At 62.5% G+C, this 230,686-nt stretch carries 204 protein-coding genes, 3 tRNA genes and 3 pseudogenes (2 of these 210 running past the window's edge); 101 read left to right on the forward strand and 109 right to left on the reverse strand.

Going from position 1 to position 230,686, the window contains the following annotated elements; all coding sequences use genetic code 11:
- From Mame_RS16330 to Mame_RS16340, 3 genes and pseudogenes are all read left to right on the forward strand, one after another.
- Positions 1-1,417 carry the 3' portion of an NADH:flavin oxidoreductase gene (locus Mame_RS16330; protein WP_018064247.1) on the forward strand. The gene continues 617 nt to the left of window position 1, outside the view, so only the last 1,417 of its 2,034 coding nucleotides appear in the window; its start codon lies beyond the left edge, outside the window; its stop codon occupies positions 1,415-1,417.
- A gap of 112 nt (positions 1,418-1,529) precedes the next feature.
- A pseudogene (locus Mame_RS27355) lies at positions 1,530-1,649 on the forward strand (NAD kinase); the annotation flags it as partial.
- Positions 1,650-1,750: 101 nt separating this feature from the next.
- Positions 1,751-3,346 carry a hypothetical protein gene (locus Mame_RS16340; protein WP_018064248.1) on the forward strand — a complete coding sequence of 532 codons (1,596 nt, stop codon included), beginning with the start codon at positions 1,751-1,753 and terminating at the stop codon, positions 3,344-3,346.
- A gap of 111 nt (positions 3,347-3,457) precedes the next feature.
- On the opposite strand, the gene Mame_RS16345 is transcribed toward Mame_RS16340, so the two are convergent.
- Positions 3,458-4,051, reverse strand: a complete 594-nt coding sequence (locus Mame_RS16345; protein WP_018064249.1) for an NUDIX domain-containing protein — start codon at positions 4,049-4,051, stop codon at positions 3,458-3,460.
- Between the two features lie 97 nt (positions 4,052-4,148).
- On the opposite strand from Mame_RS16345, the gene Mame_RS16350 reads away from it, so the two are divergent.
- Entirely contained in the window at positions 4,149-5,048 is a 900-nt protein-coding gene (locus Mame_RS16350) for a 23S rRNA (adenine(2030)-N(6))-methyltransferase RlmJ (protein WP_018064250.1), read from the forward strand.
- Positions 5,045-5,647, forward strand: coding sequence for a glutathione S-transferase family protein (locus Mame_RS16355; protein ID WP_018064251.1), 603 nt, complete (start codon positions 5,045-5,047; stop codon positions 5,645-5,647). Before Mame_RS16350 ends, Mame_RS16355 begins: the two co-directional genes overlap by 4 nt.
- 81 nt (positions 5,648-5,728) lie before the next feature.
- On the opposite strand, the gene Mame_RS16360 is transcribed toward Mame_RS16355, so the two are convergent.
- The gene (locus tag Mame_RS16360; protein ID WP_018064252.1) at positions 5,729-6,373 is read right to left on the reverse strand and encodes an outer membrane protein; all 645 of its coding nucleotides are present in this window, start codon (positions 6,371-6,373) and stop codon (positions 5,729-5,731) included.
- Positions 6,374-6,673: 300 nt separating this feature from the next.
- Between Mame_RS16360 and Mame_RS16365 the strand changes: the two genes are divergently transcribed.
- The 6 genes from Mame_RS16365 (at position 6,674) to Mame_RS16390 (ending at position 11,707) form a co-directional block, all read left to right on the forward strand.
- Positions 6,674-7,435, forward strand: a complete 762-nt coding sequence (locus tag Mame_RS16365) for an SDR family oxidoreductase (protein WP_018064253.1) — start codon at positions 6,674-6,676, stop codon at positions 7,433-7,435.
- Positions 7,432-9,447 (forward strand): excinuclease ABC subunit UvrC, encoded by a 2,016-nt coding sequence (gene uvrC, locus Mame_RS16370; RefSeq protein ID WP_018064254.1) that lies wholly within the window; start codon positions 7,432-7,434, stop codon positions 9,445-9,447. The genes Mame_RS16365 and uvrC overlap by 4 nt, the downstream gene beginning before the upstream one ends.
- Before the next feature lie 127 nt (positions 9,448-9,574).
- Positions 9,575-10,171 (forward strand): CDP-diacylglycerol--glycerol-3-phosphate 3-phosphatidyltransferase, encoded by a 597-nt coding sequence (pgsA, locus tag Mame_RS16375; RefSeq protein WP_018064255.1) that lies wholly within the window; start codon positions 9,575-9,577, stop codon positions 10,169-10,171.
- Complete coding sequence (gene moaD, locus Mame_RS16380) at positions 10,168-10,422, forward strand: molybdopterin converting factor subunit 1 (protein WP_018064256.1); 255 nt, start codon at positions 10,168-10,170, stop codon at positions 10,420-10,422. The genes pgsA and moaD overlap by 4 nt, the downstream gene beginning before the upstream one ends.
- 3 nt (positions 10,423-10,425) lie before the next feature.
- Positions 10,426-10,887 (forward strand): molybdenum cofactor biosynthesis protein MoaE, encoded by a 462-nt coding sequence (locus tag Mame_RS16385; protein ID WP_018064257.1) that lies wholly within the window; start codon positions 10,426-10,428, stop codon positions 10,885-10,887.
- 112 nt (positions 10,888-10,999) lie between these two features.
- Positions 11,000-11,707 (forward strand): DJ-1/PfpI family protein, encoded by a 708-nt coding sequence (locus Mame_RS16390; protein ID WP_018064258.1) that lies wholly within the window; start codon positions 11,000-11,002, stop codon positions 11,705-11,707.
- Between the two features lie 55 nt (positions 11,708-11,762).
- Here the strand turns inward: Mame_RS16390 and ndk are convergent, their stop codons facing one another.
- A complete protein-coding gene (ndk, locus tag Mame_RS16395) occupies positions 11,763-12,185 on the reverse strand; it encodes a nucleoside-diphosphate kinase (RefSeq protein WP_026173380.1) in 423 nt (140 codons plus the stop codon).
- Between the two features lie 97 nt (positions 12,186-12,282).
- A complete protein-coding gene (locus Mame_RS16400; protein ID WP_018064260.1) occupies positions 12,283-12,951 on the reverse strand; it encodes a glutathione S-transferase family protein in 669 nt (222 codons plus the stop codon).
- A gap of 136 nt (positions 12,952-13,087) precedes the next feature.
- On the opposite strand from Mame_RS16400, the gene Mame_RS16405 reads away from it, so the two are divergent.
- Both Mame_RS16405 and Mame_RS16410 read left to right on the forward strand, forming a co-directional pair.
- Positions 13,088-13,600, forward strand: coding sequence for a DinB family protein (locus tag Mame_RS16405; protein ID WP_018064261.1), 513 nt, complete (start codon positions 13,088-13,090; stop codon positions 13,598-13,600).
- Positions 13,601-13,643: 43 nt separating this feature from the next.
- A complete protein-coding gene (locus Mame_RS16410) occupies positions 13,644-15,524 on the forward strand; it encodes an ABC-F family ATP-binding cassette domain-containing protein (protein ID WP_026173381.1) in 1,881 nt (626 codons plus the stop codon).
- Positions 15,525-15,691: 167 nt separating this feature from the next.
- Here Mame_RS16410 and metF read toward each other — a convergent pair whose 3' ends face one another.
- The 6 genes from metF to serS all read right to left on the reverse strand — a co-directional run bounded on the left by metF (position 15,692) and on the right by serS (position 22,396).
- Positions 15,692-16,606: a methylenetetrahydrofolate reductase [NAD(P)H] gene (gene metF, locus Mame_RS16415; RefSeq protein WP_018064263.1), complete on the reverse strand. Its 915-nt coding sequence runs from the start codon at positions 16,604-16,606 to the stop codon at positions 15,692-15,694.
- A 4-nt stretch (positions 16,607-16,610) separates the two neighbouring features.
- Positions 16,611-17,615 (reverse strand): ArsR/SmtB family transcription factor, encoded by a 1,005-nt coding sequence (locus Mame_RS16420; RefSeq protein ID WP_018064264.1) that lies wholly within the window; start codon positions 17,613-17,615, stop codon positions 16,611-16,613.
- 440 nt (positions 17,616-18,055) lie between these two features.
- The gene (locus Mame_RS16430; protein ID WP_018064265.1) at positions 18,056-19,420 is read right to left on the reverse strand and encodes a LysM peptidoglycan-binding domain-containing protein; all 1,365 of its coding nucleotides are present in this window, start codon (positions 19,418-19,420) and stop codon (positions 18,056-18,058) included.
- A gap of 256 nt (positions 19,421-19,676) precedes the next feature.
- Complete coding sequence (locus tag Mame_RS16435) at positions 19,677-20,330, reverse strand: protein-L-isoaspartate(D-aspartate) O-methyltransferase (RefSeq protein WP_026173383.1); 654 nt, start codon at positions 20,328-20,330, stop codon at positions 19,677-19,679.
- A 16-nt stretch (positions 20,331-20,346) separates the two neighbouring features.
- Positions 20,347-21,105, reverse strand: coding sequence for a 5'/3'-nucleotidase SurE (surE, locus tag Mame_RS16440; RefSeq protein ID WP_018064267.1), 759 nt, complete (start codon positions 21,103-21,105; stop codon positions 20,347-20,349).
- 7 nt (positions 21,106-21,112) lie between these two features.
- A complete protein-coding gene (gene serS, locus Mame_RS16445; RefSeq protein ID WP_018064268.1) occupies positions 21,113-22,396 on the reverse strand; it encodes a serine--tRNA ligase in 1,284 nt (427 codons plus the stop codon).
- A gap of 330 nt (positions 22,397-22,726) precedes the next feature.
- Between serS and Mame_RS16450 the strand changes: the two genes are divergently transcribed.
- On the forward strand, positions 22,727-24,289 hold the full coding sequence (locus Mame_RS16450) for an ABC transporter substrate-binding protein (protein ID WP_018064269.1): 1,563 nt from the start codon (positions 22,727-22,729) through the stop codon (positions 24,287-24,289).
- A 73-nt stretch (positions 24,290-24,362) separates the two neighbouring features.
- Here Mame_RS16450 and Mame_RS16455 read toward each other — a convergent pair whose 3' ends face one another.
- Positions 24,363-25,259, reverse strand: coding sequence for a LysR substrate-binding domain-containing protein (locus Mame_RS16455; RefSeq protein WP_018064270.1), 897 nt, complete (start codon positions 25,257-25,259; stop codon positions 24,363-24,365).
- Between the two features lie 92 nt (positions 25,260-25,351).
- Between Mame_RS16455 and Mame_RS16460 the strand changes: the two genes are divergently transcribed.
- From Mame_RS16460 to dhaL, 11 genes are all read left to right on the forward strand, one after another.
- The gene (locus Mame_RS16460; protein WP_018064271.1) at positions 25,352-26,461 is read left to right on the forward strand and encodes an NAD(P)/FAD-dependent oxidoreductase; all 1,110 of its coding nucleotides are present in this window, start codon (positions 25,352-25,354) and stop codon (positions 26,459-26,461) included.
- Positions 26,442-26,726, forward strand: coding sequence for a (2Fe-2S)-binding protein (locus Mame_RS16465; protein ID WP_018064272.1), 285 nt, complete (start codon positions 26,442-26,444; stop codon positions 26,724-26,726). The genes Mame_RS16460 and Mame_RS16465 overlap by 20 nt, the downstream gene beginning before the upstream one ends.
- Entirely contained in the window at positions 26,726-28,096 is a 1,371-nt protein-coding gene (locus tag Mame_RS16470; RefSeq protein ID WP_018064273.1) for an FAD/NAD(P)-dependent oxidoreductase, read from the forward strand. The genes Mame_RS16465 and Mame_RS16470 overlap by 1 nt, the downstream gene beginning before the upstream one ends.
- Complete coding sequence (locus tag Mame_RS16475) at positions 28,093-29,214, forward strand: NAD(P)/FAD-dependent oxidoreductase (protein ID WP_018064274.1); 1,122 nt, start codon at positions 28,093-28,095, stop codon at positions 29,212-29,214. The genes Mame_RS16470 and Mame_RS16475 overlap by 4 nt, the downstream gene beginning before the upstream one ends.
- Positions 29,211-30,152 (forward strand): ABC transporter permease, encoded by a 942-nt coding sequence (locus tag Mame_RS16480; protein ID WP_018064275.1) that lies wholly within the window; start codon positions 29,211-29,213, stop codon positions 30,150-30,152. The genes Mame_RS16475 and Mame_RS16480 overlap by 4 nt, the downstream gene beginning before the upstream one ends.
- Positions 30,149-31,021 (forward strand): ABC transporter permease, encoded by an 873-nt coding sequence (locus Mame_RS16485; RefSeq protein ID WP_018064276.1) that lies wholly within the window; start codon positions 30,149-30,151, stop codon positions 31,019-31,021. The genes Mame_RS16480 and Mame_RS16485 overlap by 4 nt, the downstream gene beginning before the upstream one ends.
- Before the next feature lie 2 nt (positions 31,022-31,023).
- On the forward strand, positions 31,024-32,877 hold the full coding sequence (locus tag Mame_RS16490; RefSeq protein WP_018064277.1) for an ABC transporter ATP-binding protein: 1,854 nt from the start codon (positions 31,024-31,026) through the stop codon (positions 32,875-32,877).
- Between the two features lie 448 nt (positions 32,878-33,325).
- Positions 33,326-34,270: a substrate-binding domain-containing protein gene (locus Mame_RS16495; RefSeq protein ID WP_018064278.1), complete on the forward strand. Its 945-nt coding sequence runs from the start codon at positions 33,326-33,328 to the stop codon at positions 34,268-34,270.
- 113 nt (positions 34,271-34,383) lie between these two features.
- A complete protein-coding gene (locus Mame_RS16500; RefSeq protein WP_018064279.1) occupies positions 34,384-35,913 on the forward strand; it encodes a sugar ABC transporter ATP-binding protein in 1,530 nt (509 codons plus the stop codon).
- Positions 35,903-36,895, forward strand: a complete 993-nt coding sequence (locus Mame_RS16505; protein WP_018064280.1) for an ABC transporter permease — start codon at positions 35,903-35,905, stop codon at positions 36,893-36,895. The genes Mame_RS16500 and Mame_RS16505 overlap by 11 nt, the downstream gene beginning before the upstream one ends.
- A 20-nt stretch (positions 36,896-36,915) precedes the next feature.
- Entirely contained in the window at positions 36,916-38,676 is a 1,761-nt protein-coding gene (gene dhaL / locus Mame_RS16510) for a dihydroxyacetone kinase subunit DhaL (protein ID WP_018064281.1), read from the forward strand.
- 3 nt (positions 38,677-38,679) lie between these two features.
- Here the strand turns inward: dhaL and Mame_RS16515 are convergent, their stop codons facing one another.
- From Mame_RS16515 to Mame_RS16550, 8 genes are all read right to left on the reverse strand, one after another.
- A complete protein-coding gene (locus tag Mame_RS16515) occupies positions 38,680-39,636 on the reverse strand; it encodes a sugar-binding transcriptional regulator (RefSeq protein WP_018064282.1) in 957 nt (318 codons plus the stop codon).
- 70 nt (positions 39,637-39,706) lie between these two features.
- A tRNA-Ser gene (locus Mame_RS16520) sits at positions 39,707-39,796 on the reverse strand.
- A gap of 110 nt (positions 39,797-39,906) precedes the next feature.
- Positions 39,907-40,800, reverse strand: a complete 894-nt coding sequence (locus Mame_RS16525) for a carbohydrate kinase family protein (RefSeq protein ID WP_018064283.1) — start codon at positions 40,798-40,800, stop codon at positions 39,907-39,909.
- Entirely contained in the window at positions 40,797-41,846 is a 1,050-nt protein-coding gene (locus tag Mame_RS16530) for an ABC transporter ATP-binding protein (RefSeq protein WP_018064284.1), read from the reverse strand. The genes Mame_RS16525 and Mame_RS16530 overlap by 4 nt, the downstream gene beginning before the upstream one ends.
- The gene (gene argH / locus Mame_RS16535) at positions 41,846-43,360 is read right to left on the reverse strand and encodes an argininosuccinate lyase (RefSeq protein WP_018064285.1); all 1,515 of its coding nucleotides are present in this window, start codon (positions 43,358-43,360) and stop codon (positions 41,846-41,848) included. The genes Mame_RS16530 and argH overlap by 1 nt, the downstream gene beginning before the upstream one ends.
- A 4-nt stretch (positions 43,361-43,364) precedes the next feature.
- Positions 43,365-44,222: a carbohydrate ABC transporter permease gene (locus Mame_RS16540; protein ID WP_018064286.1), complete on the reverse strand. Its 858-nt coding sequence runs from the start codon at positions 44,220-44,222 to the stop codon at positions 43,365-43,367.
- Positions 44,219-45,187, reverse strand: coding sequence for a carbohydrate ABC transporter permease (locus tag Mame_RS16545; protein ID WP_018064287.1), 969 nt, complete (start codon positions 45,185-45,187; stop codon positions 44,219-44,221). Before Mame_RS16545 ends, Mame_RS16540 begins: the two co-directional genes overlap by 4 nt.
- Positions 45,188-45,195: 8 nt before the next feature.
- Positions 45,196-46,446 carry an extracellular solute-binding protein gene (locus Mame_RS16550; protein WP_018064288.1) on the reverse strand — a complete coding sequence of 417 codons (1,251 nt, stop codon included), beginning with the start codon at positions 46,444-46,446 and terminating at the stop codon, positions 45,196-45,198.
- Between the two features lie 258 nt (positions 46,447-46,704).
- On the opposite strand from Mame_RS16550, the gene Mame_RS16555 reads away from it, so the two are divergent.
- Genes Mame_RS16555 through Mame_RS16565 form a run of 3 tightly spaced genes read left to right on the forward strand, consistent with a single transcriptional unit; the run spans position 46,705 to position 51,203 of the window.
- Positions 46,705-47,916 (forward strand): ROK family transcriptional regulator, encoded by a 1,212-nt coding sequence (locus Mame_RS16555; protein ID WP_018064289.1) that lies wholly within the window; start codon positions 46,705-46,707, stop codon positions 47,914-47,916.
- Positions 47,917-47,935: 19 nt separating this feature from the next.
- Positions 47,936-50,311, forward strand: coding sequence for a PIG-L family deacetylase (locus tag Mame_RS16560; protein ID WP_018064290.1), 2,376 nt, complete (start codon positions 47,936-47,938; stop codon positions 50,309-50,311).
- A 4-nt stretch (positions 50,312-50,315) separates the two neighbouring features.
- Positions 50,316-51,203: a DMT family transporter gene (locus tag Mame_RS16565; RefSeq protein ID WP_018064291.1), complete on the forward strand. Its 888-nt coding sequence runs from the start codon at positions 50,316-50,318 to the stop codon at positions 51,201-51,203.
- Positions 51,204-51,424: 221 nt separating this feature from the next.
- Here Mame_RS16565 and Mame_RS16570 read toward each other — a convergent pair whose 3' ends face one another.
- From Mame_RS16570 to Mame_RS16585, 4 genes are all read right to left on the reverse strand, one after another.
- Entirely contained in the window at positions 51,425-52,261 is an 837-nt protein-coding gene (locus tag Mame_RS16570) for a carbon-nitrogen hydrolase family protein (protein WP_018064292.1), read from the reverse strand.
- A gap of 105 nt (positions 52,262-52,366) precedes the next feature.
- On the reverse strand, positions 52,367-53,359 hold the full coding sequence (locus Mame_RS16575) for an MDR family oxidoreductase (protein ID WP_018064293.1): 993 nt from the start codon (positions 53,357-53,359) through the stop codon (positions 52,367-52,369).
- A 69-nt stretch (positions 53,360-53,428) separates the two neighbouring features.
- Positions 53,429-54,352: a pseudouridine-5'-phosphate glycosidase gene (locus tag Mame_RS16580; RefSeq protein ID WP_018064294.1), complete on the reverse strand. Its 924-nt coding sequence runs from the start codon at positions 54,350-54,352 to the stop codon at positions 53,429-53,431.
- Positions 54,345-55,475 (reverse strand): carbohydrate kinase, encoded by a 1,131-nt coding sequence (locus Mame_RS16585; RefSeq protein WP_018064295.1) that lies wholly within the window; start codon positions 55,473-55,475, stop codon positions 54,345-54,347. The genes Mame_RS16580 and Mame_RS16585 overlap by 8 nt, the downstream gene beginning before the upstream one ends.
- 233 nt (positions 55,476-55,708) lie before the next feature.
- Here Mame_RS16585 and Mame_RS16590 point away from each other — a divergent pair, with 233 nt between their 5' ends.
- From Mame_RS16590 to Mame_RS16615, 6 genes are all read left to right on the forward strand, one after another.
- Positions 55,709-56,923: an NADP-dependent isocitrate dehydrogenase gene (locus Mame_RS16590; RefSeq protein ID WP_018064296.1), complete on the forward strand. Its 1,215-nt coding sequence runs from the start codon at positions 55,709-55,711 to the stop codon at positions 56,921-56,923.
- A 246-nt stretch (positions 56,924-57,169) separates the two neighbouring features.
- On the forward strand, positions 57,170-58,183 hold the full coding sequence (locus tag Mame_RS16595; RefSeq protein ID WP_018064297.1) for a GAF domain-containing protein: 1,014 nt from the start codon (positions 57,170-57,172) through the stop codon (positions 58,181-58,183).
- A gap of 209 nt (positions 58,184-58,392) precedes the next feature.
- Entirely contained in the window at positions 58,393-59,904 is a 1,512-nt protein-coding gene (adh, locus tag Mame_RS16600) for an aldehyde dehydrogenase (RefSeq protein ID WP_210162242.1), read from the forward strand.
- Positions 59,905-60,030: 126 nt separating this feature from the next.
- Entirely contained in the window at positions 60,031-60,432 is a 402-nt protein-coding gene (locus Mame_RS16605) for a DUF779 domain-containing protein (protein WP_033409888.1), read from the forward strand.
- 130 nt (positions 60,433-60,562) lie between these two features.
- Positions 60,563-61,186 carry a glutathione S-transferase family protein gene (locus Mame_RS16610; RefSeq protein WP_026173389.1) on the forward strand — a complete coding sequence of 208 codons (624 nt, stop codon included), beginning with the start codon at positions 60,563-60,565 and terminating at the stop codon, positions 61,184-61,186.
- 150 nt (positions 61,187-61,336) lie between these two features.
- On the forward strand, positions 61,337-62,128 hold the full coding sequence (locus Mame_RS16615; RefSeq protein ID WP_018064301.1) for a phytanoyl-CoA dioxygenase family protein: 792 nt from the start codon (positions 61,337-61,339) through the stop codon (positions 62,126-62,128).
- 19 nt (positions 62,129-62,147) lie between these two features.
- Here Mame_RS16615 and metH read toward each other — a convergent pair whose 3' ends face one another.
- On the reverse strand, positions 62,148-65,918 hold the full coding sequence (metH, locus tag Mame_RS16620; protein WP_018064302.1) for a methionine synthase: 3,771 nt from the start codon (positions 65,916-65,918) through the stop codon (positions 62,148-62,150).
- Between the two features lie 262 nt (positions 65,919-66,180).
- Here metH and Mame_RS16625 point away from each other — a divergent pair, with 262 nt between their 5' ends.
- Positions 66,181-67,437, forward strand: coding sequence for an AGE family epimerase/isomerase (locus tag Mame_RS16625; protein WP_018064303.1), 1,257 nt, complete (start codon positions 66,181-66,183; stop codon positions 67,435-67,437).
- A 99-nt stretch (positions 67,438-67,536) separates the two neighbouring features.
- The gene (gene argC, locus Mame_RS16630) at positions 67,537-68,463 is read left to right on the forward strand and encodes an N-acetyl-gamma-glutamyl-phosphate reductase (protein WP_018064304.1); all 927 of its coding nucleotides are present in this window, start codon (positions 67,537-67,539) and stop codon (positions 68,461-68,463) included.
- A 315-nt stretch (positions 68,464-68,778) separates the two neighbouring features.
- Here the strand turns inward: argC and Mame_RS16635 are convergent, their stop codons facing one another.
- The 18 genes from Mame_RS16635 to Mame_RS16720 form a co-directional block, all read right to left on the reverse strand.
- Entirely contained in the window at positions 68,779-70,452 is a 1,674-nt protein-coding gene (locus Mame_RS16635; protein WP_018064305.1) for a ribonuclease J, read from the reverse strand.
- Between the two features lie 6 nt (positions 70,453-70,458).
- Positions 70,459-71,223 carry a biotin--[acetyl-CoA-carboxylase] ligase gene (locus Mame_RS16640; protein ID WP_018064306.1) on the reverse strand — a complete coding sequence of 255 codons (765 nt, stop codon included), beginning with the start codon at positions 71,221-71,223 and terminating at the stop codon, positions 70,459-70,461.
- Position 71,224: 1 nt separating this feature from the next.
- A complete protein-coding gene (gene nuoN, locus Mame_RS16645; protein WP_026173390.1) occupies positions 71,225-72,664 on the reverse strand; it encodes an NADH-quinone oxidoreductase subunit NuoN in 1,440 nt (479 codons plus the stop codon).
- Between the two features lie 17 nt (positions 72,665-72,681).
- Positions 72,682-74,193: an NADH-quinone oxidoreductase subunit M gene (locus Mame_RS16650; protein ID WP_018064308.1), complete on the reverse strand. Its 1,512-nt coding sequence runs from the start codon at positions 74,191-74,193 to the stop codon at positions 72,682-72,684.
- Complete coding sequence (gene nuoL, locus Mame_RS16655) at positions 74,193-76,202, reverse strand: NADH-quinone oxidoreductase subunit L (RefSeq protein ID WP_018064309.1); 2,010 nt, start codon at positions 76,200-76,202, stop codon at positions 74,193-74,195. Before nuoL ends, Mame_RS16650 begins: the two co-directional genes overlap by 1 nt.
- Positions 76,203-76,209: 7 nt before the next feature.
- Positions 76,210-76,518 carry an NADH-quinone oxidoreductase subunit NuoK gene (gene nuoK, locus Mame_RS16660; protein WP_018064310.1) on the reverse strand — a complete coding sequence of 103 codons (309 nt, stop codon included), beginning with the start codon at positions 76,516-76,518 and terminating at the stop codon, positions 76,210-76,212.
- A 41-nt stretch (positions 76,519-76,559) separates the two neighbouring features.
- Entirely contained in the window at positions 76,560-77,168 is a 609-nt protein-coding gene (locus Mame_RS16665; RefSeq protein WP_018064311.1) for an NADH-quinone oxidoreductase subunit J, read from the reverse strand.
- Between the two features lie 135 nt (positions 77,169-77,303).
- Complete coding sequence (gene nuoI / locus Mame_RS16670) at positions 77,304-77,795, reverse strand: NADH-quinone oxidoreductase subunit NuoI (RefSeq protein ID WP_018064312.1); 492 nt, start codon at positions 77,793-77,795, stop codon at positions 77,304-77,306.
- Between the two features lie 39 nt (positions 77,796-77,834).
- Positions 77,835-78,881: an NADH-quinone oxidoreductase subunit NuoH gene (gene nuoH / locus Mame_RS16675; protein WP_018064313.1), complete on the reverse strand. Its 1,047-nt coding sequence runs from the start codon at positions 78,879-78,881 to the stop codon at positions 77,835-77,837.
- Between the two features lie 10 nt (positions 78,882-78,891).
- Entirely contained in the window at positions 78,892-80,967 is a 2,076-nt protein-coding gene (gene nuoG / locus Mame_RS16680) for an NADH-quinone oxidoreductase subunit NuoG (RefSeq protein WP_026173391.1), read from the reverse strand.
- An 86-nt stretch (positions 80,968-81,053) separates the two neighbouring features.
- The gene (locus tag Mame_RS16685) at positions 81,054-81,353 is read right to left on the reverse strand and encodes a pentapeptide repeat-containing protein (RefSeq protein ID WP_018064315.1); all 300 of its coding nucleotides are present in this window, start codon (positions 81,351-81,353) and stop codon (positions 81,054-81,056) included.
- Between the two features lie 4 nt (positions 81,354-81,357).
- On the reverse strand, positions 81,358-82,656 hold the full coding sequence (nuoF, locus tag Mame_RS16690) for an NADH-quinone oxidoreductase subunit NuoF (RefSeq protein WP_018064316.1): 1,299 nt from the start codon (positions 82,654-82,656) through the stop codon (positions 81,358-81,360).
- A gap of 9 nt (positions 82,657-82,665) precedes the next feature.
- Positions 82,666-83,634 (reverse strand): NADH-quinone oxidoreductase subunit NuoE, encoded by a 969-nt coding sequence (nuoE, locus tag Mame_RS16695; RefSeq protein WP_018064317.1) that lies wholly within the window; start codon positions 83,632-83,634, stop codon positions 82,666-82,668.
- 122 nt (positions 83,635-83,756) lie between these two features.
- Positions 83,757-84,947 carry an NADH-quinone oxidoreductase subunit D gene (locus Mame_RS16700; protein ID WP_018064318.1) on the reverse strand — a complete coding sequence of 397 codons (1,191 nt, stop codon included), beginning with the start codon at positions 84,945-84,947 and terminating at the stop codon, positions 83,757-83,759.
- A gap of 38 nt (positions 84,948-84,985) precedes the next feature.
- The gene (locus Mame_RS16705) at positions 84,986-85,585 is read right to left on the reverse strand and encodes an NADH-quinone oxidoreductase subunit C (protein WP_018064319.1); all 600 of its coding nucleotides are present in this window, start codon (positions 85,583-85,585) and stop codon (positions 84,986-84,988) included.
- 8 nt (positions 85,586-85,593) lie between these two features.
- Positions 85,594-86,172, reverse strand: a complete 579-nt coding sequence (locus Mame_RS16710) for a NuoB/complex I 20 kDa subunit family protein (protein WP_018064320.1) — start codon at positions 86,170-86,172, stop codon at positions 85,594-85,596.
- Complete coding sequence (locus Mame_RS16715) at positions 86,163-86,528, reverse strand: NADH-quinone oxidoreductase subunit A (RefSeq protein ID WP_018064321.1); 366 nt, start codon at positions 86,526-86,528, stop codon at positions 86,163-86,165. The genes Mame_RS16710 and Mame_RS16715 overlap by 10 nt, the downstream gene beginning before the upstream one ends.
- Before the next feature lie 346 nt (positions 86,529-86,874).
- Positions 86,875-86,951: transfer RNA gene (locus Mame_RS16720), tRNA-Asp, on the reverse strand.
- 439 nt (positions 86,952-87,390) lie between these two features.
- Here Mame_RS16720 and Mame_RS16725 point away from each other — a divergent pair.
- A tRNA-Val gene (locus Mame_RS16725) sits at positions 87,391-87,466 on the forward strand.
- Positions 87,467-88,391: 925 nt separating this feature from the next.
- On the opposite strand, the gene Mame_RS16730 is transcribed toward Mame_RS16725, so the two are convergent.
- Together Mame_RS16730 and ilvA are read right to left on the reverse strand one after the other, a co-directional pair.
- A complete protein-coding gene (locus Mame_RS16730; protein ID WP_026173392.1) occupies positions 88,392-88,718 on the reverse strand; it encodes an HlyU family transcriptional regulator in 327 nt (108 codons plus the stop codon).
- A 61-nt stretch (positions 88,719-88,779) separates the two neighbouring features.
- Positions 88,780-90,030 carry a threonine ammonia-lyase gene (ilvA, locus tag Mame_RS16735; RefSeq protein WP_018064323.1) on the reverse strand — a complete coding sequence of 417 codons (1,251 nt, stop codon included), beginning with the start codon at positions 90,028-90,030 and terminating at the stop codon, positions 88,780-88,782.
- A 103-nt stretch (positions 90,031-90,133) separates the two neighbouring features.
- Between ilvA and Mame_RS16740 the strand changes: the two genes are divergently transcribed.
- The 5 genes from Mame_RS16740 to Mame_RS16760 all read left to right on the forward strand — a co-directional run bounded on the left by Mame_RS16740 (position 90,134) and on the right by Mame_RS16760 (position 96,082).
- Positions 90,134-91,588 (forward strand): TrkH family potassium uptake protein, encoded by a 1,455-nt coding sequence (locus Mame_RS16740; RefSeq protein WP_018064324.1) that lies wholly within the window; start codon positions 90,134-90,136, stop codon positions 91,586-91,588.
- A gap of 108 nt (positions 91,589-91,696) precedes the next feature.
- On the forward strand, positions 91,697-93,931 hold the full coding sequence (gene purL / locus Mame_RS16745) for a phosphoribosylformylglycinamidine synthase subunit PurL (protein ID WP_018064325.1): 2,235 nt from the start codon (positions 91,697-91,699) through the stop codon (positions 93,929-93,931).
- 64 nt (positions 93,932-93,995) lie between these two features.
- A complete protein-coding gene (locus tag Mame_RS16750; protein WP_018064326.1) occupies positions 93,996-94,229 on the forward strand; it encodes a BolA/IbaG family iron-sulfur metabolism protein in 234 nt (77 codons plus the stop codon).
- Between the two features lie 129 nt (positions 94,230-94,358).
- Entirely contained in the window at positions 94,359-94,691 is a 333-nt protein-coding gene (grxD, locus tag Mame_RS16755; protein ID WP_018064327.1) for a Grx4 family monothiol glutaredoxin, read from the forward strand.
- Positions 94,692-94,831: 140 nt separating this feature from the next.
- Entirely contained in the window at positions 94,832-96,082 is a 1,251-nt protein-coding gene (locus Mame_RS16760; protein WP_235726807.1) for a multidrug effflux MFS transporter, read from the forward strand.
- 290 nt (positions 96,083-96,372) lie between these two features.
- Here Mame_RS16760 and Mame_RS16765 read toward each other — a convergent pair whose 3' ends face one another.
- Together Mame_RS16765 and Mame_RS16770 are read right to left on the reverse strand one after the other, a co-directional pair.
- A complete protein-coding gene (locus tag Mame_RS16765; RefSeq protein WP_018064329.1) occupies positions 96,373-97,068 on the reverse strand; it encodes a DUF899 family protein in 696 nt (231 codons plus the stop codon).
- A 76-nt stretch (positions 97,069-97,144) separates the two neighbouring features.
- Entirely contained in the window at positions 97,145-97,861 is a 717-nt protein-coding gene (locus tag Mame_RS16770; RefSeq protein ID WP_018064330.1) for an SDR family oxidoreductase, read from the reverse strand.
- A gap of 71 nt (positions 97,862-97,932) precedes the next feature.
- On the opposite strand from Mame_RS16770, the gene Mame_RS16775 reads away from it, so the two are divergent.
- On the forward strand, positions 97,933-98,574 hold the full coding sequence (locus tag Mame_RS16775; protein WP_018064331.1) for a TetR/AcrR family transcriptional regulator: 642 nt from the start codon (positions 97,933-97,935) through the stop codon (positions 98,572-98,574).
- Here the strand turns inward: Mame_RS16775 and Mame_RS16780 are convergent.
- A complete protein-coding gene (locus Mame_RS16780; protein ID WP_018064332.1) occupies positions 98,564-99,391 on the reverse strand; it encodes an inositol monophosphatase family protein in 828 nt (275 codons plus the stop codon). The two genes, Mame_RS16775 and Mame_RS16780, sit on opposite strands and share 11 nt — an antisense overlap.
- A gap of 276 nt (positions 99,392-99,667) precedes the next feature.
- On the opposite strand from Mame_RS16780, the gene rpsD reads away from it, so the two are divergent.
- Positions 99,668-100,285 carry a 30S ribosomal protein S4 gene (gene rpsD / locus Mame_RS16785; RefSeq protein ID WP_018064333.1) on the forward strand — a complete coding sequence of 206 codons (618 nt, stop codon included), beginning with the start codon at positions 99,668-99,670 and terminating at the stop codon, positions 100,283-100,285.
- Positions 100,286-100,527: 242 nt separating this feature from the next.
- On the opposite strand, the gene Mame_RS16790 is transcribed toward rpsD, so the two are convergent.
- Both Mame_RS16790 and ald read right to left on the reverse strand, forming a co-directional pair.
- Positions 100,528-101,469, reverse strand: coding sequence for an IS110 family RNA-guided transposase (locus Mame_RS16790; protein WP_079920871.1), 942 nt, complete (start codon positions 101,467-101,469; stop codon positions 100,528-100,530).
- Between the two features lie 271 nt (positions 101,470-101,740).
- Positions 101,741-102,859, reverse strand: a complete 1,119-nt coding sequence (gene ald, locus Mame_RS16795) for an alanine dehydrogenase (RefSeq protein WP_018066484.1) — start codon at positions 102,857-102,859, stop codon at positions 101,741-101,743.
- Between the two features lie 147 nt (positions 102,860-103,006).
- On the opposite strand from ald, the gene Mame_RS16800 reads away from it, so the two are divergent.
- Complete coding sequence (locus Mame_RS16800; protein WP_018066485.1) at positions 103,007-103,468, forward strand: Lrp/AsnC family transcriptional regulator; 462 nt, start codon at positions 103,007-103,009, stop codon at positions 103,466-103,468.
- Here Mame_RS16800 and Mame_RS16805 read toward each other — a convergent pair.
- Complete coding sequence (locus Mame_RS16805; RefSeq protein WP_018066486.1) at positions 103,465-104,046, reverse strand: GNAT family N-acetyltransferase; 582 nt, start codon at positions 104,044-104,046, stop codon at positions 103,465-103,467. The genes Mame_RS16800 and Mame_RS16805 overlap by 4 nt on opposite strands.
- A 139-nt stretch (positions 104,047-104,185) precedes the next feature.
- Here Mame_RS16805 and Mame_RS16810 point away from each other — a divergent pair, with 139 nt between their 5' ends.
- From Mame_RS16810 to Mame_RS16820, 3 genes are all read left to right on the forward strand, one after another.
- A complete protein-coding gene (locus tag Mame_RS16810) occupies positions 104,186-106,174 on the forward strand; it encodes a bifunctional 2',3'-cyclic-nucleotide 2'-phosphodiesterase/3'-nucleotidase (RefSeq protein ID WP_026173772.1) in 1,989 nt (662 codons plus the stop codon).
- Positions 106,175-106,767: 593 nt separating this feature from the next.
- Positions 106,768-107,292: a DUF4365 domain-containing protein gene (locus tag Mame_RS27695; protein WP_018066488.1), complete on the forward strand. Its 525-nt coding sequence runs from the start codon at positions 106,768-106,770 to the stop codon at positions 107,290-107,292.
- A complete protein-coding gene (locus tag Mame_RS16820; protein ID WP_018066489.1) occupies positions 107,289-108,428 on the forward strand; it encodes a hypothetical protein in 1,140 nt (379 codons plus the stop codon). The genes Mame_RS27695 and Mame_RS16820 overlap by 4 nt, the downstream gene beginning before the upstream one ends.
- 267 nt (positions 108,429-108,695) lie before the next feature.
- On the opposite strand, the gene cckA is transcribed toward Mame_RS16820, so the two are convergent.
- Positions 108,696-111,290, reverse strand: coding sequence for a cell cycle histidine kinase CckA (gene cckA, locus Mame_RS16825; RefSeq protein WP_018066490.1), 2,595 nt, complete (start codon positions 111,288-111,290; stop codon positions 108,696-108,698).
- Positions 111,291-111,567: 277 nt separating this feature from the next.
- On the opposite strand from cckA, the gene Mame_RS16830 reads away from it, so the two are divergent.
- The gene (locus Mame_RS16830) at positions 111,568-111,924 is read left to right on the forward strand and encodes a flagellar biosynthetic protein FliO (protein ID WP_018066491.1); all 357 of its coding nucleotides are present in this window, start codon (positions 111,568-111,570) and stop codon (positions 111,922-111,924) included.
- A 73-nt stretch (positions 111,925-111,997) separates the two neighbouring features.
- On the opposite strand, the gene dksA is transcribed toward Mame_RS16830, so the two are convergent.
- Positions 111,998-112,417, reverse strand: coding sequence for an RNA polymerase-binding protein DksA (gene dksA, locus Mame_RS16835; RefSeq protein WP_018066492.1), 420 nt, complete (start codon positions 112,415-112,417; stop codon positions 111,998-112,000).
- A gap of 356 nt (positions 112,418-112,773) precedes the next feature.
- On the opposite strand from dksA, the gene Mame_RS16840 reads away from it, so the two are divergent.
- The 4 genes from Mame_RS16840 to Mame_RS16855 all read left to right on the forward strand — a co-directional run bounded on the left by Mame_RS16840 (position 112,774) and on the right by Mame_RS16855 (position 116,578).
- A complete protein-coding gene (locus Mame_RS16840; RefSeq protein ID WP_018066493.1) occupies positions 112,774-113,289 on the forward strand; it encodes a SixA phosphatase family protein in 516 nt (171 codons plus the stop codon).
- Positions 113,290-113,383: 94 nt separating this feature from the next.
- Positions 113,384-114,862: a YcjX family GTP-binding protein gene (locus Mame_RS16845; RefSeq protein ID WP_018066494.1), complete on the forward strand. Its 1,479-nt coding sequence runs from the start codon at positions 113,384-113,386 to the stop codon at positions 114,860-114,862.
- The gene (locus tag Mame_RS16850) at positions 114,859-115,920 is read left to right on the forward strand and encodes a YcjF family protein (protein WP_018066495.1); all 1,062 of its coding nucleotides are present in this window, start codon (positions 114,859-114,861) and stop codon (positions 115,918-115,920) included. The genes Mame_RS16845 and Mame_RS16850 overlap by 4 nt, the downstream gene beginning before the upstream one ends.
- Before the next feature lie 112 nt (positions 115,921-116,032).
- The gene (locus Mame_RS16855; protein ID WP_018066496.1) at positions 116,033-116,578 is read left to right on the forward strand and encodes a hypothetical protein; all 546 of its coding nucleotides are present in this window, start codon (positions 116,033-116,035) and stop codon (positions 116,576-116,578) included.
- Between the two features lie 27 nt (positions 116,579-116,605).
- Here Mame_RS16855 and folK read toward each other — a convergent pair whose 3' ends face one another.
- The 4 genes from folK to Mame_RS16875 all read right to left on the reverse strand — a co-directional run bounded on the left by folK (position 116,606) and on the right by Mame_RS16875 (position 118,847).
- Positions 116,606-117,118: a 2-amino-4-hydroxy-6-hydroxymethyldihydropteridine diphosphokinase gene (gene folK / locus Mame_RS16860; protein ID WP_018066497.1), complete on the reverse strand. Its 513-nt coding sequence runs from the start codon at positions 117,116-117,118 to the stop codon at positions 116,606-116,608.
- Positions 117,108-117,476, reverse strand: coding sequence for a dihydroneopterin aldolase (gene folB / locus Mame_RS16865; RefSeq protein WP_018066498.1), 369 nt, complete (start codon positions 117,474-117,476; stop codon positions 117,108-117,110). Before folB ends, folK begins: the two co-directional genes overlap by 11 nt.
- Positions 117,473-118,345: a dihydropteroate synthase gene (gene folP / locus Mame_RS16870; protein ID WP_018066499.1), complete on the reverse strand. Its 873-nt coding sequence runs from the start codon at positions 118,343-118,345 to the stop codon at positions 117,473-117,475. The genes folB and folP overlap by 4 nt, the downstream gene beginning before the upstream one ends.
- Positions 118,346-118,526: 181 nt before the next feature.
- The gene (locus tag Mame_RS16875) at positions 118,527-118,847 is read right to left on the reverse strand and encodes a 2Fe-2S iron-sulfur cluster-binding protein (protein WP_026173774.1); all 321 of its coding nucleotides are present in this window, start codon (positions 118,845-118,847) and stop codon (positions 118,527-118,529) included.
- Between the two features lie 507 nt (positions 118,848-119,354).
- Between Mame_RS16875 and Mame_RS16880 the strand changes: the two genes are divergently transcribed.
- Positions 119,355-125,681, forward strand: a complete 6,327-nt coding sequence (locus Mame_RS16880; protein WP_169929167.1) for an apolipoprotein A-IV repeat region-like domain-containing protein — start codon at positions 119,355-119,357, stop codon at positions 125,679-125,681.
- 301 nt (positions 125,682-125,982) lie between these two features.
- Here the strand turns inward: Mame_RS16880 and Mame_RS16890 are convergent, their stop codons facing one another.
- A complete protein-coding gene (locus tag Mame_RS16890) occupies positions 125,983-126,519 on the reverse strand; it encodes a hypothetical protein (protein ID WP_155122132.1) in 537 nt (178 codons plus the stop codon).
- Positions 126,520-126,697: 178 nt separating this feature from the next.
- Here Mame_RS16890 and thrC point away from each other — a divergent pair, with 178 nt between their 5' ends.
- The 4 genes from thrC to Mame_RS16910 all read left to right on the forward strand — a co-directional run bounded on the left by thrC (position 126,698) and on the right by Mame_RS16910 (position 133,040).
- Positions 126,698-128,092, forward strand: a complete 1,395-nt coding sequence (gene thrC / locus Mame_RS16895; RefSeq protein WP_018066504.1) for a threonine synthase — start codon at positions 126,698-126,700, stop codon at positions 128,090-128,092.
- A 28-nt stretch (positions 128,093-128,120) separates the two neighbouring features.
- A complete protein-coding gene (locus Mame_RS16900) occupies positions 128,121-129,419 on the forward strand; it encodes a M16 family metallopeptidase (RefSeq protein ID WP_018066505.1) in 1,299 nt (432 codons plus the stop codon).
- A gap of 126 nt (positions 129,420-129,545) precedes the next feature.
- A complete protein-coding gene (locus tag Mame_RS16905; protein WP_018066506.1) occupies positions 129,546-130,139 on the forward strand; it encodes a GNAT family N-acetyltransferase in 594 nt (197 codons plus the stop codon).
- Between the two features lie 9 nt (positions 130,140-130,148).
- Positions 130,149-133,040: an EAL domain-containing protein gene (locus Mame_RS16910; RefSeq protein ID WP_051085153.1), complete on the forward strand. Its 2,892-nt coding sequence runs from the start codon at positions 130,149-130,151 to the stop codon at positions 133,038-133,040.
- Between the two features lie 64 nt (positions 133,041-133,104).
- Here the strand turns inward: Mame_RS16910 and Mame_RS16915 are convergent, their stop codons facing one another.
- On the reverse strand, positions 133,105-134,169 hold the full coding sequence (locus Mame_RS16915; protein ID WP_018066508.1) for a zinc-binding metallopeptidase family protein: 1,065 nt from the start codon (positions 134,167-134,169) through the stop codon (positions 133,105-133,107).
- A 68-nt stretch (positions 134,170-134,237) separates the two neighbouring features.
- The gene (locus Mame_RS16920; RefSeq protein ID WP_026173775.1) at positions 134,238-134,849 is read right to left on the reverse strand and encodes a YqgE/AlgH family protein; all 612 of its coding nucleotides are present in this window, start codon (positions 134,847-134,849) and stop codon (positions 134,238-134,240) included.
- Between the two features lie 141 nt (positions 134,850-134,990).
- Between Mame_RS16920 and Mame_RS16925 the strand changes: the two genes are divergently transcribed.
- From Mame_RS16925 to Mame_RS16935, 3 genes are all read left to right on the forward strand, one after another.
- Entirely contained in the window at positions 134,991-135,803 is an 813-nt protein-coding gene (locus Mame_RS16925; RefSeq protein WP_018066510.1) for a protein-disulfide reductase DsbD domain-containing protein, read from the forward strand.
- A gap of 35 nt (positions 135,804-135,838) precedes the next feature.
- Positions 135,839-136,324, forward strand: a complete 486-nt coding sequence (locus Mame_RS16930; protein ID WP_018066511.1) for a peroxiredoxin — start codon at positions 135,839-135,841, stop codon at positions 136,322-136,324.
- A gap of 323 nt (positions 136,325-136,647) precedes the next feature.
- Complete coding sequence (locus tag Mame_RS16935) at positions 136,648-137,748, forward strand: hypothetical protein (protein ID WP_018066512.1); 1,101 nt, start codon at positions 136,648-136,650, stop codon at positions 137,746-137,748.
- Positions 137,749-137,754: 6 nt separating this feature from the next.
- Here Mame_RS16935 and Mame_RS16940 read toward each other — a convergent pair whose 3' ends face one another.
- From Mame_RS16940 to coxB, 14 genes are all read right to left on the reverse strand, one after another.
- Positions 137,755-138,063 carry a Dabb family protein gene (locus Mame_RS16940; protein WP_018066513.1) on the reverse strand — a complete coding sequence of 103 codons (309 nt, stop codon included), beginning with the start codon at positions 138,061-138,063 and terminating at the stop codon, positions 137,755-137,757.
- Between the two features lie 18 nt (positions 138,064-138,081).
- On the reverse strand, positions 138,082-138,534 hold the full coding sequence (rnhA, locus tag Mame_RS16945) for a ribonuclease HI (protein WP_018066514.1): 453 nt from the start codon (positions 138,532-138,534) through the stop codon (positions 138,082-138,084).
- A complete protein-coding gene (locus tag Mame_RS16950) occupies positions 138,531-139,499 on the reverse strand; it encodes a homoserine kinase (protein WP_018066515.1) in 969 nt (322 codons plus the stop codon). Before Mame_RS16950 ends, rnhA begins: the two co-directional genes overlap by 4 nt.
- A 4-nt stretch (positions 139,500-139,503) precedes the next feature.
- Positions 139,504-140,499 carry a 4-hydroxy-3-methylbut-2-enyl diphosphate reductase gene (ispH, locus tag Mame_RS16955; protein ID WP_018066516.1) on the reverse strand — a complete coding sequence of 332 codons (996 nt, stop codon included), beginning with the start codon at positions 140,497-140,499 and terminating at the stop codon, positions 139,504-139,506.
- Positions 140,500-140,504: 5 nt separating this feature from the next.
- Positions 140,505-140,984: a mismatch-specific DNA-glycosylase gene (locus Mame_RS16960; protein ID WP_018066517.1), complete on the reverse strand. Its 480-nt coding sequence runs from the start codon at positions 140,982-140,984 to the stop codon at positions 140,505-140,507.
- Positions 140,977-141,705: an SURF1 family protein gene (locus tag Mame_RS16965; RefSeq protein WP_085986580.1), complete on the reverse strand. Its 729-nt coding sequence runs from the start codon at positions 141,703-141,705 to the stop codon at positions 140,977-140,979. The genes Mame_RS16960 and Mame_RS16965 overlap by 8 nt, the downstream gene beginning before the upstream one ends.
- A complete protein-coding gene (locus Mame_RS16970; RefSeq protein WP_018066519.1) occupies positions 141,698-142,084 on the reverse strand; it encodes a DUF983 domain-containing protein in 387 nt (128 codons plus the stop codon). The genes Mame_RS16965 and Mame_RS16970 overlap by 8 nt, the downstream gene beginning before the upstream one ends.
- Before the next feature lie 37 nt (positions 142,085-142,121).
- Complete coding sequence (locus tag Mame_RS16975; RefSeq protein WP_018066520.1) at positions 142,122-142,403, reverse strand: GNAT family N-acetyltransferase; 282 nt, start codon at positions 142,401-142,403, stop codon at positions 142,122-142,124.
- A 60-nt stretch (positions 142,404-142,463) separates the two neighbouring features.
- Positions 142,464-143,348, reverse strand: coding sequence for a cytochrome c oxidase subunit 3 (locus tag Mame_RS16980; RefSeq protein WP_018066521.1), 885 nt, complete (start codon positions 143,346-143,348; stop codon positions 142,464-142,466).
- A 185-nt stretch (positions 143,349-143,533) separates the two neighbouring features.
- Positions 143,534-144,118 (reverse strand): cytochrome c oxidase assembly protein, encoded by a 585-nt coding sequence (locus tag Mame_RS16985; protein WP_018066522.1) that lies wholly within the window; start codon positions 144,116-144,118, stop codon positions 143,534-143,536.
- Between the two features lie 9 nt (positions 144,119-144,127).
- The gene (locus tag Mame_RS27540) at positions 144,128-144,262 is read right to left on the reverse strand and encodes a hypothetical protein (RefSeq protein ID WP_018066523.1); all 135 of its coding nucleotides are present in this window, start codon (positions 144,260-144,262) and stop codon (positions 144,128-144,130) included.
- Between the two features lie 4 nt (positions 144,263-144,266).
- Positions 144,267-145,193: a heme o synthase gene (locus tag Mame_RS16990; protein ID WP_018066524.1), complete on the reverse strand. Its 927-nt coding sequence runs from the start codon at positions 145,191-145,193 to the stop codon at positions 144,267-144,269.
- A 72-nt stretch (positions 145,194-145,265) separates the two neighbouring features.
- Positions 145,266-146,915 (reverse strand): cytochrome c oxidase subunit I, encoded by a 1,650-nt coding sequence (gene ctaD, locus Mame_RS16995; RefSeq protein WP_018066525.1) that lies wholly within the window; start codon positions 146,913-146,915, stop codon positions 145,266-145,268.
- Between the two features lie 10 nt (positions 146,916-146,925).
- The gene (gene coxB, locus Mame_RS17000) at positions 146,926-147,822 is read right to left on the reverse strand and encodes a cytochrome c oxidase subunit II (RefSeq protein ID WP_051085154.1); all 897 of its coding nucleotides are present in this window, start codon (positions 147,820-147,822) and stop codon (positions 146,926-146,928) included.
- A gap of 359 nt (positions 147,823-148,181) precedes the next feature.
- Between coxB and Mame_RS17005 the strand changes: the two genes are divergently transcribed.
- The 4 genes from Mame_RS17005 to Mame_RS17020 are packed head-to-tail and all read left to right on the forward strand — an operon-like array spanning position 148,182 to position 151,157.
- Complete coding sequence (locus Mame_RS17005; RefSeq protein WP_018066528.1) at positions 148,182-148,808, forward strand: invasion associated locus B family protein; 627 nt, start codon at positions 148,182-148,184, stop codon at positions 148,806-148,808.
- Between the two features lie 59 nt (positions 148,809-148,867).
- Positions 148,868-150,286, forward strand: a complete 1,419-nt coding sequence (gene tldD / locus Mame_RS17010; protein ID WP_026173780.1) for a metalloprotease TldD — start codon at positions 148,868-148,870, stop codon at positions 150,284-150,286.
- Positions 150,283-150,585, forward strand: coding sequence for a hypothetical protein (locus Mame_RS17015; RefSeq protein ID WP_018066530.1), 303 nt, complete (start codon positions 150,283-150,285; stop codon positions 150,583-150,585). Before tldD ends, Mame_RS17015 begins: the two co-directional genes overlap by 4 nt.
- Before the next feature lie 47 nt (positions 150,586-150,632).
- A complete protein-coding gene (locus Mame_RS17020) occupies positions 150,633-151,157 on the forward strand; it encodes a GNAT family N-acetyltransferase (RefSeq protein ID WP_235726854.1) in 525 nt (174 codons plus the stop codon).
- 2 nt (positions 151,158-151,159) lie between these two features.
- Here the strand turns inward: Mame_RS17020 and fabF are convergent, their stop codons facing one another.
- From fabF to pdxH, 4 genes are read right to left on the reverse strand one after another with little or no spacing between them, the layout of a single operon-like run.
- A complete protein-coding gene (gene fabF / locus Mame_RS17025; protein WP_018066532.1) occupies positions 151,160-152,434 on the reverse strand; it encodes a beta-ketoacyl-ACP synthase II in 1,275 nt (424 codons plus the stop codon).
- A 43-nt stretch (positions 152,435-152,477) separates the two neighbouring features.
- Complete coding sequence (locus Mame_RS17030) at positions 152,478-152,912, reverse strand: MarR family winged helix-turn-helix transcriptional regulator (protein ID WP_018066533.1); 435 nt, start codon at positions 152,910-152,912, stop codon at positions 152,478-152,480.
- Positions 152,913-152,964: 52 nt separating this feature from the next.
- Entirely contained in the window at positions 152,965-153,435 is a 471-nt protein-coding gene (locus Mame_RS17035) for a heme-degrading domain-containing protein (RefSeq protein ID WP_018066534.1), read from the reverse strand.
- Between the two features lie 11 nt (positions 153,436-153,446).
- Complete coding sequence (pdxH, locus tag Mame_RS17040; protein ID WP_018066535.1) at positions 153,447-154,064, reverse strand: pyridoxamine 5'-phosphate oxidase; 618 nt, start codon at positions 154,062-154,064, stop codon at positions 153,447-153,449.
- A gap of 238 nt (positions 154,065-154,302) precedes the next feature.
- Here pdxH and fabI point away from each other — a divergent pair, with 238 nt between their 5' ends.
- The 4 genes from fabI to Mame_RS17060 all read left to right on the forward strand — a co-directional run bounded on the left by fabI (position 154,303) and on the right by Mame_RS17060 (position 157,539).
- Entirely contained in the window at positions 154,303-155,121 is an 819-nt protein-coding gene (fabI, locus tag Mame_RS17045; RefSeq protein WP_018066536.1) for an enoyl-ACP reductase FabI, read from the forward strand.
- Between the two features lie 164 nt (positions 155,122-155,285).
- Positions 155,286-155,879: a histidine phosphatase family protein gene (locus Mame_RS17050; protein ID WP_026173782.1), complete on the forward strand. Its 594-nt coding sequence runs from the start codon at positions 155,286-155,288 to the stop codon at positions 155,877-155,879.
- 75 nt (positions 155,880-155,954) lie between these two features.
- Entirely contained in the window at positions 155,955-157,052 is a 1,098-nt protein-coding gene (gene aroC, locus Mame_RS17055) for a chorismate synthase (protein WP_018066538.1), read from the forward strand.
- Between the two features lie 61 nt (positions 157,053-157,113).
- Positions 157,114-157,539, forward strand: a complete 426-nt coding sequence (locus Mame_RS17060; RefSeq protein ID WP_018066539.1) for a DUF983 domain-containing protein — start codon at positions 157,114-157,116, stop codon at positions 157,537-157,539.
- A gap of 38 nt (positions 157,540-157,577) precedes the next feature.
- Here Mame_RS17060 and Mame_RS17065 read toward each other — a convergent pair whose 3' ends face one another.
- Positions 157,578-158,495, reverse strand: a complete 918-nt coding sequence (locus Mame_RS17065) for a sensor domain-containing diguanylate cyclase (RefSeq protein WP_026173784.1) — start codon at positions 158,493-158,495, stop codon at positions 157,578-157,580.
- A gap of 102 nt (positions 158,496-158,597) precedes the next feature.
- Entirely contained in the window at positions 158,598-159,275 is a 678-nt protein-coding gene (locus Mame_RS17070) for a spermidine synthase (protein WP_018066541.1), read from the reverse strand.
- A gap of 298 nt (positions 159,276-159,573) precedes the next feature.
- Between Mame_RS17070 and rpmG the strand changes: the two genes are divergently transcribed.
- The gene (gene rpmG / locus Mame_RS17075; protein ID WP_018066542.1) at positions 159,574-159,741 is read left to right on the forward strand and encodes a 50S ribosomal protein L33; all 168 of its coding nucleotides are present in this window, start codon (positions 159,574-159,576) and stop codon (positions 159,739-159,741) included.
- A 115-nt stretch (positions 159,742-159,856) separates the two neighbouring features.
- Here rpmG and Mame_RS17080 read toward each other — a convergent pair whose 3' ends face one another.
- On the reverse strand, positions 159,857-161,296 hold the full coding sequence (locus Mame_RS17080) for a cation:proton antiporter (protein ID WP_018066543.1): 1,440 nt from the start codon (positions 161,294-161,296) through the stop codon (positions 159,857-159,859).
- A 529-nt stretch (positions 161,297-161,825) separates the two neighbouring features.
- Here Mame_RS17080 and Mame_RS17085 point away from each other — a divergent pair.
- A complete protein-coding gene (locus Mame_RS17085) occupies positions 161,826-162,155 on the forward strand; it encodes a hypothetical protein (RefSeq protein WP_018066544.1) in 330 nt (109 codons plus the stop codon).
- A 3-nt stretch (positions 162,156-162,158) separates the two neighbouring features.
- On the opposite strand, the gene Mame_RS17090 is transcribed toward Mame_RS17085, so the two are convergent.
- Positions 162,159-162,890 (reverse strand): hypothetical protein, encoded by a 732-nt coding sequence (locus Mame_RS17090; protein ID WP_235726855.1) that lies wholly within the window; start codon positions 162,888-162,890, stop codon positions 162,159-162,161.
- Between the two features lie 235 nt (positions 162,891-163,125).
- On the opposite strand from Mame_RS17090, the gene Mame_RS17095 reads away from it, so the two are divergent.
- A complete protein-coding gene (locus Mame_RS17095; RefSeq protein WP_033410817.1) occupies positions 163,126-164,262 on the forward strand; it encodes a glycosyltransferase family 4 protein in 1,137 nt (378 codons plus the stop codon).
- A gap of 45 nt (positions 164,263-164,307) precedes the next feature.
- On the opposite strand, the gene Mame_RS17100 is transcribed toward Mame_RS17095, so the two are convergent.
- Positions 164,308-164,775 (reverse strand): Lrp/AsnC family transcriptional regulator, encoded by a 468-nt coding sequence (locus Mame_RS17100; protein WP_026173786.1) that lies wholly within the window; start codon positions 164,773-164,775, stop codon positions 164,308-164,310.
- A 197-nt stretch (positions 164,776-164,972) separates the two neighbouring features.
- On the opposite strand from Mame_RS17100, the gene trxB reads away from it, so the two are divergent.
- The 4 genes from trxB (at position 164,973) to Mame_RS17125 (ending at position 169,970) form a co-directional block, all read left to right on the forward strand.
- Positions 164,973-165,950: a thioredoxin-disulfide reductase gene (gene trxB / locus Mame_RS17105; RefSeq protein WP_026173787.1), complete on the forward strand. Its 978-nt coding sequence runs from the start codon at positions 164,973-164,975 to the stop codon at positions 165,948-165,950.
- A 20-nt stretch (positions 165,951-165,970) separates the two neighbouring features.
- Complete coding sequence (locus Mame_RS17110) at positions 165,971-166,867, forward strand: LysR family transcriptional regulator VtlR (RefSeq protein WP_018066549.1); 897 nt, start codon at positions 165,971-165,973, stop codon at positions 166,865-166,867.
- An 829-nt stretch (positions 166,868-167,696) separates the two neighbouring features.
- A complete protein-coding gene (locus Mame_RS17120) occupies positions 167,697-168,812 on the forward strand; it encodes an alkene reductase (RefSeq protein WP_018066550.1) in 1,116 nt (371 codons plus the stop codon).
- A gap of 63 nt (positions 168,813-168,875) precedes the next feature.
- The gene (locus tag Mame_RS17125) at positions 168,876-169,970 is read left to right on the forward strand and encodes a calcium:cation antiporter (protein ID WP_018066551.1); all 1,095 of its coding nucleotides are present in this window, start codon (positions 168,876-168,878) and stop codon (positions 169,968-169,970) included.
- Here the strand turns inward: Mame_RS17125 and Mame_RS17130 are convergent.
- Positions 169,945-170,961: an NAD(P)H-binding protein gene (locus tag Mame_RS17130; RefSeq protein WP_018066552.1), complete on the reverse strand. Its 1,017-nt coding sequence runs from the start codon at positions 170,959-170,961 to the stop codon at positions 169,945-169,947. The genes Mame_RS17125 and Mame_RS17130 overlap by 26 nt on opposite strands.
- A gap of 93 nt (positions 170,962-171,054) precedes the next feature.
- Between Mame_RS17130 and Mame_RS17135 the strand changes: the two genes are divergently transcribed.
- Positions 171,055-171,960, forward strand: coding sequence for a LysR family transcriptional regulator (locus Mame_RS17135; protein ID WP_018066553.1), 906 nt, complete (start codon positions 171,055-171,057; stop codon positions 171,958-171,960).
- 18 nt (positions 171,961-171,978) lie between these two features.
- Here Mame_RS17135 and Mame_RS17140 read toward each other — a convergent pair whose 3' ends face one another.
- Together Mame_RS17140 and Mame_RS17145 are read right to left on the reverse strand one after the other, a co-directional pair.
- A complete protein-coding gene (locus tag Mame_RS17140; RefSeq protein WP_157624564.1) occupies positions 171,979-172,968 on the reverse strand; it encodes a transporter substrate-binding domain-containing protein in 990 nt (329 codons plus the stop codon).
- Between the two features lie 294 nt (positions 172,969-173,262).
- Complete coding sequence (locus Mame_RS17145; RefSeq protein WP_018066555.1) at positions 173,263-174,465, reverse strand: pyridoxal phosphate-dependent aminotransferase; 1,203 nt, start codon at positions 174,463-174,465, stop codon at positions 173,263-173,265.
- A gap of 292 nt (positions 174,466-174,757) precedes the next feature.
- Between Mame_RS17145 and Mame_RS17150 the strand changes: the two genes are divergently transcribed.
- Both Mame_RS17150 and Mame_RS17155 read left to right on the forward strand, forming a co-directional pair.
- Positions 174,758-175,144, forward strand: coding sequence for a hypothetical protein (locus tag Mame_RS17150; RefSeq protein WP_018066556.1), 387 nt, complete (start codon positions 174,758-174,760; stop codon positions 175,142-175,144).
- Between the two features lie 107 nt (positions 175,145-175,251).
- A complete protein-coding gene (locus Mame_RS17155) occupies positions 175,252-176,364 on the forward strand; it encodes a PQQ-dependent sugar dehydrogenase (protein WP_018066557.1) in 1,113 nt (370 codons plus the stop codon).
- 3 nt (positions 176,365-176,367) lie between these two features.
- Here the strand turns inward: Mame_RS17155 and Mame_RS17160 are convergent, their stop codons facing one another.
- Complete coding sequence (locus tag Mame_RS17160) at positions 176,368-177,465, reverse strand: DUF1176 domain-containing protein (RefSeq protein ID WP_157624567.1); 1,098 nt, start codon at positions 177,463-177,465, stop codon at positions 176,368-176,370.
- A gap of 560 nt (positions 177,466-178,025) precedes the next feature.
- Here Mame_RS17160 and Mame_RS17165 point away from each other — a divergent pair.
- Complete coding sequence (locus tag Mame_RS17165; RefSeq protein WP_018066559.1) at positions 178,026-178,241, forward strand: cold-shock protein; 216 nt, start codon at positions 178,026-178,028, stop codon at positions 178,239-178,241.
- A gap of 714 nt (positions 178,242-178,955) precedes the next feature.
- Here the strand turns inward: Mame_RS17165 and rpoD are convergent.
- From rpoD to Mame_RS17185, 3 genes are all read right to left on the reverse strand, one after another.
- Positions 178,956-181,007 (reverse strand): RNA polymerase sigma factor RpoD, encoded by a 2,052-nt coding sequence (rpoD, locus tag Mame_RS17175; RefSeq protein WP_018066561.1) that lies wholly within the window; start codon positions 181,005-181,007, stop codon positions 178,956-178,958.
- A 414-nt stretch (positions 181,008-181,421) separates the two neighbouring features.
- Positions 181,422-183,407, reverse strand: a complete 1,986-nt coding sequence (gene dnaG / locus Mame_RS17180; RefSeq protein ID WP_018066562.1) for a DNA primase — start codon at positions 183,405-183,407, stop codon at positions 181,422-181,424.
- 121 nt (positions 183,408-183,528) lie between these two features.
- Positions 183,529-183,981 (reverse strand): GatB/YqeY domain-containing protein, encoded by a 453-nt coding sequence (locus tag Mame_RS17185; RefSeq protein ID WP_033410820.1) that lies wholly within the window; start codon positions 183,979-183,981, stop codon positions 183,529-183,531.
- Positions 183,982-184,287: 306 nt separating this feature from the next.
- Here Mame_RS17185 and carA point away from each other — a divergent pair, with 306 nt between their 5' ends.
- The gene (gene carA / locus Mame_RS17190) at positions 184,288-185,496 is read left to right on the forward strand and encodes a glutamine-hydrolyzing carbamoyl-phosphate synthase small subunit (RefSeq protein WP_018066564.1); all 1,209 of its coding nucleotides are present in this window, start codon (positions 184,288-184,290) and stop codon (positions 185,494-185,496) included.
- Positions 185,497-185,586: 90 nt separating this feature from the next.
- Here the strand turns inward: carA and Mame_RS17195 are convergent.
- From Mame_RS17195 to Mame_RS17205, 3 genes and pseudogenes are all read right to left on the reverse strand, one after another.
- Positions 185,587-186,753: pseudogene (locus Mame_RS17195) on the reverse strand (IS481 family transposase); the annotation flags it as partial.
- Between the two features lie 183 nt (positions 186,754-186,936).
- Positions 186,937-187,545: a VC0807 family protein gene (locus tag Mame_RS17200; protein WP_018066392.1), complete on the reverse strand. Its 609-nt coding sequence runs from the start codon at positions 187,543-187,545 to the stop codon at positions 186,937-186,939.
- Positions 187,546-187,572: 27 nt separating this feature from the next.
- Positions 187,573-188,694, reverse strand: a complete 1,122-nt coding sequence (locus Mame_RS17205) for a calcium:cation antiporter (RefSeq protein WP_018066391.1) — start codon at positions 188,692-188,694, stop codon at positions 187,573-187,575.
- Positions 188,695-189,011: 317 nt separating this feature from the next.
- On the opposite strand from Mame_RS17205, the gene Mame_RS17210 reads away from it, so the two are divergent.
- A complete protein-coding gene (locus Mame_RS17210) occupies positions 189,012-190,550 on the forward strand; it encodes an exo-alpha-sialidase (RefSeq protein ID WP_169929168.1) in 1,539 nt (512 codons plus the stop codon).
- A 15-nt stretch (positions 190,551-190,565) separates the two neighbouring features.
- Here the strand turns inward: Mame_RS17210 and sufA are convergent, their stop codons facing one another.
- The 8 genes from sufA to Mame_RS17250 form a co-directional block, all read right to left on the reverse strand.
- Positions 190,566-190,958, reverse strand: coding sequence for a Fe-S cluster assembly scaffold SufA (gene sufA / locus Mame_RS17215; protein WP_018066389.1), 393 nt, complete (start codon positions 190,956-190,958; stop codon positions 190,566-190,568).
- Between the two features lie 354 nt (positions 190,959-191,312).
- Positions 191,313-191,687 carry an SUF system Fe-S cluster assembly protein gene (locus tag Mame_RS17220; RefSeq protein WP_018066388.1) on the reverse strand — a complete coding sequence of 125 codons (375 nt, stop codon included), beginning with the start codon at positions 191,685-191,687 and terminating at the stop codon, positions 191,313-191,315.
- A 33-nt stretch (positions 191,688-191,720) separates the two neighbouring features.
- Entirely contained in the window at positions 191,721-192,959 is a 1,239-nt protein-coding gene (locus Mame_RS17225) for a cysteine desulfurase (RefSeq protein ID WP_018066387.1), read from the reverse strand.
- A gap of 44 nt (positions 192,960-193,003) precedes the next feature.
- On the reverse strand, positions 193,004-194,269 hold the full coding sequence (gene sufD, locus Mame_RS17230; protein WP_018066386.1) for a Fe-S cluster assembly protein SufD: 1,266 nt from the start codon (positions 194,267-194,269) through the stop codon (positions 193,004-193,006).
- A gap of 15 nt (positions 194,270-194,284) precedes the next feature.
- Positions 194,285-195,040, reverse strand: a complete 756-nt coding sequence (gene sufC / locus Mame_RS17235) for a Fe-S cluster assembly ATPase SufC (RefSeq protein ID WP_018066385.1) — start codon at positions 195,038-195,040, stop codon at positions 194,285-194,287.
- Between the two features lie 272 nt (positions 195,041-195,312).
- Complete coding sequence (locus Mame_RS17240) at positions 195,313-195,654, reverse strand: GIY-YIG nuclease family protein (RefSeq protein ID WP_018066384.1); 342 nt, start codon at positions 195,652-195,654, stop codon at positions 195,313-195,315.
- Positions 195,655-195,841: 187 nt separating this feature from the next.
- On the reverse strand, positions 195,842-197,329 hold the full coding sequence (gene sufB, locus Mame_RS17245) for a Fe-S cluster assembly protein SufB (RefSeq protein WP_018066383.1): 1,488 nt from the start codon (positions 197,327-197,329) through the stop codon (positions 195,842-195,844).
- A gap of 124 nt (positions 197,330-197,453) precedes the next feature.
- Positions 197,454-198,620, reverse strand: coding sequence for a cysteine desulfurase family protein (locus tag Mame_RS17250; protein ID WP_026173753.1), 1,167 nt, complete (start codon positions 198,618-198,620; stop codon positions 197,454-197,456).
- 208 nt (positions 198,621-198,828) lie between these two features.
- On the opposite strand from Mame_RS17250, the gene Mame_RS17255 reads away from it, so the two are divergent.
- On the forward strand, positions 198,829-199,506 hold the full coding sequence (locus Mame_RS17255) for an alpha/beta hydrolase (RefSeq protein WP_018066381.1): 678 nt from the start codon (positions 198,829-198,831) through the stop codon (positions 199,504-199,506).
- Between the two features lie 54 nt (positions 199,507-199,560).
- Here Mame_RS17255 and Mame_RS17260 read toward each other — a convergent pair whose 3' ends face one another.
- Positions 199,561-200,316, reverse strand: a complete 756-nt coding sequence (locus Mame_RS17260; protein ID WP_157624552.1) for a GNAT family N-acetyltransferase — start codon at positions 200,314-200,316, stop codon at positions 199,561-199,563.
- Between the two features lie 46 nt (positions 200,317-200,362).
- Between Mame_RS17260 and Mame_RS17265 the strand changes: the two genes are divergently transcribed.
- Positions 200,363-200,824 carry an HXXEE domain-containing protein gene (locus Mame_RS17265; RefSeq protein ID WP_018066379.1) on the forward strand — a complete coding sequence of 154 codons (462 nt, stop codon included), beginning with the start codon at positions 200,363-200,365 and terminating at the stop codon, positions 200,822-200,824.
- 118 nt (positions 200,825-200,942) lie between these two features.
- Complete coding sequence (tyrS, locus tag Mame_RS17270; RefSeq protein WP_018066378.1) at positions 200,943-202,196, forward strand: tyrosine--tRNA ligase; 1,254 nt, start codon at positions 200,943-200,945, stop codon at positions 202,194-202,196.
- Between the two features lie 296 nt (positions 202,197-202,492).
- Here tyrS and Mame_RS17275 read toward each other — a convergent pair whose 3' ends face one another.
- Entirely contained in the window at positions 202,493-205,933 is a 3,441-nt protein-coding gene (locus Mame_RS17275; protein ID WP_018066377.1) for a YhdP family protein, read from the reverse strand.
- A gap of 166 nt (positions 205,934-206,099) precedes the next feature.
- Here Mame_RS17275 and bcp point away from each other — a divergent pair, with 166 nt between their 5' ends.
- On the forward strand, positions 206,100-206,567 hold the full coding sequence (gene bcp, locus Mame_RS17280) for a thioredoxin-dependent thiol peroxidase (RefSeq protein WP_018066376.1): 468 nt from the start codon (positions 206,100-206,102) through the stop codon (positions 206,565-206,567).
- A gap of 154 nt (positions 206,568-206,721) precedes the next feature.
- A complete protein-coding gene (locus tag Mame_RS17285; protein WP_018066375.1) occupies positions 206,722-208,158 on the forward strand; it encodes a DEAD/DEAH box helicase in 1,437 nt (478 codons plus the stop codon).
- 212 nt (positions 208,159-208,370) lie between these two features.
- On the opposite strand, the gene Mame_RS17290 is transcribed toward Mame_RS17285, so the two are convergent.
- Positions 208,371-208,865 (reverse strand): flavin reductase, encoded by a 495-nt coding sequence (locus tag Mame_RS17290; protein ID WP_026173751.1) that lies wholly within the window; start codon positions 208,863-208,865, stop codon positions 208,371-208,373.
- A 147-nt stretch (positions 208,866-209,012) separates the two neighbouring features.
- Between Mame_RS17290 and Mame_RS17295 the strand changes: the two genes are divergently transcribed.
- The 6 genes and pseudogenes from Mame_RS17295 to Mame_RS17320 all read left to right on the forward strand — a co-directional run bounded on the left by Mame_RS17295 (position 209,013) and on the right by Mame_RS17320 (position 216,421).
- Positions 209,013-210,104: a branched-chain amino acid ABC transporter substrate-binding protein gene (locus Mame_RS17295; protein WP_018066373.1), complete on the forward strand. Its 1,092-nt coding sequence runs from the start codon at positions 209,013-209,015 to the stop codon at positions 210,102-210,104.
- Between the two features lie 20 nt (positions 210,105-210,124).
- A complete protein-coding gene (gene rpe, locus Mame_RS17300) occupies positions 210,125-210,790 on the forward strand; it encodes a ribulose-phosphate 3-epimerase (RefSeq protein ID WP_026173750.1) in 666 nt (221 codons plus the stop codon).
- Between the two features lie 119 nt (positions 210,791-210,909).
- The gene (locus Mame_RS17305; protein WP_018066371.1) at positions 210,910-211,626 is read left to right on the forward strand and encodes a DUF2259 domain-containing protein; all 717 of its coding nucleotides are present in this window, start codon (positions 210,910-210,912) and stop codon (positions 211,624-211,626) included.
- A gap of 100 nt (positions 211,627-211,726) precedes the next feature.
- Positions 211,727-213,034 carry an adenylosuccinate lyase gene (gene purB / locus Mame_RS17310; RefSeq protein ID WP_026173749.1) on the forward strand — a complete coding sequence of 436 codons (1,308 nt, stop codon included), beginning with the start codon at positions 211,727-211,729 and terminating at the stop codon, positions 213,032-213,034.
- Positions 213,035-213,064: 30 nt separating this feature from the next.
- The gene (locus tag Mame_RS17315; RefSeq protein ID WP_018066369.1) at positions 213,065-213,613 is read left to right on the forward strand and encodes an RBBP9/YdeN family alpha/beta hydrolase; all 549 of its coding nucleotides are present in this window, start codon (positions 213,065-213,067) and stop codon (positions 213,611-213,613) included.
- 339 nt (positions 213,614-213,952) lie between these two features.
- A pseudogene (locus Mame_RS17320) lies at positions 213,953-216,421 on the forward strand (sensor domain-containing protein).
- A 31-nt stretch (positions 216,422-216,452) separates the two neighbouring features.
- Here the strand turns inward: Mame_RS17320 and Mame_RS17330 are convergent.
- The 3 genes from Mame_RS17330 to tpiA form a co-directional block, all read right to left on the reverse strand.
- Positions 216,453-218,084 carry a CTP synthase gene (locus Mame_RS17330; RefSeq protein WP_018066366.1) on the reverse strand — a complete coding sequence of 544 codons (1,632 nt, stop codon included), beginning with the start codon at positions 218,082-218,084 and terminating at the stop codon, positions 216,453-216,455.
- A 177-nt stretch (positions 218,085-218,261) separates the two neighbouring features.
- Positions 218,262-218,690, reverse strand: coding sequence for a preprotein translocase subunit SecG (gene secG, locus Mame_RS17335; protein WP_018066365.1), 429 nt, complete (start codon positions 218,688-218,690; stop codon positions 218,262-218,264).
- A 127-nt stretch (positions 218,691-218,817) separates the two neighbouring features.
- A complete protein-coding gene (gene tpiA / locus Mame_RS17340; protein ID WP_026173748.1) occupies positions 218,818-219,600 on the reverse strand; it encodes a triose-phosphate isomerase in 783 nt (260 codons plus the stop codon).
- 279 nt (positions 219,601-219,879) lie between these two features.
- On the opposite strand from tpiA, the gene parE reads away from it, so the two are divergent.
- The 5 genes from parE to Mame_RS17365 all read left to right on the forward strand — a co-directional run bounded on the left by parE (position 219,880) and on the right by Mame_RS17365 (position 226,975).
- Positions 219,880-221,931 (forward strand): DNA topoisomerase IV subunit B, encoded by a 2,052-nt coding sequence (gene parE, locus Mame_RS17345; RefSeq protein WP_018066363.1) that lies wholly within the window; start codon positions 219,880-219,882, stop codon positions 221,929-221,931.
- A gap of 114 nt (positions 221,932-222,045) precedes the next feature.
- Positions 222,046-223,185 (forward strand): esterase-like activity of phytase family protein, encoded by a 1,140-nt coding sequence (locus Mame_RS17350; RefSeq protein WP_018066362.1) that lies wholly within the window; start codon positions 222,046-222,048, stop codon positions 223,183-223,185.
- A 271-nt stretch (positions 223,186-223,456) separates the two neighbouring features.
- Positions 223,457-224,419 (forward strand): patatin-like phospholipase family protein, encoded by a 963-nt coding sequence (locus Mame_RS17355; RefSeq protein WP_018066361.1) that lies wholly within the window; start codon positions 223,457-223,459, stop codon positions 224,417-224,419.
- Positions 224,420-224,435: 16 nt separating this feature from the next.
- Positions 224,436-226,109: an alpha/beta hydrolase gene (locus tag Mame_RS17360; protein WP_018066360.1), complete on the forward strand. Its 1,674-nt coding sequence runs from the start codon at positions 224,436-224,438 to the stop codon at positions 226,107-226,109.
- Positions 226,110-226,273: 164 nt separating this feature from the next.
- Positions 226,274-226,975, forward strand: coding sequence for a L,D-transpeptidase (locus tag Mame_RS17365; RefSeq protein ID WP_026173747.1), 702 nt, complete (start codon positions 226,274-226,276; stop codon positions 226,973-226,975).
- A gap of 271 nt (positions 226,976-227,246) precedes the next feature.
- Here the strand turns inward: Mame_RS17365 and Mame_RS17370 are convergent, their stop codons facing one another.
- Complete coding sequence (locus Mame_RS17370) at positions 227,247-227,648, reverse strand: winged helix-turn-helix transcriptional regulator (RefSeq protein WP_085986575.1); 402 nt, start codon at positions 227,646-227,648, stop codon at positions 227,247-227,249.
- Between the two features lie 167 nt (positions 227,649-227,815).
- Between Mame_RS17370 and Mame_RS17375 the strand changes: the two genes are divergently transcribed.
- Positions 227,816-228,388, forward strand: a complete 573-nt coding sequence (locus Mame_RS17375; protein WP_018066357.1) for an NADPH-dependent FMN reductase — start codon at positions 227,816-227,818, stop codon at positions 228,386-228,388.
- Between the two features lie 181 nt (positions 228,389-228,569).
- Complete coding sequence (locus tag Mame_RS17380; protein ID WP_018066356.1) at positions 228,570-229,244, forward strand: hypothetical protein; 675 nt, start codon at positions 228,570-228,572, stop codon at positions 229,242-229,244.
- 82 nt (positions 229,245-229,326) lie between these two features.
- On the opposite strand, the gene Mame_RS17385 is transcribed toward Mame_RS17380, so the two are convergent.
- On the reverse strand, positions 229,327-229,935 hold the full coding sequence (locus tag Mame_RS17385) for a flavin reductase family protein (RefSeq protein ID WP_018066355.1): 609 nt from the start codon (positions 229,933-229,935) through the stop codon (positions 229,327-229,329).
- Positions 229,936-229,940: 5 nt separating this feature from the next.
- Complete coding sequence (locus Mame_RS17390; RefSeq protein ID WP_018066354.1) at positions 229,941-230,525, reverse strand: nitroreductase family protein; 585 nt, start codon at positions 230,523-230,525, stop codon at positions 229,941-229,943.
- A gap of 122 nt (positions 230,526-230,647) precedes the next feature.
- Here Mame_RS17390 and Mame_RS17395 point away from each other — a divergent pair, with 122 nt between their 5' ends.
- Positions 230,648-230,686, forward strand: partial view of a hypothetical protein gene (locus Mame_RS17395; protein ID WP_018066353.1) — the beginning only. Its footprint extends 921 nt past the window's final position; only the first 39 of its 960 coding nucleotides appear in the window; the start codon lies at positions 230,648-230,650; the stop codon falls past the right edge of the window.

A 230,686-nucleotide genomic window follows, 5' to 3' on the forward strand; every position in this document is an offset into this window, starting at 1 on the left:
CGCGCTGATGGTGCATGACGAAATCCGCCGGAATGTCAGCGACGATTTCATCGTCGGCATGCGTTTCGTGGTCGACGAGGGCATCGATGGCGCGCTCTCGGCCGAGGAGTGCATCGCGGCGGCGCAGATCCTGCAGCGCGAAGGAGCCGTCGATTTCTTCAACGCGCTCTACGGCTCGATGGACACCGCCCGCGCGCTCTCGGAGGAGACCTTTCCCGGCATGGGATCCCCGGCCGCACCCTGGGTCAAGGCCGTGGGACATTTCAAGCGCGCGGTCGGACTGCCGGTGTTTCATGCCGCAAAACTCTCCGACATGGCATCGGCGCGGTTTGCCGTCTCCGAAGGCCATGTCGACATGGCGGGCCTCACCCGGCCGCAGATGACCGATCCGCACATGGTCGCCAAGCTGATGCGCGGCGAGGAAGAACGCATCCGCCCCTGTGTCGGCGCCGGCCACTGTCAATCGGCGCATCGTCCGCGCTGTCTGCACAATGCCGCGACCGGTCGGGAGCTGACCGTTGGTCACGACATCGCAAAGGCCGAGAAGCAGCGCGACGCGATCGTGATCGGCGCAGGTCCCGCGGGACTTGAAGCCGCCCGCGTGCTCGCCGAGCGCGGGCACAAGGTCAGGGTTTTCGAGGCCGCGCCGCAGCCGGGCGGACAGCTTCTGCTTGCCGCAAACGGCTGGCGGCGTGATCTCGTCGGCATCGTCGACTGGCGTCTTGCGGAACTCGAAATCCTCGGCGTTCAGATCGAATGCAACCGCTATATGGATGCGGCGGATATTCTGGAACTCGACGCCGATCTGGTGATTCTCGCAACCGGCGGCGTTCCCCAGACGGCATTCGGTCCCGGCGAGGAATTCGTCCTGAGCGCCTGGGATATTGTCGGCCGGCAGGTCAAGCCGCAGGGCGATGTTCTCGTCTGGGACAATACCGGCCGCCACCCGGCGCTGCTTGCCGCTCAGACGGCGATGAACGAGGGCGCGCGGGTGCAGCTTGCCACGATCGATACCAATATCGGACAAGATCTCGTCTATCCCGAGATCATCCGCTGGCACAAGGAATTCACCAAGGCAGGCTTGCGCGCCGATCCGCACCTGCGCCTCACCGAGGTCAGGAAAACCGGTAACCGGCTGGAAGCGGTCCTGATCAACGAACTCACCCACGAGAGCGAGGAACGCGTCGTCGATCAGGTTGTCGTCGAGATGGGCACGATCCCGATCGACGACGCCTTCGCGGAATTGCGCGGCCGCTCCGGCAATGACGGCGTCACCGATCTCCATGCGCTCAAGAACCTGGCGCCGCAGCCCATGGCCCGCGCGGGCTTCGAACTGCATCGCATCGGCGACGCCCAGGCCTCCCGCAACGTCCATGCGGCGATCTACGATGCCTTGAGGCTATGCTCTGTCTGCTAAGCCTCACGCGGAATTGGCGTTGCATTCGTTTTCAACATCAGTTCCAAACACCGGCCTGTTCATCGCCGCCCATTGCGGCATGATGATCGTCTTGGCGTCGCTGATTTCGCCGGAGGTCAAGCACGTGCTCCATGTCCGCATTGAGCAGGCCTCCGACGCCCGCGCCAAGGTGCTCTCCGATCCGAACCGCTCATGGTCGAAGCGCATTCTGGCGGAGCAGTTTTCGGACTGAACCCCGGCACCACTTGCGCGAGATCAACGACATCGGCCCTCAACCATGAACAACATCCAGCCTGGAAAGAGCCCCTTGGCAGTTCGAACATGGAGTGACCTATGTCTGGCAGCAAGAGAGTGCTCGTGGCCGTCTTGTCGCTTGTTGCGCTGGCGATCGTGTCGATTGCCATACTGGTCGGTTTCGAGATCAACCGGATCAAGGCGATCTTCGCCGCCAATGCGGAGTTGAAGGAAGAAGGGTATTACCTTTCGCCCTTTGAGTTCGAATTGCTGAGCGTTTCCTACTATCTCAACAACGGACATTATCTCGAAGGCATTTCACGTCTGAACGAGATTCATCACGTGATGACAACCCGCGACGGCCTGGTGAAGATTCCATCCTTTGCCGACCCGGCCGAAAAGCTGGATTTCTACCGGAGCCTTCAAAACCCCGAAACCGGCGCTTTTTATCCGAACAGCAGTGATCCGGTGGTCACCTATATCGGCGTGACGGCGAACATGATCAATCTGATAGAGACGCTGTCCCTGGAGGCCGGCGAGCCGTTTTCTCTAAAATACCCTTTGCGTTTTCTCGACGAGATCGACACTCCCGACCGGCTGACGGCCATGCTCGACGACGTGTCCCGTGTCGGCTGGATCGGGAGAAAGATCAAGCCGGCCTTCGTCAGCGCGATCGAGCTTCAGGATCTCATCGATCAGGATGAGCGGCTCGGCATCTATGGCTTCTCCGATGAGTTGAAGCATGCGTTCTATCGATGGTTCTATGACAATCAGAACCCCGACACCGGCCTGTGGGGGCCGCGTGACAGAAGCACCGGCGAGATGATCGACGGTGGCGATATCGGCGACAGCGGCAAGATCATCAAGATGTTCGTCGATGCCGACGGCAACAATATCCACCCCGACATGCCGCTGCGCTACACCGACCGCATATTCGCCTCGACCATTGCGGGGCTTTCCCGCCCGATGCCCGATACGGCCGACGGACGGCACCGCTGGATTCTCGACCAGGACCGCGGCTTCCGTTTCCTGACAAGATATGTCTGGAACAATGCGACGAAAACGGAAAAGGAGACGGTGCGCGCATTGCTCGAGCAATTCGTGACGACGCGCTTCGCCCTTTATTATCAGCCGCAGGAGGGCGCCTTCTCACTCTATCCCGACGCCGACCATGCCGACCTTGACGGCACGAGCGAGGCCGCCGGCATGCTTGACTATGCCGGCGAATTGTCGGCGGAGCGCCAGGCAGCTTTGTGGGGCGGCCCCGCCATGACCATTCGCGATCTCGAGCCGATGGCCGTCGACGCGCTCGATGATGAAGCGCTGGCGCCGATAGCCGCTTCCACCGGCATCGTGTCCGTACGATTTTATGCCGCGGAACCGTCGGGCAATTTCACCGAAACACCCCTGGCGATCCTTTATCCGCGCCCTCCGGTTGTGCGCGATACCGTCGACCTGATCCGCAGCATGCGCGAATGGCTCGACACCACATCACAGGAAATGGGGAACTGGGGCAGACGCGAGGCTATCGTCGGGCGGCTTGCGGCAACCCCGGTCAACCCGACGGCTCCCGTGCTTGCGGCAAGCGATGTCGCCATTGTCGACGCGCTTCTTAGCGAGCACATCTTTCTTGTCGCAATCGGTTTCGACACGTTGCAAGTACCGCGCGTTCAAATAGTCTACGAGAAAAACTAGCGCATTTCCGGTGAAAACCGGATCATCGAATTGCTCTATCTATTTGTTTTTACGCGCGTCCGGACGGAAAACCGGTATCCACTTTTCCTGGACGCGCTGGCGGCGTTTTTCTCACAGACCGAATACCGGCCTGTTCATCGCCGCCCATTGCAGCATGATGATCGTCTTGGCGTCGCTGATCTCGCCGGAGGTGACCATCGCCATTGCCTCGTCGAGGGTCAGCGTGACGATCTCGATATCCTCGTGCTCGTCGGCAAGACCGCCGCCATCCTCGAGCCGCATGCTGCTGTCGGCAACCGCCGCGAAGCAGTGGACCACCTCGGTGAGGATGCCCGGCGCGGAGATCATGGCGCTGATGGGGATAAGCGCGCCCACCGCATAGCCGGTTTCCTCCCGGGCCTCGCGGATCGCGGCTTCCTGAGGGGTTTCGCCATCGTCGATCAGTCCCGCCGCGGCCTCGAGCAGAAAGCCGTCGCGGCCGCCCATCGCAAACACCGGCACGCGGAACTGGCGCACCAGCACGAACCTGCCGAGATCGCGGTCATAGACCAGAACGGACGCTGCCTCCGGTCGCTCGCAGACCTCCCAGGACCGGTCGCTTTCGCGCCCCTTACTGTCGCGGTAGTGGAAAACATATTCGACGATCCGGCTCCAGCCTTCGAACAGCACGTTTTTCTGGAGGATTCGGGCGCGATCCGTGGTCATGGGAAATCCTTCTTGAAAGCAGGCGGGCGGTGAGCCGCTTGTAAAGCGATGGCGAGACTCTTAATACCATCCCGGCCAAAGGCAATGCGAGGACGCGATGAATTACCGCCATATCTACCACGCCGGCAATTTCGCCGACGTTCTGAAACACGCCGTGCTCGTCAATGTCATCCGCTATTTCGAGCGCAAGGAGGCCGCCTTCCGGGTGCTCGATACCCATGCGGGCATCGGCCAGTACGATCTTTCGAGCGGGGAAGCGGAAAAGACCGGAGAATGGCGGGACGGCATCGGCAGGCTGCTTGACGCCGATCTGCCCGAAAAGGTCGCGCCCCTGCTCCGGCCCTATCTCGATTGCGTGCGCGCGCTCAATCCGGATATGGGTCCGGTAATGGGCCCGAACGGCGGAATAAAATCCTATCCGGGCTCGCCCCGCCTTGCCCGCATGCTGCTGCGCAAGCAGGACCGGCTGTCGCTGATGGAGCTGCATCCCGCCGATTACGAGACCCTGCATGCCGCGTTCGACGGCGATTATCAGGTCCGCGCCACCCATCTCGACGGCTGGCTTGCGCTTGCCGGGCATCTGCCGCCGAAGGAGCGGCGCGGCATCGTGCTGGTCGATCCGCCCTTCGAGGAGCCGGGCGAATTCGATCGTCTCGCAGACGGTCTGGCGAAGGCCCACCGTCGGTTTGCGACCGGCACCTATCTGCTTTGGTATCCGATCAAGAAGGGCGCCCCGGTCGCCGCCTTCCATCAGAAACTGAAAGAACTGGCGATCCCGAAAATCCTCTGCGCGGAGCTTGTCGTCAGGAGTGAGCGCGACGCCGAGGGGCTTGCGGGCTCCGGCCTCGTCATCGTCAATCCGCCCTATACGCTGGCGGGGGAACTCGATATTCTGCTGCCCTATCTGAAGACCTGCCTGGCGCAGGACCGTTTCGCCCGCGCCGGAAGCTTCTGGATCGCCGGCGAGACCGCCCACGAGAAAGAAGACGGCCGATGAAACTGTTTTATGCCCCCGCCTCGCCCTTTTCCACCAAGGTGGTGATGGCGGCCCACCATCTTGGTATTGCGCTTGATCTCGTGCCCACGGCAACGCAGGACAATCCGGAGGACCTCCTCGTGGCCAACCCGCTCGGCAAGATCCCCACGCTGGTCACCGACGAGGGCGAGACTTTCTACGACAGCCGCACCATCATGCATTATCTGAACGCGATTGCCGGCGAGGATGCCCGGATCTATCCGCGCAACCCGGAAAAGCGCGCGGCGGTGGAACGCACCGAGGCGCTCAGCGACGGCATCTGCGACGCCGCCATCCTGGTGATCTACGAGACGCGGTTTCGCTCGCCGGAAACATGGCACCAGCCCTGGGTCGACCGCCAGTGGGACAAGGTGCGCCGCGGGCTCGATCATCTGGATGCCCATCCGCCGAAATTCGGCAAGCGGCTCAATGCCGGCCATTTCGCGCTTGCCAGCCTGCTCGGCTATCTGATGCTGCGCTTTCCCGGCCAGTGGGAAGAACATCGCGTCCGCCTCGTCAACTGGCCGGCGGCGTTCGAGGAGCGCTTTCCTGATTACGGCCGCCTGCGGCCGCAGGCATAATCAGCGGCTTGCCACGGCGGGTCAAAACGAAAAAGGCCCGCCTTGCGGCGAGCCTCCCCTGCATCAGGCGTTGTCGGGTTCTCAGAAGTGAACGCCGAGACCGACCTTGACGGTGTTTTCCTGAAAGCCGCGCTCATAGGTCGCGCCGTTCAGCTTGAAATCCTGCTTGCCGTAATCGGTGTAGCGGTATTCCAGGCGGGCGGAGATGTTTTCCGTGACCATGGCTTCGGCACCGGCACCGACAGTCCAGCCCCAGCCCATCTGCGTGTCCTTGTCGCCGGCCTGCTTGGCGACCAGCTTGGAACCTGCGAGACCGGCAGTGCCGTAGAGCAGAACCGGATCCATGGCGAAACCGACGCGGCCGCGCAGCGAGCCGTTGACGCCCTGTTCCATCTTCACGCTCGGGAACACGACTTCGCTCTGGTTCGAGGTGGCGAGGTCGGCTTCGACGCCGTAGACGATATTGCCGCTCTGCATGTTGTAGCCGCCGAACAGCGTGCCGCCCCAGCCATCGGCCTTGAAGTCGCCCTCGTCGAACGTACCCCAGTCCCAGTTGGCGGCGCCGCCGAGGTAGAAGCCGCTCCAGTTCGAAATCTTGGCCGGTTGCGCATAGCTGACCGGGCTCGGCTCATAAGGGGTGGAGACGATGGCGTCTGCGGCCTGTGCCGCGCCAGCGCCTACCAGTACCGCCATCGCGACGGCGGTCGTCGTTTTGATATTCCGCATCTTGTCTCTCCTTTTTGTGCTTCGCTATCGTATCTGCGCGTAAAGCACTTAAGAAATGAGATAGGCGCGATTAATTATGATATCAATGCTTTCGATAATCCCGTCATATATATCGTTAACAATGAATTTATACAAAAATAAACTGAGAAAGTCAGAGTTAATACATTATTTATATTTAAATCCGCCATATCGGTGCGTGGTCGCCGCTTTCGCCCCGCTCCGTAAGCGCGCCAACTTCCACTTGGTTGTTGCCGCGACAAGGCGATATAAGCTTCGCAACGCCGTCCAAAGGATCGATATATGCAGCAAAACCCGCGCTCCAGAACCGTTCTCGTCACCGGCGGAGCGAAAAGACTTGGCCGCGCCATTGTCGAGGGCATGGCCAATTACGGCTTCAATGTGGCAATCCATGCCAATCAGAGTATCGACGAGGCGGAATCGGCGGCGCAAGCACTGCGCGAAACCGGAATCGATGCGCGCGTTTTCCGGGCCGATCTTCTCGACGGCGACCAGACGGGCCGGTTGGTCGCGGCGGTGAACGATGCAATGGGGCCGGTCGATATCCTGGTCAACAACGCCTCGCTGTTCGAGGACGACGCGGCATCGCATTTTAGCGCCGATCGGTTCGACCGCCATTTCGCGATCCATGTGAAGGCGCCGCTGATCCTTTCGGAGCATTTCGCCAGACAGGCGGATGGCGGCCTGATCGTCAACATGATCGACCAGCGGGTCTGGGCGCTCACGCCGCGCTTCTTCAGCTACACGCTGTCCAAGAGCACGCTGTGGACCGCCACGCAGACCATGGCGCAGGCCTTCGCGCCGAACATCCGCGTCAACGCCATCGGCCCCGGCCCGACGCTGAAAAACATCCGCCAGAGCGACGAGGATTTTGAAAGCCAGATCGGAACGCTTATCTTAAGACGAGGACCGGCGCTTTCGGAATTCGCGGCGACGATTCGCTATCTTTACGAAACCCCCTCGATCACCGGCCAGATGATCGCGCTCGACGGCGGGCAGCACCTGGCCTGGGAAACACCGGACGTAACGGGTATCAATGAATGACACGCAACGCGCCTGATGGCGGCATTGTTTATGACGACAGAGATGACGACGACGGCCTGCCGGAGGTCGTCATACCGTCGGCCGACGCGATCCAGTGGAATGACGCGGCGAGTGAGCAGCACGCGCTGAAGGGCGCGGAACTGATCGCCGAATTCGTCAAGCGCCTGCCGAACGCGCCCGGCGTCTACCGCATGTTCAACGCCAATGGCGACGTGCTCTATGTCGGCAAGGCGCGGTCTCTGAAAAAGCGCGTCACCAATTATGCGCAAGGCCGCGGCCACTCCAACCGCATCACCCGCATGGTCGCGCAGACCGCCCATATGGAATTCGTCACCACAAGGACGGAAACCGAGGCGCTGCTGCTGGAAGCCAATCTGATCAAGAGGTTGCGGCCGCGCTTTAATGTTCTGCTGCGCGACGACAAGTCGTTTCCCTATATCCTGATCACCGGCGACCACGAGGCGCCAGCCCTGTTCAAGCATCGCGGCGCGCGCGCCCGCAAGGGCGATTATTACGGCCCCTTCGCGTCGGCCGGCGCGGTCGGGCGCACCATCAATGCCATGCAGCGCGCCTTCCTGATCCGCTCCTGCACCGACAGCGTCTATGAAAGCCGGACGCGCCCCTGCCTGCTCTACCAGATCAAGCGCTGCGCAGCCCCCTGCACCGGCGAGATATCGAAAGAGGATTATGCCGAACTGGTCGACGAGGCCCGCGCCTTCCTGTCGGGCAAGAGCAAGCAGGTCCATGCCGAGCTCGCCGAGGCGATGAACGCCGCCTCCGAAAACCTCGATTTCGAACGCGCCGCGATCTATCGCGACCGGTTGTCCGCGCTCTCGCATGTGCTCGGCCACCAGGGCGTCAACCCGGCCGGCATCGAGGAAGCGGACGTGTTCGCGATCCACAATGAGGGCGGGCTCTGCTGCATTCAGGTGTTTTTCTACCGCACCGGCCAGAACTGGGGCAATCGCGCCTATTTTCCGAAGGCCGATCCGTCGCTCACCGGCGCGGAAATCCTGAACGCCTTCCTGGCGCAGTTCTATGACGACAAGCCGATCCCGAGGAATATATTCCTGTCGGAAGAGATCGAGGAGCAGGCGCTGCTCGAACTGGCGCTTTCGGAGCGCGCCGAGCGCAAGGTCCAGATCACCGTGCCGAAGCGTGGGGAAAAGCGCGAGGCGGTCGAGCACGGCCTTGCCAATGCCCGCGAGGCCCATGGCCGCAAGCTTGCCGAAACCGCGACGCAATCGCGCCTGCTGGAAGGCTTCGCCGAAACCTTCGGCCTGCCCCAGCCGCCGCGCCGGATCGAGGTTTACGACAACTCCCACATCATGGGCACGAATGCGGTCGGCGGCATGATTGTCGCCGGCCCCGACGGCTTCGTGAAGGCGCAGTATCGCAAGTTCAACATCAAATCGACCGAGATCACCCCCGGCGACGATTTCGGCATGATGCGCGAGGTCATGACCCGCCGGTTTGCGCGGCTGATCAAGGAGCATGGCATTCCCGACCGATCCGTCGCGCCGGAAGGCGATGGCGACGCCCCCTTCCCGGCCTGGCCGGACGTGATCCTGATCGACGGCGGTCAGGGGCAGATGTCGGCGGTGCGCAAGATCCTCGAGGATCTCGGCATCACCGATGCGGTCACCGCGATCGGCGTCGCCAAGGGCGCCGACCGCGAGGCGGGCCGCGAGCGCTTCTTCATGGCGGGCCGGCCCGATTTCTCGCTGCCGCCGCGCGATCCGGTGCTTTATTTCATCCAGCGCCTGCGCGACGAGGCCCATCGCTTCGCGATCGGCTCCCACCGGGCGCGGCGCAAGAAGGAGATGGTCAGGAACCCGCTCGACGAGATCGCCGGCATCGGGCCCTCGCGCAAGCGCGCGCTGTTGCAGCATTTCGGCTCGGCCAAGGCGGTGTCGCGCGCGGGACTTTCCGATCTTGCCGGCGTCGACGGGATTTCCGAGGCGATGGCACGGCTGATCTACAACCATTTTCACGAGGGCGGCGGCAAATGACAGTCGGCTTTCGGAAATTCTGAAAACCTGTCACAGGTTTAATGCCGCGCCGCATTGACCGCGGGGTTGCATTGGAAGCATCTTGCGGCTGGGCGCGACCTCCCGCGCAAGCAGACGGAATGACGCGATGGCATCGAAAGCTTACAACCTACCCAACCTCCTGACCTATGGGCGCATTCTGGCGGTTCCGCTGATCGTGCTCTGCTTCTTCCTGGAAGGGAAGCTTTCAAGCTCCGATTTCGCCCGCTGGGCGGCCTTGTCGATCTTCACGCTGGCCTCACTCACCGATTTCCTCGACGGCTATCTCGCCCGCGCCTGGAACCAGACCTCCAATATCGGGCGCATGCTCGACCCGATCGCCGACAAGCTGCTGGTCTCCACCTGCCTTCTTCTGCTGGCCGCCGATGTCGAGCGCACGATTGCCGGCTGGTCGCTGTGGGCGGCGATCATCATCCTCTGCCGCGAGGTGCTGGTTTCGGGTCTGCGCGAATATCTGGCGGGTCTCAAGGTGTCGGTCCCGGTCACCCGCATCGCCAAGTGGAAGACCACCTTCCAGATGGTGGCGATCGGCCTGTTGCTGGCCGGCCCCGCCGGCGACAAGGTGATCCCCTACACCACCAATCTCGGCATCGTGCTGCTCTGGGTCGCCGCAGCGCTGACGATGTATACCGGCTATGACTATTTCCGCGCCGGGCTGAAACATGTCGTGGAGGCGGAGCGATGACCAGGCTTGTCTATTTTGCATGGGTGCGCGAGCGGATCGGGACCGGCGAGGAGGAACTGGATATTCCCGCCGAGGTAACGGACGTCGCCGGCCTGCTCGCCTTCCTGCAGGCGCGCGGCGACAATTATGCCGCCGCCCTTGCCGAACCGGAGGTGATCCGGGTCGCGCTCGACAAGTTCCACGCCGAGCACGACGCCCCGATCGCCGGCGCGCGCGAGATCGCGCTGTTTCCCCCGATGACGGGCGGGTGAGGCATGCAGGTCGTACCGAAGATCAGGATACAGGCTGAAACCTTTGATATCGCGGCGGAAATCGAAGACATCATCGGAGGCCGCCCGGATATCGGCGCGACGGTGAGCTTTACCGGTCACTGCCGCGACGAGGGCGGCAGGCTTGAGGCGCTGGAGCTCGAGCACTATCCCGGCATGGCCGAGGAGGAGATCGCCCGGATCGGCCAACAGGCGATCGACCGCTTCGGCCTGCTCGGCCTCACGGTGATCCATCGCTTCGGCCGCATGCTGCCCGGCGATCCGATCGTGGTGGTGATCGCCGCCGCCAGTCACCGCCATGCCGCCTTTGAGGGCGCATCCTTCGTCATGGATTTCCTGAAGACAGACGCGCCGTTCTGGAAAAAGGAACACCTGAAGGATGGCGGCTCCGGCGAATGGGTCAGCGCCCGCGAACAGGATGACCACGCCCGCGACCGCTGGCAATAAAACGGACACGATCTTGCTGTAGAAGCGCGATTGCAGGGCTTGCCCGGATTGTAAATCGCTCTATCCTGCTGATGACGTCTTTCAATCGATTTACCGCGCGACGAGGACCGCCATGCCCGCCAATGCCGCTTCCATAGATGTCGGCTTGATCATGTATCCTGGCCTGACCCAGCTGGATCTGTTCGGGCCCGCCGACGTTCTCAATCGCATGCCGGGCACGAACATCAAGTTCCTCTGGAAAAACCTCGATCCGGTGATCGTCGATCGCGGGCTGCGCGTGCTGCCCAACACCACCTTCGGCCAGTGCCGGAGCCTCGATATAGTCTGCGTTCCCGGCGGCCCCGGCCAGATCGCGCTGATGGATGACGACGAGACGCTGAATTTCCTGCGCCGGATCGCGCCCGGCTGCCGGCTGGTCACATCTGTTTGCACCGGTTCGCTGGTGCTGGGCGCGGCGGGCCTGCTGGACGGCTATCGCGCCACCTCGCACTGGACCTCGGTCGAGCAACTGGCGCTGTTCGGCGCCAAACCGGTGCATGAGCGCGTCGTCGTGGATCGAAACCGCATCACCGGCGCCGGCGTCACCTCCGGCATCGATTTCGCCTTGCGGGTGGTGGAGGACATGACCGACCGGGCCACCGCCCAGCAGATCCAGCTCCAGATGGAGTATGATCCCGAGCCGCCCTATCGCTGCGGCACACCGAAGACCGCGCCGCCGGAAATCGTCGACGCGGTGCGCGCCCGCCTCCACATGTTCCAATCCAGCCGCCGCTCCGCCAGCGAGCGCGCCGCCGAACGCCTCGCCGCGCGCAAGGGCTGACACAAAAAAACCCGCGGGCAAGCCGCGGGTTCTGAAAGTCGGTTCGACCGAGAAATCAGCCGACGATTTCGGTTTCGGAGAACCAGAAGGCGATTTCGCGCTTGGCGGTTTCCGGCGCGTCCGAGCCGTGCACCGAGTTTTCGCCCATGGACAGCGCGAAGGTCTTGCGGATCGTGCCCTCATCGGCCTTTTCCGGGTTGGTCGCGCCCATGATCTCGCGGTTCTTCAGAACGGCGTTTTCGCCTTCCAGAACCTGGACGATGGTCGGGCCCGAGCACATGAAATCGACGAGCTCGCCGAAGAACGGACGCTCCTTGTGCTCGGCGTAGAAGGCTTCCGCCTCGCGCTTTGCCATCCATACCCGCTTGGAGGCGACGACGCGAAGGCCGTTTTCCTCGAAGACCTTGGTGATCGCGCCGGTCAGGTTGCGCTTGGTGGCATCCGGCTTGATCATCGAAAAAGTGCGTTCAATCGCCATGTCGTCGTCCTTTGCGTTCATGAAATTTGGCCGGTGTATAAAGCGGTTTCGGCCAGAATGGAAGCAGGCGGACACGACGAATTTGTTCAGCCGTCGATTATGACGTTTCGGTGAAGCCCTGGCAGCGTTCGAACCAGTTCATCACCGGGTCATTGGCGTCAAGGATGTCCGGATTGCCGGTCTTGAACGCCCATTGCAGCGCGCCGAAGACGATGTAATCGGCAAACAGCGGCTCGCTGCCGCCGATAAAGGGCTGGCTCTTCAGCATCACCCTCAACGGCTTCAGCTTGTCGGCGAAAGCGGCGATTTCCGCCTCGCGACCGGTCGCGACCTCTTCGAGCGTCGACCCGAGACGGGCTTCCCGGCTTTCGCGGAAATAGGCCTGATCGACCGGGGACAGCATGTCGTGGATATGCTTGAGCGCGATCCGGGTGATGGCGGGATGCAGCGTCGACTGGGAATAGGCCTCGACGAAGCGCGCCATGCCGGCCCCGCCCTCGCCCTTGAACAGCGACGGCGCGTCCGGATAGGTCTGCTCCAGATAGAGCGCGATCGCGAAACTGTCGGCGATCAGCTTGTCGCCGTCCTTCAGGATCGGCACGGTTTTCGAAAACCCGTTCTCGAGCTTGGCGATCTCGGTGAAGCCGACGGGTTTTTCCTCAAAGTCCAGCCCCTTATGCCTGAGGGCCAGGATGATTTTCCAACAATGGGGGGAAAAGCGGATGTCGGGATCGGCGCCGCAAAGCGTGTAGAGAATTCGAACCATGAGAAACTCCTTCGTCGCGGTTGAAACGTTAGCACGTCATGCGGTGATGACGCATGAGACTTATTGCTGAAACCATCAAAATTTCTCGCTGGTGTACGGCCGGCACGGCGCTATTCTGCCGCAAAAGGAGAGCTAAATGTTACAGCACTACCGCCGTTTCGCCGCCTATAATGCCTGGGCCAACGCCCTTGTCTACGCCGCGGCGGCCGAACTGTCCGACGAGGAATATCGTCGCGATCTGGGCGCCTTCTTCCCGTCCGTCCACGCCACCCTCAATCACATCCTCTATGCAGACGGCGTGTGGATGACGCGGTTTGCGGGCAAAGACACCGGTCCGGTTCTGCTCGACACCATCCTGTTCGATGATTTCACGGCGTTGAGGGCGGCGCGCCAGGCGATGGACGAGAACATCATCGGCTTCATCGACGGGCTCGACAGCGTCGAAGGAACATTTTCCTATCAGCGCGGCAACCCACCCAAGACCTATACCGACCGGATCGGCACCACGCTTGCGCATTTCTTCAACCACCAGACTCACCACCGCGGCCAGGTCCACATGATGCTGACGGTGCTCGGGCAACCGTCGCTGGCATTGGACATGAACTACTTCCTGCGCACCCCCGAAGGAAGCGTGCTGCCGCAAGGCTGAAGAGCGCTTGCCAAGCGGTGCGGTTTCAGACAAAACCGCTGGCATGATCTCGATATCCGACCTTACCGTCCGCGTCGCCGGACGCCTGCTCATCGAAAACGCCTCCGTTTCCATCCCCGACGGGATGAAGGCGGGGCTTGTCGGGCGCAACGGCGCCGGCAAGTCGACGCTGTTTCGCGTTCTGACCGGCGCGCTTGCGCCCGAGACCGGCACGGTGTCGCTGCCCAAACGCGCGCGGATCGGCCAGGTGGCGCAGGAGGCGCCCGGCACGGAAGACCCGCTGATCGATATCGTGCTCGCCGCAGACAAGGAACGCGCCGCGCTGCTCGCCGAAGCCGAGACCGCGAAGGACCCCGATCGGATCGCCGAAATCCACACGCGGCTTGCCGATATCGATGCCCATTCGGCCGAAGCGCGCGCGGCCAGCATTCTCTCCGGCCTTGGCTTCGACGAAGCCGCCCAGAAGCGTCCCGCCTCTTCGTTTTCCGGCGGCTGGCGCATGCGCGTGGCGCTGGCTGCGGTGCTGTTTTCCGAGCCCGACCTGCTGCTGCTCGACGAGCCGACCAACTATCTCGATCTCGAGGGCACGCTCTGGCTGGAGGATTATATCCGCCGCTATCCCTACAGCGTGATCATCATCTCGCATGACCGCGATCTCCTGAACACCGCGGCCAACGCCATCGTCCATCTCGACCAGAAGAAGCTGACCTTCTATCGCGGCTCCTACGACCAGTTCGCCCGCCAGAAGGCGGCCCAGGACGAGCTGCAGATGAAGGCGCATGCCAAGAACGAGGCCCAGCGCAAGCACCTGCAAAGCTTCATCGACCGGTTCAAGGCCAAGGCTTCCAAGGCCCGCCAGGCGCAAAGCCGGGTCAAGGCGCTGGAGCGGATGGGCACGGTGTCTGCGGTAATCGAGGATCACGTGCAGGGCTTCTCCTTCCCGGCGCCGGAAAAGATACCCGCCTCCCCGATCGTCGCGATCGAGGACGGCGCTGTCGGCTATGCGCCGGGAAAGCCGATCCTGACCGGGCTCAACCTGCGCCTCGACAATGACGACCGGATCGCACTGCTTGGGGCCAACGGCAACGGCAAATCCACCTTCGCAAAGTTCATCTCCGGCCGGCTGAAGCCGGAAAGCGGAACGCTGAAGCTCGCCCCCGGTCTTCTCACCGGCTTCTTCGCCCAGCACCAGATCGATGACCTCGTGCCCGACGAAAGCGCGATCGCCCATGTGCGCAAGCTGATGCCGGCCGCCCCCGAACCGAAGGTGCGCGCCCGCGTCGCCCAGATGGGCCTTGCAACGGAAAAGATGGATACGCCGGCCCGCGACCTTTCCGGCGGCGAGAAGGCGCGGCTCCTGATGGGCCTTGCCGCCTTCCACGCGCCCAACCTGCTGATCCTCGACGAGCCCACCAACCATCTTGATATCGACAGCCGCAACGCGCTGATCCAGGCGCTGAACGATTATCCCGGCGCCGTGATCCTGATCTCGCATGACCGCCATCTGATCGAGGCCACCGTCGACCGGCTGTGGCTGGTCCATGACGGCACGGTGAAGAATTATGACGGCGATCTCGAGGATTACCGCGAGCTGATCATCTCCGGCGGCAAGCCGAAGGCAACGAAGATGCCGGTCGAGGATACGCGTTCGAAGGCCGAACAGCGCCGAAGCGCCGCCGACCGGCGCGCCTCGATGGCGCCGCTGAAGAAGCAGATCGATCAGGCCGAGAAGAAGACCGCGAAGATCGAGGCGATCATCGCCAGGCTCGATGCCGATCTGGCCAACCCGAAGCTCTATACTCAGTCGCCTGAAAAGGCGAAGGTGATGATCCAGGCGCGCGCGAACGCCGCGGCGGAGCTTTCCAAAATCGAGGAAGAATGGCTGGCGCTGTCGGCGAAATACGAGGCCGGCATGGCTGACTGATCGTCGGTCGCGGAAGCATTGCCGGTGAAGACTAGAGCAGTTTCACGGAAACGCGAAACTGCTCGATCTCTTTGGTTTGGCGCATTTTCGCGGACGTCAGGTATTCCCATCTGACTGCGAAATGCTCAGGGTCACCGGCATCTGTCCGAGGACGTGTCACCCGGCTGCTATCCAGTGCGCCCCAGCATCTTTTCATCCGATGCGCTTTCGGCCGGTTTGATGCCGAGGCGGTCGAACACCGCGATCAGGAGCTTGGAGCGGTTCATCGTGTAGAAATGGAACTCGGAGATGCCGCGCTTCTGCAGATCGAGCACCTGCTCGGCGGCGATATCGGCTGCAACTTCGAAATGCGCCGCAGGATCATCGACAAGGTTTCCGAGCCGCTTTTCGAGGAAATCCGGAATGCTCGCACCGCACATCGCCGCAAAACGCTTGAGCTGATTGAGGTTCTGAACCGGCATGATGCCGGGCAGGACCGGGATCGTCACCCCTGCCCTGCGCACATCGTTCAGGTAGTCCTCGAACACGTCATTGTCGAAGAAAAACTGGGTCAGGGCGCGGTCGGCGCCGTTATCGGCCTTGGCCTTGAGCATGGCGATATCGGCGGCGCGGTCGGCGCTTTCGGGATGTTTTTCGGGATAGGCGGAAACCGAGATATCGAAATCGTCGATCGCCTTCAGTCCGGCCACCAGCGCGGCGGCATTCGCGTAGCCGCCGGGATGCGGGCGATAGGCCGTGCCCACGCCATCCGGCGCGTCGCCGCGCAGGGCGACGAAGCGTTTCACGCCGGCATCGCGGAACCGGCGGATTACGTTATCGACCTCGCTGCTGGTGGCCTTGACCACCGTCAGGTGCGAGGCGGTGACGAGATCGGTTTCATCGATCAGGCGCTTGACGGCGTCGAAGGTCGGGGCCTGGCTGGATGCGCCGGCGCCATAGGTGACGGAAACGAAGGCGGGACCGTAGGCCGAGAGCGCCTCCACCGCCCGCCACCAGCCGGCGGCGGCGTCCTCGCTCTTGGGCGGAAAAAATTCGAACGAATACTCGATCGGCCGCGTCAGCGCGCCGGTTCCATCGGTCATTGCCTCAGACACTCCTCGCAAAAGTCTTTTCATTGCCGCCGGCCACCAGCCGGCGGGGATCGCGCGCAAGCCACACCGTCACCGTCAGGGACGGTTCGCTTGCGGCCGCGAACGGAAGATCAATCACCTTTTCCACGTCAAGACCGGCTTCCTGCATCCAGTCTTCCATCGCCTGATGGGAAAAGCCGAGACGCAGATGCGCATGGTCGGCGCGCAGATATTCCAGGTCATGCGGCGCGAAATCGATCACCGCCAGCCGTCCGCCCGGCCGCATCACGCGCGCGGCCTCCGCGATCGCGGCATCGGGGTTTTCGAGGAAATGCAGCACCTGATGGATGATCACCAGATCGAAATCCTCGCTTTCAAGCGGCAGGTTTAGAATATCACCGAGCCGGACGACCGCGCGGGTCAGCCCCTCGGCATCGAGATTGGCGCGGGCGACGGCCAGCATGTCGCGGCTGGCATCGATGCCGACGGCGCGGCGATAGACATCCTTCAGCAACAGCAGCATGCGCCCTGTGCCCGTGCCGAGATCGAGCATGTTCTGCACCGGCTTGTCGCCGATCAGGCTGACGAGGCATTCTTCCACCTCGGCCTCGGAAATGTGAAGGCGGCGCATCTGGTCCCACTCGCCGGCATGCTGGGCGAAATAGGCCTCCGCCTTTTCCGCCCGCGCCTGCTTGACTGCCGCAAGGCGGGCGACGTCGCGCTCCAGCGCCGAATCCTCCAGCGATGCATGGGCGAGAATCTGGCGCACGAGGCGCGCGGGCGGACCTTCGTCGCGAAGCCGGAAATAGGCCCACGCCCCCTCCTGATAACGATCGATCAGGCCAGCTTCGGAAAGCAGTTTCAGGTGGCGCGAGATGCGCGGCTGCGACTGGCCGAGAATGTCGGTAAGATCCGAAACCGTGAGGTCGCCCGCCGAAAGCAGCGCAATCAGCCTGAGCCGCGTGGGCTCGCCCACCGCCTTCAGCACCTCCACCATGGTCTCCAAATCGAATTTCGCCATCTACCGACTTTCATCAAGATATAAAGATATCTTTATATAGATTGCGAGATTTTCGCAAGCCCGCTGATGAAGCATGGTACAATAGCAGAGCGGTGCTGCCCACCATCGCGACGTGGCGTAAGCGAAACAGCGAACCTGATCAGCCGCAAATAAGGCAAGAAAAACACGGCGCCGTTCGGCACCGCCAGTTTTCTGATAAACGCCTCGCCACATTCCGCGTCATCCTCGGGCTAGACCCGAGGATCCAGGCAGCCCGGCAGGGGCTTGCCATAAATCTTCGCAAATTCAGTGACTTAATCCGCCTGGATGCTCGGATCAAGTCCGAGCATGACCCAAGACGAGGGGCCGGTGACCAATGATGGTCAAAGCCGCAGCTTTGCCTGCAGTCTGACGACGGCGTTCAGTGCCGTGCAGCTGTCTCGCAATTCAATGTCGGCTTATCAGCCGTTGAGGAACGGCATCGGGTCGACGGCGGTGGTGTTGTCGCGGACCTCGAAGTGGACCATGGGGCGCTGCGCCTTGCCGCTCATGCCGGAGGTGGCGATGGTCTGGCCGCGCTGGACGCTGTCGCCGCGCTTGACCTTCAGCTCCTCGGCATAGCCGTAGACAGTCACCCGGCCATCGTCATGGCGGATCAGGATCGCATTGCCATAATCGGAGAGCCCATCATCGGCATAGACCACGACGCCGTTTTCGGCCGCCTTGATCGGCGTGCCCTGCGGAACCGAGATATCGATGCCCTCGCTGATATCGTCGCCATAGGGCTGGCCGAAGCCGACGACCACCGCGCCCTTGACGGGCCAGCGATAGGTGGCGATGCCCGTGCCTTCCGGCACGTCCTCGCCCGCGTCGGTTCTCACGGCAACCTCTTCCACGACGGCCGCCGTTTCGGCGGCCGGCGGCTGGTAGGGCTTGGGGCTGTCGGCGGTCTGAGCGGTCTTGTTGACCGGCGTGGTCGGCGCTGCGACGGCGGTCTGCACCGGGGCCGTCGGCTGGGCCGGCGCGCCCTGGCTCGGAATGACGAGCTTCTGGCCGATGCGGATATTGGCCGAGGTCAGCCCGTTGGCCGCCTTCAGCGCATCGACCGTGACGCCATAGGATTTCGCGATCGTGTAGAGGCTGTCGCCGCTCTTGACGGAATAGGTATTGCCGTCGCCGCTCTCGCCGTTGCGAGCGGCGGAAGCCGTGCTGGTCGCCTCCACGCTCTGACGCTCGCGAACGCCCGCCGTTCCCGGCAGAACAGCGACGCGCTGATCGGGCGTATCGGAGGGAATTTGCGTCGGCGCTGCCGGCGGCAGGCCCTGGCTCTGGCTCGCCGACTTGGCAACCGATGGCTGGCTGGAGACGACCGGAACGACCAGAACCTGGCCCGGACGCACCTGCGAGGCGCTGGTGAGCCCGTTGAGGCGCAGAAGGTCCTGCTCGCTGACGCCGTTGCGGCTGGCAAAGGCCGCGAGCGATTCGTCCGAGCGCATCATCACGCGGCGCGTCGCCACATCCTGGGTGCTGGAAGGAAGCGTGCTCGGTTGACCGACGACGGCCGGCTGCGGCGCGGGATTGGCCGGCTGCGCAAGCGCCGCCGTTTGCGTTGGCGCTGCCGGCGGCGGCAGCGTGTTGCTCTGCACCGTCACCGGCGTGGTCGCCATGCGGGCGCCCGAACCGGCTGTGGTCGCGGTATTGATCGGCTGGTTGCTGTAAACGGCCTGGCCGGAGGAAGCGGATGGCAGACCCTGATATCCGCCGCCGCCGACATTGGCGGGCGGCACGAGCTGCTGATATTGCGGCACGACCGAGCCGGTGGTCATCGTGTCCGGCCCATTGCTGAGGCGGGAAGTTTCAGAACTGCATCCGGCGGCCAATATGGCCAGCGACGAAACGAGCAGTACGCCTTGTGTTGCTTTGCCGACTTCCGGCAGCCCAGAAATACGCATGAACCGACCCTGTACGCTTGAACTCTTTACTGCACCGGTTTTAACCACATCAGAGTTACCGCACGGTTAAAGCCGACGGTGAAGCGCGAAATTCAGGGACGAAAAGTCCGGTCAGCCGGAAAATGAAGCGTTACAGGGCCTTTGAAAGTCCGCGTTCGGCGGCGATATAGGGAACCTCGAACAGGTCCTGACGTTCGAACCGGCTTCCGATCCGCGTCATGCGCACCATCAGCGGCCGCGCGCCCTCACGGATCAGCGGCGCCATGATGACGCCGTTGGAGACAAGCTGCTCGACGCGCGCGCGCGGAATTTCCGGCACCGCCACGGTATAGAGGATACGGTCGAAAGTGCCCTCGCCGCTCATGCCTTCGCGGCCATCGGCCTGGCGCACGACAACCCTTTGCAGCGAAAGTTCGGAAAGACGCCTTCGCGCGAGATCGGCAAGGGTGCGATAGCGTTCCACTGTCAGCACCCGCTCGGCGATGCGGCCCATGATCGCGGCGGTATAGCCCGAGCCGGTGCCGACTTCGAGCACGCGCTGGCCGGGCTTCACCTTGAGGATATCGATCAGGCGGATGGCGAGATCGGCGCTTTCCATGAACGCCCCGCATTCGATCGGCACCGATCGGCCGCTATAGGCATAGGGCGAAAGATGCGAGGGCGTGAACAGCGAGCGCGGCGTTGCCTCGACCGCCGACAACAGGTCAAGATTGGTGACGCCGCCAGCGCGAAGGCGCATGACAAGCGCCGCAAACCCTTCCCGTTCCTGAAGCTTCGTCGCCACCGCCATCCCTTTCAAATCAGCCGAGCGCCGCCTTGATCCTGTCGCGAACCGCATGGTCGGTCAAGTCGAGCTTCAGCGGCGTGACCGAGAGATAATTCTCGCCGACCGCCTGCAGATCGCTGTCGTCGGCGAACGCGCTGAGGCGCTCGCGGAAGGTCAGCCAGTAATAGGGAAGCCCGCGGCCATCGGACCGCTTGTCGACTGAAAGGCCCGATTCGAGCTTGCCCTGCGCGGTCACCCGGACACCCTTGACCTCGTCCGGCGTACAGCACGGGAAATTGACGTTCAGGAACGTGCCCTCGGGAAGGTCGAGCGTCAGCAGCTTGTCGATCAACGCCGGGGCATGGCGCTCCGCCACCTCCCACGGGAAATAGCGCCTCCCATCGTCGTAATTGCCGGTCTGGCTGAGCGCGATCGAGCGGACGCCCTGCATCGTGCCCTCGATCGCCGCGGCGATCGTGCCGGAATAGGTGACGTCGTCGGCCATATTGGCGCCGGAGTTGATGCCGGAGAGGATCAGGTCCGGCGGCTCGGGCAGCACCTCGCGCACGGCCATGATCACGCAGTCCGTCGGCGTACCGCGCAGCGCATATTTCTTCTCGCCCATCTGTCGCAGCCGCAAGGGCTCCGAGAGCGTCAGCGAATGGGCAAGGCCGCTCTGGTCGGTCTCCGGCGCCACCGTCCAGACGTCGTCGGAAAGCTGGGCGGCAAGGGATTGCAGCACGGCAAGGCCGGGGCCGTGAATGCCATCGTCATTGGTCAGCAGAATGCGCATGTCGATCTCACTTCGCCTTCTCGATGCGGGTCATGCCGCCCATATAGGGCACCAGTGCCTCCGGAACCGTGACGGAACCATCTTCATTGAGATAATTCTCGACGACGGCGATCAGCGCGCGGCCGACGGCGACGCCGGAGCCGTTCAGCGTATGCACGAAGCGGGTCTGCTTCTCCTCCTTGGCGCGATAGCGCGCATTCATGCGCCGGGCCTGGAAATCGCCGCAGACCGAGCAGGACGAGATTTCGCGATAGGTATCCTGCCCCGGCAGCCAGACCTCGATGTCATAGGTCTTGCGCGCCGAAAAACCCATATCGCCGGTCGAAAGCGCCATGACGCGATAATGCAGGCCGAGCTTCTTCAGCACATCCTCGGCCGCCGCCGTCATCCGCTCCAGCTCATCGAGCGAACTGTCGGCATCGGTGATCGAGACCATTTCGCATTTCAGGAACTGATGCTGGCGCAACATGCCGCGGGTGTCGCGACCGGCGGAACCCGCCTCCGAGCGGAAGCAATAGGTGAGCGCCGAATAGCGCAGCGGCAGTTCCTCCGCCGGCAGGATCTCGCCCGCCACCAGATTGGTGAGCGGCACCTCCGCCGTCGGGATCATCCAGCGATCCTCCGAGGCCTTGAACAGGTCCTCGGAAAATTTCGGCAACTGCCCAGTCCCGAACAGCGCCTCGTCGCGCACCAGAAGCGGCGGGCTGACTTCGAGGTAGCCGTGCTCGCTGGTGTGCATGTCGATCATGAACTGACCGAGCGCCCGCTCCAGCCTCGCGAATGCGCCGGTCAGCACCGTGAAGCGCGAGCCCGACAGCTTCGCCGCCCGTTCGAAATCCATGCCGCCGAGCGCCTCGCCGATTTCGAAATGTTCCTTCGCAGGATGGTTCCAGCCGGGTTTCTGGCCCCATTGGCGGATTTCGACATTGGCGTCCTCGTCAGCGCCGACCGGCACATCGTCGAGCGGCACGTTGGGGACGCCGGCAAGAAGATCGTCCAGCGCCGCGGTCGCCGCGCGCTCCTCGGCTTCCAGCGTCGGCATCGCGGTCTTGATTTCCGAAACCTCGGCCTTCAGCTTTTCGGCAAGCTCCGTATCTTTCTTGCCCATCGCGATGCCGATTTCCTTCGACGCGGCGTTGCGGCGGGACTGCATTTCCTGGAGGCGCTGCACGACGGAGCGGCGCTTCTCATCCAGATCGATGATTTCTGCGGCAAGCGGCCTGGCGCCGCGCGCGGCCAGCGCCTTGTCGAGCGCCTCCGGGTTTTCGCGAATCCATTTGATATCGAGCATGATGAAGCTTCCAGAAAAGTAAAAGGGTCGCCGGTCGATTTACCGGCGGCCCTCTTGTGCCCAACTCATGCCGAAAGCGCAAGTGGAAGGCCGAGAGCGCATCCGCGAAAATGGCCCATTGTGAAGCGGATCGACAGACCAACGACATCAGGGCGTTCGAACCAACCCGGCCGCTTTCCTTTTCGCGCGGAACCTGGAACCTGCCGGTAATTCTTAGCGGAGTGACAGCAAGCGAAGACATAACCTTTTCATATACACCCCGTAAAATATCGACTTTGACACTTATACCTCAAGCTTATTACCTATCTTAAAAACAAAGGAGAGGTGAATATGCTGAAGCATCGCAATATTTCGATTACAGGCGCGGCGACCGCGCTTGCCCTGGTGATTGGACTGGCGGCGGGATCGGCCGACGCGGAGACGCTCCGGGTCGGCATCGGCGCAGCCGATCTTTCAACCGCAGATCCGGCGCGGGCCACGCAGACACAGGATGTCGCGCTGGTGTCCTGGATGTTCAACGGGCTGGTCCGCTTCCCGCCGGGCAGCGCCGATCCAGCGTCAATCGAGCCGGATCTCGCTGAAAGCTGGGAGACCTCGGATGACGGTCTCGTCTGGACCTTTCACCTGCGCGACGGCGTCAAGTTTCACGGCGATTTCGGCACGCTGACAGCCGGTGATGTCGTCTACACCCTGAACCGCGCCAAGAACCCCGAGACCTCATCCTTCGCCAACGACTATGCCGCATTCGAAAACATCGAAGCGATCGATCCGCTGACCGTCCGCATCACGCTGAGCGAGCCGGTGCCCGGGTTTCTCGGTCTCGTCGCCAACTATCACGGCGGCAATATCATCAGCCAGAAGGCGGCCGAGCAGTATGGCGATGATTTCAAGAACCATCCGATCGGAACCGGCCCGTTCATGTTCGACAAGACGGTCACGCAGCAAGCCGCCCATCTTGTCGCCTTCCCGGACTATTTCCGCGGCGCGCCTCAGATCGATGACATCGACTATGAGTTCATTCCTTCCGATTCGAGCCGGGAACTCGCCTTCCGCTCGGGCGAACTCGACCTGATCTATGGCAAGCGCGAGCAGCAATGGGTCGACCAGGCGAAATCCTGGGGCAATGCGACGATCGATATCTTCGCACCCGGTGAATTCCGAACACTGCACCTGAACATGAACCATCCGCCGCTCGACAATCTCAAGGTCCGTGAGGCCATCGCCCACGCGGTCAATGTCGACCAACTGATCCAGTTCGTCGGCGCCGATGTCGCCCACAAGGGATGCTCGGTGGTGCCGCCCGGCTATCTCGGCGAAGACTGTGCGGCGGGCGGTTACGGCTATGACCTTGCGCTTGCGAAATCGCTGCTTTCGGAAGCCGGTTTCGAAGATGGGCTCGATCTTTCGGCCGTGGTCTCCTCCAGTTCCTCGCAACAACCGGTCATGGAAGTGATACAGGCGCAACTTGCCGAAGCAGGCATCAATCTCGACATGCAGATCGTAGACCACCCGACCTACCATTCGCAGATCCGTGAAGATGCCAGCGATATCGTGTTCTACGGCGCGGCACGCTTTCCCGTCGCCGACAGCTATCTGACCCAGTTCTACGATTCCGCCTCAATCGTCGGCACGCCGACGGCGGTCACGAACTTCTCGCATTGCGATGTCGCCGATGCAGAAATCCAGGCCGCCCGCGTGGCATCCGATCCCGAGGAACAGAAGAAGCTCTGGGCTGAGGCCCAGCAGAAGATATTTGACGCTGTCTGTTCTGTCCCGCTGTTCGAGCTGATGCAGGTATGGGTTCAAACGGATGGGCTGGACCTCGGCTACGAACTGAAAGGTTCGCTGAATCTCGCCCCGCCGATCACCGAGAAAACGACGCTGACGCGCTGACACTGCTGGCAGCCCGCTTCTCGCCAATCTGTCACAGTTCCGCCTCGCCCCGTTAGGGCGGGGCGTTTCGCATTCATGCGCCCACCGCACGCGCCTGATTGTGAACTTCCTCGATGAATGCCGCCGCAAGCGCGCTGTTGCGGGCGCGCACGGGTCTCAAAATATTGTATTCAAAGGTCACGGCCGGCTCGAAGGGCCGCGTCTCCAGCCTGTCGGCAGCAAACGCCATGCTGAGCGGATCGGCGACCGTGACGCCAAGACCGGCTGCGACAAGCTCCGCGACATTGGGCGCCGTGGTGGCTTCAATAATGATATCCGGACGCACGCCATGGGCTTCAAAGAGGGCATCCGTCCGCCGCCGCATCATCCCGGTCACACCGAATGCTATATAAGCTTGCTGGTGAAAATCCTCGGGCCGCAACACCGCCTTCGTCGCCAGAACGTGGCCGCGCGGAAGCGCCGCGATGGCTGGCGGGCTTTCGAGCCGCTCCATCTCGATAGAGGGGTGTTCGACCGCATTGATGACCAGCGCTGCATCCAGCCGCCGCAACAGGACGGCCTCCATCAGGAATTGCGAGCTCCGTGATTCCAGCGATACGAAGACATCGGGATGCCGACGGCGAAACGCCGCAAGCGCCCTGCTCACGAACGGTCCGGACAGCGCCGGCAGCGTTCCGATAACCAGATGTCCGCGATCCTCCCGGCGGATCGCCTCGACGGCGCGGGCCAGTTGCCGCACGCCGCCGAACACCCGCTCAACTTCTTCATAAAGCCGCATGCCGCGTTCCGTCGGCACCAACCGGCCGCTTTCGCGTTCGAAAAGCTCCAGCCCGGTATCGGCCTCCAGCTCCTGAATGAGCTTGCTTGCGGCGGGTTGCGAGATCCTAAGAATCTCGGCGGCGCGGCTTACCGTTCCGGATTCCACGACGGCAATCAGCGCTTCGAGTTGCCTGAGGCTTGGATCGCGCATCGGTATAACCCTTTTGAATACATAGCCCAATTAAACGACTTTGACATTCTACCGTGACTTCATAATCTGAACAAGCAAAGAAGGAGGCTCAGTTGGACAGCGAATTCATCGTCATTGGCGGCGGCATTGTCGGCGCGGCCCTTGCCTATGGCATTGCGGGATGCGGCAGAAAGGTGCTGGTGCTCGATGGCGAAGATCGCGACCTGCGCGCGGCGCGGGCCAATTTCGGCCTCGTCTGGGTGCAGAGCAAGGGCGCGAATGCCCCCGAATATCATCGCTTCAGCCGAAAGAGCGCCGATCTGTGGCCAGATTTCGTGGAGCAACTGAGTGCGGAGACCGGCGCCAAAATCGACTACGAGCGCAACGGCGGGTTGATGTTCTGTCTCGGCGACGAGGAACTTGAGACGCGCGCTGCCGCGATCCGCCGCATGCACAACCAGCACGGCGACGCCGATACCGAGATGCTCGATCGCGTCGCACTCGAGCGCCTGCTCCCTGCCATCAAGCTTGGTCCAGAGGTTTCCGGCGCCAGCTTCTCCGCCGCCGACGGACACGTGAACCCGTTGCAATTGCTGGCGGCAATGCATGAAGGCGTCATCCGGCGCGGCGGCAAGATCAGGTTTCGCAGCAAGGTCAGGACGATCGTTCCGCTCGATGGCGGATTTCGCTTGGAGACGGATGACGCGGGTTTTACGGCGGCGCGGGTCGTGGTTGCGGCAGGCCTTGCCACGCCGGCGCTGACCGCACCGCTTGGCCTCGCCATCCCGATGCGGTCCGAGCGCGGCCAGATCCTGGTTCTGGAGCGGATGGCGCCGATGCTGCCCTACCCCGCGAGCGGGCTCCGCCAGACGGCGGAGGGCACGATCATGATCGGCGCCACCAAGGAAGATACCGACGACCGTGGCGTCAGCGTCTCAGCTTCGGTCCGGCTCGCCGGTCGCGCCACGCGGATCGTTCCCGCACTCGGCAGCGCCCGGCTGGTGCGCCAGTGGAGCGGCTTCCGCGTGCTGCCGCCGGACGGCTCGCCGATCTATGCCGAAGCGACCGATCTCCCCGGCCTTTATGCTGCGATCTGCCATTCCGGCGTCACCCTTGCAGCAGCCCATGCCCGCATCGTCGGGCCAGCGCTGGCCCAGGGCGCCCTGCCCGCCGATCTCTCGGCTTTTTCCAATGGAAGGTTCAATGTTCAAGACTGTGCTTGAAGCCCCCGACATGACCGTGACGGTCAACGGCGTCGAAACCCCGGCATGGAACGGCGAAACGGTTGCCGGGATATTGATGCGCGTGCCGAATGCCGGGCGCACCACCGCGATCAGCGGTTCGCCGCGCCTGCCCTATTGCCAGATGGGCGTCTGTTTCGATTGCCTCGCCATTATCGATGGCGTCGCCTCCAGCCAGGGCTGTCTCGTGCCGGCAAGGCCCGGCATGCGGATCGAAAGCCAGCGCGGCGCGCGGGAGATTGCGTAATGTCCCATGATGTAGCAATCGTCGGCGCGGGCCCCGCAGGGATGTCGGCCGCCGTATCCCTCAGAAAGCACGGTCTCTCCGTTGTCGTCATCGACGAACAGCCGGCGCCCGGCGGCCAGATCTGGCGCGGGGTCGAGCGCAACAGCCATGGCAAACTGGCCCAGGCGCTCGGCGCGGATTATCGGAAGGGCAAAGCCCTGGCGGAAGCATTTCGCAACTCCGGCGCGGATTATATGCCGCTGACGCAGGTCTGGCAGATCGAGGATGGCTGGTCGCTGTTCGTGACCGCCAACGACAAGGCGCAGCGCCTTGAAGCGCGGACCCTGCTGCTGGCCAACGGCGCTCAGGAGCGCCCGGTTCCCTTCGAAGGCTGGACACTGCCCGGCGTGATGACGGTGGGGGCGGCACAAATCCTGCTGAAATCGGGCGGCATGCTGCCCGAAGGCAAGGTCTGGATTGCCGGCGCCGGTCCGCTGCCGCTTCTCTATGCCACGCAGATGCTCGACCTTGAGGGACGGATCGAAGGCTATCTCGACACCTCAAAGCGCCCCGGCTCGTCCGTTCTCCGCCATCTTCCCGGCGCGCTGCGCGACTTCGCCGGTCTTACCAAGGGCATGCGCTGGCTGCGGGCCCTGAAACGACAGGTGCGGTTCGAGCGCGCGGCAAGCGGGCTGGCAGCTGCCGGCGAAAACCGACTTGAAACGATAAGCTGGCGCTCCGGCGAGAAGGCACACACCGAGCCAGCCGATATTCTGCTGGTGCATGAAGGCGTGGTGCCGCGCGTACATGAAACCATGGCGCTTGGTTGCGACCATGTCTGGAGCGCGGACCAGGCCTGTTTTCGGCCGAAGCTCGACCGCTTCGGCGAAACCAGCCGCAAGGGCCTCTTCGTGGCGGGTGACGCCGGCGGCATTGGCGGCTGGGCCGCCGCCACTGTGATGGGCGAAATCGCCGCCCTCGGTATTGCCGGTGCGCTCGGCATCGCCGGAGACATCGAGGGCAAGCGACGGGATGCCGGGCTAAGTGCCCGCCTTGACGCCGCGCTCGCCCTGCGCCCGCTGCTCGACGCCCTCTACCCGGCCCCTGGCCTCGATATCCCGGATAATGCGATCGTCTGTCGCTGCGAGGAGGTTTCAGCAGGCCGCATTCGCGCCGCTGCCCGCTCGGGTCCGCCGGACCCCGCCGTCGCCAAGGCTGCGACGCGCTGCGGCATGGGCCCCTGTCAGGGGCGCCAATGCGGCTATGCGGTGCAGGCGCTGATTGCCGAGGTCCATGATATCCCCCAGGGCGACGTCGCCTTCTTCAACATTCGCCCGCCGCTGAAACCGGTGACGCTTGGCGAAATCGCCTCGCTCGAGGAGGTATCATGAACGCCGATGTGCTTGTCATCGGCGGCGGCCTGCATGGCCTCAGCGCCGCCCTTCATCTGGCCCGACGCAAGGCGCGCGTGATCCTCGCCGAACGTCATTCGCTCGGCCGTCACGCATCCGGCGCAACGGCGGCCGGCGTGCGCACCCTTGGCCGCGATCCGCGCGAACTGCCCCTCAGCCTCGAAGCCGCAGCGATCTGGCCGGAGATGACGGCGCTGGTTGGCGATGATTGCGGCTTCAAGGCTTGCGGGCAGTTGCAGGTGGCCGAGGACGAAACCGCATTGGCGCGGATCGCGGAGCGCATCCGGCGGCTGAGCGAAACCGGCTATCATCACGAAAAGCTCCTCGACGCGCGCGAACTTCGCGAGATCGCTCCCGGCATTGCTGGCCACTGCGTCGGCGGCGCCTATGCCGCAACCGACGGCTCCGCCGATCCCCACCGCACCATCCGCGCGTTCCGCGACGCCTGCCGCTCAGCCGACGTCGAAATCCTCGAAGCCTGTCCGGTAACGGCCATGCGCCGGCAGGGCGCGAACTGGCTGGTGACGACCGACCGCGGCGAGATTTCCGCGAAGACCGTCATCAATACCGCCGGCGCCTGGGCCGACAACGTCTCGGCGCTTGCGGGCGATCCGCAGCACCACGAAATCCGAACCTCGATGATGGTGGTGACCGAGCGCGTCGGCGGCACCTTGAAACCGGTGATCAGTTCCTTCGGCCGCAAGCTCTCGCTGAAGCAGACCCGCGAGGGCACGCTTCTGATCGGCGGCGGCGCCCAGGGGCGTCTGGCATCCGACCGGCAGACCGCAAGCGTCGATGCCCAATCCCTCGGCAGCGCCGTCGGCGCCGCCTGCCGACTGTTCCCCGCGCTTGGCGACATCCGGGTGGTGCGGGTCTGGGCCGGGATGGAGGCTATGACGCGCGATCATCTGCCGGTGATCGGACTGTCGCGGCGCGTCGATGGTCTTGTCCACGGCTTCGGCTTTTCCGGCCACGGCTTCCAGCTCGTGCCATCCGTCGGGCGGGTGCTGTCGGACCTTGCGCTCGACGGCTATAGCAATCATCAACTGGACGCGTTCGCCCTCGATCGCGCAGCACTTGAAAGGACGGCCGCATGATCCGATACGCGATCAGACGACTTTTGCTGGCGATCCCGACATTGATCGCGATGTTGACAGTGGTGTTCATCCTCGTCCGCCTCGTGCCGGGTGATGCCGCAATCGCCATGCTTGGCGACCGGGCGACGGAATCCTCGCTGCAGACGCTGAGAGCCCAACTCGGCCTCGATCAGCCGATCGGCGTGCAGTACCTGACCTTCATCACCGACATGCTGAAGGGCAATTTTGGGGTTTCGATGGTCACGGGCAGGCCGGTTCTGCAAGAGGTGGCCGTGGTTCTGCCCTATACGCTGGAGCTTGCAGCGGCCGCCATGGTGATCGGCTCGCTGTTCGGCATTCCGCTCGGCGTGCTTGCCGCCGTTCGCCGCAACAAATGGCCGGATTATGCCAGCCGCATCCTGTCGCTGGTCGGTCTTTCGTTTCCGGGCTTCGTCTCGGCGATCCTGATGCTGCTTGCCTTTTCGGTCTGGATGCAATGGCTACCGGTGATGAGCAGGGCCTCCTCCGATCCGATCGAGCACATTCGCAATCTCATCCTGCCCGCGCTGAATCTCGGTCTGATCATGACCGCCTATATCGCCCGCGTCACCCGCTCCGCGATGCTGGATGTGCTGGGCGAGGACTATATCCGCACCGCCCGCGCCAAGGGCGTTCATCCGCGCTCGCTGGTGCTCAGCCACGCGCTCGGCAACGCCATGATCCCGATCGTGACCGTGGTCGGTCTCTATTTCGGGACGCTGATCGGTAACTCTGTGCTGACCGAGATCGTGTTCACGCGGCCGGGGCTCGGCAAGCTCATCCTCGGTGCGCTGCAATCGCGCGATTACACCATGTTGCAGGGGCTGATGGTGGTGTTCGCCGCCTTCGTCATCCTCGTCAACACCGCGACCGATCTCGTCTACGCCCTCGTCGATCCCAGAGTGAGTTACGCCCGATGACAGATGCTGCCATCACCGCTGCACCCGTGCGCAAACCGTCAAACGCCGTGTTCCAGGCGCTTCGCCGCAACCGGTTCTCCTGGATCGGCATCGGACTGCTTGCCGCGATCATCTTCGCCGCAATCTTCGCGCCGCTTCTTTCCCCCTACGATCCGCTGAAACAGCATATTCTCGACCGGCTGCAAGCGCCATCGTCGGAATTCTGGCTCGGCACCGACAGCTATGGCCGCGACGTGCTTTCGCGCCTGCTTTACGGCGCCCGGATTTCACTCTCCATTGGTTTCCTCTCGGTGATGGTCGCCATGGTGGTCGGATCGACCATCGGCATTCTGGCTGGCTATATCGGCGGCCTGTTCGACCAGCTTGTCATGGGCCTTGTCGACGTGATGCTGTCGTTTCCGACGCTACTGCTGGGCCTGATGGTCGCCGCCATGCTGGGCGCCAGCTTCGAGAACCTGATCATCGCCATCGCGATCACCGAAACCGCGCCCTTCGCCCGGATCGCCCGCGCGCCGACGATCGCGATCAAGCGCCGCGAATTCATCGATGCCGGCCGCTCGATGGGTTTTACGCCGCTCCGGATCATGGGCGTCCACGTGCTGCCCAACATCCTCTCGGATATCGTGGTGGTCGCCTCGCTGTGGATGGCGTCGGCGATCCGCACCGAGGCCTCGCTCGCCTTCATCGGCCTCGGCGTACGCCCGCCGACGCCCACCTGGGGCGGCATGATCCGTGAGGGCTTCGACAACATTCTTAACGCCTGGTGGCTGGTGGTGTTTCCCTCGATCGCCATTCTCCTGACAGTGCTCGCGCTCAACATTCTCGGCGACGCGCTTCGCGATGCCATAGACCCCAAGACGAGGAGCTAGTCGTGACCCCGTCCACCGTTCTTGCGGCCAATCCTGCCGCCGACCTGCAGCACCCCACGCTTTCCGTTCGAAACCTGACGACATCATTCAAGTCCGGCGGCGGCTGGAAGAGCGTGGTGCGCGACATGTCCTTCGACATTGAGCCGCGCAAGACCGTTGCGATTGTCGGCGAATCCGGGTCCGGAAAGTCCGTCACCTCGCTGTCGATCATGCGGCTGCTCGATCCCGAAGCAAGCCGGGTCGAGGGCCAGGTCCTGCTTGACGGCGTCGACCTGACAACGCTCAGCGAAAGAGAGATGCGTCAGGTGCGCGGCAACCGGATCTCGATGATCTTCCAGGAGCCGATGACATCGCTCAATCCGATCTTTCCGATCGGACGCCAGATCGCCGAGGCGCTGCTGGTCCACAGCGACATCTCGCGCGCCGAGGCTGAAAAGGAAGTCATCCATCTCCTGGAAAAGGTCCGAATTCCGAACGCCAAGAGCCGGTTGGATGCCTATCCTCACCAGTTCTCCGGCGGCATGCGCCAGCGCGTGATGATCGCGATGGCGCTTGCGGCAAAACCGAAACTCCTGATCGCTGACGAACCGACGACCGCCCTCGACGTCACCATTCAGGGCCAGATCCTCGACCTGATCAAGACATTGCAGGAAGAGGAGGACATGTCGGTGCTCTTCATCACCCACGACATGGGCGTGGTCGCGGAAGTGGCCGACGAAACCGTGGTGATGTTTCGCGGCGATGCTGTCGAAAACGGCCCGACCGCCGATATTTTCCACCAGGGCCGCCATCCTTACACCCGCGCCCTGCTCTCGGCTGTGCCGCGGCTAGGCTCGATGGCCGGCAGCAGGCTGCCGCAGCGGTTTCCGCAGATCGATATCGAGAGCGGCGCCGAACTGCCGGCAGAGCCGGTGACCGACACCGTCGCGGCAGACAGCAAGCCGATCCTTGATGTCCGCGCGCTCACCACCCGTTTCGACATTCATGGCGGCGGCATTCTCAACCGCAAGACCGGCGCGGTTCATGCCGTCGAAAACATCTCCTTCGACCTGTTTGAAGGCGAAACTCTTTCGCTTGTGGGAGAATCCGGCTGCGGCAAATCAACAACCGGACGCTCGATAACCCGCCTGGTGCAACCGACAAGCGGCGAGATCACGGTCGACGGCTACGATGTAATGAAGCTCGACAATGCCGAACTCAGGAAGATGCGCCGCTCCGTCCAGATGGTGTTTCAGGACCCTTACGCCTCGCTCAACCCGCGCATGAGCATCGGCAACGCGATCATGGAACCGTTCATTCAGCATCGTCTCGGCAGCCGCGCTGACGCCAGCGACAAGGCCGCGGCGCTTATGCAAAAGGTCGGGCTGTCGCCGGACATGATGCAGCGCTTCCCGCACGAATTCTCCGGCGGCCAGCGCCAGCGGATCGCGATCGCACGCGCCCTGATGCTCGATCCCAAGGTGATCGTCGCCGACGAGGCGGTCTCTGCGCTCGACGTTTCGATCAAGGCCCAGGTCTGCAACCTGCTACTCGATCTGCAGCAGAGCCTGAACATTGCCTTCCTGTTCATCTCCCACGACATGGCGGTGGTCGAGCGGGTCAGCCATCGGGTGGCGGTGATGTATCTCGGCGAGATCGTCGAGATCGGCCCGCGCGCCGCGATCTTCGAGAATCCACAGCATTCCTACACGAAAAAGCTGATGGAGTCGGTGCCCCTGCCCGATCCGGCACGGCGGAACCTGAGGCGCGGCATGTCCGTCGACGAGCTCAAGAGCCCGATCCGCCCGCTCGGCTACACGGTCGAGCCCCGCCGCTATCGGACCGTATCGCCGGGTCACCTCGTTCAGGCAGAATGAGGTTCACGCCGGCGGTGGTCAGCAAGTGGCTCCTCGCCGCGTTACTAGGCGCCCCTTCGGCAATCTTGTGCCGCAAACCAATCCCGTCGAGCGCGTCAATGGCGCGATCGAGCGGCGGATCGAACTCGTCTGCACGTCCCCAATCATAGAACGATCGCCCAGTTGATCGGCGCATTCCGCTCGTACGACCGGGTCGTCCAGCGGTCCCGCCATATGACGCGATACCGTCTGCCCATCCACCATGGCTCGACCGCATGCGCCCCGAATTGAAAAGTGCTCTCTGGCACCAGGGCCGGCGACTTACGGCAGAACCGCGTTCGATCACCCATCCGAATGCACTTGTATTTTTAGTTTAACAGATGTATCCAATCTTTGGCCGTTGGGCGTTTCGCCCCTCCGCCAGGAGGGTCGCCCGTAAGAGCGGCGAACACGATCGGGAGGAAAATCGATGAAGAAACTCACCGCTTTGCTGGCGGGACTGGCTATTGCCATGCCGCTGGCCGCTGCTGCGCAGGACGCAGCCGGGACCGCCACGAAGGACAGCTACCGCTTTCTTATCGTGCCGAAGGTCGTCCATCCGTGGTTCGACAAGGTCAATGACGGCGCGCAGATGGCCGCCGAAGCGCTGAAGGCGCAGACCGGCGCGGATATCGAGATCGTCTACTCAGCACCGCAGACGGCGGACGTCGTTCAGCAGGTCCAGATCGTGGAAAGCGCGATCTCGACACGGCCCGACGGCATCGCAATCGACCTGCTCGACCCGTCGGGCAATCGCGGGTCGCTCGAAGCAGCCCAGAGCCAGGACATTCCGCTGGTCATCTTCGACTCGATCCCGCCGGAAGGCATGGCGATCCCCTATATCGGCTCGGATTTCTGCGAACAGGCCAAGATCGCCTCGCGGCGGCTGGTCGAGGTGCTCGGCGGCGAAGGCGAAGTCGCAATCATGATGGGCGTGCCCACGGCGCCGAACCATTCGATCCGCGCCGAGTGCCACCGCGAGGTCTTTGCCGAGCATGAAGGCATCAAGGTTGTTGCCGAAGGCATCGACAATGACAGCATCGAGATCGCACAGCAGCAGGCCGCCGCAATCATGCAGGCCCATCCGAACCTGAAGGGCTGGGTCGCCTCGGACGCCGCCGGTCCGATCGGCATCGGACAGGCGATCATCGAAGCCGGAAAGCAGGATCAGGTCACGCTCGTCGGCCTCGACAACCTGCCGGAAATGCTGGACATGATCCGTTCGGGCGTCGCCGACAGCTCGTCGGCTTCGCAGCCCGAGCTTCAGGGCTACTGGTCGGTCATGCTGCTCTGGGCACAGGCTACCGGCGCGCCGGTTCCGCAATATCTCGATACCGGCAATGCGTTCCTGACCAAGGACAATGTGGACGGCTGAGCCGTTTGCCGCGGCCGGCATTGCGCCGGCCGCATTCTCCGGGCCGCGGATGCGGCCCGCGTTCCTTTCAATGCCACGCGATGGATTGATCGGAAACATGCTCAGGAGGACACATGACCTACCTCAAGGCACGCGGCCTTGGCAGGGTTTTTCCCGGCGTGACCGCGCTTGACGACGTCGATCTCGACATCGAACTGGGCCGGACCCACATTCTGGCTGGCGAAAACGGCGCCGGAAAATCCACGCTGGTCAAGATCCTGACCGGCTCCGACCGTGCCACCACCGGCACGATCGAGATCGACGGCAAGGACCCTGCCCATCATCCGGATCTCTTTCGCAACATTGCCTATGTGCCGCAGGAACTGTCGCTGTTCGCCGATGTCAGCGTGGCGGAAAACCTGTTCATGCCTTTCGATCGCACCGGCCACGGCCCGTTCGTGAACCGGCGGCGGATGGAACGGGAGGCGCAGACCTATCTCGACAGGTTCGGCATCGACGCAAGGCCGTCCGATCTCGTGCGCCACATATCGGTGCCCGACCAGCAGCTTCTGCAGATCGCCCGCGCCTCGACCAACAAGGACATGAAGGTCCTGATCCTGGACGAGCCGACCTCGGCCCTGACGGCACGCGAAGTGGCGCGGATATTCAAGGTGATCCGCGGTTTTCTGGACCGGGACCACGCGATCGTCTTCATCTCGCACAAGATGGAGGAAGTCTTCGAGATCGGCGACGACTACACCGTTCTGCGCAATGGCCGGAAGGTGGATGCGGGCCGGATCGCCGATATCGACGAGACCGCGCTGATCCGGGCGATGTCCGGCCGCGAGGTTGCGATCGACGAGCACTTCCGGCCAAACTGCCCCGTCAGCGACACGATCATGACCGTCGAACACCTGTCGGGTCACATGTTCGATGACATCAGCTTCAGCCTGAAACGCGGCGAGATTCTCGGCTTTGCCGGACTGGTGGGCGCGGGCCGCTCGGAACTGATGCAGACCATCTTCGGCTTTCGCAAGGCATCGTCCGGCAAGGTCGAGGTCGAAGGCCGCAAATGGCGTCTGAACGACACGGCCGCCTCGGTCAACGCCGGCATGCTCTATCTCTCCGAGGAACGCAAGCATCACGGAATTTTCCCGCTGCTCTCGCTGCGCGAAAATATCGGCATCTCCGCATTGTCGCTCACCTCGGGCGCTGCCGGCATTGATTTCGGCAAGGAAAGCAAGCTCGTGCGCCGGGTGATCGACGACTACGACATCCAGGCATCGAGCCCCGGCCAGCGGATTTCCAACCTCTCCGGCGGCAACCAGCAAAAGGCGATCATCGGCCGGGCCATGGCGACGGCGCCGCGCATCCTGATCTTCGACGAGCCGACAAAGGGCATCGACATCCGCACCAAGGCGGAGATTTACCGGATCATGAGAGAGCTCGCCGAGGACGGCGTCGGCATCATCCTGATCTCATCGGAGATGACGGAACTGCGCCGTTGCGCAAGCCGGATCATCACCATGCATGGCGGCCGCATCACCGGCGATTTCGATGCCGCCGCCACCGATACCGAAACATTGGTTGGCGCGATCTTCGCGACCGGCGCCGGGTCTGAGGCACAGACCCCGAACGAGGCAGAGGCTTCCCATGTCAACTGACAAGACCACTCAAACACGCGCGCCATCGGCGCTTGCAATCCTGGTCCGCAATCCGCTCGCCGGCGTCTTCGTGGCGCTGGTCGTCATTTTCGCCATTTCGGCTTTGGTATCGCCCTACTTCCTGTCGGGCTACAACATGTCGGTAATCGCGCGCGGCCTGGCCTTTGTCGGACTGGTCACCATCGCGCAATCGTCGCTGATGATTTTGGGCGAGCTCGATCTGTCGCTTGGAACCATCGGCGGCCTGTGCGGCGTGGTTTCCGGCATGCTGATGGTGCAGGCCGGCCTCCCCTGGGGCATGGCCCTGGTTCTGGCGCTGGCGCTGGGCATGGCGCTCGGTTTCCTGAACGGCTTCCTGGTCACGACACTCGGCCTGCATTCGCTGGTGCTGACGATCGGTACGGCAGGCATTTACGGCGGCGCGATTCTCGTCCTGACCAAGGGCGTCGCAATCACCGGCATTCCGCAGGGCATCCAGTTCCTCGGCCGGGGCGATGTCTTCGGCCTTCCGGTGCCCTTCCTCATCATGCTGGTCGTGCTGGTCATCGCGTTGTTCCTGACGATGAAGACGTCGATGGGCCGTTACATGTATGCCATCGGCAACAATGCGGCGGCAGCCCGCATGCTGGGCATTCGCGTTGACCGGATCCGGATTCTCGTCTTCACCTTCGCCGGCATGCTGTCCGCCCTTGCGGGCCTCCTGATGGTGGCGCGGCTTGGCACCGCCCAGCCTTCGATCGGGCAGACCTGGGTGCTTGCCCCGATCGCGGCGGCGGTCATCGGCGGGGTAGCGACGACAGGCGGCGTCGGCTCGCCGCTCGGCGCGATCTTCGGCGCCTGCATCATCGCCATCATCGAGAACATCATTGTCCTGTTCGGCGTCTCGCCCTATTGGCAGGGCGTCGTGTCCGGTGCCATCGTGGTGATCGCGATCTCGTTCGATGCGATCTCCCGCCGCTATCTTCGCCGCGACGGCGCATGAACTGACAAAGTGGAATTCAAATGACCAAGACCAAGAAACTCATCAACGCGCCCGAAGATATCATCCCGCAACTCATCTCCGGCATGGTGGCGGCGCATCCTGACATGCTGACGCGCGAAGGCGGCACGGGCCGCGCCATCGTCGCCGTGGACGGTCCGCGTGACGGCAAGGTGGGCGTCGTTGTCGGCGGCGGTTCCGGGCACGAGCCCGCCTTCGCCGGCTATGTGGGGCGCGGCCTTGCCGATGCGGCCGCGGTCGGCAACATCTTTGCCTCTCCCTCTCCCGAACAGATCCTCGACGCCGCCCGGGCGGCCGACGGCGGAGCGGGCGTGGTTTTCCTTTATGGCAACTACACCGGCGACGTGATGAATTTCACGATGGCCGCGGAGGAGCTTGAAGCCTCGGGCACGCAGGTGCGCCAGGTGCAGGTCGCAGACGACGTCGCCTCCGCGCCGAAGGAACGGCGCGCGGAGCGACGCGGCATTGCCGGCGATTTCTTCGTGTTCAAGATCGCGGGGGCTGCGGCCGATCTGGGCGAGCCGCTCGCGCGGGTCGAGGCGCTGGCCCAGAAGGCCAATGACGCAACGCTTTCAATGGGCGTAGCACTCGGCGCCTGCTCCCTGCCTCAGACCGGCAAGCCGAATTTCGAGATCGGCGACGACGAGATGGAAATCGGCATGGGCCTGCACGGCGAGCCGGGCGTCCGCCGCGAGAAGCTGGCGCCGGCCGATACGGTGACGGACGAACTGATGGACACGATCCTCAGCGAAATGGCCCCCGCCAAGGGGGACCGCGTCGCCGTGCTCGTCAACGGGCTGGGCTCGACCTCACTGGTCGAACTCTACATCATCTTCGACCGGCTCAAGCATATCCTGGACGAAAGAGGCATCGAGATCCATCATTCATGGGTGGGCGAATATGCCACCTCGCTGGAAATGGCGGGCGCGTCGATCACGCTGATGAAGCTGGACGACGAACTGACGCGGCTTCTGGACCATCCCTGCCGGACGCCGGCCCTGACGGTCGGAGCCATCGAGGGCGCCGCGGCAAGCAGCGCCCGCTCGGCAAGAAGAACGGCCCAGGCTGGGGACACGCCTGCCAAGGCGAAAGTCGCAGCCAATCTGAAGCGCGAAGGGATCATTACGCCCGAAATCTTCCGCGCCATGATGCAGCGGGCCGGCGACGAGATCATTGCCGAGCGCGACTGGCTGTCCGAACTCGACGGCGTCATCGGTGACGGCGATCACGGCGTGACCATGGAAATCGGCTGGAAGGCCGTTCAGGGCGCGCTCGCCAATGCCGAGGAAGACGAGACCATCGAGGGAAGCTGCAAGCGCATGGCCAAGGCCTTTCTCGATGCCGTGGGCGCCTCCTCCGGCCCGCTCTACGCCACCGCCTTCCTGCGCGCCGGCGCGGCGGTCAGCGACCGGCTGAACCTTGATGCCGAGGCGCTGGCGGCATGGCTTGCCGCCGCACTTCAGGGCGTGCGCGACCGGGGCCGCGCGGAACCGGGCGACAAGACCATGATCGACGCCTGGGTGCCGGCGGTCGAACGCGCGCAGCAGGCCGCCGCCAATGGATCGGAGCTCGATGTCGTCAATGCCGCCCGCGACGGCGCGGAGGCCGGCATGAAGGCGACGGCCGATCTGGAATCCCGCCGTGGCCGTTCGGCCAAGCTTGGCGCGCGTTCCAAGGGCCATATCGACCCGGGCGCGGCATCGACATGGGTCACGCTGCGCGCAATGGCCGCCGCTCTGGCAGAGGCTCGCGCGACCTCTTGAAATCTACCGTGGCCCGGCCATCAGCGCACGGGCCACGGCCTCGTTCGTGGCAAGCCGATTGACGTAGCCGCCGCGCAGGATCGCCCGGATGATCTGCACCTTCTCGATGCCGCCGGACACCAGCATGGACATCGGCTTGAGCTTCATCTTCTCGGGGCTGAGCGCCATGATCGAATCATTCAGGAAATGATCGACCGGCTGACCCTGGGAATCAAGGAAACAGCCCAGAAATTCGCCAACCGCGCCGCGTTTCAGGATCTCGTCCAGATTGTCCTTCACCACCCTGATCTGCGTCAGCGTCGTGTCCTCGGCGAGCCAGCCGCAGGACGCGATGCCGAGATCGGCGATCTCGGTGCGCGCCAGTACGTCCGTCAACTCGTCAATCAGGAGCAGCGCTTCGCGGCTTTCGGGCGAGGCGCAATAGAGCGGGGCGGTCAGGTAATGGCATTCGACGCCCAGCTTGCGGGCAAGGCTCGTCGCCACCTCGAACGTGTTGGTGCCGGAGGAGCGCGTGGCGCCCCCGGTCAGGCCAACGACCCAGCTATTGGCATGCGGGCGCGCGTTGAGGCGGCGCACGGCGAAACTCAGCGTGCGGCCCGTCGCGATGCCGATGCCGAGATCGCGCCGTTCGATCAGGCCGCTGGCCATCGCGCCGGCCGCCTCGCCGATCACCCGTTTCTGTTCAAGAAAATCCGGAACGTCAGGAACCACGGTGGCTTCGGCAAGGCCGTAGCGCTCGGCAACCGCCTCGGCGAGCGCAATGCAGCCGCTGAGCGGCAGCATGACGTCGATCTGGACCGCGCCGTCCTCGCGCACCTGGCCGATGATCTTGTTCACCCTGAGCCGGGTCATGTTCATCCGGGCCGCGATTTCCTGCTGCGTCAATCCGCCGACAAAGTAGAACCAGGCCACGCGCGCGCGCTCGAGTTGTTCCGGAAGGCTTTCGTTCGGATCGTTCACGCTCGGCATTCTCCGCCGCGTAATAAATTATTGTAATGTAACAATAATCAAAATCTACGCCAAACATAGATGGCGGAGAGGAAGGGATTCGAACCCTCGATACCATCTCTGGTATACTCCCTTAGCAGGGGAGCGCCTTCGACCACTCGGCCACCTCTCCGGTCCGGCCCTGATAGGCGTTTTTCGCACGTCGATCAAGACGCTCGTCGGTTTTCCGCTGAAAAAAGCAGACGCCGTCTCCGGGGCGCGGAATTAGGGCGGTCAAGGGGCTCAGACCTTTCGCCGCACGGCGCCACCGGCGACCTGGACGGCGCGGCTGCCGGCGCTGATCGCGGCGGCTAGGGCTGTGGGCAGATCCGCCCCGGAAAGCCAGCCGTCGACGAAGCCGGCATTGAAGGCATCGCCCGCGCCGGTGGTGTCGACGACCGGGACGGCTTCCGCCGGGTGATGCAGGACGCGATCGGCGGAAGCGGCATAGCCGCCCCCTTCCCCGGCCTTGATGCCGACGCAGTGGAAACGCGCCTTCAGAACGTCCAGCATGGCGGTCGGGTCGCGCTCGCCGGTGATCGCGCGGGCCTCCTCGAGGTTCGGCAGAAAAACGTCCACGCCCCGGCAATTTTCCAACAATGACGGATCGCCGATCAGCGCGTCATCCCAGCTCGGATCGAGCGAGACCGATAGCCCGGCGCCTTTGGCGCGGGTGACGAGATCCGGCATTTCCGCAAGCGTCGCATATTCGGCAATGTGCAGATGGCGGGCGCGCGGCCACGCAAGAGCCGCATCAAGCGTGGATGGCTCCGCCGCCCCTGCCCTTCGCGTCAGGAAGGCGCGTTCCGAACCGATCACCGAGGCGACGGTAAGTTGCGGCCCGGCATCATCGGCGCGTTCCACAAAGGAAAGGTCGATGCCGCTGTCGCGAAGCTGGGGATCGATCGCCATCGACATCGCGTCGCGGCCGAGGCGTCCGACGAGGGCTGCATGGCGGCCGACATCAACGAAATGCGCGGCCGAGATGAAGGCCCCGCCGCCGGCGGCAATCGCCAGATCGTCGGCAAACACCTCGCGCCCCAGCACCGGCATGCGCGAAAGCCCGGTGAAGATCAGGTCGCAGTAAATCCGGCCGACGCAGAGGACGGCCGACCTTTCATCATGTCCGGATGTCATCTGCGGCCCAGGCTCTTTTCGGTCTTGGCATCGAACAGATAGAGTTTTCCCGGCATGACCGCGCATGTGACCGCCGCGCCGACCTTCGGCGATACCGTGCCCGGCGAGGTGGCGATCACGCTCTCGCCGCCGACCACGAGATGCACCATGGTTTCCGGCCCGAGCGGCTCGACCGCCTCGACCTTGCCTTCCAGCGTCAGGATCGCGTCGAGCGGCGCTTCGCCATCAACGACGGCGACGAGATCATGCGGGCGGATGCCGACAAGCACGTCGCGGCCTGCGGCGATGGCCTGACCGGGCGCGCCGAGATTGCCCGCCTTCAGCATGTTCATCGAAGGCGAGCCGATGAAGCGGGCGGTGAAGACATCGGCGGGGTGCTCGTAAAGCTCCACGGGCGTGCCGGTCTGCAGGATATTGCCGTCCTTCATCACCACGATCCGGTCGGCCATGGTCATGGCCTCGATCTGGTCGTGGGTGACGTAGACGGTGGTGGTCTTCAGTTCCTGATGCAGCTTCTTGATCTCGATGCGCATCTGGGCGCGGAGCTGGGCATCGAGGTTGGAGAGCGGCTCGTCGAACAGGAAGGCTGAGGGATTGCGCACCATCGCCCGGCCGATCGCGACCCGCTGGCGCTGACCGCCGGAAAGCGCCGCCGGGCGGCGATCGAGATAATCGGTGAGGCCGAGAATGCGGGCCGTTTCATCGATCCGGGCGTTCTTCTCCTCTTTGGAAAGCCTGGCGGTATAGAGGCCGAAGCCGATGTTCTGGCGCACGGTGAGATGCGGATAGATGGCGTAGTTCTGGAACACCATCGCGATGTTGCGGGCTTTTGGCGCGCGCTCGTTGACCACGTCGCCGCCGATCCGGAGCGTGCCGCCGGAGATTTCCTCGAGCCCCGCGATCATGCGGAGGGTCGTCGATTTGCCGCAGCCGGACGGGCCGACGAACACCACGAACTCGCCATCGGCGATCTCGAGATCGATGCCGTGAACCGCTTCGACCTTGTCGTAGCGCTTCACCAGTTTTTGCAGTGCGATTGAAGCCATTATGCTTTTCCCCTCAACCGTTCGAAGCGGGCAGCGAGCTCCGCGCTTGCCGCCGCCAGGCGGGCGGCCTGCTCATCGGCCTGTTGCTGATAGTTCCCGAGCGTATGGCGGTAGCCGGCAATGGCGTTGCCGAGCGGCTCCTCCGCCGGGCCGCCGTAACGGGCGCGCACGCTGACAAAATATTCGGGCGAGACGATCTCGCGGAAGGCGGCCTCATCCAGCGCGGTCTCGCGACCGGCATGGGCGCTGAATGCCTTGCGGAAGGGCCCATAGCCATCGCTTGCAAGCGCGCCGGAGGCGGCAACGACGGCACGGGCGACATCGGCGGCGATCTCGTGCGCCTGGCGGAAAGAGAGCTGCTCACGCCGCACCAGCGAATCCGCAAGCTCGGTGATGGTGATGCAGGAACGGTCGAGATTGGCCGCGACCCGCTCGCCATTGACCTTCACGGCCGAGATCAGGCTCGCCATCAGGTCGAGAACGCGAAAACCGGTCTCGAAGGCCTGATAGCCCATCGCCTGGGTCTCGCCTTCGCTGTCGTTCATGTCGGTGAACGGGGTGTTGTGCATCACCGTCAGCACGGTCTGGGCGCGGCCGACGGTCTGGCTTGCGAGATGGCGCATATGCTCGATCGGCACCGGGTTGCGCTTCTGCGGCATGATCGAGGAAATCTGCACCAGCGCATTCGGCACATAAAGCTGGCCGACCTCGAAACTGGTCCAGAACTGGAAATCCTGGATCAGCCGGCCGAGATGGAGGAACATCAGTTCGAGCGCCGAATAGGTGCCGGTGATATAGTCGACGGCAGCGATGCAGCTGTAGGAATTCTGGAGCGGCGCTTCGAAGCCCAGAAGCTCCGCCATCTGATGCCGGTCGATCGGGAAGCCCGAGGTGGTGATCGCGGCAGCGCCCATGGGCGACAAGTCAACGGTCCTGCGGGCTTCGAACAGGCGTTCGATGTCGCGGGCAAGCACCTCGATCGCAGCGCCCAGATAATGACCGAACGTGGTCGGCTGGGCCGGCTGGCCGTGGGTATAGGCGACGATCAGCGTCGCCTTCTCGCGCTTCGCTGTATCGATCATCGCCGAGAGCAGGCCGAGCGCCTTGCCGAGCGCGGCATCGATATAGTGCCGGAGGCCGAGCTTGAACAGCGTGTGGTCGATGTCGTTGCGCGAACGGGCGGTGTGGAGGCGCCCGCCGAGATCGGGGCCAAGACGGGCCTTCAATTCCTTCTCGATCAGAAAGAAGAAGTCCTCGACCTCGCCGGTATATTCGAGCGTAGCTGGATCGACCTCGGCATCGATGGCGACGAGCGCATCGGCGATCTTCGATGCCTGTTCGGCGGTAAGAATGCCGGTTTCGGCAAGCATCACCAGATGGGCGCGGTCGATGGCGCGAAAGCCATCGACAAAATGGGTTTTAGCGCCGTCGAACAATGGCTTGAGCACGGTTTCCTTGTAAACCGGATCAGGAAAGCGGCTGGTATCGCCTGCAGCGGGATTGGTGTGTTTCATTGGCTTATCCCTTGACGCCGGCGAGCATGACCCCGCGCACGATATAGCGCTGGAAGATCAGGAACACGACGAGCGTTGGTATGGTGGCAAGAGCGGCGCCGGTCATGATCATCTCCCACTCGATCTGGGCCTCGACGGCGAAGGAGGAGAGGCCGACCGGCAGCGTGTAGAGCTCGCTCGATGTTGTGACGATCAGCGGCCAGAAGAATGCTGTCCAGTTGCCGAGGAAAGTGAAGATCGCGAGCGCCGAAAGCGCGGGCGCCACCAGAGGCATGGCGATCTTCCACCAGATGACGAACTCGTTCATGCCGTCGATCCGGGCGGCTTCCATGAAATCGTCCGGCACGCCTTCGAAGAACTGGCGCATCAGGAAGGTGCCGAACCCGGTCATCATGCCCGGAAACATGATGCCCCAATAGCTGTCCAGCCAGCCGAAATTGGCCGACATCAGATACCACGGGATCACCAGCATTTCCGTCGGGATCATCAGGGTCGAGAGGATCGCCAGGAAGATGAAGCGGCGGCCGCGGAACCGGAACTTTGCCAGCGTGTAGCCGACGAGGCTGTCGAAAAACACGTTCGAGCAGGTGACGATGGTGGCGATCAGCAGCGAGTTGAAGAACCAGCGGGCGAAGCCGGAAGAGGTCAGCACCTCGATGTAGTTCGCCAGCGTCGGGTCCTGCGGGATCAGCCGGAGGTCGTAGACCTGGCTCGACGGCTTCAGCGAGGTCGCGAACATGAACAGGATCGGCGTGATCATCACGATGCCGCCGATCAGGAGCAGCGTCCACATCAGCACATAGCCGGGGCGCACCTTCGGACGGTAGCGGGACACCGCGTTTTCGCCGGCAATATCGGTCATTTCTTGTCCCTCAATATCCAGAGCTGCAGGAGCGAGATGACCAGCAGGATGAGAAAGAGAACCACGGTCTGCGCGGCGGCATAGCCCATCTGGTAGGATGAGAAGGCCGACTGGTAGATCATCAGCACCAGCGGCTTGGTGGAGCCGAGCGGGCCGCCGGGATCGTTCGTGGTCATGTTGTAGACCTGATCGAAGATCCTGAGAAACCCGATCGAGGACAGGACGACAAGGAACACGGTGGTGGGCTTCAAGAGCGGCAGCGTGATCCTGCGCAGGATCGCCCATTCGCCGAGACCGTCGATCCGCGCGGCTTCATAGAAGGTCGTGGGAATGGCGCGCAGCCCCGCCATGAATATGATGACCTGGAAGCCGAGGCCAGCCCAGATCGCCGTCACCATGATCGATGGCAGCGCCTGCGTGGTGGAGCGCAGGAAGGGCTGTTGCTGCAGCCCGAATTGCGCCAGCAGGTCGTTGATGACGCCGATGGGAGCGGGCTGATAGAACCAGCGCCAGACCCAGGCCATCGCCGCCGCCGTCGTCAGGAACGGCAGGAAATAGAGCGCACGGATGAAACCGTGGCCGAAGCGCACCCGGTCGAGGAAGAAAGCAATGGTGAAAGATAGCACCAGCGAGATCGGCGTGCCGAAGATCAGATAGGCGAAGGTGTTCTTGAACACCTGCCAGAACGCCGGATCGGCGAACATCTTCCGGTAATTTTCCAGACCGATGAATTTCGGCGGCTTCATCAGGTTCCAGTCCGTCAGCGACAGCCGGAAGGCGTCGAGGGTCGGATAGAAGCGGATGACGCTGTAAAACAGCACCGGCAGCGCCAGAAAGGTCCAGACCCAGATGAGCCGCTTGGTGTGCATTGAAAAACGGTCGGAAAAGCCGCCGCCTTCGGGGCGCTCATGGGGGCCGTCATGGGGGCGGCTCGTGGCCGCCCCTGTTTCAGACTGAACGGGCATTTGCCGCCTCACATCGCTTCGTCGATGATCTTCTGTTCCTGCGCGGCGGCTTCCTTGATGCTGTCGGCGGGCGACTGGCCATTGAGGAGCACGCGGTTGGCCATGTCGATGGCGACCTGACGCTGGGCCGATTCATCCACGAACAGCGTGGTGTGGGCATAATCCAGCCCCTTGAGGAACGGGCCGTAAATCGGGTTCGAGACGTTCTTTTCCGTCAACGCCACCTCGCGCCGCGCCGGCAGTTCGCCAACGACGTCAAGCCAGACTTCCATGGCTTCCGGCGAAGTCAGATAGGCCAGGAATTTCTCCGAGGCTTCCAGTTCCTCGCCCTTCACCTTGGCGCCGATGCCATTGGCGAAATAGCTCGAATAGTTGGAGCGCATGCCGTCGGCATTGGCCGGCAGTTCGGTTACGCCCCATTCGAAATCCTCGATCTGGCCGAACGAGCCGAGACGGAACGTGCCATCGATGGTCATGCCGGCGCGACCGCCCTTGAAGGCTGCCTGGGCCTCGTCCATGAAGCCCGCCTGGCCGACCTTCTCCTTGAGCTGCAGGTCGGTATAGAACTGCAGGGCCTCGGTGCCTTCCGGGCTGTCATAGGTGACCTTGCGATAGTCGTCGGTATAGGGAACGCCGCCATACTGGCGCACCAGCACTTCGCGCCACCACTGGTGATCCTGGCCCGCCATGTCGAGCGTCATACCTTCAACGGTGATGTTGCCGGCATCGTCATGCTTGGCGATCGCCTTGGCAGCCGCGACCATGTCGTCGAGCGTCTGCGGCGGGCTGTCGGGGTCGAGGCCGTTCTCCTCGAACAGCTTCTTGTTGTAGAACAGCGCCAGCGAGCGCACCGCCGTCGGCAGGCCGTAATATTCGCCGTCGCGCTTCATCGCGGTCACGATCGGGAAGAACTCGCTCTCGATCTTGTCCTGCGGGAATGCGTCCTCGGACAGCGGCTGCAGCAGATTGCCCGCCACGAACTTGTCGAGCCAGCCATAGAAAAGCTGCATCACGTCCGGCCCCTTGCCGGCCATGTTGGCGGCAACGATGCGGGTCTGGTAATCGGCGTAGGGGAAGGTCACCTGCTTGACGGTGATATCCGGATTGGCTTCCTCGAACTTCTCGATCAGCTGATCCATCGCGTTGACGCGGGTCTCGTAGATATACTGCCAGTATTCGATCTCGACCGCATTGGCCGAGCCGACCGAAAACAGGCTGATACCGGACATCAGCCCGGCGAGCATAAGTGCCTTGCGCATAATTCTCTCCACTTCCCAGTAAGGCCGCCACGGACCTCAGGGCTCTTGTTCCCGAAAAGCCGTCATCCCTCTCGGCGGCGGCCGTTGTTCATTGTTGCGGACGCCCGCTTGCGCGGCCTCCGGGGCGTCGTTGCCCGACGCCTCCACGATACGGTCGCGTGACATCCGGGTTTTGTCAATAACATAATCTAATTGAATTAATATATTGACGTTAGAAACAGCGCGGATCAGACTGACGACATCAGAAAGCGGAATGAAATGAACGAGAAGACGCGCGGGCAGTTCGCCATCGGCAACAATCCGGAACGCAACAGGGAGCACAATCGCCGGGTCGTGCTCGATCTGGTGCGCCAGCACGGCATGCTTGGCCGCATGGAGATCGCGCGTCAGACCCAGCTCACCGCCCAGGCCGTCGCCAATATCGTCGACGATCTCGTCGGCTCCGGCCTGCTGATCAGCACCGGCCGGCGTCGTTCCGGCCGCGGCCAGCCGCCGATCCAGTTCGCCGTCAATCCCGAAGGCGCTGCCACGATCGGCGTCGAGATCGCCACCGACCAGATGGTGGTCACCGTGCTCGATCTCACCGGCGTGCTCCGCTACAAGCGGATGGTTCCGCTCGCCGACACGACGCCGGAACGCTGCCTGCCGGTGTTCGCCCTCGAGGTCGAGCGGGCACGAAAATCGTTCGATTCGCCGCTGCTCGGCGTCGGCGTGGTGATGCCCGGCCCGTTCGGCATCGAGGGCATGAGCTTCGTCGGTCCGACCACGCTTCCCGGCTGGAGCGGCATCGACGTGAAGGCGGCGCTGAGCGAAGCCTGCGGCATGGACGTGGCGCTGGAAAACGATGCGGCCGCCGCCGCCGTTGCCGAACGGTTGTTCGGCGCGGGCCATGCGATCTCGCATTTCTGCATGCTCTATTTCGGCACCGGCATTGGCCTCGGCATGATCCAGGATGGCGCGCCCTATCGCGGCGCCTTCGGCAATGCCGGCGAGATCGGCCATGTGCCGGTGGTGCCGTCCGGGCGGCTCTGCCCCTGCGGCCAGCGCGGCTGCCTGGAGCGCTACGCCTCGCTCCATGCGCTCCACGAAAAATTCGACCAGAGCGGAAGGGAACGCCCGCAGATATCTGAAATCGAAAGACTTTTTCAATCCGGAGACCAGGTGGTCCAGGCGTGGATCGACGAAGCGGCCGCCCACCTCTCCACCGTCATCGGGCTGCTCGAAAACATCTTCGATCCGGAAACCATCATCTTCAGCGGGGCGTTTTCCGACAGCCTCATGGATGCGGTGATCGCCCGACTGCCGCCGCTTCCGCCCTCCGTCGCCGCCCGCGCCGGGCGTACCCAGCCGCGGGTGATGCGCGGCCAGACCGGCCAGTATACGGCCGCACTCGGCGCCGCCGCCCTGCCGCTCTTCGAAATCCTGACACCGAAACTCGAAACATCGCCATCTGATCAACAGGTGGCCTGAAAAAATCACGGGGAACAGCATGCTCACGCCGCGCCAACGCATCGAACAGGAAAAGTCGTCCTCCGCCCATGTGCGGCTCTATCGGGCGCTGACGCAGCTGACCTCGCCGGTGACGATGATGAACACCGGCGCGCATCCCGATGACGAACAGTCCGGCATGCTCGCCTGGTTCAGCCTCGGCCTCGGCATGCGCGTGATCATCGCCTGTTCCACGCGCGGCGAAGGCGGGCAGAACGTGCTCGGGCCCGAGCGGCTCGGCGCGCTCGGCGTGCTCAGAACCCGCGAACTGGAAGAGGCCGCCCGCGTGCTCGACGCCGATATCCACTGGCTCGGCCACGGGCCGGATGACCCGGTTCACGACTTCGGCTTCTCCAAGGATGGCGACGCCACCTTCGCCCGCTGGGGCGAGGACCGGATCGTTGAGCGGCTGGTGCGCGCCTACCGCACCGAGCGGCCCGATATCGTCATCCCGACCTTCCTCGATGTGCCGGGCCAGCACGGCCACCACCGCGCCATGACGCGCGCCGCCGAGACCGCGATCCGGCTTGCGGCCGACGAGACCGCCTTTCCCGAGCATTTCGCCGAGGGCCTGACGCCATGGAAAGTGGCAAAATACTACCTCCCCGCATGGTCCGGCGGCGGCGGCACCTATGATGACGACCTGCCCCCGCCTCCCGCAACGCTTACCATTGACGTCCGCGAACAGGATCCCGTGACCGGCGCCGACTACGACCGCATCGGCGAGTGGTCGCGCTATTACCACGCCTCGCAGGGCATGGGCTGGTGGCCGGAGCGCCCGGATCATGTCTGGCAACTCCATCTGCTGTGCGGCGACAATGCCGGCATGCCGGAAGCCACGATCCTCGACGGCCTGCCGTCCACGCTCAAGGATCTCGCCCCCGAAGGCGCGCTCGGCGCGGCGCTGGCCGCCGTCGATGAGGTGATAGCCGCGGCACTGGCCGCTTTCCCGAATGCCGATGCCGTGCAGCATTGCCTCACCGAGGCGGCGGTTCGGATCGAGGCAGCGGAAGCCGCCGGCGATGACGCTTTCCGTGCGCTTCATGGCCACCGTCTCGCCCGCAAGCGCGCCGAGATCGACGCGGCGCTGTTCGAAAGCGCCCGCATCTTCGAGCGCGCCTATGGCGAGGCCGACTACCTGACGCCCGGCGGAACCGCGACGCTGACCGTGGTGCTCGCCGAAGGCGCCGACGCCACCGTGACGCCGAGCCTGCCGGAGGGCGTCCGCGTCGCCGACGCAGCCGTGGTCGATGGCATCCACCGCTTCACGCTTGCCGCCGATGCCGACGCGCAGCTTTCCAACCAGTACCCGCCGCTCTGGTCCTCGCTTGGCGGCAACGGACCGGTTTCGGTGACGCTTTCGGCCGGCATCGCCGGACGCGAAGTGACGCGCAGCGTCGACCTCGAAACCGCCCTTCCGCTTGCGCCGGCCCATTCCGTCACGCTGAAGCCATCCGCATTTATTCTTCCACTTCAAAAGCTTCCGTCGGAAATCTCATTTACCGCTGACGCTGACCTGCCCCTTCACTTCAAGAGCGTTAACGGTTTCGAGGTCACCGGCGAAGGCGAAAGCTTCAAGATTAAAACACCTTCCAGTCCCTCCTCCGGCCTCACGGTCATGACGCCGGAAATCGAGGGCAAGCCGGCGGCCAACATCACGAGCTTTAGCTATCCCCATATAGGCCGCAACCGCTTCGTCCGACCGGAGGTGCTGAACGTTCTCACGCTTGACCTGACGCTGCCCGAGGGCGCGACGATCGGCTATGTCGGCGGCGGCGCGGACAATGTCGGCGTCTGGCTGCAACGCATGGGGCTCGACGTTACCGAACTCGACGCCAACGCGATATCGGGCGATCTTTCGGCCTTCACCACGATCGTGATCGGCATCTTCGCCTTCGGCACGCGGCCGGACCTTGCGGCGGCCACGAAGAAGCTTCATCGCTTCGTGGAAGACGGCGGCCACCTCGTCACCCTCTACCATCGTCCTTCCGACGGCTGGAGCCCGGAGACGACCCCGCCGCGCTATCTGAAGATCGGCTCGCCCTCGCTGCGCTGGCGCGTCACCAATCCGGCGGCCGAGGTCGAGGTGCTGTCGCCCGGTCACACGCTTCTCGCCGGTCCGAACGTGATCGGACCGGAAGACTGGGCCGGCTGGCACAAGGAACGCGGGCTCTATTTCGCTTCCGGATGGGACGATGCCTACGAACCGCTGCTCGCCATGCATGATGCTGACGAGAAGCCGCTCACCGGCGCGCTCGTCTCCGCCGCGATCGGCAAGGGCCGGCACACCCATACGAGCCTCGTGCTCCACCACCAGATGGACCGCCTCACCCCCGGCGCCTTCCGGCTGATGGCGAACCTCGTTCAGCCGGCATGATCCCGTGAGCGCCGAGCCAGCGGCACCGCCGACCGAGGATAAGAACGCGGCGGGCCAGGGCGTCGCCTGGCTCTTGGCCGACATGACGCTGGTGACCTTCATGAGCGTTCTGGTGAAGGCCAACAGCGTCGCCTATCCGGCGATCCAGCTCGTCTTCATCCGCGCCCTGATCGGCCTCGTCTTCATCCTGCCGATGCTCGTTCGCAATCGCGCGGCGCTGATGAACATCCGCTATCCGCTGCGCAATGCCTTTCGCGTCACCTGCAACGCGATCGCGCTGACCTCGAACTTCCTCGCCTTCGCGATGCTGCCGCTCGTCTTGGTGAACGCGCTCGGCTTCACCCGGCCGCTGGTGACCATGGGACTTGCGGCGCTTCTGCTTGGCGAAAGGATCAGCCGGCTCCGCTGGCTCGGCGCGGGCCTCGCCTTCGGCGGCGCGCTGATCATCGTCGCGCCCGGCGAAATGGCGTTTCATCCCGGCCTGCTGGTGGTGCTCGCCAGCATCGTGTTCGGCGCGATGGCGACGATCCAGACCCGGCGGCTGAAGGATGAAAGCACGATCGTGATGATGGTGTTCTACACCGTCGGTCTCGCGCTCCTGACCGGCATCCCCGCCCTCATGCTGTGGCAACCCGTACCGCTCGCCCACTGGCCGGTGCTGGCGCTGATCGGGCTATTGGCGCAGGCCGGGCAATATTGCTGGCTGAAGGCCTATCAGAAGAGCGACGCGAGCATGCTCGCCCCCTTCGGCTATCTCTCGGTGTTCTTCTCCGCCACCGCCGGCTTCTTCTTCTTCGCCGAGGTCCCCTCGCCACGCATTTTCATAGGCGTTGCGGTGATCCTGCTTGCGTTACAGGGAACGCGGTGGTTGGAGGCGCGGAGGCGGCGATGAGTGGCCTAAACCTCGACGGGCCGCTGACAGTATCGGTAGTAGGCGTCTGGCGTATTCAACTTCCGTCCAATAAGCAGGACACAGGCGGCAATTCCCTCGCTCGGCCGGAGAAAAAATAGCGCTCTATTCATATCGTTCTGAACATTGCTGGCCCGTGACCGAGCCATTAATGCAGTGTCGAGTTGAGAGGTCGGATGCGTGAAGCCGTATGGTTGCGATCATCAATATCCTTTTCTATCCCGGCTTCTGCTATCCGTCGTCATCTTCTCTCTGTAAATTTCGCCCGAGCGCGCCTTCGCTTGCCACGGACGAGCCTTCTGAAGCGGGACATCGTATCCAGGATCAAGTCGATCGAGAATGGAAGTTACGAAGCTTGTGTCGTTGGATACATCACAAAGGGCGGCCCATTTTCCATCTGGCCCTACAATCCCGGCAGGTCCCTTGTGTGCTTTCTGAGCGGGCGTCGACGCGCTGATCCATAGGCAATTCAGGCCTGCATGCGCTCTGAGCGCAATCTGAAAATGCTCGGGAATTCCATATGATGAGAACAGTACTGCATCGGCTCCCAACCGTTCGTACTCCATGAAAACTTCGGGGAATTGAGACTCAATGCAGATCGCGCAGCCGAAGCGGAAGCCATCGACTTCAAAAACTATCGGTTCGGCCCCCGGCGTGTACCAGCCGTTGATCTCGCTGTTCGAGAGGAACCTCTTGTCATACCTTGTCAACAGGTCGCCAGAATCCGAGAACACATAAAGGCTGTTGTGCGGGCGTTCCATTGCCGACAGCCTGTGCGCACCGCCAACGACCGCAAAAATACCGAGCATTCCGCAGAGTTCGGCAATGCTCCTCAACTCTTTCTCGTAACCGAACCAATCAAAGAAGCGCCAATCGTCCGGAGTGGCAATTTGCGCCTTCGAATATCCCGACAAGGCGCCTTCGCAGAAGCTGACGAGCTTGACACCTTCTGCGGCGGCATCCGAAATCACCTGTCGAATAAGTGCGGCGTTCGTTGATATGTCTTTTGAAACGGCAGTTTGGGCGGCGGCTATCTTCACACATGCTCTCCTTAGCTCAGGCCTGTATTCTCGGCCTTTTCAGGTCCTTTAAGAACCTCGAAACTGCGCGATTGAGCACCGGGGCTGCCAACAAGCCGAAATGGCCTACGCCACCTTCACGATCAGCCGTCCGCGCACCTTGCCGGCCAGAATGTCTTCGGCGGCCTGCGGCAGGCCCTGAAGGTCGATTTCGCCGGCGGTGACGAGGTCGATATGTTCCGGCGTCAGGTTGTTCTGCAACAGCCGCCATGCGGCCTCGCGGCGCTGTGGCGGCGCGAATACGGAATCGACGCCGATCAGCGTGACCGCGCGCAGGATATGCGGCAGCACGGTTGCGGGAAGATCGGGCCCGCCGGCAAGGCCGCAGGCGGCCACCGCGCCGTCGCGCACCGTCTGCGCCAGAACATTGGCGAGCGTGGTAGAGCCGACGCTGTCGACGGCGCCGATCCAGTGCTCCTCCTGCAACGGCCTGCCGGCTTCCGAAAGCGTCTTGCGGTCGATGAAATCCCTCGCGCCGAGCCGGCGCAGATAATCATGGGTTTCCGCCCTGCCAGTGGAGGCGGTCACGTGAAAGCCGAGTGCGGCAAGCAGCGCCACGGCATAGGAGCCGACGCCGCCCGCCGCCCCCGTGACCAGCACGCTGCCGCCATCCTGAGACAGATTGCCCCAGGCGAGAAGCTGGTTGACGCAGAGCGCCGCCGTGACGCCCGCCGTGCCGATCGCCATCGCCTGGCGCTGGTCGAAGCCTTCCGGCTGTTTCATCAGCCATTCCGGCTTCAGCCGCTGATAGACCGAGAAAGCGCCCCACTCGGTCTCGGACAGGCCGGAGCCGGTGGCGATCACGCGGTCGCCGGGCTGAAACGAATCGCTTGCCGATTCGACGACCGTGCCGGCGATATCGATCCCCGGCACCATCGGAAACCGCCGCGCGATCCGCCCCTTGCCCGTGACCGAAAGCCCGTCCTTGTAGTTCAGGCTGGAATAGTCGACCCGCACCAGCACCGGCAGATCGGGCAGGTCGTCGCGGGTCAGTTCCGCCGACACGGCGGCGGGATGGTCCTTGTCGCGGATCAGCAGCGCGGGAAAGCTCTCGGTCATCACGGTCTCCTCGGGTTCGGCGATTTTGCACCGGAGAGTAACGAGGCGCGCGCGAAACGCAATCCGCCTTCAGGCGCGTGCTGCAACCCTTGCCGCCGCGATCCGCGCGGCGAGCGCGGCATTGTTCTTCACCAGCGCGATGTTGGCCTTCAGGCTGCACCCTTCCGACAATTCGTTGATCCGCGCTAGCAAGAAGGGCGTCAGCTCCTTGCGGGCAATACCGCGTTCCTCGGCTTCGCGCACCGCATCGTCGATGGTGCCGTCGATGAATTCCGGCGTCAGCGCATCGGCCTCGGGCACCGGATTGGCGATCAGCATGCCGGTTCCGGTGGAAAGCCCGTCATGGGCGATCATGGCGGCGGCGATTTCCTCGGCGCTGTCCAGCCGATGGTCGGCCTTGAAGCCGCTGGAGCGGGTGAAGAAGGCGGGAAAGTCATCGCTGCGATAGGCGATCACCGGCACGCGCTGGGTTTCGAGATATTCGAGCGTCTTCGCAATATCGAGGATCGATTTCACGCCGGCGCAGATCACCGTCACCGGCGTGCGGCCGAGCTCGGTCAGATCGGCCGAAATGTCGAAGGTCTGTTCCGCGCCGCGATGCACGCCGCCGACGCCGCCGGTGGCAAAGATCGGGATGCCCGCCAGTTCGGCGATCTTCATGGTCGCGGAAACCGTGGTGCCCGCCGTCTGGCGCTTGACGATCGCAACCGCGAGATCGCGGCCGGACGCCTTGACCACGCCGTCCTCGACCTTCGCGAGCCGCTCGATGACGTCGCGGTCGAGGCCGGCATGCAGCCTGCCGTCGATCACGGCGATGGTGGCCGGCACCGCGCCGTTTTCGCGCACCACGGCCTCGACGCCGAGCGCGGTCTCAAGGTTGGCGGGATAGGGCATGCCATGGGTGATGATGGTCGATTCCAGCGCCACGACGGGTTTGCCCTGTGCCAGCGCTTCCCTGACTTCCGTGCCGAGAATGATTTCGATGTCAGACACGTGCTTCTCCTTCGATTGGTGCGAGGCGGTGAAGATTGGCCTCGACAAAGTGTGGGGACATTTGCGGATGGACGCTCGCTGCGCTTTCGGTTGTCAGCGCGGCAATCAGCGCGCCGCGCCGCACGGCCTCGTGAAGCGCGCCGCTGTGCAGGTAATGGTGCAGGGTTCCGGCAATCATCGCATCCCCGGCGCCGGTCATGTCGACGGGCCGCGCGGCCACCACCGGCACGTGGCTCGCGCCGCCGCCATTGGCCACCACGGCGCCGAGCGCGCCGGACGTCAGGATGACCGCGGAGGCACCCGCTTCGATCAATGCCTTCGCGGCCTTCTCCATGCTATTGATATTTATTGAGAAAGACGATTCGAGATAGGCGGAAGCCTCATCCAGATTCAGAAACAGCAGGTCGACGCCGGAAAGATCGCCAGGCAGCTTCTTCACCTTCGGCGTCGACACCGCATCGATCGCCAGCTCGAACCGTCCCGCGCGCCTCTGCTCGATCAGCGCGGCAAGGGTGGCGGCCGGCAGATTGCAATCGACAAAGACGAGCCTTGCGGCAGCCAGAGACGGCGCGGCGTTGGCGAGAAGCTCCGGCGTCATGCGGTCGAAGATCGCCATGTCGGCAATGCCATAGGCAAGGTCGCCGCCGGGCTCCAGAATGGCCGCATATTCCGCCGTCCGCTCGTCGGGCAACTGAAAGAGATTGGCGACATCGATGCCGCGGGCGCCGAGATGGCGGGCGAGATCGCGCCCGCTTTCATCCGCGCCGACGGCGGAGACAAAGCTGACGCCGGCACCGAGCGCGGCCAGGTTTTCGGAGACATTGCGCGCAACGCCGCCAAAGCTGCGCATGCCCTCGACCGGATTGGAGGTGCCGGCGATCAGCGGCGCTCGGGCGATATATTTGCGGTCGATCACCGCCCCCCCGACAACCGCCACCCGCCCCTCTTGCGGCAGCAGATAACCACGCCCGAGAATATGGCCCTTCTCGGTAAGCCGCACCACATGGGCCGCCACGGCGGAACGCGACAGGCCGAGTTGGTCAGCCATCTGCTGCTGACCGGCAAACGGGTTCTCCCGGATCAGCGCAAGCAGCGCCTGCTCGGGCTCACTCAAATCGGTCATGTCACCTTCCCTTGCTGCAGGAATGAGGGACGCTTCATCGCGCGGAGGAAACCTCATAACAATAGTTACAATCATAACACTTGTTACATCACCAATCCAGAGGCGGACCCTGCCCACACACACTTTTCGCAAAGTTTCGGCGCGCCATGCCTTTTTTCCCCGCGACCGCAATGCTATAGCCCTCGGGAAACGTTAAAACACGGGCTTTCAGGCCCCGCAGACGAGGAAGAAGCATGACGAAGATCAAGGTGGCAAACCCGGTTGTCGATCTCGACGGCGATGAAATGACGCGCATCATCTGGCAGTTCATCAAGGAAAAGCTGATCCTGCCCTATCTCGACCTGCCGATCGAATATTACGACCTGTCGGTCCAGAACCGCGACGCCACCGACGACCAGGTCACCGTCGATGCCGCCAACGCCATCAAGAAGCACGGCGTCGGCATCAAATGCGCGACCATCACGCCAGACGAAGCCCGCGTCGAGGAATTCGGCCTGAAGAAGATGTGGCGCTCGCCGAACGGCACGATCCGCAACATCCTTGGCGGCGTTATCTTCCGCGAGCCGATCATCATGCAGAACGTGCCGCGCCTGGTGCCGGGCTGGACCCAGCCGATCATCGTCGGCCGTCACGCCTTCGGCGACCAGTACCGCGCCACCGATTTCCGCTTCCCCGGCAAGGGCAAGCTTACGATCAAGTTCGTCGGCGAGGACGGCAAGGAAATCGAGCATGAAGTGTTCGACGCTCCCTCCTCCGGCGTTGCCATGGCGATGTACAACCTCGACGATTCGATCCGCGACTTCGCCCGCGCTTCGCTGAACTACGCCCTGATGCGCGGCGTACCCTGCTACCTCTCCACCAAGAACACCATCCTCAAGGCTTATGACGGCCGCTTCAAGGACCTGTTCCAGGAAGTCTACGAGGCCGAGTTCAAGGCCGAATATGAAAAGAAGAAGATCTGGTACGAGCATCGCCTGATCGACGACATGGTCGCGGCCGCGCTGAAGTGGTCCGGCGGGTATGTCTGGGCCTGCAAGAACTATGACGGCGACGTCCAGTCCGACATCGTTGCCCAGGGCTTCGGATCGCTCGGCCTGATGACCTCGGTCCTGATGACGCCGGACGGCAAGACGGTGGAAGCCGAAGCCGCCCACGGCACGGTGACCCGCCACTACCGCCAGCACCAGAAGGGTCAGGAAACCTCGACCAACTCGATCGCCTCGATCTTCGCCTGGACGCGCGGTCTGGCCCATCGCGGCAAGCTCGACGACAACCAGGACCTGATCCACTTCGCCGAAACGTTGGAAAAGGTCTGCGTCGACACCGTCGAAAGCGGCCACATGACCAAGGACCTGGCGCTGTTGATCGGCCCCGACCAGCCCTGGCTCTCGACCACCGCCTTCCTCGACAAGATCGATGAAAACCTCCAGAAGGCGATGGCGGCCTGAGGCCGACGCCTTCAGCGATGAATACCGAAAACCCGGCCCTCGCGCCGGGTTTCTGCTTTCCTCGACTGTGTCGTCCTGCCTGCACTCCGGCAACGGAAATCCGGTTTCTTCACCAAAGTCTGATACCACTTCGCGCCGAAATCCCTTCACTCTCGCTTCGTTTTGGATCACAATATCCGCGTAAACCGCCGAGGAGACCGGGAGCGGCACCGCAGATGTGCGCACCGGAAGCGGGAGGAGACAGCGATGGCTTATACGTCAAGGCCGGCGGAAAACCGTGCCCATGCTGACATCGTGACCGCGACGGCGCTGTCGGCCAACGGACCGGCGCGCTCGCCTGTCGCAGCATCATGGTGGCGCTCGCTGGTTCAGCACGGGCTCGACCCGGCCAGCGCCAGAACGCGCCGCGCCGAGACGCTGTCCGAGCTTGAACTGAGGCAGCGGATAGAGAAATCCGATCTTCTGATGCATGTCGCCCGCGCCCGGCTCGATCACCTCTATAAATGCGTCTCGCTCTCTGCCTGCGGCGTTTTCCTGAGCGATGCCGATGGCGTCGTTCTTGATGCGCGCTGGCGCAGCGGCGACCAGTCGAGTTTCGAAAGCTGGGGCCTGCGGCCGGGCCGAAGCTGGTCGGAGGCCGCCGTGGGCACGAATGGCATCGGCACCTGCCTTGCGGAGGAACGGCCGCTCATCATTCATCGCGACGAGCATTTTCTGGATCGCAACATCGCCATGAGTTGCATCGACGCCCCGATCTATGGCGCGGATGGCCGGCTGATCGGCGCGCTCGACATTTCCTCCGCCCGCAGCGACCAGACCGCTTCCGCCAACCAGCTCATCGCCGCGCTCGTGCGCCAGGCGGCGCGGCAAATCGAGGCGGACTGCTTCCGCCATGACCATAGCGGTCAGCGAATCATTCTCGTGGATGATGACGATGACACGGAATCCGCCGGCGGTGATGCCGCCGCGCTGGTCGCCGTCGATGAGAACGACCTCGTGGTCGGCGCAACCCGCGCCGCGCGGCTGACGCTGGGGCTTGTGGCCGCGGGCCGGTTCTCCCCGGTTCCGGCCGACGACCTGCTGGCGAAAGGGGCTCCAGAGAGCGGATTCGCCTCAGCGGAACGCTCCGCCATTCTCAAGGCGCTCGCCCGCCGGCGCGGCAATGCAAGCCGTGCAGCAGAGGATCTGGGCATCGGCCGCGCCACGCTCTATCGCCGCATGAAGCGCCTCGGCCTGCAATCGCGATTCGAGCAGAACTAGACGGAAACGACGCGACTTCGGCGTCGTTCATACCGGTCGCCGCAATCTCCTCACCAGATCAACATCTTTGGCGCGGAAAACTGTCTCAATTGCGAGACAGAGTCCGATCTCTGCCGGTTTGCGGCGGATGACAAGCAGCGATGATCCATCGAAACTTGGCCCATCACCAAAGTTCAGCATGATTTCTGGGAGGAACTGTTATGAACGAGATGACCAAACCCGAAGGGCTTTTGAAATCCCCCTTCAAGGACCGCTATGACAATTTCATCGGCGGCAAGTTTGTACCGCCGAAAAACGGCCGCTATTTCACCAACACCACACCGATCACCGGGGCAGCGATTAACGAGATCGCCCGTTCCGACGCCGCCGATATAGAACTCGCGCTGGATGCGGCCCATGCCGCCAAGGCGAAATGGGGTTCGACTTCGCCGGCCGACCGCGCTCGCGCGCTGCTGAAGATCGCGGATGTGATCGAGGCCAACCTTGCCCTGATCGCCACCTGCGAGACCTGGGACAATGGCAAGCCGATCCGCGAGACCATGAACGCCGATATCCCGCTCGCTGCCGACCATTTCCGCTACTTTGCCTCTGCGCTTCGCGCCCAGGAAGGCACGATGAGCGAGATCGACGACGATACCGTCGCCTATCACTTCCACGAGCCGCTCGGCGTGGTCGGCCAGATCATCCCCTGGAACTTCCCGATCCTGATGGCCGCCTGGAAGCTGGCGCCGGCGATTGCCGCCGGCAATTGCGTGGTGCTGAAGCCCGCCGAGCAGACACCCGCCTCTATCCTGGTGCTGGCGGAGCTGATCGCCGACATTCTGCCGCCCGGCGTGCTCAACATCGTCAACGGCTTCGGTCTTGAAGCCGGCAAGCCGCTGGCGCAGAGCCCGCGCATCGCCAAGATCGCCTTTACCGGCGAAACCACGACCGGCCGGCTGATCATGCAGTACGCCACCGAAAACCTCATTCCGGTGACGCTGGAGCTCGGCGGCAAATCGCCCAACATCTTCTTCAAGGATGTGATGCGCGAGGATGACGGCTTCCTCGACAAGGCGGTGGAAGGCTTCGTGTTCTTCGCGCTCAACCAGGGCGAGGTCTGCACGTGCCCGTCCCGCGCGCTGATCCAGGAGGATATCTACGACGCCTTCATGGAACGCGCCATCGCCCGCACCAAGGCGATCATCCAGGGCGACCCCCGCGCCGACAATACCATGATCGGCGCCCAGGCATCGAGCGAGCAGAAGGAGAAGATCCTGAGCTATTTCGATATCGGCCGTCAGGAAGGCGCGGAGGTTCTGCTGGGCGGCAAGGCGGCCGATCTCGGCGGCGAGCTTTCGGGCGGCTATTATATCGAGCCGACGATCCTCAAGGGGCACAACAAGATGCGTGTGTTCCAGGAAGAAATCTTCGGACCCGTCGTCTCCGTCACCACCTTCAAGGATGAGGCGGAAGCGCTCGAAATCGCCAATGACACGCTTTACGGCCTTGGCGCCGGCGTGTGGTCGCGCGATGCCAATACCTGCTACCGCTTCGGCCGCCACATTCAGGCCGGGCGCGTCTGGGTCAACAACTACCACGCCTATCCGGCGCATGCGGCCTTCGGCGGCTACAAGCAGTCCGGCATCGGGCGCGAGACCCACAAGATGATGCTCGACCACTATCAGCAGACCAAGAACCTCCTGGTCAGCTACTCGACCGAGAAGGTCGGCTTCTTCTGAGAACACAAGAAGAGGGTGACAAGCCCCCTCCTCCCTGGAAGGCGGACGGAGCGCATGCGCTCCGTCCGCCGACGGCAATGGAAGGAAGGTAAAATGGAAAACCCAGCAATCACCTGCGTCACGGATATGATACTGCCGGAGGGCGCTGAGCCCAATTGCCGCGTCACCGCCACGCTTGCGGCACGCGCGCTGATACGGGAAATCCAGTCCGAGTATGGCGAGATCATGTTCCACCAATCCGGCGGCTGCTGCGACGGCTCGTCGCCGATGTGTTATCCGAAATCCGAATTCCATCTCGGCAGCGGCGATGTTCTGCTGGGCGAAGTGGAAGGGGCGGAAGTCTGGATATCCGGCCCGCAATTTGCCGCCTGGAAGCATACTCAGCTCATCCTCGACGTGGTGCCCGGCCGCGGCGGCATGTTCAGCCTCGACAATGGCCGCGAGAAACGGTTTCTGACCCGGTCCCGGGTTCTGAGCGAAGACGAACAGACAGCGCTGGGAGAGGCCCGCGGCCCGAGCGGCGCTTGACGTTTACCGCCAAACGACGTCCGAACCGACGCTAGGCTAAACTCCGCTTCACCCCCAGCGACCGCTCGTCATTTAGGTCTTGATTTCCAGCTGACGGCCAAATAGAACATAAAGCGAACACCAAGGGGGAATGATGAGCAGAATTACCTTGTACACCAACCCGCTGTCGCGCGCGCGGATCGCCCGCTGGATGCTGGAGGAGGTCGGGACCGAGTACGAAACCCGCATTTTGACCTATAACGGCACGATGAAAGAGCCAGCCTATCTTGCCATCAACCCGATGGGCAAGGTGCCGGCGATTGTCCATGACGGCGATGTGGTGACGGAATGCGCGGCGATCTGCGCCTATCTCGCCGACGCCTTTCCCGAGGCAGGGCTTGCGCCGCCGCCCGCCGAGCGCGCCTCCTACTACCGCTGGCTGTTCTTCGCCGCCGGCCCGCTCGAAGCAGCCATCGTCAACAACAGTTTCGGCTTTGTCGTTCCGGCCGAACGGGAACGCTCGGTCGGCTACGGCAATTTCGAGCATGTCATGGATACGCTCGACAAATGGCTGTCGGAAAACCGGTTCGTTGCCGGCGACAGCTTCAGCGCCGCCGATGTCTATGTCGGCGCCCAGGTCAACTGGGGCCTGCAGTTCGGCACGTTCGACAAGCGCGATTCCTTTGCGGCCTATGCCGAGCGCATCGCCGCCCGCCCGGCCTTCATCCGCGCCAGCAAGCTGGATGACGAGGCCGCCGCGGCGGCCCAAACCTGACTTGTCCCGTCGGACAGCCAGTGTAGAATGAAGCGATGATGATGAAGGCAACATTTTTTCCGCTGAACTGAGAACACCGCCATGAGCGGATTTTCGGATTTGGTTTTAACGGGGCCGCGCCATGCGACGCCCCGCAGGAGAAATGTTGATATGCCAGAACATCATTCTGTGGGCCTGAGCGACGCTCAGGTCTCATCCTTTATCGAAGACGGTTATGTGCGGGTCGATCAAGCCTTCAGCGCCGCGCTTGCGGAAGAGTGCCGCGCAGCGCTGTGGCGGGCGATGGGGTTGTCGCCGGTCGCGCCGGAGGCCTGGACCGAACCGGTGATCCGGATCGGGTCGATGGCTGCGCCGCCCTTTGTGGAAGCCGCCAACACGCCGCGCCTTCAGCGCTGTTACGACCAGTTGGCGGGCAAGGGACGCTGGGTCGCGCCCCGCGGCCTCGGCACCTTCCCGATCCGCTTTCCCTCGCCAACGCCTGCCGGCGATGACGGCTGGCATGTCGATGTCAGCTTCGGCTTCGACAATCCGGACTTCATGGAATGGCGGGCGAATGTGAAGAGCACCGGACGGTCTCTCCTGATGCTGTTCCTGTTTTCCGATGTCGGCGAATGCGACGCGCCAACCATCATCCGGGTCGGGTCGCACGCCGCGATCGCGCGGCAGCTTCTGCCGCATGGCGAGGCGGGCCTGTCCCTGCGGGCGCTCTCGGCCGACGGCTACGCCTCAACCGGCGACTGCCCGGAAGTCGAGGCGACGGGTCCGGCGGGCACGGTCTATCTCTGCCATCCGTTCCTGGTGCACCGCGCTCAGCCGCATCGCGGCACGACGCCGCGCTTCATGGCCCAGCCGCCGCTGCTGCCTGTCGGCGAGTTCGATCCGGCGCTTCCGCCTTCTCCGGTTCAGATCGCGATCCGGCGGGCTTGCGGGCTCACATTCTGATGCCCGATGGCGCCGCCGCTCAGGCGGCGTCGTCCACCGGCTTGGCGTCGGCCGGAATGTAGTTGAGGATCGGGGAGAGCCAGCGTTCAGTCTCCTCGATGCTCATGCCCTTGCGCCTGGCGTAGTCCTCCACCTGATCGCGCTCGACCTTGGCGACCCCGAAATAATAGCTGTCGGGATGGCCGATATAGATGCCGGAGACGGAGGAGCCGGGCCACATCGCGTAGCTTTCCGTCAGTTCCACGCCGGTCGCATCGGTCGCATCGAGAAGATTGAACAGTGTCTTCTTCTCGGTATGGTCGGGCTGGGCCGGGTAGCCGGGCGCCGGGCGGATGCCGCCATAGCCTTCGCCGATCAGCTCGGCATTCGAAAGCGCTTCGTCCGGCGCATAGCCCCAATATTCGCGCCGCACCTGTTCGTGCATGCATTCGGCGAAGGCCTCGGCGAAGCGGTCGGCGAGCGCCTTGACCATGATCGAGGAATAGTCGTCATTGGCGCGCTCGAAGCGCTCGGCGATCGCGATTTCCTCGAACCCCGCCGTCACCACGAAGCCGCCGACATAGTCCTGCTTGCCACTGTCGAACGGGGCGACGAAATCGGACAGCGCCACATTCGGGCGGTCGCCGCGCTTGGAGAGCTGCTGGCGAAGCGTGAAGAAGGTGGCAAGCTCTTCTGTGCGCCCCTCATCCTTGTAAAGCCGGATATCGTCGCCGATGGCGTTCGCCGGCCAGAAGCCGATCACGGCGCGCGGGCGGAACCACTTCTCGTCGATGATCTTTTTCAGCATCGCCTGGGCGTCGTCAAACAGTTGCCGTGCGGTCTCGCCCTGCTTCTCGTCTTTCAGGATATCGGGATAACGGCCCCTCAGCTCCCAGGTCTGGAAGAACGGCGTCCAGTCGATATAGCGCGCCAGCGTTTCGAGGTCGTAATCCTCGAAGGTCTTGGTGCCCAGGAAGGATGGCCGGGTCGGCTCGTAGGCGTTCCAGTCGATCTTCACCGCATTGGCGCGGGCGGCCGGCAGCGGCAGGCGGTTCTTGGCGGCCTCGGCCTTGCGGTGGGCATCGGCGACCTTGGCATATTCGGCGCGGATATTGCCGATATAGTTGTCCCGCGCCTCCGGCGTCAGCAGCGAGGAGACCACGCCGACCGCACGGCTGGCGTCGGTCACATAGATCGCCTGCCCCTTCTCATAGGCCGGATGGATCTTCACCGCCGTATGGACGCGGCTGGTGGTTGCCCCACCGATCAGCAGCGGAATATCGAAGCCCTGCCGCTCCATTTCGGCGGCGACATGCACCATTTCGTCGAGCGAGGGCGTGATCAGGCCGGAAAGCCCGATGATATCGGCCTTGTGCTCCTTGGCGGCGGCGAGGATCTTTTCCGACGGCACCATCACGCCGAGATCGATGATCTCGTAATTGTTGCAGGCGAGCACGACGCCAACGATGTTCTTGCCGATATCGTGGACGTCGCCCTTGACGGTCGCCATGATCACCTTGCCGGCGGCCTGACCCTGCTCGCCGCCATTGAGGCGCTTCTCCTCTTCCATATAGGGCAGCAGCACGGCCACGCCCTGCTTCATCACGCGGGCGGATTTCACCACCTGCGGCAGGAACATCTTGCCCGCGCCGAACAGGTCGCCAACGACGTTCATGCCGGCCATCAGCGGTCCTTCGATGACGTGCAGCGGGCGTTCGGCAGCCTGCCGGGCTTCCTCGACATCGGCCTCGATATATTCGGTGATGCCGTTGACCAGCGCATGTTCCAGCCGCTTCTCGACCGGCCATTCGCGCCAGGCGAGGTCCTGCTTGCGCTCCTCGGTCTTGCCCGTGCCGCGGAAGCGCTCGGCGATCTCCAGCAGACGCTCGGTCGCATCCGAACGGCGGTTCATCACCACGTCCTCGCAGGCCTCGCGCAGCTCCGGATCGATGCTCTCATAGACGATCAGCTGACCGGCATTGACGATGCCCATGTCCATGCCCGCCTGAATGGCGTGGTAGAGGAACACGGCATGCATCGCCTGGCGCACCGGCTCGTTGCCCCGGAACGAGAAGGAGAGGTTCGACACGCCACCGGAAATATGCGCGCCCGGCAGCGTCTCGCGGATGGTCTTGGTGGCCTCCAGAAAGTCGACGCCGTAATTGTCATGCTCCTCGATGCCGGTGGCAACGGCGAAGATATTCGGATCGAAAACAATATCTTCCGGCGGAAAGCCGACCTTTTCCGTGAGGATTTTATAGGCCCGCGTGCAGATTTCCACCTTGCGCTCATAGGTGTCGGCCTGACCCTGCTCGTCAAACGCCATCACCACGGTCGCCGCGCCATAATCGCGGATGAGCTGCGCGCGCTCGATGAATTGTTCCTCGCCTTCCTTCAGCGAGATCGAGTTCACCAGCGACTTGCCCTGCGCGCATTTCAGCCCGGCCTCGATGATCTCCCATTTGGAGGAGTCGATCATCAGCGGCACGCGGGCGATATCCGGTTCGGCGGCGATCAGGTTGAGATATTCGACCATGGCCTTTTCAGAATCGATCAGGCCCTCATCCATGTTGATGTCGATGATCTGCGCGCCGGCTTCCACCTGATCGCGGGCGACATCGAGGGCGGCCGCGTAATCGGCATTGGTGATCAGCTTGCGGAATTTGGCCGAGCCTGTGACATTGGTGCGCTCGCCGACATTGACGAAGGGAATGTCCCTGGTCAGCGTGAACGGCTCGAGCCCCGAGAGCGACATGACGGCGCGGTGCTCCGGCACCTCGCGCGGGGCGAATTCGGCAACCGTGTCGCGGATTTTCGCAATATGCTCCGGCGTGGAGCCGCAACAGCCGCCGATGACATTGACGAGCCCCTGCTCCGCGAACGGCCGGATCAGCGCGGCCATCTCGTCGGGATCCTGATCATAGAGACCGAACTCGTTCGGCAAGCCGGCATTGGGATAGGCGCAGATGAAGGTATCGGCGACGCCGGAGAGTTCCTGCAGGTGCGGCAGCATGGCATCCGCGCCCAACGCACAGTTGAGTCCGATCGTGAAAGCGTCGGCATGCGACAACGAATTCCAGAACGCGGTCGGCGTCTGGCCGGAAAGCGTGCGGCCGGAAAGGTCAGTGATCGTGCCGGAGATCATCAGCGGCAGTTCGATGCCCTTTTCGCGGAAAGCCTGACGCGCGGCGAACACCGCAGCCTTGGCATTCAGGGTATCGAAGATCGTCTCGATCAGGATCAGATCCGATCCGCCATCGATCAACCCGTTGATCTGCTCGCGATAGGCGTCGCGCAATTGATCAAAGGAAACAGCGCGGTAGCCGGGGTTATTGACGTCCGGCGAGATCGAGGCCGTGCGGTTGGTCGGGCCGACGGCGCCGGCGACGAACCGCCTGCGGCCATCTTCCTTTTCCGCCCGGATCGCGGCGCGGCGGGCAACCCGCGCACCGTCCCGGTTCAGATCGTAAACGATGTTTTCCATCTGGTAATCGGCCTGCGCGATCCGCGTGCCGGAAAACGTATTGGTCTCGATGATGTCCGCGCCCGCCATGGCATAGGCGAAGTGGATATCCTCAACCGCCTTGGGCTGCGACAGGATCAGCAGGTCGTTATTGCCCTTCTGGTGGCAGGCGCAGCCGATGAAGCGGTCGCCGCGGAAATGATCCTCGTCGAAGCCGAGCCCCTGGATCTGCGTGCCCATCGCGCCGTCGAGAACCAGAATGCGCTCGCGCGCGGCCTTTTCCAGCGCGGCGCGGATTTCCTTGCCGTCGCGCTTCGGCGCTTCTTCCCCGAACAGGTCGTCAAACATCACTCATCTCCAGAATTTGAAGCTGCGAGATCACATAAAGATATCTTTATGTCAATATATAGCGCCCGATTTCAACCCATTCAGCGCGCGACGCAGCTGTCACCTATGTGTTTCATTGTTTGCGCATGATCAAGGACGATGCAAATCAGAATTGTGATGATGTCGTGAGCGCGATATACCTTAATCAATCGTCACACGCTGGGCTTGCCGGCGTGCCTGCATAGCATGGCCGGTTCCGGCCGCACAAATTGGAGGATTTGCCATGAAGCCGAAGATCAATACGCTGGTCGCCCCGCCGCGCTGGATCAAGAGGCCCTATCACCGCGAATGGCTGATGCAGCAGGCAAACAAACTATTCGATTACTTCCAGTACCGTTCGATCAATCCGAAGGGCGGCTTTTACGAGTTCGACAAGCTAGGTCGCCCGACCGGCGGCGACAATCCGGTGCGCGGCATCCACACGACGACCCGCATGGTCCACTGCATGGCGATCGGCCACCTTCTCGGCCGTCCCGGCTGCGACGACCTGTTGGACCACGGCATGAATTATCTGTGGGAGCATCACCGCGACAAGCAGCATGGCGGCTATTTCTGGCAGGTCGACAATGACGGCCCGTGCGGAGAACCCACCAAGCAGGCCTATGGCCATGCCTTCGTGCTGCTGGCCGCCTCCTCCGCCAAGTTCGCCGGCCATCCGCTGGCCGACGCCATGATCGCGGACGTGACAGAAGTGATCAACACCCGCTTCTGGGAAGAACAGCATGGCGCGGTCGCCGAGGAATTCGAGACCGACTGGACGCCGGTACCCGGCTATCGCGGCCAGAACTGCAACATGCACATGACCGAGGCGCTGATGGAAGCCTATGAGGTGACCGGCGATGTCGAATACCTCACCAAGGCCAAGCGCATCGCCGAACTGATCATCAAGAAGCATGCGACGGCGTGCGAATATCGCGTGGCCGAACACTTCACCGAAGACTGGAAGGTTGATTACAACTATTCCGGCAACGAAATGTTCCGCCCCTCCGGCACCACGCCCGGCCACTGGCTGGAATGGACCCGGCTTCTGCTCCAGCTCTACACGCTCACCGGCCGCTCGCATGAGTGGATGCCGAAGGCGGCGCGCGAACTGTTCGTCTCGGCCTTCAAGTTCGGCTGGGACTTCGAAAAGCGCGGCATCTTCTACACGCTCGACTGGAACAACCAGCCGAAGAACCGGGCGAAGCTCTGGTGGCCGCATGCCGAGGGCATCGGCGCCACCCACTTCCTCACCGCCCATTTCGGCGAGGACATGCACATGTATGCCTATCGCAAGCAGTGGAGCTTCATCGCCAACCACCTGCTCGATCATGAAAATGGCGGCTGGCATGAGGAATTGTCTGAGGATCTGGTGCCGCAGGCCACGCTGTTTCCCGGCAAGAGCGATATCTATCACGCCCTCCAGGCCTGCCTGATCCCGCTCTACCCCGCCGTCGGCAGCCTGCCGGAAATGATCTTCCGCGACGTCAAGCAGCCCTGAGGCCGCCAGCCCGACTCAATGATTGCGGTACAGAATGATTGCGGGCCGGCCCGGCCCGCTCTATATAACGCTGCGTAATCCCCATCGAAGGACGAGACCATGGCAGCGAAAATCTTCATCGACGGCGAACACGGCACCACCGGCCTGCAGATCCGCAGCCGCATGGAAAGCCGCCGCGATGTCGAGATGCTGTCGATCCCGCATGAGGAACGGCGCAATGCCGCGATGCGCGAGGATATGCTCAACAGCGCCGATATCGCGATCCTGTGCCTGCCGGATGACGCCTCCAGGGAGGCCGTCGCCATGCTTTCCGGCAACAACAAGGTCCGCGTCATCGACACCTCCACCGCCTACCGCACCGATCCCGACTGGGCCTATGGCTTTGCCGAGATGGACAAGGCCCAGGCCGGGCGCATCCGCGCCGCCCGCCATGTGGCCAATCCCGGGTGCTATCCCACCGGCGCGATCGGCCTGATCCGGCCGCTGAGGGCTGCCGGTATTGTGCCCGACAGCTACCCGGTCACGATCAACGCGGTCTCCGGCTATACCGGCGGCGGCAAGACCATGATCGCGCAGATGGAGGACGCGAGCCGCGACGACCATATCGACGCGCCGTATTTCCTCTACGGGCTCAGCCTCAAGCACAAGCACGTGCCGGAGATGACGACCCACGGCCTGCTCTCCCGCCCGCCGATCTTCTCGCCCTCCGTCGGCCGCTTCGCGCAGGGCATGCTGGTGCAGGTGCCGCTCTATCTGGAAGACCTCGAAGGCGACCAGACGGCGGAGAGCATCCACGCAACGCTTGCCGAATACTACGCCGGACAGGACATCGTGCAGGTGGCCCCGCTTGAAACAAGCGCCGCCTTGCCGCGCCTCAACGCCGAGGAACTCGCCGGCCAGGATATCATGCGGCTCTACGTCTTCGGCAGCGGCAGCCAAGTCAATCTGGTGGCCCAGTTCGATAACCTCGGCAAGGGCGCCTCGGGCGCGGCGGTTCAGAACATGGATCTTATGCTTTCGGCGTGAGGTTGGGAAGCCGCTCGAATCCGGCAGCGGACGCAGCGGCATTTCGCCTACCGACTTCCAACGAGCTCTCAGCCCACAATCTCCCCCCTTTGAGGGGGAGATGCCCCGACAGGGGCAGAGAGGGGTGAACCCTCTCGGCAAATTCGGCTTTTAGGGCTTACGCCCTTTACCCCTCTCTGTCGCTTACGCGACATCTCCCCCTCAAGGGGGAGATTGGGGCTGCAACGCCGTGATTAAGACCACGGCATGCCAATAGCTGCTCCGGATTCAAAAACAAAACCTTGTGAGCAATTTATCGACCTGCTCGATAAGCCCTCACCCAAGCTTGTTCACAAACACCGTCACCACCGGCTTCTTGCCCCAGCACTCGTTGGCCGCCGCGCGGACGGAGCGGCGGATGGCTTCGCGGACCATGCCGAGATCCTTGCGGCGCGAGCGCGGAATGCTTTCGACGGCGCCCAGCACAGCGTCGAACAGCACGTCCTCCATCTTCTCGTCGTCATCGTCGAAACCCGGAAGGCCGATCGGCACGACATCGGGATCGCCTGAAAACTCGAACTTCGAATTCAGTACGACATTCACCGAGACATGACCGACGAAGGAGAGCTTGCGGCGATCGCCGATGCCCATTTCGTCGAACCCGCCGATCAGCTTGCCGTCCTTGAACACGCGGCCCGCTTCGACATGGCCGATCACCTCGGCGGGACCCGGCGCAAGACGCAGCAGGTCGCCGTTCCGCACACGCGGAACCTGGGCGATGCCGCTCTGCTCGCCCAGTTCCTTCTGCGCGGTCAGGTGCTGGGCCTCGCCATGGACGGGCACGAGGATCTCGGGCCGGATCCATTCATACATCTGCTTCAATTCGTTGCGGCGCGGATGGCCGGAGACATGCACCAGCGCCTCGCCATCGGTGAGGATATGGACGCCCTGCTCCACCAGACCGTTCTTGATCTCCTGGATCGCCTTCTCGTTGCCCGGAATGGCGCGCGAGGAAAACACCACGAGATCGCCGGCGGCAAGCGCCACATTGCGCATCTCGTCGCGCGAAAGCTTGGCCAGCGCCGCGCGGCTCTCGCCCTGCGAACCGGTCAGGATCGCGACCACTTTGTCGCGCGGAATATAGCCGAACTCGTCCTCGTCGACGAACGGCTTCACGCCTTCCATCAGGCCGAGATCGCGGGCGACGGCAACCGCGCGCTTCAGCGAGGAGCCGAGCAGCAGCACCTGGCGGCCCGCCTCGTCCGCGGCCTTCGCGATCGAGCGGATACGGCCGATATTGGAGGAAAACGTGGTCAGCGCCACGCGGCCCTCGGCGTTCTCGATGACCTTCCGGAGGCTTGCCGAAACCTCCTCCTCCGACGGCGACACGCCGTCGCGCATGGCATTGGTGGAATCGCACATCAGCGCCAGCACGCCCTCGTCGCCGATCGCGCGGAAGCGGGCCTCGTCGGTCTTGGGCCCAAGCGTCGGCGCGTGGTCGATCTTCCAGTCGCCGGTATGGACGATATTGCCGAGCGGGGTGCGGATCGCCAGCGCCATCGGCTCGGGGATGGAGTGGTTGACCGGCACGCCCTCGACCGTGAACGGGCCGACATTGATCGTGTCGCCGCCCTTGAAGATCGTTACCGGGATTTCGCGCATCCAGCTGTCATATTCGCGCTTGGCCTCCAGCAGGCCGGCGGTGAAGGGCGAGGCATAGACCGGCACGTTGAGGCCGGGCCACAGCGTCGCGATCGCGCCGAAATGGTCCTCATGCGCATGGGTGATGATCATCGCCTTCAGATTGTCGCGCTGCTCGCGCACGAATTCGATATCGGGCAGAACCAGGTCGACGCCGGGCAGATCCGGGCCGGGAAAGGTGACCCCGCAATCCACCATGATCCACTCGCGCTTTTTCGCCGGTCCGTAACCGTAAAGCGCCAGGTTCATGCCGATTTCGCCAAGGCCTCCCAAGGGAAGGAAGACCAGTTCCGCGTTATTGTCCGCCATCAAGCGTTATCCAATTCCATTGTCGAAGAACACGTCGCCCGCGGCAAAGCTGCGCAGGCCGTCCTTCGTTTCCAGTTTCAGCATGCCGGCATCATCGATGCCGACGAAAATCCCCGGAACCTGCTCATGGGCAAGGTTCACGGTAATACGTTCATTGATGCCGCAGGCCGCGCTGCGCCAGCGCGCCACCGTTTCGGCAAGGCCCCTGCCCCGATCCCAGATCTGAAGTTCCTGCGCCATGGTTTCAAACAGATGCGCAAACAGCGTGGCGGGATCGGCGCCGGCGACATAATCGGAAACCCGGGCAATCGGGTAAGGCGCGTCATCCGGCCCGGTCGTCACATTGACGCCCATGCCGATCACGACGGCCAGCCTGCCATCGGCAAGTCGCTCGGCTTCAAGCAGGATACCACAGACCTTGCGGCGGTCGATCAGGATATCGTTCGGCCATTTGATCGCGATCTCGTTGTCGTGATCGGCCATGACCCGTGAAATCGCGCCGTGAACGCCAAGCGCCGCCACCAGCGGCAGTGATGCCGTCATCGCCTGGGGGGCGGGGTCGACAACCAGAAGCGAGGCATAGAGATTGCCCCGCTCCGACACCCAGTTGCGTCCGCGCCGTCCCCGGCCGGTTTCCTGCCGTTCAGCCGTTAGCCACAACAGGCCGGGATCGCCGGCGCGCGCCCGATCCATCGCCTCGCTATTGGTGGAGCCGACGGTATCGAGCGCTTCATGACGGTAGGCGTCTACGGCAAAATCTGTTGCCGCCATCCTAGAAGAGAGCCGCCGCAGCAGCCTCCGCGGCATCGTTCAGCGCACCGCCGAACAGGAGATAGCCGATCGCGAACAGACCGCTGATGCCGAAGACGAAGCGAAGCTCGCCAGCGACGCGGGAGAATTCGACGGTCGGCTCATCGAACCACATCACCTTGATCACGCGCAGATAGTAGAAGCAGGCGACCACGGAGGAGACGATACCGATGATGGCCAGCGTATAGAGCTTGGCATCGATAGCGGCCAGGAACACGAAATACTTGCCGAAGAAGCCGGCAAGCGGCGGAACGCCGGCAAGCGAGAACATCAGTGCCGTCAGCACGACGGCCATCACCGGCTTGGTGGTCGAAAGGCCGGCGAGATCGTCGATATTCTCGACATTGCCGCCTTCCTTCAGCCGCATCGCCATGATGATCGCGAAAACGCCGAGCGTGGTGAACAGGTAGATCGCCATGTAGAGCGCGACGCCCTTGACGCCCGCCTCGCTGTCGGCGGCAAGGCCGACCAGCGCATAGCCCATATGGGTGATCGAGGAATAGGCCATCAGCCGCTTGATGTTGCGCTGGCCGATCGCGGCGAACGCGCCGAGCACCATCGAGGCGATCGCGATGAACACCACGACCTGGCGCCATTCATCCGCGGCCGGGCCGAAGGCTTCGGTCAGAAGCCGGACGATGATCGCCATCGCCGCAACCTTCGGCGCGGAGGCGAAGAAGGCGGTGACCGGCGTCGGCGCGCCTTCGTAGACATCCGGCGTCCACATGTGGAACGGGACCGCCGAAATCTTGAAGGTGATGCCGGCGAGCACGAACACCATGCCGAAGATGAAGCCGAGACCGGTTTCGCCGGCCGAGATCGCGGCTGCGACCGGGCCGAAGCCGATATTGCCGGTGAAGCCGTAGACCAGCGAGATGCCGTAAAGCAGCATGCCGGAGGACAGCGAGCCGAGCACGAAATATTTCAGGCCCGCCTCGGTGGAACGCAGGCTGTCGCGGTTGATGGCGGCGATCACGTAGAGCGGCAGCGACATCAGCTCGAGGCCCATATAGAAGGCGAGCATGTCATTGGCCGAGGTCATCAGCAGCATGCCGGTGGTTGACAGCAGCATCAGCACCGGAAACTCGAAACGGTCGAGATATTCCGGTTCCTCATGACCGACCGACAGGATCATCGACAGCGCCGCGCCGATCAGGGCCAAGGCCTGCATGAACAGCGTGAAGTCGTTGAACACCAGCGAACCGCCGAAGGCCGTGCCCTCGCCCGCCCAGAACAACGCGCCGAAGGCCGCGATCAGCAGGAACACGGCAAGACCCACGATCGTCTGGCCGCTCTTGCGGCCGGCGAACGCGCCGATCATCAGCAGGACCATCGCACCGAGCGCGAGGATCAGCTCCGGCATGATCAACTTCAGACTTGAAAGTAGGAGTTCCGATGTCATGTCCAAAAGATCCTGTCTCAGTATACCGGCAGCGCGATGTTCTTGGTCTGCTCAAGAACGGCGTCATAATGTTGAACGATCTGCGCCACCGGGCCGTGGATCGCCGCGAAGATGGGCTCCGGATAGACGCCGAAGAAGATCGTCAGGAAGATCAGCGGATACAGCACGATCTTTTCACGGGTGCTGAGATCCAGCAATGCCTTCAGGCTGTCCTTTTCCAGTGCGCCGAAGATCACCCGACGGTAGAGCCACAGCGCATAGGCCGCCGACAGGATAACGCCGGTGGCGGCGAACAGGGCAACCCAGGTGTTGACCTGGAAGACGCCGATGACCGTCAAGAACTCGCCGATGAAGCCGGATGTGCCGGGCAGGCCAACATTGGCCATGGTGAAGATCATGAACGCCACCGCGAATTTCGGCATGTTGTTCACAAGCCCGCCATAGGCCGCGATCTCGCGGGTGTGCATCCGGTCGTAGACGATGCCGACGCAGAAGAACAAGGCGCCGGAGACGATGCCGTGCGACAGCATCAGGAAGATCGCGCCCTCAACGCCCTCGGTGGTAGCCGAGAACATGCCCATGGTGACGAAGCCCATATGGGCGACTGACGAATAGGCGATCAGCTTCTTCATGTCGGTCTGCATCAGCGCCACCAGCGAGGCATAGATGATCGCGATGATCGACAGCGCGAAGATGAACGGCGCGAAGTAATAGGACGCGTCGGGGAACATCGGCATCGAATAGCGCAGCACGCCGAACCCGCCAAGCTTCAGCAGAACGCCCGCCAGCACGCCCGAGGCGGCGGTCGGCGCTTCCACGTGCGCATCCGGCAGCCAGGTGTGCACCGGCCACATCGGCATCTTCACCGCGAACGAGGCGAAGAAGCCGAGGAACAGCCAGTATTGCATGTTGACCGGGAAATCATACTCCAGCAGCACCGGCACGCTGGTCGTGCCCGTCACCCAGTACATCGCCATGATGGCCAGCAGCATGAACACCGAACCGGCGAAGGTGTAGAGGAAGAACTTCAGCGATGCATAGACCCGCCGTTCATGCCCCCAGATGCCGATGATCAGATACATCGGGATCAGGCCTGCCTCGAAGAAGATGTAGAACATCACGATATCGAGCGACACGAACACGCCGATGATCAGCGTTTCGAGGATCAGGAAGGCGATCATATAGGCCTTCACCCGATGTGTGATGGCTTCCCACGAGGCCAGGATGCAGAGCGGCATCAGCACCGTCGTCAGCAGGATGAACAGCAGCGAGATGCCGTCGATCCCGAGATGATAGGAGATGCCCGTACCGAGCCAGGGATGGTTCTCGATCATCTGGAAGTTCGGGTTCGACGGATCGAACTTCATCCACACGAACAGCGAGACGATGAAGGTAAACAGCGTCGTCAGCAGCGCGACGTTGCGGATGTTCCTGAGCCCGGTCTCGTTATCGTCGCGGGTGAACAGGATCAGCACCACGCCGACGAGCGGCAGGAAGGTGACTGTTGAGAGAATTGGCCAGTCGCTCATTACCGAGCCCCTCCGAGCATCATCCAGGTTACAAGCGCGGCCACGCCGATCAGCATTGCAAACGCATAGTGGTAAACATATCCGGACTGCAGCTTGACGACGCGGTTGGTCACGTCGTTGACCCTTGCTGCAATCCCGTTCGGGCCGTAGCGGTCGATCACGCCGATATCGCCCTTCTGCCACAGGAAGTATCCGAGCTTCTTGGTGGGCCTTACGAACAGGAAGTCGTAAAGCTCATCGAAATACCACTTGTTGAGCAGGAAGGCGTAGAGGCGCGGAAATGCCTTCGCCAGCGCCGGCGCGGAGGACGGCTTGATCAGGTACATGTAAATCGCGACCACCGTACCCAGCATCATGGCGATGAACGGCGACAGCACAACCCACAGCGGCACGTGGTGATGCTCGTCGAGCACTTCGTTGTGCGGACCGGTGAACAGCGCGCCCTTCCAGAACTCGCTGTAATCATGCCCGAAGAAGTAGGGCAGGAATACATAACCGGCGAACAGTGCGCCGATCGACAGCACCACCAGCGGCAGCAGCATGACCCAGGGGCTTTCATGCACGTGGTGCATGACATCGGAAGACGCGCGCGGCTTGCCGTAGAAGGTCATGAAGATCAGGCGCCAGGAATAGAAGGCGGTGAAGGCGGCGGCAATCACCAGCATCCAGAACGAGAAGTTGCCGAGCGGGCTTGCCGAGACATAGGCCGATTCGATGATCGCGTCCTTGGAAAAGAAGCCGGCAGCGCCGATCGGCGTTCCGGGAATGCCGGCGCCGGTGATGGCGAGCGTGCCGATGATCATCGCCCAGAAGGTGACCGGGATATGCTTTCTCAAGCCACCCATGTGGCGCATGTCCTGCTCGCCGGAGACCGAATGGATCACCGAGCCGGCGCACAGGAACAAGAGCGCCTTGAAGAAGGCGTGGGTGAACAGATGGAACACGCCTGCGCCGAAGGCCCCTGCCCCAAGGGCTGCAAACATGTAGCCGAGCTGCGAGCAGGTAGAATAGGCGATCACGCGCTTGATGTCGTTCTGCACCAGACCGATGGTGGCGGCGAAGAAGGCGGTGATCGAACCGATCAGCGTGACGAAGGTGAGCGCCGTCGGCGACAGTTCGAACAGCGGCGACATGCGGGCGACGAGGAAGACGCCGGCGGTCACCATGGTGGCGGCGTGAATGAGGGCGGAAACCGGCGTCGGGCCTTCCATCGCGTCCGGCAGCCAGGTGTGCAGCAGAAACTGCGCAGATTTACCCATCGCGCCCATGAACAAGAGCAGGCAGACCGTGGTGATCGCGGTCGACACATCCATGCTCATGCCGAGGAAATGCAAAACGGAAACATTGCCCTGTGCGGTCTGCAGCGTGACCTCGCCATTGGCAAGACGCTCGGCGGCGGAGAAGATCGGATCGAAATTGATGGTGTGCGCCAGGAAGAACAGGCCGGCAATGCCGAGCAGGAAGCCGAAGTCGCCGACGCGGTTGACGATGAAGGCCTTCATCGCCGCAGCGCTCGCCGACGGCTTCTTGTACCAGAAACCGATCAGCAGATAGGAGGCAAGGCCGACGCCTTCCCAGCCGAAGAACATCTGCAGCAGATTGTCGGAGGTGACCAGCGCCAGCATGGCGAAGGTGAACAGCGACAGATAGGCGAAGAAGCGCGGGCGATGCGGATCGTCATGCATGTAGCCCACCGAATAGAGGTGGACGAGACAGGACACCGTGTTGACCACGACCAGCATCACCGCCGTCAGCGTGTCGACGCGAAGCTGCCAGAGAACGTCGATATCGCCGGAGGTGATCCAGCGCATGACCGGCACCTGGATGACGAAATCTTCCGCATGGGTCAGGAAGCCGACGGAAATGAACACATACCAGGACAGCACGGCCGCGACCGCCATCAGGGCGATCGTTACCCATTCGGTGGCCTTGGCACCAATGCGGTTTCCGAAGAGGCCGGCGATGAGGAAGCCTACGAGCGGCAGGAAGACGATGAGTTTGTAGATCATCTGGAAATCAGCCCTTCATCACGTTGACGTCTTCGACCGCGATCGAGCCGCGGTTGCGATAGAACACCACCAGGATCGCCAGACCGATGGCGGCTTCGGCCGCCGCGACGGTCAGAATGAACAGCGCGAAGACCTGGCCGACCATATCGTTCAGGAACGAGGAGAACGCGACCATGTTGAGGTTGACCGAAAGCAGGATCAGCTCGATGGACATGAGAATGATGATGACGTTCTTCCGGTTCAGGAAGATGCCGAAAACACCAATCGTGAAGAGTATGGCACTGACCGTCAGGTAGTGGGAAAGTCCGATTTCCATTGCGTTGTCCTTAGATCCCGTATCCCTGCAAATTCTCGTTCTTATATGCCCTGGCCAGGCTTGACCTTGACGGTTTCGTGCGCGCTTTCAGGCGTGCGCGCAACCTGCTTGGCAATGTTCTGGCGCTTGACGTCCGGGCGATGCTTCAGCGTCAGCACGATCGCGCCGATCATGGCGACGAGCAGGATGAGGCCGGCCACCTGGAAGAAATAGGCGTAATGCGTGTAGATCACGTCGCCGATCGCCTTCACGCTCGATGTATCCGCCGGCATCGGCATCGCGGTATTGGCGGCGATATCGGCCGGAATGAAGGTGCCGCCGACGACCACGATCAGCTCGGCCAGAAGCACGATCCCGATCAGAGCGCCCACCGGCGCATAGTGCAGAATGCCGGACCTGAGCTCGGCGAAGTCGATGTCGAGCATCATCACCACGAACAGGAACAGCACCGCCACCGCGCCGACATAGACCACCAGCAGAAGAAGGCCGAGATATTCCGCGCCCGCCAGGATGAACAGCGCCGCCGCATTCACGAACACGACGATCAGGAACAGCACCGAATGAACGGGGTTCTTCGCCCAAATCACCATGAACGCCGACGCCACGGCGACGAACGCGAAAATATAGAAAAAAAGAGCATGGAGACCCATGATGGTGCCTTCTCTTCGTGGTCGCAGCGGCTCCCGCCACTATCACATTTGCAAAAGCCCCGCCGCCGGATGCGGCAGGCCCTTCATTTCAGGTTTATCGAACCGCCGGGCGAAATCCCCCCGCCCGACCTCTCCTTACCGGTAAGGCGCATCCATCGCGATGTTCTTCGCGATCTCGCGCTCCCACCGGTCGCCATTGGCGAGCAGTCGTTCCTTGTCATAGTACAGTTCCTCGCGCGTCTCGGTGGCGAACTCGAAATTCGGCCCCTCGACAATCGCTTCCACCGGACATGCCTCCTGGCAGAAGCCGCAATAGATGCACTTCACCATATCGATATCGTAGCGCACCGTGCGGCGGGTGCCGTCATTGCGGCGCGGGCCGGCCTCGATGGTGATCGCCTGCGCGGGACAGATCGCCTCGCACAATTTGCAGGCGATGCAGCGTTCCTCGCCGTTCGGATAGCGGCGCAGCGCATGCTCCCCGCGAAAACGCGGGCTCACCGGCCCCTTTTCGAAGGGGTAGTTCACCGTCGACTTCGGGCTGAAGAAGTAGCGCATCGTCAGAAAGAACGCACCGACGAACTCCTTCAGGAAGAGCGCGTTGAATGCCTGAGCGACAGAACCCATTTCACAATCTCCAATCCGGTGCTGTTACCAACACCTGCATCAGCCGACCCAGCCGGTCAGTTTGACGACGAAAGCGACGATCACGACCATGGCGAGCGACAGCGGAAGGAAGACCTTCCAGCCAAGACGCATCAGCTGGTCGTAGCGGTAGCGCGGCACGAAAGCCTTGACCATGGCGAACATGAAGAAGCACAGGCACACCTTGATCAGGAACCAGATCACGCCGGGGATCCAGTTGAGCACCGCCACATCCAGGATCGGCAGCCAGCCGCCGAGGAACAGCGTGGTCGTCAGCGCGCACATCAGCACGATCGCGGCATATTCGCCGAGCATGAACATCATGTACGGCGTCGAGCCATATTCGACCATGAAGCCGGCGACCAGTTCCGATTCCGCTTCCGGAAGATCGAAGGGCGGACGGTTGGTCTCGGCCAGCGCCGAAATGAAAAACACGATGAACATCGGGAACAACGCCAGCCAGTTCCAGTCGAGGAAGGACGGCGGCAGGCCGATCATCGTGCCAAGGCCGGTCTGCTGGGCAAACACGATATCGGAAAGGTTCAGCGAGCCGACCGTCAGCAGCACGGTGACGATGACGAGGCCGATCGAGACTTCGTAGGACACCATCTGCGCCGCGGACCGCAGCGATCCGAGGAAGGCGTATTTCGAGTTCGAGGCCCAGCCGCCCATGATCACGCCGTAAACCTCAAGCGAGGAAATGGCGAAAATATAGAGGATGCCGATATTGATATTGGCGATCACCCAACCATCCGCGACCGGCATCACCGCCCAGGTGGCGAGCGCCAGCGTCACCGAGATCAGCGGCGCCAGCAGGAACACGACCTTGTCCGAGCTTGCCGGGATGACCGGTTCCTTGAACACGAATTTCAAAAGGTCGGCGAAGGACTGCATCAGGCCGAAGGGACCGACGACGTTCGGTCCGCGGCGCATCTGCACCGCCGCCCAGATCTTGCGGTCGGCAAGCAGGATGAAGGCGATGCCGACCAGCAGCAGAACCAGGAGCAGCAGCGACTGGCCGATCATGATCAGCGCGGGCCAGAGATACGTCGAGAAAAAAGAATCCATTGCTCCGTCCTTACTCCGCCGCCGCCTGGAAATTGTTGCGCGCCAGCGCCGAGCATTCGGCCATGACGGCAGACGCCCGGGCAATCGGGTTGGTCAGGTAGAAATCGGTGACCGGCGATACGAAACCGGAATCACCAAGGTCCCCACCTCTGCCGGCCAGCGTTTCGATGGCGTTGATATCAGCGTCAGCGATCTCGTCAAGCGCGGCGAGGTGCGGAAATTCGCCATAAAGGGCTGCGCGCAGCGCGCCAAGCGAATCGTAGGGCAGCGCCTTGCCGAAAACGCCAGACAGCGCGCGGATGATCGCCCAGTCCTCGCGGGCGTCGCCAGGTGCGAAGCCTGCGCGGTTGGTCATCTGCACCCGGCCCTCGAGATTGACGTAGGTGCCGGACTTCTCGGTGTAGGTCGCGGCCGGCAGAACGACATCGGCGTTCATCGCGCCGGCATCGCCATGGCTGCCGATATAGACGGTGAAGCCGGCCTTCTTGGCCGAGAAGTCAAGCTCGTCAGCACCCAGCAGGAACAGAACATCCATGTCGGAGAGCATCGAAGCGGTGTTGGCAGCACCCTCGCCCGGCACAAAGCCGATATCGAGACCGCCGACGCGCGAGGCCGCCGTGTGCAGCACCGCAAAGCCGTTCCAATCGGCCGTAACCGCGCCGATGTCCTTTGCGATCGCCGCCGCCTTGGAGAGAACCGCCGCGCCATCTTCACGCGCCAGCGCGCCGGGGCCGACCAGTACGATCGGACGCTCGGCCTTCTTCAGCACGTCCATGAAATCACTGGAAGCCAGATCGGCGAGCGAGGACGGTCCCGCGCCGAGATAGCTCACGGGATAACGCAGATCGGCATTCTCGCCGATCACGCCGATCGGGAAATTGCCCTTGCGCGAACGCTTGCGGATGCGGGCGTTCAGCACCGAAGCCTCGAAGCGGGGATTGGAGCCGATGATCAGCAGCGCGTCGGCCTGCTCGATGCCTTCGATGGTCGGGTTGAAGACATAGCCCGCGCGGCCAGCGGCCGGGTCCAGGGCGGCGCCATCCTGGCGACAATCGATATTAGCAGAGCCGAGCGAAGCTATCAGGCCCTTCAGCGCATACATTTCCTCAACGGTGGCCAGATCGCCGGCAATCGCGCCGATCTTCTCGCCCTTGACGCCATCGACCTTGGCCTTGATCGCGGCGAATGCATCGGCCCAGCTTGCGGGCTGAAGCCGGCCGCCCTGGCGGATATAGGGCTTGTCGATGCGCTGGGTGCGCAGGCCGTCCCAGATGAACCGGGTCTTGTCGGAGATCCACTCCTCGTTCACCTGCTCGTTGACGCGCGGCAGGATGCGCATCACTTCGCGGCCACGAGTGTCGACGCGGATCGCCGAACCGACGGCATCCATCACGTCGATCGATTCGGTCTTGTTCAGCTCCCAGGGTCGCGCGGTGAAGGCAAACGGCTTGGAGGTCAGCGCGCCGACCGGGCAGAGGTCGACGACATTGCCCTGAAGCTCGGACGTCATCGCGCGCTCGAGATAGGTGGTGATCTCGGCATCCTCGCCGCGGCCGATCAGGCCGAGCTCGGAGATGCCGGCGACTTCCGTGGTGAAGCGGACGCAACGCGTGCAGTGGATGCAGCGGTTCATCACGGTCTTGACCAGCGGGCCGATATACTTGTCCTCGACGGCGCGCTTGTCCTCGCGGTAGCGCGAACTGTCGATGCCGAAGGCCATCGCCTGGTCCTGCAGGTCGCATTCGCCGCCCTGGTCGCAGATCGGGCAATCGAGCGGATGGTTGATGAGCAGGAACTCCATCACCCCTTCGCGCGCCTTCTTGACCATCGGCGTCTTGGTATAGATTTCGGGCAGAGAGCCGTCCGGTCCGCCGCGCACGTCCTTGACGCCCATGGCGCAGGAAGCGGCCGGCTTCGGCGGTCCGCCCTTCACCTGAATGAGGCACATGCGGCAGTTGCCGGCAATCGACAGCCGCTCGTGAAAGCAGAAGCGCGGGATTTCAGCGCCCGCCGCCTCCGCCGCCTGCAGCAGCGTGTAATGGTCGGGAACCTCGATTTCCTTGCCGTCTACAATCAGATTTACCATATCCGTTTTTCCCGCTTCGCCGATGGTCAGAAGGAGACCGCCGGCATTCCATTCTCGATTGCGTCTGCCCTTGTCAGGGCTCTGCCTCAAGCCTTGTGTTCTTTCCACAGCGCGAGCAACGCGCCGACATCGATGCCGTTGATCGTCATGCCGTGCAACCGGCATTCACTGATCGAGACACCCGAGAGATTGGCATCCGTCACCGTCATGCCGGAGAGGTTTGCGTCCGTGACCACCATGCCGGAAAAATTGGCATTGCTCACCTTCCAGCCCGACATGTTCACGTTGTGAAACTTCGAACCGGACAGATCGACGTCATCAAAGACCGAGCCCGCCAGGCAGCTCTTGGTGGCATCGATCTGGTCGACCTGGTCGTGAAATTTCATCGGTCTACTCCGCCGCTTCCATCACCGCGCCATGCGAGGTGGCGTTGGCCGTGTACTGGTCGATCCGCTTTTCGATTTCCGGACGGAAATTGCGGATCAGGCCCTGGATCGGCCACGCCGCCGCATCGCCAAGCGCGCAGATCGTGTGACCTTCAACCTGCTTGGTGACCTCGAACAGCATGTCGATCTCGCGCTTCTGGGCGTTGCCGGTCACCATGCGCTCCATCACCCGCCACATCCAGCCGGTGCCCTCGCGGCACGGCGTGCACTGGCCGCAGCTTTCATGCTTGAAGAAGGCCGAGAGACGCGCGATCGCCTTGATGATATCGGTCGACTTGTCCATCACGATCGCGCCGCCGGTCCCGAAGGAGGACTTGACCTCGCGCAGACCGTCAAAGTCGAGCTGGACGTCAATCATGTCCTCGGCCTTGACCACCGGGCAGGACGCGCCGCCGGGGATGACCGCCAGCAGATTGTCCCAGCCGCCGCGAATGCCGCCGCAATGCTTTTCGATCAGCTCGCGGAAGGTGATGCCCATCGATTCCTCGACCACGCAGGGCCGCTCCACATGGCCGGAAACCATGAACAGCTTGGTGCCGACATTGTTCGGGCGACCAAAGGACGAGAACCAGCTCGCGCCGCGGCGCAGAATGGTCGGCGCAACGGCGATCGATTCGACGTTGTTGACCGTCGTCGGCAGGCCGTAGAGGCCCATGTTTGCCGGGAATGGCGGCTTCAGGCGCGGCTGGCCCTTCTTGCCTTCCAGGCTTTCCAGAAGCGCGGTTTCCTCGCCGCAGATATAAGCGCCGGCGCCGTGGTGGACGATGATGTCCATGTCCCAGCCGCACTTGTTGCCCTTGCCGAGAAGCCCGGCGTCATAGCACTCGTCGATCGCGGCCTGCAGCGCCTCGCGCTCGCGGATGAACTCGCCGCGCACATAGATATAGGCGGTATGCGCGCCCATGGCGCAGCCGGCGATCAGGCAACCCTCGATCAGGTGATGCGGGTCGTTGCGCAGGATTTCACGGTCCTTGCAGGTGCCGGGCTCGGATTCGTCAGCATTCACAACGAGATAATGCGGACGGTCATCTTTGGGCATGAACGACCATTTGAGACCCGTCGGGAAGCCCGCGCCGCCACGGCCGCGCAGTCCCGAATCCTTCATTTCCTGAATGATCCAGTCGCGGCCCTTGTCGATGATGCCCCTGGTATTATCCCACAGCCCGCGCGACATCGCGCCCTTCAGGGACTTGTCCCGATGGCCGTAAAGATTGGTGAAGATGCGATCTTTATCCTTTAACATGCTTCACTCCTACCGCGCTGTTCTGCCGAATACTTTTTCGTATTCCTCGATGCCGCCCTTGGCCAGAACGCCGGCCTGGCGCACCCATTCGTCGCGCTCGATGCGACCGCCGAGCTTCAGCGAATCATTCACCCAGGCGCACTGGCCTGGCGTCCAGGCGGCGATCTGATCGAATTTATAGATGCCGATATCATGCAGCAGACCGGCAATCTTCGGACCGACGCCGGACATCAGCGTCAGGTCGTCTGCGTCTTCAGGCTTCTGGTCGACGGCCGGCGGGCGATCGCCCTTGGCGCCGTCGATCGCTTCCCTGGAACCCGCGCCCTCGTCGGTGGCGTCGGTATCGTCGGATTCGAGCGCGCCCTCGCCTTCCTCGGTCAGCGAGGTGAAGCCGCCTTCCGGCGCCGAAAGCCAGCGGTCGATCTGCGGGCCCGGCTTGATCTCCGAACCGCGCCCGGCTTCGAAGGCATCAATGATCTCTTCCATCCGCTCGGGCGTTAGATCTTCATAGACGTCCTTGAAGATCATCACCATCGGCGCGTTGGCGCAGGCGCCGAGGCATTCCACCTCTTCCCACGACATCGTGCCGTCCGCATTGGTCTCGAACGGAGCGGCATTGATCTTCTTCTTGCAGACATTGATCAGATCGCCAGCGCCGCGCAGCATGCAAGGCGTGGTGCCGCAGACCTGGATATGCGCATTGGTGCCGACCGGCTTCAACTGGAACTGGGTGTAGAACGTCGCCACTTCCAGAACACGGATCAGCGGCATGGCCAGCATGTCGGCGACCTTTTCGATCGCGGCGCGGGTGACCCAGCCCTCCTGGTCCTGCGCCCGCATCAGAAGCGGGATCACGGCGGACTGCTGGCGACCTTCCGGATATTTCCGGATCGTGGCTTCGGCCCAGGCCGCGTTCTCGTCTGAAAACGCAAAGGCTGCGGGCTGGACATTCTCATCGGCTAATCGACGAACGGACATGCTTTCTTACACCTCTTCGGAGGTTGTCATCACGGCTTCCGCATATCCCATGCCATGCCGCCGGCCTTCAACCGGCGCGGGACAGTCGGAAACGAATTCTGCACTCTTTACGCCCGCAAGTGTCACCGGTCCACCTCTCCGAACACGATGTCGAGCGTACCGATAATGGCGGTGACGTCCGCAAGCTGGTGACCCTTGGACATGAAGTCCATGGCCGACAGATGGGCAAAGCCCGGCGCACGGATCTTGCAGCGGTAGGGCTTGTTGGTGCCGTCGGAGACGAGATAAACGCCGAATTCGCCCTTGGGCGCTTCAACCGCCGCGTAAACCTCGCCCTCGGGCACATGATAGCCCTCGGTATAAAGCTTGAAGTGGTGGATCAGCGCTTCCATCGAGCGCTTCATCTGCGCGCGCTTCGGCGGCACGACCTTGCCGTCCATCGAATTGAACGGACCGGTCTTGGCATCGCCCAAAAGCCGCTCGACGCACTGCTTCATGATCTTGACCGATTCGCGCATCTCGTTGATGCGGACCACCCAGCGGTCGTAGCAGTCGCCGTTCTTGCCGATGACGACATCGAAATCCATGTCGCTGTAGCATTCATAGGGCTGCGCGCGCCGCAAATCCCAGGCAGCGCCCGAACCGCGCACCATCGGGCCGGAAAAGCCCCAGGCAAAGGCGTCTTCCAGCGTGACATTACCGATATCGACATTGCGCTGCTTGAAGATGCGATTGCCCGCCAAGAGCGACTCGATGTCGTTCAGCCTTGCCGGAAACTGCTCGCACCACTTGCCGATATCCTCGACCAGTTCGGGCGGCAGGTCCTGATGCACGCCGCCGGGCCGGAAATAGGCCGCATGCATGCGCGCGCCGCAGGCCCGCTCGTAGAACACCATCAGCTTCTCGCGCTCCTCGAAGCCCCAGAGCGGCGGCGTCAGCGCGCCGACGTCCATGGCGGCGGTGGTGCAGTTCAGCAGATGGTTGAGAACGCGGCCGATTTCCGAAAACAGCACGCGGATGAGCTGGCCGCGAATCGGGATCTCGACTTCCAGCAGCTTTTCCACGGCGAGCGCGAAGGCATGCTCCTGGTTCATCGGCGCGACATAGTCGAGCCGGTCGAAATAGGGCACGGCCTGAAGATAGGTCTTGGTCTCGATCAGCTTTTCGGTACCGCGGTGAAGCAGGCCGATATGCGGGTCGACGCGCTCGACAATTTCGCCGTCAAGCTCCAGCACCAGTCGCAACACACCATGGGCGGAAGGGTGTTCCGGCCCGAAGTTGATCGTGAAGTTGCGGACATTATGTTCAGTCATGGTCAAGGCGCTCCGCGCTCATGGAATTGGGTTTCGGCTCAGCCGTTTGCCTTTTCATCGCCGGGCAGCACATATTCCGGCCCCTCCCAGGGCGACAGGAAATCGAAGCTGCGGAATTCCTGGCGGAGTTCGACGGGTTCGTAAATCACGCGCTTGGCTTCCTCGTCGTAACGCAGCTCGACGAAACCGGTGGTCGGGAAATCCTTGCGCAGCGGATGGCCCTCGAAACCGTAATCGGTGAGGATCCGGCGCAGGTCGGGATGGCCGCTGAAGGGAATGCCGTACATGTCCCAGGTCTCGCGCTCGAACCAGTCGGCGCCGGGGAAGATCGGCGTGATCGAAGGCACGACCTCATCCTCGCCGACTTCGAGCTTGATGCGCACGCGCACGTTCTGAGTCGGCGACAGCAGGTGATAGACCACATCGAAACGCTTTTCGCGCGTCGGCCAGTCGACGCCGCAGACATCGATGATGCAGACAAAGGCGCACTGACCGTCATCGCGCAGGAACTTGGCGACATCGACGATACCCTCGGGCGTCGTCACCACGGTGAGCTCTTCATGCGCAATCACGATATCGACGATGCCCTCGCAGGCTTCGCGAATATGGGCGCCCAGTTCGTTCAAGACTTCGCTCATCTCGGCCCCTATCGCTCGATCGTTCCGGTGCGCCGGATCTTCTTCTGCAGAAGAAGCACGCCGTAAAGCAGCGCCTCGGCGGTGGGCGGACAGCCCGGCACGTAGATATCGACCGGGACGACACGGTCGCAGCCGCGCACGACGGAATAGGAATAATGATAATAGCCGCCGCCATTGGCGCAGGAGCCCATGGAGATGACGTAGCGCGGCTCGGGCATCTGGTCATAGACCTTGCGCAGAGCGGGCGCCATCTTGTTGGTCAGCGTGCCGGCGACGATCATCACGTCGGACTGGCGCGGCGAGGCGCGCGGGGCGAAGCCGAAGCGCTCGCAGTCATAGCGCGGCATCGACATCTGCATCATCTCGACGGCGCAGCAGGCGAGGCCGAACTGCATCCACATCAGCGAACCGGTGCGCGCCCAGGTGATGAGCTGCGCCGAGGAGGTGACCAGAAAGCCCTTGTCGGCGAGCTCGTTGTTGATCTCGCCGAAGAATCGGTCATCGGCGCCAACGGGCTTGTTGGTCATCGGATCGACGACGCCCCGGGGCACGGGCGCGACGAGCGTCTCGTTTTGGCTCACTCCCATTCGAGCGCTCCTTTCTTCCATTCATAGACGAAGCCGATGGTCAGCACGGCCAGGAACACCATCATCGACCAGAAACCGAACCAGCCGATATCGCCGAACGACGCCGCCCAGGGAAACAGGAAGGCGACCTCGAGATCGAAGATGATGAACAGGATTGCCACGAGATAGAAGCGGATGTCGAACTTCATGCGCGCATCGTCGAAAGCATTGAAGCCGCACTCGTAGGCGGACAGCTTTTCCGCATCGGGCGCCTTGAAGGCCAGCGCGAAGGGCGCGACCATCAGGGCCAGCCCGATGATGAGACAGATAGCGATAAAGATGACGATCGGAATATAGGAACTGAGGACTTCAGCCATATAAAACACCCTTGCCGTTTTGAGGCGCCCGGGTCAGCGCACCCGCAGGATAAACCGCGAGACCGAAAATTGATAGATGTCGGGGTCGTGACTAGCGCAGCCGGCGCGCTCGCGCAAGACGTTCAAACCCTTTTCGTCGCGCTGCAACAAAGTTTCAACCGCCCGCCATGATAAGCGGCGGGCCCGGCAGGCAAAGGCTGCGGCAAATTGTTGCGGTTGTCATCTATTACGGAAAGAAGCGCGAAACGCGCAACGCGGTCCGAAACGAAGAATCGCACCAACGCGAGGCTATGAGAACAAGCCGCGCTATAAGCGCAAATTTCAGACCATCCTAGGAGAAGAAGAATGGCGCGAGTGACGGGGCTCGAACCCGCGACCTCCGGCGTGACAGGCCGGCACTCTAACCAGCTGAGCTACACCCGCGCTTTTGCCGTTTCAGTTTCGAACCGCTTGTTTTCGAAGCGCTTCGTCTGTCGGCGTGAGCGGCTGTTTAAGGGGGTCGCCTGAAAGTGTCAAGCAGCTTGTCACGCATTTCTGATTTTTTTGCGATCGCCGTCCGGGACCTGTGCGAAACCGCCAAAATGCCGCGCCGCACGCCATCGCGAAAACGCCGGCAAAACAGTCGAAATCGGCTCCTGAGTCGTAAACCACATAGCGAACCACCCTTCCGCAGCCCCAGCGCCAGCGCCGCCCCTCCCCGCGAAAAACCCTGATGCGCATGAAGCCTGAAGCGCAAGACCGCTTATTCCCGCCGGGTTATGCATCGACCTCCGCGCCGGGCGTGAAAAAAATGACGAAAACCGTCGAAACCCTCTTGCGGTTTTGCCGCGATCCGCATATTTCACGCCTCACCAACGCGGTCGGGCGATTAGCTCAGTTGGTAGAGCGCCTCGTTTACACCGAGGATGTCGGGAGTTCGAGTCTCTCATCGCCCACCATTCTTCTTCCTCCAGACATAGTTTTCGGATCAGCGGAGCCGAGCCTGCCTTGCGTCAGTCGACCTCTCGACGGTGATTCAATCGCTGCGGAGCGTTTGATTCTTTTGCGATATTCTGCAGGTTTGCGCGGGAGAAGACTGCCGGGACATTGCCGCCGACAAGCAAAGATTCCGGACCCATCTCGGTACCCAAATACACTATAAACGTTTTAAAAAATCAGACCGCTTCGGTATTTGACCTTCCGGTCAAAAAAAACCAGAAGAATATTGCGTTTATCATATCGTATTTCCGCAGTTCATATTGCTTACAATAGAAAACCATAATAAACTCCGCTGTGGAGGATCACTATTATGGCACACTATAAATGCAATGATTGCATGATGGTGCAGAACACCGGTCGCGTTTGCCGGCGTTGCGGGAGCTATAGTCTTTCTGCGCTTGAGACCCATGGTGGCGCTGTCACGGAGCGGGAGCGCAACACCCAGGTGCCAGCTGCAGCATCGTCCAACATGCCGGTATGGCTGTCATTTTTCGGAATTGCGGTTCTGACGTCCTATTTGCTGCTTTTCCACGTGTGACGCCCGCCGCATGCCATGTCCGCCGCAGGGAAACCTGGCGCGGACCGTCAGGGCTTTGTTTGCTCGTCAATTGGTTACGGGGCCGCACCAGAGTGTCGGCGAGACAGTGAAGACCGGGTTTTCGGTCAAGCTGCGTTTCAGGCTTCGGCGATCCGACCCGCCAGGACAAACGGTGCGCGGCAGCGGGCGATGCCTGCTGCGTCTGATGATGCCGTGTCTGAGGCAATCGTGATCGACCGGCGCTTCCGCTGCGCATACGCCGCCACGGCTAGCGTCTCAGTCAACAGAGATACGGAGCCGGGTCGCGCCTTCAGGCCCCCCGCTGGCATCAGCGAGTCGGGGTAGCCTCAGGCCGTGCGGCTCTTCGCGCCGTCGGAAAACAGCGACCTGCCGTTCTGGTCGATGATCTGCTTGCCCTTGCGGAAGGTCCACTCAATCGCCTCGTCCTGGGAAGAAAACAGGTCGGCGCGGATGAAGGTCCGGGTCAGCGTCTCGTCGTTCACCTCTTTCTCGATCCGGCCCTGAAGCCGATACTGCGCGCCTTCCTTCACCGGTTCGGCGAAGATGATGCAGTCCTCATGGACGATCGATTTCACCGCCTGCTCGTTCTCCCGCCCCTCGCCGGCGCCGCCGCCCGAAAACAATGAGCCGATCCGAGAAAAAAACGATGCCATCTTCAAAACTCCCTTTTTTGTCTTTCTAGCCGATCGGCGATTGCCGCGCCAGCACTGCCCGTCAGATGATCAGGTTTGCCAGAATTTCGTTCTCTGTAATATCCTGATATTTCAATCCGTTGCTTGCAAGATTTTCAAACAGGACATGAAAGTTTTCCGGACGCGAGGTTTCGATCCCGATCAGGATCGAGCCGAAATTGCGCGCCGATTTCTTGAGATATTCGAACCGCGCGATATCGTCGTCAGGGCCCAGCAGGCCGAGGAAATCCTTCAGCGCGCCGGGGCGCTGCGGCAGGCGCAGGACTAGGTATTTCTTCAGCCCCGAATAGCGCATCGCCCGCTCCTTGACGTCCGGCAGTCGATCGAAATCGAAATTGCCGCCGGAGACGAGCGCTACGATCTTCCGGCCGCGCACCTTGTCCGCCGGCAGCCTTGAAAGCGCGGTCAGCGCCAGCGCGCCCGCCGGCTCCAGCACCACGCCCTCGACATTCAGCATTTCGCTCATGGTCACGCACAGCGCATTTTCCGGCACCGCCATCACCTGATCCGGCGAAAGCCGCCTGAGCGCCTCGAAATTGGCATCGCCGATCCGGGCGACGGCCGCGCCATCCACAAAATTGTCGACGTCCTCGAGCGTCACGATCTCGCCGGCGGCAAGCGAACGCTTCAGGCTCGGCGCGCCTTCCGGCTCGGCGAACAGATAGGCGTCATCCGGCAGGCGATCGGAGAAATAGCTTGTTATCCCTGCCGACAGCCCGCCGCCGCCGACCGGCATCACGATCAGATCGGGCAGGCCCTCGCCTTCCGGCCAGGCATCCTCGATCTCGCTTGCCACCGTCGCCTGTCCCTCGATGATATCGGGATCGTCGAAGGGCGGCACCATGATGCCGTCGTGATCCGCGGCGAATTTGCGGGCGGCGGAATAGCAGACATCGAAGATATCGCCGACCAGTTCGATGCGGATGAAGCCCTCGCCGAAGGTACGGGTCTTGTCGATCTTCTGCTGCGGCGTCGTGACCGGCATGAAGACCACGCCCTGAACACCGAAATGCCGGCAGCAGAACGCGAAGCCCTGGGCGTGATTGCCGGCCGAGGCGCAGACGAACACTTTCGAGGCCCCGTCGCCGCCCATCCGCTTGCGCATGAAATTGAAGGCGCCACGCAGCTTGTAGGAGCGCACCGGCGACAGATCCTCGCGCTTCAGATAGACGTCCGCTTCGAACTTCGCGCTCAGATGGGCGTTGCGCTGCAACGGCGTCGCTTCGAAGAGATCTCTCAGCGCGGTCTTGGCTGCTATCACGTTGTCGCGCATTTCCTGCTTCCCATTGAGTTTGTCCTGTGACACCGCTATGGCATACAAACCGGGTCACGAAAAAGCCCGTATCTGACAAGAAAGTATGACAGGGAACTGACCCTTGAACGCCACGCTTCTGCGGTCTGCCTTCTATATCGCGGCAATTTGCGGCATTTATCTCGCGGCCGCGATGTTCGTTCCGGCCATGGTCGACCTCTATTACGGCAATGCCGACTGGCAGGTCTTCGCCCTTTGCGGCTTCATGGTGGGCGGGACAAGCGCCGTTACCGCGGTTGCCATGCGCGGCAATCCGCCGCCCTTCAGCCGGCGTCTCGGCTTCTTCCTGGTCAACCTCTTGTGGATGACCTTCGCGCTTGTCGGCGCGATCCCGATCTATCTCGCAAGCGGCGAACTGACCTTCGCCCAGTCGCTGTTCGAATCGGTTTCGGCGATCACCACCACCGGCTCCACGGTTCTGACCGGCCTCGATCAGGCGGCGCCCGGCCTTCTTCTGTGGCGCTCGCTGCTGCAGTGGATGGGCGGCATCGGCATCGTCGCGCTCGGCCTGTTCATCCTGCCGTTTCTGAGAATCGGCGGCATGGCCTTCTTCAAGATGGAATCCTCGGATACCGGCGACAAGCCGTTCGCCCGCATGGCAAGCTTCACCCGGGCGTTTCTGGCGATCTATCTCGGCATCACGCTGTTATGCGCGATCTGCTACGGCTTTGCCGGCATGTCGCAGTTCGATGCCTTCAACCACGCGCTGACGACGGTGGCGACCGGCGGCTTTTCCACCCATGACGCCTCGTTCGGTTATTTCGACAGCCCGGCGCTCTTGTGGATCTCGACCTTCTTCATGACGCTGTGCAGCCTGCCGTTCTCGATCCTGATCCTGTTCGTGGTGCGCGGCCGGCTCGATTCGCTGCGCGATCCGCAGATCATGCTGTTCCTGACCTATCTTTTCGTGGCGGTGTTCCTGCTCTCGCTCTATATCAGCCTCAACGACCAGATGGACTTCCTCACGGCGCTGACGCAGTCGGCGTTCAACGTCTCGTCGATCCTGTCGACCACGGGCTACGCCAGCACCGACTATTCGCAATGGGGCGCCTTCGCCGTGGTGCTGGTATTCTTCCTCACCTTCATGGGCGGCTGCTCGGGCTCGACGGCGGGCGGCATAAAATCCTACCGGTTCCTGATCCTTTTCAACATGCTCAGGACCGGCATGAAGAAACTGATCTATCCGAATGCGGTCTATTCGATCCGCTACGGCCGGCTCAGCGTCGATTCGGAGACCCAGCGCGCCGTCTCGATGTTCTTCACCGCCTATATCCTGCTCTGGGCCTTCGGCAGCCTTGGCATGTCGCTGCTCGGCTACGACCTTATAACGTCGACCACCGCCGTGCTGACCGCGCTCTCCAATGTCGGCCCAGGCCTTGGCGATATCATCGGGCCGGCAGGCAATTTCTCGACCTTCGCCGATCCCGAGCTCTGCCTTCTGGCAATCATGATGCTGCTCGGCCGTCTGGAAATCCTGACCGTGGTCGTGGTGCTGATGCCGATGTACTGGCGCGGCTGAGGCCTGCCGCCAGACCGGGAAAATCGAAAAACCATGTCGCCTCGCGTTGCAACATCGTTTATGGAACCGAACAACGTCTGAAAAACCAAAGCGGGATGCTCACGTCTCATGACCCTTTCGAACAGCCAGGTCATCACCCCGGAACTGATCGCGGCCCACGGGCTGAAGCCTGATGAATACGAGCGGATATTGTCGCTGATCGGCCGCGAGCCGAGCTATACCGAACTCGGCATCTTCTCGGCGATGTGGAACGAGCACTGCTCCTACAAATCCTCCAAGCGCTGGCTGCGCACGCTGCCGACCACCGGTCGCCGCGTCATCCAGGGACCGGGCGAGAACGCCGGCGTCGTCGATATCGATGACGGCGATTGCGTCGTATTCAAGATGGAGAGCCACAACCACCCCTCCTATATCGAGCCCTATCAGGGGGCCGCGACCGGCGTCGGCGGCATCCTGCGCGACATATTCACCATGGGCGCGCGCCCCGTCGCCGCCATGAATGCGCTGCGCTTCGGCGCGCCCGACCACCCGAAAACGCGCCACCTCGTTTCCGGCGTCGTCGCCGGCGTCGGCGGCTATGGCAACTCCTTCGGCGTTCCGACGGTTGGCGGCGAGGTCGAGTTCGACGCGCGCTACAATGGCAACAATCTCGTCAACGCATTCGCGGCCGGCATCGCGAAATCCGATTCGATCTTCTATTCCGAGGCCAAGGGCGTCGGCCTGCCGGTCGTCTATCTCGGCGCCAAGACCGGCCGCGACGGCGTCGGCGGCGCGACCATGGCATCGGCCGAATTCGACGAGGATATCGAGGAGAAGCGCCCGACCGTGCAGGTCGGCGACCCCTTCACCGAAAAATGCCTGCTCGAGGCCTGCATGGAACTGATGCAGACCGGCGCGGTGATCGCGATCCAGGACATGGGCGCGGCCGGTCTCACCTGTTCGGCCGTGGAAATGGGCGCCAAGGGCAATCTCGGCATCGAGCTCGACCTCAACCGCGTGCCGGTGCGCGAGGAAAACATGACGGCCTACGAGATGATGCTCTCGGAAAGCCAGGAACGCATGCTGATGGTGCTCGACCCCGAAAAGGAAGAGGTCGCCGAGGCGATCTTCCGCAAATGGGGCCTCGATTTCGCGATCGTCGGCAAGACCACGGACGACCTGCGCTTCCGCGTGTTCCACAACAACGAGGAAGTCGCCAACCTGCCGATCAAGGATCTCGGCGACCAGGCGCCGGAATATGACCGCCCCTGGCGCGAGCCCGATACCCGCGGCACCCTGCCCGCCCATCTGGTCGAGGCGCCCGCCGATTACAACGCGGCGCTTCTGAAGATCGTCGGCGGCCCGAACCAGTCGAGCCGGCGCTGGGTCTACGAGCAGTATGACACGCTGATCCAGGGCAATTCGCTGCAGCTTCCCGGCGGCGATGCCGGCGTGATCCGCGTCGACGGCCACCCGACAAAGGCGTTGGCCTTTTCCTGCGATGTGACCCCGCATTATGTCGAGGCCAACCCGTTCGAGGGCGGCAAGCAGGCGGTTGCCGAGTGCTGGCGCAACATCACCGCGACCGGCGCGGAGCCGCTGGCTTCGACCGACAACCTCAATTTCGGCAATCCCGAAAAGCCGGAGATCATGGGCCAGCTCGTCAAGGCGATCGAGGGCATCGGCGAGGCCTGCCGCGCGCTCGATTTCCCGATCGTCTCGGGCAATGTCTCGCTCTACAACGAGACCAATGGCGAGGCGATCCTGCCGACGCCGACCATCGGTGGCGTGGGCCTCCTTGCCGACTGGCGCAAGATGGCGCGGATCGGCTCGTTTTCCGAGGGCGACCACGTGATTCTGATCGGCAATGACGGCGAGCATCTCGGCGCGTCGGCCTATATGCGCGACGTGCTCGGCCTCGTGGACGGCCCCGCGCCGGCGGTCGACCTCCATCTCGAGCGCCGCACCGGCGATTTCGTGCGATCGGCGATCAATAACGGTCAGGTCACCGCCTGCCACGATATTTCGGCGGGCGGCCTCGCGGTGGCGCTTGCGGAAATGTGCATGGACGCCGGAAAGGGCATGGAGATCAGCATCGCCCAGGCGCGTGGTTCCGCCCATGCCCTGCTCTTTGGCGAGGATCAGGCGCGCTACGTCATCACCGTGCCGGCGCAATACGGCAATTTCGTCTGCGCCTCGGCGGAAGGCAGCGCCATCGCGTTCCGCAGGCTCGGAACCGTCAAGGGCGAAGCGCTCGTGATCGACGATCTTGTTACCTTGCCCGTCGAGGAGTTGCGCACCGCCCACGAAATGTGGTTCCCTCGCTTCATGGCCGCCGCGGGCGGCGACAACCAGTCGGCATAAGATCGGCAGTCGGCACAAGATCGGCAGCCGGCATGAGAACGACATCCATCGAGGAGCATTCAAAATGGCGATGAGCGCGGGCGAAATCGAAGACATGATCAAGGCCGCCCTTCCCGACGCCAGCGTCACGATCAGGGACCTGGCCGGCGACGGCGACCATTTCGCGGCCGAAGTCGTATCGGAAAGCTTTCGGGGCAAGACAAGGGTGCAGCAGCACCAGATGGTCTACGACGCCCTGAAGGGCAATATGGGCGGCGTGCTGCACGCGCTGGCGCTGCAGACCTCCGCGCCGCAATAGTGACGCGGCAACCATTCGGCTTTCGCTCAATTCCTCGCGTGGCGGGGTTGGCGAAAGTCAATCGATCGATTATATGCTGAAAGCAAATAAACGCTACGGACCTTGAACCCGTATGTGAAAGGATTGCACATGAGTGACATTCAGACTGCCATCAAGAATGAAGTCGACAGCAACGATGTGGTGCTCTTCATGAAGGGAACCCCGCAGTTCCCGCAGTGTGGCTTCTCCGGACAGGTCGTCCAGATTCTCGATTATCTCGGCGTCGACTACAAGGGCGTCAACGTGCTGGCCGACGGCGATCTGCGCCAGGGCATCAAGGATTTTTCCAACTGGCCGACGATCCCGCAGCTTTACGTCAAGGGCGAGTTCCTCGGCGGCTGCGATATCATCCGGGAAATGTTCCAGGCCGGCGAGCTTCAGGAACATCTTACCTCCAAGGGCGTGGCCGTTCGCGCCGCCTGAGGCGATCCCGGTAGACATTGCAGTTTTTGGGGCGGTTTTCGGGCGCGTTTTTTTTTGCCGCGCCCGCCCCTGTATGAGCTCACGGAATTGACCGGGCGCCGCGGCAGCGGCGCCTTCTTTTGCTTTCAGGATTAGTTGTTGTGACAGAAACATTACAGACATCGACGGCGATTGCCCGCAAGGCGCCCGGCAAGTGGGAACTCGTCGCCATGATGGCGGGACTGATGGCGCTCAACGCGCTTGCCATCGACATCATGCTCCCCGGATTGAAAGAGATAGGCGCCAGCCTGGGCGTCACCTCCGACAATGAGCATCAGTTCATCATCACCTCCTATGTGCTCGGTTTCGGCATCGCCCAGCTTGCCTATGGCCCGATTGCCGACCGCTTCGGCCGCAAGAAGCCGCTGCTCGTCGGCCTGGTGATCTATTTCATCGGCGCGGTGCTCTGCGCCTTCGTGCCGAGCTTTACCCTGATGCTGCTGGTCCGGTTCTGTCAGGGCCTAGGAGCCGCTGCCACCCGCGTCATTTCCGTGGCGGTGGTGCGCGACCTTCATGGCGGGCGGGCCATGGCCGAGATCATGTCGCTGATCATGATGGTGTTCATGCTCATCCCGATCCTCGCGCCCTCGATCGGCCAGACGATCATGCTGTTCGGCGACTGGCATCTGGTGTTCGTGTTCCTGGCGCTTGCCGCATTCGGCAATTTTATGTGGATTACCTTCCGCCTGCCGGAAACCCAGCACCCCGAAGACGTCGTCGAGCTGACGCCCAAAGCGGTCGTCCACAGCGCCAAGACCGTGCTGACCAACCGCGTCGCCCTGTTCTATACGCTCGGCACGACCTTCATCATGGCCTGCATTTTCGGCTTCGTGAATTCGGCGCAGCAGGTCTATGTCGAAATCTACGGTCTCGGCACGCTGTTTCCTGTTGCCTTTGCCGGCATCGGCATCGTGATGGCGGCCTCGTCGCTGATCAACTCCCGCATCGTGGGCAAGATCGGCATGCGCAGGCTGTCTCATGGCGCGATGATCGGCTTCACGGTGACCAACGGCCTCTGGCTGGTGATCGACCTGATATATGCCGGTGCGATGCCGTTTTGGCTGTTCTATGCCCTGTTCATGCTGGCATGGTTCCAGTTCGGCTGGATCGGCCCCAACTTCAACGCGCTGGCCATGGAGCCGCTCGGCCATGTGGCCGGCGCCGCCTCGTCGATCCTCGGCTTCGCTAGCACCGCGTTTTCGGCGCTGCTCGGCGCGGCGATAGGCTACGCCTATAACGGCACGACCACGCCGATGATCGCCGGCTTCTTCGTCTTCGCGGCGGTCGCGCTCGGCTTCACGCTGATCGCCGAAAAGGGCAAGCTGTTCCAGCCCCACAACCCGGAAATCTGACGCAGACATCTGCAGCGGACAAAGGGCGCCCTCACGGCGCCCTTCAGTTTATTGACAAACCTGTCCCTAAACTCGGAGTCATCCTCGTGCTTGACACGAGGATCCAGGCGGCACGGCGGAGTATTTGCAATAAGACTCAATAAATTCAATCGCTTGAGTCGCCTGGATGCTCGGATCAAGTCCGAGCATGACTCCTGTGGGTTAGGTTGGTGAGTGAAAATCTCAGCAGCTTTCGCTTTGTCAGCAGCCTGAAGGGCGCCCTCACGGCGCCCTTTTTTCGTGACCTGTGCTCAGCCGCCATAGGAAAGGCTCGGATGCCAGTCGCTGCCCCTGCCCTCCGGGGTCGTATCGAGTAGCAGCCAGAGCGCATCCTGCTCGACCGCGCCGCGCGGATCCTGCCCGGGATCGGCCATGTCGAAGCTGATCTCCTCGCTCCAGAAGTGGCGAATGACGCCGTCCTTGCGGGTGAAGACGGTATAGCCCGGCATGTCGGCGTCCTCGGCGCTGACGTAATCGCGGGTGAAATCGCCGTCCATGTCGGAATAGAACGGCATCTGCTTCCAGCCCCGATCGATCTTCCATTGCAGCAATCGCTCGATCGGCGATCTGGCAATGACCGCGACCGCCACGCGCTGGCGGATATCCTCGATCTTGCCTTCCCACGAGCCGATCATAGACGTGCACATCGGGCACGGCGCCTTGCGTTGCGGACCGAACATGAAGCTGTAGATCACCAGCGTGTCCTTGTCGCCAAAAAGGCCGGACAAGGTCACCGGGCCATTTGGCCCCACAAATGCATAGTCGCGCGGCACCGCGCCGCCCGGCGGCAGTGAACGGCGCATCCCGGCGACCGCCTCGATCTGCCGCCTCAGCTCAATTTCCTTTATCAGCAAGGCGTTGCGCGCCTTGCGATAGGTCTCATCCTCATTGGGAAAATGCGAGGTATTGCGGGCCGCAAGCTCGGCCGCGGGAATGAGTTCGCTCATGATCTAATGTCCTCCGCCTTCATCCCTTCATTTAAGTTGATATCAACTTAAATTGCAAGCCCGGCAGTCAGACCTCCTACCAGGGCGTTCTGCCATCGGCTTCGAAGAAACCGCCATTCTCCTCGCCCTTAAGCGCGAACCGGACGGGCAACCGCGCCCCTTCCTCCGGTGTGAGAGGCCCCGTGCCGCCGTTGAGATCCGTGCCCACGACACCGGGACTGATCGAATTCACGACGATATTCGTATCGCGCAATTCCTCGCGCAGCTGCACGGTCATCATGTTCAGGGACGCCTTCGAGGCGTTGTAGCCGATGAACTGCGCGCCGTAATAGGTCGAGTCGGGACTGCCGTTCAGCGTCAGTGAGCCGAGCGAACTCGAGAGGTTGACGATCCGCCCGGCGGGTGCCTTCCTTAACAAGGGCAGCATCGCCTGCGTGACCGCCAGCGTACCGAAGAAGTTGACCTCCATTGTCCGCCGCACAGCATCAAGCGAGGCGGATGAGGGCGGAGCGTCTGCGAAATCGAAGATGCCGGCATTGTTGACGAGAATGTCGAGGCGTCCGTATGCGGCATCGATCTCGGCAGCGGCGCGCGCGATGCTGGCGTGATCGTCGAGATCGAGATGAATGGCCGTGGCCGTTCCTTCCAGGATTTTCTGCGCGGCCGTCTCGCCGAGCCCGAGGTTCCGGGCCCCGAGAACAACCCGGACGCCGGCACTGGCGAGCTGACGGGCGATCTCGAACCCGATTCCCTTATTGGCGCCTGTGACAAGCGCGATCCGTTGAGTGTCCATATGCAAATCCTTTCTTGCCTGGTCTGGCCGAGGCAAATATATGAAGGATTATTCAGTTTGAGGATTCGCATTTGCCCGCATCCACTCCGCCATCGCTCAGCCCCCGGAAAAAGCCGCGTCAGGCGCGCGCCGCAGTCACGCTCGATGCCGTCTACGAGGCAAGCATTCAGCTTTTGGTGAGCGGCGGCGTAGCGCGGCTGACCACCACCCGCGTCGCAGAGCGCGCCGGCGTTTCGGTCGGCACCATGTATCAGTATTTTCCGCACAAGCAGGCACTGATCTATGCGCTCAATGAACGCTATCTGGAAGCCCTGGCGATACGTCTCGAAACCGTTTGCGAAGGCCACCATGGCAGCCGCCTCGGGGATATGTGCGAAGCGCTGATCGGGACCTATTTCCAGGCAAAGACAGAGCGCGCCGACGTGACCCGCGCGCTCTATGCCTCGGTCGTGGAACTCGACAACGCGGCTCTGATCGCGAATTTCGCCGACCGTGCCGATGCTTGTACCAAGGCCATGCTTTCAAGTGCGTCAGACGCCACGATCCCCGATCTGGAAACGGTCAACCTAGCCCTTCTCACGACGATCTTCGGCGCGGTCCGCAATGCTTTCGAGCGAAACCTCGATGCCGACGAGATCGCCGCCCTGAAGCGGCAGGTTATCGTGATGTGCCGCGCCTATCTTTCGGCCGTCGCCGGCGCGCCTAAAGGGTGAAGACCTTGGCCCGCAGTTCCTCCCAGCTTTCCCTGTCGGGCGCGCCGAGCAGGCCGCCGTCGAGATGACTTGGCAGGTAGCGCGAGCCGTCATAACGGGCGATATAGCCGCCGGCTTCCTGGCCGATCAGCACGCCCGGCAGATGATCCCAGGGCATCAGCTTGAAATAGGTGAAGAAATGCGAGCCGCCAGAGGCAAAGGCGCGGTACTCGACGGCGGCCGCGCGATAGCTCGCGGCATAACGCACCTTCGCCATGTTGCCGAGCAGGACCGTGCGGTTTTGCTGCGGCATGAAGGCGACCGAAGCGGTGCCCAGCATCTCTTCGAGCGGAACGGGCGCCGCCACCGACATCCTGCTTGACGAGCCGTCGGCGCGCTTCAGCCAGGCCCCGCCGCCCTTTTCCGCGATCATGAAATCGTCGCCCATCGGGTCATAGATCAGGCCGGCGACGGTTTCGCCGTTGACCACCACCGCCGCCATGACGCCAAAGGCGGAAATGCCATGGGCGAAATTGAAGGTGCCGTCGATCGGGTCGACCACCACCGCCACATCGGCGTCCTTCAGCTTCGACAGCAGGTCGGGGTCGGCGGCCACACCCTCCTCGCCGATGAACAGCGCTTCGGGCAGGATTTCGGCGATGCCCGCCTTGATCACGCGCTCGGCTGCGGTATCGGCGATCGTCACCAGATCGCTTGCCTCGGTCTTCTCGGCGACATCGCTCTCGCCGAGAGCGCGAAAACGGGGCAGGATTTCCTGTTTGGCGGCACGGCGCATCAGCCCGGCGATGGCGTCGAGCGTTTCGGAGGTGATCGGCATTGTGGTCATTCCTGGCTGGGAGGGTTGTTGCACCCGGTTAAACCATGACGCCCATGCAGGAGTCCATGCCGCAGGCGTTGACTTTCGGGCAAAAGCCGACTATCAGCGCGCCAACACTGAATTGATCGGTGTTCTAACCGACATGTCCCGTGGTTTTCCGGGCGCTTTTTTCCGCGAAAACCTGTCAGGCCCTTCGAAAGAGGGCGCCAAAGGAGGGCGTGTTTCCTTGGGCTCCCGGTGATACCGGTCCCGCTATGTTGAGATTAAGGAAATACGATGAGCAAGCGCGAATCGTCCAAGCATAAAATTGACCGCCGTATGGGCGAGAACATCTGGGGCCGTCCGAAGTCCCCGGTCAACCGCCGCGAATACGGCCCCGGCCAGCACGGCCAGCGCCGCAAGGGCAAGCTCTCCGACTTCGGCGTACAGCTGCGCGCCAAGCAGAAGCTGAAGGGCTATTACGGCGAACTGCGCGAAAAGCAGTTCCTCGCGATCTTCGAGGAAGCCAACCGCCGCAAGGGCGACACCGGTGAAAACCTGGTGGGTCTGCTGGAAAGCCGCCTCGACGCGATCGTCTACCGCGCCAAGTTCGTGCCGACCGTGTTTGCCGCCCGTCAGTTCGTCAACCACGGCCATGTCACCGTCAACGGCGTTCGCGTCAATGTCGGCTCCTATCGCTGCAAGGCCGGCGACGTGATCGAGGTGCGCGAGCGCTCAAAGCAGCTCGCAAGCGTTCTCGAAGCGACCCAGCTCGCCGAACGCGACGTGCCGGACTACATCGACGCCGATCACCACAAGATGACGGCAACCTTCGTACGGGTCCCGGCGCTCGCCGATATCCCCTACCCGGTCATCATGGAACCGAACCTCGTGGTCGAGTTCTACTCGCGTTAATTTCCGCGACATCGCATGCGAAAAGCCGCCTTTCGGGGCGGCTTTTTTATTGCTGACGAAGCCCGCCCCACCCTCTTTCGTCACCCTCGGGCTTGTCCCGAGGGTCTAAGCAGGTATCAACGCGACAAGCGTTCCGGGTTAACAAAGGGCGAGGGAACAGTGCCTTACTGACAGCAGACTCCGCTCGCATTGAGGGGTGGTTAGATCCTCGGGTCAAGCCCGAGCAACTGTGTGCTTTTCTGTCAAGTTGCTTGTGCATTGAGGATCGGTCTTTGCTCCCGAATGGCTGTGTTGAGGGCGACGAGGAGCTTTCTGGCGATGGCGACGATCGCGGCTTTGGGTGCCTTGCCGCGACTTCGCAGATGGTCGTAGGCCTGTTTCCACCGCCCGGTTCTGATCGCGGCAAGGGCAGCCATATAGAGGGCATCGCGCACCCGCTTTCGCCCACCCTGGACATGGCGTTTGCCGCGCATGAGGCCGGATTCACGCGCGATTGGCGCCACGCCGGCCAGGGCGGCGATGGCGCGCCGGTCAACCAGGCCCAGTTCGGGCAGGCTGGCAAGGATTATGGCGGTGCAAACCGGCCCGACGCCTGCGGCCGAACGCAGCAGCGCCGCATCGCGGGCAAGGTCGCAGGTCTCTTTGATGGCATTGGCGATCTGCCGCTCAAGCGCGCGGATCTGGACGTCGAGCAAGGCGATCACCGCCTCCAGGCTTTCCACCACCACCTGATCGGCGACGCCATTCAGGCGGATACGTTCGGCCTTGCGCATCGCGACCAACTGGTCGCGACGGCTGTTGAGGCCCTGAAGCTTCAGCCGTTCGGGCGAAACCGGGGCGGTGGCCGGCAGGTCGAGATTGGCGCCGTAAAGCGCCAGCATGCGCGCATCCACCGCATCGGTCTTGGCCAGCATGCCGATGGAGCGGGCAAAGTCCCGGGCGCGGCGGGGATTGGCGCGATGGAAGGAAAGCTCCGCCTTCTCAAGCGCCCGCACCAATGGCTGGTCCCACGGGGCGGTGGCTTCCAGCACCACGAAAGCCCGGTGTTCGAGCGCAAGGCCGATCAGGGCGGCGATGCCCGCCGGATCGTTGGAAAAGCTGCACGACCTGGCAGCCGGGTGAAGATAAACATCGAGACGCTGACCGGAGACATCGCAACCGATCGTGTTTTGTGGCAAGGTCATGATCCCATCCTTGTCCTACGGGCTCGGCGCGCCAACGCCGGCCCCGGCAACTGTTCGGGGTGGTTGACGAAAGGCGGGCGGCGTTTCCAGCTCGGGCACGGTCGCATAACGACCAAGGATGACACGAAACACCGTCCGCCAATCAGACTGCCGCGTTCACGGCAGACGTCAACAGACAAGGATGACGCCCGGAAAAGGGGATAGGTTTGCCAGCAGCTCGTGTCGCCTCTCGAGACGACATTTTTATGTCGTCTGACGGAGATGGCGCCACTCAAGCGACCTTGAGCACCGCCTCCGGAGCCGCTAGCTCGTAGCCGAGTGCTGCGGCAACAGCGGCGTTGGTGACGCGGCCGCGATGGATGTTGAGGCCGTTGCGCAGATGGCGGTCCTCGGAAACCGCGGCCAGGCCCTTGTCCGCCAGCATCAGCCCGTAATGCAGCGTGGCATTGTTCAAAGCTGTGGCCGATGTGATCGGCACCGCGCCCGGCATGTTGGCGACGCAGTAATGCACCACGCCGTCGACCACGAAGGTCGGATCGGAATGGGTTGTGGCGTGGGAGGTCTCGAAACAGCCGCCCTGGTCGATCGCGACATCGACCATGACCGCGCCGGCCTTCATGCCCGGCAACATTTCGCGGGTGACGAGCTTGGGCGCGGCCGCCCCCGGCACCAGCACCGCGCCAATCACCAGATCGGCGGCGAAGATCTCGTTTTCGAGCGCCTCGGTGGTCGAGTAGAGCGTCTTGACACGGCCGCGGAACAGTTCGTCGAGCGTGCGCAGGCGCGGCAACGAGCGATCGAGGATCGTGACCTCCGCGCCAAGGCCCGTCGCCATCAGCGCCGCATGCAGGCCGACGACCCCGCCGCCAATCACCACCACCTTGCCGGGCGCGACGCCCGGAACGCCGCCCAGCAGCACGCCGAGCCCGCCATTGGCCTTCTGCAGCGCCGTCGCGCCCGCCTGGATCGAAAGCCGGCCGGCCACCTCCGACATCGGCGCCAGAAGCGGCAGCCCGCCGCGCTCGTCGGTCACCGTCTCATAGGCGATCGCGGTGACGCCGGAGGCGAGAAGCCCCCTGGTCTGTTCCGGATCGGGCGCCAGATGCAGATAGGTATAGAGCAACTGCCCTTCCCGGAGCTGCGCCCATTCGGACGGCTGCGGCTCCTTGACCTTGACGATCATATCCGCCCTGGCGAACACAGTGGCGGCATCAGGCACAATCGTCGCGCCCGCCGCGCGGTAGGCGTCGTCGCCCGCGCCGATGCCTTCGCCCGCGCCGGTCTCGATGATGACCTGATGGCCATGCGCCACATATTCGCGCACCGAAGCCGGGGTCAGGCCGACGCGGTATTCGTGATTCTTGATTTCCCTGGGACAGCCGACAAGCATTTTCGATCTCCTCGCTCCAATCGGTACAACCTAGGCTGGATTGAAACGCGAAATTGCAGCAATGTCCTTGCAAAGTTATCCTTGATTTTTCACTTTTTTCGTTTAATTTTCGAAAAAGAACAATAAAAATCGAAGGGTATTCGAACGATGGATATCGACGACATTGATCGTGCGATCTTGAAGGCGTTGCAGAAGAACGGTCGCATCACCAATGCGGACCTCGCGGAAACCGTCGGCCTGTCGCCATCCGCCTGTTCCAGACGGCTCGATATATTGGAAAAATCCGGCGTGATCGAGGGCTATACCGCGAGAATCTCGCCCGAGGCGCTTGGCTACAAGATGGTGGCGATCGTGCAAATCTCGCTCTCCGGCCAGTTCGCCCGCACCCTTGCCGAGTTCGAGGAGGCGGTGAAGCGCTGCCCGAACATCATCGTCTGCTACATGGTCTCGGGCGTCTATGACTATACGCTGCGGGTGGCGGCCAAGGACCTGAAGGACTACGAGCGCATCCACCGCGACTGGCTGTCGGCGCTGCCGCATGTGGTGCAGATCAACTCCTCCTTCGCGCTGCGCCCGATCATCGAACGGATCAATGTCGGCATCGATTAGGCGCGCGACGGCTTTGCCAGCAGCAACCAGTTCTCGCCCTCGGCCTTCCAGTCCTCGGCGGTGACGATCGCTTCACGCGCGGCTTCGTGAAAGCCGAGCTGATCGTAGAACCGGCGCGCCGGCGCATTGCCGTCGGAGACGATCAGGGCGAGATCACGGCCGCCTGCCATCCGGGCAGCCCTCTCCATCAGCAATTTCCCGAGCCCGCGCCGGCGGTACTCCGCATAGGCCGCGAGCACGTGAATATAATAGCTGCCCACCGCCTTCGCCTTCAGCGCCTTCAGCGGTTCGAACACCGCATGATCGGCCTCGCCGGTCGGCGTATCGCGCTCCAGCGGATAGGCCAGCAACAGGGCCACGATGTCGGAGCCCAGCGTCGCGACCGTGCCGTTCTTCCAGTTGACGACCTGTTCCTCGCGCCGGACGCTGTCACGCCCGGCCTGCCACGGATCGCCCTCGCCGCCCTCAAGCCGCCCCCAGCGCCACAGCGGCAAGCCGTGATCGGCGATGTTGATGAGCCGCACCATGTCCGGCGCATCCTCCGCCGTCGCTGCCCTGATCGTGAAACTCGAAACCAATCCATACCTCCCCAGTTGACGACAAGCCCGCCACCCGCCTAGCCTGTCATTAAGCTTTCACAGACTTGCAATTCATTCCATGATCATTGTCAACCGCCCGGCGGTGCGAACTCTGCACCACAACACGAATGGAGCCGCCATGTCCGCGCTTTTCGAACTGCAACCGATCTCCCGTCGCACGCTGCTGCGCGGCATGGCCACGGCCACCGCCATGGTCGCCCTGCATCCGTTTTCCGCGAGAGCCGCCGGCAATCAGGCGCATCTGCGGCTGATGGAAACCACCGATATCCACGTCAACGTGTTTCCCTATGACTATTACGCCGACAAGCCGAACGACACGATGGGCCTTGCCCGCACCGCCTCGATCATCGACGCGATCCGCGCCGAATCGACGAATTCGATGCTGATCGATAATGGCGATTTCCTGCAGGGCAATCCGATGGGTGATTACATCGCCTATGAGCGCGGCATGCAGGACGGCGACGTCCACCCGGTGATCAAGGCCATGAACGTGCTCGGCTATGATGTCGGCACGCTCGGCAATCACGAGTTCAATTACGGCCTCGATTTCATGCACAAGGTGCTGGCCGGCGCGAACTTCCCCTATGTCTGCGCCAACCTGACCACCGGCGCATTGGCCGATGACCCGACCAAAGACGATCTGATGATCAAGCCCTATTTGATCCAGGAGCAGATGATCACCGATGGCGACGGCAACCAGAGCCCGGTGAAGATCGGCTTCATCGGCTTCGTGCCGCCGCAGATCATGGTCTGGGACGAGAAGAACCTTTCCGGCAAGGCCAATACCCGCGATATCGTGGAGGCGGCCGAAGCCTGGGTCCCGGTCATGAAGGAAGAAGGCGCCGACATCATCGTGGCGCTGTCGCATTCCGGCATTGACGGCGCCGGCCCCGCGCCGCTGATGGAAAACGCCTCGCTCCATCTTGCCGGCGTCGAGGGCATTGACGCGGTGTTCACCGGCCACCAGCATCTCGTCTTCCCCGGCACGGAGGACTTTGCCGGCATCGAGGGCGTCGATATCGACAAGGGCACGCTCAAGGGCAAGCCCGCGGTGATGGCCGGCTTCTGGGGCTCGCATATGGGCCTGATCGACCTGCTTCTGGAAAAGGACGGCGACAGCTGGACAATCGTCGACTTCACCACCGAGGCGCGGCCGATCTACCACCGCACCGAGGACCGCAAGGTGGTCGCCGATGTCGAAAGCGACGCGGCGGTGATCGCCGCCGCCGAAGCCGATCACGAGGCGACGCTGGAATATGTCCGCACCCCGGTCGGCAAGACATCCGCGCCGCTGCAGTCCTTTTTCGCGCTGGTGGCCGACGATCCATCCGTGCAGATCGTATCCAAGGCGCAGACCTGGTACACGAAGGACATGCTGAAGGACACGGAATACAGGGACTTCCCCGTGCTTTCCGCAGCAGCCCCCTTCAAGGCCGGCGGTCGCGGCGGGCCGGACTACTATACCGAGGTTCCGGCCGGCGACATCGCCATCAAGAACGTCGCCGACCTCTACCTCTATCCCAACACCGCCCGCGCCGTGCTGATCAATGGGGCGCAGGTGCGCGAGTGGCTGGAAATGTCGGCCGGCATGTTCAACCAGATCGAACCGGGCGCGACCGACGCCCCGCTGCTGAACCCCGATTTCCCGTCCTATAATTTCGACATCATCGACGGCGTGACCTACCAGATCGACCTGTCGAAACCGGCGCGCTACGCCAAGGATGGCAGCCTCGCCAATCCGGACAGCCACCGCATCATCGATCTCGCCTATGACGGCAAGCCGATCGACCCCGAACAGCAATTCGTGGTGGCGACCAATAATTACCGCGCCGGCGGCGGCGGCAATTTCCCGGATATCAATTCGGACGTGATCGTGTTCGTCGGCCCCGATACCAACCGCGATGTGATCGTGCGCTACATCGTCGACCAGGGCACGATCAACCCGTCCGCCGACTTCAACTGGACCTTCGCCCCCATGCCCGGCACCACCGCCACTTTCGAAACCGGCCCACGTGCTGCGGAATACATCGCCGACGTAAAAGGCGCGAAGATCGAAACGGCCGGCGACGGCGAGAACGGGTTCGCGCTTTATCGGGTGGTGCTGTGATTGGTTGAATGTTTTGGCGACGCGGAATGGCAGAGGCCGGCCTGAGGGCTGCTGACAGAGCCGCCCCACCCTCTTTCGTCACCCTCGGGCTTGTCCCGAGGGTCTAAGCACGTACCCGCGCGACAAGCGTTCCGGGTTAAAAAGGAAGAAATAACAGAATCTTACTAGCTGCAGACTCCGCTCGCATGGAGAGGTGATTAGATCCTCGGGTCAAGCCCGAGGATGACGCAGAATAGAGGGAGACGTTTGTCAACAAACTGAGGCCAGCCTAGAATCGGCCTTTGTTTGTCTGCCCATCTGCACCACTTCGGCGTCTTCTTCGCGCTTAATCGAAAGAAGACGCGGGGAGGACGGACTACTCTACCGTCTGTCAGAAAGATGAACGAAGCGGGAAGCGATCTCTCGCTGCTGCTTATATGCGCGACCAAACTAGGTCCGAAACCGTTAGTCAGGCATCTGCATGTTCGGCGGAAACGGCCCTTGACTTTGACAGCAGGCGGACGCATTCGACCCAAAGCCGACATTGATTGGCATACCGCGTACTATGCGCTATCAAGATTGACCATCGATTGTGTGTTTGGGGGAGACGCTCGTTGGGCATCACGAAAGATCATGCGCAGGAAGGCCTCAGCCGTGCTTACGTTCACGCAGTCGCGGCGGCGGCACGTGTCAACCTACGAATGGGGCAGGAGTTCGATTATGGGTTCGACGGTCAGTTTGAAGGGGTGGTCCAAAGAGGTACACGGCACGTCAACGACGGGTATCCCCTCGACTTCCAACTGAAGTGCTCTTGGACCTGGAAAGCGGATAGTTCGGATATCATATGGAGCATCAAGACAAAAACCTACAACGACCTCGTAACTCGCGAGCCTGAGGCCGTTGGAGCGATACTGGTGTTAATGTGCCTACCGCCCAACGAAAACGATTGGTTCGCAATAAGCGAAGAGTCTGTTCTGTTAAGGAAGTGCTGCTACTTTACAACGTTGGTTGGTCCCCCTACGTCGTCGGAAAACTCAACGAAGCAGATCAAAATACCGCGGACAAGTATTCTCAATGCAGATAACCTAGCGGATGCGTTGGCTGCTGAGCGTACTCGCAGAAGGGGGTTGTTCACATGAGCTTCACTCGCAAAGAGCCGGTACCCGTGTCCAAGAATGCTGTTATCCGATATCTAACCGATCAAGGCTGGCAGCGTGAAACCAGCCGTGACGGTAGACTCGTGAAGCTCTCGCTTCGGGATGCTGAGAGCGCTGACCACCCTATAGACTTGATATTCTCGATGGCGGCAGAGCCGCAGCACGAACGTAACGAGGTCGCGGCCGCCATAGACACGCTCACGCAATTATATGATATTCCGCGTTTCCAAGTGACACAAATATTGGCTTCAATTGCCTATGACGTCATGCTCACCCGCGTTCCTGATGAGTATGTTCGCCACGAGTCCGTAGAACTTGGCACTGCGAATGCGTACATCAGTGGTATGAAGAGCTTTCTGGCCGCCTCGGCAACAACCGAAATTTCGGGCGAGCAATTCTTTTCACGCACCCTGAAGGAAGCGCTCTTGTATGCCAATCAATGCCGGTTTGGGCACACCTTCCACGGAAGTTTTGGCTTCGTGATTGAGTCTCCCGTTGGGATGAATGATGCACCTGCGATGCCCATCGTTGAGGAAAGCGTTCCTTTCGGTAGAAAAGTAATGCGTCGAGTGTCGCGTGGCCTCACTTCATTTTCGCATGCGGTAGAGCAAGATGATCCCGCGCCGCTGGTGGCTCCCGACAGCGGCATGAGTGCCAACATGTGCGATGAGGTCGTAGGCCTTATTGAGGATACAGGTATTTCTAAATTGGAAATGTCCATTTCATTTTCCCCGGAGTGGGCTCCCACAGAAGGCATCTCCCATCGGCTCTACAAGATCGAGCGCCGTTACGTTGACCTACTTAAAGACGCCTCAGCTCGTCTGCGAAAGGAAGAGTCCCCAAAGAAGTGTACTGTCATTGGACGGATCGTACGACTGGAAACGGATGGGAATCCCGCCGACCTCTTTGGCGATCCGTCCGGCCGCGAGATCACCGTCAGTTGGGACAGCGCAGACTATGGTCCTATCCGGATGCAGATTCCGCTTGATCCGGCCAGTTACCTCGAGGCACTAGAAGCGCACCGAAGCGGCCAACTCTTTTCTGTTACTGGCCTGCTTAAGCGAAAAGGCAGAGGGTGGTTGCTAGAGGAAGCCCACAATCCTAGGTTGATAAGCTAGTACCCGACAAGACAAAGCAGTCGATTGACACGCCTTCGCTTGGCACCATCGTAAAATCGACTTCTATATGCTTACTGCCGCAGTTTGGATTTTCTTTATCGACACAGCGATCATCAGCTCCCCGCACGTTTGGAGCCTTCATCAACCCGCCAGTTTCGGCAGTTTGTGGGTATCTGAAGTCCGATCGCAAATAATGGACATGCAGGCGCAAAGCTGTCGCCAAATAGTCGCCCCTCGCACGACAATCTCACCTCGCGCCCAAAAAACTCACCCCTCCCGGATCATCTCCCACACGGCCGCCACCAACTGCTTCAGATTATACGGCTTCGGCAGAAACCCGAATTTGGCGTCTTCGGGGAGGTTCTTGGCGAAGGCGTCGTCGGCGTAGCCGGAGACGAAGATGAATTTGAGGTCGGGATAGATGCGGCGGGCCTCGCGCAGAAGCGTCGGGCCGTCCATTTCCGGCATCACCACGTCGGAGACCACGATATCGACCGCGCCCTCGAGCTTTTCGAGGATTTTCAGGGCATGGACGCCGGTATCGGCCTCGTAGACGGTGAAGCCGCGCATTTCCAGCATGCGCTTGCCGGAGCGGCGCACCGCGTCCTCGTCTTCCACCAGAAGCACCACGGCGGACTGGCCGGTGAGGTCCATATCCTCTTCGCGCGGGGCCTCGTTGTCGCTCTCATTGCCCTCGCCGAAGGCGGCGGCGATCGGCTTGCCCTTGTGGTCCTTGGGCGCCTCCGCCATGTCCTTTTCGCCGGCAGCGCGCACGTGGCGCGGCAGCAGGATGATGAAGCGCGTGCCCTTGCCGACTTCGGAGACCGCGTGCAGGAAGCCGCCCGACTGGGTGACGATGCCATAGACCATGGCAAGGCCAAGGCCGGTGCCCTTGCCGACATCCTTGGTGGTGAAGAACGGCTCGAAGATCTTGTCCAGCACTTCCGGCGGAATGCCCGTGCCGGTATCGGCGACCTCGACCATCACGAAGTCTTTCTCCGGCACCTCGCGCAGGCCGAGGCTCGCCACCTCGGCGGCAGGCACGTTGCGGGTCGTCACCGTCAGCGTGCCGCCCTCGGGCATGGCGTCGCGGGCGTTCACCGAGAGATTGGTGATCACCTGGCCGAACTGGCCGGGATCGGTCTTCACCGGCCACAGGTTGCGGGCGAAATCGGTGGTGAGGCGGACATCCGAGCCGCCGGTGAGGCGCTCGATCATCATCCGGTTGTCGCCGATGACATCGTTGAGATCGACCACCTCCGGCCGCATGGTCTGCTGGCGCGAGAAGGCCAGCAATTGCCGCACGAGGCCCGAGGCGCGGTTGGCATTGCGCTTGATCTCGACGAGATCGGCGAATTCCGGATCGGAGGCGCGCGATTGCAGCAGGAGATGATCGGCCGAAAGCAGGATCGCGGTCAGCACATTGTTGAAATCATGGGCGATGCCGCCGGCAAGCGTGCCGACCGCATTCAGCTTCTGGGTGCGCGCCATCTGCGCCTCCAGCGATTTCTGCTCGCTGATCTCGATCACATAGATCAGCGCCTGCGCCTCCGGCGCGGAGCCGCTGGCGGCGTGCACGAAGAAGCGGAAATGGCGGCCGTCGTCGCTGAAGTGGCGCGCCTCGAAGGGGGCGATGTCGCTCTTGCCCGCGGCGGCGGCGGCCAGCGCCTCGTCCAGCCGCGGCCGGTCGCCGGCATCGATCAGCCCGCCAGCGCGCGTACCCGTGCCGATATCCTCGCGCCGCACCAGATCGGCGAACATGGTGAGGAAGCGGGTATTGGTGGTGAGCAGCCTGCCATCGCGGTCGACGGTGGCGATCGCCATCGGCGTATCGTCGAAGAACCGGCCGGGCGCCGCATCGCCCGCGCGCTCGTCGGCCTCGCGCCGGACGATCACGGTGCGGCTGTCGCCGGCCCTGCCCTCGCGCCCGCCAACGGCCTCGTGAAGCATCACGACCGGCATGGTCTGTCCTGACGCAAGCTTCAGGTTCGCCTCGATCCGCTCGCTGACGCGTGCGCCGGGCTCGGGATCGAGCGCGGTGAGAAGCGCCATGCCCTCGCCCGTCGCCAGATCGGAGAATTTCATCCGGCCGGCCACGAAAGCGGCCAGATCGACGCCGAGCCAGCCGGCCAGCGTGGCGTTCATATAGCTGACTTTGCCGTCGCTATCCGCCGCCACGAAGCCGACCGGTGCATGGTCGAGATAGTCGATCGCCTTCTGCAGCTCGCGGAAATAGCGCTCCTGCTCCTGGCGCTCCTCGGTGATGTCGGAAATCTGCCAGATGTGGAAATTGCGCGTCGTGGCGCGGCTGTCGGTGACGGGGAAGAAGCGGGCGCGCAGGCGATACCAGCGCGGGCCTTCCCCGTTCGCAAGCGGCTTGACGAGGCGGAACTCCTCCTGCCCGTCGCGGCCGGCGCGCACCGCCTGGCTGAGGCGGTAAAGCACTTCCGAGCTCTCCGGCTCCTCCGAAAGCAGGGTATCGAGCGTTGCAGGCTCGGACGCGCCCGTCAGCCGGCCATAGGCCGCGTTGGCATAGACCAGCCGGTTGCGATGATCGGTGATCACCACGGCTTCGGGGTACTGGTCGAGAAACGGGCGGGCGAAGTGATTCTGGCGTCCCGTCGGGAACAGTTCCGCCAGACCGGTCATGACCGCCAGCACGAAGAACACGCCGAGAACGGCAAACAGGCCGAGGATCGCCAGCAGAAGATCGGCCGGAAGATAGCCGCGATACTGGTACGCAAGCGCCACGATCGTCGCCAGGATGAGAAGCACCAGGGCCAGCCGGGAGATGATGCCGGCGCCGAAGCCGCGCCTGACGGTGGTCTCGCTGCCCGTGTCGTCCTTTTGCCCTGATGTCATTGAAACCTCGTCATCCGTCCGGCCCGTGGCGCGAAAACATCGTTTGTGCCCGATGCAACAGGATCGGCCAGTTCTGCAAGCATATCTAGCGACAAATGCTTAAATTTCGGTATTGCCGCCCGGTTTCCGCCCCTGTCAGGCCCGGTTTCGTCCATGCCTTGCTTCGTTCTGGTGATATTGCCAAAAAAGGCGCGATTTCAATCCGTAAGCCATGCTAGATTGGCGCGCGCATGCGCAGGCAAAGCGCGAACAAGGCATAGGCAGTGAAAGGCAGACAATGGGCGACCTCGGTTTCGGCAGCATGATTTTCGATATACCGCTGATAGCAATCGGCGTGATCATCGTGATCATTGTCGCGATCTGGGTTCTGATGCATCTGCGCCCGCCATCACCCTTCATCCGGGGCGGCAAGAACCGTAAGCCCAGGCTGTTCGTGGTCGATGCCGCAGCCGTCGACGCGCGCCGCCGGGTGGTGCTGATCCGGCGCGACAATGTCGAGCATCTGGTGATGATCGGCGGCCCGAACGATATCCTGCTGGAAACGCGCATACCGGCGCCCATCGGCGCGCGCCGCGCGCCTTCGGCCGAAGAGGCCGCCGCCAAGCCCGCAACCGCGCCCACCGAGCCCAGGTGATTCGGTAGCAGGCGCGAACAGCGATGAGAATCAAAAGGCCGCGTCCTCTGGCGCGGCCTTTTGATGTGTCATGCTATTCGTCGCGGTAGACTTTTTCGCGTCGCTCGTGGCGCTCCTGCGCCTCGATCGACAGGGTTGCGATTGGTCGCGCATCCAGCCGCTTCAACCCGATCGGCTCACCCGTCTCCTCGCAATAACCATAGGTTCCCTCGTCGATCCGGCGCAGCGCCGCATCGATCTTCGAGATCAGCTTGCGCTGGCGATCACGCGCACGCAGTTCGATGGAACGGTCGGTTTCGGAAGAGGCCCGGTCAGCGAGATCGGGATGGTTGGCGCTTTCGGCGGCCAGATGTTCGAGCGTTTCGCGTGCTTCCCGCAGGATATCGTTTTTCCAGGCGATCAGTTTTGCGCGAAAATAGGCCCGCTGGTTGGGATTCATGAACTCTTCGTTATCGGAGAGAACATAGCTACTAAGATCAATGTTCTTGTTCAAAGCCATTCTCCTGAACAACACCCCACGGGCGGTGTATATCCCAAACAAATACGAAAATTCAAGCCTCTGCTTCATATTTGGGCAGGTAAAAAACTGTTGAAAAAATAGGCCCTGCCTGAAGAACGACCTCTCTGTCACAATGCCGTTCAAAATCGCGCCTGCGTTGCAGGACCGTCGAAGATCGCTCTCAACGGCTGCATTTGAATGGATTTTCGGGGCTCGGGAAGCATCGAACAAAACCGGCAAAAAAGCGTGAGGCCTTGTGAAAAAATCATGGTAAAGACATGGTCGATTTTTGAATGTCAGCGCAGCCACCGCGCGTTTTGCCACCGCTTCACGCCGCTTCGAGATTGAGAATGTCGACCATCAACCCGCACCCCGACCGGATCTATCTTCTGCGCCATGCCCAGGCGGTCTGGCCCGAGCCGACCATGCGCGATTACGACCGGCCGCTGTCCAAGCGCGGCGTCGACGACGCGGCCGAACTTGCCGAGCGGATGAAGCAGAGCGGCTACGTTCCAGGCCTGATCCTGTCGTCTTCCGCGATGCGCTGCCGGCAGACTGCGGACGCCGCCTATCGCACGCTCGGCCGCGCGCCGGAGTGCCGATTCGTCGATGATTTCTACCAGGCAGCACCCGTCACCTATCTCGAGGCGCTGGCCGAGAATGCCGACGCCAAGACCGTGCTGATCTGCGGCCACAATCCCGGCATCGAGGAAACGCTGCTGATGCTGGTGGGACCCGAAGCCTTCAACAGAGCCTGCCCCTACGGCTTTCCCACCGCCGGCATGGCGGTGCTCGACCACGCGGGCGATGGCGCGGGGACCGAGGCGCCGCAATGGAATATCACGGCCTTCCTGGCGCCGAACTGAGCCATTGCGCAAGCACGCTCCCGTTCACGACAGCGCTTTGATCCTCGCGCCGGCCTCCCTATATTGCGGGTAGACCCGTGAAAGGAAGCCGAACTTGACGCCGATCCATACGTCGCTGGGCGACAATGCCAGACTTACGCTCGACAACATCACGGATCGCGCCTCCGACCTTGTTCAGCCCACGCTGCGGCTTGGCGTCACCGGCCTGTCGCGGGCCGGCAAGACGGTGTTCATCGCCTCGCTGGTCCACAACCTGCTGCATAATGGTCGCCTGCCCTTCTTCGAGGCGATGCGTTCGGGGCGCATTTCCGATATCAGGCTGGAAGAACAGCCCGACGACCAGGTCCCCCGCTTCGACTACGAAACCCATATCGACCGGCTGGTGGACGAACGCATCTGGCCCGATTCGACCCGCGCGGTGTCCGAACTCCGCCTGACGCTGCACTATCAGAGCGCGAGCCGCTGGAACCGGATGTTCTCCCGTGGCAGCATCTCCATCGATATCGTTGATTATCCAGGCGAATGGCTGCTCGACCTGCCGCTGCTCGGCCAGGATTTCCGCAGCTTCAGCCGCGAGACCGAGGCGCGGGCGTCAAGCCCCGCGCGGGCCGCGCTCGCCAAGGGCTGGATGGAGCTTTCCGGCTCTCTCGATTACGACGCGCCGGCCGACGAGAAGACGCTGAAGGCCCTGCATGAGAGCTTCTCGGCCTATCTGACCGCCTGCCGCGCCGACGAGCATTCGCTTTCCACGCTGCCGCCAGGGCGCTTTCTGATGCCGGGTGATCTGGAAGGTTCGCCCGCCCTCACCTTCGCGCCGCTGCCGGGGCTTGGCGATGAGAAATTCAAGCGCGGGTCGCTCGCCGCCCAGATGGAGCGGCGCTTCGAGGCCTATAAATCAGTCGTCGTAAAACCGTTCTTCCGCAACCACTTCGCCCGTCTCGACCGCCAGGTCGTGCTGGTCGACACGCTGCAGGCGCTGAGCCGGGGGCCCGAGGCGATCGCCGATCTGGAGCGCGCGCTTTCCGAGGTGCTGTCCTGCTTCCGGCCGGGACGCAATTCCTGGCTCTCCTCGCTTGCTCGGCGGCGGATCGACCGGGTGCTGATCGCCGCCACCAAGGCCGACCATCTGCATCATGAAAGCCATGACCGGCTGGAGAAGCTGACCCGCCGGCTCGTCAACGACGCGATCAAGACCATCGGCATTTCCGGCGCCGGTATCGACGTGATGGCGATCGCCTCCGTTCGGGCGACGCGGGAAGCCACGGTGGAATCCGGATCGCAGGTTCTGCCCGTGATCGTTGGCACCCCGATAAAGGGCGAGAAGATCGGCGCGGAAGCCTTTGATGGAATTCGAAAAACAGCGATCTTCCCCGGCGATCTCCCTGCCAATCCGGAGGCGTTTTTCCGCATGCTGAAGCGCGGCGGCGACGTGCCGGAAAGCCTTGCCGATATCAACGCCGTGCGGTTCCGCCCGCCCGAGATCGACATCGAGGCCAGCGAGGGCGGGGTGTCGATCCCGCATATCCGCCTCGACCGGGCATTGCAATTTCTGATCGGAGACAGACTGGCATGAGCCCCGACCACACGCGCCGCCCGGCGGTATTCGATATCGAGGAAAAGTCCGCGCGCAAGGAAGACGAGCCGCGCCGCTCGCCCCGCCATTTCGATCCGCCGCCGGTGACGCCCGACGAGGAAGACCCGTTCCTGCGCGATGCGGAGACGATCGCGGCCGACGAGATGGAACCGCCGGTCGCGACCATGAAGAAACGCGGCTTCTCGTTTTCCAAGCTTGCCGGCATCGCCTTCGGCATCCTGCTGTCGCTGGCGATCGGGCTGTGGATCGACGATCTGGTGCGCTCGCTGTTTGCCCGTGCGCCCTGGCTCGGCTGGCTGGCTCTGGGCGCGGTGGTGGTCGGCGTCGCGGCGGCGCTGGTGGTCGCGGCCCGCGAGATCATCGCGATCATGCGGCTCGGCGCGATCCAGCATATCAAGCTGAAGATGGCCGAGGCCCATGCAAGCAGCGATGCCGCAAGCGCCCGCACCGCCGCCCGCGAGCTCTCGACGCTGCTTGCCGGCAAGGCCGAGACCGCGCGCGGCCGCCAGCGGCTGTCCGAACTCGACGAGGAGGTGGTCGACGCGCCGCAGCTTGTGGAATTCTGCGAACGGGAGATGATGGCGCCGCTGGACCTCAAGGCCCGCGCGCTGATCCTCAACGCCTCCAAACGCGTTTCGGTGGTCACCGCCATCAGCCCGCGCGCCGCCGTCGATCTTCTCTATGTCTTCTACGAATCGATCCGCCTGATCCGCAACATGGCGGAGCTTTACGGCGGCCGCCCCGGCTCGGTCGGCATGTTCCGGCTGATCCGCGACGTGCTCTCGCATCTGGCGGTCACCGGGTCGATCGCGGTGGGCGACAGCCTGATCCAGCAGGTGCTCGGCCACGGGCTGGCGTCCAAGCTTTCCGCCCGCTTCGGGGAGGGCATGATCAACGGGCTGATGACCGCCCGCATCGGCATCGCCGCCATGGATCTCTGCCGCCCGATGCCATTCCACGCCCTGAAACGCCCCGGCATGGGCGATTTCATCGGCGATCTCGCACCCGGCGAAAAGCGCGACCTGTCCAACCCATAACCGCGGTCGCGCAAGCATAGATTGTGCGCAAACCAAAGCTTAACCATTCGCCGTCATGATTGGCTACCGAACCCTTGTACCGAACTGATGTCTTGCGTAACCGGAACAATCGATGGCCCCCACTCCCCGCATCCTTCGCTCCGCCCTGCTGATCGCGGCCCTTGCGGCGGCGCTTCCGGCAAGCGCCCTTGCGGAAAGCGATGACGACGCGTTCTTCCGCCAGGTCGCCGGCAAATGGACCGGCCCCGGCAAGATCGTCGAGGGCAAGCTGAAGGGCACGCATTTCAAATGCGAGCTGGACGGTCTTCCGGTGACGGGCGACGAGGGCGGCTTCAAGCTAGACGGCAAATGCCGCGCCGGCCTGTTCTCCCACCCGATCACCGCCGTGTTCATCCGCGACGGCGACAGCTATCGCGGCCAGTTTCTCGACGGCGAGGATGGTGATGGGCTGGCGGTGACCGGCGGAACAATCGAAAACCAGAAAGCCGTGATCGCGCTGCGGCGCAAGGAGGTCGAGGGCGCGCTGGTGACCAGCATGCAGAGCGAGAACGACCTCAACATCACGCTCCTGATCAAGGGCGGCACCCGCTATGTTCCGGTCATCGGCCTGTCGCTGAAGCGCGAGGGCGACCCCTTCACCGTCGGCGCGATCAAGTAGCGGCGGCTCCGGGAAACCGGAGCGCACTCACGCCGTCCACCAAGCCCCGTCATCGCTGATCGCGACAATTCCCGCCATATCGGCGTCGGAAGCCCATTCGGCGATCGAGCGACCATTGACGGCAAGGTCGGGCGCGATTTCGGCGAGTGGCATCAGCACGAAGCCGCGTTCCAGCATGCGCGGATGCGGGATGGTCACGGTCTCGGTATTCAAAGTCTCCGTGCCATAGGTCAGGATATCGATATCGATCAGCCGCGGACCCCAACGGACATCGCGCACCCGTTTCAGTTCCTTCTCGATATCGAGGCAGCGCTGCATCAGCGCCTGCGGCGGCAGCGATGTTTCGACAAGGGCACAGCAATTGATGAAGGGCGGTTGCTCGACAAGGCCCCAGGGTGGCGTGCGGTAGAGCTTCGAGACGGCGGCGACTGCTGTATCTTCCCCGTCATCAAGCATCAGCAACGCGCGGGCCATGGCGGCAGCCGGATCGCCGAGATTGGCGCCGAGCCCGAGCGCGGCGCGGACGGTTTCAGCGGACATCGCGCACCAGCCTCGCCTCGACGTGATCGAGAATGCCCGGGATCGGCACCGAGGGTTTGCGCACCGCGACCTCGACGCGCGTAATTGCCTGATGATAGGCGGCAACGGCCTCGGCGATCGCGGCGGCAAGCGCCTCGATCAACTGGAAGCGCCGTTCCGTCACCACCGCCCCCACCACCGGATAGAGCCCGCCATAGTCCACGGCATTGGTGAAGTCGTCGGCAAGCGCTGCCGCGTCATCGACATCGACGGTGACGTCGACGAAGAAGCGCTGGCCCATCCGCTCCTCCTCCGGCAGCACGCCGTGATAGGCATAGAAAGCGCAGTTCTTCATGGTGATCGTGTAGCGTCCGCTCATGACCGGTCTCCATACCGTCGGGAAATGATTGCATCGGCGGCGGCAAGCGCCGCCCTGTTGGCCGCGACATTGTGCACGCGGAATATCGCCCCGCCGGCAAGCCGTAACAGCGCGGTGGTGGCGGCGGTCGCGAAATCGCGCGCGAGATTGTCGTCCGCACCGGCAAGCGCGGCAACGAAGCGCTTGCGCGAGGTGCCGATCAGGAGCGGCAGGCGAAGCTCGTGCAGCCGCTCCAGATGCGCCATGATTTCAAGATTGTCCTCGCTGCCCTTGCCGAAACCGAAGCCCGGGTCGATGACGAGGCGGTTGTCTACGATCCCCGCCGCGCGCGCCGCCTTGAGCGCCGGTTCGAGAAAAGCGAACTGATCGGCCACCGGATCGGAGAGCGTGTCCGCCCTGCGGCTGGTATGCATCAGGCAATAGGCCGATCCGCTTCGGGCCGTGACGGAGAGAATGTCGGGCTCCGCCGTACCGCCGGAAATGTCGTTGACGATATGCGCGCCAGCCGCCACCGCGAGCCGGGCGGTCTCAGTGTGGTAGGTATCGATCGAGATCAACGCCTCGGTTCTAACCGCCAGCGCCGCGATCACAGGCAACACGCGGTCCTGCTCCTCAGCCGGCGTCACATCGGCTGCGCCCGGCCGGGTCGACTGACCGCCGATATCGAGGATCGCCGCCCCCTCCTCCACGGCCCCAAGGCCGAAGGTCACAGCCGCTTCCGCAGTCTCGAACTGTCCACCATCGGAAAAGGAATCGGGCGTCACATTGACGATCGCCATCAGCACGCCTTGCGGCCCGAGCGTGAGCGAGCGCCCATGCGCGCATTCAAGCTGTCGCGGCTGAAACATGCTGGCGGACGCTTCGATCATGATGTTCCTCCAGGGCAATTGGCAGTCAGGCGGAACCAGGCAAGGTCCGCGAACATGCGGCAAGACATAAAGATGGCGCGCGCGGCGTCACGGCGAAGGACGGGAAGCCGCCACGACCCGCATACATCCGGGCTTTCCGCGCGTCCACCCGGAAAGCGGCATTGCCCCTGCTGCGCGCGCCTCAGCCCTGACTGTCGGGAACCCGCACGGTCAGGCCGTCGAGTTCGGCGGACATGGTGATCTGACAGGAAAGCCGCGAATTGGCGCGTACATCGACCGCGAAGTCGAGCATGTCTTCTTCCATCGGCTCGGGCTCGCCGACCTTTTCGGTCCAGGCCTCGTCGACATAGACATGACAGGTGGCGCAGGCGCAGGCCCCGCCGCATTCCGCCTCGATGCCGGGCACGCCGTTGCGGACCGCGTTTTCCATCACGGTCGATCCGTCCTGCACCTCGAGGTCATATACCGTATCGTCATTGCCGATGAATTTCAGTTTGAGCATTTGCCGGGCCTTGGTCTTTTCGGGAGGGTCGTTCAGCGCTAATTGCGGCATATGAACGGGGCAGTCAATATCGCCCTTGACCATATGGGATGGCGCAGGGCTGGCTTGAAGTCCCACGTTTTGGTTTTGCGAAAGCCTCAGAAAAGGCGCATTATGGTTAATATTTGTTAAATATCGGAATTTGATCGGTTTTTGCCGCCGCGAAACCGGCTCTTGCGCGACCGATCGCGGGGAGCTTCGGGAGGGAGACTTTCACGATGTTGTGTGCCTTTGGCGAATGTGCGAATAAAAGCTGGGATAATCCTTTGAAATAGAAGACATTTGCCCGACTTTACAGACCTTTCCCATCTGGAAAAGGTCCCGTTCGAAAAGGCATCTGAACGCTGTTTCAGGAAATGTGTACCGCGCCAGACGGGCCGCAAAGGCTGTGTGGTTCGGGATTGAAATTGAGTAATCGGGCCGGTCTTCGCCTTGATGCGAGACCGCCCGTGTGTTGCGAGGCGTATTATGGCGAACCAAACTGGCGGCTCTTCGCTCGACGATCAGGCACTCCACGCACTGGAGGACGCGCTTGCATCCGATGTGGCGGGCGACGACACTTCCGGTGAAGCCGAAGCGGCGCAGAAGAAAGCCCCGCGGCTCAGGGCGCCGTCGCAGCGCAAGCAATCCGCCGCGGCAAGCAGTTCAGGCGCCAGTTCAGGCGCGCGCGCCACCGCCGCCCGGCCGAAATCGCCTGAATTCCGCCCCGCGAACGACCCCGGCATCGTCTCCACCCAGCGCGTGCTGCGCGCCTTCGAGCGCTCCTCGACCGTCAAGGCGCTGCGCAACTCCACCATCATGGCCGCCGGCTGGCTGGCGCTCGGCATCGGCGGCACCATGGTCGCCTTCGGTTCGGAAATCTTCCGCGCCCGTTCTTTCGCCGATATCCTTTCGATCGACGGCATCGGCCTTGCCGCGGCCCTGACGGTCGCGCCGATCTTTGTATTCTACGCCTTCAACCTGATGCTCGCCCGCGCCCGCGACATGCAGGAGGCCGCCCGCTCGATGGCCGAGGTCGCGCTCAGGCTTTCCGACCCGGATGAGAACGCCGCCCAGCAGGTGCGCAATGTCAGCCAGGCGGTGCGGCGCGAAGTCTATGCCATGAACGAAGGCATCGAGCGCACCATCGCGCGCGCCTCGGAACTGGAAAACCTGGTCCATTCCGAAGTCAACGCGCTCGAGCGCAGCTATGCCGAAAACGAGATGCGGATCCGCAATCTGGTGCAGGAGCTGACGGCTGAGCGCGAAGCCGTGGTCAACCACGCCGCACGCATCCGCACCTCGCTTTTGGGCACCAACGACCAGATGAAATCCGACATCGCCCAGGTGATGGAGGAACTGACTCAGACGGTCGGAACCGCCGGCGACGGCGTTGCCAAGATGCTCGAAACCCGCGCGGCAACACTCACGGAAAGCACAAGCCGCGCGGCCCAGTCGCTCGGCGACCTGCTGGAGGAACGCTCGACCACGCTGCGCGAATCCTTCGATCGCAGCTACGGCCAGTTGAGCGAACTCTTCGACGACCGCTTCAACGACCTTTCCAACCGATTCAACGAGCGCGGCCGCAAGCTTATCGGCGATTTCCATACCAGCGCGACCGCGCTGAACGAGGATACCGAGCGCCTGACGGCAACCCTCAGCGAACGCGGCGCCAAGCTCGACGAAATCCTGTCGGAACGGACCGCCAAGCTGCGCGACGTTGCCGAAAGCAGCGAAACCGCGATGAACGCGGCGCTGGAGCGCGTGGTCGGCGGGTTGACCGACACCATCACCGAGACCGAGGCCCGCTTCACCCAGAAGCTCAACGAGGCCAACGAGGAAGCCGCAAGCCGGTTCGACGAACGCAGCCAGTATGTCGACCAGCGGCTGGAAGCCACGCTGACCCGGCTTGGCAGCAATATCGATAGTCGTTTGGACAATTTCACCGGCGCGCTCGAAGCCAGCGGCAGCGCTCTGGAGGATCGTCTCAATGGCGGCGTGGAACGCGTTTCGCGTTCGCTGGCCGAGGGAGAATCCACCATCGGCAGCATGCTGGAGAGCGCATCCGAGCGCCTTCAGGAGCGCATGAGCGACGAAACGCAGGCGCTTGCCGCCAGCCTGTCGGCCAATGTCGAGGCGCTCGACCAGACGCTCGAAAGCCGCAGCCGCGAGCTTGGCAGCAAGATCAGCGCCGAGCATGAGCGTCTCGGCCAGACCTTCGATGAAGCCGGCAACCGCCTGGAAGGCAATATCGCCCGCCTCAACCAGCAGCTTGCCGGCGGCGAGGCCAGCATCGCCGCCTCGCTCAGCGATGCCGCCGAACGCCTTGGCGACCGCATGAACGAGCAGGCGATCATGCTGACGACGACGCTTTCGATGAGCGAGGAAAGCCTTGCCCAGACGCTCGATTCCCATTCGGCCCGGGTCGAAGAAAGCATGCGCGCAGGCAGTGAACGCCTGAGCGGCACGCTTTCTGGCGTTTCCGAACGTCTCGACGCCCAGCTCGAACGCTTCAACACCCAGGTCGGCGACAGCGAGAGCGGCATTGCCGCGACGCTGGAAAACGCCTCGATCCGGCTCAAGGAGCAGCTGGACGAACATCAGATGGACCTTGCTGCCACGCTTTCGGCAAGCGAGGCAACCTTCGGTCTCACGCTCGAAAACCAGGCCGAAAAGCTCGGCGATACGATCCGCCTCAGCCAGGAACAGCTCGACGGCACGCTCAACACCGCCGCTGACAAGCTGGAAGAACGCCTCACCCGCTTCAATGCGCAGATCAGCGACAGCGAGAGCGGCATTGCCGCATCGCTCAACGCCGCCTCCGAGCGCCTGAGCGACACGCTGACCGACCGAACGATCATGCTGACCACCGCGCTTTCGGCGAGCGAGGAGTCCTTCGCACAGACGCTCGACACCCATTCCGCGCGGCTTGAGGAGACGCTTGGCGCGGGCCAGGGCCGGCTCGGCCAGGCGCTGGAACAGGCGACCGGCGAGATCGGCAGCCAGTTCGAACGCTTCAGCGACCGGATCAGCGCGGGCGAGACCGGCATTTCCTCCGCCATCGCAGGCGCTTCCGAACGGATCGACCAGCAGTTCGACCGCCTCACCCAGGGGCTGGGCGATGGCGAAAGCAGTATCGCGAAAACGCTCACCGTGGCCGCCAGCCGGCTCGACGAGCGCTTCAACGAGCATGCCATCATGCTGGCGACCACGCTTTCGACCGGAGAGGAAACATTCGGACAGACGATCGAATCGAATACTGCGCGTCTCGCGGCGGCGCTTGAGTCTGGCCAGAGCCAACTCGCCGGCGCCTATGAGGGCGTGGCAAGCCGGCTGCAGGCGGCCATCACCAACGAGGCCAACGCGCTCGACGGCCGCATCAACGCGATCGACAGCCGGATTTCGGAAACCTTCGCAGCCCGCGAAGCCGGCATCCGCGATGCCTATCGCGAGGGCCAGACCCAGCTCGAAGACGCTCTGCGCAGCAATGCGGGCGAGATCCAGCGCGCCTTCGATCAGGCAAGCGCGCAGGTCAACGAAACCCTCACCGACCAGACCACCAATATCTCGGCATCGATCGCCGCCTCCACCAGCCTCCTGGAAATGACGCTGGAAGGCCGACGCGAAGCCTTGCAGGACACCATCGACAAGGCCGGCGCCGCGCTCGAAGGTCGCCTGCGCGGCTCCGCCGGCGCGATCGCCGAAAAGGTCTCGACCGCCGCCGGGCTCATCACCCGCTCGGCCGAAACCATGACCGACAGGGTGGAGACATCCTTCGGCGCGCTCAACGAAACGCTCGCCCGCCATGGCGACGCCGTGGAGAAAGGCGCGTTCCGGATCGAGGGGCTTGCCGAAGAGACCGGCCGTCGTCTCGATGCCGCGCTGACCAACCACGTCAGCGCGATCGAACGCTCCTCCGACGAGGCGCGGACCCGCTTCGAAAACACCTTCGCCGAACAGCGCTCGGCCTTCGAGCGCACCGCCAATGACGCCAGCAGCCAGATCAACGCCTCCGCCGATGCGCTTCATGAGCGCATTTCCGGCGCGCTGGAAGCCAATGGCAAACGCCTGGAGCAGGCCGGCGAGACCGTTTCGGAACGGCTCCATGAGACGCTACTGACGCACGAGAACACCTTCTCGCTGATCGGCGCGCAGTTCGACGAGCGGCTGCACAGCATGCTGGACGAAAAGGCGCGCGGCATCGAGACCGCCTCCTCGTCCGCAGCCGACCGCCTCGGCGAAGCACTTGACGCCCGCCACAGCCGGATCAGCGAGACGCTGCTGACGCACGAAAACACCTTCTCGCTGATCGGCGCGCAGTTCGACGAGCGGCTGAACAGCATGCTGGACGAAAAGGCGCGCGGCATCGAGACCGCCTCCTCCGCCGCCGCCGACCGCCTCGGCGAAGCGCTTGACGCCCGCCACAGCCGGATCAGCGAGACGCTGGAACAGGGGCATGGCCAGATATCCGAAAGCCTTGAACACGCTCATGGCCGGCTCGCGGATACGCTCGGACAGGGCCATGGCCGGATATCCGAGACCCTTGAACAGGCTGAGGGCCGGCTGTCCGATTCCCTCGAACAGAGCCACGGACGGATATCCGACACCCTCGGGCAGGGTCACGGCCAGATCGAAGAGCGCTTCGGCAGGCTGGAACAGGCGCTCGACCACGGCATCGGCAACCTCAACAGCACCATGGACCGCCGCGCCGGCGAACTGGCAGGCCGGCTGCGCGACACGGTCGCCGAAGCCGCCGGCGACATGACCCGCAATGCCGAGGAGGCGCGTCAGAAGCTCGAAGCCAGCGGCAGCGCCTTCACCGAGCAGGTGACGAACTCCGTCGCTTCGGCCCGCGAGGGCATGGAGCTTTCGGCCAACGCGATTTTCGAGCGCGCCCGTGAACTGCAGCAGGCGCTTGCGGAGCAGAGCAACGCGGCAAGCGAAAACGCATCGGAAAACAGCGCCCGCATCAGCGAGATTCTCTCGGCCACCAGCGCGCGGATCGACAACCAGATCGCAACGATCCAAAGCACGATGAGCGATGCCGAAAACCTGCTTGCCCAGCGTAGCGAGCGGATGAATGCCGGCATCACCGAAGCCGCCGGCGCGATCTCGCAGTCGATGGGCGAAACCGAGCGGACCATGACCGAACGGGCCGCCGAACTGCGCGACAATCTCGGTTCGCAGATCGCATCGCTGCAGGAAATCCTCGGCGCCGCCGACCGGGCGCTCGCCGCCCGCGGCGAGGCCGTCGGCACCGCGCTCGACGAGCGTTCGCGCGACCTCAACTCGATGCTGGCCGGCCGCACAGCCGAGCTCAACGCCCTGATCGACGAAAAGGCGCAGCCCCTCATCGCCCGCTATGCCGAAACCGGGCGGATCGCGGCGGAGGAAATCCGCCAGGCCGCCGACGAGACCAGCCGTCAGCTTCGCGATGACAGCAATGCGCTGGCCAGCAATGTCGAGGCGCTGGTGCGCCATCTCGGCCAGAGCCACCAGTTGCTCGCCGGTGTCGTCAACGAGGCTGCGCAGAGCCTGTCCTCTGTCGATGAACGCCTCAGCGCCACCGCCAACCGCATCAACGCAACGGCGGAACGCTCGGCAGCCTCGATGTCCGAGGCCGGCGCGATGCTCGGCAACAAGGTCGATGCGCTCGACGGCAGCGCGTCCAACTCGCTTGCCGCAGTGCGCGAACTGGTCGAGAAGATCGAAAGCCATGCCGGTATTCTGGACCGCGCCTCGAACCTGATCGGCTCCGCCCAGTCCAACCTCGCCAATACGCTCACCGAGCGTCAGGAGGCGCTTGGACTGCTGTCTAACGGGCTTGCCGAGCGTTCGCAGGAAATCGAGCGCGGCCTGAAGGCGGTCGCCGCCATGGTCGCCTCGACCATGGACCAGACCGGCCGCGAGGCCGAGACGATGTCGCAGCGCGTTGGCGAGACTATGCGCGGCTCGGTCGAGGACGCCGCCAAGCGCTTCTCCGGCGCGACGCGCGAGATCGAACAGGCAGCAGCCGCCATCCGCGCCGAGCTGGAGGATACCCGCGCGGCCGTCAAGCGCGGCATTCACGACATGCCCGAGGAGGCCCGCGAAAGCGCGCAGGCCATGCGCAAGGCGGTCGAGGACCAGATCCGCGCGCTGCAGGATATCTCCACGCTGGTCTCCACCTCGCGCAGCCAGCTTTCGCAGCCGGCCGCGCGCCAGCAGGCAGCATCCGCGCCTGCCGCCGCGCCGCGCAGCAGCGACAGCCTGCCGCCGTTTTCGGCATCGTCCGCCGCCAGCACCTCCAGCGAACGCAGCCTTGGCAGCTTGGAAACCAAGGCCACGGCCGCACCGGCGCAGCCCGCTCGCCAGGCGGTGACCCGCTCGGCGGCCTCCAGCGCCCCCGGCGGCGAAGGCTGGATCAGCGATCTGCTGCGCGCCGCCGCCCGCGAGGAGGCCGGCCAGAGCCGCAAGCCCGCAGAACGCCGGCCGGCCGCCGAAACGCTGAATGCGCTCTCGGTCGATATCGCCAGCGCGATCGACCACGACACCGCCGCCGATCTCTGGCACCGGTACCAGCAGGGCGAACGCGAAATCTTCTCGCGCCGCCTCTACACGCTGAAGGGCCAGCGCACCTTTGACGAGATCAAGACGCGTTATGAAGGCGACCGCGAATTCCGCACCTCCGTCGACCGGTATATCGCCGATTTCGAAAAGCTTCTGTCGGACGTGATGCACAACAATCGCGACCGCGGCGTAGTCCAGTCCTACCTGACCTCGGACACCGGCAAGGTCTACACCATGCTCGCCCACGCGGCCGGAAGGCTGCGATAGGTCGAATACACGACACGAAAAAGGCGGCCCCGGAGCCGCCTTTTTGCTGTTGATGAAGCCGCGGTTTCGGAGTTTGAGAGGCTCGCTGCTCCCCCATAGGGGTCATGCTCGGGCTTGCCCCGAGCATCCATACTGCGCAAGCCGTTGACCAGAATGGTATTTTGATACTGTGCGATCCCGCCTGGATCCTCGGGTCAAGCCCGAGGATGACACAGGAGAGGCAAGCGGATTTATCAAAAAAGCAGAAGGCGGCCCGGGAGCCGCCTTTTTTATTGTACCGCTGAAGAAGGATGCAAACCGCTCAGCGGGCGATGCCGACCCTGACGGCGGTGTTCGGGCCGGCCGTCAAGGGCACCGGGAGGTTGTCGGCGCGGAACAGGAACTGAGTCGACATGCCTTCGGCGGGCAGCGTGACTTCCTGCTGGATCACCTGATCGTAAAGCGCGACATCGCCATCGACCACTTCGACGCGGACCGGGACCTGATAGGTACCGGACTTTGCCTTCGGGCCGCCGACGAGGCGCCCGGCGATCGAGATCGTCTCAAGCAGCTGGTCGCCGCTGGGCGCCGCCGCGCAGGTGCGGCTGAATTCGCCGAGCGAGACCTGGTAGGCGAGATTTTCCGGCGCTTCGGAATTGGCCGGCGAGTAGACACGTTTGAAAGCAACCTCGTCATCGAGTATCACCTTCGGGCAGAGCTTCGTCAAAGCGGTCAGGTTGATGCCCGGGGTCACCGGGCGGGCGGGCGCGGGCTCCGGCTCGGGCTTTGCCGTCGAGCAGGCCGCCAGTCCCGAAATTGCAAGAACAGCTGCCACGCGGCGGGTAGTGCGAAATGACACGGCGAAACTTCCTTTCCTCTCTCAAGGGCTTTTCAAGCCCTCCGGCTTTGCTTTATATCAGCGCCAACACAGATTGTCTGGCCGGCCGCCCCTCGTCTCCATTAGAACGGTCTTAACAGGTAAAGCCTGCCACAAGCTAGACAATTTCCATATTCTGGCAAGCACAAAGGGGCTTTGCGTGGACTATATTTCTACCCGTGGCGAGGCGCCCGTCCTCGGTTTTTCGGATGCGGTTCTGGCCGGCCTCGCGCAGGATGGCGGGCTCTATCTGCCGCGCGAATGGCCCTTCCTGCCGGCCGACAGTATCCGCGCGCTGCGCGGCATGACCTATCAGGAGATCGCTTTCACGATCATCAAGCCGTTCATCGATGGCGAAATCGCCGATGACGAGCTGAAGGCGATGATCGACGACGCCTACGCCACCTTCCGCCACGAGGCGGTCGTGCCGGTGGTGCAGAGCGGCGCGAACCGGTTCACGCTGGAGCTTTTCCACGGCTCCACCCTCGCCTTCAAGGACGTCGCCATGCAGTTGCTCGCGCGGCTGATGGATCATGTGCTGGCAAAACGCGGCCAGCGCGCGACCATCATCGGCGCGACCTCGGGCGATACCGGCGGGGCGGCCATCGACGCGTTTTCGGCAAGCACGCGCACCGACATCTTCATCCTGTTTCCCCATGGCAAGGTCTCGCCGGTGCAGCAGCGGCAGATGACCACGCTCGGCGCGGACAATGTCCATGCGATCGCCGTCGAGGGACATTTCGACGACTGCCAGAACCTCGTCAAGGCGATGTTCGCCGATGGCGGCTTCCGCGACGAGGTGAAGCTTTCCGGCGTCAACTCGATCAACTGGGCGCGGATCATGGCGCAGGTGGTCTATTACTTCACCGCCGGCATCGCGCTCGGCGCGCCCGACCGCGAAATCGACTTCACCGTGCCGACCGGCAATTTCGGCGATATCTTCGCCGGCTATGTCGCGATGAAGATGGGGTTGCCCGTCGGCCGGCTGGTGATCGCCACCAATGAAAACGACATTCTCGCCCGCGCGCTGGAGACCGGCCGCTATGAAATGCGCGGCGTCGAGGCCACCACCTCACCGTCGATGGATATCCAGATCTCGTCCAATTTCGAACGTCTGCTGTTCGAGGCGAGCGACCGCGACAGCGCCTATGTGCGCCGCGCCATGGCCGGGCTGAAGCAATCCGGCGCGTTCGATATCGAGGAGAAGACGCTCGCCGAAATCCGCGCCTTGTTTGCCGCCGGACGCACCGATCAGGCGGGTGCCGCCGCCGAGATCGCCCGCTCGCTGAAAGACACCGGCGTGCTGATCGACCCCCACACCGCCGTCGCCGTCGCCGTCGCGAGGAAGCACGAACGCACGGAAAACCCGATGGTGGTGCTGTCGACCGCGCATCCCGCCAAATTCCCGGACGCAGTAAAATCCGCGAGCGGTATTGACCCGGCGCTTCCCGCATGGCTTGCTGGTCTGATGGACAAGGAGGAGCGTTTCAGTGTCCTTTCTCCCGACCTGGATGCCATCGAGGCCTTTATTCGTTCAGGCATCCAAAAAGGTTGAGCACTGACCAAAACGAAAGCAGGACCGCATGACCGTAGAGTACACCCGGCTTTCCTCCGGGTTGACCGTCGTTACCCAGAACATGCCGCATATCGAAAGCGTTGCGATCGGAACCTGGATCAAATCGGGCTCGCGCAATGAACTGCAAAACGAGCATGGCATCGCCCACCTTCTGGAACACATGGCCTTCAAGGGCACGAAGCGCCGCACCGCCCGCCAGATCGCGGAGGAGATCGAGAATGTCGGCGGCGAGGTTAATGCCGCGACATCCACCGAAACGACGTCCTATTATGCCCGGGTCCTGAAGGATCACGTACCGCTGGCCGTCGATATCCTGGCCGATATCCTCACCGGCTCCGCCTTCGACGAGGAGGAACTGGCGCGCGAGAAGAACGTGATCATGCAGGAGATCGGCGCCGCCAACGACATTCCCGATGACGTGGTGTTCGACAATTTCGCTGGCGCTGCCTTTCGCGACCAGACCATCGGCCGGCCGATCCTCGGCACGCCGGAGACCGTGATGGCGTTCACGCCGGACGATATCCGCCGCTATCTCGCCCGCAACTACACCACCGACAGGATCTTCATCGTCGCCACCGGCGCGGTCGACCATCAGACCTTCGCCCGCATGGTGGAGGAGCGCTTTGCGTCCCTTCCGCGCAAACCGGAAACCCCGCCGCAGATGGAAGCCGCGATCTATACCGGCGGCGAGGTGCGCGAGAGCCGCTCGCTTTCCGATGCGCAGATCATTCTCGGCTTCGAAGGCCCGGCCTATCACGCGCAGGATTTCTACTGTTCGCAGATCCTCGCCAATATTCTCGGCGGCGGCATGTCGTCGCGCCTGTTCCAGGAAGTGCGCGAGATCAGAGGGCTGTGCTACTCAGTTTATGCTTTCCACTGGGGATTTTCGGATTCCGGGGTATTCGCCGTCCACGCGGCAACCGGCGGCGAGCAACTGCCCGAACTGATGCCCGTGATCGTGAACGAGTTGCAGCGCGCGGCCGATCATTTCGACGAAAGCGAGATCGAGCGCGCGCGCCAGCAGATCCGGGCCCAGCTTCTGATGGGCCAGGAAAGTGCTGCCGCCCGCGCCGGACAGATCGCCCGCCAGGTGATGCTCTGGGGCCGGCCGATCCCCAACGAGGAAATGATGCTGCGCATCGAAAACATCACGCCGCGCCGCCTGACCGACCTCGCCGGCCGCTCCTTCTACGATGCGCCGCCGACGCTTTCGGCGATCGGCCCGCTGGACCAGCTTACCGGGATTGAGGACATTGCCGGCAGCCTCAGCTTCAACCACAAGCAGGCGGTGAATGCAGCCGGGTAGGCCAGACGGGCGCGATGCCCGTCGCGCCGGCAGGGCAGTCCCGCTTCTGACTGCGCCGCGGCCCGGTTTCGCGCGCGGCCCCGGCGGCTCAAGCAGCCAACCGCCGGAGTGACAGCCGTGGTTGCGTTGCTGCTTTCGTCCCGGGCGCGCCGGCGCCATCGGTTTGCCATACAATCCGCCGATTATCTGCTGCGTCTTCCGCGGACAGAAGATTTCGAGGAGTGGAGAACGCTCAGGACCCGCAGCCGCGCCTTTCTGCAGCCGTGGGAGCCGGTCTGGAGCGCCGCCGACATGACCCGGCGCGGGTTTCGCAAGCGCATCGCCCGCGTCAATTTCGAATTCGATGCGGGCTCCGGCATCCAGCTTTTCATCTTTCGCAGGAACCCCGACAGGCTGGTCGGCGGCATCACGATCGGGCTGATCCGGCGCGGCGTGGCCCAGAATTGCATGCTTGGCTACTGGATGGGCGAGGAATATGCCGGCAAGGGTCATATGTTCGCCGCACTTCAACTCGTAATTCGCTATATCTTCGAGGAGTTGAGGTTGCACCGGATTGAGGCGGCCTGTATCCCCACAAACATGCGCAGCGCGTCGCTGTTGCAAAAAGCCGGCTTCACCCAGGAGGGGTATTTGCACAAATATCTGCGCATCAACGGCGAATGGCAGGATCATCATCTCTTTGCCCTGCTCAAAGACGACTACGACCGCAAAGGGAACTGAAGACCGCTGATGCCAATGTCCCCCCTCACCGCCTGGTTCTGCCGCAAGCTCCTGGCCCTTCTTGGCGCGATCGTCGTGATGATCGCCGTGGCCGTGCCCGCCCTGGCGCTCGAACCGGTGGAAGTTTCGCGCGGCGATGTCGCCATCGACCTGACCTCGCAGGTCGAGCTCTATCCCAATGAGGGCGAGACGTTCCAGATTTCGACGGTTCCCGACCCGAACGGCATCAGGCGTCGCATCGAGGTCCGCTCTGCCGGCGACAACCACTCCGGCGACTGGGCGGTGTTTTCGCTTGCCAATATTTCCGACGAGCAGCTCGACCGGCTGATCGTCGCGCCGCATTTCCGCCTCGTCGGCTCCGGCCTGTTCTGGCCCGATCTCGGCTCGTCGCGGATCGAGGCGATCACGCCGAGCGAGGGCTTCGCGCTGAACCGCGTCAACAGCGACGATGCGGATGTGTTTTCGATCACGCTCAATCCGGGATCGGTGATCACCTTCGTGGCGGAGCTCAACACCGCCGAATTGCCGCAGCTCTACATGTGGGAGCCCGAGGCCTACAAGGACACCGAAAACGCCTTCACGCTCTATCACGGCATCGTGCTCGGCATTGCCGGCCTGCTTGCGGTGTTTTTGAGCATCCTGTTCGTGGTCAAGGGAACGTCGGTACTGCCGGCAACGGCGATGCTGGCATGGTCGGTGCTGCTCTATGTCGCGATCGATTTCAATTTCCTGAACCAGATCATACCGTTGTCGGCGGCAGATCAACGCATATGGCGGGCGAGCGCCGATGTCGCGATCGCCTTCTCACTGGTGGTGTTCCTGTTCTCCTATCTCAATCTGGCGCGATGGCATGCCCAACTCGGCTACGGGACGGCCGCCTGGGGCGTGCTGTTGATGGCGCTGTTCGGGGTGGCGCTGTTCGACCCCTCGGCGGCCGCCGGCATCGCGCGCCTCTCGTTCGCCGCAACCGTGCTCGCCGGCATCGTGCTGATGTTCTACCTGAGCTTCCGGCGCTATGACCGGGCGATCCTGCTGATGCCGGCCTGGGCGCTGATCGTGGCCTGGCTGTTTGCCGGCTATATGGCGGTGACCGGCCGGATCGATAACGACATCATTCAGCCGGCGCTCGACGGCGGCATGGTTCTGATCGTGCTGCTGCTCGGCTTTACCGTGATCCAGCACGCCTTTGCCGGCGGGGTCTACCAGCCGGGCCTGTTTTCCGATCTGGAACGTCAGGCGCTGGCCTTTCTCGGTACCGACGCCACCGTATGGGACTGGGATGTCGGCCGAGACCGGATCGTCACCGAACCCGATTTCGCGCCAAAGCTTGGCCTTGCGCCCGGCGCGCTGAACGGCCCCGCGCGGACATGGCTGCAATATCTGCACCCCGCCGACCGCGACCGCTTCCGCTCCACCCTCGACCTGTTCCTCGAATGGCGGCGCGGCCGGCTGAAGCTCGAATTCCGCGTGCGTGCCAATGACGGGCATTATCATTTCATGACCATCCGCGCCCGGCCGGTGCTGAGTTCGGATGGCGAGGTGATCCGCTGCGTCGGCACGCTGAACGACCAGACGGACCACAAGGTCTCCACCCAGCGCCTGCTGCAGGACGCGGTGATCGACAATCTCACCGGCCTGCCGAACCACACCATCCTCATCGACCGGCTGCAGTCGCTGATCGCATTGTCGCGCGCGGCGCCGCATCTCCATCCGACTCTGATCGTGGCGGATATCGACCGCTTCAAGGAGATCAACGAGACACTTGGTTTTGCCGCCGGCGACAATATCCTGATCGCGCTCACGCGCCGCATCCAGAGGCTGCTGAAGCCGGAGGACACGCTGTCCAGAATCTGGGGCAGCAGCTTCGCGATCATCCTGCAATCCCAGAATGATCCGGACGCGATCGCCGAATTCACCGATGCCCTGACCGCCGCGATCGATGTGCCGATCACGTTCGAAAACCGCGAGATCGCGCTCACGGCCGCGATCGGCATCGCGTCGTGGCACGATGATCATGAAACCGCCGAGGCGTTTCTCGAAGATGCCCGGCTGGCGATGCTACGCGCCAAGCGCATGGGCGGCAACACGGTCGAGACCTATCGTCCGGCGCTCAGAATGCTCGATGACGAGCGCAAGCAGCTGCAAGGCGACCTTGGCCGCGCGATCGACCGTCAGGAAATGACGGTGCTCTATCAGCCGATCGTGAAGTTCGACGGGCAGAAGCTTGCGGGCTTCAGATGCTCGCTGAACTGGAAGCATCCCCAGCGCGGCGATGTCTCCGCCGGCGAGATTTTCGAGCTGAGCCGGGAAAGTAGCCGCTCGGCGGAGCTCATCCTCTATACCGTCCGTCAGGCCGCAAACGATCTCGCGGGATGGCAGCAATCCGTCGCCAATGCCCGCCCGTTCGTCATGGTCGAGCTGAGCTGCAACGAGATGCTGAAAACCAGCACGCTGATCGAGCTGGAGAGCATCGTGCGGGAATCGGAAGTCGCGCCGCGCCAGATCGTGTTTTCCATTCCCGAGGATATCGTGCAGGAAGCACCCGAGCAGGCGAAACTGGCGTTGCAGTATCTGCGCACCATCGGCGTGGGCGTTACCCTGTCGGGCTTCGGCAATGGCCACGGCTCGCTGACGCTGCTGAAGAGCTTCCGTTTCGACGCGACCTATGTCGACAGCGCGATCTTCAAGTACAATCAGGAACCGCAGGCGGAAATCGTCAAGGCCTTCAGTGAACTGGCCGAGCGCCTCGGCACGGCCATCGGGATCAGCGACCTCGACAATGAGGCCGATGCCAAAGCCTTTGCCGAAGCCGGCTGCACCTATGCAACCGGCCCGATCTACGGGGCCGCGGTCGTCTCCTCCGCCGCGATCCGTCTTGTGCGCGAGAACGGCGCAAGCTGATCCGGCCAGGGCTTTCCCGCGCTTGCGAAAGCCGGGGGATCGCCCTGCCGGGCGCGGATCGAAATTACGCCGCCGCTTTTCCGGCTTTGGGTCCGTTCAGCATGGTGACGATGTAGTCGATTTTCGCGACGATGTCCGGGGTGAGCACGAAGGGATAGAAATCCTTCTGGCCCATTGACTTATGAATCGCATTCATCGCGATTGTCAGGGGTATCCACGCCTCGGCCAGGCGCTTGCCGCTGACGCATTTATAGGGGTCGCCGAGCGGTTCGAGCCGGGCGTCATCCACCGCAAGGCCGAAGGCGCGCGCGGTCTCCAGCGTATCGACGATGTGGAGCGCATGCGCGAAGCTCTCGGCAAAATCCTCCCAGGGGTGCGTCGCCGCATAGGCGCTGACGTGGTGCTCGGGCCAGTCCGGCGGGGGGCCGTTCTCATAGTGACGCTGAAGGGCCGCCTGATAGTCCTCGCGCTCGTCGCCAAACACCTTGCGGAAGCTCTCCAGCCGTCCGTCGTCGCGCACCAGCCTGTCCCAGACATAATGCCCGACCTCGTGGCGGAAATGGCCGAGCATGGTGCGATAGGGCTCGTTCATCTGGTCGCGGATGATCTCGCGGGTCACATCATCGGCCTCCGCAGCCCTCAGCGATATCAGCCCGTCCTCGTGACCCGTCATCGCCGGCGTGAGCGAACCGTCGGCCTCCACGGTGTCCTCAAGGAAATCGAAAACCAGCCCGTTTTGCGGGTCCTGCTTGCGCGTCGGCGTGTCCACGCCCCAGCGCAGTAGCGAATAGAACAGATGCCGCTGGGCGGCGCCGATGCGCTTGAAACGGTTGAGCCCGATCTCGGTGCTGGTGTCCGGTATCAGGTTGTTGTGCCGGCAGGCCATGCAGAAGGTCTCGTCGTCGTCCTCGTCCACCAGCCAGTTGCAGACGCCGATCCCGGTGTTCTCGCATAGCCGGAAACGCCGGCTCTCATCATCGGCCTTGTGCCAGAGGTCCCCCTCGCCCTGCCGGACGGAATAAAGGGCGATATCATCCGGCGCAAAGCCAAGCCGATGGCCGCAGGCGACGCAGGTATCGTTATCGAAGTAAACGGTCTGCCCGCAATGATCACATTCAAAGATCTTCATGGAGGCCTCGTAATTGCGCGCGCCATCATTGGCGAACGCCCCTAAACGGGAATCCCGGCCGAATTGTTTCAGGCGTGCCCGATATTGGTGGAAAGCGACGAGGGCCGCACGCCCATGGAAAACAGCGCGCGCTCATATTTGCTTTCAAGGTCGCGGTCGAAGACCATGTCCTCGATCGCCGGGCAGGTCAGCCAGTCATTATTGGCGATCTCGGCTTCAAGCTGGCCGGGAGCCCAGCCGGTATAGCCGAGCAGCAGCGTCGCCCTCTCGGGGCCCTTGCCGGCGGCGACCGATCTCAGCACGTCAAGCGTTCCCGTCATCGCCATATCGTCGCTGATCGGAATACTGCCCTCGCCGGAATAATCGTAGGAATGCAGCACGAAGCCGCGGCCGGGTTCCACCGGCCCGCCGCACAGAACCGGAAAATCGATCAGGGACGGCATCTCCGGATCGCGCTCTTCCCCGACGAGGTCGAGCTGATGAAGGACTTCGGGAAAGGTCACGGATTGGGCGCGGTTGATGATGAAACCCATCGCTCCCTCGCCGGAATGGGCGCAGATATAGATCACGCTGCGTTCGAACTCGCTTTCGGCAAGCTGCGGCATGGCGATCAGGAACTGGCCATCGAATGGCCCGCGCTCACGCCCTTTTGCAAAGTTCTCCAACACGTCGATCTCCAGCGAACCGTTTGCGCCGCTTTCAAAATTCATCGTAGGCATGAAACCAAGATGGGGCAAGGTCACGCGATATTCAAATCAAATTGTCCGCAATATCATCGAAGCGCCATATCCCCGCCCCGCCCGCTGCGCTAAAGAGCAGACATGAAAACACGCCGCATCCTGATCATCGCCGCACTCGCCCTGCCCGCTTTCACGGGCCTCGCCCACGCCGGACAAACCGAATGGGCCGAAGATTCCGGCGGACGCATGCGCATGATCATGACGACGCCCGATGAGGACGGCACGATCCGCGCCGCGCTGCAGGTGGAGCCCGCCGAAGGCTTCATCACCTACTGGCGTGAGCCCGGCGAAAGCGGCATCCCCCCGCAGATCACCATTAGCGGCAATGACGACGTGACGCTCGAAGCGATCGCCTACCCGGTGCCCAAACGCATCGACCTCGCCGGCATGACGGATATGGGTTATGACGGGCCCGTGACCTTTCCGCTGACCTTCAAGGCCGCTCCGGGCGCGCGTCCCCAGATGGACGTCACGGCCTTTATCGGGCTTTGCAAGGACATCTGCATCCCGTTCCAGACGACGTTCGAGATCACCGCCTCCACCTATGACGGCGGCGCGGTCGATGCCGCGATCCTCGCCGTCGCCGAAACCACGCTGCCGGAAGCGCCATCGGCCGATTTCCGCGTCGAGCGCGCCGTCAGCACCGGCGAGGCCCTGGAGCTTGCGCTCGCCCTGCCGGAAGCCGACGCCCCCGAAATCACGCTCGCCAGCGGCGGCGGCTTTATCGTCGAGGCCCCGGCGGGCGCGATGAAGGACGGGTTCTACACCATCACCATACCGGTGGACTCCCTTCCCGACGGCCAGGATTCCGTCGACGGCGACTGGCTGTTGCTTGCCAAGGCGGGCGGCCGGGCCATGGAAACGCCGCTTGTGTTTGAAACGGTCTCCCCTTAGGTTTTGACCCCAGAGGACACGAGAAGGAGTTTTCCATGTCTGTTTCAAAGGGTGATACACTGCCCTCCTCCACGCTGCGCGAGCTGACCGAAAACGGGCCGGAGCAGGTTTCCACCGACGACATTTTCAAGGGCAGGCGCGTGGTGCTGTTTGCGGTTCCCGGCGCGTTCACGCCGACCTGCTCGATCAACCATCTTCCGACCTATCTCGAAAACCGCGACGCCATTCTGAGCCGCGGCGTCGATGAAATCGCGGTGGTGGCCGTCAACGATCCCTTCGTCATGGGCGGCTGGGCCAAGGCCACCGGCGGCGAAGGCAAGATTCGCTACCTCTCGGATGCCGATGGTTCATTCACCAAGGCGCTCGGCATGGACCTCGATATGTCCGGCCCCGGTCTCGGCCTGCGCTCCAAGCGCTATTCCATGCTGGTCGAGGACGGCAAGGTGAAGGAGCTGAATGTCGAGGACAATCCCGGCGAGGCCACGGTTTCGGCAGCGGCCACCATTCTCGGGCAGCTCTGAGCGCGCATTCGCTCTCGCGAAAACGCCACTTCAAAAAACGGAAGCCGGCCGGGATGCCCGACCGGCTTCTTTCATGCCCGGACGCAACACTTGGCAGGAAGCGTCCGCGGCATTACCAAACGAGGTTTGGCGGCGCCGCAAGCCGGCAGGCATGCTGGTCTCGACGCCATGCGAAACAACTTTACGGATAATACAATACACTTTCGAAGTTAAAACCATTTTTATTAATTAATATTAATTGAATTACATTGCTCTCTCCGAATACTAAACCACTCCATATTCTTCATCGGCTCTGGTAAGATGCCCGTAAACGGAGGGCCCGAATGCAACGCGTTGCCAGCACAACCGTCCGGCGGACGGCAACCGCGCTTCTCGCCGTGGCGTTTATCGTCTCCACGCCGTTCGTGGTGCCGAACGGCATCGAATCCGTGAAATTGCTCGCGTTGCGCAACGACCCGGTCAAGCTGACGGATTATCGGCTCGATCAGCTCACGCCCGCCGATTACGACCGCGCGATCCGCCAGGCGCTTGCCAGCGACGACCCGGATCTTGCCGAAAGCGTCATCACCCTTGCCGACAGCCGCGGCGTTCGGATCGACGGCGCCGAGCGCGAGCGCGTCGAGATCGCCGTCTCGGAGGCCGGCAGCCTCGGCAACCAGATCTACGAGCTGTGGGATGGCGCGCTGACCGGCAAGCCGGAAAGCGCCGTCGGGTTGGTGGGCGCGATTGCCACCGACCTGACGACGGTCGGCGATGTCCGCGACATCATCATCGAAGGTGGATCCTATCTCCAGGGCGAGGACTATGATCCTCTGATCCTGGGCCTGTCGGTGGCGGGCCTTGCGATCACCGGCGCGGTAGTGCTGTCCGGCGGCTCGGCGTCCTCCGCCAAGATCGGCACGAGCACGCTGAAGGCCGCCGGCAAGGCGGGCGCGATCGCCACGCCGCTCCGCCGATCCTTCACGCGGCTTTCCAGCCAGGTCGTCAGCGGCCCGGCGCTGCGCGAAAGCCTGCCGCTGCTCAAGCGCGGCAATGTGCCGGCGGCACGGCGGGTGCTGGCAGGCTCGCTCGACACCAAACCGCTGGTCAAGATGCAGGATGCGGCCATGGAGGTCGGCACGGTCATGACCAAGAACGGCTTCAAGGCCGGCACGGACATGTTGAAGGTGGCAGACACGCCGGCAGACCTGACCAAGCTCGGCAAGCTCTCGACCCGCTTCGGCAAGCGCTTCCGCGCCATCGTCTTTCTGCTGGGCTCGGGCGCGATCTCGCTCGCCGGCATCATGCTGACGGCGGCGAGTTGGACGGCGACCTTCGCAATGTGGCTCGCGGGGGCCGCCTATTTCAGCTATCGCGTCCTCCGGATCGGCTGGCGGTTTCTGTTCTATCCCGCCGGACGCATGATCGTCCGGCTCTGGGCCTGATCCGCCTCAGACCGCCATATCAAAGACGAGAATGCCGGAAATTCCGCCGGCTGCGGCAGCGACGAGCTTCTCGCTGACGACCGCGTGATCGGGGTGATCGAGATAGGCATCGCGCGCGGCTGAATCCTCGAAGGTCACGACGAAGCCGTCGCCATAGCCGCTGTCCAGCCCCTCGGGCGAGACATTCGCGCCCGACTTGAAGTCCACCATGCCGGGAAGAACGCGCTTCAGCCCGGCGATCTCATCGTAGAGCGCCTGCTTTTCCTCGGTCCCGGTTTCCTGGCGAAATCGTATGAATACGCAATGCATGATCATGATGTTTTCCGAAGCGCCTCAGCGCCCTGGCCCCTGTTTGAACGGTTCCATCCCCTGACGCGCCAATTCGTCGGCGCGCTCATTCTCTTCATGGCCTGCATGGCCCTTCACCCAATGCAGAGTGACATCGTGCCTGTTGCGCTCGGCTTCAAGAGCCTGCCACAATTCGGCATTCTTGACGGGCTTCTTCGCCGCGGTCTTCCAGCCGTTCTTCTTCCAGCCGTGAATCCACTTCGAAATGCCGTCCTTGACGTATACGCTATCGGTATAAAGCGCCACGGTGCAAGGCTCCTTCAGCGCCTTCAGCGCCTCGATCGCGGCCATCAGCTCCATGCGATTATTGGTCGTCAGCTTTTCGCCGCCGCACAGATCCCGTTCCTTGTCGCCGTACCGCAGCACCGCGCCCCAGCCGCCGGGGCCGGGATTGCCGGAACAGGCCCCATCGGTGAAAATCTCAACTTCTTTATTCAAGTCCGCTCCAGTCCGTATTCGCTGGCAGTTTCAACAGAACGATGAAAGCGCAGATAGCGCAGATATTCGAGCGGGTCCTTCTTCACCACCAGCGCGCCCGCCGGCGTGTTCAACCAGTCGTAGAGCCGGGTGAGGAAGAACCGCAGCGCCGAGCCGCGGCACAGCAGCGGCAGCGCCTCGATCTCTTCTTTATCCAGGGGCCGCACGCTCTGATAGCCCTCGATCAGCGCCCGCGCTTTGGTGACGTTGAAGGCGCCGTCCTTCTCGAAGCACCAGGCATTGAGGCAGATCGACAGGTCATAGGCGAGGAAGTCATTGCAGGCGAAATAGAAATCGATCACCCCGGAAAGCTTGTCGCCGATGAAGAACACATTGTCGGGAAACAGATCGGCGTGGATCACGCCCTCGGGCAGGTCCACCGGCCAACGGTCCTCAAGGCTCGCGAGTTCCTCGGTAATCTCATTCTCCAGACCCTTCTGCACCTCATCGGCGCGGGCGGCGGATTTATCCCACAGATCGACCCAGCCCCTGAGCGCCAGCGCATTCTTGCGCGTGAGCTCGAAATCCTGGCCGGCGATATGCATGCGGGCGAGCGCCACGCCCAATTCCCGGCAATGGGTGGCGGCGGGTTTTCTGAGCCACATGCCTTCCAGAAACGAGATCAGCGCCGCCGGACGCCCGCACAGCCTGCCATAGGGCTCGCCGTCATCGCGGGCGAGCGGCAGCGGACAGGACAGGCCGCGATCGGCCAGATGCTGCATCAGCCCGAGATAGAACGGCAGATCGCCCTCATCCACGCGCTTTTCGTAGAGCGTCAGGATCAGCGGAAATTTCTCGGTATGAAGCAGGAAATTCGAATTCTCGACGCCTTCCGCGATGCCGCGATAGGACAGGAGTTCGCCAACGTCATAGGCTTTCAGAAACTGCCGGAGATCGTCTTCATTGATATCGGTATAGACGGCCAAATGCTTATCGTCCGTTGACGAAGGCCATGTCCTCGACGGTCAGTTCGACATCGCGGAGCTGGCGGTTAACGAGGAAATGTTCGTTCTCGACCGTGGTTTCGGCAAGTTCGATCGTGGTGTCGAACCGCGCGCGAAACGCCTCGATGATCTCGTTGACCACGACTTCCGGGGCGGACGCGCCGGCGGAAATGCCGAGCGTGCGAATCGGGCCGATGGCATCGAAGTCGAGTTCGGCGGCGCGCTGGACGAGGATCGCCTCCTTCGCCCCTGCCCGTTTCGCGACCTCGACCAGCCGCCGGGAATTGGACGAATTCGGCGCGCCGACGATGATGAACAGGTCGCAGCCGGGCGCTGCCGCCGACACCGATTCCTGGCGGTTGGTGGTGGCGTAGCAGATCGAATCGGCAGACGGCGCGGTGAGGTTCGGGAACCGCTCGCGAAGTTTGGCGATTACGTCCGCGGTATCCTGCACCGAGAGCGTGGTCTGGGTCACATAGCCGAGATTGTCCGGATCGGCGGGCTGGTAGCGCTCGGCATCCTCCACCGTCTCCACCAGCGACACCGCGCCTTCGGGCAATTGCCCCATTGTGCCGATCACCTCCGGATGCCCGGCATGGCCGATCAGCACCACATGGCGGCCGAGCCGCTCATGGCGCATCGCCTGCTTGTGAACCTTGGAAACCAGCGGGCATGTGGCGTCGAGATAGAACAGGTTGCGGCTTTCGGCATCGGCCGGCACGGATTTCGGCACGCCATGGGCGGAAAACACCACCGGCTGCTCGCGGTGTTCGGCCGGTATCTCGTCGAGCTCCTCGACGAAAACCGCGCCCCGCGCCTCGAGCCCTTCCACGACATAGCGATTATGCACGATCTCGTGACGCACATAGACGGGCGCGCCGTAGCGCTTCAGCGCCAGCACGACGATCTGGATCGCCCGGTCGACGCCGGCGCAGAACCCGCGCGGGCCGCAGAGGCGAATGGTCAGTGGGGTCATGGTCATCTCGCTCAAATCATTCCGGGCAACTGATACCAATGATGACGGTCCTTTGTCCAATGCCCGTTTGCGCCCGACGTGGATGGAAGCGCCGCAATAGCTATGCCATCGAGCGTACGCTGCTGCAGGCCGCAGCTTATCTTCTTGTCCCCGAAATAGATTCGCGCGCCGGTGAGGCTGGTGAACGCGATCAGCTTCGGGCGGAAATGCCGCATCTTTTCCTTGAAGGCGGCGATATCGAAGGCCGACAGGGTCAGCGCCTTGTCCATGCCGCTTTCGCTCTGGTTCAGATCGGTAAGGCCGATGCCGTAATCAAGGAGCTTGCGGAAATCCTTCGGCGAAACCTGCTCCGGCGTCAGTCCGATCTCGTGAAGCGTGCGATAGAATTTGTTGGAGGGGTTGGCATAGAACGAGCCGGTGCGCGCCGAAATGTGCCCCTTGGCCGTGCCGCAGAACACGATATCGAGGCCCGGCGCCAGAAGATCAATCATTCTTCCGTCGCCCGCGCCATGCAAGCAGGCCGACGATGACCGCAAGCGTCGCCGCAAGCCCGTACCAGGTGATCGCATATTGCAGGTGGTCGTTCGGAAACGAAATCCGGGTCACGCCGCCGACGGGCAAGCCGCCCGGATTGGGGGCGTCATCGGCATCGACGAAAAAGGGCATGACCTCATCGGCCGAAAGCCCGGTCGATTGCGCCATCGCGTCGATATCCTTCCAGTAGAAGATGTTCTGCGCGATATCGTTCTCGGGCACCGCAAACGAGGGTTTTTCGTCGAGCCGGTCGCGGGCAAGGCCGGTCACGGTGACCGTGCCGGTCACCTGCCCTTCCTGTCGGGTCGCGGTATCTTTCATGTCGAACGGCACGAAGCCGCGATTGACGAAGATCGCGCGGCCATCGGCCAGCCTGAGCGGCGTATAGACGTAATAGCCGGACTGGCCCTGATAGGTCGCGAAGAAATGCCGCTCGCGGTCATGCTCGAACCGGCCGGTCACCACTATCGGCCGGTATTCGATTTCGCTCCTCGGCAGCGCCTCGGCCTCGGCGAGCGTGATCGGCGGCGCCTGCAACTGCTGTTCGACGGAGGCGAGCAGAGCTTCCTTCCAGTGCAGCCGGCGCACCTGCCAGTTGCCGAGCGAGATCAGGGTCACGAAGGCGAGCGCGGCAAGCACCAGCCCCACCACCTGCACAAGCGACTTCCTTTTAGGCATGGTCATCGCGCTTGATCACGCCCTCGGCGGCGCTGTGGCGATACTGCAAAACAATCAGCACACCCTTGAAGGCGCGCAGCGCGGCAAGCGACAGCGCGATCGCGAGCGGCACCCAGATGACGATATGGACCCAGAACGGCGGGGAATAGTAAATCTCGCTCCACAGCACCAGACCGATCACCAGGAAACCGACGGCCAGCATCACGAAGATCGCCGGCCCGTCGCCCGAATCGGCGAAACTGTAGCTCAGGCCGCAGTTTTCGCACTCCGGCTTCACGGCCAGAAAGCCATCGAAAAGCCGGCCCTTGCCGCAGCGCGGGCAGCGGCCCTTGAGACCGGAAAGGATGAGCGGGGCGAGCGGATTTTGGTCTGCGGGCATGAACCTGAAAGCCTTCCTGAAGCCGGAAGGCGCCTCTTCACTTGATGACGTCTTGCCAGTCGTCGTGGTTGCGCACGCTCATCGCCCTGAAGAACGGGCAGAGCGGAATGATCTTCCAGCCGCCCCTGCGTGCTTCCTCGACGGCATGTTCGGCAAGCACCTGGCCAACGCCCTTGCCGCGCAACGCATCCGGCACGCCGGTATGATCGATGATGATCAAGCGGTCGGAACTGCGGGAATAGGTCATTTCGGCCTCGTGGCCGTCGACGACCGTGTAATAGCGGCCGCCCGATGCGGTCTTTTCTTCCTGTATGGCCATGATGCGCCTTTCCCAAAAGCCGACCGCCGCCTCGATGGGCGGCGGAGGGTTGTTTCAAATTCAGTGGCCGGTTTCGGCCAACGGCGCGCCCCATCCGCCCCAGATATAGATGGTGAAGAACAGGAACAGCCAGACAACGTCGACGAAGTGCCAGTACCATGCGGCGGCTTCGAGGCCGAAATGACGCTCCGCCGTAAACGATCCCCGCGCCGCGCGAATCAGGCAGACGATCAGGAAGATCGTGCCGACGATCACGTGGAAGCCGTGGAAACCGGTCGCCATGAAGAAGGTGGCGCCATAAATGGAGTTTTTGAAGGCAAACGGCGCCTCGTAATACTCGTAGGCCTGAACGCCGGTAAACAGCAGGCCGAGCAACACGGTAAGCGTCAGGCCCTGGAGCAATCCGCGGCGATCGCCGTGGATCAGGGCGTGATGCGCCCAGGTCAGCGTGGTGCCGGAGAGCAGCAGGATGATCGTGTTGTAGAGCGGGAAATGCCAGGGATCGACGACGGCAATGCCTTCCGGCGGCCATGTTCCGCCGGTCGCTTCCACGCGCGCCGCCTGGATCGCCTCGCCGGTAAACAGGCTGGCGTCGAAGAACGCCCAGAACCACGCCACGAAGAACATCACTTCCGAGGCGATGAACATGATCATGCCGTAGCGCAGATGCAGCGAGACGACCGGCGTATGATGCCCCTCGCGCCCTTCCTTGATCGTGTCCGACCACCATCCGAACATCACATAGATGATGACCGCGAAACCGATCAGCAGCAGCCAGGGCTGGGCCAGATTGAGGCCGAGAATATTGAACGAACCACCGCTGAGATAGCGCATGTAGCCGACGCCGCCGAAGCACAGCAGGAAAGTGCCGATGGCGGCGACCAGCGGCCAGGGGCTTGGGTCGATGATATGATAATCGTGGTTCTTGTGATGCGCGTCTGCCATTCCTGGTCCCCGTTTCCTCTCTCCCTGAAAACCGCGCCCCGCGTCGGGCGCCGCCTCAGTAAACTAGCATCTACACCGTTTCCGGTCTTTGGCAAATCGCCCGCTGCTTTATCAGCATTTGGTCCGAGTTTGCCGTTTTAATCAATCCCCGCGAACGATAATCCGCGAGCGGTGGTGGTGCTCCTTCAGGAGCTGCCGTCCGAGCCTGCGGCAGACGCCTTCGCGGCGACCGGCTTCTCGTGTTCGAAGAACGTATAGGACAGCGTCAGAACCCTGATATCCTTGGTCTCTTCCGCATCGACGATCGCCGGATCGACGAAGAAGACGACCGGCATCTCCAGCGTCTCGCCCGGCTGCAGCACGGTCTCGGTGAAACAGAAGCACTCCACCTTGTTGAAATAGGCCCCGGCCTGAAGCGGCGTGACGTTGAAGATCGCCTGTCCGAGTATAGGTTCGCTGCTCTTGTTGCGGGCGGTGAACAGAACCTTCACCGTCTCGCCGATCCTGGGTGACACCGACTTCTGCTCCGGCTTGAACTCCCAGTCCAGCCCGGGCGCGACATTGGCGTCGAAGGTCACCTTGATCGACTTGTCGAGCACCACGTTGGAATACTGCTCGACCCGCTGGGCCGTGCCGTTATAGCCGGTGACCTGACAGAATATGCGGTAGAGCGGCACGGCGGCAAAGCTCATCGCGGTCATGCCGAACACGAAAACAAGGCACATCAGGACGATGGCGCCATTATTGCGTTTGCCGCTCGCTTCCGTCATCTCGCCTCCTCAGGCCGCGCCGAACTTGACCATGGTGATGATGTAAAACAGCACCACGAGGCCGAACAGGACGAAGCCGAGCGCGATATTGCGCGCGCGCCGGGCCCGCTTCTGCTTGTCGGTCAATTTCACTGTCTCGATCATGGCCTCACCCGAACACAAGCATGGCCGCGCGATCGACGATCAGGCCGGCGAAGATCGCGGCCAGATAGAAGATCGAGAAGGTGAACATCTTCTTCGCCGGGACCATCTTCTGGTCGCCCTCGGCCATCGCCCGCACCTTCAGCGACTGATAGACGAAGTAGCCCCCGAGCCCGGCCGCGAACACCGCGTAGAACGGGCTTGCAAGCCCGGTCAGCGCCGGCGCGACGCCGGCGATCGCGGTCAACACCGCATAGACGACCATCTGATTCTTGGTCGACTTTTCGCCGGCCACGTTCGGCATCATCGGGATGCCGACATCGTCGTAATCGCGCATCTTGAAGAGCGCCAACGCCCAGAAATGCGGCGGCGTCCACAGGAAGGTGATCGAAAACAGGATGATGCTGTCGAGCGATACCGAGCCGGTCACCGCCGCCCAGCCGACCATGGGCGGGAAAGCGCCGGCCGCGCCGCCGATGACGATGTTCTGCGGCGTCGCCCGCTTCAGCCACATCGTGTAGAACACGGCGTAATAGAAGATCGTGAACGCCAGAAAACCGGCAGCGAACCAGTTGACCGCAAGGCCGAGCGTCGCCACCGAAAAGCAGGCGAGCGCAATGCCAAAGGCGAGCGCCTCCTCGCGGCCGATCCGGCCCGCCGGGATCGGCCTGTTTGCGGTGCGCGACATCACCGCATCGATATCGGCGTCATACCACATGTTGAGCGCGCCGGCCGCGCCGGCGCCGATGGCGATGCACAGGATCGCGATCGCCCCCATGACCGGATTGATCGATCCCGGCGCCAGGAACAGGCCGGCAAAGGCGGTAAACACCACCAGCGACATCACCCGCGGCTTCAGCAGCGCGAAATAATCCCGCCCGGTTGCTTCCGAAAGCACGAGATCGTCGCCGAGGTCGTTGTCGATTACTGTCATTGTCAGCTCTCATTTCAAACAAGACCGCGCGCCATTTGGCGGCGCGCGAGCTTTGTTGTTTGTCGCATCGCCTCAGCGGATGCGCGGCAGTTCCGACCACTGGTGGTAGGGCGGCGGCGAGGAAAGCTGCCACTCGAGCGTGGTTGCGCCCGGACCCCACGGATTGTTGCCGGCGACCCGCTTCTTGGCGAAGGCCTCGAAGATGCCGAACAGGAAGATCAGCACGCCGATGGCCGAGATATAGGAGCCGTAGGAAGACACCGCGTTCCAGCCCGCAAAGGCATCCGGATAGTCGATATAGCGGCGCGGCATGCCCGACAGGCCCAGGAAGTGCTGCGGGAAGAACACCAGGTTCACGCCGACGAACATCACCCAGAAATGAATATGGGCAACCTTCTCATTGTACATGTAGCCGGTGATCTTCGGGAACCAGTAGTACCAGCCGGCGAAGATCGCGAACACGGCGCCGAGCGACAGCACGTAGTGGAAGTGGGCAACCACGTAATAGGTGTCGTGGAACGAGCGGTCGAGGCCGGCATTGGCGAGCTGCACGCCCGTGACGCCGCCGACGGTGAACAGGAAGATGAAGCCGATCGCCCACACCATCGGCGCCTTGAAGCTGATCGACCCGCCCCACATCGTCGCGATCCAGGAGAAGATCTTCACGCCCGTCGGCACCGCGATCACCATGGTGGCGAAAACGAAGTAGCGCTGCGTGTCGAGCGACAGGCCGACCGTGTACATGTGGTGGGCCCAGACGATGAAGCCGACCGCGCCGATCGCGACCATGGCGTAGGCCATGCCGAGATAACCGAACACGGGCTTCTTCGAGAAGGTCGAGATGATGTGGCTGATGATGCCGAAGCCGGGCAGGATCAGGATGTAGACCTCGGGGTGACCGAAGAACCAGAACAGATGCTGGAACAGGATCGGGTCGCCGCCGCCATCCGGCGAGAAGAAGGTCGTGCCAAAATTACGGTCCGTCAACAGCATGGTGATGCCGCCCGCCAGAACCGGCAGCGACAGCAGCAGAAGGAAGGCGGTGATCAGCACCGACCAGGCGAACAGCGGCATCTTGTGCAGGGTCATGCCCGGCGCGCGCATGTTCAGGATGGTGGTGATGAAGTTGATCGCGCCGAGGATCGAGGAGATACCGGCCACATGCAGCGCGAAGATCGCAAGGTCGACAGCCGGACCCGGCTGGCCGCTGGTGGAGAACGGCGGATAAAGCGTCCAGCCGCCGCCAACGCCGTTGGAACCCGCCGGCCCCTCGACGAACATCGAAAGCAGAAGCAGCAGGAAGGCCGGCACGAGCAGCCAGAAGGAAATATTGTTCAGGCGCGGAAACGCCATGTCCGGCGCGCCGATCATGATCGGCACCATCCAGTTGGCGAAGCCGCCGATCATCGCCGGCATCACCATGAAGAAGATCATGATCAGGCCGTGCGCGGTGGTGAACACGTTGTAGAGATGCTTGCCCTGGTCGATGGCGGCAGCACCGGCATCGCCATAGACCATGGCGGCAAGGCCGTTGAAGATCTGGATGCCGGGCTCCTGCAATTCCATGCGCATGGCGACGGACAGAAGTCCGCCGATAATGCCCGCACAGATCGCGAAGATCAGGTAGAGCGTCCCGATATCCTTGTGGTTGGTCGAGAAAAGCCATCGCGCGGCAAAGCCGGGCTTATGGTCGTGATCGTGAGCGTGCGCTGCTTCGGCCATATCGCTCTCCTCAATTCTTGTCGGCGAGCATGACCGCGTCCGCGCCCTGCCCTTGATTGTCGATGCTTGCCATCAAAGCGCGGTTGGCGGCTTCGACGTCAGTGGCGGCGGAAGCCTGCCATGTGGTGAACTGCTCGGGCGAAACCGCGCGGATCGCGATCGGCATGAAGGCGTGATCCTTGCCGCAGAGTTCCGAGCACTGGCCGTAATAGATGCCCTCGGCCTCGGCCTTGAACCAGGTTTCGTTCAGGCGGCCGGGAATGGCGTCGATCTTGAGGCCGAAGGCCGGCATTGCGAAAGAGTGGATGACGTCGGTCGGAGCGGCGGTGACAAGCAGGCGCACTGTTGCGCCAACCGGAACCACCATCTCGTTGTCGACGGCCAGAAGCCGCGGATAGACCGCCCGGTCCTCCTTGCCGTATTCGGCACGCTGCTCATCCGTCAGCAGGTAGGAGGCGTAGGAAATCGCGCCATCCTCGATCTCGGGATAGTCATAGCTCCAAAGCCACTGCGTCGCCGTCGCCTTGACCGTCAGATCGGGCTCTTCCGGCATGGTGAGCTGGTTGGTGAGCAGGTTGAAGGACGGCACGGCGAGAAACAGGAGAATCAGCACAGGCGCGACGGTCCAGACCACCTCGATCGCGGTGTTGTGGCTGGTGCGCGATGCCGTCGGGTTCTTCGATTCCCGGAATTTCACCATCACCAGGATCAGAAGCGCCAGCACCAGAAGCACGATCGGCACGATAAACCAGAGCGTATACTGCTCGAACCAGGTAATTTGATGCATGATCGGCGATGCCGCCGGCTGCAGGGTCATCTCCCACGGCTCAGGCTGCGCGGCAAAGGCGCTCCCGCTGCCCGCAAGACAGAGAAGACCTGTCATGCATGCTCTGGTTTTATTCATCACGTTGAATTCTCCCACCATCGTTTGACCTCGGTCAAACCGGATCCTGTTCGTTTGCGCCAGAAGTACCAAAACCGCCCGCGGCGCGATAGCGCCATGATAGCATCCCGAGACGCCGACGCACCCCTTGGCCGGCGAACAGGCGACTTCATCGACCGGTTTTTCTCCCTCAGTCACAATTATGCCATAGCATTTGCCAATTTGAAGCGTCAAATTGTCTCATGCGGCACGCGCACCCTCTGATATTTCGCCGCGCTTTCCCAGGTCAAGTCCTTCTTCAGCCGTTGAAAATTTCTTTTGAACGCGGCACAAAGCCCGGTATCGGAAAAGAAATATACCAAATCACCCGAGGAGCCCGCGCCATGCCCGTATTTCCCGCAGATCATGCGCTTCGAAGGATCGGCGCGCTGAGCCTCGCCTGCCTGCTGTTTTCCGCGGCCCTGCCCGCTTTCGCCCAGGAGGCCGCGGACGACAGCGTCGGGGAAACATCTGAGGAAGCCGCAACGCCCGCCGCCGAACCCGCCCCGCAGCCGGTGCCACCCGCGCCGCCGGCCGACAACAGCGTGGTCAGAGAGAATCACGGCGCATGGTCGATGGTCTGCGATCAGCCGCCGGGCTCCAGCGTCGAGCAATGCGCGCTGATGCAGAACGTGATCGCCGACGACCGCCCGGAAATCGGCCTTTCGATCGCGGTGCTGAAGACCGCCGACCGCGAGGCGAAATTGCTGCGCGTTCTGACCCCGCTCGGCGTTTTCCTGCCCGAAGGCATGAACCTGTTCGTCGACAACGTCGATATCGGCAAGGCCTATTTCTCGCGCTGCTATCTCGACGGCTGTTATGTCGAGGTCGATATCGACGACGACCTGATGCGGATATTGCGCGCCGGAACCCAGGCGGTGTTCACCCTCAACTTCTCGGTCGATCAGAACTCGATCGGCATTCCGGTCGACCTCTCGGGTTTTGCCGAGGGCTATGACGCCCTGCCCTGATATCGCGGGACGATCGTTCCTATATGGGACGCATGACGGATAAAAAGACGGAAACGACCATGACAGACCGCGACCTCCTCAGCCATTTCGATGCCGATGAAGCGACGATCCGCGGCATTGTCGAAGACACGCTGCACGGCGCCGACGACGGCGAGCTCTATGTCGAATATTCACAGAGCGAATCGCTGTCCTTCGACGATGGCAGGCTGAAGGGCGGCGCGTTCAACACCGGCCACGGCTTCGGCCTCAGGGCGGTGGCGGGCGACGCCAGCGGCTTTGCCCATGCCGGCGAATTGTCGCTCGGCGCGCTGAAGCGGGCCGCGGCCACCGCCAAGGCCGTAAACCACGGTTATGACGGCACCTATGCCGAACCGCCGCGCGGGACCAATACCCGGCTTTATTCCGAGGACAACCCGATCGGCGCGCCGTCATTCGAAGAAAAAATCACGATGCTCGGCGAAATCGACGCCTATCTACGCGAACGCGATCCGCGCGTGCGTCAGGTCTCCGCCTCGCTCGCCGCCAGCCACCAGATCGTCGAAATCCTGCGCGCCGATGGCTATCGCGTCGGCGATGTGCGGCCGATGACGCGGCTCAACATCTCAGTGGTCGTCGGCGACGGCGACCGGCAGGAGACCGGCTCTTTCGGCATTGGCGGAAGGCAGAGCTTCGCCGACCTTTTCGCGCGTCAGGACTGGCAGTCGGGCGCGGAAGAAGCGCTGCGCAAGGCCTTCGTCAATCTCGAGGCGATCGACGCGCCGGCCGGCACGATGGACGCCGTGCTCGGCAATGGCTGGCCGGGCGTGATGATCCACGAAGCCGTCGGCCACGGGCTCGAGGGCGATTTCAACCGCAAGGGGCTTTCCGCCTTTTCCGGCCTTGTCGGCCAGATGGTCGCCGCCCCTGGCGTCACCATCGTCGATGACGGCACGATCGAGAACCGCCGCGGCTCGATCTCGATCGACGACGAGGGCACGCCGTCCGCCTATAATGTGCTGATCGAGAACGGCCGGCTGACTGGATATATGCAGGACCGCATGAACGCCCGGCTGATGGGCGTGGCGCCCACCGGCAATGGCCGCCGCCAGTCCTATTCCGACCTGCCAATGCCGCGCATGACCAACACTTACATGCTGGCCGGCGACAAGACCAAGGAAGAGATCATTGCCTCGGTCAAGAAGGGCATTTACGCCGTCACCTTCGGCGGCGGCCAGGTGGATATCACCTCCGGCCAGTTCGTGTTCGACTGCACCGAGGCCTATCTGATCGAAAACGGAAAGATCGGCGCGCCGATCAAGGGCGCAACGCTGATCGGCAACGGCCCGGACGCGATGAAGCGCGTCTCGATGGTCGGCAACGATCTCGCGCTCGACAACGGCATCGGCAATTGCGGCAAGGCCGGGCAATGGGTTCCGGTCGGCGTCGGCCAGCCGCATCTGAGGCTGGATCAGATCACCGTCGGCGGCACGCAGGCGTGACCATCGAATACGAATTCCGGCGGCGAATAGACGACGTGGTCTACCGTTTCGCGCCTGACGGATTTGTAAACGGCTTCCCCGCCTGGAAACGCGTCGACCTCGATATCCGGCTCATCCGGCACACCGAGAAGGGCTGGTGTACGGTCGACAGTGCAGGCACGATCAACGGCCGCCCGTGGAATGTGGAACCTGAGGAACAGGGCGCGACCCCTTTCGAGGGCGAGTGGGTCAGCAAGAAGAACGACAAATCCTACGTATACGATCTCGTGAAACTGACAGACGGAAGCGCCGCCTTTTGAAGGCACGGCTTAGCGGATTGTTTACGCCTTTCGGGCTCAATGGGCCCATGTATTGCGTAACCCCTTCTTCCGCCGCCATGGCCTCTTCCGCACCCGACACGTCCATCCGCCCCTATCGGGCGGAGGACAATGCCGCACTTGTCGACATCTGGCATCGGGCCTCGTCCGTCGCCCATGATTTTCTGCCGGCCGAGTTGCTCGTCGCGCAGAAGAAGCTGGTGTCGGAAAAATACCTGCCGGAAACGGAGACCTGGGTGGCGGTCAACGGCGAAACGCCCGTCGGCTTCATCGGCCTGATCGACAGCTTCATCGGCGGCCTGTTCGTCTCGCCGGATTGCCAGGGCGGCGGCATCGGCTCCGCGCTGCTCGACCACGCCTTCCGTCTGAAGGGCCACCTGCTGCTGGAAGTCTATGCCGCCAACACCCGCGCGCTTTCCTTCTACCGCCGCCACGGTTTTTGCGGCATCAAGCGGCGGCAGACCGACGACAACGGCCTGCCCTTCCCGCTGATCATGATGCAGAAACCGGTTCCGACGACATGGCAGCGGTCGGACCGGTACGCTCAGGACTGACGCTACGGCGATTTGGCAAACACCAGTGCGGCATTGACGCCGCCGAAACCGAAGCCGTTCGAGAGAACATGCCGGATAGGCTTTTTCTTTGCGGCGAGCGGGGCCAGGTCGTATCGATCAGCAGCCGCCTCCGGGTCATGGATGTTAAGGCCGGGCGGAATGATCCCGTCCCGCAATGCCATGACAGAAAAGACCGCCTCGATTGCGCCGGCCGCCCCGAGAAGATGCCCGGTCGCCGATTTCGTCGACGTAACGGCGAGATCCTTGCCGCGTTCCGGGAAAACGCTGCCGATAGCGGCGATCTCGGCTGCATCGCCCACCGGGGTCGAGGTGGAGTGGGCATTGATATAATCGATTTCGGCAGCGTCGAGTTTGGCCATGGCGAGCGCCGAACGCATCGCCACGGCGGCATAACGGCCCTCCGGATGACCGGCCGTCAGGTGATGGGCATCCGTGCTGGTGCCGTAGCCGGCGACGACCGCCAGCGGCTCGGCGCCGCGCGCCCGGGCATGGCTGAGGCGTTCGATCACCACGGTTGCCGCCCCCTCCGAGAGCACAAAGCCATCATGCCCTTTGTCGAACGGACGCGAGGCGGCGGCTGGATCGTCATTGTAATGCGTCGACAGCGCGCGCGCCGCGCCGAAGCCGCCGATCGAAACCGGATCGACACAGGCATCGGTTCCGCCACAGACGACGATATCCGCCTCATTGAAGGCAATCATCCGCATGCCGTCGCCGATCGCCTGCGCTGAGGCGGCACAGGCGGTGACCGGACATCCGCTCGGTCCGTGGAAGCCATAGCGAATCGCGACATGCCCCGCAGCAAGGTTCGGCAGGAATGAAGGAACGGTGAAGGGTGAAAGCCGCCGCGGGCCCCGCGCTTCGACCGTCTTCACCGCGTCGGTGATCGCGGGGAAGCCGCCGACCCCGGTCGCGATCACCACGCCGGTGCGCGATTGCGCCGCCTCATCCCCCGGCGCCCAGCCGGCCTGCCGCAGCGCCTCATCCGTCGCCCCAAGCGAATACTGGATAAAGAGGTCCATCTTCTTCAGTTCTTTGGCCTCGATGAAATCGAGCGGATCGAAACCGTCCGGATCGTCCGCCTTTGCAGGAACCAGACCTGCCACCTTGCAGCCATAGGCCTCCGTGTCGAAACGGGTATTGGCGACAATGCCGCTCCGCGCGGCAATCAGCCGCGACCAGTTGACGTCGACCCCGACGCCAAGCGGCGACACCGCGCCCATTCCGGTAATGACAATCGGATCATCAGAAAACATGTATCTCTCCTATAGTGTATATACACATATCAGGGCAAAAAAATCACGCGGCCGCGAGGCGCGCCAGCGCATCGAGATAGGCTACTGGATCGTGATCCTTCAATTGCGCCTGCATTTCATCGCGCGCCTCACGCCAAAGCGGGATTGCCGCATCAAGCCGCCGATCCCCCTCGTCCGTCAGCCGGCAGATTCGACCGTTGCCGCGCTCCGCCGTGGTTTTGACCACAAGGCCCTTGGCGATCAGAAGATCGATATTGCGCGTCAGCGTGGAGCGGTCCATGGCGATCCGCTCGGCAAGCGCGTTGATGGACTTGCCCGGATTGCCGCGCATGACCGACAGCACGGAAAACTGCGCCACCGTCAGTTCGAGCGGACGCAGCCGGTTGTCGTAGCGTCGGGTCAGCACCCGCGCCGTCTTTACGGTGTTGAGAATAAGGCAGCTCGAAAGATCGTCCGCCGTCGGCTTCGTCCATGTCATGGAGATAACCTACGTTGCATATACACGATGTCAAGAGCGGAGAGGTTCAACCTCAGCCCTGTTCCTTCACAAACGCCGTCAGCACATCGACGATCAGCCCGTGATCGTCCTTGCTGGCAAGGCCCGAGACGGTGATCGCCGCGACGACGCCGACATGGCGGATGCGGACGGGGAAGCTACCGCCGTGGTCGGCGTAGTCGGTCAGGTTCAGGCCGAGTTCGGGACCGATGGTACGGCCCTTGCGGCGATGTTCCAGCTCGATCGCGTAGGACGAGCGGTGGAAGTGGAACACCACGTTCGATTTGCGCCGCGCCCACATGTCGTTGTCCGGCGCGGAGCCCGGGAGGGCCGCATGAAACAGCGTACGGCTCGGCGTGCGGATATCGATCACCACCGGCGCGTCGAGCGCCAGCGCACGGTCCACCAGCCGCTGGCCGAGATCCCAGGCATCGGTCTCGTCGAAACGGGCGAGAACCAGCTTCTTCTCCTGGCCGGCGACCTCGTCTTCAAGTTCGTTTGCCATCGATAACTCCCTCACGGATACATGCGGACCTTGTGCCAGCCGCCCTCGGCGGCATTGCGGCGGAATTCGATGCGGTCGTGCAGGCGGAACTTGCCGTCATGCCAGAACTCGATCGAGACCGGCTTCAGGCGGAAGCCCGACCAGTGGGCCGGGCGCGGTATTTCGCTGACGCCGTATTTCGCCGTGGTCTTGGCAACCGCCCTTTCGAGCGCGAACCGGCTTTCCAGCGTGCGCGACTGTTTCGAGGCCCAGGCGCCGATGCGGCTGCCGCGCGGGCGCGACTGGAAATAGGCATCGGCCTCCGCGTCGGTCACCACTTCCACAGGGCCGCGCAACCGGATCTGGCGGCGCAGCGACTTCCAGTGAAAACACATCGCCGCCTTCGGCTGACCGAGAAGCTCCCTGCCCTTCTGGCTTTCGAAATTGGTGTAGAACACGAAACCGTTGGCATCGAATTCCTTCATCAGCACCATGCGCACATTGGGCAGGCCGTCCTCGTCGACGGTCGCGACCGCCACCGCGTTCGGATCATTGGGCTCGCTCGCCTCGGCATCCTTCAGCCATTTGGCGAACAGTGCGAAAGGGTCGTTCTCCTCGGTGAAATCAGCCTTGCCGCCGTCGTCAGCCATCGTCGTCACTCCCGATCATGTTTCGCCTGCCGTACGGTCGCAATCAAATCGCGGAAAAATCGCGCCGGACGTCCGTTCCGGCAAGCGAGAGAATGGATATGAGAGAAGACCAAACCGCGGCGCCTTGCAAGCGGCGTTTCGCCGGCGAAAGCGCCATCGACGCGGAAAGGTCAGCTTGAACCGATTAGCCGCCTATGCCATAGGCAGAAACCAGATGAGTTTCAAGGAGCATCGACACATGGCGGAAGCAACCGGCCTCATGAAAGGCAAACGCGGCATTATTCTCGGTGTCGCCAATAACCGTTCGATCGCATGGGGCATTGCCAAAGCATGTCATGACGCCGGAGCCGAGATCGCGCTGACCTGGCAGGGCGACAACCTCAAGAAGCGGGTCGAGCCGCTCGCAAACGAGCTCAACGCCCTGATGGCCGGCCATTGCGATGTCACCGATCCGGCAAGCATCGAAGACGTTTTCGCCAGGCTCGAGCAGGAATGGGGCAAGATCGACTTCGTCGTCCACGCCATCGCGTTTTCCGACAAGGAAGAACTGACCGGCCGCTATATCGACACCTCGCGCGAGAATTTCGCGAAGTCGATGGATATCTCGGTCTATTCCTTCACCGCCATCGCGCGCCGCGCCGAGAAGATGATGAATGACGGCGGCTCGATGCTGACGCTGACCTATTACGGCGCGGAAAAAGTGATGCCGCATTATAATGTCATGGGTGTCGCCAAGGCGGCGCTGGAAGCCAGCGTGCGCTACATGGCCGTCGATGTCGGCGGGCGCGGCATCCGCGTCAACGCCATCTCCGCCGGTCCGATCAAGACGCTGGCCGGCTCGGCGATCGGCGATTTCCGCTACATTCTGAAGTGGAACGAATACAACTCGCCGCTGAAGCGCAATTGCACGATCGACGAAGTCGGCAACACCGCGCTGTTCCTGCTGTCGGACCTTTCCACCTCGGTCACCGGCGAGGTGCTGCATGCCGATTCGGGCTATCACGTGGTGGGCATGAAGGCCGTCGACGCGCCGGACATTTCGGTGGTCAAGGACTAAGGCTTCAAGGCGCAGACCATCCCGCGCCTTTTTCTCTCGGGTGTCGTCCACACAATGTCGGTCCGCCGAAAAGTGTGCAAAAACCCCTCCTCCTTTTGAATTTTCGCATCCGCCTGTAATGAAAGTTGATCAGGCGGCGCGCCAGCAACCACGGGACGCCGAAATTGCAGATTTATGTCATCCGCCACGGCCAGACGGACTGGAACGCCGAGTACCGGCTCCAGGGCCAGCAGGACATACCGCTCAACGATACGGGCCGCAGCCAGGCCAATGGCAATGGCAGCGAACTCGCCGAAATTCTCGGCGCCGACGCCCATCTCTACGATTTCGTCGCGAGCCCGCTTTCGAGAACCCGCGAGACGATGGAGCGCGTGCGCGCCGCAATGCGGCTGACGCCGGAGCTCTACCGCACCGACGACCGGCTGAAGGAACTCTCCTTCGGCGACTGGGAAGGCCGCACGCTCAAGGAGCTCTCGACGGTCAGCCCTGCGCTTCTCGAAGAGCGCGAAAAGGACAAATGGTCCTTCGTGCCGCCCGGCGACGATGCCGAGAGCTATGAAATCCTGTCCTGGCGGGTCGGGGCCTGGCTGAAGGACGTGGTAGGGCCGACGGTCTGCGTCGCCCATGGCGGCGTGATCCGCTCGCTGTTCAGGATCGTCGGCGGCGCCAGCACAGCCGAGGCCGCCGAACTCGCGATCCCGCAGGACAATATCCTGAGCCTCGACCCGGAGACCGGTGTGATCGGCTGGATTGTGTAGCGTCGAGCCTTTTCCTCCTCGACCAATTGCTATAGAGCCGAGCCTTGAGAAATGGCCGGTCGCAGGAGGTTTTTGATGTCGCACAATACATTCGGACACATGTTCCGCGTCACCACCTGGGGCGAAAGCCACGGGCCGGCGCTTGGCTGCGTCATCGATGGTTGCCCGCCCGGCATCGCGTTCACGCTTTCCGACATCCAGACCTATCTCGACCGCCGCAAGCCGGGTCAGTCGCGCTTCGTCACCCAGCGCCGCGAGGCCGATGAGGTGAAGGTGCTTTCCGGCGTGCTGCCGCAGGAGGATGGCGTCACCTTCATCACCACCGGCACGCCGATCTCGCTGATGATCGAGAACACCGACCAGCGCTCGAAGGATTACGGCGAGATCGCCCGTCAATACCGCCCCGGCCATGCCGATTACACCTATGATGTGAAATACGGCCTTCGCGATTATCGCGGCGGCGGGCGTTCGTCGGCGCGCGAGACCGCGGCCCGCGTCGCCGCCGGCGCGATCGCCCGCAAGGTGCTGCCCGGTGTGACCTATCGCGGCGCGCTGGTGCAGATCGGCAAGCACAGGATCAACCGCGACAACTGGGACTGGAACGAAATCGGCAACAACGCCTTCTTCTGCCCCGATCCCGAAATGGTGCCGGTCTGGGAAGACTATCTCGATGAAATCCGCAAGGCCGGCTCCTCCGTCGGCGCAGTGGTCGAGGTGGTCGCCGAAGGTGTGCCGGCAGGCCTCGGCGCGCCGATCTACGCCAAGCTCGACCAGGAGATCGCCGCCGGCCTGATGTCGATCAACGCGGTCAAGGGCGTCGAGATCGGCGAAGGCTTCAACGCCGCCGAACTCACCGGCGAGGAAAATGCCGACGAGATGCGGATCGGCAATGACGGCCGCCCGCGGTTTCTCTCCAACCATGCCGGCGGCATTCTCGGCGGGATTTCGACCGGCGAGCCGATCGTCGCCCGCTTCGCCGTGAAGCCGACCTCCTCGATCCTGACCACCCGCCAGACGATCGACAAGGACGGCAAGGAAGTTGACCTGCGCACCAAGGGCCGCCACGACCCCTGCGTCGGCATTCGCGCGGTGCCGATCGGCGAGGCCATGCTTGCATGCACGATCGCCGATCACTACCTGCGTGATCGCGGCCAGACCGGCCGGCTCGACTGATCGATGGCGATTGCCTTTGGCGCGCCATTCTGAAACAGTCGGACGCTTCACGGAGACGATCATGGCCGACCAAGCCAATCATCATCGCTACGGCGAGAAAAGCGACCGCCAGCGGATGCCCGCGATCATAAACGGGCTGAAATGCCGCTGCCCGGCCTGCGGCGAGGGCAGGCTGTTTTCCCGTTACCTGAAGACCGTCGATGCCTGCGCGGCCTGCGGCACCGAAATCCATCACCATCGCGCCGATGACCTGCCGGCCTATCTCGTCATCCTGATCCTCGGCCATTTCATGGTCGGCGGCTACATGACCGGCGCGGAGCTTCTGGATGTGCCGGACTGGGTCCATCTCGCCATCTGGGTGCCGCTCACGGCAATAGCCGCCTTCGCGATCATCCAGCCCATCAAGGGCGCCGTCGTTGGCCTGCAATGGGCGCTGAAAATGCACGGCTTCGACGGCAAGGGCGACGACCAGCCGGCCGAATACTGACGCACCGGCCGTTTTCCGCCGGCATCATCAGGTCCTTCTCAAGCAGCGATTTCCGCCACGCAGACCCTGTTCTTCCCCTCGCTCTTGGCGCGGTAAAGCGCTTCGTCGGCGCGCGCATAGAGTTCGCTCTGCGCTTCGCCCGGTATAACCGATGCCACGCCGGCCGAGCAGGAGTAGAAAAATTCCGGGTGATCCGGGAACGGCCGCAGCGAACTGATCTGCGCCAGCATGCGGTTGATGATCACGATTGCTTCCGCGCCGGTCGTGGCCGGCAGCACAAGGCCGAACTCCTCGCCGCCCAGACGTCCGAAACAATCGGTTCTGCGCACCTGCAGCGAGATTTCGCGAGCGAAGTCGATCAGCAGCCGATCGCCGGAAAAATGGCCGAAACGATCATTGACCTGTTTGAAATTGTCGAGATCGAGAATGGCGAAACAGCCGGGGCGGCCATTGGCGGCAACGCCGTCCCGGGCGATCATGTCGTTCAGCCGCTCCATCACGAAGCGCCGGTTGGCGATCCCCGTCAGGTCGTCGGTCAGCGAGCGCCTGAGCGCGATATCACGCTCCCGCCGCAACATGCTGTCCTTGACGAGAAGCTTGGTGATGTCGCTGGCAATGCAGACCATCCAGCCGTCCTCGTCGACGGTTTCGGTCATCCACAGCCAGCCTCCATCGTGGACATCGGTCTCGAAGGCGCGGAACGGCACCTTGCCGCGCCGCGACAGCGTGCCCTTCAGCCAGAGATCGAAATCGGTTTCGCCGATAACCGTGCCGCGACGCGCCTCGAAATTGCGCCGCATCATATCGCCCCAGTATGGATATTCCTCCTCCGTGAGGAAGAACGCCTCCCGGTACAGCCGGTTGGCATAGACCAGCACATCGTTCTCATCGAAAACCGCGAACATGACACCCGCTGTCTCGATGAACCGCAGAATTTTCCTCAGTTTTCGTTCCATATCGGCGCGATCGTTGTTTTGGCCCGCACTACTTCGAAACTAATCTCAGATATGGGCCGGTTGAGACACAGGACAAGCATCCGCCTTAAGCCAACTCTCAGTTTATCTGTGGCCGACGCCCAGCCAGATGACATGCTTCGCGCCGCGGCGTTTGGCATTGGCGCGGACGGTCCGGACCTCCGTGGCAAAGCCGGCTTTCTCCATCCTGGCGGTGAAGCGCGGATCCGGACCGGACGACCAGACCGCGAGAACGCCGCCAAGGCGCAGCGCCCTTCCGGAACGCCCGAGGCCGCCGGCATCATAAAGCCGGTCATTGGAGGCGCGCGTCAGCCCGTCGGGACCGTTGTCGACATCGAGCAGGATCGCGTCGAATGCCGATTTCGATTTCTCGATCAGGCTTGCGACATCGCCGGTATGAATTTCAACGCGCGGATCGTCGAGCGATCCCTTGAAGACTGCGGCCATCTCGCCGCGCGCCCATTTCACCACCGCCGGCACCAGTTCGGCCACCACGACCCTTGCATCGCCCGGCAGAACGGCAAGGGCGGCGCGCAGCGTGAACCCCATGCCGAGCCCGCCGATCAGCACCACCGGCGCCTTGCGCCCGGCAAGCTTCGCGCAGGACAATTCCGCCAACGCCTCCTCGGACCCGGAAAGCCGGCTGTTCATCAGTTCGTTCGCGCCGAGCATGATCGAGAACTCGTCGCCGCGGCGCTTCAGACGCAGCGTGCCTGTCTCGCCGGGTATGGCGGCGCTATCAAGTTCTATCCAGGGAATCATGGCTGCGGTCGTATGGTTGTTTGCGGGTAAAGTCTGTTTGCCCCTCCTAACTCGCCCAAAATCGCCTCCACTGCAACGCAACCGGCGAAGAAATGCGACAAGTTCGGCTTTTGGAACGGGTCCGTATTGACTTTTACGCCAGGATTCGTAGTGTCCCGCCAGATTTTGCCGTGGCCACCGGTCCGGCGAGTATGCGAGGCGTCCGATGCGGGCGCTTCTTGATTTTCAAATTAAAGTCCGGGCGTACCGGTTCCGTTTTCCATCAGGGAGAGCGGATTGCTCTTGAAGGCGGAATAAAATGGCAAAGGCAACAACGATCAAGATCAAGCTGCTGTCGACGGCAGACACCGGCTTTTTCTACGTCACCAAGAAGAACAGCCGCACGATGACGGAAAAGATGGTCAAGACCAAATACGATCCGATCGCGCGCAAGCACGTCGAGTTCAAGGAAGCCAAGATCAAGTAGTCCCGGCTTTCCATCGGCATTGTTTGAACGCGTGGGCTCTCGCCCGCGCGTTTTTCGTTTGCGCACTCTACTGACGGGCGGACGCGGCGCGAATTGCCGGGTCCTCTCCTGTTCTTCAGCTATGTTGCCCGCCGTCAGGTTCGGCTTTCACCGCCGAAGCAGCCGCGCCTTTTGCCGCCTTGTTTTCCGCCCGGCGCTCCGCCTTGCGGCGCCGGCGTTCGCGGCGGGCGTGGTTGAAGGCGATCAGCCGGGCGCGCGAGCCGGCGACCGCATGGCCGACAAAGGCCCGGCCGCGCCCGACCTCGCGCAGCTCCTGCGCATAGGCGACGGCAAGGGCATTGCGGTAGCTTTCGAGCCCCTCCGTGAGCGTCGCCTCCACGCGCCGCATCACCGAAACCCAGACCGGCGAGACCAGCAGCGTGATTGCCGTGACCGCGATCACGAGACGATAGAGATCGTCGCTGAGCGCGGCGGCCGCCAGCCCGGCAGCGGCGAGCACGAACGAGAACTCTCCGACCTGCGCCATCGAAAGCCCGGCGATCAACGCCGTCTGCGGCGAAGAACCGGTCCAGCGCAGGAACATGACGTTGAGCACCGATTTCGCCGCGACGACGCCGACGGCGGCCAGCAGGACGATCGCGAGATGGTCCCAGATGAAGGTCAGGTCGATCAACAGGCCGATGGACAGGAAGAAGATCACCAGCAGAACGCTCTGGATCGGCTCGACCACCGGAATGACACGGCTGCGCAGGGTGGAATTGCCGATGCAGATGCCGGCGAGGAACGCGCCATAGGCGGGCGAAAGCCCGGCAACGCCCGAAATCGCGGCGGCGGAGAAGCAGAGCGCCAGCGCGCCGAGCGCCAGCAGCTCCACCTTGTCCTCGACCTTTTCCGCGAACGGCACCTTGAGCTTGCCGAAACGGCCGAAATACCAGAGCAGCCCCGCCATGATCCCGACGGCGACCAGCACCCGGATCGCGGTCGCGGTGATATCGAACCCCTGCCCGCCGAAGCTCGAGACGAAGATCAGCATCGGCACAACGGCAATGTCCTGCGCGATCAGCACGCCGACCGCGATCCGACCGGCATCGCCGCGCAACGCATCCATCTCGTCCAGCATCTTCATCGCCACCACGGTCGAGGAAATCGCAATGACGAAGGACAGAATCACGATCTCGCGGGTGGTCACGTCCAAGAGCAGGCCGATCAGCACCGCCAGCAGGGCCGCGCTGACCAGTTGCCCGCCGACCACCAGAAGCGCCTGGCGCAAGGAGATGACAAAAGCCTTGATCGACAACTCCATGCCGATGAAGAACAGCAGCACGACAACGCCCATTTCGCCCAGGAAGGCCACGCTGTCATTGTTCTCGATCAGCCCCAGGCCGGTGGGCCCAAGCAGGATTCCGGCCAGGATGAACCCGACGAGCGGCGGCTGTCTGAGCCACAGAAAACCGAGACCGGCGAGCGCTGCAACAGCGATGACCAGCGCGACGGCCGCGAAATCGCCGCCATGGGACCCCGCCTGCGCAACGGCTTCGTGGACAACCTGCTCCATCGATTTCCTTTCGGTTTGCTACGGATCAGAACATAGGCGGTAACGCCTGAAAAGCTCAAGCGTGCCGCACGGTGGAAAAAAAGATATAAGCCTGAGCAATCACTATATAACCAAAAGGTATCGCCCCTTAACCCCTTGTTCTTGAAGGGTTTAGGCACGCCAATCGCCGCGCGACGCGCGAACAGGCGTCCGCTTTTTCGCCGCAGTTTGCGCACCGCAGCAACAAAATCGCTTTGTCAGCGACGAAAATAGTCATATATTCGTAACCATAAATGGAGGAGACGACATGAGCTTATCACGTTCCCTGCATACGATCCTGATCGGAGCCGCCTTCGTTTTCGTCGCGGCCATGCTGTTCATTTAGAGGATCGTCCCGCGCCGGATGGGCATGCAGCCCTTCAAGGAACCGGCGCCCCTGGTTTCGCGTTATATGACTGGACTTCGCGGCGCGGCTTTCGAGCGCACCGCGAAGCCCGTTTACCGCCGCAATTTAGTGCGACGGTCGCGCAAAACGCATGGGAGTATAGACATGTTCGAACAAAAGACTTCCGCAAGCGACATCATGGATCGCCTACGCTTTTCCCAGAAAACACCCGTGGAGCGCGCCAGCGCGATGGTGCGCGACGAGGTGGATGCGCTGGCCCGCACCGCCCGCAAACATCCGGCCGGCAGCGGCTCTGCGCTGGCCCTGGTGGGGCTGCTGGCGTTCGGCCTCGGCTTCCTGACCGCCCATGCGGGCCAAGATGATTCCGTGCCGAAGAAGCGGCTTTTCCGCTCGCGTCAGCGCGTGGGCAAGCCGGTTTATCGCAAGCGCACGCCCTATTACGCCATGAAGAGCAAGCGCCGTGCCTCGACCTGAGCGTTACTGCCAGTATTCGTCGATCCACGGCGTCGGCCGGGCATATTTGTAGATTTTCTTCCAGGCCTGCTCGACCGGCCAGGTTCCGATCGCCGCCTCGTCGGGGTCGGGCTTGCCGGTGAACGCCACGATCCTGGTGCCCTCGGGAAGCTTTGGCGTTCTGAAGAAGTTCAGGGGCCAATACGGCACGAGGGTGTGCTTGAAGCTGACGCACCAGTCGCTCGGCCAGAATTCCATGCGGTCAATGACCCTGGAAATATAGACCTGCTCAATCCCGTATTTGCGCCATATACCTTCGCCATCGGCCTCGAAATCGGTGAAGATATGGCTATTGCGCCCGACATTCCACCGGAAGACGGAGGTGTTGCCGATGCCCTTGCCGATCTGGGTCCAGTTCTCGCAGGCGCAGAAAGCGCCCGGCTTGTAATCGAACATCGCATCGATATCGCCCGTGATGACGATATCGAGGTCGAGAAACAGGACATCGCCCGAAAGATTCGCAAGCGGAGACTGCCACAGCGAGAGTTTGCGCCACGGCGTCCAGGCGATCGCGTCCGGAATGTCGATTTCGGGAAGAGGAAAGACCTCCACAGCCGGATCGACGCCGGTGGGATCATCGGTAAAACACACCAGCCGCGTCGGACGGACGGTGTGCCGCTTGATCATGGACCAGAGACGGTTCACATAGAGCGCAGGGTAGCGTGTTCCCCATTTCATGCATACGATGGTCTGCAAGATCAAATCCTTGAAATTAGGGCGGGAACCCGACGCATCAGGACGAGGCCGGGATACTTGTCAGCCATGTAGGTAATATGGCACATCGAATGCAACCTTGGCAGTAATTTAGAATTGGGGAAAATTCCGATGGGTTGCGGCGCCCCCTTTTCTCCGGAAACCTTTTTATCCCCAGTTTCAGACGGAGCAAGCCCGAATTTGGCGAAACACATCACGATAGGCGGCGTTGGCTTGCATGGATAAGACCCAGCCCAGAATTCTGCAACTATTGCCGGCGCTCGGCGATGGCGGCGTTGAACGCGGCACCGTGGAAATGGCGTCCTATCTCACCCGCAAGCATATCGAAAACTGGGCGGCGAGCGCGGGAGGCCCGCTTCTGGAGCCACTGAAGGCCACCGGCACGCATTACATTGCGCTGGAGGTCGGCCGCAAATCGCCGCTCGCGATCCTCGCCAATGCCAGAAAACTTGCGCGCGTCATCTATGACAACCGGATCGATATCGTGCATGCGCGAAGCCGCGCGCCGGCCTGGGCCGGCTGGCTGGCCTGCCGCCTGTCCCGGCGCAAGCCCCGGTTCCTGACCACCTTCCACGGCGTCTACAGCCATGGCAACGGGTTCAAGCGGGCCTATAACAGCGTGATGCTGAAGGCGCCGATCGTGGTGGCCAATTCCGCCTTCATCCGCGACCACATCATCTCGGTCTACGGCTTCCCGGCCGAGCGCATCATCCTCTCCCCGCGCGGCGTCGACACGGCGCTGTTCGATCCCGCCAAGGTGAGCGATGAACAGCGCGCGAGCGTGCGCGAAGAGCTCGGGGCGGAAGACGGCGCGCCGCTCGTCACCATTGTCGGCCGCATCACCGACTGGAAAGGTCATCGCTACCTCGTCGAGGCGGCCGATCGCGCGGCGAACAAGACCTGGCATCTCGCCATCGTCGGGTCGGGCAATGAAGGCATTATCGCCGACCTCAAGGCTCTGGTCGCCGAGCGCGGCCTTGGCGCGCGCGTCACCATCGCCGGAAGCCGCCGCGACATTCCGGCGATCATGGCCGCCTCCGACCTCGTCGTCTCGACCTCCACGCGACCGGAAGCCTTCGGCCGGGTGGCGATCGAGGCCGAGGTCATGGGAACGCCCGTGATCGCGACCGCCCATGGCGGCAGTCTCGAGACGATCATCGACGGCGAGACCGGCTTTCTGGTCCCGCCGGCAAACGCCGACGCGCTTGCCGAAGCCATCGACGCGGCGCTTGCCGACCCGGCGCGCCTGAAGGCGATGGGGCAAGCGGCACGCGCCCATGTGCTCGCCAATTTCACGGTGGAGATGATGCTGGAGAAGGAATTTTGCGCCTATGAGGCGGTGATGAACGCGTAGATATCGCCAGAGCCAGGGCTTTCGCTTTGGCTCATCGGCAGCGCCTTAAATCGCCACCAGACCTTCCTTCTTGATCTGGCGGATGGTGAGCATGGTGCGCACGGTGTCGACATGGGGGTTGGCGGTTAGAACCTCAATGACGAAATCCTGGAACTGCATCAGGTTTTCACAAACGCAGTGCAGCAGGAAGTCGGTTTCGCCCGAGGTCATCCAGGCCTGGCGCACGATCGGCCAATCCTCGCTTGCGCGCGAAAACGCCTTGAGCTCCACCTCCGACTGATGCTTCAGCCCGACCATGCAGAAGGCGACGAGATCATAGCCGAGCTTCGGCCCGTTCAGCATCGCATTATAGCCCTCGATGATGCCCGCCTCCTCCAGCCGGCGCACCCGGCGCAGGCATGGCGGCGCTGAAATGCCGACCCGATCGGCGAGCTCGACATTGGTCATGCGACCGTCCCGCTGGAGTTCGCGCAGAATTTTAAGATCGACAGAATCGAGATCGGCGCGCATCAAGAGCTCCTGCGGCGGGAAAATCGGGCATATACGCAATTTTATTACAACATACAGCCAGATTCTTTCAACTGGGAGAAATGGTCTGTTGGTAGCTTGCCGTCCGGCCTTGAAACAGACGGCCTTCCAGCCATAAATGGAGGCAGACTTGCAACTGTTGCGGCGTGCCCCTCTTTGTGGCGCGCCAAAAGGATTTTGAGATGGCAGACCACCACACCCAGGTGCTCATCATTGGTTCCGGCCCCGCCGGCTATACCGCGGCGATCTATGCGGCGCGCGCGATGATGAAGCCGGTGCTGATCGCGGGCCTCGAACAGGGCGGCCAGTTGACGATCACCACCGATGTCGAGAATTATCCGGGCTTTGCCGATCCGATCCAGGGCCCGTGGCTGATGGAGCAGATGCTCGCCCAGGCGGAAAACGTCGGGACCGAGATCGTCAACGATATCGTCACCAAGCTCGACCTGTCGAAGCGCCCCTTCACCGCCACCACCGATTCCGGTGAAACCTGGATCGCGGATACCGTCATCCTCGCGACCGGCGCCAAGGCCAAATGGCTTGGTCTCGAGAGTGAGCAGACCTTCAATGGCGGCGGCGTTTCGGCCTGCGCCACCTGCGACGGGTTCTTCTATCGCGGCAAGGACGTTGTGGTTGTCGGCGGCGGCAATTCCGCTGTCGAGGAAGCGCTTTACCTTGCCAATATCGCCAAATCCGTGACGGTGGTGCACCGGCGCGACACGTTCCGCGCCGAACGCATCCTGCAGGAAAGGCTGTTCGCGCTGGAAAACGTCAGGATCGTCTGGGACCACGCCGTGGAGGAAATCGTCGGCACCAGCGCCGTGCCGCCGCTTCCGCCATCAGTCACGGGCGTTGCCGTGAAGAACGTCAAGACCGGCGAGAAGCAGACCATACCCGCCGACGGCGTGTTCATCGCGATCGGGCACTCGCCGCAGGTCGAGCTGATCCGCGACCAGCTTCGCCTGAAGCCCAACGGCTATCTGTGGACCGAGCCTGGCACCACCAAAACCAGCATCGAGGGCGTCTATGGCGCCGGCGATGTCACCGACGACAATTACCGTCAGGCGGTGACGGCGGCCGGCATGGGCTGCATGGCGGCGCTTGAGGCCGAACGCTTTCTGACAGGGCAAAAGACCGGCACGCTGGCTGCCGCGGAGTAGGGTAAATGAAAAGCACGAGCATGCCTCTGGACTGGGACAAGCTCAGGATCTTTCATGCCGCGGCGGAGGCAGGATCGTTCACGCATGCAGCCGACAAGCTCCACCTTTCGCAATCGGCAATCAGCCGGCAGGTTTCCGCGCTGGAACAGGATGTCGGCGTCAAGCTGTTTCACCGCCACGCCCGCGGACTGATTCTCACAGAACAGGGCGAATTGCTTTACCGCACCGCGAACGACGTGCTGTTAAAGCTCGAAAGCGTGCGTTCGCGGCTGACCGAGACCAAGGAAAAGCCCTCGGGCAAGCTGCGCGTCACCACCACGGTCGGCCTCGGCCAGGGCTGGCTCACCGACAAGGTGCAGGAATTCCTTCAGCTCTACCCAGACATGCAGATCCAGCTCATCCTCGACAATGAGGAGCTGGACGTGAACATGCGCCATGCCGATTGCGCGATCCGCCTGCGCCAGCCGCAGCAGCCGGACCTGATCCAGCGCAAGCTGTTCACCGTGCACATGCATGTCTACGCCTCGCCCTCCTATATCAACCGGCATGGCGAGCCGCAGTCGCTGGAAGACCTCGACAATCACCGAATCATCACCTTCGGCGAGCCGGCGCCCGCCTATCTGCTTGACGTGAACTGGCTCGAAATCGCCGGCCGGTCTCCCGACAGCCCGCGTCCGGCGCATCTTCAGATCAACTCGCTGACCTCGATCAAGCGGGCCGCACTTTTAGGGATCGGCATCGTCATGTTGCCGGATTATATCGTCGGTCGCGATCCCGGCCTGTTGCAGCTCGTCACCCATGCCGATGTGCCGAGTTTCGACACCTATTTCTGCTATCCGGATGAGTTGAAGAACTCCGCCAAGCTGAAAGTCTTCCGCGATTTCATCGTCGCCAAGGCGCGCAACTGGAGCTACTGAGGCCGTTTTCCGCCTCAGGCCCAGCGGCTAACCTCCGTTTCACGCCGCAAAGTCCGCAAACCACTTGCCTTCATCGCCTATTTTTTAGGCAATGATTACCCATGTCTCAAATTTAATCAAAAATTGCTGCATTTTTCATCTTTCGCATGGCAGCCATGCACAAAGATGCATTGTGAAATGCCTAATTCAGGAGCATATAGCGCGCAGCTGATGCAGGTGGTGCCCAACTTCTCCCTGGTGCACCGCAGCAGCTGTTCCCCTCTGGAGGTTTTGAGAGACCTTCTAACTCAAAGGGCCCCGTTTTTACGGTGGCCCTCTTTTTTTGCCCGAAATATTCTGTCGTTTTTTTTCGCAGAGCGCGATGAAAACTATTGCATTGCGCACAAAAAAGAACCATATCCGGTATAGCTGATGCGTTCGATACGACTTCTGAGTCGTATTGCAGCAGCTGTTCCCCTCTGGAGGTTTTTACCTTCACACTTACAAGGGCCCCGTTTTGGAGGCCCTTTTTTTTGTGCGCCGTTAACTTCCCTTGAAACGCTAGAGCGCCGAGCATCCATTCGGATGCACAAAGGACGCTTTAACCTATTGAATCTACGCATCGTGCTTTCCGAAAATCGATTCCGATTTTCGGGCCGATGCTGTAGCCTTTGGCGTGCGTAAACGCTTTCTTTTGGTTTATACGTTATAGCGTAAGCCATGTAGACAACGGCTTGCGCGCTTGCGAAAGCCGCGGGAGGCCGTGGAAACGGCGAGCCGGTCCGGAGGGTACAAATTGCGCCCGCGCCGGGCCTCCGCTACAAACAGGGCCGGCACGGGAAGGAATTTGATGGCTAACCTCTTTGACCCCATAACGATCGGCGATGTCACAATCGAGAACCGGATCATTATGGCGCCGCTGATGCGCAACCGCTCGCCCGAAGCCGTGCCGAACGAACTCAACGTCGACTATTACCGCCAGCGCGCAAGTGCGGGTCTGATCATTTCGGAAGCCACGGCGATCACCGAACAGGGTCAGGGCTATTCCCATGCGCCCGGCATCTACAGCGATGCCTCGGTCGAGGGCTGGCGGCATGTCACCACGGCTGTGCACGAGGCCGGCGGCAAGATCTTCTGCCAGTTGATGCATGTCGGCCGGGTGTCGCACAAATCGCTCCAGCCCTTCGGCGATCCTCCCGTGGCGCCGTCCGCCCTGCAGGCGAGAGCGAAAACCTTCGTGGTCTATTCCGACATGACCAGCGATTTCATCGAGACCTCGATGCCGCGCGCGCTGAAGCCCTTCGAGATTTCGGGAATCATCGACGATTACCGCCGCGCCGCCGCCCGCGCGATAGAAGCCGGCTTCGACGGAGTCGAGATCCACGCCGCCAATGGCTATCTCATCGACCAGTTCCTGCGCTCGGGCAGCAACCAGCGCACCGATCTCTATGGCGGGCCAATCGAAAACCGGGCGCGCCTGATGTTCGATGTGGTCGGTTCGATCTCTCGCGAAATCGGTTCAGGCCGCACGGCGATCCGGCTTTCGCCGGTCGCACCGTCCAACGATGTCCACGACGACAACCCGCAGGTTCTGTTCAACTATCTGGCAAGCCAGCTCAGCGCCTATGACCTTGCCTATATCCATATCGTCGAGGGCGCGACCGGCGGAGACCGCAATTACAGCCAGGGCCCGCGACCGTTCGATTACGAGGAAATGCGACAGACCTACTACCGCACCGACGGCTCGGGCGCATGGATGGTCAACAATGGCTATGACCGCCAGCTCGCCATTGATGCGCTCGAAAAGGAGCGCGCCGACCTCGTCTCCTTCGGCCGCGCCTTCATTGCCAATCCCGATTTGGTGCGCCGACTGCGGATCAATGCCCAGCTTAATGCGTTGGACCAGAGAACGCTTTTCGGCGGCGATGCCAAGGGATATGTGGACTACCCTCCCCTCGGCGGCTGAGATCACCAGAAGCGCTGAGATCAATGCGCCGTCATCGGCGCCATTACGGGGGCTTGTCGATCGATGCTGACATTTCTGCGCGGTGAAATCCTGCTGCTGCAGGCGCTTCCGGCGGGCGCGCTCGCCTGGCTCCTCGAACATCAGGTCATGCATGCCGGCCAAGTCTATTCGCTGCTGGCCGCCGCCCTGCTCGTCGTTTCGATCGCCTGCGCCTCGATGCGCGTCGCCCACCATGCCGAAATCCTGGCCGCCAAGGCCGGCGATCCCTATGGCACCATGATCCTCACGCTCTCCGCCGTCACGGTGGAAGTGATCATCCTGGTGATCATGATGCGCGAGAGCGAGCAGCCCACGCTGGTGCGCGACACGATCTATGCCGCCGTCATGCTCGACATCAACGGCATTCTCGGACTGGCGGCGTTGCTCGGCGGCCTGAAGCACGGCGAGCAGCCCTATAATGACGATTCGGGAAAGACCTATTCGGTGATGATCATGACCGCCATGGGCATTTCCATGGTCGTGCCCGACTTCGTGCCGCAGGCAAGCTGGCATGTGTATTCCGGCTTCACCATCGCCGCCATGATCGCGCTCTACGCGCTGTTCCTGAAACTGCAGGTCGGCCAGCACAGCTATTTTTTCGCCTACCGCTATCCCCGGATGAAAAAAGCCACCGAAGGCGAGACCGGCCAGGCAGCGGAGGAAGGCTCGACCACCGTTTCGGTCATCACCCTCATCGCCGGCGTCGCGGTGATCGGGTTGCTTGCGGAGTTCATGTCCGCCTTCCTCAATGACGGGCTGGAAGGAACCGGCGCTCCGCTGGCGCTGACCGCCATTCTGGTTGCCGCGATCGCCGCCGGGCCGGAAATCCTGACCGCGCTGCGGGCAGCCCTCGCCAATCGCATGCAGGCCGTCGTCAACATCGCGCTCGGCGCATCGCTTTCAACGGTGATCCTGACCGTGCCGGTGATCGAGGCGATCGCGCTTTTCACCGGCCAACCCTTCATCATGGCGATGACCCCGGTTCAGATCACCATGACCGCGATCACGCTGGTCGTCGCCGCCATCAACATCAATGACGGCGAGACCAACGCGATCGAGGGCATGACCCATTTCGTGCTGTTTGCGACCTTCATCATGCTCTCGATACTGGGCCTTTGAGCATCGCGGGCGCGGCAGCACGCGGCACGGTGACGCCGATCTCCTCAAGCGCCGTGCGCACGGCGGTATCCAGCGGTGTGCGCGGCTCGTGACCGAGAACGGCCACCAGCTTGTCATTCTTCATGTGCATCGCCTCCTTCCAGAGATAGCGCACCTCCAGCACCTCGCGCATCAGCGTCATGAACGGCGCAAGCAGCGGCACCGCGAACCACGGAAAACGGCTGACTTTCAGCTTCGGATCGCCGGAGATACGGCGGATCGCCTCGACCATCTGCATGCCGTCGGCATCATAGAAGCCCTCGAAATGGTAGTTGGCGAATTTCGGCAACTGCCCTGCCCTGTCATTGAGCGCAGCAAAAGTTTCCGCGAGATCGGGCAGATAGGCCCATTGATGGCCGACGCCGGGCGTTGCCGGGTTGGTGATCCGGGTGAGCGGCACATGCGCCTTCACCATCTGACCGAACCAGCTATTGGCCGCAGCACCGCCGCCGAAAAAATCACCGGCGCGCACCAGAATGACCTGGGTGCCATCAAAGGCCGCTTCCCTGAGACGCTCTTCCACTGCGACCCGGATCAGTCCCTTGCGGGTGTGCGGGTTCTGCGGGCTCTCCTCGTTCGGATAGGGAAACACATCGCGGCCGAAATTATAGATCGTTCCGGGAAACAGTATCCGGGCATTGGCAAGCCGCGCGGCGGCGATGGTGTTCTCCAGCATCGGCATAACCAGTCTATCCCAGTCCTTGTAACCAGGCGGGTTGACCCCGTGGAATATCAGCTCCGCGCCCCGCGCCGCGTTCTCCACGTCCTCACGGCGCATCGCGTCGCCCTTGATCCATTCATAATGCGCCAGACGACCGTCCAATCTGGACGGGTCGCGATTGAGCGCGCGGATATGGTAGCCGCGATCATTGAGCGCCCGGGCCACCGCGCCGCCAACGCCGCCCGTGGCTCCAAGAACAAGCGCCACGGGTTGTCTGTTCATGTCTGACATTGCCATCTCCTTCATTCGAGTGTGACCGCAATATCGGGGCAAACTGCGTTAAACGGAATTGTATAAAATCGTGCCATTGGTATACATAATTTTATGGATACGCAGAGTTGGGATTATTACCGCACCTTTCTGGCGGTGCTTGAAAGCGGATCGCTTTCCGGCGCCGCGCGGCGTCTGGGCCTGACCCAGCCGACCGTTGGCCGCCATATCGAGGCGCTGGAGCGCGACGCCGGCCAGCAGCTCTTCACCCGCTCGCAGCGCGGACTGGAGCCGACCGACACCGCGCGGGCCATGAAACCGCTGGCCGAGGCGATGGCGGCCTCAGCCGACGCCATGCGCCGGGCCTCTTCCGAGACTCGCGACGAAGTCTCCGGGAGCGTTCGCATCAGCGCCTCCGACGTGATTTCCATCGAGGTCCTGCCCGGCATTCTTGCGCCCGTGATGGCTGCCTACCCCCGGCTCGAGTTCGAATTGTCGGTCTCCGACGCGCTCGAGGACCTGTTGAACAGGAAGGCCGATATCGCGCTCCGGCTCGTGGAGCCCACCCAGGCGGCCCTTGTGGTGCGCCATGTCGGCAAGATCCCGATTGGCTGCTTTGCCCGCAAAGAGGTCGTTGCCCGCTTCGGCGCCCCGCAGACGATCGACGACCTGAAAGCGGTGCCGACCATCGGCTTCGATCGCGAACTGGCCTATGTGCGCGATATGATGGAGGGTTTTCCCGAGCTTGCCCTGCCCGATTTCAGCTTCCGCTCCGACAGCAACCTCGCCCAGCTTGCCGCCATTCGCACCGGTTGCGGTTTCGGATTTTGCCAGCATCCGCTCGGCGAGCGCGATCCCGCGCTCATCGAAGTGCTGCATGGCCAGATCCCGTTTCAGCTTCCGCTCTGGATCGCCATGCATGAGGATCTGCGCCGTTCACCCCGCTGTCGCGTCGTCTTCGATGCCCTGGTCAAGGGCATGTCCGCCTATATCAGAACGCCTGAAGCGTCAGGCGATTAGTCGGCATCGCCCGGCGCTTTAACGTGCGCCATTTTCTACGTAGCGTTCGAGTATGAGATGCCATTGCTGGGATTCGAGCGTTTGCAGGATTGCAATGTTGATCGCGTTGCGCGCGGGATCGTTCAGAGGAAGGATCAGGGCGTAGTTCTGCTGCATGAACTCCAGATTGCTGAGATAGAGGTCACGGTAATTGTCGAGCGACCACTGCAGGATCGCACGGTCATAAACGAGCGCGTCGATATCGTGACTTTCAAGCGCATCAAGGCCGGCGGAAACTGTATCGAAAGAGGTCACTGAAATATTGAGAAGGCCGAGCTCGGCGGCCGCCGGCGATTCGGTGATCGTGCCGACCGTCAGCCCGGAAAGGTCCCGGATATTGTCAACGAAATTGGTGTGCAGTGACGAGGTCAGCCCGGCAGCCAGCTGCGCGGTGGTGATCGCGGCGAGGATAAGGGCCGTGAACATCCAGGCCATCGCCAGCAGCCTGCCGAAGAAGGTCACCGGCGCCTTGTCGCCGTAGCCCACCGTGGTCATCGTCACGGTCGCCCACCAGAAGCCGGAAAACACGCCGCGCGCCGGTCGCGGCTCGAACTGTTCGGGATTGGCCCGCCGCTCCAGAAGCCATATCAGCGCGCCGATGACGAAGACCGGGCCGGTCAGCAGGCCGAGCATGTAGAGAAAGGCCGGCGACGTCAGAAGCTCGAACATCATCGTCGGTCCGATCTTGTCGACGACGCGAAGCGCGACGCCAAGGTCGCCGCTGTAATAGGGCACCGAGAAATCGATCACCGCCTCGTCGGCGGCATTGATCGGCACTCCGCCCAGCGCCATGTCGAGCTTCCCGCCGGCCACATCCGGCACCATCGCGTCCGGCGTGGATTCCACCAAGCGGTATTCCTTGCCGATACGGCGGCTGAGCGCATCCAGCAAGTCTATGCCGAGCCCGTACCAACTGCCATCCTTGTCCTGCATGGCATAAGGCGGAAGGGCATACACGCCGACGGTCATGGGTTCATCGGCAGTTGCCTTTGAGGCCGTAGCGCTCTGGGCGCTGGCTGAACCGCCAGCGGCAATCAGCAGCAGACAGGCCGCCAGAACAAGGTGGCGCAACAAAGCGTTGGCTTGGCAAGTGTGGCGCATGATCTCCCGCATTCGTTGAAACCCCGTGCCGCCTGAAGACAGTCGGGCAGGCGCGGCACAGTCTATAACGTCATCAAGTTGCAACCCGCAACGAAAAAGGGCGCGCCCTGCGGCACGCCCCGTTGTCAAATCGCGCTTCGTAACAAAGCCGGAGCGCGGGCCTTACCTGCAGGCGTTGCAGAAGCGCTGGATGCGCATGCAGGATTCTTCCAGTTCGGCTTCCGAGGTCGCATAGGAAATGCGGAAGTTGGGGCCGAGGCCGAAGGCCGAGCCGTGGACGACGGCGATGCCTTCCGCTTCCAGAAGCTCGGTGACGAAATCCTCGTCGGTCTCCATCACCTTGCCGCCCGGCGAGGTCTTGCCCATCAGCCCGGCGCAGGACGGATAGACGTAAAACGCGCCCTCGGGCGTCGGGCACTCGATACCGGGAGCCTGATTGAGCATCGAGACCACGAGGTCGCGACGCCTCTCGAAGGCCTTCTTGCTCTCGGTCACGAAGTCCTGATTGCCGTTGAGCGCCTCCACGGCGGCCCACTGCGCGATCGAGCAAGCGCCGGATGTCTGCTGGCTCTGGATCGTGGTCATGGCGTTGATCAGTTCGGCCGGGCCGGCCGCATAGCCGATGCGCCATCCGGTCATCGCATAGGCCTTGGAGACGCCGTTCATCGTGAGCGTGCGGTTATAGAGGCCGGGCTCCACTTCCGCCGGGGTCACGAACTTGAAATCGCCGAAGGTCAGGTGCTCATACATGTCGTCGGTGAGCACCCAGACCTGCTCGTGCTTCATCAGCACATCGGTCAGCGCCTTCAACTCGTCATGGGTATAGGCCGCGCCCGAGGGGTTGGACGGCGAGTTGAAGATGAACCATTTGGTCTTCGGCGTGATCGCCTTTTCGAGGTCTTCCGCCTGAAGCTTGAAGCCGTGCTCCTGCGTTGCCGAAACGAACACCGGCGTGCCGCCGCAAAGCGCCACCATTTCCGGATAGGAAACCCAGTACGGCGCGGGGATCACGACCTCATCGCCCGGGTTCAGCGTCGCCATCAGCGCGTTGAACAGGATCTGCTTGCCGCCCGTGCCGACAATCGTCTGCGCGGCCGTGTAGTCGAGATTGTTCTCGCGCTTGAACTTGGCGGCGATCGCCTCGCGCAGCGGCTGGATGCCGGCCACCGGCGTATACTTCGTCTCGCCGCGGTTGATCGCGTCGATCGCGGCGGCCTTGATGTTGTCGGGCGTATCGAAATCGGGCTCGCCCGCGCCAAGGCTGATGACATCGCGGCCTTTCGCTTTGAGTTCGCGCGCTTTCTGGGCCACGGCGATGGTGGCGGAAGGCTTTACACGAGAGAGAGCGTCAGCAAGAAGGGCCATTTTCAATGTCCTGATATCTAGATTGATCCTTGGAAAGCGCTGTAGCAAGCGACAACTTCCAAGCGTTTGGTCTAAACGCAATTCGCCCGCGGTTTCAAGCGCTATCGTCGCGGATTGACCGTTTCAGGGCGCAACCGCAGATATTCCGCCGCCTCAACGCCTGTGGCGGCACAAATCCCCTCCCATGATTCCGCCTCAAAATGGTTCGTGTTGGACCACCTTTCACCCAGAAGACGACGCATTTACATGGCGTTATGGCCATGCGCTGAAACATTGCCGAAGGAGAAGGCATATGAGGATGGTCAAACGGATGGCGAGAGGGATCGCCAGGCGCTCGATTTTCATCAAACGCGGGATTTTTGCTTTTGCCACGCTGCCGGTCCTGACGGCGTTCGCGCCGGCCGGGGCTTCCGCCGAGCAAGCATGGCAGGCCGCCCCTCTTTCGGGAACGAATGGCGGGGCGATGCTGTTTGACGGCTACCTGCCCTTCTCCTCGCCGGGCGGCAGCGCGCTGCAGGGCCTTCTGTCCCACACCGCCGCGCGCGACCTGATGATCGCGGCGATGTTCGCGATCTGCCTCGCCATGGTCTTCGGTGCGTCCTATCTCTGGCGCGAAAATGTGAGCCATCTGAAGGCCGACGCCGAACGCAGGCAACGCAACGAGTTCGAGGACTTCTGAACAGAAGCCTCGCGATCCGAGTCGCGGCTCACGGGTTTGTGTAGACCGCGCCACTTGAGCGGCGGGCAGAGCGCCATACGTCACCGGTAAAACGAGAGGAGACTTTGATGAAAGCCACCCCCGTCCTGGCCGGCATGATCGCGGCCCTAGCATTTTCGCCGTTTCCTTCGATAGCGCAGGAGGCGAGCCCGCCGCTCGAGGTCGAGCGTATCGCCGATGGTCTTGTCCACCCCTGGGCCGTCGAGGTTCTGCCCGATGGCGCCTATCTGGTCACCGAGCGGCCGGGCCGCCTCAACATCGTTTCCAAGGATGGCGCGACGCAGAAGGTGAGCGGCGTGCCCGACGTCTATTCCGCCGGCCAGGGCGGTCTGCTCGATGTCGGGCTCGATCCCGGCTTCAGCGAAAACGGCCGCATCTATCTGACCGCCTCCGTTTCCGGCGACGGCGGCCAGGGAACGGCGGTCTTCCGCGCAACGCTCGACCGTCAGCAGGCGCGCCTTGAAAACGTCAGCCAGATTTTCGAGATGAACCGCTTTTCCGGCACCAACCGTCATTTCGGCTCGCGCATTGCGATCGACAGCGCCGGCAACCTGTTCTTCGGCATCGGCGATCGCGGCGAAAGCGAGCGGGCGCAGGATCCGGCCGATCACGCCGGCTCGATCCTCCACATCACGCCCGAGGGCGGCATTCCGCAAGACAATCCCACGCCCTCGGGCTGGGAGCCGGAAATCTGGTCGATCGGCCACCGCAACCCGCAGGGCATCACCATCGATCCGGAGACGGACACGCTCTACACCGTTGAACACGGCGCGCGCGGCGGCGATGAGATCAACATACCGCGCGCGGGCCAGAACTATGGCTGGCCGGAAATCTCCTACGGCGTGCATTATTCGGGCGCGACGATCGGACAGGGCACCGAGGCGCCCGGCCTTGAACAGCCGCTCTACTACTGGGATCCGTCGATCGCGCCGGGCGCGATCGCGGTCTACCGTGGCGATATGTTTCCGGAATGGGACGGGGATTTCCTGGTCACCGCGCTGAAGGACCAGTTGCTGGCCCATATCGGCCTTGACGAGAGCGGCATGCCCGCGACCGAAAACCGGCTGTTTGCCGGTGAATTCGGCCGGCTGCGCGACGTGAAGGTCGCGCCCGACGGCGCGATCCTGCTGGTGACGGACGAGCCCGACGGCGCGCTGTTGCGGGTCTACCGGGCGGAGTGAGCGTCAGCGCTCCTCCCTCTCGTCCGCCGTCATCTGCGGGCGCCAGATCTCCGGCCAGTTTTCCGGGCCGATATCGACGCCGTCACACGCCGTCTTGGAGCGCTCCAGCGTGAGCGCCAGCGGGTTGCCGGCGGCGGCCTCGTTGATCGTCCAGTAATGCGCCAACCCGCAATCGCCGAGCCCGCGGCCGAGATAGACCGAGGACAACAGCTTTTCCTTGAGATCGAAATTGACGTTGTAGACGGTATCAAGAACGGTGATGCCGGCATCGCTGACATTGGGAAATTCCGCGCGGTGGAACTCGTCATCCTTGCCGACATAGAGCTGGTAGGGCTGGTTATACGCGCCGGAGGGCCCGCAGGGCAGAAGCATGATGGTGCTCTTGCCGGTATTGAAGGCGAAGGCATCCGCCTGATCGATATGGGACTGATCGGTATAGCAAGCGCTTTCGGGGTCGCTCAGATTGCGCAGGATCGAGGGCGGGAGCTCATCATAGCTGTCGATCGTCCAGACATCGACGCTTTCTGGCGGCGTCTTCTCCCCGACATCGATCAGGGCATCGGTGCGGCCGCCGCGGCCCTGCCAATCATCGATGAAACGGGCGGCATCGGAAAGCCCGGTCAGCACGATCTCCGAGGAAAACGATCCGATCCCGCCCTCATAGCGGATCGTCGCCCTGGTGCCATCGGCCATCTTGCGGAACAGCGCCACCAGCACCTCGGGCTCGTTGACGCCGAACATGCCAAGCGCATCCTCCCGCACGAGGTCCGCTATGTCGGCCGAAAATCCCGTGACGCCATCGACCGCGATGGTGATCGCGCCGGAGGCATCGCCCCGCGGCAGGAACCCGGGCGGATAAGGAATGCTGAGGGTGAGCGGGGCCGAAGGCGCGACCGAGCGCTGCCACTGGATTGCGGCCAGCGTGGCGCCGCCGCTTGCGCCGGCGGCCGACGTCAGCGAGATGTTGCAGGTATAGGCGTTGTTGCAGCTGACCGCCCAACCCTCGATCTGGCGATACTCGAACGCGCGCGCGCCGACAGGCGGGAAAGAGCAGACCACGACAACAGACGCAAGAAAGCGTATGAACATGTCACGACGCATGGCGGACCCCCGATATTTGCCAGTCAAGTATTTGCGCACCGCCCGCGCGCTCGTCATGCTTGGCCGGTTACTCGCTCCTACACCAGCTTCGTCGGCAAAAGCTAGGCCCGGCCCGGTTAGGTCACAGGCTTTGTAGACCTCCCCTCATCCAAGGGTAGCACAGGGCGAACGCTTTGACACAGTATAACCCAAACTAGTTCCGTCTAATCATCTGATTAGAGCCGGATAATACACAAATACCCGGCCGCGAACGCAACCTGAAGGTCCGATTCCAAAGTTTCGCTTGCCAAAAACCCGCAAACACCGCATTCTGTTCATGTTCGGGCATTTTGCGAGCACGGGAAGACCATATAATCTGATGCGCGCCGGAAACGCTAATTTTTCGGGCGGACCTTGATTTGGCCTGCTTTCGTTGTCCAGGCAAATCGGAACCCGCGGTAATAAAAGGCACCTTTCCTCCAAATTCGAGAAACGCCTGCGCTGCCCCTCAGGGCAAAACGAGCATCGAAATATCTGCCCCTCCATCAGCAATCGGATGGGCGAGAAAAGGACCTTGAAGCATGGCCGAAACTGGCATCGTAAAGTTTTTCAATACCGACAAGGGGTACGGTTTCATCAAGCCGGACAATGGCGGCGCGGACATCTTCGTCCATATCTCCGCCGTTCAGTCGTCCGGGCTGACGGGACTGACCGAAAATCAGAAGGTCAGCTACGACACCGAGCCGGACCGCCGCGGCAAGGGCCCCAAGGCCGTCAACCTGCAGGTCACGGAATAGGTTTCTGTTCCCTGCGCCACAACGCCTTGAACCGGCGCGCGGCAGGGCGCCGGTTTGCTGGTGGTCTGGCGGCAGACACCCCTTACGTGAGGCGAAGTATTCCCCGGTTTTGCCCATCGGACTCCTGAGGGGCGAACAAGGTTCTGACGCCTCACCTGAAACTAGCAGTTCGTGGTCATTCCATAGGCAGGAAGCCCATCCTCCAAGCGGAATTCAGTTGGCGTGCAAGCCAATCCTTTCTTCGGGCGTCATCCTCGGGCTTGACCCGAGGATCTAATCACCGCTCCGCACGAGCGGCGTTCGCGCCTTCCAATGATTTGGATTCAAATAGATTCCCCTCCCCGATACGCCTGTCGCGCTGAAACGTGCTTGGATGCTCGGGACAGGCCCGAACGAGACGGCGGCGGGTGAGGTTTGCTTTGTCAGGAGGAAAAAACCGGCCTCTCACCCGGATTCAGACTGCTGACAAACTCCTGAATCTGCAGTTTGACACCTTCCTGACCTTCCTCACAAGGGTCATGCTCGGACTTGATCCGAGCATCCAGGCGACCTAAGCCATTGAATTTGATAAGAGCTATTGCGAAGCCTTGCCGCGCTGCCTGGATCCTCGTGTCAAGCACGAGGATGACGCCGAATTTGAGGACAGGTTTCTCAACAAACTGAACCCGGCCTCTCAGCCGGGTTTCTCGTTATTGCAGATCGGCTTTCGCCATCTCAGCTATCGAGGAAGCTCCTCAGCTTCCGGCTGCGGCTCGGGTGCTTCAGCTTGCGCAGCGCCTTGGCTTCGATCTGGCGGATACGTTCGCGGGTGACCGAGAACTGCTGGCCGACCTCTTCGAGCGTGTGGTCGGTGTTCATGCCGATGCCGAAGCGCATGCGCAGCACGCGTTCCTCGCGCGGCGTCAGCGAGGCGAGAACACGGGTGGTGGTCTCGCGCAGGTTCGCCTGGATCGCGGCATCGATCGGCAGCAGCGCGTTCTTGTCCTCGATGAAATCGCCGAGATGCGAATCTTCCTCGTCGCCCACCGGGGTTTCGAGCGAGATCGGCTCCTTGGCGATCTTCAGCACCTTGCGGACCTTTTCGAGCGGCATGTTGAGCTTTTCCGAAAGCTCCTCAGGCGTCGGCTCGCGGCCGATCTCGTGCAGCATCTGGCGCGAGGTGCGGACGATCTTGTTGATCGTCTCGATCATGTGCACCGGAATACGGATCGTGCGGGCCTGGTCGGCGATCGAGCGGGTGATCGCCTGCCGGATCCACCATGTCGCATAGGTCGAGAACTTGTAACCGCGGCGATACTCAAACTTGTCGACCGCCTTCATCAGGCCGATATTGCCTTCCTGAATGAGGTCGAGGAACTGCAGGCCGCGATTGGTGTATTTCTTCGCGATCGAGATCACCAGACGAAGATTGGCTTCCACCATCTCCTTCTTGGCGATGCGCGCCTCGCGCTCACCCTTCTTGACCATGTGCACGATGCGGCGGAACTCGGCGATCGAGATGCCGGTTTCGGTCGCAAGGCTCTGGATTTCGGTCCGGAGCGCCTTGATGTCGGCACCGTCCTGGCTGGCGAATTCCTTCCAGCCCTTGCCGGAAAGATTGCCGATCGACTTCATCCAGTTCGGATCAAGCTCGGCGCCGTGATAGTGCTCGAGGAAGTCGTCGCGCTTGACGCCGCGATGGGTCGCCATGCGCAGCAGCTTGCCTTCGTTTTCAACGAGACGCTTGTTGATGTCGTAGAGCTGCTCGACCAGAAGGTCGATGCGGTTCTGGTTGAGCGACAGCGACTTGACCGCGCCGATCAGCCCTTCCTTGAGCTCCTTGTAGCGGCGCTCCTGGGCGTTGGTCAGCGTGCCGGTGGCGGCCAGACGCGCTTCCACCTGCTGGTCCTGCAGCTTGCGGAGCTTCACATAGGTCTCGGCGATCAGGTCGAGCGTGTCCATCACCTGCGGACGCAGCTCGGCCTCCATGGCGGCCAGCGACAGGTTGGATTCATCATCCTCCTCGTCGTCTTCCTCCGGTTGGATTCCCTCGCCGCCGACATCGGTGACGTCGTCGGAGCGCTTCTTGCGGGCCTGTTCCTTTTCCTCGGCCTTCTTGCGGTCGGCCTCGATCTTTTCCGGGCTCTGGAACTGCGGGGCTGCCTTGGCCTCGGGACCGGAATAGGTCGTCTCAAGATCGATGATCTCGCGCAGAAGCGTCGTGCCTTCGTTCAGTTCGTCGCGCCAGATGATCAGTGCCTGGAAGGTCAGCGGGCTTTCGCAAAGCCCGGCGATCATCGTCTCGCGGCCGGATTCGATGCGCTTGGCGATCGCGATTTCGCCCTCGCGCGACAGCAGCTCGACAGAGCCCATCTCGCGCAGATACATGCGCACCGGATCGTCGGTACGGTCGGTAGGCTCTTTCTTCTTGGTCTGCGCTACCGCCGAACCGGTCGTGGTCGCGACCTCGGTGCTGTCGCTTTCATTGTCGCTGTCACTGTCGTCGGCGCTGTCATCGGCATTGTTGTCGTTGTCGACTTCGTCCTCGTCCTCGACGACATTGATGCCCATTTCGGAGAGCATGGACATCACGTCCTCGATTTGCTCGGAAGTCACTTCCGAGGACGGGAGCACGGAATTCAGCTCATCCATGGTGACATAGCCGCGCTTCTTGGCGGCCTTGATCATCTTCTTGACGGCGTCATCGGAAAGGTCCAGGAGAGGGCCGTCGGTACCGCCTTCGCGTTCGGTTTCGGCTTCTTCGTTTTCCTTGACTTTCGTAGCCATAAATATTGTTTCCCTGACGCTTTGTCGCTGTTGCCAAGCGGCATACCGGCAAATGATTAAGGACCTCTTTTGCGAGGTCTGCCGGATTTAAAAAACCACACATGAACAGGACAGTCTTCAACGCGGCGGTTTTCGCTACCCCCGGTGAATGCTGTCCAGATCATGAAAATGTGCTGCTCACTGCCATCCGAACTGGTGATTCCCAGATTTTCGCCATCCGTCAAGCGTCAATTGTGTATTTGCGCGATTTCATATCGAAAATCCGCCGGTGAAACGCTTCTGACGATGACAGGAACCGATGCAGCTTCTCTGTCGGCCCTAGAAACGTTAATTTAGATTGCTTCGCCGCAAATACAAGTGGCGGCTGAAAGGAATCGGTTCGGACGCATCCCGAAATTGCCGCTTGAAGACCCCTTATCCGCCCGCTCCGGACTTTCCGCCGCGTCCCGACATCAGGCCGAAACCGTCGATCTCGGCCTCCTGGTTGTCGATGCGGGCAATTTCGTTCTGAACCGAAACCAGCGCCGGCATCAGTTCGGCCAGCAGATCCGCATTGCCCTCCTCCGTCGCCTCCGCGATCTCGCGTTCCAGCTCGCTCTTGTGGCGGGCCAGCGAGCGGGCGCGGTTATGCAGCGCCAGCGCCTGATGGTAGACCTCGCGGACATCCTCAAGCGCGGCGTCGGGCCCGGCGATCCAGTGGACATTGCGGCCGACATGGGCGGCGATCTGATCGACAAGGCCGGCAAAACCCGCCTCCTCCAGCCGCTGCCGCAGCTTTTCCCGCCCCATGTCGGGGCGCGAGGCTTCGGCCAGAAAGGCCGGCCAGAACGCGCGCATCTCCGCTGCCTCGAAGGAAAGCGTCGACACGCTGTCGAAATCCTCGCGCACCAGTTCGGGATGCGAGATCAGGCAGAACACGAGCTGGCATTCGCGAAAGGTGAGATTGCTGGTAACCGGGCGCAGGCTCGCAAGCGGCGAGCGCGACAGGCGTTCGGACGCCGAGAGAAGGCCGTTGCCGCGCGGCGCGTTGAACCGCCCGCCCCCCTTGGTGGACCCGGAAAAACTGCCCCTGCCGCCGGCAAAATTCCCGCCGCCGCGCGACGGGCCCCGAAACCGCTGATAAAGCCGGTTGCGGAAATCTTGCTGGTAATGTCGGCGCACGCTTTCGTCCGCAATCGTCGCCACCAGCGCGTTGACCCGCGCCTCGATCGCCGCCCGCCGCTCCGGCGTCTCGCCGGCCTCCGGGCTGCCTGCCTCGCGCTCGAACACGGTGTCGGCCAGCGGACGGGCCTGGGCGATCACGGCGTCAAACGCCTGGCGTCCGCCCTCGCGCACCAGATCGTCGGGGTCCTTGCCGCCGGGAAGCAGCGCGAATTTCAGCGAATGGCCAGGTTTGAGCATCGGCAGCGCCAGGCCGGCGGCGCGCTCCGCGGCGCGGATGCCGGCGCCATCGCCGTCAAAGCACAGCACCGGCTCGCTGGTCATCCGCCAGATCAGTTGCAACTGGTTTTCGGTCAAGGCCGTGCCGAGAGGCGCGACGGCGTTTTCGATACCGGCCTGATGGAGCGCGATCACATCCATATAGCCTTCAACGGCGATGATCGTCTTTGCCCCCTCCGCGCCGGAAAGCGCGCGGCGGGCGCGGGCGAAATTGAACAGAACATTGCCCTTGTGAAACAGCTCTGTTTCGTTGGAATTGAGATATTTCGCCGGCGCATCCGGGCGCATCGCCCGGCCGCCAAAGGCGATCACCTGCTCGCGCGATGACAGGATCGGAAACATGATCCGGTCGCGGAAACGGTCATAGGAAACGGCGATATCCGGCCCGTGGACCACCAGCCCGCAGGCCTCGATCTCCTGCTTCTCGACGCCCTTCGAGGCCAGAAATTCCTTCAGCGCATTGCGGCTTTCCGGCGCGTAGCCGAGCCGGAACGTGTCGATCGTGCGCGCCGAAAGGCCGCGTTCGCGCAGGTAAGCCCGCGCCTTTGCCCCTGCCCCGGTCTGAAGCTGATCCTGAAAGAAGCTTGCGGCAAGCTCCATGACGTCGACCAGGGTGCGGCGCTTTTCCTCGCGCCGCTCGGCCTGCGGGTCGCGTTCCGGCATCGCAACGCCCGCCATATCGGCGACGCGCTGCACGGCTTCGGGAAAGCTCATGCCATCGAGATCGGTGAGGAAACGGAAATGATCGCCGGAAACCCCGCAGCCGAAACAGTGGTAGCGGCCCTTGCGGTCCTCGCAGTGAAAGCTCGGGGATTTTTCGCCGTGAAACGGGCAGCAGGCCCAGTAGTCGCCGCGCCCGACATTGGTCTTCTTGCGATCCCACGTGACCCGCTGGCCGATCAGCGCCGAGATCGGCACGCGGTCGCGGATTTCATCAAGAAAGGATGGCGGAAAACGCATGAGGTCCTCGGGTGTGCCGGCAGGCCTGACAGCCTACAGGCCCCGCAACGGTTTAGCGGGCGCGGGGCGGGTTATCCCCCATATCCACTGCTGATATCCACAGCGGTCCGGCAACGGAATGCTATTTCAGCATGTCCTTGACCACGCCGGAGGCCTTGGAGAAGTCCATCTGACCGGAATAGCGGTCCTTCAGCGTTTCGATGCACCTGCCCATGTCGCGCAGACCCTGCGCGCCGGTCTCCTCGACCACGGAGGCGCAGACTTCGCGGATCTTGTCCTCGGGCAACTGGGCGGGCAGGAATTCGCGAATCACCGCCATTTCCTGACGTTCCTGTGCAGCGAGGTCGGGCCGGCCCTTCTCTTCGTAGAGGCGGGAGGATTCCTTGCGCTGTTTCAGCATCTGGAACAGAATCCCGGCGATATCGTCATCGCTGACGGGGTCCTTGCCGTTGGCACGATGAGCCAGGTCGCGGTCCTTGATGGCCGCGTGAACCAGTCTCAATGTGCAGAAGCGTACCGGATCTTCCTCTTTCGAAGCGTCTTTTTGTGCAAGTGCGAGTTTATCGCGCAACATTCATTCACTCCTGGCAACGCCATCTTCAAGGTACCGCATCGACACATGCCGAATGGCGGCGGCGTTTACCGAATACCGGGGCTGCGATCAAATCAAATCTTCGGGCGCGTCATTTATTTTGAGCAGATGCCACAAGTCTGCCTTAAGAGCAATTGACCCGCAAGCGCGGTTTCTCTATTTTCCCGCAACCGCATCAAAAAGTGGCCTACCCGAACGCAGCTTGCCCGCGAACCCTTTGGCTCGGGCTCATATATAGGATCGGGACAGGGCCCGTTCAATCGGCCCCGGGCCGGCGACTAGCAAGGAATGATCATGACTGCCCCATGGACACAGGAAACGCCGACGGCCGCGCTGGTTCTGGCCGACGGCACGGTAATCTACGGCAAGGGCGTCGGCGCCACAGGCAGCGTCGAGGCAGAGGTCTGCTTCAACACCGCGCTGACCGGCTATCAGGAAATCCTGACCGACCCGTCCTATCTCGGACAGATCGTCACCTTCACCTTTCCGCATATCGGCAATATCGGCGCCAATGGCGAGGATATCGAGGATCTGGTGCCCGCCGCCCGCCGCGGCGCGGTCGGCGCGATCTTCAGGGCCGATATCACCGCGCCCTCCAACTACCGCTCCAGCGAAGACCTCGACACCTGGCTGAAGAAGCGCGGCATCATCGGCCTTTCCGGCATCGACACCCGCGCGCTGACCGCCTGGATCCGCGAGCATGGCGCGCCCAATGCCGTGATCGCCCACGAGCCGTCCGGCAAGTTCGATCTCGACGCGCTGAAGGCCAAGGCGAAGGCGTGGGGCGGACTGGAAGGTCTCGACCTCGCCATCGAAGCCACGTCCGGCCAGTCGTCGAAATGGGACGAGAAGCCGTGGGTCTGGAACGAAGGCTATGACACGCTCGCCGAAGCTGACGCCCGCTATCACATCGTCTGCGTCGACTACGGCGTGAAGCGCAACATCCTGCGCCTGTTCGCCGGTCTCGACTGCAAGGTCACGGTCGTGCCGGCCAAGACCTCGGCGGAACAGATTCTGGCGCTTTCGCCCGATGGCGTGTTCCTGTCGAATGGCCCGGGCGATCCGGCCGCGACCGGAGAATATGCCGTGCCGGTGATTCGCGCGCTGATCGACAGCGGCCTGCCGATTTTCGGCATTTGCCTCGGCCACCAGATCCTCGCGATCGCGCTCGGCGGTAAGACCACAAAGATGCATCAGGGCCATCACGGCGCCAACCATCCGGTGAAGGACTACACCACCGGCAAGGTCGAGATCGTGTCGATGAACCACGGTTTCGCGGTCGATTCGGCCTCGCTGCCGGAGGGCGTCGCGGAAACCCATGTGTCGCTGTTCGACGGCTCCAATTGCGGCATCGCGCTTGCCGGCAAGCCGGTCTTCTCCGTCCAGCATCACCCGGAGGCATCGCCCGGTCCGCAGGACAGCCACTACCTCTTCCGCCGCTTCATCAATCTGGTGCGCGAGAAGAAGGGCGAGGCGCTGCTGGAAGAGCGCGCCTGAGCACTATCGGGCCCTAGCGGCCCCTCGGCGTCCGCTTCCGTTTCGCGGGCGCCATCCCCTCTCCGGGGTCACCCTCGGGTCAAGTGTAAAGCCCGGAGACATCCCTGACAGGTGTTCGGAGACATGCCTGACAGTTATTCGTCTTTGTTAAGGTCGATGAGGGCGACTTGGTTTGCTGCGAAGAACACGCCATGTTGGCCGTCGGTTTCGAGGGGTCTGATTGCCAGCATTTCCCCTTGAAAGGCCTTCGGCACACGCCATGCCTTGCCGTTGAATGCGACATAGGCGTTTGTGCTGCTGACGCGCCTGACGATCTCGCCTGGGTCATAGACGGGCTCGGGAACAGTGGCGGGAAAGCTGCGGGGCGACGGGCTGTAGCGGCTTGCGGGCACGGCCATGGCGATGCCCTGATGCGGCCGATGATGGTTATAGAGGTCGCGCCAGCGATCAAACGCCCTTTGCGCCTGCCTGAAGTCCGACAATGGCTGGAAGGCGAGAACTTCAGCCTTGAAACTGCGGTGGAAGCGTTCGTTCTTGCCGCGTCCCTGCGGATGGTAGGGGCGGGCGTGAATGAGTTCTACCCCCAGCTTGAGGAGCCAGACGCGCAAGCGTGTCCAGCCGTGCTGAACGCCGTTCCCCACGGGTTGCCATTGTCGGTATAGATCGCCATCGGCAGCCCATGGTGACGAAAGATGCGTTCCAGCCGACTGCGAACCGTCATCCTCCGTTCGTCGGCGCAGGCCTCAAGTCCGAGGGCAAACCGCGAATGATCATCGAGGACGGTGAGCGGATGACACCAGCCCCCGAGACGAGTTGAAAACGTCCTTTGAAGTCCATCTGCCATAGCAGGTTTGGCGCTTCGCGCTCGAAACGTCCATAAGCCGGGCCCGCGCCCTCAGGCGTTGTGATCCGCTTGTGTCGAACCAGGATGGCATGGACTGTCGAGGCCGCCGGCGGATCGGTCCCCATACGCTCCAGCATCCACGCAATCTTGCGGGCGCCCCAGGCCGGATGCGCATCGCGCACCTCAAGCACCGCCTGTTCAAGCGCCTGACCGGTGCGCCGCGGGCTCGCGTGCGGCCGCCGCGAGCGATCCTGCACCCCCTCGCCAGCCCTGACACGCTTCAGCCAGACATAGCCCGTCTGGCGAGAAATCCCGAAGCGCCGGCACAATTGCGAAATATTCGCGCCCTCAAGCGCACAAAGCCGGCAAAACTCCAACCGCTGATCCACCACAGACTTCGTCTCCCACCCCATCAAAACCTCCCAGATTGCAATCCGAGAAGTGTCAGGCATGTCTCCGAACATCTGTCAGGTATGTATCAAGGCTGTACACTTGACCCGAGGGTCCAGGCGGCTTTTTCCGTGTGGTCTGGATGCTCGCGTCGAGTACGAGCATGACGCACCAGAGGGTAGCGGAGCGGCCGCTACGCCATCCCCTCAACCGCCGCCCTCCCCGGCGGCCGCGGCAATCTCCGCGCCCTTGCGGTGGCCATAGCGCAGGCTCCACGAGATCATCAGCGCGAAAACCACGATCCACATCGCCTCCGAGACCACCAGGAATATATCAACCGGCAGCAGCGGAATAAGCAACGCGCGCGCCGTCGCCTCGCAGATCAGCACGACCGCCCAGGCGATCGTCATCCGGCGCATCAGCGCCCGGTAGGGCGGCGAGACCGCCCAGAGTCGGTTGCCGTCCTCGCGCTCCTCCCCGCCCTTTTCGGTCGCGAAGTAGAATACCAGCGGCCGCGGCATCAGGAGCGAGCCGGCGAATACCAGGCCGATGAAGCCGGTTATCAGCGAATTTTTCAGAAGCGCCAGATAGGCGCTGTTGAAATAGAGGCTGCCGACGAGCGAGGCGAGCGTCGCCGCAAGCGTGATCACGCTGACCGGAGCGAGCCTGCGGTTTCTGACATAGGTGATCAGGATCACCGCGATCGGGAAGATAGAGCCGATCGCCAGCGCGTGGACGGTGGACAGGCCAAAATGGCGGGCGATCAGAAACGCCACATAGGGCAGGACCGCGCCGAAGATGATGTCGTTTCGCATGCCCTCTCCCGCCTTCCCCCGCAGGGTCTAGAAATCGCCGTCGAAGATCAAGATAACGTAAGCGAAGAATACCGCCAGATGCACCACGCCCTGAAGCGAATTGGTGCGGGTGCCGACGAAGGTGACGATGCTGATGGCGAGCGACAGTGTCAGCACCACAACGCCGGCCGGGGTCAGGCCAAGCTCGATCGGCAGGCCGACGAAATGTGCGGCGATCAGCACCGCCGGCACCGTCAGCCCGATCGTCGCCAGCGCCGAGCCGAGACATATGTTGACGGCGCGCTGGAGCTGGTTCTTGCGGGCGGCTTCCAGCGCCGCCAGCGCCTCCGGCGTCAGGATCATGATCGCCACGATGAAGCCGCCAAGCGCCACCGGCGCGCCGACCTGGGCAATGCCGAAATCGACATAGACGGCGAGCTTCTTCGACATCAGCACCAGCGGCAGCAGGGCCAGCAGCAGGCCCGCAGCATGAAAGCCCGCGCTTTTCGGGCGGAGATGATGGTGATGCGCATCCGGCTCCTCGTCGCCATGGCGCGGCTGCTGGAAGCTGACGGGGTTCTGCACCGTCTGAAACAGCAGGAAGATGCCGTAAAGCACCAGGGAGATCACGATCTGAAACACGGTCTGAAGCGTCGACAGCCCACCACCCGGCGCCGACGAGGTGAAGCTCGGCAGGATCAGGCTGGTGATCGCCACCGGCAGAAGCACGATCAGATAGGCATTGGCGCCGGAGAGGTTGAACACCTGCAGGCCGTGCCGCAGCCCGCCGATCAGGAGGCTGAGCCCCACAAGGCCGTTCAGCACGATCATCAGCACCGAAAACATGGTGTCGCGCGCAAGCGTCGGCACGTTGTCCCCGGTCAGCATCACAGCCGTGATCAGCGCCACCTCGATGCCGATCACCGAAAGCGTCAGGATCAGCGTGCCAAGCGGCTCCCCGAAGATCGCCGCCAGACATTCGGCGTGATGCACCACCCGGAACACCGCCATCAGCATGACCACGAAGATCACGGCAAGCACAGCGAACGAGGCCATCGTCCCAAGATAGTCGGGCTTCAATGAATTGCCCGCGAAGGTAAACAGCAGGAACGCGCACCAGATCAGCACAATCGGCCATTCGCGCCAGAGTGCATTCTTGTCTGATGTCACGGATGAGCCTCGCAGGTGATGGATTGCGCCGGAAACGCGGCGAGATCAATTCACCATTTTAAGCCTGTGCGCGCAAGGGCGGACGATGAGGCAACCGCCCGTAAAATGTCCTCAAAGCGTCCCCTGCCCGGCCCCTCGGCGGGTCGGAGTGCCCCTCAGGCAAGACGCCGAACCGAGTGCCACAACCAGCCCTTTTGCATTTTCTCTAAATAAATCATGTAAAAATATATGTATAAACCGAAATAAAATCAACTTTACCGAATTTAATATTTAATATATACGAATATTTAGGGGAAATATACTACAGGTAAATGATCATGAGGGAAAATACGAAATTAGTATTTATTGACAATGATAATCATGATTTCTGGGCGTCCGGAAATCACGGCAGCAGCATATCGTTCCTCGGTGAAAAATTACTTGTATCCTGGTCCCACAAGCATGCGCGTGACGGCCAATCCTCCGCCATCTATGCTTCATCGGCGGACCCCGTGGACTATGCCTGGCGACCGCTGGCGAAAATCGCGGACAATGGCGAAGGCGGCGCTGTTTCCAAATATCCGGCCACCAACCCGGTGTTTCATTGCGATGCCGGGAAGATGCGCCTGTTCTGGCAGATGACCAGTGACGGAACCCAGGCAAGCGCCCAGCTTCGCATGCGCGCCGGAAACATGTCCGATGCCTTCGACAGCATTCATTCGGTGGGATGGACCACGCCGGTCGATGGCGACCCTTTGACGACATCGGTGAGCGGCGATGATTTCCTCAATGCCGCCGCAGCACTCTATCCCAACGCCTGGCCGCTTCTGAACGGCGCGTTCGAGCCGAAAAAGAGTTTCGAGAAAGCGCCGTCGTTCAGCTCCGAGAAGGGACACAATCTGGCAGCGCCGGACGTGGATGCCGCCGCAATCGACGCGATGATCGATGCACTGTTCGCCAGGATAAGGGAATTCGACAACACCTATCTCAAGGACGTCAAGCAGCAATTGCTGGAGAACAGGCCGGCGCTCGGCCCCATACTGGACAGGTTACGCAGGTTTTCCGACATCCTGCGGTTCTTCGATGCGCTGCACGCGCATATGAGGAGAAACACGCTCATCGTGTTCCTGTACATGGTCTACGACACCTACAACATGGTCGTCATGCGGCTCACGGTGTTCAACATGTTCAGCCCGGATCGCTATGAACGGGGCTGGCAGACGCGGTCCCAGCCGCAAAAGATCAGGCTGGAAAACGGCGCCGACCGTCTGCTGCTTCCGGTCCACTCCGACGTCGTCAACCTCTCGGTCGTGCTTTACTCGGACGATGACGGGGCGAACTGGCACTATGCCGAAACGCCGATCCTCGGCCGCGGCACCATCGAGCCGAGCATCGTCCAGCGCCCGTCCGGCAAGCTCACGGCCTTTCTGCGCACCAAAGCGCCGGATTTGTATCTCGACCGCATTGCCGTGAGCGATTCCTGCGATTACGGGATCACCTGGTCTCCGGCCGTGCCGATCCTCAATGCCAGCATCAAAAGCCGAGATTCCGGCATCTCGGCCCTGTCGTTGAAGTATTCGCGATTCGACCCGTCGCTCGGCCCGTTCGTCGTGGTCTACACGCCCGACGAGGATGGCCGGGACCTGCATCTTTGCGTCGGGTTCTTCGGCACGACAGCGGGCGGCGGCAACCGGCCGCTCGCCTGGCTCGAACCCGTCTGCCTGGAGCAGGCGGACAAGGACTGCCGGATCGGCGACCCTTCCGTCACGGAGGGAGACGACGGAACGCTCTATATTTCATGCAGCTACCGCGTTTCCAACGGGGACGGCGTCAGCGAAAAAATCTGCGTGATACAATATGACGGCCTCAGAGGCTGAGGCCTGTCCCGCCGATCAATGCGCCGCGGCCTCGCGCGCCCGCGCCAGTTCAGCAAGGTCGGCGGCCTTGAGTTCCACCGATTCGCCGCAGCCGCAGGCCGAGGTTTCGTTGGGATTGCGGAACACGAAGCCGGTTCTGAGCTTGGTGACCTCGAAATCCATCTCGGTGCCCAGCAGGTAAAGCGAGGCGGCGGGATCGACCCAGACCTTGGCGCCGGCATGTTCGACGGTGTCGTCGCCAGCCTTCGTGCTGTCGCTCGTGACGAGGTCCACCGCATATTCGAAGCCGGCACAGCCGCCCTTCTTGATCGATATGCGGATACCGAGCGCATCCGGCCCGGCATTGCCGGTGATTTCGTTGATGCGGGTCGCTGCCGCATCTGTGAGGGTGATGACCTGAAAGCCCATTTCCATTCTCCATCAACATCCGGGTTCAAGGCCCGGCGTTAGAGGTGCATTGCATCAGCGCGCGAAGGCGGCGTCAATAGGCGCTCTGCATGTCTAATCGAGCTGCCTGCCGAAGCCTTTCCTTCCATTCTGCGTCATCCTCGGGCTTGACCCGAGGATCTAATCCCGTCTCAATACGAGCGGAGTGCCGGGTCGCATTCTGCCTTGCCAGTCCTCGCTCGAACAAACCCGCGCCTCATTCCCGGCCCGGTGGTTGGATCCTCGGGTCAAGCCCGAGGATGACGCCCGTGGGTTGGGCTGCCACCAGGGAGCAACGCAATTAAGTAGGCATTGGCCGCCTGCCCTCTTGCTAACTCAATACCAGCCCACGGCCACCTTGGCCTCTTCCGACATCCGGTCGGGCGTCCAGGGCGGATCGAAGGTCATTTCGACCTCGACGCCGGAGACGCCTTCGACCGTGCCGACGGCATTTTCGACCCAGCCGGGCATTTCGCCGGCGACCGGGCAGCCGGGCGCGGTCAGCGTCATGTCGATCTTCACCACCCGGTCGTCATCGACATCGATCTTGTAGATCAGGCCCAGCTCGAAGATATCGGCCGGGATTTCCGGATCATAGACCGTCTTCAGCGCGGAGATGATGTCGTCGCTCAGCCGCGCAAGCTCTTCCGGGGGAATGGAAGAGGCAGTCGCGCCGGCCGTCTGGTCTTCAGTCTTTTCCTCGACACTCATGGCAATCCTCTTTCAGGCCGCTTTCGGCCCCTATCAGGCAAAGAATGTGCGCGCGTAATCCAGCGCTTCCACCAGCGCGTCCACCTCCGCGCGAGTATTGTACAGGCCGAACGAGGCCCTGCAGGTCGACGTCACCCCGAAACGCGCCAGAAGCGGCTGGGCGCAGTGGGTGCCGGCGCGAACGGCGACGCCGCGCCGGTCGATGATCGTCGAAATATCGTGGGCATGCACGCCTTCGATCGCGAAGGAGAAAATGCTGCCCTTTTGCGCGGCATTGCCGATGACGCGCAGCGCATTGACATGACCGAGCTGCTCCCGGGCATAAGCCGTCAGGTCAGCCTCGTGGGCGGCAATCGCCGCGCGGCCTGTCCCTTGCATATAGTCAAGGGCAGCGCCCAGTCCAATAGCCTGGACGATCGGCGGCGTGCCGGCCTCGAAGCGGTGCGGCGGCTCGGCATAGGTGACGCCATCCATCGTGACATCGGCGATCATCTCGCCGCCGCCCTGGAATGGCCGCATCTCGGCGAGCCGGTCATACTTGCCGTAGAGCACGCCGATGCCGGACGGGCCGTAAAGCTTGTGACCGGTCATCACATACCAGTCGCAATCGATATCGCGGACATCGACCGGCAGGTGAACCGCGCCCTGCGAGCCATCGACCAGCACCGGGATATCGCGCTCATGCGCGATCCGGCAAACCTCTTTCACATCGACGATGGTGCCGAGCGCGTTCGACATCTGGGTGATGGCGACGAGCTTGGTGCGCTCGGTCAGGCATTTCTCGAAGTCCTCGATATGAAACTCGCCATCGTCATCCACCGGCGCCCAGACCAGCTTGACGCCCATGCGCTCGCGCAGGAAATGCCAAGGCACGATGTTGGAATGGTGCTCCATGATCGAGAGCACGATCTCGTCGCCCTCTTTCAGGTGCTCCATCGCCCAACCATAGGCAACCGTGTTGATCGCCTCGGTGGTGTTGCGGGTGAACACGATCTCGTTCACCGAACCGGCGTTCAGGAAGGCGCGCACCTTCTCGCGCGCGGCCTCATAGGCATCGGTCGCGGCATTGGAGAGGAAATGCAGGCCGCGGTGCACATTGGCGTATTCATGGCTGTAGGCGTTCGAAACCGCCTCGATCACGACCTGCGGTTTCTGCGCCGACGCGCCATTGTCGAGATAGACCAGCGGCTTGTCGCCATGCACGGTGCGCGAGAGGATCGGAAAATCCTGCCGGATCTTTTCAACGTCATAGGTGGAGGCCTTAGTGTCCATAACCGATGAACCCCGTCAATGTCCCTTCCGGATCGCGGCGCCGGTCACTCATGGCGATCGAGCCAGTCCGCGATGATCGCCTCTACGGCTTCCGACAGCGCTTCGTTCTCGAGCTCTTCCACCACTTCGGCGACGAAAGCGTGGATCAGGAGCCCTTCGGCCACCTTGCGCGGAATGCCGCGCGCCATCAGGTAATAGAGATGGTTCGGGTCGATATCGGTCACCGTCGCGCCATGGCCGCACTGCACGTCGTCGGCGAAGATTTCCAGCTCCGGCTTGGCGTTGAACGACCCGAAATCGCTCATCAGCAGCGTGTTGCACGACATCTTGGCATCGGTCTTCTGGGCATCGGGCGCAACCCGGATCAGCCCCTGGAACACGCCCCTGGCCTTGTCGAACACCACATTGCGGATGATCTCGGTCGAGGTCGTGTTGGGCACGTTATGGCCGAGGTCGAAGGTGATGTCGGTATGGGTCTCGCCGCCGAGCAGGTTGACGCCGCGAAGCATCAGGTCCGCGCCCTCGCCGACAACCGCGCAATCGATCTCGTGGCGCACCAGCTTGCCGCCGGCATTGACGATCAGCAGCTTCAGCTTCGCGTTTTCGCCGAGTTCGATCTTCAGCTTTCCGAGATGGGTGTCGTTTGCGCCCTGGCTCTGCATCACCACATAGGTAATCTCGGCGTCCTTGCCGAGCGTCAGCGCCGAAAGGTTGCTGACGAGCGCCGCAGCGCCTGCCGGCGCGACATGACGTTCGATCACCGTGCCGGTCACGCCCTCGGCGAAGTTCAGGCGATTGCGGGTATGCACCTGCCCGCCGCCATGCACGGCCTGCAGCTCCAGCGGCGCTTCGAGCGAGGCCGCGATATCAAGCACGTAGCCGTCGCTGACCAGCGCGCCATTGATCCGGCCGATCGCGTCATCGGCATGCGACAGCGCAAACCGCACCGTCTTGTCGCCGCCCGAAAGCGCGTCGGAGACCTTTCGGCGCTCGACGCCATCGATCTCGGGCGCGGAGCCCGCGCGGCCCTGCACCAGCGGCAGAACGGCGCTGCCTTGCAGCAGGGCCGGCAGCGGGTTCACCGCCTCACCGGCATCCTCAGGCACCGTGCGCAACAGGTTGCGCAGGTCGGTGTAATGCCAGGCCTCGATCCGCCGCGTCGGCAGGCCGGTCTTGCGCAGTTCGCCGGCCAGCCGGTCGCGTTCCGTCGTTACATCGGCATTGCCGGGCAGCGAGCCGGAGAGCCGCCCGAAGGCGGCGACCAGCGCCTCCTCGGCAGCCGTCAATGTTATCTTGCTTTGCACATTCATCACAACGCTCCCGCCTCAGGCCGCTTCGCCGATGATATCGGCATAGCCATTGGCTTCGAGTTCGTGCGCCAGTTCCTTGCCGCCGGTGCGGATGATCTGGCCCTTGTAGAGCACGTGGACCGTGTCCGGCACGATGTAATCGAGCAGGCGCTGGTAGTGGGTGATGACCATGACCGAGCGATCCGGCGCGCGCAGCGCATTGACGCCGTCGGCGACGATCTTCAGCGCGTCGATATCAAGGCCAGAGTCGGTCTCGTCCATGACGCAGAGCTTCGGCTCCAGGAGCGCCATCTGCAGGATTTCGGCGCGCTTCTTCTCACCGCCGGAAAAGCCGACATTCAGCGGCCGCTTCAGCATGTCGTAATCGATCTTCAGCTCGGCGGAGGCCTCGCGCACCTTGCGGATGAAATCCGGCGTCGAAAGCTCCTCCTCACCGCGCGCCTTGCGCTGCTCGTTGATCGCGACCTTCAGGAACTGCATGGTGGCGACGCCCGGAATTTCGACAGGATACTGAAACGCCAGGAACAGCCCCTTGGCAGCGCGCTCGGCGGCGTCGAGCTCCAGAATGTTCTCGCCATTATAGAGCACCTCGCCCTCGGTGACCTCGTAATCCTCACGGCCCGCGAGAATATAGGAGAGCGTCGACTTGCCCGACCCGTTCGGCCCCATGATCGCCGCGACTTCACCATCCTGAATGGTCAGGTTCAGCCCGCGAATGATCTCCGTGCCATCCTCGGCAATGCGTGCGTGCAGGTTCTTGATCTCAAGCATTTTTCGTTTCCTTCAGTCAGCGGCCGGCCGCGGTGTCGCTCGGCCCCTATTATTTTCTCTGCGTCATCCTCGGGCTTGTCCCGAGGATCTAATCACATTTCCATACGAGCGGCGTGTCGGGTCGCATTCTGCCTTGCCAGTCCTCGCTCGAACAAACCCACGTCTCTTTCCCGGCCCGGTGGTTAGATCCTCGGGACAAGCCCGAGGATGACGCCGTTGGGTGGGGCTGGTTCTGTCAAAGCCGAAATTGTCCGCTCACCGACATCGCTCGTTCAATTGTAGTCTCCAGACTTCCGCATTCCGGGATGCGGCCTATACACATTCTCGATTTCATCAATTCGTTCGAACAGATCCAGCCAGTTCGGGTTCAGTTCCTCGACAAGCCTGATCTTCCATTCTCTCCGATAGCGCTTCAAGGATTTCTCTCTCTGAATTGCCAGTACGATATTCGGATGCAGTTCAAGCCAGACCAGATTTTTCGCCCTGTATTTCGATGTAAAACCTTCGTGCGTTTCGTTTCTGTGTTCCCACACACGCCCGTGGATGTCGCTCGTGACACCGGTGTAGAGAACGCCGCGCGGCTTGTCGGACATCATGTAGACATAGCCTGACATTGCGCCCGCAACCCCTCGTTTTCGTCATCCTCGGGCTTCACCCGAGGATCTAATCACGTCCCCATGCGAGCGGAGTGCCGGGTTGCATTCAGCCTTACCAGTCCTCGCTCGAACAAACCCGCGCCCCAGTCGCTGCCCGGTTTTTGGATCCTCGGGACAAGCCCGAGGATGACGCCTGAGAGAGTGGCTAACCAACGCTTCCTTCCAGCGAAATCCCGATCAGCTTCTGCGCCTCGACCGCGAATTCCATCGGCAGTTCCTGGATCACCTCGCGGACAAAACCGTTGACGATCAGCGCGATCGCCTCTTCCTCGGGAATGCCGCGCTGCATGCAGTAGAACAGCTGGTCCTCGGAAATCTTCGAGGTGGTAGCCTCGTGCTCGAAGCGGGCCGACGCATTGCCGGCCTCGATATAGGGCACGGTGTGGGCGCCGCATTTGTCGCCGATCAACAGCGAGTCGCACTGAGTGAAGTTGCGCGCGTTTTCCGCCTTGCGGTGGGCCGAGACCTGGCCGCGATAGGTGTTGTTGGAAACGCCCGCCGAGATGCCCTTGGAGATGATGCGGCTCGACGTGTTCTTGCCGAGATGGATCATCTTGGTGCCCGAATCGATCTGCTGATGGCCGTTGGAGACGGCGATCGAATAGAACTCGCCGCGCGAATTGTCGCCGCGCAGCAGGCAGGACGGATATTTCCAGGTGATCGCCGAGCCGGTTTCAACCTGCGTCCACGAAATCTTGGAATTGTCGCCCCGGCAATCGCCGCGCTTGGTGACGAAGTTGTAGATGCCGCCCTTGCCTTCCTTGTCGCCCGGAAACCAGTTCTGGACAGTGGAATACTTGATCTCGGCATCATCCATCGCGATCAGCTCGACGACGGCGGCGTGAAGCTGGTTCTCGTCGCGCTGCGGGGCCGTGCAGCCTTCGAGGTAGGAAACGTAGGAGCCTTCCTCGGCGATGATCAGCGTGCGCTCGAACTGGCCGGTATTCTTCTCGTTGATGCGAAAATAGGTCGACAGCTCCATCGGGCAACGAACACCCTTGGGCACATAGACGAACGAGCCATCGGTGAACACGGCGGCGTTCAGCGCGGCATAGTAATTGTCGCCGCGCGGCACGACCGAGAACAGATATTTCTGAACCAGTTCCGGATATTCGCGGATCGCCTCCGAGATCGACATGAAGATCACGCCGGCCTTGGCGAGTTCCTTCTTGAAGGTGGTGACGACGGAGACCGAATCGAACACGGCATCGACGGCAACGCGGCTTTTCGGCTGGTACTGTTTGTCCTCGACGCCCGCGAGGATCTCCTGCTCCTGCAGCGGAATGCCGAGCTTCTCATAGGTCTTGAGCAGTTCCGGATCGACCTCGTCCAGCGTCTTCGGGCCGGTGAAGGATTTCGGCGCGGCGTAGTAATAGATGTCGTTGAAATCGATCTTCGGGTAGCTGACGCGCGCCCAGCTCGGCTCTTCCATGGTGAGCCAGCGGCGATAGGCCTCCAGACGCCATTCCAGCATCCAGTCGGGCTCATTCTTCTTGTGCGAGATGAAACGGATAATGTCCTCGGACAGGCCCTTGGGCGCCTTGTCCACCTCGATCATCGTCTCAAAACCGTATTTGTACTGATCGACGTCGATCTCGGCGACCTGATCGACGGTCTCTTTTACGGCAACCATATTGTCACTCCACTCATAACCGGGTTCAAGGTCCGGCGGTTGGTATTCCCAAGCGGGTTCACCGCTCTATTTAATCAGACTGCGCGGCAATTACACCCCGCGCGGCCTGCGATTCGTCAATTTTTCAGGCCGCCTGTCCGGCCGCCCTGCGTCTTCCGGCGATTTTTCCGAAAGCCGAAATCGCCGCGTCGATATCCTCATCCGTGGTCGCCCAGCCAAGCGAGATACGCAGGCCGCCAAGGCGCGGATCGCGCCCCATCGCCTTCAGCACCTGGCTTTCGCCGACCTTGCCGGAGGAACAGGCCGAGCCGGCGGACAGAGCGATACCCTCGAGATCGAAGGCGATCTGGCCGGTTTCCGCCTTCAACCCCGGGAGGGTAAAGAACGAAGTATTGGCAACCCTCGGCAAGTCGGCCCCGTAAATCTCGACATCGGGGCACGCGGCGCGCATGCCATCCTCCAGCCGGTCGCGCAGCGCCGCGATTCGCGTATTCCGAGATTCGATATCATCCGCCGCGAAGGCAGCGGCGGCGGCGAAACCGAGAATGCCCGGCACGTTTTCCGTGCCGGAATGATGGCCCTTTTCCTGACCGCCGCCGCGCACCAGCGGAGCCGGCATCAGCGTCTCGCCGCGCGTAATCAGCGCGCCAACGCCCTTCGGCCCGCCGAGCTTGTGCGATGACAGGATCAGAAAATCGGCGTCCAGGGCCTCGATCGAAACCGGTATCCGGCCCGCGCCCTGCACTGCATCGACCACCAGAAGCCCGCCATGCCTGTGCACGATCCCCGCCGCTTCCGCCACGGGCTGGATAATGCCGGTCTCGTTATTGACGAGCATCAGCGCGACCATCGGCAGGCCGAGGCTCTTGTCATGGGCGGCGAGCATGGCGTCCAGCGCATCGAGATCGACGACGCCTGTCGGCAGAACCGGAATTTCATGACGCCTGCCGGCGGGAAAGCGGCCGCCTTCGAAAACCGCAGGGTGCTCCATGCCGGAAACATAAAGCGCGCCAAGCCCGACCGGGCTGCGCCCCATGCGGAAATCGGGCGTCAGCACCAGGTTTGCCGCTTCCGTCGCACCGGCGAGGAATGTGACATGGGCCGGGTCCGCGCCGGCAAGAGCCGCCACCTGACGCCGGGCCGCCTCGACGCGGGTGCGCACCGCCCGCCCCTCGCGGTGAACGGACGAGGCATTGCCGCAAAGATCGAGACCGTCCAGCACGGCGTCGCGCGCTTCGGGCAGAAGCGGCGCGGTGGCATTCCAGTCGAGATAGATCCGGTTGGTGCTCATGTCGGCCCTGATTACACGGACATTCGCGTCCGGCAACGCATTTTCCTTGAAATTGACTGCCCGCTTGCCCTATTTGGACCGCAGAACAGAAGACCTCTTTCTTTCGAACAATTCTAAACTGTTTGTAGAAAAGATGACCCTATTAGTCAAGTCAAGCGGGTCGCTGCAAGCCGGCTGGAATGTTTGAGCCGAAATTTCCGGAGAGCAAATGCCCGAAGTGATTTTCAACGGTCCGGCCGGTCGCCTTGAAGGCCGTTACCAGCCGTCCCCAGAGAAGAATGCGCCGATCGCGATCGTGCTGCATCCCCACCCCCGCTTCGGCGGCACGATGAACAATCCGATCGTCTACGAACTCTTCTACATGTTCCAGAAGCGCGGCTTCACGACGCTCAGGTTCAACTTCCGCGGCATCGGCCGCAGCCAGGGCGAATTCGACCACGGCTCGGGCGAATTGTCGGATGCGGCGGCCGCACTCGACTGGGTGCAGGGCCTGCACCCCGATTCGAAGACCTGCTGGGTCGCCGGCTATTCCTTCGGCTCCTGGATCGGCATGCAGCTTCTGATGCGCCGGCCGGAAATCGAGGGCTTTATGTCGATCGCCCCGCAGCCGAATATCTACGATTTCTCGTTTCTCGCCCCCTGCCCCTCTTCCGGCCTGATCATCCACGGCGACGCCGACAAGGTGGCCCCGCCGCGCGATGTCAACGGCCTGGTGGAAAAGCTGAAGACCCAGAAGGGCATTCTGATCACCCAGAAGACGCTTGCCGGCGCCAACCACTTTTTCGCCGGCAAGAATGACGAGCTTCTGGCCGAATGCGAGGATTACCTCGACCGCCGCCTCGATGGCGAACTGGTGCCGGAACCGGCGCCGAAGCGGATCAGGTAAAAGGGAAATCATTCCTGTTTGCAGCGGCCGGGGCCTGTCCCGGCCGTTCGCGTTTCATCCGCGCTCAACGCCCATCTCGAAGCTGGCGCAGACAATACCCTTGACGGTAAGCGGCGCGATCTCGCGCATCCCGATTTTCCGCGGAACCGCAACCGAGGCCGCGTTTTCCGGGACGGCAAAGGCGATAAAGCGGTCGTCCAGGTCCTCTTCAAAAAACCATCGGGCGAGCCGTGCTGCCGCTTCCGTGGCATAGCCCTTGCCCCATTCGGCGCGGGCGATCGTATAGCCAAGCTCGGCAACGCCGTAGGTTTCATCGAAGCCGAAGCCGGCGCGGCCGAGAAACGCGCCATCCGACTTCCGGGTCAGCTTGAACTTGCTGTAGCCCCTTTCGGCAAAAGTCTGACGCCATTTGGCAATTTCGGATGCAGCATAGGCTTCGCTCCAAACCATACCGTCACGAAACAGATAACGCTCGCCTTCCGGGTCCGAATGCAGACCGGCAAGGCGAGGTGCATCCTGCGGCGCGAAAACGGAAAACGAAAGCCGGTCGCTTTCTGTCACGGCGAGATCGGGAATCTGAAAAGCCATGATCTGACGCTCGATTTTATGTCGATTGACCGGCAATAGACCAAAACCGGCCGCCAAGACAGCGGGAAAAAACCACGCCACGGCCCGTGCCTCCGCAGTTCGTCGATAGCAGGCACCCTCAACTCCCGAGTTCTTTTGGGTGCCGCCGGCTCGCAGACCATGGGCAGCATCCTTCGCTCCGCTTTCCCGCGTCTTTCGAAATAGCTGTTGCGTATCGCGCAAAGCGGGCCATTCTGGCGTCGATCCCACCATATCGCGGAGAACGACCTTGCTCAGCCCCTCGCATCTCTCGCTCTTCCTGGCCATCGCCTTGATGTTGCACGTGACCGAAGAGTTCTATTTTCCGGGCGGCTTCATCGAATGGTATCGCGAACTCGTGCCGCCGAAGACGACCGGCATCCGGTTTGGCTATCTCGTCTTCATCAACACGGCGGTGATGTTTATCGCCGCGCTCGGGTTGTTCTACGGTGACAGTCCGAGCGGCGCGTCGATCTTTCTCGGGCTTTCCACGGCAATGGCGGTCAACGCGCTCTTCCATGTCTACGGCGTCATCAGGCTTCGCAAATACTCTCCCGGCGTCGTCACCAGCGTCATCCTGCTTCTGCCGCTCTACGCCATCGGCCTGATAACGGTGGTGGGCGGCGGGGTGCTGCCCGTCTGGCTGCCATTCGTCTATCTCGTCTTCGCCGCCGCCTATCACATCAAATCCTATATCCGACAGTCGAAATAGGTCATATCCAGGCCGGGAGCTGATCGCGGCAGCAAAAGATGTGGGAAGCACCGGCAAACCATGCTAAAGCGCGCCCGTTCCTTAATCTACCCGAATACAAGCGACGAAAAGATCAGCCATGTCGACGTTCAAATCCGAATTCCTGCACACGCTCTCCGAGCGCGGTTTCATTCATCAGATTTCCGATGAGACCGGGCTTGACGACCTTCTTTCGAAGGAGCGGGTAACGGCTTATATCGGCTTCGATCCGACGGCGCCGTCGCTGCATGCCGGCTCGCTGATCCAGATCATGATGCTGCACTGGTTGCAGAAGACCGGCCACCGGCCGATCTCGCTGATGGGCGGCGGCACCGGCATGGTCGGCGACCCCTCGTTCAAGGACGAGGCCCGCAAGCTGATGACGATGGACATGATCGAGGACAACATCAATTCGATCCAGCGCGTCTTCGCCAATTACATGGATTACGACGCCGGAGAGAAGTCCGCGCTGATGATCAACAATGGCGAATGGCTGCGCGGGTTGAACTATCTCGAATTTCTCCGCGATGTCGGCCGCCATTTCTCGGTCAACCGGATGCTGTCCTTCGAGAGCGTCAAGATGCGCATCGACCGCGAGCAGTCGCTGTCCTTCCTGGAATTCAACTACATGATCCTCCAGGCCTATGATTTCGTCGAACTTTGCAAGCGCTATGACTGCCGGTTGCAGATGGGCGGCTCGGACCAGTGGGGCAATATCGTCAACGGCATCGATCTCGGCCACCGCATGGACTGCCCGCAGCTCTACGCGCTGACCTCCCCGCTTCTGACGACGGCATCTGGCGCCAAGATGGGCAAGTCGGCCAATGGCGCGATCTGGCTCAACCCGGACATGCTGTCGGCCTATGATTTCTGGCAGTACTGGCGCAACACCGAGGATGCCGATGTCGGCCGCTTCCTGAAGCTCTACACCACGCTGCCGATGGACGAGATCGCGCGGCTTGCCGCCCTTGGCGGTTCGGAGATCAACGAGGTCAAGAAGATCCTCGCCACCGAGGTGACCGCGATGCTGCATGGCCGCGCTGCCGCCGAGGAAGCCGCCGAAACCGCCCGCAAGACCTTCGAGGAAGGCGCGCTCGCCGAGAACCTGCCGACGATCGAGGTGGCAAAGGCCGAACTCGATGGCGGCATCGGCATTCTGACGCTTCTGGTCCAGGCCGGTCTCGCCGGCTCCAACGGCGAGGCCCGCCGCCACATCAAGGGCGGCGCGGTGAAGCTGAACGACAAGGCCGTCTCCGACGAACGTCTCTCGGTCAGCGCCGATGCGCTGTCGCAGGAAGGCGTTGCCAAGCTCTCGGTGGGCAAGAAGAAGCACATTCTGGTGCGGCCGGTGTGAGAGAGGGCGGCGGTGTCGGCGTCCTGCGGTCGCCCTACTCGCCTCCTGCTCTAGGGCCGGGTGTCGGACACAGCCCTGCCGCTTGCTCCCGATATTCTCTCCCGCTGGCGGGAGAGATGCCCCGAAAGGGGCAGTGAGGGTGGCGCGGCATCTCGTCTCGTGAGGGCTTTCGCGGTGATAGTCTCCCCCTCACTGTCGCTGTCGCGACATCTTTCCCCTCCGGGGCGAGAAGATTTGGGGGCTCTGCGGATAAGTCCCCTGAATGTGATCATCAGGACAAACCGCGACGCCTCACATCACTGAAACTCGAAGATCTTGCGGAACACGCCGGGCGCGATGGCGGAGAGCGGGTTGACGATCAGTTCCGGCTTTTCGGTCTTGCCGGTGAGCCGGAAGGTGATGCCGAACAGGCCCTTGTCGTTGCCGTTGCCAAGCAACGGGCCGAAGATCGGGATTTCCGCGAAGATCCGGTTAAGGCCGTAAGCCGGCATGAAGGTGCCGGTCATGTCGATATTGCCGGCGGCATCGCGCACCACGCCCTTGATCGTCGCGCCCACCTGATCGCCGCGCACGAAGGCGTCTGACACCCGCAGCACGCCGTTGGAGATATCGATCACCGCCTGGGCGCGCTGGAAGCGCTGGTCGGTCTCGTTGATCTGGTTCTTGTAGGCGGCGTTCAGGCTCTTGCCGTTGCCGACCGTGGGGTCCGTCAGGATTTTCTTGAGCTGCTCGTCCTTGATCAGCCGGAAATCCGTCAGTGTCGCCATGCCCTGCCAGCCGGCATCGGTCTCGATCATGTCGAGATTGAGCGAACCGCCTGTCATCTTCTGGTAGATGCCGAGGAAACGCAGCAGCGCGCCCGCGCCGCTGGTCTTGAGCGACACCGACTGCCGGTCGCCATCAGGCGCCACGGCAAGCGCCATCGGCTGTGACGAGGCGGTGGTCGCATTCAGCGTCGCATCGGCCATCTTGCCCGCGCGGACCTTGATGTCGCCATTGACGCCGGAAAGCTGACGGTCGTTTTCACCGGAAACACGGGCAATATCGAAATGAACGTCGACATTGCCGCCGCTGCTTCCCCCACCGCCGATCGAACCGCCATTGCCGCTTTTGACAAGCTGGCCGAGCAGCGGCTTGGCCGAGAAGGACCGGCCGGTCAGGGTCACGTCGAGCCCGCTCTTGCCGCGCTGCATGCCGACATTGACGCTGTCGCCGGGCGAGATCGCGACATCGGTCAGCGTGGCCGCCAGAAGGCCCTCCTTGTCGAGCGTCACCTGCCCCCTGGCACCGAGTCCGCTGCCCGTCAGGTGCAGATCGTTGAGCGTCGTCACGCCGTTTTCGCCGGGCGTGAGCGTGAACGAAAGCGTCGCGGGAACGCCGGACGGCTTCTGCCAGCCGATGAAGGGCAGAGACAAGGTCGTCTGCTGCAGGTCGACCGCGATCATATTGCCCTCATCACCGCCTTCGACCGTGATGGAAACCGGGCCGCTGACATAATCGTCAAGTCCGGGGGCAAGCTGGTTGCGCTGGGCATCGTCCAGATTGCCCGAGAGCCAGAGAACCGACGCATCCTCCTCGCCCTCTGGCCTCTCTTCAGGCCTGCCGAGCGGCATGCTCCACTGCACGTCAAGCGGTATGCCGTCGGCGCTGCCGCTGCCTTCGTAGGAGATCCGGCTGGGCACGATCTCGACAAGGCCGTCGAGGCCGCTGACCTGATGGCCGTTGATCGGCGTGGCGATCGCGCCATCGGTGACATCGGCGACGACATGCCAGACCGGATCGAAGGCAACGTCCCGATCGAGCGGGAAGCTTGCCCTGAGATTGACCTCGGTGCTGCCCGAAAACTGATCGGACGTGAACTCCGTCGATTTCAGCGCGTTGATCGGCGGCGCCTCGGCGAGTTTCACCAGATCGCGCACTTCGCCTGCAAGCATGATGTCGACGACCCCGGTCAGCGGCTTGGAATAGGTATCCGCGATCGCGAAGGTCCCCTCCGCGAGCTTCACCGTGCGCGATTTGGCGACGCTGAGCGAGCCGTCCCTGATCTCGACGTCGACCCGGCCACCATTGATCGAGACGCGGGCGTCGCTGCGCTCGACATCGGGCATCTGGTCGCTGAGCGTGATCCGGGTGTCATCGATATCGAAGGCGACCTTCATCTCGGTCTCGTCGAGCTGGACCGGTATGCCCGGCCCCTCGATACGCCCGGCCGAAAGATAAATCGCGATGTCGCCATTGGTGACCACGCCGCCATGAAGATTGCGGCTGACCCATTCGCGCGGCTTCCTGGCGATCCAGAACGGCCAGAGCTGTTTGACCGCCTCGGTATCCATCCGCTCGATCCGCGCGCCGAAGCTGAGTTCCGGGCTGGCGTCGCCGAACACCGCCTTGAACGAGGCCGCCATCATGCCCTGGGGCGAGCTGATCGAAATATCGTCGAGCAGCAGGCGCGGGATCGAGGCGCGGTATTCCCCGGTGAACTTGGCGTCGAAGATCAGCGGCGGTAGGCCCGGTTCGCGCGACTTGAACCGCCCGCCGCGCACCAGCACGTCCAGCGCATACCCATCCGTGGCATCCGGCTGGTAGCGGTCGAGATCGATGATCCCGGCGGTGAAGGGAAACCGGCTGCCGTCGAATTCGAACGAGGAATCGCTGATTTCGATCGATTTCTTGGCGGTATCGTAGATCAGGTTCAGGTTGGCGTCGTTGAAGGGCCGCGCGATCGAATCCGCGATGAAACGGCCAGCGCCGACATCGATCTGCGCGGCGACCGCGGGCTCGCCGTCGACGCGCGCGCGCTCCAGGGAGAGCACGAGGTCCGCGGTCCCCTCAAGACCGAGCATCGGTTCGCCGTCTTCTTTCGTCCTGAGCAGGAACGGCGTCAGCAACAGGTTGGAAACCTCGGCCTGCAGGCTTTGCGTGCGGCCATCCTGCTCCACCGATTCGGCGGAGAACGCGGCGGCCGTTCCGTCCAGCAGCACTTCGCCATCGACCCGCAGGATGCCGTCGGCCAGGAGGTTGAGGTTGATCTCGCGGATATCGACATTGACGGATTTGCCCGGCGAGGCGCTGCCCACCGGAAACACGATGTCGCTCAGATAGATGGAGCGGGTATCGGCGGCGGTGAGAATGCCGCGGGCGAAATCGGTCTGGGTGAACATCTGCTCGACCAGAACCGGCAGGCTGTCCACCCTGTGCTCGGTGAGGCGGAACGTGCCGGTCGAGGGCAGCGCCGAGGAATCGACCGCGATGTCGTCAACCGACACCGAGTTCACGGTAACCTGCCCGCCGATGAGCTTTACCGGATCGACGGCAAAATCCATGGTTCCGATCGAGGCGATCTGCTTCTCCTCGGGGCCGAGCAGCGTCACGCCGCGCACGCTGAGGTTCAAATCCAGATCACCGCTCAGTCTCAACCGCGCGGTTTCGATGCGGGCGTGATAGCCCTCCGGCATCGCCGCCGCGATCTGCTCATTGGCCTTGTCGGCCAGGAACCGGTCCAGCGATCCGCTTTCGATCACGTAGTAGACGAGCAGGAGAAGACCGCCGGCAATCAGTCCGAAAAACGTCAGAAAACGAAAGCAGTGACGCGTGAAGCTGCGATGGGTCGACGCGCGCACGATCATCGGCTCATGCGCCTGGGCCGACGGCAGCTTGTGGAGCGAAACATTTTCGCCGCGGCCGAAACGGGTACGCTCGCCTCTGATCAGTGAATCTTTTTGCTTGCTGTCGTCCAAAGCCGCTCCGTAAGCGTATAAACTGCGCTGACACAGGTCTGCCCGGCGCGAATCTCTGAAGGCATATTCACGACGAAGCGCATCGCTGGCAAGCGCGCAACCCTCCATCCGGTCGCCATTTATGCCGACCGCCGCTTGAACGCTAAATGAACAAAGGAGTGAGAATTTGACCGAACTGACAGAAGGCGACAAGGCCCCCGCGTTTTCCCTTCCGATTTCCGAGGAAGAGACGTTCACGCTGTCGGACGCCAAGGGCAAGAACCTGGTGCTTTACTTCTATCCCAAGGACGACACCAAGGGCTGCACCGTCGAGGCGATCGCCTTCACGGCCCTTGCCGAAAGCTTTGAAAAGGCTAACACAATTGTTCTGGGCGTTTCGCCCGACGGGCTCAAGAGCCATGCGAAGTTCGCGAAGAAACACGACCTTTCCGTTCTGCTGGGCGCCGATGAGGATCACGCGGTGGCCGAGGCCTATGGCGTGTGGAAGGAAAAGAGCATGTATGGCAAGACCTATATGGGCACCGAACGCTCCACCTTCCTGATCGCGCCGGACGGCACGCTCAAGCGCATCTGGCGCAAGGTGAAGGCTGACGGCCATGCCGAAGCGGTGCTTGAGGCGGTCAACGGCGGGTAACTGTCGGCAAAAAGGCATTTCACGGCGTTGAAATGCCCTTGATCGCCCGGTTTTCTTGACTCTCGGGCCGTTTGCGACTATCCCGCCCCTCGTACGCATGACGATGGTGAAAGCGCCGTCGAATTTGTCACGAAAACACGGAACCCGTTTTCCTTTGACCTCATTTTCCGATCTTGGGCTCAGTCCCAAAGTACTCTCCGCTGTAACCGAGGCCGGCTACAGCGAACCGACGCCCATTCAGGCGGGTGCGATTCCGCCCGCGCTGGAGCGCCGCGATGTTTGCGGTATCGCCCAGACCGGCACCGGAAAGACCGCTTCCTTCGTGCTGCCGATGCTGACGCTTCTGGAGCGCGGCCGGGCAAGGGCGCGCATGCCGCGCACGCTAATTCTTGAGCCGACCCGCGAACTCGCGGCCCAGGTGGCCGAGAATTTCGACAAATACGGCAAGAATCACAAGCTCAACGTCGCGCTGCTGATTGGCGGCGTTTCCTTCGAGGAGCAGAACCGCAAGATCGAACGCGGCGCCGATGTGCTGATCTGCACGCCCGGCCGTCTGCTCGACCACACCGAGCGCGGCAAGCTTTTGATGACCGGCGTGGAAATCCTGGTCATCGACGAGGCCGACCGCATGCTCGACATGGGCTTCATTCCCGATATCGAGCGGATCGCCAAGCTCATTCCGTTTACCCGGCAGACGCTGTTCTTTTCGGCGACGATGCCGCCCGAGATCCAGAAGCTTGCAGACCGGTTCCTGCAGAACCCGGCCCGCATCGAGGTGGCTCCGCCCTCCTCCACCGCGGCAACCGTCGAGCAGAAGCTCGTCGCCACCGGCGGCAAGGACTATGAGAAGCGCGCGGCTCTGCGCGCCATCATCGACAAGCAGGATGATCTGAAGAACGCGATCATCTTCTGCAACCGCAAGAAGTCGGTCGCCGATCTCTTACGCTCGCTGCAGCGCCACGACTATCCCTGCGGCGCGCTTCATGGCGACATGGATCAGCATTCGCGCACCACGATCCTGCAGAATTTCCGCGACGGCAAGCTGCCGTTGCTGGTGGCCTCCGATGTCGCCGCGCGCGGGCTCGACATTCCCGATGTCAGCCACGTCTTCAACTACGATGTGCCGATCCATGCCGAGGACTATGTCCACCGCATCGGCCGCACCGGTCGCGCCGGGCGCAAGGGCGCGTCATTCACGCTGGTTGCCCCCAAGGATGCCAAATTCGTCGATGCCATCGAGAAGCTGATCGATCGCAAGATCGAGTATGCCGACGGCGACCTCAGCACGATCGCTGCCGACGACGAGGGCGAAAAGCCCGCCGCGCGCACCCGCAAGGGCCGCTCGCGCAAGCCGGACAGCAAGCCCGTCGAGGAAAAGGCGGAGGCGGCCCGTCCCGCCGAGGCGGCGAAACCGGCGCCGGCCAGCAAGGCGGCATCGAGCCAGGCCAGCAGGCCTGCTCCGCCTCAGGACAAGAGGCCCGCCAATGATGATCGCCGGCGCCCGCGTCGTCGCGATCGCGATGACGACCATACGCCGGTCGGCTTCGGCGATGAAATCCCGGCCTTCATGCTGGTCGCCGCCAAGGCGTGACACCGGCGCAATTCATTGAATATGATTAGAGCCGCACGTCCTTCAGGAGGTGCGGCTCTAATCATATGCCTGATATGCCGTCAAAAAACCGTCAGTAAGCTTGCCTTTACAGCAATACATACAGATAAAATCTCTTAATATTCATTTGGTATGCGCTTCATATACTACGAAAACGCATTCTCCGTCAATTGTATTTTCGAGATGACCGCACTTCACGACAAGTAGTGATAGCCGCGCCTGTAGTATAGCAAGGCTTCTCCGGGCGCGCTCATCTTCACGCTGACGACCTCGCCGATCAGGATCCAGTGCGTCGTCATCGCCTTGGCTTCCACGAGCCGGCAGTCGAAGCTGGCCAGCGCATCGGCCAGAACGGGCGCGCCGCTTGCCTCGACCTCCCACTCGGCCATGGCGAACCGTTCCTCGGCCGAAAGCCCGGTGAAGCCGGCGAAGGCATCGGCGAGCGGGCGATGATGGGCGGCAAGCGTATTGAGCGCGAAATTGCCGCTTTCCTCAAATATTGCGTTGTGCTCGTTCATGCGATTGACGCAGGCGAGCACGGTCGGCGGCGCGTCGGAAACCGAGCAGGCGGCCGTGGCGGTGACGCCGCGCATCACGCCGCCGCTGGCGGTCGTCACGATCTGGACGTGGCCGGCATAATGGGCCATCGCATCGCGGTAATGTTTGGAAAAATGCGGATCATCATGCATGGGAAATGCCGCGCTCATGCGTGGAAAAAACTGTCAAGGAACCATCCCTTCGATATTCAGTTGCGGTACTTACGGCGTTGCCCCTGCATCTGGCAAGGGTTATGACAGGGTTCATTGCGGCAAGTTTTGAGAAGAGGACGCGCGATCATGAGATCCATTCACGCCTGTCTCCTTGGCCTCGCCATCACCGGGCTCGCCGCCGCTCCTTCCCTTGCGGCCGAGAGCCTGAAGATCGGCGTTGTCGCGCCGGTGAGCGGAGACTACGCCGTTCTCGGCGAACAGGCGCTTGACGGCGCGAACCTTGCCGCCCGCGACCGTGATATCGCGCTGACCCCCGTGGATGAAAGTTGCGAGGATGGCAGCGGCGCGGACATCGGCCGCACCCTTGCCGATGCCGGCGTCGATATCGCCATCGGCTTCTTCTGCAGCGAGACGGTGCGCGGCGCGATGCCGGTGCTGCGGGATGCCGGCATTCCGGCGATCACCCTTTCCGCCCGTTCGATGCCGCTGATGGCCACAGCACTGAAGGAAGGCTGGCCGCTGTTCCGCATGGCACCCAATGATCAGGACGAGACCGACGCAATCGTCGATTTCATCATGGGCGAATGGATCGACCAGCCGGTCGCCCTGCTCGACGACGGAACGATCTATTTCCGCGAGATGGTCAACGCCGTCCGCAACATGCTGGAGGAACGCGGGCTGCAGCCGGTGCTCGTCGATACGTTCCGGCCCGCGCAGGAGCAGCAATTGTCGCTGGTCCGCCGCCTCGCCCAGGCCGGCGCAACCCATGTGTTCATCGGCGGCACGCGCGGCGATGTCGCCATCGTGGCGCGGGATGCGATCCAGCAGGGCGTCGATCTCACCATCCTCGGCGCGGAGGCGCTCAACGCAAGGGAAACCGATGTGCCGCTCGAACCCGGCGTGATGGCGATCGGGATTCCCGAATATGGCGAGCTTCCCCCTGCCGCCAATCTCGCGGACCTCGCCGAAAGCCAGGGCATCATCCCGGAAGGCTATGTCGTGCCCGCCGCAAGCGCGGTCGAGCTTGCCGCCCAGGCAATGGCGGCGGCGGATGGCGATGCCGCCCGGCTCGCCGCGATGCTTGCCGCCGGCCAGTTCGACACCGCGCTCGGCCCCGTTTCCTTCACCGACCGCCACGAACTTGCGGACAATCCGTATTTTCTTTTGCGCTGGCAGGGTAATCAATTCGTACCGGTGTTCGATTCGGCCCGCCAGTAATACCAAGAAGGATACATGCAGTGAAACGTCCCCTGCGCATCGCCCCCTCCATACTTTCCGCCGACTTTTCCAGACTGGGAGAGGATGTGCGCGCCGTCGTCGATGACGGCGCCGACTGGGTGCATCTCGATGTCATGGACGGCCACTTCGTGCCCAACATCACCTTCGGCCCGCCGATCATCGCCAAATTGCGCGGCCATACGGATGCCGTCTTCGACTGCCATTTGATGATCGCGCCCGCCGATCCCTATCTCGAGGCCTTCGCCAAGGCAGGATCGGACAGGATCACGGTGCACCAGGAGGCTGGTCCGCACCTGCACCGCTCGCTCCAGACGATCCGCAATCTGGGCAAGAAGGCGGGCGTGGCGCTGAACCCGGCAACCCCGGTTTCGACGATCGAAAACGTGATCGACGATCTCGACCTCATCCTGGTGATGACCGTCAATCCCGGTTTCGGCGGCCAGGCGTTCATCCCCGCCATGCTCGACAAGATCGAGCAGGTCAAAGCGCTGATCGGCGACCGCCCGATCGAGCTTCAGGTCGATGGCGGCATCGCGCCGGACACGGTGGAGGCGGTCACCAGGGCCGGCGCCAATGTGCTGGTCGCGGGTTCGGCCATCTTCGGCAAGGCCGAGGGCGGCAGTTACCGGCCGGCCATCGATGCGATGCGGTCGGCCGCAGTCTAGCGTACCGCGTTTCAGGCGTATCTTGAAAATGGGTCAACGGGCGGGAGCGATGTCACGCGCCCGACCGATAGGGTTTGCCGATATGCCGGCGCCGCGCCGGCCAATAAAAAGGTGCTGCAATGCCAGGTCTTACACGCATTCTCGGCGCAACGGTGGTCTCCGCGCTTGCCGCGGCCAACGCGAACGCCGGTGATTTCGCCGCCTTCACCCCGCTCGGTTTTTCAGAAGACGGAAAGGTCTTTGCCTTCGAGGAATACGGCCAGGAAGACGGTTCCGGCTTCGCCTATTCCAATATCTTTTTCATCGATACGGAAAAGGACGCGTTTCTGGAGGGCACCCCGTTCCGCCTTCGCACCGAAACCGACAATGCCTCGATCAGCGCGGCGCGCGCGCTCGCCGTGCGCGAGGCTCTGCAGATGATCCAGGATTACAACCTGCTCGACCACCCCGGCTGGCTTGCCGCCTTCAACCCGGTGACGGAGAACAATGGCGATAACGGGACGATTAGGTATCGTGCCCACCCGAACCTGTCGCCCGTCAGCGAGATGGTCCTCGAAACCTTCCCGCTCGCCCCGAAGGCAGCCTGCCGTGACATCACGCCCGATGCCCGCGGCTTTCGCCTGACCTATCGCAGCCCGGAAGGCAAGGAACGGGAGATCCACGAAGACGAACGACTGCCGGAAAGCCGCAACTGTCCGCTCGACTACCGCCTTGGCGGCATGATGACCTATGGCGGCGGCGGGCCGGATGCCGTGCATGTCGCGCTGGTGATCGTGCTGTCGCAAGGCTTCGAGGGCCCGAACGGCCGCTGGATCGCGGTGCCGTTCCGCCCGTAAAACACAGGGACACGGAGCATTTTGCCGGCGCAAAGATTTCATTTGCGCCGGAAATGGTCTATGCGCATTGCCAGATGGAAATGTGAAGGACGAAGCCTCGATGATACCGCGTTATTCCCGCCCCGAGATGACGGAAATCTGGTCGCCGGAAACGAAATTCCGGATCTGGTTCGAAATCGAGGCCCATGCCTGCAACGCGCTGGCGGAAATCGGCGTGATCCCGGAAAGCGCGGCCAAGACCATATGGGAAAAGGGCAGCGCCGCGACCTTCGATGTCGCCCGCATCGACGAGATCGAGGCCGTCACCAAGCATGACGTCATCGCCTTCCTCACCCACCTTGCCGAAATCGTCGGCCCCGACGCCCGTTTCGTCCATCAGGGCATGACGTCGTCCGACGTGCTCGACACCTGTTTCAACGTCCAGCTCACCCGCGCGAGCGACCTGCTGCTCGCCGACCTCGACAAGCTGCTTGCCGCCCTGAAGCGCCGCGCCTTCGAGCACAAGGACACGATCACGATCGGCCGTTCGCACGGCATCCATGCCGAGCCCACCACCTTCGGCATCAAGCTGGCACAGGCCTATGCCGAGTTCGACCGCTGCCGCGACCGGCTTGTCGCCGCGCGCGCGGAAATCGCCACCTGCGCCATCTCCGGCGCCGTCGGCACCTTCGCCAATATCGACCCCAGGGTCGAAGAACATGTCGCTGAAGCCATGGGCCTGAAGCCCGAGCCGGTTTCGACCCAGGTGATCCCGCGCGACCGGCATGCGATGTTCTTCGCCACGCTCGGCGTGATCGCCTCGTCGGTGGAGCGGCTCGCCACCGAAATCCGCCACCTGCAGCGCACCGAGGTGCTGGAAGCGGAAGAATATTTCTCGCCGGGCCAGAAGGGCTCGTCGGCCATGCCGCACAAGCGCAACCCGGTTCTGACCGAAAACCTCACCGGCCTCGCCCGCATGGTGCGCAGCTTCGCGATGCCGGCGATGGAGAATGTGGCGCTGTGGCATGAGCGCGACATTTCGCACTCCTCGGTCGAACGGATGATCGGGCCCGACGCCACCGTAACGCTCGATTTCGCGCTCGCGCGGCTCACCGGCGTGATCGACAAGCTGCTCGTCTACCCCGAGACGATGATGAACAATCTCAACAAGTTCCGCGGGCTGGTACATTCACAGCGCGTGCTGCTGGCGCTGACGCAGGCCGGCGTGTCGCGCGAGGACGCCTATCGCCTCGTCCAGCGCAACGCCATGCGCGTCTGGGAGGAAGGCAAGGACTTCCTGGAGGAACTGCTCGCCGACGAGGAAGTGCGCGCCGCCCTTTCCGAAGAGACGATCCGCGAGAAGTTCGACCTCGGCTACCACACCAAGCATGCCGATACCATTTTCAAGCGGGTTTTCGGCGAAGCCTGACGCCCGCTTCTATCCAAGACGACGATCCTCATGAAAGCCTCCGAAGCAGATATCCTTCTTATCCCCGGCTACAAGAATGCCGGGCCGGGACACTGGCAGAGCCGCTGGGAGCAGAAGCTCTCGACGGCCCGGCGGGTGGAGCAGGCGGAATGGAACAAGCCGGTCGTGGGGGACTGGGTCGACAAACTCGTCGAGACGGTAAACGCCTCCACGCGCCCGGTCGTGCTGGTCGCTCATTCCCTCGGCATCCCCACCGCGATCCTCGGCCTGCCCAGGTTCGAAAAACCTGTGGCCGGCGGTTTTTTCGTCGCACCGCCGGAGGTCGACAATCCGAAGATTAGACCGAAGCATCTCCAGACTTTCGGTCCCTATCCGCGCGACCCGCTGCCATTTCCGAGCATCGTGATCGCCAGCCGCAACGATTCCTTCGGCTCCTTCGATCACGCCGGCGACGTCGCCAATGCATGGGGTTCGGCCTTCTTCGATGTCGGCGAGGCCGGGCATATCAACGAGGAAGACGGGTTCGGGCCCTGGCCCGAGGGCATATTGATGTTCGGGCGGTTTCTGGCGCATCTGTAAGGCAGGATATCGCCGGAAAACGCCGGACTTCACGATATCTCGGACACGCCTTCAGCGGACTGAATTCTCTTCCGCTTTCAAATCAGAATTGACTTTCTTCATTCATGGACCACACTTGTAGGGTCGGTCCACGATGACTTTTGCATCCGGATCGGCCAAATATAGAAAATCGAGGGGAGCGCGCGAACCGGGCTGATGCGGCCTTGCAGCCGAGCAAAGCAAGTCCAGCATCTGTCAAAACCGCCTCCAGCAAGAGGGCAAACGTTGACGGAGGACAGGAGTGAGTTTTGGAGCAAATCGGGAATAGCGACCGCCGCAATTGAAGGCTCGGCAGTCGCGATGGCGGCGCTTGACGTCTTCAGTCTCAAAATCCGGGCCGTCAACGACAGCTTCAAGGCGATCGCACAGGGAAGCGACCTTGTCGGCGCAAATATTCTCGATTGGGTTCACACTGACGACCGGCCGGTCCTGCAATCCCTGCTGTCCACGGCGGAGAAGAAGGGCAAGCCGCTTACCCGGGAAATACGTTTCGGCCCGCGGCCCGATGGTCCCTGGCGCTGGATGCTCTGCTCCAACAAGCCCTTGCGGCCCGAACACGAAGGCCGCAAAGCGCTTTCCCTGCTGAGCTGCACCGATATCAACGCACAAAAGCTGCGCGAACTGGAAGCCAACGAACGCGCCCATCGCTGGGATTATGCGCTCGTCAGTTCGGGGCTCGGCGTCTGGGACCATGATTACCGGCGCGGCCAGTTCTTCTATTCGCAAACCTGGCTGACGATGCGCGGCTACCCCGGTGGTGGGCCGCAGCCCTTCGGATCGACCGAGGAATGGCTGCAACTGGTCCACCCGGACGATCGCGATTTCGTTGCCAAAGCCATCGAGCGCCAGAAGACCGGCGATCCTCAATACATGAACTTCGAATACCGCGAGCGCCATGCGGATGGACACTGGATCTGGATCGAGTGTCGCGGCGACGCGGTATCGAGCTTCTCCGACCACAAGCCGGCCCGGATCGTCGGCACGGATCGCGACATCACCGACCGCAAGAATGCCGAAATGCTTCTTTCGCGCACCCGTCAGCGGCTCGAACTGGCCCTGAGCACCTCCCGCATCGGCGTGTTCGAGTACAATCCGGAAACGGGCCTGGTGATTGCCGACAAGCGCATCTGCGAGATTTACGGATTTGGGGAAGAGGCCGAAACCTACCACGCCAGCCGTCTTGGCGCGATCGCGGACCCGGATGACCTCAATCGCATCAGGACGGCGTTGCATTCGCTGAAGCCCGGCGATCCTCCGGTTTCGGATGAGTTCAAGATCTACCGGGAGGACGACGGCTCCGTGCGTCATGTTCGCGCTCTGATGACCATGCGGATCGACGATGAAGGGCAGCAGAACATTCTGGGCATCAACTGGGATGTGACGGAAGAGGTGCGGCTGCGCCAGGACCTGATCACCGCAAAGCAGCTCGCCGAAGCCCGCAACTTCGAGCTCGACCGCGCCAAGTCCGACATCGAGCAGGCGGCCCTGCACGATTATCTGACCGGCCTGCCCAACCGACGCTTTCTCGACGATGAATTGTCGCGCCGCGTCGAAATGGCGCCGACAACGGCCGGCAAGATCGCACTGATGCATATCGATATCGATGACTTCAAGGCCGTCAACGACAGCTACGGGCATGGCGCCGGCGATGCGGTGTTGCGCCATGCCGCCCAGGTTCTGCTGAGCGTCAGCCGCCACAATGATTTCGTCGCGCGCGTCGGCGGCGACGAATTCGCCTTCATCTGCAGCTATACCAATGGCGCCGCCGGCCTGGAACAGGTCGCAAAGCGCATGCTTCTGGAACTGTCCAAGCCGCTCGAAGTGGGCGAGCATCGCATCCGGATCGGCGCCTGCGTCGGCATCGTCACCGCGGACGCCTGCGAAGACCTGTCCGCCGGCAGCCTGATGAAGAACAGCGACCTCGCACTCAAGCTGGCGAAGCAGCAGGGCAAGAACCGCATCGCCTTCTACTCAGCCGATCTCAAAAGCGCGGTTGCCGCCAACCGCACGCCTGTCGACCGGCTGATGCAGGCGGTGGAGCAATGCGACTTCATCCCCTTCTACCAGCCGCAGTTTGACGCGAAGACGCTGAGGCTGACCGGCATCGAGACGCTGGCGCGCTGGCGCCACGCCGATGGCAGTTTCGGCCAGCCGTCGGAATTCATGCCGCTGGCGGAAACGCTGAACCTGATGAACATGATCGATACCAGTATCCTCGCCCAGGCGACCAGCGATTTCCGGCGCTGGAGCGATCTCGGGCTCGATCCGCCGGGCATCTCGCTCAACCTTTCGCCGCGCCGCCTGAGCGATCCGGCGCTGGTTTCCGCGCTGGAGGAATTCGAGCTTCCGGCGGGCAAGCTGACCTTCGAGCTTCTGGAATCGATCTTCCTGGACGAGCCGGACGATATCAGCGCCTACAATCTGAAGCAGCTCCGGAGGCTGGGCATCTGCATCGATGTCGACGATTTCGGCACGGGATACACATCGATCAGCGGCCTCCTGAAGGTCGCGCCCAACGGGCTCAAGATCGCCCGCGAACTGGTCCTGCCGCTGCCGCATTCGCCCGATTAGCGCGCGATCGTCAAATCGATCATCGACATCGCCAAGACGCTGAAGATCAAGGTGATCGCCGAAGGCGTGGAAACCAGGCGCCACGCCGAGATCGTGACCAAGCTCGGCTGCGACGTCCTTCAGGGCTACTGGCTGGGCCGGCCGATGCCGGCCAGCGAAATAGAGAAGGTGCTGCGCGAGCAAACCGTGGTGGCGTAGAGCAGCGGTAGCGTCCGCTTTGAATGTAAGCCTATACCAGCCGGCTCTGCTCCAGAGCGGCTTCGATGAAGCTTGCGAATAGCGGATGCGGCTCCAGCGGCCGGCTCTTCAGTTCCGGGTGGTACTGCACACCGATGAACCAGGGATGGTCGGCATATTCGATCGTTTCGGGCAGAACGCCATCCGGCGACGTGCCGGAGAACACCAGCCCGCAGGACTCGAGCTTGTCGCGATAGCCGAAATTCACCTCGTAGCGATGGCGGTGGCGTTCCGAGATTTCGGTCGTGCCGTAAATCTCGGCAATCTTGGTCTCCGCGCCAAGGTGGGCCTTGTAGGCGCCGAGCCGCATCGTGCCGCCGAGATCATCGCTGTCGGACCGCTTCTCCAGCGTGTTGCCCTTGACCCATTCGGTCATCAGGCCGACGACCGGCTCGCTGGCATTGCGATCGAATTCCGTGGACGAGGCATCCTTGATGCCGGCCAGATTGCGCGCCGCCTCGATCACGGCCATCTGCATGCCGAAGCAGATACCGAAATACGGGACCTTGTGGGTGCGGGCGAAGCGGGCCGCCTGGATCTTGCCTTCCGAACCGCGCTCGCCGAAGCCGCCCGGCACCAGAATGCCATGGACCTTTTCGAGATAGGGGGACGGGTCCTCCTTCTCGAAAATTTCCGACTCGATCCATTCGAGGTTGACCTTGACCCGATTGGCGACGCCGCCGTGATGCAGCGCCTCGATCAGCGATTTATAGGCGTCCTTCAACCCGGTATATTTGCCGACGATGGCGATCGTTACCTCGCCTTCCGGGGTGCGGATGCGTTCGCTGACTTTTTTCCACGCATCCATGCGCGGCACGGGCGCCGGGTCGATGCCGAAGGCGTGCAGCACCTCGTCGTCCAGCCCTTCGTGGTGATAGGCGAGCGGAACGTCATAGATATTGGCGACATCGAGCGCTTGGATGACGGCGGATTCGCGCACATTGCAGAACAGCGAGAGCTTGCGGCGCTCGGCCTCGGGAATTTCCCGATCGGCGCGCACCAGCAGGATATCGGGATGAATGCCGAGCGCCTGCAACTCCTTGACAGAATGCTGGGTCGGCTTGGTCTTCAATTCGCCCGCCGCCGGGATATAGGGCATCAGCGTCAGGTGAACATAGACGGCGTTGCCGCGCGGCAGATCGTTGCCGAGCTGGCGGATCGCTTCCATGAACGGCATCGCCTCGATATCGCCGACCGTGCCGCCGATCTCGCACAGCACGAAATCGAAATCCTCATTGCCCTCGAGCACGAAGTCCTTGATCTCGTTGGTGACGTGCGGGATCACCTGGACGGTCGCGCCGAGATAGTCGCCGCGGCGTTCCTTGTCGAGAATGTTCTTGTAGATGCGGCCGGTGGTGATGTTGTCGGTCTTGGTCGCCGAGCGGCCGGTGAACCGCTCGTAGTGACCAAGGTCGAGGTCGGTCTCCGCCCCGTCATCGGTGACGAACACCTCGCCGTGCTGGGTCGGGCTCATCGTGCCCGGATCGACATTGAGATAGGGATCGAGCTTCCTGAGCCGGACCCGATAGCCCCGTGACTGCAGCAATGCACCGAGTGCTGCCGCGGCAATGCCTTTTCCGAGGGAGGAAACCACGCCGCCTGTGATGAAAATATATCGCGCCATGGGCTTATTCCGATACCGTTTTCAAACCGATTCTGCCAGAGCCTTTACGCAAAAAAGCCCATGCATCCCCGGTCGATTGTCACAACAATGCCGCATCGCCGACGCTTGCGCGCGACGAGCGGCCCAAAGAAATGCCGGCGGGAGGCCCGCCGGCTGATGTCAGTTCGAGTTCGGCGATTAGTCGCCGGTGGGAACGCCGGTGGCGTTCGAATCCTGCGCCGGGGTGCTGACGGCCGGAGCCGAAGAACCTTCGCTGCCGCTCGGAACGCCGCTCTCATTGGGCGCATCCGGCGTCGTGGTCACGGAACCGCCAAGCTGGTTGAGGATGCCCTGCCCATCGGTTTCGGCGTTTTGTTCGATCCGGTCGAGAATATCCGACGGATTGCCCTGGTAACGGGCGAGAATGCCGAGACCGAGCGAGGTCACGAAAAACAGCGTTGCGAGAATGGCCGTGGTGCGCGTCAGCGCATTGGCCGTGCCGCGCGCGGTCATGAAACCGGAACCACCGCCGATGCCGAGCCCGCCGCCTTCAGACCTCTGGATGAGGATCACACCGGCCAGCGCAACGACGATTATCAGGTGAATTACGATCAATACCGTCTGCATGAATGTCCAATCCGGCCCCGCCTTGAAGGTCCGGGCCCGCTAGAATAACTGGCGTCTCTCTACATGAGGCCGGCCAGCAATCCAACCCCTTTTTCTGGCCGTTTTCGGCCCGATCCGCCGTCGATTCCTACTTTGCCGAGGACAAGATATCCTCATAGGCCTGATAGATGGCGAGGAAATCGGCCGCTTTCAAGCTGGCGCCGCCGATCAGCGCGCCGTTGACATTGGCGACACTCAGCAGTTCGCGGGCGTTTGCCGGCTTCACCGAGCCGCCATAGAGAAGCCGGATTTTCTCGCCCGCCGCGCCGAAACGCTCGACCAGATCCGCGCGCATGGCGGCATGAACCTCGGCCACCTGCTCCGGGCCCGGCGTCTGACCGGTTCCGATCGCCCAGATCGGCTCATAGGCGATGATCGTGTTGTCTGCGGTGGCATCGTCCGGCATGGATTCAAACAGCTGCGTCTTCAACACTTCCATGGTGCGGCCGGCGGCATGCTCCTCACGGCTTTCGCCGATGCAGACGATTGCGGTCAGGCCCTGATCATAGGCCGCGCGCGCCTTGGTGGAAACGGTGCGGTTGGTTTCGTGATGCTCGGCGCGCCGTTCCGAATGGCCGACGATGACATGGGTGGCGAGGCAGTCCTTGATCATCTCCGCCGAGATATCGCCGGTATGGGCCCCGGAGCGCGCCTTTTCATGGCAGTCCTGGCCGCCGATCAGCAGTCGCGTGTCTTCCGTCAGCGTGGTCGCGACGTAAAGCAGCGTGGCCGGCGGGCAGATCAGCGCATCGACCTTGTCGGCGAGCCCGCCGCTCACCCCTTCGGCGATGGCCCGGATCTGAGCCAGCGAGTCGCGGGTTCCGTTCATCTTCCAGTTACCGGCGACCATGGGGCGTATTGCGGCAGTCATCTTCGTCTTTCTCCCATTCATTGCTTCAAGGCCGGCCCGGCCGGCAAAGGTTTTCCCTTGTCGTCCGTTTTGCGCGCGCCGTCAAAGGGCGTTTTGCCGCCCGCAGTTTGACAGAAGGCCCGATCAAGGCTTTATAGGGCGCATCACACTATCCACACCCTTATAGCGAGAATCTGGCGCGGCATCGCTTCGCGACCAAAACTTTGCCAGAATAGCAGGGTGATTCGCCGCAACGCGTCGATTATGGCGCAAACCGATCTTTACAGGCTGCCCGACCCTATGGACAACAGCAAAGACCTCTTCGCCGATCTTGGCGGCAGCAAGGCCGAAACCGATACCACGCAGCCCGAGCGCGCCAGCGCCAGCAAGCCGAGGAAATCCGCGCCCGCTTCGGTGGAAAACGCCGACTATGGCGCATCCTCGATCCGCGTACTCGAAGGGCTGGAGCCGGTGCGCATGCGCCCTGGCATGTATATCGGCGGCACCGATGAAAAGGCGCTGCATCATCTGTTTGCGGAAGTCATCGACAACTCGATGGACGAGGCGGTCGCCGGCCATGCCGATTTCATCGACGTCCATCTCGACGCCGAGGGGTTCCTGACGGTTACCGACAACGGTCGTGGCATTCCGGTGGAAAACCATCCGCAGGTGCCCGGTAAGTCGACGCTTGAAGTGATCATGACCAAGCTCCATGCCGGCGGCAAGTTCGACGGCAAGGCCTATGAGACCTCCGGCGGCCTGCACGGCGTCGGCGTCTCGGTGGTCAACGCGCTGTCCGATCTGCTGGAGGTCGAGATCGCCCGCGACCGGCGGCTCTACCGGCTTTCCTTCTCGCGCGGCGTGCCGCAGGGCGAGCTTGAGGATTGCGGCCCGACCCAGAACCGGCGCGGCACCAAGATCCGGTTTCATCCCGATGCCGAAATCTTCGGGCCGCGCGCGAAGTTCGATCCGGCCCGTATCTTCCGGATGTCGCGCTCCAAGGCTTACCTGTTCGGCGGCGTCAAGATCCGCTGGTCCTGCGACCCCTCGCTGGTCGAAGGCAAGGAGGACCTGCCGGAAAAGGCCGAGTTCCATTTCCCCGGCGGGCTGAAGGACTACCTCGCCGCCACCATCGGCAAGGACTTCACCGTCACCCGCGAGATTTTCGCCGGCAAGAACGAGAAGACCGGCGGCCACGGCGCTGTCGAATGGGCGGTGGCCTGGTATGGCGGCGACCCGAATGTCCACTCCTACTGTAACACCATCCCGACGCCCGAGGGCGGCACGCACGAGGCCGGCCTGCGCCAAGCGCTGATGCGCGGGCTGAAGAACTATGCCGAGATGATCGGCAACAAGCGCGGCGCGCAGATCACCACGGACGACGTGATGATTTCGGCCGTCGGCATGCTCTCCGTCTTCATCCGCGAGCCGGAATTCGTCGGCCAGACCAAGGACAGGCTGGCGACCGTCGAGGCGCAGAGGATCGTCGAAAACGCACTGCGCGATCCCTTCGACCTTTATCTCTCCGCCAATCCGGCGGAAGCGGAAAAGCTGCTCGACTGGGTGGTCGAACGCTCCGAGGAGCGGTTGCGCCGGCGCAAGGAGCGTGAGGTCAACCGCAAGACCGCGGTCAAGAAACTGCGCCTGCCCGGCAAGCTTGCCGACTGTTCGCAGAACACGGCGGCTGGCGCGGAGCTGTTTCTGGTCGAGGGCGATTCGGCCGGCGGCTCCGCCAAGCAGGCGCGCAACCGTGCCAATCAGGCGATCCTGCCGCTTCGGGGCAAGATCCTGAATGTGGCGAGCGCCGGGCGCGACAAGTTTTCGTCCAACCAGTTGCTTGCCGACCTGATCCAGGCGCTTGGCTGCGGCACGCGGACGAAATACCGCGAGGAAGACCTGCGCTACGAACGCATCGTGATCATGACCGATGCGGACGTCGACGGCGCGCACATCGCCTCGCTGCTGATCACCTTCTTCTATACCGAGATGCCGGAGTTGATCCGGCAGGGCCACCTCTATCTGGCAGTGCCCCCGCTCTACAAGCTTTCCCAGGGCGGCAAGACCGCCTATGCCCGCGATGACGCCCATCGCGAAGAGCTGATGAAGACCATGTTTTCAGGTCGCGGCAAGGTCGAGATCAGCCGCTTCAAGGGGCTTGGCGAAATGCTGCCGGCCCAGCTCAAGGAAACCACGATGGACCCGAAGAAGCGCACGCTTCTGCGCGTCGATATCGATGAGATCGATTTCGAAGGCACCAAGGCCGCCGTGGAGGACCTGATGGGCACCAAGGCGGAAGCCCGTTTCCGCTTCATCCAGGAAAACGCGGCGTTTGCGGAGAATCTGGATATCTGACGAGGAGCGCCGGCCCGGAGACGTTTTCACGGGGCCGGTGTCATACGGCTGATAACGAGCGAGGGCACTACCTCAATGACGGTCAACTCCCGCCGTCTCACACGAGGTGCTGCCATGAAATCCCTGCTTTCCGCCACTGCCCTTATCGCCGTGCTCGCCGCCGGCGCCCACGCCGCCGAGATCGGCGAGACAATTGCCGTCGACTGCCCCATCAACGACTGCGATGCCCCCGTCAGCCTGACATTCGCCGGTGAATTCGCCATCGATACCGGCACCATGGTCGACGGCGTCGAGTTCGGCGGGATTTCCGGGATCGATTGCGATGCCGCAACCGGCCGTTACGTCGCGATCTCCGACGACCGTTCCCAGAAGGCCCCCGCCCGATTCTACGAACTCGACATCCGCTCCAGCGCCGACGGCATCGAAGATGTCTCCGTTGTGCGGACCGTTACGCTGAAGGACGAGGACGGATCGCCCTTCGCGGAGAAGACGGTCGACCCGGAGCAGATCCGCCTGTTCGGCGACAATCTGATCTGGTCGAGCGAGGGCGACGGCAAGGCGATGATCGCGCCGTTCGTGCGCATCACATCGACCGATGGCGATTTCGTGCGCGCGTTCACCCTGCCGGAAGGCTTTGCGCCGAGCGAGGACCATGCCACCGGCATCCGCAACAACAATGCCTTCGAGAGCATTGCTGTGCTGCCCGAAGGCGATGTGCTGGTGGCCAATGAGGCAGCGCTCTATCAGGACGGCCCCGCCTCATCTCTGACCACGGCGAGCCCTTCCCGGATCGTGCGCTACGATGCCGAAACCGGCGAGCCGATGGCGCAGTATATCTACATGATCGACCCGATTCCCCACGCGCCGGTCGATGGCGGCGCATGGAACGACAACGGCCTCTCCGACATGATGCCGCTCGACGACACCCGTCTTCTGGTTTCCGAGCGCAGCTTCGCCGAAAACCGCGGCTTCACCATCCGGATCTTCATGATCGATCTCGACGGCGCGACCGATGTTTCGGCCATCGCGTCGCTTGCCGACAGCGAGGAAACCATCGTGCCGGTCGCCAAGACCCAGATCCTCGATCTCGGCGCCATCGGCCTTGCGCCGGACAATATCGAGGCAATGACGATCGGCCGGTCGGAAGACGGAACGCCGCTCCTGCTGCTGGCCTCGGACAACAATTTCAACGCCGAACAGAAGACCCAGTTCCTGGCCTTCCGGATCGAAAGCCTGCCCGGTCTGAACCGCTAAGACGGCCCTTGCAAAATCAAGGAGGCGGGGCCGCGTCACCGTGAAACGCGGCCCCACGATCTGCTCGGGAAGGCACTGGGTGCAAGATTACTGTTAAGGTTAATTATATGTTGAAGAAACACGGCGTTAGAGACGAAACTCAATCCATGGTACCAACGCGTTAAACCAGTTTCTCCGCAAACTCCATGATTGAGCCGGCTTCCGTGCTTGTCGGGCATGGATACGCTCTCTATAGTCTGTGCCAGACAAAAAAGAAAAGCTCTGTGAAACAATGACTTCGCGCCGAAACTTCATCATCGCCTCCGCCGCCGGTCTGGCCGGCGCGACCGGTCTTGCCAGGGCCGAAACCCGACCGGGAACGATCACCCGCAATCTGCCCGGCGTCGCGCTGGAGGCTGAGCCTGTCGGCCGCGATGGCTTTGCGCTGGCGCTCGGCGGCGGCGCGGCCAAGGCCTTTGCCCATATCCCCTATCTCCAGAGCCTGGATGAACTCGGCATCAAGCCGAGAGAGATGACCGGCACGTCGATGGGTTCGATCATCGGCGCGCTCTACGCCAGCGGTATGAGCGGCGACGAAATCCGGGAATATGCCGTCGACTTGCTGACCCAGCGCCAGTCGCTGCTGAAGCGCCTGCTGATCGATACCGGCGAAACCTGGGGCTCGCTGTTCAACCTGTTCCGCCCGGCGGTGATCGAGCCGGAGGTGCTGTTTGCGGCGCTGCTGCCTGCGGACCTGCCCGCCGATTTCGCCGGGCTGGAGATACCGCTCGCGATCGTCGCGACCGACTTTTACGAACAGAACGAATATGTGATGCGGGACGGTCCGCTGCTGTCGGCGATCGCCGCGTCCTCCGCCCTGCCCGTTCTGCTGACCCCGGTCAAACGCGACGGCCGGGTGCTGATTGATGGCGGCTTCGTGAACCCGACGCCCTTCGACCTTCTCGACGCCGACCGCTACATCACCATCGGCATCGACGTGACCGGATCGACGATCGAGAATGACGGCAGCATTCCGGGGTCGTTCGAGACCTGGGCCGGGTCGTTTTCCATCACCGAGCACTCGATCGTGGTGGAAAAACTCAAAAACGCGGCGCCGGACCTTTTCGTGGCGCCGAATGTCGGGCGTTATCAGCCTCTGGATTTCTTCAACATCGAGACGATCCTTTCGACCGTTGACAAGGATCAGGATGCCTTCAAGCGGCAGATGGAAGAGCTCTCAGAGCAGAACAGATAAGGACGGGTCAGCCGCAATGCAGACGGAAACGCCGACAACCGCGCGCTGGTTCTCAATCAGCCTTTTTTCGCTCGCGCTCGGCCTGGCGTTCTTCGCCGCGTCCCTGACACCATCGCTGATCCCGCGGGCATGGCCGTTGCAGGCCGTGCTGGCCGGCCTCGTGATGGCGCTTGGCTACATGATCGGGCGGTTCTTCGTGGCGCTGTGGCGCGGATTGCAGATCCCCGAGCCGCGCGGCCGCTGGCGCGCCATCAGCCTGGCGGTGGTGAACGCCGCGGCCCTCATCCTTCTCGTCTATTGCCTGTCGATGATGACCGAATGGCAGAATTCGGTGCGCTCCCGGGTCAACATGGAGCTGCTGGAAGGCAGCACGGTGCTCGGCATCCTCGCCGTCGGGCTTGCCGTCTTCATCGTGCTGTTCCTGATCGGCGCCCTGTTTCAGAAGGCGTTCGATATCGTCCGGCTGCGGCTTTACCGGGTGATGTCGCCGCGCGCGGCCAATCTGGCCGGCGTCGTCATCGTGCTGCTGGTCGTGCTCGTGGCCAGCCGCGACTGGGTGGTGCCGGCGATCTTCGATTTCCTCGATGAGAGCTACGAGACCGCGCAGGACCTGTTCGAAACCGCCCCGCCGGCCCCCACCGATTCCTTTATCGCCGGAGGCCCCGGCTCTCTGGCGAGCTGGGAGGCGATGGGCCAGCCCGGCCGCAACTTCGTCACCAGCGCGCCGTCCGCCGAGGATATCGAAACCTTCACCGGCCGCCCGGCCGAACGCCCGATCCGCGTCTATGTCGGCCGGTCGCAGGCCGACGAGCCGCAGGAACGCGCCAGGATCGCGCTTGAGGAAATGCAGCGCCTCGGAGCGTTTGACCGCGCCTATCTGATGATCGCGAGCCCGACCGGCACCGGCTGGCTTGATCCCGGCGCCCACGATACGTTCGAATACATGCATAATGGCGATGTCGCGACGGTCGCGGTTCAGTATTCCTTCCTGCAATCGCCGCTGGCGCTGATCTTCGAAACCGACACCGGCCTCGAACAGGCCACCGCGACGATGGAAGAGGTTTATCGCTACTGGCGCACCCTGCCGGAAGACAGCCGTCCGGAACTCTACATGCATGGAATCAGTCTCGGCGCATGGTCGTCGATGTATTCCTTCAACGTTTTCCAGATGCTGGACGTGCCGGTTGCCGGCGCGGTCTGGGCCGGGCCGCCCTTCCCGTCCTATCTCTGGCGCCACACCGTCGCAGCGCGCAATACCGGCACGCCTTACGTGCTGCCGGTGATCGACAACAGCGCCGTCGTCCGCTTTTCCTCGCAGTTCAGAAAGCCGCAGGCGGAAGGCGATAACTGGGGCAGAGTGCGGATCAACTTCCTGCAATATGCCTCTGATCCGATTGTGTTTTTCGAACCCAATGCGAGCTTCATCGAACCGGAATGGATGCGCGAGCCGCCAGCGCCCGATGTTTCGCCCTATCTGCGGTTCGTGCCCGTGGTCACCCAGTTCCAGCTTGCGCTCGACATGGCGCTTTCGAAGGCGTTGCCGGCCGGCTTCGGTCACAACTACCTCGCCCGCGACTATATCGACGCCTGGGTCGCCGTTTCCCGTCCGCAGGACTGGTCGCCGGCGCGCACGACAGCGCTGAAACAGATCTGCAATCTGGGCAAGGATACCGGCTGCGCGGTGCAATAGGCCGCGCGGCAACTGCCGTTTCTCACGGAAATGCGTGTTTTCCGCCACACTCGCCGCATCAAGTGACCCGATCCCGGGATTGTGATCACGCGCCGCTATGAAGCGGCAATCCGGTCGGATAAAAGCCGTAATCGATATACAAATCACCAATACAAGAGGCTTGAATGCTCGTTGATAAAACGATGTCGCGCCGGACATTTCTTCTCGGCGCCGTTTCGACCACCGCTGTGCTTGCAGGCTGCGTCAGCCAGCGCGATATCACCCCGGTCGCCCCGCCCTCCCCGCGCGTCCAGGACACCCCTTACACGGTCGCCGAGCTCGATGCCATGTATGGTCCGGTTGAGGACAACGGCTACCTGATTCCGGCCGTGCCCTACCAGCAGATCGATCCGATGTATTATCGCCAGCGCGTGAAGGATCCGACCGGCGAAGTGCCCGGCACCGTTGTCGTCGACACCCCCAACCGCTTCCTCTATCTGGTGGAAGAAAACGGCACCGCCATGCGTTATGGCGTCGGCATCGGTCGCGCCGGCTTCTCCTGGGGCGGCAATGGCGTGATCAAGTGGAAGCAGGAATGGCCGAAATGGTTCCCGCCGGCAGAAATGATCGAGCGCGACCCCAAGCTCAAGGAATATTCCGAAGCCAATGGCGGCATGCCGGCCGGGCTGATGAACCCGCTCGGCGCGCGCGCCCTCTATATCTTCGAAAATGGCAAGGACACGCTCTACCGCGTCCACGGCAATCCGGACTGGACGTCCATTGGCAAGGCGGTCTCCTCCGGCTGCATCCGCATGCTGAACCAGGATGTCATCGACCTTTACAACCGGGTCGACAACCTGCCGACGCCGATCGTCGTTTATCAGTGAATTGCATCGGCACCGGATTTCCGGCAGGGCTATCGCATATGGCGTAGCAGCTTGCTCCCATTACTCTCTCCCGCTGGCGGGAGAGATGCCCCGACAGGGGCAGTGAGGGTGGTGCAGTGCTTCAGATCGTGAGAGCGCTCGCGGTGATAGGCTCCCCCCTCACTGTCGCTGTCGCGACATCTCTCCCCTCCGGGGCGAGAAGATTGGGGGGCTATGCGACAAAGTCATATGCGATAGTCCCCGGTTTTCCGGGGGCCTCTGTCATAGCCCGTTACCGGGCGTCGTAGGTTTCCCGTGACGCCTCAATCCTGCCGATATTGTCCCGCACCCAGTCGCCAAGACGCAGCACCGGCTCGCTCAGCGAAAGTCCGAGCTCGGTAAGGGCATATTCCACCTGCGGCGGACTGGTCGGATAGGTGGTTCGGCTGATCAGCCCGTCCCGCTCCAGCGCCTTCAGCACCCGCGTCAGCATCTGCTGGGAAATCCCGTCGATCGTGCGCTTCAGCACGCTGAACCGGCACGGCCCGTCAATCAGCACGATGATGATCAGCATCGACCATTTGTCGCCCACGCGCTGCAGGATGGGCGCGACATTTCGACACCGTTCCAGAACATGTCTGGTTTCGGGCCTTGTTTCGGGCTTTGTTTCGGGCTTTGATCCCGTATTAGTCATCTCGATGTGACCTGGTTCCAAGAAATTGCGTTCTTGCATGAAGGTATGCGGTCATTTAATTTTAGCAAGTCATTTTTTGTGACCTTCATGGTCGCGTTCCTCCCCGGAAATGACACCCATTAAGGGTTTTGAATTTGAAGACCGGCGCGCCCGCGCCGGCAAGGAGAATGATTGTGAAACTGAACATCATCATCGGCAGCACCCGTCCCGGCCGCGTCAGCCCCAAGATCGCGAAATGGGTCGAAAGCGCTGCCCGCGCGCATGGCAAATTCGAGGTCGAGCTGGTCGATCTCGTCGATTTCAACCTGCCTCTGCTCGATGAAGCGGCGCATCCGCGCATGCAGAAATACGAACATGAACACAGCAAGAAATGGAGCGCCAGCGTTCAGGCGGCCGACGCCTTCGTCTTCGTCACGCCGGAATACGACTATTTTCCGCCGGCAGCATTGATCAACGCCATCCAGGCGCTTTCGCTGGAATGGGGCTACAAGCCGGCCGGCGTCGTTAGCTATGGCGGCATTTCGGGCGGCCTTCGCTCCGCGCAGGAACTTCGCACGCTGCTCGGCAATCTCAATGCCCATGCTATCCCGCAGGTCGTTCCGGTTCCGCTGTTTCCCAAATTCATCAGCGAAGACGGCGTATTCACGCCCAATGACGAAATGAACGCGGGCGCCAAGGGCATGCTCGATGAATTGTTCAAATGGGCCGGGCCGCTGGCGACGATCCGCAGCGCCGGCTGATTCGGCTCCGGCGTGATTGCGGTCCGCATCCACAACGACCGCAAACGCGAAAATCGCAGAAATTTCACGAACCCGAAGCATATCCGTCATAAATGACGTGGATAGCCGCGCCCGCCGCTTGAAACCGGCGGGCGTTTTGTCATTCTGCAGCCCGACGGAGACCCGGTTGGAGGAATGACGCATGGACATTCGCCGCATGAAAGTCTGGCTGCTTGGCTCCGATGAGCCCCTGCCGTTCGATCCCCGACAGAGCCAGCCCGATTGCCTCTGTCTTCCCGTTGCCGGCGAGAGAGACCTTGCCGGCCGCGTCGCCTCGCTTCGCAATCTGCTGCCGTCGCTGCCGATCTTCCTGATCTGCGAACCAATCTCCAAGGCCTATAACATCGCGGACTTCTCCGAGGCCGCGAAATGCGCGCCGGACGGCATCATCCTGCGCGGCGTCGAAAGCGCCGCCCGAATACAAATGGCAGAGACGCTGCTGAGGGTCGCCGAGGCCCGCGAAGGTCTGACCGAGAACGCGATCGCCCTGATCGCGATGATCGGCGACAATGGCGGCGGCCTGCTGAACGCCCGCCACTTCATCCACAAGCTCGGCCGCCTGATCGCGCTCGGCTATGATGCCGAGCCGCTGGGCGGCGAAACGGCGGACAGCGATATCGCCCGCCACGGCGCTGTCGCAACCATGCTGGCGGCACGCAATCTCGGCATACCGGCAATTGATTTCTCCGGCCCGGGCAGCGCCACCGCGGCCTTCAAAACCGCCTGCCACCAGTCCGCGCGCACCGGCTTTACCGGCAAGCTGACCGGCAATCCCGACCATATCGGCATCATCAAACACGCCTTTGGCGCCGCCTGACCTCGGCCGGCAGGTTCGTGTAATCCACCGTGAGCACACCCGAGGCGAAGACGTCGGGAGCCCGCAGCGCCCCTGAATTGCCTCAGCCGCGCCGTGGACGCTTCATCTGGAAAGGCGTGCCGCACTCGGCATAGTCCAGATAGCCCATGCGACCGACAGGGCGGATCCTGGCCATATCGAGAAGACCATTCTCGCCGATTGCTTCATCGCGGATGTGGATGCCGACCACCTGGCCGAACACCAACCTGCTTTCGGTCGGGAACCGATCAAGCGTCGGAGCCGCCATCATCCGGGTCACGCGGCACTCAAGCGCCGCATAGGCTTCGCCCACGAAGGCAGCGTCCACCAATTGCCCGTTCACGGCGGTCAGGCCGGCCGCCTCGAACTCGCTCTCGCCGCGCGGCAGGCTGGCGGAGGTTATGTTCATCTGTTCGGCGAGGTCGCGGCTCACGAGACTGGCGGTGAAGACGCCGGTCTCCTCGATATTGGTAAAGCTGTCCTTGACCGTGTCGGAGGAAAACATCACCACCGGCGGCGCGGACGAGACCGCGTTGAAAAACGAATAGGGCGCGAGATTGTCCTTGCCGTCCCGGCCGCGCGAGCCGATCCACCCGATCGGCCGCGGCGCGACGATCGCCTTGAACGGATCATGCGGCATGCCATGCGCATTGGTGTCTGTGGTGTAGAACATGGTGATCAGGCCTCGCCGCGCCAGGTGACGATATCGTCCAGTGCCGGCCGCACGCGCTCGAACGGCGCTTCCGTGCGGGTGCCGATATGGATAAAGCCCGCAATCTTCTCGTCCGCTTCCAGGCCGAGCGCCGGCTTGGCGCGCTCATCGAAGGCGTACCATTCGGTCAACCAGGTCGCGCCGTAGCCAAAGGCATTGGCCGCGACCACGAGATTGTAGCACACCGCGCCCGCCGACATCACCTGTTCCCATTCCGGGATCTTGGGATGAACCGCCGCCCGGCTGACGACGGCGATCACCAGCGGCGCGCGCGTGAGACGCTCGCGCTCCAGCTTCAACCGCTCCGGCGAGGCTTCCGGATCGTCCGCCTTCACGATCTCGGCAAGCTTCTCGCCCGCTTCCTCGCGCGCCGCGCCGGCAAACACGATGAAGCGCCAGGGCGCGAGCTTGCCGTGATCGGGAACGCGCGAGGCGATGGTCAGCATTTCCGCGATCTCGCCGCGATCCGGCCCGGGGGCCGCAAGCTGTAGTACCGGCGTCGAGCGGCGGGTTTTCAGGAAATCGATGAGGGTGTCATTCTTGGCAGTCACGGCGGGGCCTCACTCAGTCAAAAAATCATGCGACGCTCTTGAAAACGCCACGATATTCGGGTCACTACGCAATCGGACATTGAAGTGAACACTTGCGGTATGCAAGTCAACCGGCGAGCAACATGTTTCCGCACAGAACGCCAAGACATCAGAGCCTTCGG

It is taken from the genome of Martelella mediterranea DSM 17316, from assembly GCF_002043005.1.
Classification (GTDB): Bacteria; Pseudomonadota; Alphaproteobacteria; order Rhizobiales; family Rhizobiaceae; genus Martelella; species Martelella mediterranea.

What these genes read in the sequence shown, in the direction of transcription:
- Mame_RS16940 (WP_018066513.1), bottom strand. Translation starts at nt 138,063, where the DNA reads ATGATCATGCATTGCGTATTCATACGATTTCGCCAGGAAACCGGGACC.
- Mame_RS16485 (WP_018064276.1), top strand. Translation starts at nt 30,149, where the DNA reads ATGACAGATGCTGCCATCACCGCTGCACCCGTGCGCAAACCGTCAAAC.
- Mame_RS16410 (WP_026173381.1), top strand. Translation starts at nt 13,644, where the DNA reads ATGATCTCGATATCCGACCTTACCGTCCGCGTCGCCGGACGCCTGCTC.
- Mame_RS16430 (WP_018064265.1), bottom strand. Translation starts at nt 19,420, where the DNA reads ATGACCACCGGCTCGGTCGTGCCGCAATATCAGCAGCTCGTGCCGCCC.
- trxB (WP_026173787.1), top strand. Translation starts at nt 164,973, where the DNA reads ATGGCAGACCACCACACCCAGGTGCTCATCATTGGTTCCGGCCCCGCC.
- Mame_RS16475 (WP_018064274.1), top strand. Translation starts at nt 28,093, where the DNA reads ATGAACGCCGATGTGCTTGTCATCGGCGGCGGCCTGCATGGCCTCAGC.
- Mame_RS17120 (WP_018066550.1), top strand. Translation starts at nt 167,697, where the DNA reads ATGGCTAACCTCTTTGACCCCATAACGATCGGCGATGTCACAATCGAG.
- Mame_RS16765 (WP_018064329.1), bottom strand. Translation starts at nt 97,068, where the DNA reads ATGAGCGAACTCATTCCCGCGGCCGAGCTTGCGGCCCGCAATACCTCG.
- Mame_RS17165 (WP_018066559.1), top strand. Translation starts at nt 178,026, where the DNA reads ATGGCCGAAACTGGCATCGTAAAGTTTTTCAATACCGACAAGGGGTAC.
- Mame_RS16505 (WP_018064280.1), top strand. Translation starts at nt 35,903, where the DNA reads ATGTCAACTGACAAGACCACTCAAACACGCGCGCCATCGGCGCTTGCA.
- cckA (WP_018066490.1), bottom strand. Translation starts at nt 111,290, where the DNA reads ATGACATCAGGGCAAAAGGACGACACGGGCAGCGAGACCACCGTCAGG.
- nuoK (WP_018064310.1), bottom strand. Translation starts at nt 76,518, where the DNA reads ATGGAAATCGGACTTTCCCACTACCTGACGGTCAGTGCCATACTCTTC.
- argC (WP_018064304.1), top strand. Translation starts at nt 67,537, where the DNA reads ATGGCAGCGAAAATCTTCATCGACGGCGAACACGGCACCACCGGCCTG.
- Mame_RS17380 (WP_018066356.1), top strand. Translation starts at nt 228,570, where the DNA reads ATGGACATTCGCCGCATGAAAGTCTGGCTGCTTGGCTCCGATGAGCCC.
- Mame_RS16705 (WP_018064319.1), bottom strand. Translation starts at nt 85,585, where the DNA reads ATGAGCGAAGTCTTGAACGAACTGGGCGCCCATATTCGCGAAGCCTGC.
- Mame_RS17095 (WP_033410817.1), top strand. Translation starts at nt 163,126, where the DNA reads ATGGATAAGACCCAGCCCAGAATTCTGCAACTATTGCCGGCGCTCGGC.
- Mame_RS16990 (WP_018066524.1), bottom strand. Translation starts at nt 145,193, where the DNA reads ATGACAGTAATCGACAACGACCTCGGCGACGATCTCGTGCTTTCGGAA.
- purB (WP_026173749.1), top strand. Translation starts at nt 211,727, where the DNA reads ATGATACCGCGTTATTCCCGCCCCGAGATGACGGAAATCTGGTCGCCG.
- Mame_RS17125 (WP_018066551.1), top strand. Translation starts at nt 168,876, where the DNA reads ATGCTGACATTTCTGCGCGGTGAAATCCTGCTGCTGCAGGCGCTTCCG.
- fabI (WP_018066536.1), top strand. Translation starts at nt 154,303, where the DNA reads ATGGCGGAAGCAACCGGCCTCATGAAAGGCAAACGCGGCATTATTCTC.
- Mame_RS17030 (WP_018066533.1), bottom strand. Translation starts at nt 152,912, where the DNA reads ATGACATGGACGAAGCCGACGGCGGACGATCTTTCGAGCTGCCTTATT.
- dhaL (WP_018064281.1), top strand. Translation starts at nt 36,916, where the DNA reads ATGACCAAGACCAAGAAACTCATCAACGCGCCCGAAGATATCATCCCG.
- Mame_RS16525 (WP_018064283.1), bottom strand. Translation starts at nt 40,800, where the DNA reads ATGACATCCGGACATGATGAAAGGTCGGCCGTCCTCTGCGTCGGCCGG.
- Mame_RS17070 (WP_018066541.1), bottom strand. Translation starts at nt 159,275, where the DNA reads ATGATTCCCTGGATAGAACTTGATAGCGCCGCCATACCCGGCGAGACA.
- Mame_RS16575 (WP_018064293.1), bottom strand. Translation starts at nt 53,359, where the DNA reads ATGACCGAGAGCTTTCCCGCGCTGCTGATCCGCGACAAGGACCATCCC.
- sufA (WP_018066389.1), bottom strand. Translation starts at nt 190,958, where the DNA reads ATGGGCTTTCAGGTCATCACCCTCACAGATGCGGCAGCGACCCGCATC.
- Mame_RS16975 (WP_018066520.1), bottom strand. Translation starts at nt 142,403, where the DNA reads ATGGCCATACAGGAAGAAAAGACCGCATCGGGCGGCCGCTATTACACG.
- Mame_RS17375 (WP_018066357.1), top strand. Translation starts at nt 227,816, where the DNA reads ATGATTGTGAAACTGAACATCATCATCGGCAGCACCCGTCCCGGCCGC.
- Mame_RS16665 (WP_018064311.1), bottom strand. Translation starts at nt 77,168, where the DNA reads ATGGGTCTCCATGCTCTTTTTTTCTATATTTTCGCGTTCGTCGCCGTG.
- argH (WP_018064285.1), bottom strand. Translation starts at nt 43,360, where the DNA reads ATGAAACACACCAATCCCGCTGCAGGCGATACCAGCCGCTTTCCTGAT.
- Mame_RS16830 (WP_018066491.1), top strand. Translation starts at nt 111,568, where the DNA reads ATGGGCGACCTCGGTTTCGGCAGCATGATTTTCGATATACCGCTGATA.
- Mame_RS17355 (WP_018066361.1), top strand. Translation starts at nt 223,457, where the DNA reads ATGACTTCGCGCCGAAACTTCATCATCGCCTCCGCCGCCGGTCTGGCC.
- Mame_RS16985 (WP_018066522.1), bottom strand. Translation starts at nt 144,118, where the DNA reads ATGACGGAAGCGAGCGGCAAACGCAATAATGGCGCCATCGTCCTGATG.
- ndk (WP_026173380.1), bottom strand. Translation starts at nt 12,185, where the DNA reads ATGGCGATTGAACGCACTTTTTCGATGATCAAGCCGGATGCCACCAAG.
- Mame_RS16465 (WP_018064272.1), top strand. Translation starts at nt 26,442, where the DNA reads ATGTTCAAGACTGTGCTTGAAGCCCCCGACATGACCGTGACGGTCAAC.
- Mame_RS17360 (WP_018066360.1), top strand. Translation starts at nt 224,436, where the DNA reads ATGCAGACGGAAACGCCGACAACCGCGCGCTGGTTCTCAATCAGCCTT.
- Mame_RS16545 (WP_018064287.1), bottom strand. Translation starts at nt 45,187, where the DNA reads ATGCCCGTTCAGTCTGAAACAGGGGCGGCCACGAGCCGCCCCCATGAC.
- Mame_RS16615 (WP_018064301.1), top strand. Translation starts at nt 61,337, where the DNA reads ATGCCAGAACATCATTCTGTGGGCCTGAGCGACGCTCAGGTCTCATCC.
- Mame_RS16900 (WP_018066505.1), top strand. Translation starts at nt 128,121, where the DNA reads ATGACCGTAGAGTACACCCGGCTTTCCTCCGGGTTGACCGTCGTTACC.
- ctaD (WP_018066525.1), bottom strand. Translation starts at nt 146,915, where the DNA reads ATGGCCGAAGCAGCGCACGCTCACGATCACGACCATAAGCCCGGCTTT.
- Mame_RS17295 (WP_018066373.1), top strand. Translation starts at nt 209,013, where the DNA reads ATGAGATCCATTCACGCCTGTCTCCTTGGCCTCGCCATCACCGGGCTC.
- Mame_RS16530 (WP_018064284.1), bottom strand. Translation starts at nt 41,846, where the DNA reads ATGGCTTCAATCGCACTGCAAAAACTGGTGAAGCGCTACGACAAGGTC.
- Mame_RS16915 (WP_018066508.1), bottom strand. Translation starts at nt 134,169, where the DNA reads ATGAAGATCTTTGAATGTGATCATTGCGGGCAGACCGTTTACTTCGAT.
- sufC (WP_018066385.1), bottom strand. Translation starts at nt 195,040, where the DNA reads ATGCTTGAGATCAAGAACCTGCACGCACGCATTGCCGAGGATGGCACG.
- Mame_RS16470 (WP_018064273.1), top strand. Translation starts at nt 26,726, where the DNA reads ATGTCCCATGATGTAGCAATCGTCGGCGCGGGCCCCGCAGGGATGTCG.
- Mame_RS17085 (WP_018066544.1), top strand. Translation starts at nt 161,826, where the DNA reads ATGTTCGAACAAAAGACTTCCGCAAGCGACATCATGGATCGCCTACGC.
- Mame_RS16400 (WP_018064260.1), bottom strand. Translation starts at nt 12,951, where the DNA reads ATGGTTCGAATTCTCTACACGCTTTGCGGCGCCGATCCCGACATCCGC.
- Mame_RS17060 (WP_018066539.1), top strand. Translation starts at nt 157,114, where the DNA reads ATGGCCGACCAAGCCAATCATCATCGCTACGGCGAGAAAAGCGACCGC.
- Mame_RS17290 (WP_026173751.1), bottom strand. Translation starts at nt 208,865, where the DNA reads ATGCATGATGATCCGCATTTTTCCAAACATTACCGCGATGCGATGGCC.
- Mame_RS16355 (WP_018064251.1), top strand. Translation starts at nt 5,045, where the DNA reads ATGAAACTGTTTTATGCCCCCGCCTCGCCCTTTTCCACCAAGGTGGTG.
- Mame_RS16970 (WP_018066519.1), bottom strand. Translation starts at nt 142,084, where the DNA reads ATGCCCGCAGACCAAAATCCGCTCGCCCCGCTCATCCTTTCCGGTCTC.
- ilvA (WP_018064323.1), bottom strand. Translation starts at nt 90,030, where the DNA reads ATGCGCGACAACGTGATAGCAGCCAAGACCGCGCTGAGAGATCTCTTC.
- Mame_RS16550 (WP_018064288.1), bottom strand. Translation starts at nt 46,446, where the DNA reads ATGCGCAAGGCACTTATGCTCGCCGGGCTGATGTCCGGTATCAGCCTG.
- Mame_RS16965 (WP_085986580.1), bottom strand. Translation starts at nt 141,705, where the DNA reads ATGCCTAAAAGGAAGTCGCTTGTGCAGGTGGTGGGGCTGGTGCTTGCC.
- Mame_RS16340 (WP_018064248.1), top strand. Translation starts at nt 1,751, where the DNA reads ATGTCTGGCAGCAAGAGAGTGCTCGTGGCCGTCTTGTCGCTTGTTGCG.
- Mame_RS16880 (WP_169929167.1), top strand. Translation starts at nt 119,355, where the DNA reads ATGGCGAACCAAACTGGCGGCTCTTCGCTCGACGATCAGGCACTCCAC.
- Mame_RS17020 (WP_235726854.1), top strand. Translation starts at nt 150,633, where the DNA reads ATGTATTGCGTAACCCCTTCTTCCGCCGCCATGGCCTCTTCCGCACCC.
- Mame_RS16685 (WP_018064315.1), bottom strand. Translation starts at nt 81,353, where the DNA reads ATGAAATTTCACGACCAGGTCGACCAGATCGATGCCACCAAGAGCTGC.
- Mame_RS16700 (WP_018064318.1), bottom strand. Translation starts at nt 84,947, where the DNA reads ATGACTGAACATAATGTCCGCAACTTCACGATCAACTTCGGGCCGGAA.
- Mame_RS17370 (WP_085986575.1), bottom strand. Translation starts at nt 227,648, where the DNA reads ATGACTAATACGGGATCAAAGCCCGAAACAAAGCCCGAAACAAGGCCC.
- Mame_RS17160 (WP_157624567.1), bottom strand. Translation starts at nt 177,465, where the DNA reads ATGCGTCGTGACATGTTCATACGCTTTCTTGCGTCTGTTGTCGTGGTC.
- Mame_RS16850 (WP_018066495.1), top strand. Translation starts at nt 114,859, where the DNA reads ATGAGCCCCGACCACACGCGCCGCCCGGCGGTATTCGATATCGAGGAA.
- surE (WP_018064267.1), bottom strand. Translation starts at nt 21,105, where the DNA reads ATGCGCATTCTGCTGACCAATGACGATGGCATTCACGGCCCCGGCCTT.
- nuoN (WP_026173390.1), bottom strand. Translation starts at nt 72,664, where the DNA reads ATGACATCGGAACTCCTACTTTCAAGTCTGAAGTTGATCATGCCGGAG.
- Mame_RS16730 (WP_026173392.1), bottom strand. Translation starts at nt 88,718, where the DNA reads ATGGCATCGTTTTTTTCTCGGATCGGCTCATTGTTTTCGGGCGGCGGC.
- Mame_RS16770 (WP_018064330.1), bottom strand. Translation starts at nt 97,861, where the DNA reads ATGGACACTCAACGGATCGCGCTTGTCACAGGCGCCAATAAGGGAATC.
- Mame_RS17315 (WP_018066369.1), top strand. Translation starts at nt 213,065, where the DNA reads ATGAAAGCCTCCGAAGCAGATATCCTTCTTATCCCCGGCTACAAGAAT.
- carA (WP_018066564.1), top strand. Translation starts at nt 184,288, where the DNA reads ATGATCATGACTGCCCCATGGACACAGGAAACGCCGACGGCCGCGCTG.
- Mame_RS17240 (WP_018066384.1), bottom strand. Translation starts at nt 195,654, where the DNA reads ATGTCAGGCTATGTCTACATGATGTCCGACAAGCCGCGCGGCGTTCTC.
- Mame_RS16450 (WP_018064269.1), top strand. Translation starts at nt 22,727, where the DNA reads ATGCTGAAGCATCGCAATATTTCGATTACAGGCGCGGCGACCGCGCTT.
- serS (WP_018064268.1), bottom strand. Translation starts at nt 22,396, where the DNA reads ATGCTCGATATCAAATGGATTCGCGAAAACCCGGAGGCGCTCGACAAG.
- Mame_RS16610 (WP_026173389.1), top strand. Translation starts at nt 60,563, where the DNA reads ATGATGAGCAGAATTACCTTGTACACCAACCCGCTGTCGCGCGCGCGG.
- ald (WP_018066484.1), bottom strand. Translation starts at nt 102,859, where the DNA reads ATGCTTGTCGGCTGTCCCAGGGAAATCAAGAATCACGAATACCGCGTC.
- Mame_RS16385 (WP_018064257.1), top strand. Translation starts at nt 10,426, where the DNA reads ATGCAGGTCGTACCGAAGATCAGGATACAGGCTGAAACCTTTGATATC.
- Mame_RS17350 (WP_018066362.1), top strand. Translation starts at nt 222,046, where the DNA reads ATGAAATCCCTGCTTTCCGCCACTGCCCTTATCGCCGTGCTCGCCGCC.
- Mame_RS16750 (WP_018064326.1), top strand. Translation starts at nt 93,996, where the DNA reads ATGGCGATGAGCGCGGGCGAAATCGAAGACATGATCAAGGCCGCCCTT.
- Mame_RS16910 (WP_051085153.1), top strand. Translation starts at nt 130,149, where the DNA reads ATGCCAATGTCCCCCCTCACCGCCTGGTTCTGCCGCAAGCTCCTGGCC.
- Mame_RS16585 (WP_018064295.1), bottom strand. Translation starts at nt 55,475, where the DNA reads ATGACCGATTTGAGTGAGCCCGAGCAGGCGCTGCTTGCGCTGATCCGG.
- adh (WP_210162242.1), top strand. Translation starts at nt 58,393, where the DNA reads ATGACCAAACCCGAAGGGCTTTTGAAATCCCCCTTCAAGGACCGCTAT.
- tpiA (WP_026173748.1), bottom strand. Translation starts at nt 219,600, where the DNA reads ATGACTGCCGCAATACGCCCCATGGTCGCCGGTAACTGGAAGATGAAC.
- nuoL (WP_018064309.1), bottom strand. Translation starts at nt 76,202, where the DNA reads ATGATCTACAAACTCATCGTCTTCCTGCCGCTCGTAGGCTTCCTCATC.
- uvrC (WP_018064254.1), top strand. Translation starts at nt 7,432, where the DNA reads ATGACACGCAACGCGCCTGATGGCGGCATTGTTTATGACGACAGAGAT.
- sufB (WP_018066383.1), bottom strand. Translation starts at nt 197,329, where the DNA reads ATGGTTGCCGTAAAAGAGACCGTCGATCAGGTCGCCGAGATCGACGTC.
- ispH (WP_018066516.1), bottom strand. Translation starts at nt 140,499, where the DNA reads ATGACCATGACCCCACTGACCATTCGCCTCTGCGGCCCGCGCGGGTTC.
- nuoH (WP_018064313.1), bottom strand. Translation starts at nt 78,881, where the DNA reads ATGGATTCTTTTTTCTCGACGTATCTCTGGCCCGCGCTGATCATGATC.
- folB (WP_018066498.1), bottom strand. Translation starts at nt 117,476, where the DNA reads ATGAGCGGACGCTACACGATCACCATGAAGAACTGCGCTTTCTATGCC.
- Mame_RS17005 (WP_018066528.1), top strand. Translation starts at nt 148,182, where the DNA reads ATGCCCGTATTTCCCGCAGATCATGCGCTTCGAAGGATCGGCGCGCTG.
- Mame_RS16500 (WP_018064279.1), top strand. Translation starts at nt 34,384, where the DNA reads ATGACCTACCTCAAGGCACGCGGCCTTGGCAGGGTTTTTCCCGGCGTG.
- Mame_RS16925 (WP_018066510.1), top strand. Translation starts at nt 134,991, where the DNA reads ATGAAAACACGCCGCATCCTGATCATCGCCGCACTCGCCCTGCCCGCT.
- Mame_RS16605 (WP_033409888.1), top strand. Translation starts at nt 60,031, where the DNA reads ATGATACTGCCGGAGGGCGCTGAGCCCAATTGCCGCGTCACCGCCACG.
- metH (WP_018064302.1), bottom strand. Translation starts at nt 65,918, where the DNA reads ATGTTTGACGACCTGTTCGGGGAAGAAGCGCCGAAGCGCGACGGCAAG.
- secG (WP_018066365.1), bottom strand. Translation starts at nt 218,690, where the DNA reads ATGCAGACGGTATTGATCGTAATTCACCTGATAATCGTCGTTGCGCTG.
- Mame_RS17365 (WP_026173747.1), top strand. Translation starts at nt 226,274, where the DNA reads ATGCTCGTTGATAAAACGATGTCGCGCCGGACATTTCTTCTCGGCGCC.
- fabF (WP_018066532.1), bottom strand. Translation starts at nt 152,434, where the DNA reads ATGTTTTCTGATGATCCGATTGTCATTACCGGAATGGGCGCGGTGTCG.
- Mame_RS17145 (WP_018066555.1), bottom strand. Translation starts at nt 174,465, where the DNA reads ATGGCCCTTCTTGCTGACGCTCTCTCTCGTGTAAAGCCTTCCGCCACC.
- Mame_RS17385 (WP_018066355.1), bottom strand. Translation starts at nt 229,935, where the DNA reads ATGTTCTACACCACAGACACCAATGCGCATGGCATGCCGCATGATCCG.
- Mame_RS16980 (WP_018066521.1), bottom strand. Translation starts at nt 143,348, where the DNA reads ATGGCAGACGCGCATCACAAGAACCACGATTATCATATCATCGACCCA.
- Mame_RS16710 (WP_018064320.1), bottom strand. Translation starts at nt 86,172, where the DNA reads ATGGGAGTGAGCCAAAACGAGACGCTCGTCGCGCCCGTGCCCCGGGGC.
- Mame_RS16960 (WP_018066517.1), bottom strand. Translation starts at nt 140,984, where the DNA reads ATGATTGATCTTCTGGCGCCGGGCCTCGATATCGTGTTCTGCGGCACG.
- Mame_RS16810 (WP_026173772.1), top strand. Translation starts at nt 104,186, where the DNA reads ATGTCCGCGCTTTTCGAACTGCAACCGATCTCCCGTCGCACGCTGCTG.
- tyrS (WP_018066378.1), top strand. Translation starts at nt 200,943, where the DNA reads ATGTCGACGTTCAAATCCGAATTCCTGCACACGCTCTCCGAGCGCGGT.
- Mame_RS17080 (WP_018066543.1), bottom strand. Translation starts at nt 161,296, where the DNA reads ATGGAGCAGGTTGTCCACGAAGCCGTTGCGCAGGCGGGGTCCCATGGC.
- Mame_RS17035 (WP_018066534.1), bottom strand. Translation starts at nt 153,435, where the DNA reads ATGGCAAACGAACTTGAAGACGAGGTCGCCGGCCAGGAGAAGAAGCTG.
- Mame_RS16495 (WP_018064278.1), top strand. Translation starts at nt 33,326, where the DNA reads ATGAAGAAACTCACCGCTTTGCTGGCGGGACTGGCTATTGCCATGCCG.
- pgsA (WP_018064255.1), top strand. Translation starts at nt 9,575, where the DNA reads ATGGCATCGAAAGCTTACAACCTACCCAACCTCCTGACCTATGGGCGC.
- Mame_RS16935 (WP_018066512.1), top strand. Translation starts at nt 136,648, where the DNA reads ATGCAACGCGTTGCCAGCACAACCGTCCGGCGGACGGCAACCGCGCTT.
- parE (WP_018066363.1), top strand. Translation starts at nt 219,880, where the DNA reads ATGGACAACAGCAAAGACCTCTTCGCCGATCTTGGCGGCAGCAAGGCC.
- Mame_RS17135 (WP_018066553.1), top strand. Translation starts at nt 171,055, where the DNA reads ATGGATACGCAGAGTTGGGATTATTACCGCACCTTTCTGGCGGTGCTT.
- rpsD (WP_018064333.1), top strand. Translation starts at nt 99,668, where the DNA reads ATGAGCAAGCGCGAATCGTCCAAGCATAAAATTGACCGCCGTATGGGC.
- Mame_RS16840 (WP_018066493.1), top strand. Translation starts at nt 112,774, where the DNA reads ATGTCGACCATCAACCCGCACCCCGACCGGATCTATCTTCTGCGCCAT.
- Mame_RS17255 (WP_018066381.1), top strand. Translation starts at nt 198,829, where the DNA reads ATGCCCGAAGTGATTTTCAACGGTCCGGCCGGTCGCCTTGAAGGCCGT.
- Mame_RS17225 (WP_018066387.1), bottom strand. Translation starts at nt 192,959, where the DNA reads ATGGACACTAAGGCCTCCACCTATGACGTTGAAAAGATCCGGCAGGAT.
- Mame_RS16350 (WP_018064250.1), top strand. Translation starts at nt 4,149, where the DNA reads ATGAATTACCGCCATATCTACCACGCCGGCAATTTCGCCGACGTTCTG.
- nuoG (WP_026173391.1), bottom strand. Translation starts at nt 80,967, where the DNA reads ATGGTAAATCTGATTGTAGACGGCAAGGAAATCGAGGTTCCCGACCAT.
- nuoI (WP_018064312.1), bottom strand. Translation starts at nt 77,795, where the DNA reads ATGGGTTCTGTCGCTCAGGCATTCAACGCGCTCTTCCTGAAGGAGTTC.
- Mame_RS16420 (WP_018064264.1), bottom strand. Translation starts at nt 17,615, where the DNA reads ATGGCGAAATTCGATTTGGAGACCATGGTGGAGGTGCTGAAGGCGGTG.
- Mame_RS16345 (WP_018064249.1), bottom strand. Translation starts at nt 4,051, where the DNA reads ATGACCACGGATCGCGCCCGAATCCTCCAGAAAAACGTGCTGTTCGAA.
- Mame_RS17065 (WP_026173784.1), bottom strand. Translation starts at nt 158,495, where the DNA reads ATGGAACGAAAACTGAGGAAAATTCTGCGGTTCATCGAGACAGCGGGT.
- Mame_RS17200 (WP_018066392.1), bottom strand. Translation starts at nt 187,545, where the DNA reads ATGCGAAACGACATCATCTTCGGCGCGGTCCTGCCCTATGTGGCGTTT.
- Mame_RS16790 (WP_079920871.1), bottom strand. Translation starts at nt 101,469, where the DNA reads ATGACCTTGCCACAAAACACGATCGGTTGCGATGTCTCCGGTCAGCGT.
- Mame_RS16780 (WP_018064332.1), bottom strand. Translation starts at nt 99,391, where the DNA reads ATGCCGATCACCTCCGAAACGCTCGACGCCATCGCCGGGCTGATGCGC.
- Mame_RS17155 (WP_018066557.1), top strand. Translation starts at nt 175,252, where the DNA reads ATGAAAGCCACCCCCGTCCTGGCCGGCATGATCGCGGCCCTAGCATTT.
- Mame_RS16390 (WP_018064258.1), top strand. Translation starts at nt 11,000, where the DNA reads ATGCCCGCCAATGCCGCTTCCATAGATGTCGGCTTGATCATGTATCCT.
- Mame_RS17220 (WP_018066388.1), bottom strand. Translation starts at nt 191,687, where the DNA reads ATGAGTGTCGAGGAAAAGACTGAAGACCAGACGGCCGGCGCGACTGCC.
- Mame_RS16405 (WP_018064261.1), top strand. Translation starts at nt 13,088, where the DNA reads ATGTTACAGCACTACCGCCGTTTCGCCGCCTATAATGCCTGGGCCAAC.
- Mame_RS16455 (WP_018064270.1), bottom strand. Translation starts at nt 25,259, where the DNA reads ATGCGCGATCCAAGCCTCAGGCAACTCGAAGCGCTGATTGCCGTCGTG.
- Mame_RS16800 (WP_018066485.1), top strand. Translation starts at nt 103,007, where the DNA reads ATGGATATCGACGACATTGATCGTGCGATCTTGAAGGCGTTGCAGAAG.
- Mame_RS16480 (WP_018064275.1), top strand. Translation starts at nt 29,211, where the DNA reads ATGATCCGATACGCGATCAGACGACTTTTGCTGGCGATCCCGACATTG.
- rpmG (WP_018066542.1), top strand. Translation starts at nt 159,574, where the DNA reads ATGGCAAAGGCAACAACGATCAAGATCAAGCTGCTGTCGACGGCAGAC.
- Mame_RS16560 (WP_018064290.1), top strand. Translation starts at nt 47,936, where the DNA reads ATGCTCACGCCGCGCCAACGCATCGAACAGGAAAAGTCGTCCTCCGCC.
- Mame_RS16855 (WP_018066496.1), top strand. Translation starts at nt 116,033, where the DNA reads ATGGCCCCCACTCCCCGCATCCTTCGCTCCGCCCTGCTGATCGCGGCC.
- moaD (WP_018064256.1), top strand. Translation starts at nt 10,168, where the DNA reads ATGACCAGGCTTGTCTATTTTGCATGGGTGCGCGAGCGGATCGGGACC.
- Mame_RS16715 (WP_018064321.1), bottom strand. Translation starts at nt 86,528, where the DNA reads ATGGCTGAAGTCCTCAGTTCCTATATTCCGATCGTCATCTTTATCGCT.
- Mame_RS16930 (WP_018066511.1), top strand. Translation starts at nt 135,839, where the DNA reads ATGTCTGTTTCAAAGGGTGATACACTGCCCTCCTCCACGCTGCGCGAG.
- tldD (WP_026173780.1), top strand. Translation starts at nt 148,868, where the DNA reads ATGACAGACCGCGACCTCCTCAGCCATTTCGATGCCGATGAAGCGACG.
- Mame_RS16635 (WP_018064305.1), bottom strand. Translation starts at nt 70,452, where the DNA reads ATGGCGGACAATAACGCGGAACTGGTCTTCCTTCCCTTGGGAGGCCTT.
- Mame_RS16540 (WP_018064286.1), bottom strand. Translation starts at nt 44,222, where the DNA reads ATGACCGATATTGCCGGCGAAAACGCGGTGTCCCGCTACCGTCCGAAG.
- folP (WP_018066499.1), bottom strand. Translation starts at nt 118,345, where the DNA reads ATGATCGAAGCGTCCGCCAGCATGTTTCAGCCGCGACAGCTTGAATGC.
- Mame_RS16595 (WP_018064297.1), top strand. Translation starts at nt 57,170, where the DNA reads ATGGCTTATACGTCAAGGCCGGCGGAAAACCGTGCCCATGCTGACATC.
- Mame_RS17330 (WP_018066366.1), bottom strand. Translation starts at nt 218,084, where the DNA reads ATGGCGCGATATATTTTCATCACAGGCGGCGTGGTTTCCTCCCTCGGA.
- nuoE (WP_018064317.1), bottom strand. Translation starts at nt 83,634, where the DNA reads ATGTCCGTTCGTCGATTAGCCGATGAGAATGTCCAGCCCGCAGCCTTT.
- Mame_RS16640 (WP_018064306.1), bottom strand. Translation starts at nt 71,223, where the DNA reads ATGGCGGCAACAGATTTTGCCGTAGACGCCTACCGTCATGAAGCGCTC.
- Mame_RS16365 (WP_018064253.1), top strand. Translation starts at nt 6,674, where the DNA reads ATGCAGCAAAACCCGCGCTCCAGAACCGTTCTCGTCACCGGCGGAGCG.
- pdxH (WP_018066535.1), bottom strand. Translation starts at nt 154,064, where the DNA reads ATGGCTGACGACGGCGGCAAGGCTGATTTCACCGAGGAGAACGACCCT.
- Mame_RS16650 (WP_018064308.1), bottom strand. Translation starts at nt 74,193, where the DNA reads ATGAGCGACTGGCCAATTCTCTCAACAGTCACCTTCCTGCCGCTCGTC.
- Mame_RS16590 (WP_018064296.1), top strand. Translation starts at nt 55,709, where the DNA reads ATGACGAAGATCAAGGTGGCAAACCCGGTTGTCGATCTCGACGGCGAT.
- sufD (WP_018066386.1), bottom strand. Translation starts at nt 194,269, where the DNA reads ATGAATGTGCAAAGCAAGATAACATTGACGGCTGCCGAGGAGGCGCTG.
- grxD (WP_018064327.1), top strand. Translation starts at nt 94,359, where the DNA reads ATGAGTGACATTCAGACTGCCATCAAGAATGAAGTCGACAGCAACGAT.
- Mame_RS16875 (WP_026173774.1), bottom strand. Translation starts at nt 118,847, where the DNA reads ATGCTCAAACTGAAATTCATCGGCAATGACGATACGGTATATGACCTC.
- metF (WP_018064263.1), bottom strand. Translation starts at nt 16,606, where the DNA reads ATGACCGATGGAACCGGCGCGCTGACGCGGCCGATCGAGTATTCGTTC.
- Mame_RS17110 (WP_018066549.1), top strand. Translation starts at nt 165,971, where the DNA reads ATGCCTCTGGACTGGGACAAGCTCAGGATCTTTCATGCCGCGGCGGAG.
- Mame_RS17150 (WP_018066556.1), top strand. Translation starts at nt 174,758, where the DNA reads ATGAGGATGGTCAAACGGATGGCGAGAGGGATCGCCAGGCGCTCGATT.
- dnaG (WP_018066562.1), bottom strand. Translation starts at nt 183,407, where the DNA reads ATGCGTTTTCCGCCATCCTTTCTTGATGAAATCCGCGACCGCGTGCCG.
- Mame_RS17210 (WP_169929168.1), top strand. Translation starts at nt 189,012, where the DNA reads ATGAGGGAAAATACGAAATTAGTATTTATTGACAATGATAATCATGAT.
- rpoD (WP_018066561.1), bottom strand. Translation starts at nt 181,007, where the DNA reads ATGGCTACGAAAGTCAAGGAAAACGAAGAAGCCGAAACCGAACGCGAA.
- Mame_RS17130 (WP_018066552.1), bottom strand. Translation starts at nt 170,961, where the DNA reads ATGTCAGACATGAACAGACAACCCGTGGCGCTTGTTCTTGGAGCCACG.
- Mame_RS27540 (WP_018066523.1), bottom strand. Translation starts at nt 144,262, where the DNA reads ATGATCGAGACAGTGAAATTGACCGACAAGCAGAAGCGGGCCCGGCGC.
- folK (WP_018066497.1), bottom strand. Translation starts at nt 117,118, where the DNA reads ATGTCCGCTGAAACCGTCCGCGCCGCGCTCGGGCTCGGCGCCAATCTC.
- Mame_RS17185 (WP_033410820.1), bottom strand. Translation starts at nt 183,981, where the DNA reads ATGTTGCGCGATAAACTCGCACTTGCACAAAAAGACGCTTCGAAAGAG.
- aroC (WP_018066538.1), top strand. Translation starts at nt 155,955, where the DNA reads ATGTCGCACAATACATTCGGACACATGTTCCGCGTCACCACCTGGGGC.
- Mame_RS17140 (WP_157624564.1), bottom strand. Translation starts at nt 172,968, where the DNA reads ATGACCGTCGGCGTGTATGCCCTTCCGCCTTATGCCATGCAGGACAAG.
- Mame_RS16555 (WP_018064289.1), top strand. Translation starts at nt 46,705, where the DNA reads ATGAACGAGAAGACGCGCGGGCAGTTCGCCATCGGCAACAATCCGGAA.
- purL (WP_018064325.1), top strand. Translation starts at nt 91,697, where the DNA reads ATGACCCTTTCGAACAGCCAGGTCATCACCCCGGAACTGATCGCGGCC.
- Mame_RS16360 (WP_018064252.1), bottom strand. Translation starts at nt 6,373, where the DNA reads ATGCGGAATATCAAAACGACGACCGCCGTCGCGATGGCGGTACTGGTA.
- Mame_RS17250 (WP_026173753.1), bottom strand. Translation starts at nt 198,620, where the DNA reads ATGAGCACCAACCGGATCTATCTCGACTGGAATGCCACCGCGCCGCTT.
- Mame_RS16820 (WP_018066489.1), top strand. Translation starts at nt 107,289, where the DNA reads ATGAGCTTCACTCGCAAAGAGCCGGTACCCGTGTCCAAGAATGCTGTT.
- Mame_RS16625 (WP_018064303.1), top strand. Translation starts at nt 66,181, where the DNA reads ATGAAGCCGAAGATCAATACGCTGGTCGCCCCGCCGCGCTGGATCAAG.
- Mame_RS17305 (WP_018066371.1), top strand. Translation starts at nt 210,910, where the DNA reads ATGCCAGGTCTTACACGCATTCTCGGCGCAACGGTGGTCTCCGCGCTT.
- nuoF (WP_018064316.1), bottom strand. Translation starts at nt 82,656, where the DNA reads ATGTTAAAGGATAAAGATCGCATCTTCACCAATCTTTACGGCCATCGG.